Here is a 230,686-nt window from a genome sequence, read left to right on the forward strand (position 1 = left end):
TCAGCGTGTGCGGAAGTTCGTTCTTTTCTTGTGTTGTCATGGCGCTCATAGCGTCAATTCCTTCCAGGTGTCGTCGTCTTGTTACTGCGTCAGGCAGCCAGGCTGCCTCCGCCGATACGGGCATGAAGGCCCTTCCAGGCGGCGGTGAATGTGTCAATGTCGTCCGCGGTCGTGGTCCATCCCAGGCTGACCCGGATGGCCGATTTCAAGTCGTCTTCGTCCACGCCCATGGCCGTCAGCACATGGCTGGGCGCCACCTTGCCGGACGAACAAGCCGCCCCGGCGCTGATCGCGATCCCGGCCAGGTCGAAGGCCATGACCTGGGTCTCCGACGACACGCCCGGCATGGTCAGGCAGCTTGTCGTCGCAAGGCGGTCGCGGTCCTTGGCGAAAACCTTGGCGTCCGATGCGGCGGCCGTGATCTCGGCCTCCATGCGGTCACGCAGGGCGGCCAGACCCTGCAGACGGTCGATGTCGGCCTTGGCCGCCTCGGCCGCGCGGCCGAAGCCGGCGATGCCCGGCACGTTTTCCGTGCCGCCCCGGCGCGAGCGTTCCTGACCCCCGCCGCGGATTGCCGCGGTGGCCTGATGGCCGGGGGCCACGATCAGCGCGCCGACGCCCGGCGGTCCGCCGATCTTGTGCGCCGACAGAGTCATCATATGGGCACCCAGGGTGGGGAAATCGATGGCCAGCTTGCCCGCCGCCTGGACCGCGTCGCAGTGGAACACGGCGTCGTATTCCGCCGCCAGTTCGGCGACCCGCGCGATGGGCTGGATCACGCCGGTTTCGTTGTTGGCGAGCATGACCGACACCAAGGCACGGCCACCCTCGACCCGGTTCAGCGCATCCTTCAAGCAGGTATCGAGTTCCACCAGATCAACCACGCCGTCGCCGTCGACGGGGACCTGGATGACGTTGTCGGTGCCTTCCAGGACCGACACATGCTCGACCGCCGAGGCGAACACGGGCCCTTCGGCTCCGCCCTTCGGCGCGTTGGCGAGAGCCAGGTTGTTGGCCTCGGTCCCGCCGGAGGTAAAGATCACGTCCTCGGCCCGCGCACCCACCAGCGCCGCGACCTGTTCGCGCGCATCCTCGACCAGCATGCGCGCCCGGCGGCCGGCGCCGTGCACCGACGACGGATTGCCCGTCGCGGTCAGCGCCGCGGCCACGGCCTCGGCCGCTTCGGGCCGGACCGGGGTGGTCGCGTTATGGTCGAGATAGATGGTCATCGGGGTCTCGAACTCGCCTTCTGCTCTGACTATTGGGCCGCGACGGTCGCGGCGCTGTTGCGTTCCTGTTCCTGCTGGTACAGGCGGCCGGAAGTGCCCAGCACCTTCTTGTCGACCACGTCTTCCAGCGACACGGACGACAGGTACAGGTAAATCTGATTGCCCAGTTCCTCCCACAGGTCGTGGGTCAGGCAGCGCGCCCGGTCGGCCTGACAGCCCGTGGGCTGGCCCGGGGTGCAGCGCGTGGTCTTGATCGGCTCGTCCACGGCCATGATGATGTCGGCGACGCGGGTATCGGCGGCGCCATAGGCCAGAAGATAGCCGCCGCCCGGGCCGCGCACGCTCTTGACCAGACCGGCCTTGCGCAGTTTGCCGAACAGCTGTTCCAGGTAGGACAGAGAAATGTCCTGCCGGTCGGCCACGTCGGCCAGCGCCACGGGCTTCGCCGACGCATTGGCGGCGAGATCGACCATGGCCATCACGGCGTATCGGCCTTTTGTACTGAGTTTCACGTTCCGTCTCCTTCAAATATCGTTCCGTGCACGGCGTCTCCGCGCGCGGCGTCGATCGCGTTCCCCGCTACTTGTCCCCGGCGGCCGCCTTGGGCCGCGCGTCGTTGTCCGCATCCCGCTGGGCGGGTTTTTCGTGCTCTTCCAGTTCGGCGACCCGATCCATCAGCACGTTCAACTGCGAGCGCAGGTTTTCGATGGTCTGCATGACCGGATCCTGACCGTCGGTCGGCGTGCCGTAAGCCTGGAACGCCTTGGCCCGCTCCTTGTCCTTGGGCAAAACCACCTGGGCCGGGTTGCCGACGGCGGTGACGCCCGGCGGCACGTCCTTGGTGACCACCGCGTTGGCGCCGACCCGCGCTTGCTGGCCGACGGTGATCGGGCCCAGAATCGCCGCCCCGCAACCGATGATGACGCCGTCAGCGACCGTCGGATGACGTTTCTGACCGCGCTGAGCATCCGAATCGACGGAGGGCGCGACACCGCCCAGGGTGACCTGGTGGTAGATCGTCACATCGTCGCCGACGACCGCCGTCTCGCCGATCACCACGCCGCCGCCGTGGTCGATGACCAGACGCTTGCCGATTTGAGCACCCGGATGGATTTCGATCAGGGTGACCCAGCGCGCGAAATTGGAAATCAGCCGCGCGACGAAGAACAGTTTATGGCCCCACAGCCAGTGCGCGATGCGATGCCAGACGACCGCGTGGAAGCCCGGATAGGTGAAGAAGATGGCCAGCGGCCCCTTGGCAGCCGGGTCGCGTTCCTGAAAGGCGCGGATATCTTCTTGAATATTCTTGAAAATCATGGGCTTCACACTATGTTATCGGGGCTTTCCGCAAGGCGCGCTCACACGCCCCTGGGCGCCCCAGGCGTCGGTACCCGGAATATAAGATGCCCGACTAATCCTATCAAGTATTTCCAGGAAATCGGCGGCTTAATTAAGGCTGCATGCATATTAAGCCAGACCCTGACGCTCGGATATTAACCGAAAGAACCCTTTCAAGGACGTTTATCACCCATGCCAGAAGTCATTTTCAACGGGCCTGAAGGCCGCATCGAAGGCCGTTATCACCACGCCAATGACCCTAATGCGCCGGTCGCTCTGTTGCTCCACCCCCACCCGGAGTACGGCGGAACCATGAACAACCGGGTCGTCTATGCCATGTATCAGGCCTTCGTGAAGCGCGGATTCTCGACCCTGCGCTTCAATTTCCGGGGCGTCGGACGGTCCCAGGGCAAGTTCGACAACGGCCAGGGCGAACTGAGCGACGCCGCGACGGCGCTCGACTGGATGCAGGGCCACAATCCCAATGCCTCGACCTGCTGGATCGCCGGATTTTCCTTCGGCGCCTGGATTTCCATGCAGTTGATGATGCGCCGGCCGGAAATTTCGGGCTTCATTTCGGCCTCACCGCCGGCGTCGATCTACGATTTCTCGTTCCTCGCCCCCTGCCCGGCCTCGGGCCTGCTGATTCACGGCAAGGCCGACGAAGTCGTGCCCGTGGGCTCGGTCGACAAGTTGGTGGAAAAGCTGTCGTCGCAGAAGAACATCGAGATCGACTACCGCACCATCGACAAATGCGACCACTACTTCTCGGAGCACCTGGACAACCTGCTGAAGCATGTCGAGGACTACCTGGACAAGCGCTTGGTGGAAAAAGCGGCCTAGGCCCTAGGCTACGCCTCTACCCCTCGGCAGGATACAGGCGGCCGCCCGACAGCGGCTCGCCCACGCCCGTGGTCCCCGGATAGGTCAGCGCCAGCCCCTTCAGCGCGCGCACGGCAAGGAAGGCGAAGGCCTCGGCCTCCAGCGTGTCGCCGCGCCACCCCGCGTCCTCGACCGGCTGAACCTCGGCCCCCAGTGCCCGGCGCAGCCCCTGCATCAGGGCCGCGTTGTGCCGCCCGCCGCCGGTGACCAGCCAGCGTTTGGCGGGCTGCGGGAAGAACTGCGCGGCGCGGGCCACGGACGCAACCGTAAAGGCCGCCAGCGTCGCCGCCCCGGCGGCCGTCGAAAGCCCCTGAACGGGGGCCAGGTCGAACGCGTTCCGGTCCAAGGACTTGGGCGGCGGCATGTCGAAATAATCGTGGATCATCAAACTCTTAAGAACGCTCTGATCGGCCACGCCTTGGGCCGACACGGCCCCGTCCCGGTCCATGGGCTCCCCGATTTTTTCCTGCATCCAGTCATCGAGAAGCGCGTTGCCGGGGCCCGTGTCGAAGGCCAGCAGCGTGCCGCCGTTGCCGATCTCGTCGGGTCCAATCCAGGTGACGTTACCGACCCCTCCCAGATTGAGAACCGCGAGCGGCCTTTCCAGGCCCCGCGCCAGGGCGCGGTGGTAGACGGGCGCCAGCGGCGCGCCCTCGCCGCCTGACGCCACATCGTTCAGGCGCAGGTCGCCGGCCACGTCGATCCCCGTTTCCCGCGCCAGCCGCGCGGCATCGCCGATCTGCCGCGTCACCCCCAATTCGGGGCGGTGAAGCACCGTATGGCCGTGAAAGCCGATGACGCGGATGTCGCCGGGCGATTTTCCCGCCTCTGCCAGCAGGGCGCGGACCGCGTCGCGGTGACGGTCCGTCAGGCGGCCGATCAGGTCGTTTTCCGGCGCCCGGATCAAAGGATCATGGCCGAGGGCGTCGCGCAGATCGCGGCGGAAATCGGCGTCATAGGGATGGGTCAAGGCCGGGCCGCGCCAAATCACGGCCTCGCCGTCCGTCTCGATCAGCGCCGCATCGACGCCGTCCATGGACGTGCCGCTCATCAGCCCGACGGCTAGGCAGGTGTCTTCTGGCATGGGTTCCCCCCGGAAAAGATGCGCCGGATTGTGTCGGCCCGTTCCGGCCCGGGCAAGGCCAGAATGCCCGGCACCGCCAAGGGATTATTGCCCAACCCGCGCGGGCGCGGTAAAAGCCGCCATGACCAAGCTGAAATCCCAATTTCTGAACGACGCCCAGACGCGCGGATTTATCCATCAGTGCACCGACATGGACGCGCTGGACGCGCTGGCGGCGGCGAAAACGATCACCGCGTACATCGGATTCGATTGCACGGCGCCATCCCTGCACGCGGGCCATATGGTCTCGATCATGACGCTGCGCCTGTTGCAACGCTCGGGCCACAAGCCGATCGTCCTCATGGGCGGCGGGACGACCAAGGTCGGCGACCCGTCCGGCAAGGACGAGATGCGCAAGGCCCTGACCGACGACGACATCGCCGCCAACATGGCCGGCATCAAACAGGTGTTCGCCAAGTTCCTGACCTTCGGCGACGGGCCGACCGACGCGGTCATGGTCAACAACGCCGACTGGCTGGACCATCTCAACTACCTGGGATTCCTGCGCGACGTGGGCCGGCATTTCTCCATCAACCGCATGCTGACCTTCGATTCGGTCAAGCTGCGGCTGGAACGGGAACAGCCGCTGACCTTCCTGGAATTCAACTACATGATTCTCCAGGCCTATGATTTCCTCGAACTGTCCCGCCGCCACGATTGCGCCCTGCAAATGGGCGGATCGGACCAATGGGGCAATATCGTCAACGGCGTCGAACTGGCCCGCCGGGTCGACAACCGGGGCCTGTTCGGCCTGACCACGCCGCTTTTGACCACCGCGTCGGGCGCCAAGATGGGCAAGACCGCCGCCGGGGCCGTGTGGCTGAACGAAGACATGCTGAGCCCCTACGACTACTGGCAGTACTGGCGCAACACGGAAGACGCCGACGTCGGCAAGTTCCTGCGCCTGTTCACGGACATGCCGCTGGACGAAATCGCGCGCCTGGAAGCCCTCGAAGGGGCCGAATTGAACGAAGCTAAGAAGATCCTGGCGACGGAGATCACGCGCCTGTGTCACGGCAACGACGCCGCCGAGAGCGCCGCCGAGACGGCGCGCAAGACGTTCGAGCAGGGCGCCCTCGGCGACGACCTGCCGACCATCGACGTGCCGGCGGCCCGCCTGAACGCCGGCGTGCCCGTGTTCGAGCTGTTCCGCGAGGCCGGTCTGGCCGCGTCCAACGGCGAGGCGCGGCGCCTGATCAAGGGCGGCGGCGCGCGCCTCAATGATGAGAAGATCGCGTCGGAAACGGCGACCGCCGGATCGGGCGATCTCAAGGACGGGGTCCTCAAGCTCAGCGCCGGCAAGAAGCGCCACGCCCTGGTGCGGGCGGTCTGACAGGCCCGATGGCGGAAAGCGCGTCGCGTCTGTCCCGCCTGCTTGACCGCAACCTCGCGATCCTGACCGACCAGCCGGGCCCGCCCCTCGTGGTCGGCGTGATCATCCTGGCCATGGCCCTGATCCGGGCCACCCTGTTTCCCGGCACCGGTGGGGACGACGGGGAACAGCTGATCTTCTCGCAATTCTTCGCCTGGGGCTATCAGGTCCGCAATCCGCCGCTCTACACCTGGCTGGTCATGGCCGTGTCCCAGGTCACGGGGCCCGGCCTGTGGGGGGTCAACATCGTCAAGTTCGGCCTGCTGTTCGCCATGTACATGTTCCTGTGGCGGGCGGCGCTGCGCCTGTTCGCCACGCGGGCCCTGGCCGGGCTGGCGGCCCTGGCGCCGGTGCTATTCTATTTCGTGGCCTGGGAAGTCGTCACCGGGTTCAGCCACACGGTCCTGACGGCCTGCCTCTATGCGGCGGTTCTGTGGCTTTTGCTGCGCCTGCGCGACGATGCGGCCGGCCGCTTGTCGGACTATGCGCTGCTCGGCCTCGCCATCGGCCTCGGCGGGCTCGCCAAATACGCCTTCTGGATTTTCCTGGCCTGCCTGCTGGCGGCGGCGATGACGGACCGCGACCTGCGCCGCCGGATTTTATCGCCCTGGCTGCTTCTGACCCTGGCCGTGGCGGCGGCGGTCCTGGCCCCCCATTACCTGTGGCTGGCCGAGCGCCTGGACATTCTGGCCGCGCAAGCAGGCGAAACGGCCGCCGCCCATGGCGGGTTTTCCCTGACCGGCCTGGGCCACGGCGTGAAGGCGGCGGCGGGTTTCCTGTCACCGTTCTGGCTGATCGCGCTGATCTGTTTTCCGGCGGCGTTCCGCCCGTTGCAGACGTCCGCCCATCCCATGGCTCGGGTTCTCGGCCTCTACATGATCCTGGTCCTCGCCGCGACCGCCGTCGGCACCCTGATCCAGCCCGAGTTCCGCATCCGCACCCATTACATGTTCGTGCTGCTGTTCGCGCCGGTCTGGGTGCTGCTGCGGGCCGAGGCGGCGGGTGCACCGATCCCCCGCCAACGAACACTCGCGGCCTTGATCACCCTGGTCCTCTGGGCCCAGCCCTCGGCCCTGATCGCCAAGTATCTGTTCGAGCCGCTGTCCTGCGGACGCTGCCAGCACCACATCCCCTACGCCGACCTGGCCGCCAGGATTAAAGCCATGGGATTCACGGGCGGTACCGTCGTCGCCTATTGGCATCCGGACCCGCTGCCCGGCAACCTGCGCGCGGCCCTGCCGGATGCGCGGGTCATCAGCCTGAAGCATCCCGACGTCCTCCCGCCCCTGGCGCCCGGGGCCGCCGGTCAATGCCTCGTGGTCTGGTCGGCGGACGCCGCGCGCGACAACCGGCCCACCGCCATCGCCGGCGCCAACAGTCTGCTCGATGCCGGCATCGCCCCGGACACGCCACAGCGTCTGGTGATTTCACCGCTGGAGGGATTGCCGATGTTGACCGGCGGCAAGACGGCGGCGCTCGGCGTGATCCTGACCCCCGGCGCGGGCGACTGCCGCTAAGGCCAAGCCCGCTAGCGGCAGGTGCCCTCGCCGTCCAGCACCACGAAGGACCAGGACAGACGTTTGTCCGGATTGCCCGGCAAGGGATGCGTGCTTCGGCGGAAGATCGTCTGCTTCGGCACGGGGATGCCGCCCCGCAGGTCTTCGACCAGCATCCGCCCCTCCCCGCCCTCGGACGGCCCACCGGACCAGATCAGCGCGCATTTGCCGCCTTCCCCCGCCTGCCCGGCGGCGTTCAGGGGCGGCATGTAATCGCGCCACCGGGTACTGATCACGCGGGCATGGGGGAAATAGCGGCGCAAATTTCCGGCGATCTGGTTCGGACGATCCACGGCGACGATGGTCCCGGCGCTGAACCCGGCGACGGCCAGACTGCGGGCAAGCTCCTCGTAAGGGACGAAGAAATTGCATTTGCGGCAGGTCTGAGGACCCAGAATGCCCCGCCCGACAAGGCCCGCCGGCACGGCAAGCGTCACGACCAGAAGGGCGGCCGTGAACCAATGCAGACGGCGTTCCGCCCCGTCGGCATCCGTGAACACCTTGATGCGCAGCAGCAGGTAAAGCGGCAGCGGGAACCACACCACCACCCAGTTGTTGCGCACGTCCGCCGCCCCCGTGACCAGGATCGCCGCGACGCAAACCACCACCAGCACCAGCAGATAGGTTTCCAGGAATCGTCCCGAATTGATCAGACGCGCCGACGGACGGGGCAGCGGCGCCAAGGCCCCGGGGAACATCCCCAAGGCGAACGGCAGGAACGGCGACACCAGACCGAGGGTCGCCAGGGTGAATTGCCCAAGCCCCCGGCCCGCCGCCGCCAGCCGGTCATCGACCACGGGGAACAGGCGCCCGGCCCCGGCGGCGGCGGCCAGGGCGTCGGCATCGGTCAGGAAATGAACCAGGGGAAGCGCCGCGATCCCGGCGGCCAGGATCATCGCCGCCAGAAAGCGCAGACCAAACACGCGGCCCCGCAGCCCCGGATGCCGCCACGCGGCGGCCAGCAGCGGCACCAAGAACAGGATGAAATTGTATTTCGCGAGCAGGCCCGTGGCGACCGCCAGGGCAACCCACAGATAGTCCAGCCATCCGAACCGTGTTTCCAGACGCAGGACCAGCCAGAACGCCGCCGCCATGGCCGCCAGCAGCAGGACCGTATGAGAATAGCTGACGACCGTTTCCCAGCCGATGAAATAACAGGCGACCAGCGACAGCGGCGCCAGGGCGGCGAACAGGCTGTCCGTGAACAGCCGCCGCGCGGCCTGATAGGCAAAGACATAGAACGCGGCGAGCAACGCGTATTTGACCCCGACCACCGCCCCCATGGCGGGGCCCATGATCTCCTCTGCCGCGCGGATCAGCCAGGCGTAGAGCGGCGGCTGGCCCGTCTTGTAGGCGAGCGCCCAGGACTGTGTGTAATAAAGGATTTCCGCGTCATCGTCGGAGCCCCCCGGAAACAACGACAGACGCAGGACCAGCAGAACCGCCACATAGGTCGCCAACGCCACAGCCAACCGGCCCGGGCCGGCGGCAATGATCCGGCCGGTCAAAGCGTTCATTTCGGCGTCGGGACGGGATTTAGGTCTTTGGGCGCCGACGGTGAATCCCCGAACACGCCGAACAGTCGGCGCAGGAACCCGGGGGCGAGTGCCGACAGCGGATTGACATCGACCTTTGGATCTTCCTGCGGGCCGGTCATGCGGAAGTTGGCGGCGAACAGACCGCTGCCCTTCTCGCCGCCGGTGAAGATGTTGCCCAGGATCGGAATGCGCCCCAAGGCCGAATTGATGGCATAGGCCGGCACGACCGTGCCTTCCAAGTCGACGATATCGGCATGGGTATAGACCGTGCCCGAGGCCGTGAAGCCGAGCGACGCGCCCGCCGCGCGGGCGTCGGCAATTTCGACCACGCCCGAGCGCATGGTGAAGGGAATGTCGAGCACGGCGAAGCCCAGGCCGTCGCCTTGCAGCGCATCCAGGATGCCGGTCAGCGCCATGATGCTGACCAGATGGGCCAAGGCCGGTGCCTTCAGAACGCGGTAATCGCGGATCAGCAGACGGCCTTTCAGGGGATGATCGGGTTGGCTGTCGTCGAAGGTGCCTGTCAATTGCAGGGCGCCGCCCTGCATGTTGTCGTAGAATCCCAGCGTGCGCAGCACGATGCCCGCGTCGGCGGTGCTGATATCAACCGTGCGGTTGCCGCCGTTCGGTCCCGGCTTGAGTTCCACGTTCAACGCCGTGGCGCCGTCGAGTACCGATTTCAGATAAACCGTGCGCCAGATATCGCCTTCACGCTGGAACGTGCCGGACACATCGCTCAGGGCCCGTTTGTCGTCGATCCAGACCTTGTCGAATTCGGCGGCGAGCACGAAGTCCCCCAGCAACTCCCCGCCCTTGCTTTCGGTCAGTTCCTTCCACACCGGCGACAGGTCGAGCCCCGCGCCATGGAACCCCAGGTCCCAGGCGCCGTCGGCGCGGCGGATCAACGCCCCCTTCATGTCCGTGCGGCCGTGGTTGATGCGCGTGAAATCGATGCGTTGAACGGATTTTCCGTCGTCCTCGAACGTCCCCCGCCCGGCGACGGCCAGATCCTCGGCATAGAGCGCGAAATGGGTGATCTCGCGCGCCTTATCCTGCTTGAAGGTGATGTTCATTTCCGCCCGGCCGGCGGCCCCAAAGGGTTTCTTCCATTTCACCCGGTCGACGGCCAGTTGCGCCTCGGCCAGGTCGGCGCGGACCTCGACCCGCGTTTCGCCGTCGTTCAGCACCGTGAAGCGCAGGTTGGCACCGACGGCGCCGCTGACGTATTCCTCGTTCAGAAGGCCGACGTTCAGGCCCAATTGGCGGATGCGCTCGACATCGGGAATCCGCCCGGACAGGTCCAGGATCGTGCGGAAGGCGACCTTCTCGCCGAAGTTCTCGCGCCAGGAAATATCCGCCGGCATGCCGGCGACGATGCCGTTGCCCTTGACCTCCATGCCGCGTTTGTCGATGGACATGGTCAGGTCGGCCGCGTCCAGATCGAAGCCGTGCAGGGCATGGGGAATCGCGGCGTCGCGCAGGCGCGCGTCGGCGGCGATGTTCACGTCCGCCAGCTTCAGATCGAGGATCAACGGAAACGCGATGCGCAGACGGACCTTTGCCGCCCCCTTGGTGCCCTTGGGATCGACCTCCATCTTGGCCGCATAGGCCAGCGGCGGATGGTCGATCAAGGCCAGCGCCTTGTCGAGCTGACCCGCGATCGTGGCCTGGATTTCCGCCTGTTCCCGGTCGGTCGACAGGCCAGTGATGAACAACTGCCCTTCGCTGAGCGTCATCCCGCCCGATTTCCCCTGGCTGACGAAGACGTCAAAGCGTTTGTGGGTAAAGGTCGATTTGCCCGCCAAGTCCGTGATGTCCGGCATGCCGGGAAGATAGGACAGGACCGTGTCCCGGAAATCCATGTCGCCAACCACCGAGGTCAGCGCCCAGCCGCCTGCCCCGCCGCTGACGTGGACCTTCATGTTGAGGCGCGGCACCACGCCGTCCTTCACGTTTTCCGTCCACCAGTTGTAGACATCGGGCGCCCACTCCGGGGCCCAGTACTTCCGGATGTCCTTCAGCGGGGCGTTCTGAAGCGCCACGTCGAAGGCGCCCACGGCGCTTCCCGTCGCGTCTTCCACGGTGCCGGTCAGCGTGGCCTGCGGGCCGCCCGTGTCGACGGCAAGCCGCGAGATTTCCAAGCGATCGTCATCCATCCAGTATTTGCCGGAAAACTGCAGCCCGGCGACCGGCAGGCGGTGCGCCGCCGAGCCCGGAGAACGCACGCTTTCCCCTTCCTTGGTGACAACGGTGAAATCGTGGACTTCCGCCGTCCGGGCGCGGCCGTCATAGCGCCCGGCAAGAACAAGGGATTTGACCGCGATCGCTTCCTGATACGGATCCGGGGTGCGTATCTCGCCCTCGCCACCTGTGAAGCGGAAGCCGATATCCTCGGGCGGGCCGTTGACGGTCATGCCCAGGGTAACCGTGCCCTTGAGCGGAAGCTGAATGCTTTCGAACCGCTTGAGGGATTCGTGGAAACCGGCAAGCGCCTTCGGATCCAGATCGGTGAAGGCGACGCTGACGGCCAGGCGCCCCTCGTTGACGAGATAGCTGCCCTTGGCCGTGACCTCGGACCGGCGGCCGTTCATATCCATCTGCAAGGCGACCTCGCCCTGAATCCCCGCGCCGTCGCGGACCAGGCGAATGTCGGCGACCGGCGCGGTCCATCGCCGGCCCAGGATTTCATCGACGATCACCGTTTCCGCGCCGATGATGTTGAGACGCGACAGATAGGCCAGTTGCGCCCCCGCATCCGGACCGGCCCCGGCCTTGGCGACCAGCAGGTCGAGCAGCCCGCTGCCCAACCCCTTGCCGTCGGAAATATCCTTGCCGTCGGATTGGGCGTTGCCCAGATTGACCTCGAACGTGCCGTCGGCGCCGCGCCGCAGAACCAGGCGTGGGCCGAACAGCTCGACGCTTTTCGGCACGATCGCGCCACGCCGGATCAGGGCCTGACTGGACAGCGAGAACGAAACTTCGGGGATCGCGGCGACGATGGCGCCCGCGCGGTCGTAGACCAGAACGTCGAGCACACGGATGTCGAGGGCGCGCTCCCACCCGGCCCAGGTCAGGATGGTGTCGCCCAGTTCGACCTGCATGTCGGGGCTGCGTTCGTTGAGCGCCTGTTCGATATAGGGCGTGAGGAAGCTGAGGGAGATCGGCCCCTTGGATAATTGCCACGACAGCAGGCCCGCGACGATGGCCACGCCCGCCAGCAGGCCGCCGGCAAGATGCGCGGCACCCCGGCACCACCGCTTGAGATGGCCACCCGTCCGATTCTCACCCTGCCCGCCGTGTTGTTCGACGTCGTTTGCCACCACGCCTCCGTTAGCGCGCTTGACCCCAGTTTTTGCTTACCGCAGTGTTCAGGCCCCCCCAAGGCCTGAGAAACAAGTGATTAGTATGCCTGAAAATTCGGCCTTCAGCAGTAAACCCGATCTGCCAAGCCCGGGAAACCCCGAATCCCTGGCAGTTGCCTGGGAACATTGGGATTCCGCCGTTTCCCGCGCCGCCGATCCAGGCACCGAATCGGCGGCGGCGGAAATCGCCGGCGGCGGCCCGGGCAAGGCTCTGCTGGACGCGGTATTCGCCCATAGCCCGTTCCTCGGCCGCCTCGCCTCGAGCGACCCCGCGTTCACCCTGCGCATTTTGTCCGACGGCCCCGACGCGGTCCTGGCCGGCGTCCTGTCGGACATTGCCGGTGCCCCGGAGGGCGAAACCGAACCCGCCATAAAGACGCGCCTGCGCGTCGCCAAAAAGCGCGCGGCCTTGGCCATCGCCATGGCCGACATCGGCGGCGACTGGTCCCTGGAACAGGTCACGGGCGGGCTCAGCGACGTCGCCGAAGCCTGCCTCAAGGCCGCCTGCGATTTCTGTCTCGGTGAAATGGCGCGGCGCGGCGCCCTGGAACTGGCCGATCCCGCATCGCCGTCGCAGGGGTCGGGCCTGGTCGTGCTCGGCATGGGCAAGCTGGGCGCGCGCGAGCTGAACTATTCCTCGGACATCGACATCATCGTGCTGTTCGACCCCGAGGTCATGCGCACGGCCAAGCCCGACGACCTACAGCCGGCCATGGTCCGCATGGTCCGCCAGATGCTCCGGATCATGGATGAGCGGACGGCCGACGGCTACGTGTTCCGCACGGACCTGCGCCTGCGCCCGGATCCCAGCGCCACGCCATTGGCGATTTCCGTCCTGGCCGCCGAAAGCTATTACGAGAGCCTGGGCCAGAACTGGGAACGCGCCGCCATGATCAAGGCCCGCGCCGTGGCCGGCGACCTGGAGGCCGGCACGCGGTTCCTGGAATGGCTGCGCCCCTTCATCTGGCGCAAGCATCTGGACTTCGCGGCGATCCAGGACATCCATTCGATCAAGCGCCAGATCAACGCGCATCGCGGCATCGGCGCGATCAAGGCGCTGGGCCACAACGTCAAGCTGGGCGGCGGCGGCATCCGCGAGATCGAATTCTTCGCCCAGACCCAGCAGTTGATCTGGGGCGGGCGCATCCCGGAACTACGCCTGTCCGGCACCAAGGCCGCCATCGACTGTCTGGTCACCCTGGAACAGGTCACGCCCGAGGCGGCGGCGGACATGAAGGCCGCCTATGACTTCCTGCGCCAGGTCGAACATCGGCTGCAGATGGTCAACGACGAACAAACCCACATCCTGCCCGACGAACCGGAAGCCTTCGACGCCTTCGCCGGTTTCATGGGCTATGCCACGGGCGCCGCCTTCGCCGAGGTTCTGACCAGCCACCTTGAGCGGGTGCAGACCCATTACGGGGCCCTGTTCGGCGACGCGCCGGCGCTCAGCGCCGAGGCGGACCAGGACGGGGCCGGCGGCAATCTTGTGTTCACCGGCGGCGAAGCCGATCCGGACACGCTGGCGACCATCCGCAAGATGGGGTTCGAGGAACCGGCCCGCGTCGACGCCCAAATTCGGGCCTGGCACCATGGACGCTACCGGGCGATGCGGTCGACCCGGTCCCGCGAATTGCTGACCGAACTGATGCCCGTGCTGCTGCGCGCCATCGCCAAGACGCCGGAACCGGACAAGACCTTTCTGCGCTTCGACAGCTTCCTCAAGGTGCTGCCCGGCGGCGTGCAGCTGTTTTCCATGTTCCATTCCAACCCGCACCTGTTGTCCCTGGTGGTCGAGATCGCCGGCAAGGCGCCCAAGCTGGCGGAGCATATGGGCAATCACGCGTCGATCCTGGACAGCGTGCTGACCGCCGATTTCTTCGACCCACCCCCGGATATTTCGGGCCTGCACGACGAACTCGAAGCCCAGTTGAAGGCCTGCCGAGATCTGGAGGACGTGCTGATCACCTGCCGGCGCTGGGCCAACGACCGCCGCTTTCAGGTCGGCGTGCAGCGCCTGGATGCCCGGATCGCGCCGCTGGATGCCTCGTGCGCACTCTCGGACATCGCCGAGACGGCGTTGGGCGCGGTGCTGGCCCGCGTCGCCGACGACTTCGCCGCGGGCCACGGCCGCATCCCCGGCGGCGAGATCGCCATCGTGGCGCTCGGCCGCCTGGGCAGCCGGGAAATGACCGCGGCCTCCGACCTGGACCTGATCTTCGTTTACGACGCCGCCGACGACGCCGAGGAATCGGACGGCGGGCGGCCGCTTGCCCCGGCGCAGTATTTCGGCCGCCTGACCCAGCGCACGATCAACGCCGTCACGGCGATGATGGTGGAGGGGCCGTTGTACGAGGTCGACATGCGCCTGCGCCCGTCGGGCACCAAGGGGCCGCTGGCCACGTCGCTGACCGCGTTCCGCAAGTACCATGATGAATCGGCCTGGACATGGGAACGCATGGCCCTGGTCCGCGCCCGCGCCGTGGCCGGCACCGGCGATCTGCGCGGCCGGGTCGAGAATGCCATCGCCGCCATCCTGGGCGATCCCGTGGACCCGGTGAAGCTGCTGCGCGACGCCGCCGACATGCGCCAGCGCATCGCAAAGGAAAAGACGTCGGACTGCATCTGGGACGTCAAGAATCTGCGCGGCGGCCTGGTCGACATCGCCTTCATCGTGCAGTACCTGACCCTGCGTCATATCGGCGACCATCCCGATATCCGCGACGCCAACACGGCCGCCAGCCTGGACAAGCTGAAATCGGCCGGCGTGTTGGCGACCGCCCATTGGCGAACCCTGATGCGGGCGCAGCAGCTTTGGATGGGTATCCTCGGCCTGCTCGCCGAAACCATCGAGGGCACCCTGACCAAGGAAAAGGAAGATCTGATTTCCGGCGCCCTGGCCGACGACCTGGTGCGCGTCGCGGGGGCGGACGATTTCACCGGCCTGAAACGCTTGATGATGGAAACGGCCCAGGCCGTGTTCGATATCTACCAGGACCTGATCGACGGCCCGGCGGCGGACCTGCCGCCCGCCGATGACGAGACCGAATGAGACCACGACGAACAAGGAGACCCGAACCATGACCCTTTCCACCGGCGACAAGGCCCCCGATTTCACCCTGCCCGCGGACGGCGGCGGCATGCTGGCGTTGAAGGACCTGAAGGGCAAGAAGGTCGTGCTGTACTTCTACCCCAAGGACGACACGCCGGGCTGCACCACCGAGGCCCAGGGTTTCCGCGACGCGATCAAGGCGTTCGAGAAGGAAGGAGCCGTGATCGTCGGCGCCTCCAAGGACTCGGTCGCCCGCCACGACAAGTTCAAGGCCAAGTACGACCTGCCCTTTCATCTGGTGTCGGACGAGGACGGCAGCCTGTGCGAAAGCTACGGCGTATGGGTCGAAAAGAACATGTACGGCCGCAAGTACATGGGCATCCAGCGCGCAACGTTTCTGATCGACGAAAAGGGCGTGATCCGCAACATCTGGCCCAAGGTGAAGGTCAAGGAACACGCCGACGAGGTGCTGGCCGCGGTCAAGGCGCTCTAGGCGCGCTTCGCTGGATCGCTGAAACCTCGACCATTGGGTGGTTTTGACGGCGCGGATTTTGCGCTAGTCTCCGCCCTCGATAAAATCGAGTCCGGCCCGATGCACCGTCGGGTCCACGTCCTCTGGGGAAATATCGATGGCCGACAAGACCGACGAAATCGACGACGACGAGGAATACGAGGACGACGAAGAGCTTGAGGACGGCGAGGAGTGGGAGGACGACGACGAAGAGTGGGAGGACGACGAAGACGACGAACCCACCGAGGAAGAGCTCAAGGCCGCCAAGAAGAAAAAGATCCTCAAGATCGCGGCCATCGCCGGGGTTCTGCTTGTCCTGATCGGCGGCGGCTTTACCGCCCATATGCTGGGCGCGACCGAAGCCATCCTCGGCAAGCCCGCGATCACCGAGGTGACCCTGGAAATCGGCAAGCCGGTCATTCACCAGTTGCCGGAAATCCGCACCGACCTGAAGAAGGTCGGCAAGCGCAATCATTTCATCAAGCTGAACCTGATCGTGCAGGTCGATGAACACGACCTGCCCGCCCTTCAGGACGAGGCGAAAATGGCGCTGGTGGTGGACAACATCAAAACCCAGCTGCGCGACCTGGAATACAAGGACGTGATCGGCAAGGAAGGCTCGGAGCGCCTGCGCTTCGAGTTGCTGAACGTCATCAATTTCGCGATCGCCCCGGTCAAGGCCCATACGGTCCTGTTCAAGGACCTGATCATTCAGTAGCCGCGAATTCCGAGGGCACCTTTCGATCCCCTTTTTAACTCAGACAAGAGTACGCGGGGCTGCGATGATGATGGCGGCGCCGATGCATGCGGCGAAGGTCTGCATTGTGACCTTCGCCTCTTTAACGGTGAGCCGAGCCGACGGTCATCCCGCCGCCCCTTCGTCACCACCCTTGACCCGTTGGGCCAGCGCGGCCGCCATGAACTCGTCGAGGTCGCCGTCGAGCACCGCCTGGGTATTCGACGTTTCCACGTTGGTGCGCAGGTCCTTGACCATCTGGTAGGGCTGCAACACATAGGAGCGGATCTGGTGACCCCAGCCGATGTCGGTCTTGGCGTCAGCCTGGGCCTGGGCCTCTTCCTCGCGCTTGCGCAGTTCGAACTCGTACAGCCGCGCCTTCAGCATGGCGAAGGCCTGGGCGCGGTTCTTGTGCTGCGAGCGGTCGTTCTGGCACTGCACGACGATGTTGGTCGGCAGGTGGGTGATGCGGATGGCGCTGTCGGTCTTGTTGACGTGCTGCCCGCCCGCCCCCGAGGCGCGGTAGGTGTCGATGCGCAGGTCCTTGTCCTCGATCACCACTTCGATGGTGTCGTCGACCACCGGATAGACCCAGGCCGAGGAAAAGCTGGTGTGGCGGCGCGCACTTGAATCGTAGGGCGAGATGCGGACCAGCCGGTGCACGCCGCTTTCGGTCTTGAGCCAGCCATAGGCGTTATGGCCGGAAATCTTCAAGGTCGCCGATTTGATGCCGGCCTCTTCGCCCGGGCTTTCTTCCAGCCATTCGACCTTGTAGCCATGGGCCTCGGCCCAGCGCGCGTACATGCGCAGCAGCATTTCCGCCCAGTCCTGGGCCTCCGTGCCGCCGGCCCCGGCGTGGACTTCGAGATAGGCGTCGTTGGCGTCGGCCTCGCCGGACAGCAAGGTTTCCAGTTCCGCCGCGTCGGCCCGCACCTTGAGCGCCGTCAACGCCGCCTCGGCCTCGGCGACGACGGCATCATCGCCCTCGGCCTCGCCCAGTTCGATCAGGTCAACGTTGTCGGCAAGTTCGCGCTGAACCACGTCGATGGATTTGATTCCGGCTTCCAGACGGTTGCGCTCGCGCATCAGGGCCTGGGCTTTTTCCGGCTTGTTCCACAGGTCGGGGTTTTCCGCCTGGGCGTTCAGTTCCTGAAGTTTGAGAACGGCATCATCGTAGTCAAAGATGCCTCCTCAGCAGTTCCAACGACTGCTCGATGTCCTGAACGATGCTGGTGATTTCGGCGCGCATGGCGGGGGTCCGTGGATTCCTTATGGTGGATCGGCAGGGGGTTGTAGCGGACGCGGGCCGCCGGATCAATATGGGCGCGCGGCCACGGTCAGTACAGCCCGCCGGTGCCGCCGAAGGGTTGCTGGGTGGCGTCACCGTTCCCCGACATGTCCTGGCCGGCGGAAATGATTTCCGTGTCCTCTTTCGGCACGGTGCCGGGCTTGAAGCTTTCCCAGATCACGTCCTCGGTCTGGCCGATCAGGGCCGGCAAGCCGGTCTGCGCGTCGACGCGGACCAGGCGGATGCCGGGCGGAATTCGGAACGGGATCGCGGGCGTGTTCTTGAGCGCCTGCTTCATGAACTGGGCGAAGATGGGTGCCGCCACGGACGAGCCCGTTTCCCGCCGCCCCAAGGTTTCCGGGCTGTCGTAGCCGACGAACACGCCGACCGTCAGGTCGGGCGAGAATCCCATGAACCAGGCGTCGCGGTTCTTGTTGGTGGTGCCGGTCTTGCCGGCCAGGGTCTTCTTGACCTCCTGGCCGATGCGCGCCCCGGTGCCGCGCTTAACCACGCCTTCCAGCATGGACACCATCTGGTAGGCGCTGGCCGGGTCGGCGACCTGTTCGCGGATGTCGGGCACGTCGGGCACCTGTTCGCCGCCGGTCCAGGCCCCCGTGCGGCACTGCGGGCAGGGCCGCTCGTCGTGGCGGAACACGGTGCGGCCCTTGCGGTCCTGGATGCGGTCGATCAGGGTCGGTTCGATCCGCCTGCCGCCGTTGACCAACATGGCATAGGCGGTGGTCAGGCGCAAAAGCGTCGTCTCCCCAGCGCCCAGGGCCATGGACAGGGCCCGCGGCAGGTGATCGACGATGCCGAAGGCTTCGACATACTTGCAGACCTGTTCCATGCCGATGGTCTGGGCCAGGCGCACGGTCATCAGGTTGCGCGATTTTTCGATTCCCAGGCGCATGGTCGACGGCCCGTAGAACTTGTTGGTGTAGTTGCCGGGCCGCCATTTCGGCAGACCGGGGCCCTGATCGACCACAAAGGGCGCGTCGAGGATGCGCGTCGACGGCGTGTACCCTGCGTCCAGTCCGGCCAGATAGACGAAGGGCTTCACCGCCGAGCCGGGCTGCCGCCAGGCCTGGGTCACCCGGTTGAACTGATTGATCTGGAACGAATAGCCCCCGACCATGGCAAGCACGCGGCCGGTGTGCGGGTCCATGGCGACGATGCCGCCCTGAACCTCGGGCAACTGGCGCAACGCATATGTCCCCTCGGGCAGCGATTTGCCGTCCTCGTCCTCGGTCTCCGGGCTGACGGCGATGATGTCGCCCGGCACCACGACGTCCGCCGGCCGCTTGGGCCGGGGCGCCCAGGTGTCCTCGTCGATCCGCCGGCGGGCCCAGGACATCAGCGCCATGGGCAGACGCCCGGCCGTGCCGTCGACCAGGCCCAGATGGGCGGCTTCGCCGTCGACGGCGGTGACGATGGCGATCTTATGGTGTTCCAGACCCTTGGGCGCCTTGTAGGCGGTCAGGATCGAGCGCCACTCCGGCGCGCCGGAAAAGCTGACCCCGTCGGGCACCCGGGCCAGCGGCCCACGCCAGGCGCGCACCCGGCGGTCGAAGCTTTCCAGGCCGTCGCGCAGCGCCTTTTCGGCGATCTGCTGCAGGCGTGGATCCAGGGTCGTGCGCACGGACAGACCGCCGTTGTAAAGCTGGTCCTCGCCGTATTGATCGAGAAGCTCGCGGCGCACTTCCTCGGCGAAATAGTCGGCCTCGACGAATTCCGTGTCGATGCGCTGGCTGACGCGCAGCGGCTCGGTCCAGGCGCGCTTGGCCTCTTCATCGGTGATCAGGTGATCTTCGAGCATGCGGTTGACGACCCAGTCGCGGCGCGCCTGCGCCGCCTGAAGCTGGCGGATGGGGTGATAGTTGTTGGGCGCCTTCGGCAGGGCAGCCAGATAGGCGGCCTCGGCCACGGTCAGCTCGTCCATGGACTTGTTGAAATAGTTGAGCGCCGCCGCCGCGACCCCGTAGGAGCCCAGGCCCAGATAGATCTCGTTCAGGTACAGTTCGAGAATCCGGTCCTTGGAGAACGCGCGCTCGATGCGGAAGGCGAGGATCGCTTCCTTGATCTTGCGCTCAATCGAGACCTCGTTGGTCAGAAGGAAGTTCTTGGCGACCTGCTGGGTGATGGTCGAGGCCCCCTGAGGCCGGCGGTCCGAGCCGATGTTCTTCAGGTTGCGCAGCGCCGCCGCGATGACCCCCGGAATATCGATGCCCGGATGTTCGTAGAACGTCTTGTCCTCGGCCGACAGGAAGGCCTTGATGACCCGCTTGGGGATCGCCTCGATCGGCACGAACACGCGCTTTTGCCGGGCGAATTCCGCCAGCAGGCGCCCGTCGCCCGCATGCACGCGGGTCATCACCGGCGGCTCGTAATTGGCAAGCTGGCGATAGTCGGGCAGGTCCTGACCGTAAATGTACAGCACGTAGAGCAGCCCCGCCCCGCCGACCACGGCACCGATGACGATCAATCCGACAATCGAGGACAACAGGCGGAACATGCTAACGCTGTACTTTCGTTTTGCCCGGCAATCGCCCGGGAAGCCGCCCCCGGATGGGGCGGGCGGGCCGGTTCATTGCATATTTCCAGGGGTTTATGAACAAATTATGGCGCCACGGCTAGGGCTGGCGAATCTTGGCCTGCTCAACAGCGCCGAAATATCGGTCGATGGCGTCGACGATCGCAGACGCCAACTGCCGACGGTAGGACTTGCTGGTCAGGCGGCGTTCGTCGTCGCGGTTCGACAGGAACCCGGTTTCCAGCAGGACCGACGGCAGGTCCGGCGCCTTCAACACGGCGAACCCGGCGAAGCGGTGCGGACGGGGCAGGACCTCGGTCTTGTTGCCCAGTTCGCTGACCAGATGGCCGGCGAAGCGCGCCGACTGGTTCATGGATTCGCGCTGCGCCAGGTCAATCAGGATGTTGGCGACATCGGCGCTTTCATGGCTCAGGTCCATGCCGGCGATCAGGTCGGCCTTGTTTTCCCGCTCGGCCAGCTCGGCCGCTTCCTTGTCCGATGCCTTTTCCGACAAGGTATAGACCGAGGGCCCGGACACCTTCGAATTGCGGATGGAATCCGCATGTACGGAAATGAAGAGGTCGGCCCCTTTCTTGCGCGCGATGGCGACTCGGTCCCGCAGACGGATGAACACGTCGCGGTCACGGGTCATATCCGCCCGGTAACGGCCCGAGGCGACCAGTTGCCGGGTGATTTCGCGGCTCAGCGCCAGCACCACATGCTTTTCGTAAATGCCGTGGCGGCTCTGCGCGCCGGGATCGACGCCTCCATGGCCCGGGTCGATGACCACCATCGGACGATGGGCGGACGGGCGGTCGCCGGGACGGCGCGGCGGCATGGGCAGGTAATTGGCGGCCACGGCTTGGGTCGGGGCCGGAGAGGCCGACGCCTCGGCCGGGGCGACCAGAGCGGCGGTGCGCCGTGCGACGGATTCCAACCGGCTGGACGCGGCCGCGGCCGGCGGCTTGGCGGCCCCGCGCGGACGCAGGCCCGCGATCTCGCGGGGCGGCATCGCGACGGAGGCGGCGAAGGCGTCATGGGTGGTGCGCTGGGCGTCGATCACCAGTTTGAAGGCGCCGCCGCCCGCCCCCGGAGTGACGTAAGCGTCCGCCACCTGAACCGGATGCTGAAATTCGAACACGATGCGCGAATTGCCCGGCCGGAACAGGCCATAGCGCAGGCCGTTGAACACGCCCTGTTTGCCCGGCAACGGTCTGGCCGGCAGTTGCCAGCCGACTTCCGGCAGGTCAACCACGACACGGTAGGGATTGACCAGGGTGAACAGGCGGAACGCGACCCGGCGGTCCAGGTGCAGGACGAATCGGGCCCCGTCGCCGCTGACCCCGCTTTGCAGGTCCGTGACCACGGCGTCTGCGGCGCGGACTTGGCCCGCAACCAAGGCGGCAAGACATAACGCACTGAAAACCATGGCATAATGGCGGATTCGCCCGCCGATCCCCATGGCTCGGTGGTGGGTCCGCGTGCTCATGCCCCCGGAGCCGCGACGTCGATGGTTCGGTTCGCTGTCATGCCGTCGGTATTTTACGGTAATCCGTTGATTCCGTCCGCTTTTTTCTTGCAATTGCGGCGGTCGCAGGGAGCACCCGGAATTCCCGAGCAATCCCAGTCCCCTATCGCCGCGCCGAGCATAAACAGCGTTGTGGAACAGACGGTCTCTGTCTATGTTAGTAGGCGAAGAATTCCACCGGCCCGCCTCTCCCCGATCGTAGGGGAAACGGGCGAGGAATGGCTCCGTCGTAGCCGGAACCGTCCGGGCATGGGTCTCCCCCCCTGTCCCAGGCGATGTCGAGGCGATTTTCGCCGGAGCCCACGAGTGTCCGAACGAGGTTTACCTCACCAAGGAACAATGATGCTGGCAACGGCCGTGCAGTCTCCGGAAAGAGTTTTGGCGTATTCGCTTGCGAACGCCCGGATGTCTGCGCGCGCGGCCGGCTTAACACCACAGAAATGTGCCCCGCGGCGGAACGACTTCCTGCCGGAACCGGCGAATGTGCGCGCCGCCGGGCACTGGAGAACACTTTTTTATGCCAACCACGAGAATGCTCATCGATGCGTCGCATCCGGAAGAGACCCGGGTCGTGATCGCAAACGGCAGCCGCCTGGAAGAATTTGACGTCGAGTCAGAGTCACGGAAGCAGCTTAAGGGAAATATTTATCTGGCCAAGGTGACGCGGGTTGAACCCTCGTTGCAGGCGTGCTTCGTCGATTATGGCGGAAACCGTCACGGTTTCCTGGCCTTCAGCGAAATCCATCCCGACTACTACCAGATTCCGATCGCCGACCGGGAAGCCCTGGTCGCCGAGCACCAGGAACAGGAAGCCAAGGCGCACGAGGACGGCGACGAGGACGACGGCGAAGGCGTCGAGGTTCTCGGCGGCGAGGACGAGGAAATCCCCGTCCGCCGGCCGGTCAACCTGCGCCGACAGTACAAAATCCAGGAAGTCGTCAAACGGCGCCAGATTTTGCTGGTCCAGGTCGTCAAGGAAGAACGCGGCAACAAGGGTGCTGCGCTGACCACCTATCTGTCGCTGGCCGGGCGCTATTGCGTGCTGATGCCGAACACGGCGCGCGGCGGCGGTATTTCGCGCAAAATCGCGCAATCGGGTGACCGCAAGAAACTCAAGCAGATCCTCGGCGAACTGGACATCCCCCAGGGCATGGCGGTCATCGTGCGCACGGCGGGATCGAAGCGGACCAAGGCGGAAATCCGCCGCGATTACGACTATCTGTTGCGCCTGTGGGGCGAGGTTCGGGAAAAAACCCTGAAGTCCATCGCCCCGGCCCTGGTGCACGAGGAAAGCGACATCGTCAAACGCGCGATCCGCGATCTCTACACCAAGGACATCGACGAAATCATCGTCCAGGGCAACGAAGCTTATCGCGCGGCCAAGGACTTCATGAAGCTGCTGATTCCCAGCCACGCGAAAAAGGTCCAGCCCCACGAAGACGGCTCGATCCCGCTGTTCCAGCAGTTCCAGGTCGAAAGCCAGATGGACGCCATGCACGAGCCGGAGGTTCAGCTTCGCTCGGGCGGTTACATCGTCATCAATCCGACGGAAGCCCTGGTCTCCATCGACGTCAACTCGGGCCGCGCGACGAAAGAGCGCAACATCGAGGAAACGGCGCTCAAGACCAACATGGAAGCGGCCGAGGAAATCGCCCGGCAATTGCGCCTGCGCGACCTTGCCGGCCTGATCGTCATCGACTTCATCGACATGGAAGTCAGCCGCAACCAGGCCAAGGTCGAACGCTGCCTGAAGGACGCCATGCGCAATGACCGCGCGCGCATCCAGATCGGCCGCATCAGCCCCTTCGGCCTGCTCGAACTGTCACGCCAGCGTCTGCGCCCGGCACTCCATGAAACCAGCTTCGAGCCCTGCGCCCACTGCGGCGGATCGGGCATCCGCCGGTCGACGGAATCGACGGCGTTGCAGATGCTTCGCGTGCTTGGCGAGGAAGGGCAGAAGGGCCGCTCCTCGCAACTGACCCTGATCACGCCGACGGCGGTGGCGCTTTATCTGTTCAACAACAAGCGCCATGCCATCAACGACATGGAGCAACGCTTCAACCTGACCATCCGCATCGAAGCCGACGACACCCTGATCCCGCCCGACCACCGGCTTGAGCGGGTCAAATCCGACGGTGGCGTGGAAACCGTGACGAAAGCCCCCGCCGCGGCGACGCCGGCGGCGGCGACGGCGGCAGCGACAACCGTCGATGGCGACAGCGACGGCGAGAAGTCCGAGGAAGAAGGCGGCCGGCGGCGGCGGCGGCGCTCACGGCGGCGCAAACGCGGCGGCGAGGGCGATGCCCACGACACGCAGGAGACGCGGACGGACAACGATGCCAACGAGCCCGCCGAAGGCGGCGAGGAAACCGACGCCGATGGCGACGGCGAGCCGCGCGAGACGCGGGAAGGCACGGGCGAGCAGTCGGAAGACGGCGCGCCCAAGCGGCGCCGGCGCGGACGCCGTGGCGGACGCCGGCGGCGGCGGCCGGAAGAGGGCCGTTCGGAAGATGGCCAGACCGAGATCGCGGCGGACGCCGGTGGCGAACCCCAGGCCGATGATGCGGTCTCGGATGCGCCCACACCCGACGCCCCTGCATCAGATGCTCCGGCTGCCGACGTCGATGCCCCGGCGATAAGCGCCGAGACCGGCGGCGCACCGGCGGCGGAAGCCGCCGGCGCCGAGGCAAGCGAAACGCCTCCCGAGGTTGCGGAAAAGCCGAAGCGGACCCGTGCACGGCGCGCCCCGAAAGCGGCCGAAGACGGCGACGGCGAGGACAAACCCGCCAAACCGCGCCGACGGCGGACCGCCAAGAAGGCCGCGGACACGGCCGCCGAACCGCAGGCCGCCGACGGGGCAGCCCCGGCAACCGAAGCGGTTGCGGAACAGTCCGCCCCCGAAGCCCCCTCACCCGAAGCCGCACCGGCCCCCGCGCCGGAACCGGCACCGCAGCCCGAACCTGAACCGGCGATGGCGGTGGCGCCCCCCGAACCGGCCGAGCCGGAAACGGACAGTGCCAAGACCGTGGTGATCGAAGTCGGCGCCGACACGGAAACCGCCAACGCCCGTCGCGGCTGGTGGAACCGGCTGGTCGACTAGGCCTGAAGGGCAAGTGACGTAAAAAAACGCCGGCGGGTGCCTTACCCGCCGGCGTTTTTCGTTAGCGTTTCCAGTTCACAAGGCGGTCGGCGGCCTGCGACACCTCGTCTTCGCCGCCGGCGAAGGAAAACCGCACGAAATGGTCGCCCCTGGTCGGATCGAAATCGACCCCCGGGGTCGCCGCGACGCCGATCTCGGCCAGCATGCGGCGGCAGAATTCGGTGGAATCGTTGGTCAAGTCCGAGACATCGGCATAGATGTAGAACGCCCCCTCGGCCGGGGCCAAACGCGTAAACCCGGCCTTGGGCAGCTTGTCCAGCAACAGGGCCCGGTTGCGGGCATAATGGCGGACGTTGGCTTCCAGTTCCTCGGTGCAGTCGAAGGCCGCCATGCCCGCGTGTTGGGAAATGCCGGGCGGCGAGATGAACAGGTTCTGCGCCAGGCATTCGATGGCCCGATGCAGGTCCTTGGGCACGACCATCCAGCCCAGCCGCCAGCCGGTCATGGAATAGTATTTCGAGAAGCTGTTGATGACCACGGCGTCCCGCGTATGGGACAGCGCCGTCACGCCCGGCGCGCCATAAGTGATGCCGTGATAAATCTCATCGGAAATCAGACGAATGCCGCGTTCCCGGCAATGATCGACCAGTGCCTTGAACTCCGTCGGGGCGATCATGGTGCCCGCCGGGTTCGACGGGCTGGCGACGATGAGGCCGTCGGGGTCGCGGTCGAGGGCGCGCAGCCGCGCCACCGTCGGCTGGAAATTGTCTTCGAGGGTCGTCGGCAGGTCGATCACCTCGACCCCCAGGCCGGTCAGGATATTGCGGTACGCCGGGTATCCCGGCGACGCCAGGGCGACCCGGTCACCGGGGTCGAAGGCGGCCATGAAGGACAGCACGAACCCGCCGGACGATCCGGTCGTCACCACCACGTCCTCGGCATCCACGGCGACGCCATAGGCCCGGCCGTAATGGCGGGCGATGGCTTCGCGCAATCCCCAAACACCAAGTGCGTTGGTATAGCCGATGCGCTCTTGGTCGAGGGCTTGGCGGGCCGCTTCGATCACCTTGGAAGGAGCACTGGTGCCAGGCTGACCGACCTCCAGGTGAAGAACCTTTTCACCGGCGCGTTCACGTTCCTCGGCGGCGCGCATGACGTCCATGACGATGAACGGCGGCACTTGGCCGCGATTGGATGATTTCAACGCCATATGCCTGCGGCCGATCCCCGGCCTAGCGGTCGCCGACCGCGCCGAGCCCGAAGCCGCGCGGATCGGCGAAGGCGGCGCAGGCTTGCTTGTCGTTCGGCACGCCGCTGTCGCAATAAATGGCGTTGATGCGCACGCCCGAAGCCCCCGGATGCAGGGTATGGCCCAACGACCGCAACGCCGCCTGCTGGTCCTGCGGCAGGCCGGGTTCGATGACCAGGGCGTCCGTGCCCTCGGCGTAATAAAGCCGCGGGCCAGCAAGCACCGATTCCAGGCTCTGTCCGCCACCGGACACCCGAAGCGCCAGATCGGCGAGAGCTTCCGTGGCGCCGGGCCCGCCGGTCACCGTGGCGGCCATGAACACACGTTCCTCGTCTTTCTTGACGCGCGCCTCACCGACCAACAACAGCGGCGTCGCCGTCACCGGCGGCAGGCTGTCCTTGCCCGACGGCCGGGCCAAAAGAAACCCGAGCGAGGGCGCGATCTTGCCCGAACCGAAGGCCCCGTTCATGGACACGGTGCAGGCGACGGCCGAACCGAGCTGGTCGATCGCGACAATGCCCGTTGCATCGGCCCCCGGCGGCAGCGGGATCGCCGCGTCGCCTGTGGGCGGGCGTTGAGCATGGCGGTCTTCATCGAGCGTGCGGGCGATCAGGGCGTGGCGTTCGGCATCGACAAGATAATAGGCCGGCTGTGTCACAAGACCGTCCCGCCGAAGCCAGTCCGTGCGCCGCGCCTGGGCCGCCAGGGCCGCTTCGGCAAACAAATGCACGCGCGCGGCATCGTCGCGTTCGAAATACTTGGACTGGGCAAGAATGCCCGTCAGGTCCGCGGCGAGGGCGCCGCCCAGGACGGGGGGCGAAGGAAACAGGAATTGCGTGCGTTCGATATAGGGCAGCGTGATCGCGGGCCGGACCTCGGGCAGATAGGCGCGCATATCCTCGATGGTCAGCGCGCCGCCCTGACTGTTGGCGTCGTCGACGAAATCACGCGCCAGCTGGCCCTGGTAAAAATCGCCGACCCCGCGCACCCGCAGGCGGCCGAGCACGCCCGCAATGCGCAGACGGTCCATGCGGTCGCCTTCCTTGGCCAGGTTCGGCGACCCGGCCTTGCGGAACAAAGCCGTCACGTCGGGCAGCCCCGCCAGACGTCCGGCCTGCTGGCGCAAATCCATGGCGAAGGCGCGCGACACGATCCCGCCGAACCGCGCCAGGTTTTCCGCCGGCTGCACCACCTGGCCCCATTTCAGGCTGCCAAGGCGCGCATGAAGCACCGCGAACCCTCTGGGATTGCCCGGCACGGGCACCTTGCCCCGGTCGGCGCCGCCGGCACCCTGGGGAACCAGCGCCGGAAACGACAGCACGTCGTTGCGTTTGTTGACGTTGTCGCGAATGACGCAGACGCCGCCGCCGCCCAGGCCCGCATGGGTCGGCTTGGTCACCGCCAGGGTAAAGTACATGGCCGTCACCGCATCCGCCGCGGACCCGCCAGCCGACAGAATGTCGCGTCCAACAAGGGCGGCCTGCGGATCGTCGGCGGCGATGCCGCCCAGGAAACCGCGCACGAAGCCGGTCTCGCCCAACTGCTTGGTGTTTTCTTCCTTCTTATCGCCGAACGGGTTGGAAATCCCCCCCGAACAGCCGGCGACGAGCCCCGTGCAAAGCGCAACGGCCACTATCGGCATGGTGAATTGACGGGACCCCGGAGCGTGACTACGTTTAACGGGCCCGGAAACAGAAGGGAACGCGTCCCAACCGGCGCTGATTGCTTTGAAAAGCCGCATCTTTAAACCGTTGTTTTTGATCGTTGTTTTTGGCATCGGCCTGTGCTTTTGGTCGACGGCTTCCCTTGCCCAGCGCTTGTCGATGATTCGGGACGTCGAAATCGAAAATATCATCCAGGAGTACGCGACGCCAGTTTTCGAGGCCGCGGGGCTGAATCCCAAGTCCATCAAGACCTACCTCGTAAACGACCACCGACTCAACGCCTTTGTCGCGGGCGGCCAGAACATGTTCATCAATACGGGCCTGTTGATGCAGGCCGACGCCCCTGGGCAGGTGATCGGCGTGATCGCCCACGAAACAGGCCATATCGCGGGCAATCATCTGGCGCGGACCCACGAAGCCCTGTCGCGCACGGCGGCGGCCCAGATCCTGTCCATGATCCTGGGCAGCGCCGCGGTCATCGCCGGCGCGCCCGATGCGGGCGCGGCGATCCTGGGCGGCGGGCAAAGCATGCTCCAGCGGTCGTTCCTGGCCTACAACCGGGGCCATGAAGCGGCTGCCGACCAAGCCGCCATGACCTACCTGGACCGCACCAAGCAATCGACCAAGGGCCTGCTGGAATTCATGGGCAAGCTGGAATCCAACGAACTTCTGATCAACGCCAGCCGCGACCCCTATCTGCTGACCCACCCGCTGACCCGCGAACGTATCGACGCACTGGAAGCCCATGTCGAACGGTCCCCCTATTCGGACATCAAGGACGACCCGAAGCTGGTCGCCCGGCACGCGCGCATGCAGGCCAAGCTGCTTGCCTTTCTCACGCCGGGCCAGGCGCTGCGCAAGTTCAAGAGCGACGACACCAGCGTGCCGGCCCGCTATGCCCGGGCCATCGCCTTTTTCAGGACCGCGCGGATAGAAGAGTTTCTGGCCGCCATCGACAGCCTGATCGCCGAGCATCCGGACGATCCCTACTTCCACGAGATCAAGGGCCAGGGCCTGTATGAAAACGGCGACGCCAAGGGCGCCATGCCGTCCTACGCCAAGGCCGTGGAGCTGCTGCCGAAATCGGACCTGCTGCGCATGGAACTGGCCCGCGTCGAACTGGCGACCGAAGACCCCAAGGTTCTTGACGACGCCATCGAAAACCTGAAATTCGCCGCCCATTACGAGCGGTTCTCGCCGGGCATCTATCAACTTCTCGGCAACGCCTATTACAAAAAGGGCGATGAGCCGCGGGCCCGGCTTTACCACGCCGACGCCGCGTTCCTGCGGGGCGAAATGGAAAAGGCGATCTACAACGGCGAAGTCGCCGCCCGGTCGTTCACCGAAGGCAGTCCCGAATGGGTCCGCGCCAAGGACATCATCAACGCCGCACAGGTCCAGCAGCAGAAGCGGAAGGAACAATAGGCGTGGCACCGCGGCGGCGCCACGCGGCCGTGCGGATGGTTGTCGCGGCGGCGGTTCTGAGTGCGCTGTTGACCGGCTGCGTGACCGGCCCCCATGGCGGCGAACGGCCCGCCCCCGGACAGCCGGCCAGCGACATCCAGAACATCATGGCGACCCTGGGTCCCTCCCCCCTGTTCGCGGGTCTGGACCCGGGCGACCGCTGGCTGATCGTCGGCGACCCCTTGGGCGGCCGCGCGCGCATGGCGATGGATGAAGGCCTGCCGGTCGTCCACTTGTCGGCGGGACCGGACGACCTGATCCTGGGCCGGCGCATCGACCAACACCTTTTGGCCGCCCCCTTCCTGACCTGGAACTGGAAGATGTCGCCCCATGCCCCGCCCTACCATCCAATCCGCGTGATCGTCGGTTTCGCCGACACGTCGCGCCCGCTCGACCCCAAGGACGTGACCCTGCGCCGCCTGCCGGACGGCGTGCGGGTGCTGGAACTGGTGTGGAACGACAAGGCGCTGCGCCGCGGCACCATGGACATGCCCAAGGACGGAGCCCCCGCGCGCTATACCGTGCGCGGCGGCGAGGAAGCGCTGGGCAAACGCTGGCAGGAAGGCATCGACCTGATCTCTCTGCACGACACGGCCTGGCCGGGCCTGTCGACCAGCCATACCCGGATCGTGTTCGTCGCGGCGCGCGCCGCCGCCGCGCCGCCGGCCCGGCCCGGCGCATCCGTTCCGGCGGCTCTGATTTCCGACATTCGTCTGCTGCGCTGACGGGATCGTGACACGGCGGCGTCCGCGCCCGCTTGCCCCTTGCCGCGGTCTGGACCAATATGCGCCCACCATTTGGATAAGGAATGACCATGATCTTTCGGTTTGCCGCCTTGCCGGGCGTCTCGCTCATCGCCGCCGCCCTTGCCCTGGGCGCGGTTCTCGTCGCCCCGGCCGCACAGGCCCAGGACAAGACGCCCGCCATGGACCCGCAACAGCGCGGCGCCATCGAGACCGTCGTCCGCGAGTATCTCCTCGCCAATCCCGAGGTCATCGTCGATGCCATCCGCCTGTACCGCGAACGGGAACAGCAGGCCCAGGCGGACCAGGCGAAAATGGCGCTGTCGGCCCATAAGGACAGCCTGACCAACGACCCCAACGCCCCCGTCGCCGGGAATCCCAAGGGCGACGTGACGGTGGTCGAATTCTTCGATTACCACTGCGGCTACTGCAAGCGGGTGTTTCCGGTGCTGCGCGAACTCCTGGACTCGGACAAGAACCTGCGCTGGGTGTTCAAGGAATTCCCCATCCTGGGCCCGGAATCGGTGACCGCGTCGCGCGCGGCGCTGGCCGCCTGGAAGCTGAACCCGGCCAAGTACCTGGATTTTCATGCCGCCCTGATGGCGACCTCGGGCGGTCTGCCCGAAGACCGCATCCTGAAGATCGCCAAAACAGCCGGGTACGACACGGACAAGCTCAAGAAAGAGATGGCGTCCGATTCCGTCACCGCCGAGATCAACCGAAATCATCAGATCGCCGAAACCCTCGGCATCCGCGGCACGCCGGCCTTCATCGTCGGCGACGAACTGGTGCCCGGCGCGGTCGACATCGATACCCTGCGCCAACTGATCGCCAAGGCGCGCAAGGGCTAACCCCCCGTGGCTTGCCGCCAGCAGCTAGCCGCTAACCGCAGCTGGGTTCCGGCAGCGGATGGATTTCCTTAAGCGCCTGAATGACGACAAACCCGCCCAGGTCCATCTCCATGCGGCGCGGCACGCCGTTGTCCAGCAATTCCATGGTGAACTGGAAACTGGGCGTCGATTGCGGCTGTGTGCCCGTGGTTTCGAAATAGGCTGAGGACACGCGCCAACCCGGCCCGGTGCCCAAGGGCCCCCAGGCCGTCTGGAGGCCCTTGCCCTCACCCGTCTTGAAGCGGCCCGTGATCACGCTGGACATCAGCTGGGGGCCGATATCCTCGGTCCCGTCAAAGACATGAAACCGCACCTGTTTCTCGCCCGCCTGGGCGGCGGCCAGAAGCTTTCGGACCTGTCCGACCGGCAGGTAGGTGTCGTCGGGGATTTTCACCCTTTTGCCGTCCGGCTCCGCATAGACCGCTTCGCCGCCGGCCCCTTCGCGGGCGACCTCCAAACGGCCCTTCAGCCTGGTATCCTCGTCGCCTGCCTTGCTTTTGATGGTCGCGGCGAAACGATAGCGCGTGCCGTCCATCGATTCCCAACTGGTGAAGCGGATTTCCCGGTCGATCACCCCGCCCACTCGGGTCAGGATATGCATGACCATGTGTTCGGCGACGATCCAGCCGTCGCAGGTCCGCTCGACCGATCGGGTGACCAGGCCTTCGACTCCGTCATAGGGCACCTGTCCCGAAATGGGGCCGGGCAGAAGATGATAGACCGCCCTGTGCGGCACCAGATTGCCCGCCGCGACGGGGCTCGACAGCATTGCCAAGGCGATTATTCCGGCCGCGGCAAGCGCCGGGGCCACTCTGACTGTCATGATCGTCTCCACCCGATGGTTTGCGCAGAGGGGACGTATATCCCCGTCTTTCCGACGACCTTAGAGCCTCAAGCGCCGGGCCGTAAAGATGCCGGCCCGCACGGAACGCTGGATCGCTATCCCTGAAAAGGGTAGATTGTATACAATAAACAGGCCCAAAATGGGCCGGGAGGGCTCCGGCGCCCTGCACGACCTGGGAGGACATTCGACCGTGAAGATCACACCCCTTCATCCCGTTCTCGGCGCCGAGGTCACGGACATCGACCTTGCCGCCGAATTGACCGCGGCCCAGGTATCCGACATCCGCGCCGCGATGGACACCTACGGTGTTCTGGCGTTTCGCGGCCAGGCCCTGGACGACGCGCAGCAGCGGCGGTTTTCGGAAAACTTCGGTCCCCTGGAAACCAGCCGCAAGCTGCACCGCAAGGGATACGTCCCGCGCCTGGATCCGAAGATGAGCGACATTTCCAACCTGGATGAAAACGGCACCCCCCTGCCGAAGGACGATTTCCGCCTGCTCAACATGTACGCCAACCGTTTGTGGCACACGGATTCGTCGTTCAAACCCATTCCCGCCCGCTATTCGATCCTGGCGGCCCATGTCCTGCCCAAGAACGGCGGCGGCAACACCGAATTCGCCGACATGCGCGCGGCCTACGACGACCTGGACACGGCCACCAAGGCCCGCATCGAACATTACATCTGCATTCATTCCATCATGAATTCGCGGGAACGGCTGGGCTTCACCGATTTCGACGAGGGCGAACGCAAGGGCCTGCCGCCGGTCCGCCAGGTGCTGGTGCGCACCCATCCGGGATCGGGCCGCAAGAGCCTTTATCTGGCGTCCCACGCGGGCAGCATCGAGGGCCTGCCCGTGCCCGAGGGCCGCATCATCCTGATGGACCTGATGGAACACGCGACGCAGCCCAAATATGTCTACAGCCATGTCTGGCGGCCGGGCGACGTGGTCATGTGGGACAACCGCTGCACCATGCACCGGGGCCGATGGCACGATCCGGCGGATATCCGCGACCTGCGCCGGACCACCATTTCCGACGAGGTTCCGACCGTGCCCCAGGAAGCCCCCCGCCAGGCAGGGTGACCGGCGCCGCCCGGCACTTGATTACGGTTTCTTAATATAGCTGCGCGATCCTGTCCGCGCGTATTGGACAGGTCCGCCGTTCGGGCCGCCGCCGGGGAAAATTTGCATGCACGTCGCGGCCAACAATCACGTCACCCGCCCGACCCGCCATCCTTATCATCAGCCCGCCCACGGCCGGTACGGTAACCGCGCCTTCCACGGATCCGTGGAAAACGTCTCCGCCACGGGAGCCGCGATCGCCTTGGGCGAGGCCGGGGTGACGGTCGACAACGGCACGTTCGTCGACATGCATGTCGAGGGCCTGGGGCATCTTTCCGGCCGTGTCGCGCGGACCTACGATGGCGGTTTCGCGGTGCAGTTCGACACCGACGGCACGGACCTGGATGCCGTCGCCGAGGCGATTGGCCGGCTCGACCGCCACGCCTGAGCCCGCCGCTTCATTCGCGCACTACATACATTAGGATTCACCAAAATATAGACCAAAGTCAGGGTTACCCCCACGGCTTGGGTCGCTGTAGTCTTGTCTAATAAACCGACATTCTCCCCAATTCGTCGGAAGATCGAGACCACGGTGACATGAAAACCCTGCCTCCCATCGTGCTGGACGGCCAGATGCGACCTGTCGTGAGTACGGTTGCGATTGAGCCGGAAACGGTCGACGATCCGCATATCCAGGCCTGCATGGCGTACTGGTCCGACGTGAAGGGCGATGCCTTCGCGCCCAGTTGGGCGAACTTTCATCTGCATGAACTGCCGGCGCGGGTGTTGCCCTATGCGCTGGTACTCGATGTCGCGGGCGTTCCGGCGGAATTCACCTACCGCTACTGGGGGTCGGGGCATACCCACTATCATCGACGCGATTACACCGGGAAGAAATTGACGGACATGGCCGACGCCTGGTCCGCGACCCTGCTGACGCGGCAATACATGGCCGTGTTCGAAGTCCGCCGTCCCCTGGTCTTTCTCAACACCTACGAAGGGGTGGAAGAACCCCTGCGGTCGTTGCGCATGCCGCTGTCCGAAGACGGTCACGCCATTACCCAGATGTTCGCCTTCGTCGGCCGGCGGGACGTCACCGAAACTCTGAAAAATCTATTCACACCATCACCGGATTACAGCGGCTAGTCGCACTGTGTTATCGGCCGTCCCGCCGCGCCCGCTTGCCAGCCTCCGTCACCTTGCGTAGGGTCACCGGATCGACATCCGGGAGGAACACCACTCATGACTGAACGAAAGCGCGCGGCCCTGGTTACGGGGTCGGGGAAGAATATTGGCCGGGCCTGTGTCTTGGCGCTGGCGCGGGACGGTTTTAACGTCGTCATCAACGGATCCAGCGACCGGGCGTCCTGCGACGCCACCGCCGACGCCGCGCGGGCCTTGGGCGCCGACGCCCTGGTGATCATGGCCGACGTCGGCGACAAGACCGCCTGCGACGCCATGGCGGCCGAGGCCATCGGCCATTTCGGCGGCATCGACGTGCTGATCAACAATGCCGCGATCCGGCCCAGCCACAGCTTTCTCGACATCACCGACGAGACCTGGGAACGGGTGCTGGACGTCAACATGAACGCCGCCTTCCGTCTGGCCCGCGCCTGCCTGCCCGGCATGGTCGACCGGGGCTGGGGCCGCATCGTCAACTTCGCCGGCATGAATGCCATCCACGGCTACAACGGCCGCGCCCATGTCAGCGTGTCCAAGCACGGATCCTGGGGGCTGACCAAGGCCCTGGGCAAGGAGTTCGGGCCCAAGGGCATCACCACCAACATCATTTCGTCCGGCCCCATCGCCGGCGACCATTCGGATCCCGCCATGGCCGAGCATATCGCCTCCATGAAGGCGCGGGTGCCGGTGGGCCGCCTGGGCACGCCCGAGGAGATCGCCGGCATGATCGCCTATCTGGTGTCCGACCAGGGCGGGTTCATGAACGGTCAGCTGATCCAGATCAACGGTGGGACGGAAACCTGAGCGAACGGACGCTCCCGGACCCGGCCGGATGGCTTTACCTTTGGTTTTTTGCTAAGAATTTTCGGTACTTGGCGGAAACGAGGCAGCGATGCGGCTGATCCGGGGGGCTTCCCTGTTCGTGATGGCCTGGGCCGCGGTGGCGGCCCAGCCCGCGCACGCGCAAACACCCGACTGCGCCGACGGCGCGCTGCCCGCCGCCATGCGCGTGTTCGCCTGCACGCAAGCCATCACCCAGGATGAGACCGATCCCGAGAAACTCGCCGACCTGTACATCAACCGGGCCGACGCGCTGATCGACGAGGGTTTCCTCGACAAGGCGCTGAGCGACCTGAACAGCGCCGTGCGCCTGACCCCCCGCCGCAAACGCGTGCACTTCCTGCGCGCCCGCATCAACCATGCCGCCGGGCGCGACGCGGTGGCGCTTGCCGACGCCGACGCCGGCCTGAGGCTCGATCCCCGTAATGCCGACGCTTTAGCGCTCCGCGCGCGCATCCTGATCGCCCTCGGCCGCCATGGCGACGCGGCGGAAAGTGCGTCCCGGGCGCTTGATGCCGTCCCCCGCCATGTCGGGGCCTTGATCCAGCGTGGCGCCGCCCATCTGGCCCAGGGCCACCACCAGCTTGCCCGGGCCGATCTTAACGCCGCCGTCACCCTGGCCCCGGAAAACGGCGAGGCCTTGCAGGTGCGCGGCGCGTTGTTGCGCCGCATGGGTCTGTATCGTCTGGCCATCGCCGATCTGGACCTGTCGATCCGCCAATTGCGCCGCCCCCTGGAAAGCTACCGCGAACGCGGCCTCGTCCATATGGCGACCGAGGAATTTGAGCTGGCCGTCGCCGATTTCGGCGAGGCCCTGGAAATGGCGCCCACGGATGCGGAACTCCTGCGTCTGCGCGGACAGGCGCATCTCGCCGACGGCAATCTTGCGGCCGCGCGCGCCGATCTTTCGGCGTCGCTCGAAGCCGATCCCATGACACCGGCGACCTGGACCGCCCGCGCGGAAGCCTTCCTCAAGATGGAACAACTGCAACTGGCCCTCGACGACGTCGATCAGGCGATCGCTCTCGCCCCGAAGGACAGCCGCCACCACATGCTGCGCGCCCGCATCCACCTGCGCCAGGACGAGACCGGATTGGCGCTGGAAGACCTCGACGCCGCCATCGCCGCCGATCCCGGCAATGCGGACGCCCGGTTCATGCGCGCGGAGCAATTGTTCCAGCTTGAAACCTTCGCCGGTGTGATCGCCGACATGAACGCGGTCCTGCGCCGGGAACCGACCCACACGGCGGCCCTGGTCATGCGCGGCCAGGCCTATTACCGGCGGGGCGATCCGCACCATGCGGTGCAGAGCATGACCGCCGCCCTGGCCCTGGCGCCGGACAACGGCGTCGCGCGCCTGATCCGGGGGTCCGCCTACCGCGATCTCGGCGATGCGGACCGCGCCCTGACCGACCTCGATCGTCTGTTATTGGAAGACCCGGCCAATCTGGCGGCGCTCGACCTGCGCGCCGCCCTGCACGCCGCGGCCGCCCGCCCGGCCAGCGCCCACCGCGACCTGACCCGCATTCTCGAGGACCGCCCCGACGCCCTGGACCTGCGCCGCCGCCGGGCCGCCGCCGCCCAGGCCTTGGGCGATTATGCCGGCGCCATCGCCGATCTGAACCAGGTTCTGGCCGCCCACCCCGGTGACCCCGAAGCCCTTTTGGCCCGTGGCGAGGCGCAACTGGCGGCCGGGCATGCGGACGCCGCCGTCGACGACGCCACAGCCGCCATATCCGAAGGCACGCGCGGCGGCGACACGGACGTCGCTGCCCTGATCCTGCGCGGCCGCGCCTACCGGCGCCTCAACCAGACGGAGGCCGCCGTCGCCGACCTGGACCTGGCCCAGCGCATGCAACCCTATCAGGCCCGCGCGCTGCGGGAAAAAGCCCGCGCGTTGTTGTTCGGCGGGCGCTGGGGCGAGGCCTCGGCCGCCTATGAACGGCTGGTTCCCCTGGGCCCCGGCGAGGCCGAACCGCATGGTGTTCTGGCGTTTCTGCGGCTCCGCACGAACGACCTTGCAGGGGCCGAGGCGGACATTGCGCGCGGGCTGGCCGCCGCAGCCAACGATCCCTGGCTGCGGACCCTACAGGCGGAAGTCATGCTTCGTCAGGGCAAGCCCGAACAAGCGGCGATTGCCGCCTCCACCCTGATCGCCGAAGCAAAACCGACCTCCCTGTTGCTGCGCATTCGGGGATTCTCCCGGCTGGCGCTGAACCGCATCGACGATGCGCTGGCCGATTTCACAAAGGCGACGGAGATCAATCCGGGCGACGCCGCGGCCTGGGCCGGGCGGGCGGAAGCGGAGAAAACCCTGCGCCTCTATAGCGATGCGGCCCAGCATTTCACCCGTGCCCTTGATATCGATGGCAGCTTCGCCGCGGCCCACCTGGGCCGCGCCAACGTGCATGCGGCGCGCACCGACGCCGAGGCCGCCGGACGCGACCGTGCGGCGGCATTACGCATTGACCCGGACCTTGCGTCGGACGTAGACAAGCCCGGCGGCTGGCGGCTGGGCAATCGGCTGACCCTGGCCGACCTGCCCTTCTCGTCGTAACCCCCGCGACCGACCCACCGTTTACAGACCGGAACATGGACGCAGAACAGCAATTCCAGGCCGCCGCCCAGATGTACCAATCGGGTGATTTTCCCCGCGCCGAGGCGGGATTGACGGCGCTGGCGCTGGCCGTGCCGAACAATCCCAATATTCTGCATCTCCTGTCCCTGGCGCAGCTTCGTCAGGACAAGGCGGATGCGGCGGCGGACAATCTGAAAAAACTGACCGATCTGGTTCCCGACTCGGCCGAGGCCCATGACCTGCTCGGCTGCGCGCTGCGCCAGTCGGGCCGGGTCAATGCCGCGATCCGGCATTTCCGCAAGGCCTTGAACATCGCCCCGAACGCCGCGAACATCCATTACAACCTGGGCAACGCCTACCGCGACGACCGCCAGATTCCCCTCGCGGCGGAACATTTCAAGCGGGCCGTCGACCTGGACCCGGATAACCTGAACGCGCTGTTCAATCTGGGGCAATGTCACTACAACCTGTCCCAATTGTCACAAGCGGCTGAGGTTATGCAGCGCGTCGTCGACCGCGCGCCCAACGACCTCGAGGCCCGCGTCCTTCTGGCCCGGGCCCACTACTTCAGCAAACGCTACGCACAAACCCGTAAAATCCTTGAGAGCGCCCTGACGCTGACCCAGGACAACCCAGAGGTGCTGGGATTCTATGCCGACCTCATGGCGGAGATGGGAGATTTTCAGACCGCGGTCGACTACTACGGCCGGCTGCTGGAAAAACAGCCCGGCGATCCTGATACGCTGCGCCTGAAGGCGGCGGCGATGTACGCTATGGGCGATGCCGAGGGTGCCATCGATCATTACCGCAAGGCCACCGAAGCCGCCCCGGATGCCCCGGTCACCTGGGCCGATCTGGGGCGCCTGCTGGAAGGCATGAACCGGTCGGACGACGCCTGGGCGGCGATCACCCCGGCACTGGACAAGCATCCGGGCGATCCCGCGCTAAATCTGGTGGCCGCGCGCCTGGAACGGCGGGCGGGCGCCCCCGACAAGGCTCTGGCCCGGCTCAACGGCCTTGATCCCGCGGCGCGGAAGACCTCGTCGGCGGCAGCCGATATCCATTTCGAAATGGGCGCGCTTTACGAGCGGCTCGACCGCCCGGGCGACGCGATTGAAAATTTCGAGAAGGGCAACGCCTTCCTGACTGGCGACGGAAAGGCCCTGGCCATGTTCCGCACCCGGTCGGACGAATATCTGGAACGCCTCAAACGGGCTTACGAAAGTCCCGCCGCCCCGTCCGCGGCGACGCTTGCCCCCACCGCCGGAAGCGACCGGGCCCCCGTGTTTCTGGTCGGTTTTCCCCGCTCGGGCACGGCGCTGCTGAATCAGGTATTGGCGGCCCACCCCGACATTCAGGTGCTGGAGGAGAAGGCGACCCTGTCCGTGGTGCGCGACCACCTTCTGGCGCGCGGGGACGATTTCCCCGCCAACCTGTTCGACATTCCGGAGGCCGAGCTTGCGCCGTTGCGGGCCCTCTACTACCAGGCCGTGGACCGGTTGGTCACGCGCGGCCCGGACACCCTGTTGGTCGACAAGCTGCCGCTCAATATCCTCGACGCGGGCCTGATCCACCGCCTGTTTCCGGATGCCGGATTCATCCTGGCCCAGCGCCATCCCTGCGATGTTTGTCTCGACTGCTTCACCCATCCCTTTGCCTTAAGCGAAGGCGCCGCCCATTTCACACGCTTGGACGACACCGTCGGCTTCTACGAACAGGTCATGTCCCTGTGGCAGACGCAGTGCGAGACCCTGGCCCTGAATGTCCATGAAGTCCGTCATGAAGACCTGGTTGCCGGGCATCAACAGACCGCGCGGAAACTTTTGGAATTCCTGGGTGTTTCCTGGAATGACGGAATCCTGACGCCGCTTGACGCCGCGAACGGGGTTGCGATGCCCGTCGACCGTTGGCGCACCTTCGAAATCCACATGGCGCCCTACCAGCAGCGCCTGCGTCCGTTCATCAAGGGATTCGGCTACGCCGACGCCGGGACCTGAGCCCCGGGGGCGTGAAATCCTGGTATTCCCCCGGGACCGCCCCCATTTTAAGATAAGCCCATCGCTTCATCGGCCTCTTTCCCATCGGCACCGGCGCCGGCATCGGATGGATCGCGAGCCGACGACCAAACCATGACTTGGGGATCAGACGAACAATGCGAAAGTACCTGACCATCGACCTTGCCACCCGCGACATCAAAAGCGAGGAGTTGTCCGGCGAAGCCCTCGCCCGCGCCGGGCGCTATCTGATCGCCAAGACCCTGGTCGACCGCGGCCTGGCCAACATCGACCCTATGGGACCGGAAAACCCCCTGATCTTTTCCGCCGGCCCGTTCGCCGGGACCAACTTCTCCAACGCCAACCGGATCAGCGTGGGCTGCAAAAGCCCGCTGACCGGCGGGATCAAGGAATCCAACGGCGGCGGCACCATGGCCTTCGCCATGGGCCAGATCGGCATCGCCGGGATCACCCTGGAAAACCAGTCCGACGACTGGGTCGTGATCCGCATTCCCCTGGAAGGCGACATCACCTTCGAGGACGCCACCCCTTATCTGGGCAAAGGCGTGTTCGAAACCGCCGACATGCTGTTCGAAAAATACGGCGACAAGGTCAGCTTGGGCATCTGTAGTCCGGTCGGCGAATACGGCGGTCTGATTTCCGGCATCGTGTTCACGGACCCCGAAGGCCGGCCGACGCGCATTTCCGCGCGCGGCGGCGTGGGTGCCGTCATGGGCTCGAAAAAAGTCAAGGCCATCGTCTGTGACAAGCACAAGATGCCCGACTTCCACGAACGCAAGAAGCTGATGCAGTCGATCAAGACCTACGGCGGCATGATCAAGGACGACCCGGCAACCCAAAACCTGGGCGCCCGCGGCACGGCCCTGGTCGCCGACGTCATCAACCATCTGGGCGGCCTGCCGGTGCGCAACTTCTCGTCCGGACAGTTGGTCGACACGGCCAAGGAACGCCTGAAGATGGGCGGCGACTACATCCGCGAACAGAACCTGGAACGCGGCGGGGAAACCACCCATGCCTGCATGCCCGGCTGCATGATCAAGTGCTCCAACGTCTATGCCGACGAAGACGGCAACGAACTGGTGGCGCCGCTGGAATACGAGACCATCGGCCTGCTCGGCACCAATTGCGGGCTGACGCATCCGGACCAGGTGGCCCGCCTCAACGCGGTCGCCAACGATCTGGCCATCGACACCATCGAGACGGGGGCCCTGCTGGGCGCCTTGATGGAGGCCGGCCAGGCCGAGTGGGGTGACGAAGCGTTCATGATGGAAGCCCTCGCCGACATGCGCGACGGCAACGAGCGCGGCCGCCTGCTGGCCCAGGGCACGGCCCGCGTGGCCGAGCATTTCGGCATCAAGCGCGCGCCGGTGATCAAGAAGCAGTCGATCAGCGCCTACGATCCCCGGGTCATCGAAGTCACGGGCATCTCCATGATGCTGACGGCCCAGGGCGCGGACCATACCACCGGCAACCTGCCGACCTTCGAATGCGCCGGCAAGTCGACCGAGGAACTGACCCTGGAAAGCCTGAAGATCCAGGCCAAATGCGCCGCCGTGGATTCCCTCGGCCTATGCGTGTTCGGGCGCTCCGTCACCAACATGAACCCGGACCTGATCGTCACCGCCATCAACGACGCCGTCGGCACGACGTTCGAACCGGAATTCTTCGACCGGCTGGGCAAGGAAACCCTGGTCCTTGAGGAAACCTTCAACAAGGCCGCCGGCTTCACCGGCGCGGACGACGAACTGCCCGATTTCTTCTATCAGGAGCCCCTGGCCCCGACCATGAAGATGGCCCGCCATCATTTCGCGGAAGTGAACCGCATTCGCGACCGCTGGCTTTCGGAATAACGGCGGGGGATCGGCCATGAGCTGGCAGCCCGCCGACGACCCGCAGTGCAAGGACGCGCCCGACGACGGCGTGATCGCCCTGGTCATCACGCCCAAGGAACATGACATCGGCGGCCTGATCGTGCGTCGGTCCCTGCCGTCTTCCCTGCGTCGCAGCGTCGGACCCTTCGTGTTCCTGGACCAGATGGGTCCGGCGGTGTTCAAGCCGGGACAGGGCATCGACGTGCGCCCGCATCCGCACATCGGCCTCGCCACCATCACCTATCTGTACGATGGCGTGATCGGCCACAAGGACAGCCTGGGTTTCGACCAAGCGATCCGCCCCGGCGAGATCAACTGGATGACCGCCGGCCGCGGCATCGTCCATTCCGAACGCACCCCAGGCGACGTTCGTGCCGCGGGCGGCCCGCTGTTCGGCCTACAGGCCTGGGTGGCGCTGCCCATCGCGTTCGAAGAGACGGAGCCTTCCTTCGTTCACTATCCGGCCGACGCCCTGCCCCGCTGGCGGGACGGCGGGGCGGATGTCGCGCTGATCGCCGGCACCATGTCCGGGCGGACCTCGCCCGTGGAATTCTTCTCGCCGATCTTCTATGCCGATCTACGCCTGGCCGCCGGGGCCGTGTTCACCCTGCCGCCCGACCATGCGGAGCGCGCGGCGCATGTCGCCGAGGGCCGGGTGACGATTGACGGTCAGACCTTCCAAGCCGGGCAGACGGTGGTTTTCCGCGAAGGCCCGGATGTGGTCATCACCGGCCAAACGGCGGCCAAGGTCATGGTCCTGGGCGGCGCACCGCTGGACACCGCACCCGATGCGCGGCTGAACCAGCCCCGTTTCATGTTCTGGAATTTCGTGTCCCATTCATCCGCCCGCATCGAGCAGGCCAAGGACGATTGGAAGAACGGCCGGTTCGCGAAAGTACCCGGCGAGACCGAGTTCATTCCCCTGCCCGAATAGAACGCCCGTCAGTCGTCACCGCATCCCATTGACGCCGCGCGTATCATCGAGCTGGAGACACGGTCGAGCGCCTCATCCAGGGAATTCAGGTTTCCCTGAAGGTTTCGCATCTCCGCCTGCTGCTCGGCGATGGCTTCCGCCAGACCGCGGCTTGCATCCCTAAGACGTTGGCGTGCCTTGATATCTTCGGGCGATTGAGGGCCTTGAATGACGACACGGCGATTCATCACATTACCTTCGATCTATTGTCTATCCCCAAGCGCCGCCGTATACACGATACACGGCATAGGCCAGCGACACCTCCCGACATTGGGCGAACGCGGCGCCCAGGGCTGTGACCACAATCACTGGAATAATAATAATATGCAACAATCTTCGGCCCGGCGCCGCACGGTGCCGCGCTGCTTGACCGCGGCGCCTTAGGTGCGTTTGCGTTCGCCCAGAATGTTCAGGAAATTTCCCGCGAAGATCACGGCGGCCCCGCCGAGGACCCAGGGGTCCAGGGGCTCTCTATAGAACAGCAGCCCGGCAACCGCGATCAGCGGCAGGCGCAGGAATTCCATGGGCACGACGACGATGGCGTCTGCCTCGGCAAAGGCGCGGGCAAGGCAGTAATGGGCGCTGAGCCCGGTGATGCTGACCGCCAAGATCCAGGGCCACATGGCGGCCGACGGGTTGACCCAATCGAACAACGACGGGATCAGACCAAGCGGCAACTGCACCAGACACATGTAGAATACGATGGCGAGCGCCGTATCCGTGCGCGTCAGCTTCTTGGTTAGGGTATAGGCGAAGGCATATCCGACGGCCGCCATCAGCACGGCCAGGGCTGCCGGGCTGATCGTCACCAAACCGGGCCGCACGACGATCAGGATGCCGGCGAAGCCAATGGCCACAACCAGGGCCCGCCTGGGTGTGATCCGTTCCTTCAGCAGCAGCGGGGCCAGCAGCGTCGCCCACACCGGCATGGTGAATTCCAGCGCGAAGACCTGGGCCAGCGGCAGCACGGAAATGCCGTAGAACCAGCCGAATTGCCCGATGTAATGGGCGACGTTGCGCAGGATTTGCAGGCCCGGCTGATGGGTCGCCAGATGATGCCGTCCCACCCGCCAGATCACGGCCAGAATGATCATCAGGCCGATGGCGCTGCGGAAAAACAGAATCTGTAGAGTCGACAATTCCGCCGACAATTCGCGTCCGGCGATGGCCATGAGCGCCAGGGACGTGAGCGTCCCCAGCATCCAAAGTGCTGCCCTCAGGACCGGCGGCATGGTGGGCAGCCTCCTGCGTCCGGGTCTAGAAGTGCAGCGTCAGATCGCGCGGATTGGCCATGCAGGCAGCGACGTCGAGGGCCTGTTCCTTGGACAGCTTCGGCTGCTGACGCAGACCGATGTTCATGCGGATCGCCTGTTCGTATTCGGCAAGCCCCGCGCTGAGCTCCGCCGCCGCCTTCTTGCGCCAGGCAATGTCGTTGTCGTACGCCGCCTGGGCATCAGCCAGGGCCTTCAACGATTTTTCCACGTCGGGCTTGTCGCCGCGCATGGCGCGGCGGGCGTCCGCCAACGGTTTCTGGATTTCACGGGTACCCGGCACCTCGCGCATGACCTTCTCGACCTCATTGACCGCGTCCATCGCCTTCTCGGGATCGGCCGCGCCGGTGACGGCGGCAGGCAGGCCCGCCAGGTCCTTGCCGAGCGCCGCCAGGGCAGCCGCCCCGGCGATCACCTTGGTGACCTCCTGGAGCGGCTCATAGGCGCCGTCGACGTTGCGTTCATACAACCGGATGGCAAGCGTCTCCGCCTTCTGCAGTTTGGCGAAAGCCGCGTGATCCGCCCGCCAGTTGTCGGGAACCTTTGCTTCGTAGACTTTGATCTCGGCCCGCAGTTCCTCGATCTTTGCTTCCAGTTTTTGCTTCCGCGCCTCACCCCGCTCGTTCCGGGGAAGTTGGCGGATGGTCGTCTGGAGATACTTGATCTCTTCCTTCAGGCGGCGTGCCTGACGCTGGGTTTCGCGCACCTCCACATGCAGCGGCAGGTACCCCGGCGTGGCCTCGTCGATGATCTTTTGCGTCGCGCGGATTTTGGCGACCAGATCGAACGTCTTCTCCGCCTTGTCGAAGCTACTCTTCAGGTCGCCGCGAAGTTCGCCGGGAAGCGGCGACAGATCCAGCGTCCTGGCCTTGGCGATGGCGGCGCGCAGGACGTCGCCCTTGGCGTCATAGACCTTGAACAGATGGTCCTGCACGCAGGATGACAGCGCCGGGTTGCGCGGCGGCGGCGCCGTTTCCGACGTCAGGCTCACGCGCTGCGGCAGATAGTTCACCAACTGCGGCGTCAGGCCGACGATGACAAGCGCGACCAATTGCAGACAGATGAACGGTACCACGCCCTTATACATCTGGACGGTCGATACGCTGGGCGGGGCGACGCCGCGCAGATAGAACAGGGCGAAGCCGAAGGGCGGCGTCAGGAACGAGGTCTGAATGTTCAGACCGATCATCACGCCCAGCCAAACGGCGGTGATGTTGGCTGAGGGATCCATGAGCAGGATCGGCGCCACGATGGGCACCACCACGACGGCGATTTCGATGAAGTCCAGGAAGAACCCCATGATGAAGATGACCAGCATGACGATGGTGAACTGAGCCCAGAATCCGCCGGGCATGCCGGTCAGAAATTCGCGCACCAGTTCCTCGCCGCCGAACGCACGGAACGCGGCGGTCAGCATGGCGGCGCCGATCAGGATGATGAACACCAGGGCCGTGGTCTTGGCGGTTTCAACCATCACGCCTTGCAGCGTGTCCTCGATCTTCAATGCCCGCCAGCCGCTCCAGCCGATGGAAAAGATAAGCGTCGCCGTGAAGATCAGGCCGAGCACCAGACCGACTCTGTCGAAATCGCTGTTGATCGACTTGATGTTGATCTTGAAATACGTGCTGACGACCGCGAGCGCGACCAGGGACACCAGGGCGATGATCGCCGGGTAATAGGCGTTCCGGTGGCCGTCACGCAGGCGGTATCCGCCCATGATCAGCGCCCCCGCCGCACCGATGGCGCCGGCCTGGTTGACCGTCGCGACGCCGGTGATGATGGAGCCCAGGACCAGGAAGATCAGGGTCAGCGGCGGCACCAGGGTGACGAACACCTTGACCATGAACGCGCGGTCGAGGGCCCCCTCGCGATGCACGGCGGGCGCCATTTTAGGCTTGAAAAAGGCCAGAATCAGGACATAGGCCATGTACAGGCCGACCAGAACCAGACCCGGCACGAAGGCACCGAGGAACATTTCGCCGGCGCTGGTCGATGTCACGTCGAAGCCCGACGGCATCAGCAGATTGCCCGTCGATTCCTTGAACAGTTCCTTGCGCGTGGTCGATGCCTGATCGACGGCGCTGGCCAACTGGTCCGCCAGGATGATCAGCACGATGGACGGTGGGATGATCTGGCCCAAGGTGCCGGACGCGGCGATGGTGCCGGTCGACAGGGAATTGGCGTATTTGTTGCGCATCATCGCCGGCAACGAGATCAATCCCATGGCGACGACGGTGGCGCCGACGATACCTGTCGTCGCGGCTAGAAGGGCGCCGACGAAAATCACCGAAATCCCCAGCCCGCCCGGCACCGGGCCGAACAGCTGCGCCATGGTCACCAGCAGGTCTTCGGCCAGTTTCGAGCGTTGCAGCATGATGCCCATGAAGATGAACAGCGGGATGGCGATCAGGGTGTCTCGTTCGGCCTCCCAATAGACGCCGCGGAAGTTGGTGACGCCGGCGCTGAGCCATTGCCACGCCCCGCCCTGGGCGAAATAGGCGTCGACGTTTCCGGCGAACAGCCAACCGCAAAGGGCCGCCAGGGTAATCGTGATGATGGCCGAACCCGGCAGCGCGAAGGCGACCGGAAAGCCCACGCCCAGCGCATAGGCCATGGTGATCATGAGAATGACGAGGAAGACGAGTTCCATTGAGTAGCGGCCCCTGTCGCTTACTGGATCGTGTGGCTTGTATGGTCGCGGCCGCCGGGCTCATCCCGGATGTCCGCGACGGCGTCCATCATGTAGCTGACGAACTGAATCATCATGGAAATGGCGAATACGGCCAAGAAGCCCGCCATCATGTACTTCACATACATGGAGAAACCGGTCTGGGTCGTTTCCCAGGTCAGGACCGGCGAATTGATCACCGCGTTCTTGCCGCCCATGCCGACGATCAGAATGACCCAGCAAAGCGTGATCCCCAGGACCACCGAGCCGAAGGCGTTGACCATCCCTTTACGCCGGGAATCGAAGGCGGCGTAGAACACGTCGACCCGCACATGGCCTTCCTCGATCAGCGTATAGGCGCTGGCGAACAGGAACAGGGCCGCGTACCAGAACCGCACGAGGTCGCCCATGAACACCTGTTCGTAGGAAAAGATGAAGCGGGTGATGACGATCAGCAGTTCGGCGATGACGATCAGCAACGCCAGCCAGGTAAAGCCCAGCGTGCGCGTGAAAAACGCCGTGACCATGGCGGCAGCGGTCAGCGGCAGATGCACGTAGGGGCCGCGGAACTGCGACTTGCCGAGTTCGAGCGCAAGCGCATCACCGAACACGGCGGGCAACAGACCCTCGACCCGCATGAATGACAGGATCGCGTCGACCACGCCGATGTACAGCACGGCGAAATAGGCCATGCGGATCAACAACGCGTTGAAGTCGGAAATTCGCTGGCTGTCCTGGCGCAGGGTGCGCGAACAGCTTTTCACCGTATAGATCGCCGCGGCGGCGATGCCGGCCACATAGGCCAGCAACTGCACCCAGGACAGCGGCGATGACGTGGTCGCGGCACCGTGCAGGCCAAGGCTCAGGGCAGCGCCTTCGCCCGGCCAGCCGTGCCAGAAGGTGAGATAGTTATTAATCAAGAAAACAAGCAGCGCGGACAGCATCGCCCAGCCGAAAAAGCGGACGGCGATGGTCGTGCGTGGCGACACCTCGGGCGAAACATTCCCGCCGGTCGCGTCAATTGTCATTTGTTCGGCGGCCATGAACAGGCAATCCCTTGTCCCAATTCCCCACAAGAACAAGCCCGGGCGGATAAGGATGGGACGGGGCCATGCCCCGTCCCACCTTAATACCCGGTTATGTGGGCAATTAGACCTTGATGCCCAGGACGCGGTTGCGCTGGTTGATGTAGCCGGAGTCGGCCAGGATCATCCAACGGCCGAGGTCGGCGCGCGAGGTCAGGAAGCTGTCGTGGATCTTCTTGGCCAGCGGGCTGTGCGCCTGCACTTCGGCGAAGACTTCTTCGGCGGCCTTGCCGAAGGCGTCATACACGTCGTCGTTGAAGGCACGCACCTTGACGCCGTGATCGTTGATCAGCTTGTTCAGGTACGTCCCGTTGTTGGCGTTGGTTTCCGCCATCTGGTGGGAATTTTCTTCATGGCAGGCGGCTTCGATGATGGCCTGATCCGTCTTCGACAGACCGTCCCACCACTTCTTGTTCATGCCCATGTGCAGCTGCGAGGCCGGCTCGTGCATGCCCGGATAGTAGTAGTACTTGGCCGCTTCATAAAACTTCATGAAGTAGTCGTTGTAGGGACCGACCCACTCCGTCGCCTGGATGGAGCCGGAAACCAGGTTTTCATAAATCTGGCTGCCCGGCAGGGACACGGTCGAGGCGCCCAGCTTGGCCAGCACGTCGCCGCCCAGGCCCGGGATACGCATCTTCAGGCCCTTGAAGTCGGCGGCGGAATTGATTTCCTTGTTGAACCAGCCGCCCATCTGGCAGCCCGTATTGCCGCAGGGGAAGCCCTTGATGCCGAAACCGGCCGCCAGCTCGTCATGCAGCTGCTGACCGCCGCCGTACTTCATCCAGGCGTCCATTTCCGCATAGGCGAAGCCGAACGGAACGGCGGTGAAGTAGGCCCAGCCCGGGTGCTTGCCTTTCCAGTAGTAGTCGGCGCCGATGTAGGCCTGGGAATTGCCCGAGGCCACTTCGTCGAACGAATCGAAGGCGCCGACGCGTTCGCCGGAGGCGAAATATTTGACCTGGATGCGGCCATCGGTCAGGACCGGGATGCGGGCGGCAAGGCGCTGCGCGCTGAGGCCCAGACCCGGGAAGTCGCGCGGCCAGGTGGAGACGATGATCATCTCCTTGCGGCCCTGCGACAGAGCAGGCTTGGCAAGCGTCACGGCAGCCGCGCCGGCGACACCGGCAACTGCGGATTTTTTAAGAAACTCGCGTCTTTTCATGAAAATTCTCCCTGTTGGCGTGGTAGGCGTAGTAGGCAAATTTATTTATTGAGTGCGATTTTGCACAGGCGCATACCCGTTGGCTACAGCCAATTGACATTAATGCGACATATTCATGCAGCCTGACGCACAGTCGCGCATTTGACCATTAATTAAGCAAAAATCGATGATTTTCAGCGGTAATCCGGCACTTTCGGGGAAAATCAGGCCCTCGAACTCGGCCCGGCATGCCGGGCGGCATCCGTGAAACCTGCGGCCGGAGGCTGCTGGAATTCATTCTGGCCTCGCCTAAAAGATAATGATAATTAATCGCAACTTAATCGGCGCCGAAAGGGCGGCGCCAATCATTTCACCTGCGGGGCCGGCATGGCGACGGACAGCCAACGCGACCTTCTGACCCAGATATTCCAGGCCCAGCGACGCGCGCTGATCGGCACGCTGTACCGCATGGTGGGCTGCCTGCACACCTCGGAAGACCTCGCCCACGACGCCTATCTGCGCGTCGCCAAGGCGGCCCGCGAACGGCCGGTCACCCATCTGCAGGCATTCCTGTACCAGACCGCGCGCAATCTCGCCCTCGACCACCTGCGCCGCGAGCGCCTGCGCGGCACCTTCATGTCAGAGACCCCCGACGGCACCACCGATGCCGTCGCCGCCCCGCAGCCGTCGCAGGAAACGGCGATGATGGACGCCCAGAACCTGGCCCAAGTCGAGGGCGCCCTGGCGACCTTGCCGGATCGCGCGCGTCGGGCCCTGATGTTGTCGCGTCTGGAGGGCCTGACCTATCCCGAGATCGCCCGCCGCCTGGGGGTGTCCGAAAACACGGTCTACAACGACATCCGCGCCGCCCTGGCCCGCTGTCTTGCCGCCGTGGATGACGGAGGCATGACGTGAGTCTTCGCAAGAATATTTTGGGAGAATCCGCCCCTTCATCCGTCTCGTCTATATCCGCGGCGTCATCCGCGGACGGCAACCCGCGACGCATCACCATGACCCATGACGATGAAAACCCCGATCACCACACGGCCATGGCCGAGGCCTTGGATTGGTTCACGCGCCGTCAATCGGGGACGATGACGTCGGACGAGGCAGGCACCTTCGACGCCTGGCACGCCGCCCATCCGGACAATGCCCGCGCTTATGAGCGCGTGGCCGGACTTTGGACCTCGCCGGAATTCGCCCAGGCCGTGGAAACCCAAGCACCCGCAATCACGCCCCCGCCCCGCGCTGCCCGCCCCCGCGCCGCGTTGCGCCCGGTGCTGGCCCTGGCCGCCGCCCTGGTTCTGGCCATCGGCCTGGGCCATCTGCTCGGCGGCGATCCATTCCAAGCATCTGCCGACCATGGGACGGAAACGGGGCAACGCGCCGAAATTCCCTTGCCCGATGGGTCAGTCGTGGTGCTGAACGCGGAAAGCGCCATGAACGTTTCCTTCGATGCCGACAGGCGCCGGGTGGAACTGGTCCGGGGTGAGGCCTTCTTCGACGTGCGGCCCGATCCCGAACGGCCGTTCGAGGTCGCCGCCGGGCGGTCCCTGACCCGCGTCGTCGGCACGGCCTTTTCCGTCACGCTGCAAGGCGGGAATACCGAAGTCCGCGTGAAACGCGGCCATGTGCGGGTGACGGGCGACGATGGCGGCACGCCCGTGGACCTGACCCCCGGCGAGGGCGTGACGGTCACCGCCGGCCATCCGGGCGGTGCGGCGGCACCAGTGCCTCAAACGGCCTTCGCCTGGATCGACGGCCGCCTGGTGTTCCACGACCGGCCCCTGGCCGAGGTCATGGCGCGGCTCGCCCGCCACCACAAGGATCGGGTGGTCCTGGCGACGGACCGGCTGCGCAGGCTTCGGGTCAGCGGCAATTATCGGCTGGACGACCCGGCGGCCGTGGTCGCCGCCCTGGCCGACGTGGCCGGTGCCGACGTCATGCGCCTTCCCGGCCTGCTGACCGTCCTGCACTAGAAACTTTTTGAACTTTTCGTTGGGAGACGGCGGCCCCCCGTTCGTCTCGGTCTCAGAAATGCGAATGCGTCGCAAATTCAAATATGCGCCGCCGCGACGACCAATAAGGGCCAATAAGGGGAATAACGAGACATGACCACCACCCGCACCCGCCGCTTCACGGCGGCCTTGATGACCTGCACGGCCCTTGGCCTGTCCATGACCTGCGCCCTTGCCGCGCCGGCCCCGGCCCACGCGGCGGAAATCGCCGAAGACGCACAAATCGCCTTCGACATCGCGGCCCAGCCGTTGGGCGCCGCCATCGACGCCTTCATCGCCGCCACGGGCTGGCAGGTCGGCTATACGGCCGAGGTCGCGCGGGACCGAAATTCCCCAGGCGTCCAAGGCGCCCTGACGCCGACGGCGGCGCTTACCCGTCTGCTTTCCGGCACGGGCGTCACCTTCCGCCTGACCGGCACGCGCACGGTGGCCCTCGACGGGCCGCAGGCCGCAGGCGAGCGGATTACCCTGGGCACCGTTTCCGTCGAAGGCCGGATCGTTCCCGCCCAGGCGGAAATCGGCACCTTGCCCGCAGAATTTGCAGGCGGCCAAGTCGCGCGCGGTGCGCGGGCCGGTGTCCTCGGAAACCAGGACATTATGGAGGTCCCCTTCACCATGACCTCCCATACGGAAACCGCCATTCGTAACCAACAGGCGGAAACGATCGGCGACATCCTGGACAACGATCCTGCCATTCGCAGCACCTATGGTTATGGCAACTTCGCGGAACTCTTCGTTGTCCGCGGCTTTCCCCTATACAACGACGACCTGTCCGTCGACGGCCTTTACGGCACGTCGCCCCGGCAAATCTCGTCATCCGACATGTTCGAACGAATCGAGGTCTTCAAAGGCGCCAATGCTTTCTTGAACGGCGCGGCACCGGGTGCCACGGGCATTGGCGGCGGCATCAATCTGGTCCCCAAACGCGCGGGCGACGAACCGCTGACGCGGGTGACGGCGAACTACGGCCAGACCTTGCGGGCCGGGCTCCATGCCGACATGGGGCGGCGGTTCGGCCCCGATGACGCCTTCGGCTTGCGGATCAACAGCGCCCTGCGCGCTGGAGAGACCGCCGTTGAAAACGAAGAGCGCTACATGCACATGGCCTCCGGCGCCTTCGACTACCGGGGGGACAAACTCCGCGCGACCCTGGATATCGCGACCCAGCGCCAACGGGTCGATCAGGGCCGGCCGACCGTTTTCGTCACCGGAAGCCAAGTGCCCAACGCGCCGGACGCCAGCCACAATTACGCGGCGACCTATTCTTATACCGACCTGGAGGATTCCTTCGCTCAGACACGGGTTGAATACGATCTTATTCAGAACCTGACCCTGCAGGCCGCCTTCGGGGTGCATACCCTGCGCGAGGATGGCGACTATGCCTCGATCCGGGTGAGCAGCAACGACGGTGCCGCGACGGCCCGGCGTCTGACCGTGCCGCGCGAAGATCTGAGCCTCACCGGCCAGGCCGGGATCAAAACCCACCTTGATACCGGGCCGTTGCGACACAAGGTTAATGCTGGCATGTCCGTCCTGAAAACCGCCAACCGCAACGCCTACGAATTCGGCACCACCGAAAACACCAACCTTTATGACCCCGTCGAACTGGCGCGCGGCGCCACAACGTCGAGCGGCGGCGATTTCGAACGCCTGCCCCTGGTCAGCAAGGTCCTGCTGCGCAGCTACTATGTGTCCGACACGATCTCCGATCTGGAGGAACGGGTTCTGCTGACGGCGGGCGTCCGCTACCAGCAGATCCAGAGCCTGAACTTCAACCGGACAAGCAATCTGGAGACCAGCAACTTCAACGATACGGCCATCAGCCCCGTGGTCGGCTTGGTCTACAAACCGGCGGACAGCATCTCGCTTTACGTCAATCGCATCGAGGGCCTCCAACCCGGCGGTTCGGCACCGTCCAGCGCCGCAAACTCGGGCGAAGTTCTGGCCCCTTATACGTCGGTTCAATACGAAGTGGGCGGCAAGGTCGACTTGGGCAACTTGGGCGCCGCCCTGGCCCTGTTCCAGACGACCCAGCCCAGCGCGGTAACCGACCCGACAACGAACATCTATTCCGCCGACGGCGAACAGCGGAACCGGGGCATCGAGATTTCCGTATTCGGTGAACCCGTCCCCGGGCTGCGTCTGTTGGGCGGCACATCCGTCACCGAAGCCAAACTGACCGAGACTGCGGGCGGCACAAACGACGGCAACGTCGCGGTCGGCGTGCCCCTGTACCAACTGAATGCGAGCGTGGAATGGGATTGCCCCTGTCTTGAAGGCCTGACCCTGAGCGCGCGGGCCCTGCATACCGGCCGGCAATACATCGACACCGGCAATTCCCAGGAAATCGGATCCTGGACCCGGTTCGACATGGGGGCCCGCCTAGTCCGGGAGATTGCCGGACGCGAAGCGAACTTCCTGTTGAATGTGGAAAACGTAACGAACAGCGGGTACTGGGCCTCGTCCCAGGGCGGCTATCTGGTGCAAGGCGCACCGTTCACCATCAAGCTGTCCATGTCCATGGACTTCTAAACCCTACTCCGGCACCTCAAGCTGCATCAGCGGTACGTGCTGCTGGGCGCCGTAGACGTCCGTGTCGCCGGGCGAGCCGGAGCGCACGCGGCGCGGCACCGTGATCTTGATGGCGCGGGCCACGTCGAAGGGGATGATCGCAACCTCGTTGTCGGTCACCCCGTACAACGGTGCCAGGGCGCGCGGGCTCAACACGCCGCAATCGCGCACCTTCCGATAGGTCGCGTCGTCGTCGAACATGACGTCGAGGGTCAGGTAGAGCGCCCCCGCGTTCTTGCCGCGGACCACCCGGGCGATGTCTCTCAGCTTGGCCATGTGGTGTTCGTCCTCTTCTTTTCTCTCGGCTAGTCCAGCTTGGCCGGCATGGGATCGCCGACCGGAATGACCATCCCGTCCTCGCCGAAGAACAGGTTGCCGGAATACCGCGCGCCCATGTCGCGCAGGATGCGTTCGCGCACGCCGGGCTTGTCCATCTGTTCGGTGACGTGGCTGACCACCAGGTTCTTGACCCCGGCGGCGGCCCCCAGGTCGGCCAATTCCAGATGCCCCATGCAGCCTTCGGCGAATTCCTTGCCCAGTTCCGTGCCCGACAGGTAGTGGCACATGTTGACCAGCACGTCGGCGTCCTGGGCCAGTTTCTCGATCGCCTTGCAGGGCCCCGTGTCGCCGGAATAGACGAACACGCCGTCGTCCGTTTCCAGACGGTAGCCGTAGCAGTGCAGGAACGGCTGCACGTGGCGCACGCTGGCGCAGGTCAGCTTCCAATGATCGGTTTCCACCACGTCGCCGCTTTTCAGCTCGGTCACCCGGGGGTCGGGCTTGGCCCGGGCCCCCTCGCCGCCCCGCGCGTTGTAGATCACGGTCGACAGCGGATGTTCCGTGCGCGCCTTCAAATCCGGGCCCCAGATGCCGTCGGCGCCGAACAGCAGTTCCGTCATGCGCTGGGTGAAGGGCGGACCGTAGACCTGAAGTTCCGGCAGCTTGCCCACGCCCTGATCCCAATGGGTCAGCACCAGGCGGCCGTAATCCAGACAGTGGTCATAATGAAGATGCGAGAAAAAGACATGGGTCACGTCCGTCGCCCGCTTGCCGGCTTCGAGCAGCCGGTGATGCGCCCCCGGCCCGTGGTCGAACAGCATGACGTCGCCCGCGACCTCGACCATGTAGCCGGAACTCATGCGTTTCAGGGACGGCGTCGGCGTGCCCGTGCCGAGAAGGGTGATCTTCATGGGTATAACCCCTTTCTTTTACGCAAATGCGTCGTCTTGGTCCTCGCGCCCGCAAGGCCCGGCAAAGCCGGGGCGGACGCGGGATCGGGATTTGCGATTAAACCTCCAGCCACTCCATGCGCACCGGCTCCATGGGATCGCATTCCATGACGTGCCAGACGCTGAACTCATAAACCGGCCCGACATGCATGTCCGACGGCGAGAACGGGATCGCCAGGTTGCCGGAAATGCACATGCGTCCGGGAAAATCCGTGTGCAGAAAGGCATAGCGCGACTTGGCCAGGACGGCGCGGCTGATGTCCTCGGTCCGGCCCAGCACGTCGAGCAACAGGCCGATTTCGTGGATCGGCTGATCGGCCTCGGGCTCCAGCGATCCCATCACCGCGTTCTTGCCGTAGAGGTGGATGGACAGGGTGTAGTCCTCGGCATTGATGCCGAGCGTACCGACATCACGGGCGATGCGCCCACGGCAGGCTTCGACGAAATCGTCGATGATGTCGATCAGGATCGGGTCGCGGATGCCGGCGATGAACACGGTGCGGTAGCCGAGCGGGCGGGCGCCCTCCAGTTTCACCGTGTATTTTTCCGACGGCTCGTAGCGGCTGCCCGAGACCTTGACCGTGCGTTCGTCCAGCTGCTCGAATTTGCAGCGGTCGGTGACCAGGGTGCCGTCCGGTTCCTTCAGGCGGTAGGGCTCCGGGTTCTCGTACAACGTATGGGCGGAGACGCGCGTGACCGTGGCGCGGCGGATGGGCGAGCCCGGCTCCACCGTGAAATGGTCGTCGTAGATGGTTCCGATGACGCAGTCCTGGCCTTCGCGCGGCTCCACCACCTGGGCGCCGCATTCGATGATCTTGGCGAGATGCCAGGCGAGGCCCGGATCGGCGCCCTTCATCAGGGGCAGGGCGGCGAACAGGGCGGCATCCGTGCCACGTCCGGCGATTACCACGTCGGCGCCGTCCTTGAGCGCCTGCTGGTAGGCTTCCGGGCCCATCATGGCGACGATGCGCGTGGTTTCCTCGACATCGTTCTCGGTCAGGTCGGCGATCGGGCCGAGCGGCACGATCTTGCCGGCCCGCACCTTGGCCTTGATGGCGTCCTTGGTCTGTTCCGTGCGGATCACCCGGACCTTGGGCTTCAGGCCCTTCTCGGCGCAGATTTCCTTGAGGATATCCAACGTCCAGTCGACCTGGGCGTCGCTGCCGCTGCCGCCGGCGGAGCCGATCATGACGGGAATGCCGTGTTCCATCCCGGCGGCGACCATCAGGCCCAGGTCGCGCTTGGCCGCCGCGCGGGACACGAAGGCCGTGCCCGAGCCCAGGTAATGGGGCCCGGGATCGGACGATCCGGCGTCGCAGGCGATGAGGTCGGGCTTCATGGCGATGCCCGCGTGGAAGGCTTCCTCGGTAAAGCCGTAACCGAGAATGCCCGTGGTAGCCATCAATCTGATGGGAGACATGTCCCCTCCCGTCCGGGTTCGTGCCCGGACTTGTTGAAAGCGCCCCGCCTTCTTGGCAACCATCCTGCGGGATTTTTCGCGCGCCGCCAAGGGCCCGTGTGATTTACGGACAGCGCCCCGGAAGGCAGGGCACCACCCCGGCCACGGCGTCGAGCACCGCCCGGATCGCCGCATGGTCGCGCGGCGCGCGCCAGCCGTATTCGAAGGGATCACGCAGGTCGAGCGTCTGTTCGATATGCAGGAAACGCCCCGACGCCTGTTCGACACTCTGCCGGCAGATGTCGGCGCTGCCGTTCAGGTGGCGGCCCTGCACGTTGGTCGCGGCGCACAGCCTGGCGAAACCGAACCGCCGGTCGTCCGGGTCGTCGCAGGCCACGGCGCGGGCGTCGCCGCCGTCGAGCAACACCCGCAGGCGGTCGCGCAGGCGCCGCGTCAGGCGGTCCGCCGACCCGCCCTCGCCTCGGCCGCCGTCGGAAATGACGGCCCAGGTATCGGGCGCCGTCCTTGTCTTGCCGAACCCATGAATGCTGAACACCACGGCTTGCGGCCATTGTGCGGCAAGAATCTCGTGCGCGGCATGGAACAGGGTCTCGGGATTGTGGGCGACGTCGGAATCCCGATAGGGCGCCTTGCCGTGGGCCTTGCACACCTTGGTCGTGCCGGAGCACGGCGACTCGGCCGCCGCCGCGCAGCGGTTGGCCCCCGCGACGATAGCTGCACGCGCACCCAATTGCGTCACGAACAACGCCGTCTCCGGCGCCGTATAGCGGTCGACGACGGGATGAGGGGCTTCCGCGATCAGATCGCGCCTGGGTGCGGGCGACAGCACCACCGTGGGCCCCAGACCGTCGACGGCGTCGTCCAACACCAGATACCAGCCCGTATCCTCGACCAGGACAAAAGCCCGGTATCCGGCGGCAGTTGCCCCCGTGTTCAATTCCGCCCATTCGGCGGCGAGGGCCGTTTTCAACATGGCACGGAATAATCCGACCCGCATGAAATCCGGGGCCAGGCTGTCGATCGTCCCGGGCCCCGGCCGGTTGCGCGCGGCAACCCATCCCGCCAGCGGCTCCTGAATTTGTTCCAGCCCGGCAGGCGGCTCCTGCGCCGCCGCGACCGGCCCCGCCGCCAGAACCAACAGACCGAAAACACCGCCCGCCACCGCCGACAGGCACCGCCGCATCCGTTGCATGATTTCAGAAATCTCCCAAACCGCGCGGCCGTCGCGCGGTGGATGCAAGCATAATCCAGGCCCCGGCCGCTGCGAAGCGGGATCTGCACATCGCCCTTGACGACATGTGGTCGGCAAAATATAACCAGATAGTTCAATAACTAATAGGTTATATTATGATCTCGGCACTCTCTCTCGACGCCACCTTCGCCGCCCTTGCCGATCCAACCCGGCGGGCCATCATCCAGCGTCTGGCTTCGGGCGAGGCCTCTGTCGCCGAACTGGCCGAACCCTTCGCCATGAGCCAGCCGGCCGTGTCCAAGCATCTGCGGGTGCTGGAGAACGCAGGGCTGATTTCCCGCCGCCGCGACGCCCAGCGCCGGCCCTGCCGGCTCGAGGCCATCCCCCTGGCCGAGGCCGTCGACTGGCTGGAAACCTACCGCGAATTCTGGGAGGCCCGGTTCCAGCGCCTCGACACCCTGCTCGCCGAATTGCGCGCTCCCGCCGACAACGAGAACACGCCCAAGGACGACGACAAATGAAACCGAGAATCCCCCTCACCGCCACCCTACCCTCCGACCGGGAACTCCGGGTCAGCCGCGAGTTCGATGCCCCGCGCGACCTCGTGTTCAAGGCCTATACGGACCCGGCCCTCGTCCAAAGCTGGCTATGGGGCCCCGACGACTGGCCCATGGCGGAATGCGAGATCGACCTGCGGGTCGGCGGCGCCTACCGCTATGTCTGGCGCAACCCGCAACTGGGCGACATGGGCATGGGTGGCCGGTTCCTTGAAATCGTCCCGCCGGAACGTTTGGTCGTCACCGAACTGTTCGACCAGGACTGGACCGAGGGCGAGACCGTCTGCACCACGACCTTCGAGGACCTGGACGGCGGCACGCGCACGCGGGTCACCACTACGGTGCTGTATTCATCCCAGAACGCCCGCGACAACGCCATGAAGACGCCCATGCTGGACGGCTGGGGGGTTTGCTTCGACCGCTTGGATGATCTGTTGCCGACAATCGCGGCCTAACGTTTGCCCTGGCGCCAGTCCCAGGGGGCGACGAAGCCGCCCGCCCACAGGCCCGCGCGTTCGGCCCGGGCGGCCTCTTCCGCCGCCATATAGGCCGGGATGCGGTAGGCCCGGTCGTAGAGCGCCCAGCCCTGGCGGATCATCTTCTCGCCCACGTCGTATCGCCCGCCGAGGAAGCAGGTCATCGTGTAGCGCCCGTCGCGCCCCGTGCCGTTGTCGCGGCACTGCACCCATTGATAGGCCGTCATGAAGCCGAGTGCGTTGGCCGCCTGGAACCCGCAGGGATAGCGTTCGCCGTCCTTGTCGCAGGTCTGGTCGTTTTCCGGCGCGTCGATGCCGTGCAGATTGAAGACGACCCCGGCGATGGACAGGGTATCGCCGTCGACCACGGCCGGCTGGCCCTCCATGTCGGCCAGGGCCGGCCCCGTGGCCAGAACAAGAATCGCGATGAAGACGAAGGCCCGCATGTTCGACGGATTCTCCCACGCCGGCGGCGGGGCCGCCCGGCTGTTCCGTCGTTTATATCGGTCCTGTAGCGCGGTGGAAAGGGCCGCCCCTTAAACCGGGCGGTCGCCTTCCAGGGTCACGCGCTGCATGGTGCGCCCGACGCCGGAAAAATCGTTGATCGCGAAATGCATGGTGCAGCGGTTGTCCCACATGGCGACGGAGCCGTTCTTCCAGCGGAAGCGGCAGGTGAATTCCGGCTGCGTCGCATGGGCGACCAGGGTGTCGAACAGGGGCTTGGATTCCTCGGGCGTCATCCCTTCGAACCGCGAAAAATGGATGGGGCTGAGGTACAACCCCTTGCGGCCCGTTTCCGGATGGGTGCGGATCACCGGATGGGCGACTTCCGTCACCGCCGCCGGCTGCACGCTCATCGCCTTGGACACGCCGGTCTTGAAGCGCGCCGCGTCCTTTCCGTAGGTATGGGCGTTGGTATAGACCGCCTTCACGTCCGCCAGCATCGTCTTCATGCCGTCGGTCAGGGCGTCATAGGCCGCGTAGTGGCTGGCGAACATGGTGTCGCCGCCGGCCTGGGGCACGTCGACGCCGTACAGGATCGTGCCGAGCGCCGGGTTTTCCGCATAAGCGAGATCCGTATGCCAGCCGCTGCCGAAGTGGTGCTTGTCCGTCGGCTCCTTGACGATGCGGAACACGTCCGGATGGCCATCCATGGGTTTCACGTAAGGATGGCGGTTCAACACCCCGAAGCGCCGCCCGAACGCCGCCTGGGCATCCGGCGTGAAGTCCTGCCCGTGGAAGAACACGACGCTGTAGCGCAGCAGCGCCTCGCGAATTTCGGCCACGGTCTCGTCATCCAGGTTGTTCAGATCGACGCCGGAAATTTCGGCACCGAACACGCCCGTGAACGGGACCACGGTGATACGGCGGAAAGGATCGTTCCTCAGTTCGGCGGCTTGCATGTCTTGTCTCCAAAGGCCGGGGTATCGACAGCCGCAAGGTACCACCCCGCCGCAAACCGAAAAAGGTTTTTCTATATTGCGGAACATAATAAATAGAGATTTGCCCCGGTAATCAGCTATTTTTCAGGATCATTTTTCAGAAAATCGATATTTGTTCCACATTGCGGAACGTTCTGCGTTATTCCCCGTCGACCGGCCTGTAATTCAAGGCCCGGGATATCTCGGCCGCCGTCCGCACGACCTGGGCCGCACAACGCTCGATCAGGGCCGCATCCATGCGAAAGGCCGGCACGCCCAGGCCCAGGGCCGCGACGACTCCTCCCGTATGGTCGCGGATGGGGGCGGCGATGCCGCCCATTTCCGGATTGTTCTCGCCCTTGGTGACGGCGACCCCCTCGTCCGCCACCTTGTCGATGATCCGGCGCAGGCGTTCGGGATCGGTTTCCGTGTCCGGGGTCAGTTTGGTCATGGGCCCGGCCAGCACCCGGTCGCGCAGCGCCTGGTCATGGGCCAGCAGCACGCGCCCCGTGGCCGTGCACCAGGACGGCGTGATGCGCCCGACCTGCGTCTGCACGCGGATCGAGCGGGGACTTTCCACCTTGGACAGATAGACCACGCCACCGCCGGGCTCCAGCACCGCCAGATGGATCGTCTCGTCCGTGGCCCGGCACAGGTCCTCCAGGAACGGAAAGGCGACTTGGACCAGATCAACCTCGGCCAGCGCCAGGCTGCCGATCCGCCACAGTTTCAGCGTCAGACGGTAGAGCCCCTGCTCGTTCTGCTCCAGCACCCCGGCATGAACCAGGGTCGACAGCACCCGGTGCAGCGAGCTTTTCGGCTGGCCCGTCTCGCGCGCCAGTTCGGTGACGCCAAGCGGCCGCCACTTGCGCTCGAACACCTCGAGCACCTCGAACGCCTTCAGCACCGACCCCATGACGCCGGTCTGGCGGCGGGCGGTGGGGGGCCTGGGGCCTTTTCCCGTCGGCGTGGTCGCCATGGCAGGCTGTCACCCTTCCAGAATGATCCGGCGGCCAGATTAGCACCCCCGGCACAAAAAAGGCCCCCGTTGCAGGGGACCCTTTTTATAGATTGGCGGACAGGGAGGGATTCGAACCCTCGAGGCCCTTATGGGGGCCTAACTCCTTAGCAGGGAGCCCGCTTCAGCCACTCGCGCACCTGTCCCCAAGGCCGCTTGCACGCCGGAAACGAGACATCCGGGCACCCGCGGAACCGCAGTCATAACGAAGCCGCCGCCCGCTTTCAACAAGGCTGTTCGGAATTCTGCCGATTGCCGGGCCGGTCCCCGCGGCGGCGGCGTTGCCGCCGCGGGGCCGGACACGGAAATCAGGCCTTAGGCACGCACGCCTTCGAGGAAGCGGTCGACCTGTGATTGCAGGGTCGCCGCCAGTTCCGAGAGCCCGTTGGCGGCGGCCTTGACCTGATCCGCCGACTGGCCGGTTTCTTCCGAGGACTGGCGCACGTTGGCGATGTTCTGCGTCACCTGATCCGTTCCGGCCGAGGCTTCGTGCACGCTGCGCGAGATTTCCTGCGTCGCGACACCCTGTTCCTCGATGGCGGCGGCGATGGTCGCCGAGATCGTGTTGATCTCGTCGATGGTGGCACCGATGTTGCCGATGGCGCCGACGGACGAATTGGTCGCCTGCTGGATGCCCGCGATCTGCTGCGAGATTTCCTCGGTCGCCTTGGCGGTCTGGCTGGCCAGGTTCTTGACCTCCGACGCGACGACCGCGAAGCCCTTGCCGGCGTCGCCGGCGCGGGCGGCCTCGATGGTGGCGTTCAGGGCCAACAGATTGGTCTGTTCGGCGATGTCGGTGATCAGGGTCACGACCTGGCCGACCTTGCCGACCGCTTCGGCGAGCCCGCTGACCTTTTCGTTGGCCATCTGGGATTCGTTGACCGCCTGGTTGGCGACTTCCGACGCCTTCTGAACCTGACGGGCGATTTCCTCGATGGACGACGACAGCTCCTCCGTGGCCGAGGCGACCGAAGCCGTGTTGCGGCTGGCCTGTTCGGCCGCGGCGGCGACGCCGATCGCCTGTTCCGTCGCCTGGTTGGCGGCGGCGCTCATCATGGTCGCGGTGGTGTCCATCTCGCCGGCCGAATTGCCGACCGCCTTGACGATCTCGCCGACCGAGGCGTCGAATTCGTCGGCCAGCCTCAGGGTCGCCTTGCGGCGGTCCTCCTCGGCCTTTTTCTCAAGCTCGACCTTTTCCTCTTCGAGCCGCTTGTTGCGCTCAAGCTCCGTGCGGAAAATCTTTACGGAGCCGATCATGCCGTCGACCTCTTTAACGAAGCTGGAAAGGTTCAGGTCGATCTCAAGGTTACCCTGAGCCAGGTCATTCATGCGCGACGACAGGTTTCTGAGCGCCTTGGACACGCTGCGGCCAACCAGGAAGCCGAAAGCGACGATCACGACGATGATCCCCAGACCGATCCCGCCAAGCTGCGCAAGACGCCGATTATAGACCTCGTCGATATCGTCGAAATAGGCGCCGGTGCCGATGTACATGTTCATCTCGGGAACCGGATGGATGTAGGACACCTTGTCGAAGGTGTCGCCCTGGAAGCCCGGCTTGGGCCCCTTGTAACGGCTGAATCCGCCGCCGTTCTTGGCAAGTTCGTTGAACACCTCGCGCCGAGGCAGCTTCTTACACTTGCCCATCTTGGTCGGATCGACATGGGCCAGGGTGCAGAAATCGTAGGTGATGGCGAAGATGTAGTTGTTGCCATCGAAACGGACGCTTCGGATGGCGCTCAAGATGCGCTCCCTAGCCACTTCCGGCGTTTGTTCGTTGTTTTTCTGTTTGGCCAATTCGTGCCGGACAATGGCGTTAACGCCCAGGACGATCTGCTTAACCTTGTCCTGCCGGTCGTTCAGCATGGTGTCGCGCATGGTCGTGGCGCTGATGCCAGACAGCGTCGCGACCCCGATCAGGGCGATCAGGGCAAGCAGCAAAAAGACGTTGAACAGGGAGAGTTTGAATTTCATGACGTCACCGTGGTTCTCGATAGTCCGCAGACGGCGCGGGCTGTCAGCCGGGAACAGCCGCACCGTCACGGATCGTTGTTTTTGGGCCGTCCAGGGTCTCCTCCCCCCCAATTCCGGGCGAAGCCGCACGACGGGCTCGCGATACGCGAGTGACCGGGAGATTAGGGCGAATCGATGACGGTGGACACCTGTCCACAAGTATTGGTTTTTAATTTAAATGAGAAGTTACTAATTATATATTAGATACAAATAGCATCATTCGTTTTTCATGAATGTGCGGCTGCGCTGAAAGCGCGGCATCTCGACCGCGTCGGGGTCGATGGCTTCCGCGATGTTATAGGACACGATCCCGCCGGTCAGGCGCTTCAGTTCGTCGAAACTGACGGGAAACAGGCAATGGGGATGCCCGGCGGCGGCGAACAATTGGTCGAAACGGCGCAGACTGGCGTCGATGGCGATGGGCATGTCGTTGACCAGCCCCACGGGCGACACGCCGCCGATGGTGAAGCCGGTGACGTCCTTGACGCGCTGGGCCTGCGGCTTCGTGACCTTGCCTTCCAGGTTGAGAACCCGGGGCAGCGCCTCCGCATTGCAGGTATGGTCGCCGGCGACCAACGCCAGCACCGGCCTGTCGCCGATGCGGAAGGTCAGCGACTTGACGATCTGGCCCAGTTTGGCATCGACGGCGCGGGCGGCATCCTCGGCCGTCTTGGCCGTCGCGGTCAGTTCAATCACCCGGTCGCCCAGGCCCGCGGCCTTGAGCGCCGCAATGACCCGTTGCACCGATTTTTTGGTTTTGAACGCCATGGCCGCCGCCCGCTCCCGTCTATGTCTAGGGGCCGTCAGTTCGCGAACGGCACCGCCATTCCCTTCTGCACCGCCTCGCGCGCCGAGATTGTATCAAACCAGCGCTTCACGTTGGGATATTCGTTGAGGTCGACCTGGTGGCGTTCGTGGCGCGACACCCAGGGATACACCGCGATGTCGGCGATGGAATAGAAACCGCCGGCCAGGTATTCGGTTTCGTTCAGGCGGCGGTCGTTCATCACCATGTACAGGCGCTTGGTCTCATCGTGATAGCGCTTCTGACCGTAAGGCACGACTTCCGAGGGATTGAACAGGAAATGATGGGCCTGGCCGAACATCGGCCCGACACCGCCCATCTGCCACATCAGCCATTCGAAGGTGGCGACGCGTTCGCGGCCGGACCGGGGCAACAGTTCGCTGCCGGTCTTTTCCGCCAGATAGATCAGAATCGCCCCCGTTTCGAACACCGAGATCGGCTTGCCGTCGGGACCGTCGGAATCGACGATCGCCGGAATGCGGTTATTGGGCGAAATCTTCAGGAATTCGGGGGCGTGCTGTTCACCCTTGGAGATGTTCACCTGGTGGGTGGTGTATTCCAGGCCGACTTCTTCCAGCATGATGGACGCCTTGCGCCCGTTGGGCGTGGCCCAGGTATATAGGTCGATCATCGGGGATCCTCCTCCGTCATCGGCATTTGATCATTGCGCGCAAGCATAAGCGAACGCCGGTTGCGGGCAAGGTTTTGCTTATCGTGCCGGGACAGTCAATTCGGCGGCGGCGGCAGGGCGCCGCTGTTCTCTTCGGTCACGGGCGACCATTCCTCGACAAAGGCGTCGATGGCCGCGATCGCCGGCTTGGCCGGGTCGCCGATCTTGCCCGCGCGCATGTAGATGATGGCCAGGGTGAGCGACGTCAGGGCGCGCTGATCGCGGCGCTTGCGGGCTTCGTTGTGCATGCGGCTCAGGTTGTCGAGGCCCCGTTTGAAACCATAGGCCTCATCCTTGCGGATGAATGTCTCAAGCGTGTAGTCGATGTCCTTGCGCAGGTCGGTGGCGACATCCTTGGCGATGGGGCCGTAATGTTCCTCGTTCAAGGCGTGCACGATATAGACCACGTCGCGGTTGAGGCGCTTGGCCTCGGCCTCGGGGCCGTAGAACATATTCCAGAGTCGCTTGATCACGGACGGGCGTTCACTTTTCAATCTTAAAGGGTTTGCGATGGCAGACGCCGGGACAATACCCCCGTCCGGCCCCGTAAAACAACCGGAAGCCACATACTCGGCCCACGGCTTCACCGCGGAATGCTTCGGCGTCCGCCGAAACGTTTCCAGCCAAGCACCACGGGATATTATGCTATCAGTGCCGTCCCGCAGAACACCCCGCCGCCGGCTTCCCAGGACCCCGCACAGCGCCATGCCAGAACCCCAGATTCTCGCCCTTGTCGGTGTCATTTTCCTGATTGCGGGCGGCGTGAAAGGCATCGTCGGCGTCGGCCTGCCGACCGTCGCCATGGGCCTGATGACCGCCGTCATCGGCCTGCACGAGGCGGTGCAGCTGGTCGTCGTTCCGGCCCTGATAACCAACATCTGGCAAGGGGCCGTGGGCGGCAATTTCACCGTCCTGATCCGCCGCCTGTGGCCGATGTTGGCGGCGGCCTGCGTCGGGACTTGGTTCGGCGCGTCCTTGCTGGTGATCGTCGATGCCCATCTGCTATCGGGCTCCCTGGGAATTCTGCTCGCCGTCTATTCGATGTATTCCCTGATGACGCCGCAAATCCCGCCGCCCGGGCGTTGGGAAAAGCCGCTGGCCCCCCTTATCGGCTTTCTGGCCGGCGTGGCGACGGGCAGCGTCGCCTCGTTCACCATGCCGGGCGCGCTCTATCTTCAGGCGCTCGGCCTGACCCGTGACGAACTGGTCCAAGCCATGGGCATTGCCTTCACCATCGCGACGGCGGCCCAGGCGGTCAGCCTGACCGGCCATGGCATCATGACCACGGAATTAGGCCTGACCTCGGCCGCCGCCCTGATTCCGGCCGCCGCCGGAATGGCCGGCGGACAGATGATCCGCCGACGCATCCCCGCCGAGGCCTTCCGCCGGGTGTTCTTTTTCGGCCTACTTCTGCTTGGGGCCTATCTGGCCTTGCGGGCCTTCGCCTGACGACGGCGGATCACGGCGCCGACCCCCCCAAAAAAGCCGGAGCATAATCCACCCTTTTCTAACATTTAACTTTCCGGGTCCGGAAAGACTGTGGCACTCTTGTATGCAAGAGGATCCGGGGACTTGGACGCTGGCGCCTGGGGATGCGCCGTTTGGAGATCTGACATGGTCAAAATCCGTTTTTCCGACGATTTCATCCGTCTGCCCGCTGTGGGCGTCATGGCATTGCTGATCGGCCTGAGCGCCGCCCATGCCGCCGAGCCCGCGAAGGAACAGGCCAACACCCCACCCGCGGAAATCAAGATGCAGTTCCACCAGCCCGCGGCCGACGCCAAGGACGACGACCCGCTGGAATCCATCAACCGCGTGACCTCGGAATTCAACAGCCTGTTCCGCGGTCTGGTTCTCGACCCCCTGATTTCGGGCTACAAGGCGGTGACGCCGGACGGCATGCAGGAAGCCATCGCGAACGCCGCCAGCAACCTGGCGGAACCGATCACCGCCGTGTCTTCGTTCCTGCAAGGCGACACGGACAACGCCGGCAACGCGACCAAGCGCTTCTTCGTCAATTCGACCATCGGCGTCGGCGGCCTGGGCGACCCGGCCACGGACATGGGCCTCCAGTCGCGGCCCGAGGATCTGGGCCAAGCCTTCGGCGCCGGCGGCATGGCACCGGGTCCGCACATCGTCCTGCCGATCCTGGGGCCGAGCAACCTGCGCGACGCCACGGGCGACATTCTGACCTCGATCGCCAACCCCCTGCCGCTCGTCGGTAAGGCGGCCCAGGGCACGGTGACCTACTCGGAGAACCGGGACACAATCAAGGCGGCGACCGCCAATTCGCTCGATCCCTACACCACGGAAAAGGCGCTGTACGAACAGCACCGTCAGTGGGAAGTGACCAACGGCGCGGTCAGCGCCCCGGCCGACGGCCCGACCCTGGCCGACGAAAGCCCGTCGCTCGCCACCAAGCCCGCGCGGTAACGCCGAAGCCGCCTCGCCCTCGGTCGTTCAGACCGGGACGTGCCCGATGCTGCCGCCGCCGCAGACGTATAACGTCTGTCCGGTGACATAGGACGCCGCCGGCGACAGCAGAAACGCGATCGGCCCCGCGATCTCCTCCGGCGTGCCGACCCGGGCAAGCGGAATCGACGCCAGAACGTCGGCAAGCTCCTTCGACCCGTCGGGATGATTTCCCTTGAACAGTTTGGTCGCGACGGGACCGGGCGCGATGCAATTGACCGTGATGCCGTCATGGGCCAGGTCCAGGGCCCAGCTTCGCGTCAGCCCGACCAGTGCCGCCTTGGTCGCCACATAGGGCGTGCGCACGGCACGACCGACGACGACCCGGCTGGCGATGTTGACGATCCGGCCATTGCCGTCCGCCGCCCGCAGCCGGGGCAGCAAAAGCTGCGTGATCTGGACCACGGCGCGCAGGTTGACCTCGTAATGGGCGTCCATGTCCTCCAGCGTCACGGTGTCGATGGACCGTGCCCGCGACACGCCCGCGTTGTTGACCAGGCCGGTGACGGCGTGGCGTTCGGCGATTTCCGCGCCGACGGCCGCCAAGTTGGCGGAATCGGCGAAATCCACCTCATAGAATGTTCCGGGGAAGGTTTCCGGCGCGGTCCTGCCCGTGCCGACGACCTCATGGCCCTGATCCGCCAGCAACTGCGCGGTGGCCAGGCCGATGCCCCGGTTCGCCCCGGTGACGACTGTCGTCGCGTTCATTGATGCTCTCCCATAATCGTACCGCATAGCGGTATAGCGTACCGCATATTGACACCGCAATTTGATATGAAGTTTAATCCCGGAATGCAAACAAGAGTTCGACAAACGGACTCGCCTTGGGGATTGGAAACTTCTGTGAGCGACAGCTCGGACTCGGGCGCGGGCAAGGACCGCGCTTTCGTGAACGGATTGGCGCGGGGCCTTAAGGTCCTGGCGTCGTTCTCTCCGGAACATAACCGGATGAGCCTTGGCGACTTGGCCAAGGCCACGAGCCTGCCGAAATCGACGATCGCCCGTCTGGTCCATACCCTGGTCGAAACCGGCTATATCTTCGTCTGCCCCGATTCCGGCCGCTACAGCCTGCACCCTAAGGTATTGACCCTGGGCTATCCGGTCATGGCGTCGATGGACAAACGCCTCGTCGCCCTGCCGATGATGCAGGAACTGGCCGACTATTCGCGGGGCACGGTGTCGCTCGGCATCCGCGACGGGCTGTCCATGATCCTCATCGAACGCTCGCGCGACCGCACGGTGCGGGCGCTGCCCCTCGACATCGGCTCACGCATTCCCATGGAAACGACGTCCATGGGCCACGCCTATTTCGCGGCGGCGGAACCGGCCGAACAGAACGGCATCCTCGACCAGTTCAAGACCCATGACCCGGCCCGGTTCAAGGATGTCGAGCGCACGTTGCGCGGTGCCGAGAAGGAATACGCGGAAAAGGGCTACTGCACGGCCGTCGGCATCTGGGAAGACGACGTGAACGCCGTCGGCGTCGCCGTCACGTTGTCGAACGACGTTCTCGCGGCCTTCAACTGCGGCGGCCCGTCCTCGCGCATCACCGAGGATTCCCTGCCCGACCTGGGGGTCCGGCTGGCCGATCTGGCACGGCATTTCCAAACCGCCGACTGGGTCGGGCAATTGCCGCCCCGGCCCTATCGCGGCGTACAGCCCACCTAACCAACCCAAACCACAAAACCACCATCAGGAGGAAACAACACATGCGTGACGTTGGACGACGAGATTTCATCAAAATGGGAACCGGCCTGGCCTTGAGCTCGGCCCTGGTCCTGCCCGCGGCCCTGGCCCGCAAGGCCCATGCCGCGGCGGCCGCGCCGCAGTACCTGACCATGGTCGGCGGCGGCCAGGGCGGCGCCTGGTATCTGGGTGCCGCCGCCATCGCGGAGCTGAGCAAGAAGGTCTGGCCCGGCGTCGCCACCACCGTCACCCCGGGTGGCGGCATTTCCAACCTGAAGGGCGTCGGCGCCAAGAAGATCGAAGTCGGCTTCGCCTTCGCCATGGACGTCACCGCCGCCTACAAGGGCATGCTCAAGTTCGAAGGCAAGCCGATCCAGAATCTGCGCGCCCTGATGTCGACCAACGGCGCCTACCTGTCGACGGTCGCCAAGCCGGGTATCAAAAGCTATGCCGACCTGGCCGGCAAAAGCGCCGCCCCCGGCCGCGCCGGCATGACCGGCCTTGCCAGCTTCGAACGCATCGTCGCCCAGTTGGGCGTCGCCAAGGACATCAAGGTCGTGAACACCGGCTATGGCGAAATGTCCGCCCTGTTCCAGGACAACGTGGTGCAGTCCGCCACCGTCATCGGCTCCATCCCCCATCCGGTGGTCGATGAAATTCTGTCCGTTTCCGAAGGCCACCTGCTGCCCGTCGACGACGCCGTCGCCGACGCCTTGGGCAAGGCCTTCAACTACGAGAAGGTCACCATCCCCGCCGGCACCTTTAAGGGCCAGGACAAGGATGTTCCGACCATCGGCTCCGTCACCCAGGTGACGACCTACGCCGAAATGCCCGACGAATGGGCCTACAACATCGTCAAGACGACCTGGGAAAACCGCAAGCGGATGGTCCAGGCGCACAAGGCCTACGGTGAATTCGGTGAAGAGATCGCCGTCAAGGGCGTGCGCATCCCGTTCCATCCCGGCGCCGCCCAGTACTGGAAGGAAATCGGCCTGTTGAAGTAGGCCGCCGCCCGTTCCGTTTCTATCAACCTGATCCCGCCTCCGCCTCCCCGTCATGACGGGCGGAGGCGGGCGTTAGGAAAATGCGAAAACCGATGCAAGAACACACATCCCCGTCACATTCCCCGGTCACCGAATTCGCCGCCGCGCGCCAGTTCCTGGCCGGCGCCGGCCGCAAGTGGTGGCAGATTCCCGCGGTCCTGACCGTGGCGATCGGCACCTTCGCCAGCCTGTATCATCTGTATGTCCCCATCGTCGGGGCCTACGACACCTTCGTCCTGCGCCCGCTGCACCTGCTGTTGATCAGCCTGGTCGGCCTGCTCTCGTTCCACATTCGCGGCGGCAAACGGGATTTCTCCCGGCCCGACTGGACCTGGGTGGTCGATCTGGCCTTGGGTGTCGCCCTGGTGCTGTCCCTGGCCCATATCCTCCTCGACCCGACGGGCCTGGAAGAACGCTTCGCCTATTCGGAAGCGACGATGCCGGACACGGTCGCCGCCGTCGCTCTCGTCGCCCTGGTGGTTGAACTGGCGCGGCGCTGCATCGGTCTGCCCATCGCGCTTTTGATCCTCGTCATCCTGGCCTACGGCATCTGGGGCGGGGACAGCTTTTCCATCTTCCGCCACCGGCCGATCCCCACGCCCGAGGTGTTCCAGGGCCTGTACATGACCACCTTCGGCATCTTCGGCAGCCCCGTGGCGGCCATGGCGACCTATGTGTTCCTGTTCATCATCTTCGGCGCCTATATCGAAAAATGTAAGACCGGCCTGCTGATTCAGCGTGTCGGCCTGAAGATGACCGGCAATTCCCCGGGCGGCCCGGCCAAGGTCGCCGTGGTCACCAGCGCGTCGTTCGGCACCATTTCGGGCAGCGCCCTGGCCAACGTCATGGCGACCGGGGCCGTGACCATCCCACTGATGAAGCGCATCGGTTTCCGCAAGGAAGACGCCGGCGGCATCGAGGCCGCCGCGTCCTCTGGCGGCCAGCTGACCCCGCCGATCATGGGCGCCGTCGCCTTCGTGATGTCGGACATCACGGGCATTCCCTATGCCGACATCATCGTCGCCGCCGCCGTGCCCGCGCTGTTGTTCTACATCTCGCTGTTCGTCGCCATCGACCTGACGGCGCGGCGCGACAACATGCAGGGCGTGCCGGAAGAGATGATGCCCAAGCGGGGCGAGATCATGCAGCTTGCCCATATGGTGCTGCCCATCGTCACCCTGGTCGTCGCCCTGGTCACCGGGTATTCGCCCATGATGTCTGCCCTGGTCGGCATCGCCACGGCCATCGTGGTGTCCAGCCTGCGGGCGGAAACGCGGCTGTCCCTGCCGGAAATTCTCGGCTGCCTGCACACGGCGGCCAAGACCACCGTGGTCGCGACGATCGCCTGCGCCGCCGCCGGCATCGTCGTCGGCGTCCTCAACATGACCGGGTTCGGGTTGCGCCTGTCCAGCGAACTGATCAACATCACCAACGGCCAAATCCTGTTGGCCCTGATTTTCGTCATGCTGACCTGTGTCGTGCTCGGCATGGGCATGCCCACGGTCGCCGCCTATATCATCACGATTGCGATCGGCGGGCCGGTGCTGATCGAACTCGGCGTGCCCGTGCTGGCCGCCCACATGTTCATCCTGTACTTCGCCGTGCTGTCGCTGATCACGCCACCGGTCATGGTCGCGAGTTTCGGCGCGGCCGCCCTGGCCGAAGGGTCGGTCACCGGCACGGGCCTCGCGGCCATCCGTTATGCGGCCCTGGCCTTCGTGATTCCCTTCGTGTTCGTGTTCAACCCGGATCTGCTGATCATCGGCAGCGACTTCCCCTGGCATGCCATCGTGCTGTCGATCCTCACCGCCATCGCCGGCGCGGTGCTGTTCGGCGTCGCGATCAGCGGCTATCCGGCCCGCACCATCGTGGAGAGAGCCCTCTATCTCATCGCCGCCTATTGCCTTGTCGAACCCGGTCACGGGTTGGACCTGCTCGGCATCGCCATCGTCATTTGCCACTTGGGAACCCGTTGGATCCTGTCCAGACGGACGCAACCGAAAAAACTCTAGGAGACCAGAAATGCTTAACCCCGTGCCCACGTTGTCGAAAGTTCCCGAAGGATATCGGCACATCGGCGTCACGCCCATCTGCGGTGCCTTGGGCGCCGAGATCGACGGCGTCGATCTGTCGGCGGATGTCTCGAACGACGTCCTGGCGGAAATCCGCAAGGCGTTGAACGAATACCTCGTCATTTTCTTCCGCGGCCAGGACCTGACCCCGGACCAGCAGAAGGCCTTCGGCCTGCGCTTCGGCACCCTGAACATCCACCCGGTGTACGAGCCCCTGCCCGGCCATCCGGAAATCCTCCAGGTGGTCAAGGAAGCGGACGCCCTCAACAACATCGGCGACACCTGGCATTCGGACGCGACCTTCCTGCCCGAACCGCCCATGGGATCGATCCTCTACGCCCGCGAGATCCCGCCGTTCGGCGGCGACACCCTGTTCGCCAACCTGTACCTGGCCTATGAGATGCTGACCGACGGCATGCGCCGCATGCTGTCCTCCATGAACGCCGTGCACAGCGACGCCTTCCTGACCCAGGTCAATTCGGAACGCAACGCGACGCGTTCGACCAAGCTGCGCGGCGGACAGCTGGAAGCCAAGGAAACGATCCATCCCGTGGTCCGCACCCATCCGGAAACGGGCCGCAAGTGCCTGTATGTCAACGAGCCCTTCACGGTCCGCTTCGACGGCATGAGCGCCGCGGAAAGCCGCCCGATCCTCGATTACCTGCTGGCCCACATCAAGCGCCCGGAATTCACCTGCCGGTTCCGCTGGCAGGTCGGCTCCATCGCGTTCTGGGACAACCGTTGCACCCACCACTACGCGCTCAACGATTACCACGGCTATCGCCGGGAAATGCACCGCGTGACGGTGAACGGCGACCGCCCCTACTGACGGGCCCTACTGACGGGCTAGCCGGTCAGTTCAACGATCTTGTCGTAAAGCGCCCCCGGGATGGCCACGCCGTCCCGGGGCGTTTTGTCGCGGTTGGCGTAGCGCCGGTCGCCGGGCAGGCGCACCTGGCCGGGGGCGGCCCCCGTTTCCAGCATCTTGCGGAACAGCGCCTCGCCCTGGCCCAGCCAGTCGGCGCCACCCGACATGCGCGCCGGATCGATCGCCAGGATGAATTCGCCGCCCCGGGTCGGGCCGCCGTCGCGGTTGTCGGCTTCGCCCGCCTGGAACGAAAACACCTCGCCGAGTAGCGCCCCGGCCAGCAATTCCACCATCATGGAAATGGCCGATCCCTTGTAGCCGCCGAACGGCAGCATCACACCCCCGTCCAGGATCGCCTTGGGGTCGCGGGTCGGCTGGCCGTCGCCGTCCAGGCCGACACCCAAGGGCACGTCATGCCCTTCGCGGGCCGCGATCATCACCTCGCCCCGCGCCATGGCCGTGGTCGCCATGTCGAACACCACCGGCGGGCCGTCCTTGCGTGGCCAGGCGAAGGCCACGGGATCGGTGCCGAACAGGGGCTTCGCCCCCCCTGCGGGGGCGGCGAACGGCAGGGTCGAGGTACAGGCGAAGGCGACCAGACCGTCGAGGGCCAGGGCCTCGACCTCGGGCCACAGCGCCGCGAAATGGTGCACCCCGACCAGGGCCAGGGCGGCGATGCCCTGGCTGCGCGCCTTGGCGACCAAGGGCTTGCGCCCGACCGCCAGCGCCAGGGGCGCGAAGCCGCCCAGGGCGTCGACCCGGACCACGCCGGGGGCCGCATCCTCGATGCGCGGCTGAGCCTTGCCGTCGGCCTTGCCGCTCTGCAAGGACGCGACATAGCCCGGGAGCCGGAACAGGCCGTGGGATTCCGAACGGTCGCGTTCCGCCGCCGTCAGGTTGTCGGCGATGGCCTGGGCGTTGGCGTCGTCGCAGCCGTTGGCTTTCAGGCAGTTGAAGGCAAGGTCGTGGACGTCACCCAGGCTCAGGTGTTTCGGGGATGCGGCCTCAGTCATCGGCCGCGTCCCGGGATTTGATGTGAGCGACGTAGACGGGGATGGAAGCCTCCATGGTGCGGTCGGGATCGATGGTTTCCCGCGTCTCCGCCCCAAAAGGCGTCGCGTCGAGGATGCGGAAGATGTCGGCCGCCGCGTCGTGGAACCCGCCGGGCAGGTCCGCCGCGCGGTAGGTCGCGGCGATTTCCTCCATCTCGCGCACCCAACGGCCCGCGTCTGCGGGTAGGCGTTGAACCCGGGCCCGCATGTTCTTCAGGACCGCCTGCTGGCTGTCCTCGAACTCGCCGATCAACTCGTCGAACAGGTCCAGGCGCTGCGCCAGCATAAGCACGGCGGTATGGAGCGCGTTGGTCCCCTTGGTCAGGCCCGCATAGGCCATCTTCAAGCCCGACGCGCGGCCGACTGCATCGCCGATGTCGATCACGGTGATGCCCTGCCCGTCCAAGGCCGTCATCGGCGCCGTGTCCGGGCCGGAGACGTAGAACTTGGTCGAGCGGCCCGGCGCCGGGGCCAGGCCGATGATGCCGCAGTCGATGAAGGGGGCGCCCACGTCGGCCAGAATCCCCGCCGTGTCCGCCGCCGTCGCCGGCGACACGGCGTTGCAGTCCACATAGACCGCCGTCGTGCCCGCCGCTTGCATGGCCGCCGCCATGTCCCGCGCCTGGTCCAGCGCCTTGGCCGGCGGCAGGATGGACAGGATCAGGTCCGCCTGCGTGACCAGGGTTTCCAGGTCCGGGACGTCGCGGAAATTGCCCTTGGCCGCGAGGCCCCGCGTGCGCGCGCTGCGCCCGGCCAGGCAGGTGATGACGTCGTGGCCGTGGTCGCCCAGGACCTTGCCCACGGCATGGCCCATGTCGCCCGGCGCCATGACGGCGATGCAGGATGCGGTCATCTTTTATTGTCCTCTCTGTTTACTCAGCTGCCGAAAGCGCGCAGCACGCGCCCCGGCAAGGCCCCACCCTCCGCGCCGACGGGGCCCTTGGCGTCCGCCACGCGCACGCCGTTGACCCACACGCCCTCGACACCGACCGCGTCCGTGGTCAGGCGGGGGGCACCCCCCGGCAGGTCGTGGACGCGGCGCTTCGGCCCGCGGCCCACGGTCTTGGGATCGAACAGCAACAGGTCCGCGTGAAAGCCTTCCTTGATCTCGCCCCGCTCGGGAATGCGGTAGATGGCGGCCGGCTTGGCGGTCAGCTCGTGGGTCGCCTGCTCCAGGGTCAGCTTGCCCAGGTCGCGGCTCCAATGCCCCATCAGGTGCAGGCCGAACCCGGCGTCGCAGAAGAAGGTCAGATGCGCCCCGGCGTCGGACAGGGCGACCGAGGCGTTGGGGTCGGCCATCATGCGGCCCACGGCGTCCTCGTCCGTGTTCAGCAATTCGGCCATGAACAGGGTTTCCAGGTCTTCCGAGATCGCGAGGTCGAGCATCCAGTCGAGCGGATGTTTGCCGGCGGCGGCGGCCAGGTCCGCGACCTTCTTCTGGTCATAGGCCCGGTTTTCCGGCCGCGCCGTCTCCGTGACCTCGATCTTGTGCCATTCGCCGTTGAACAGGCGCACGCCGGCCTCGCCCTCCAGTTCGTCCTTCACCGCCTGACGGAAGGCGTCGGAGGCATAAACGGCCTTGAGCGCCTCGCCCGAGGCCTCCATGGCCGGTTTCCAGGCCGCGAGCCCTTCCAGGGGATAGGCGGATTTCAGTGAGAAATCCATGTACAGCGGGCAGCACGACACCTGCCCCCACAACTCCCGCCCGTTGGCCCGCGCGGCGGCGACGGCGGCCAGGTCCTTGAAGGTGCCTTCCGGGTTGGTCGGGTTGTGCAACAGAGCCGCGATCATCACCGGCCGCCCCGATTTGGCGGCGATGGTTTCCAGGTACGGCACGTCTGTGGTGTTGCCCTTGGTCAGCATGAACACGCCCTGCCCGCCTTCGCCCATGGCGGTGACCAGGGTTTCCAGCTCGCGGGTGTCGGCCAAACGCGACGGCATCGGCACGCCGCCCCAGCCGTTGTGCTGCGGCGCCGTCGAGGTCGCGAAGCCGACGGCCCCGGCCGCCATCGCGGCGCGCACCAGGCGGGCCATCTCGGCGATCTCGTCGTCGTTGGCCGCGCGCTCGGTCGCCGCGTCGCCCATGACGTAGGTGCGCAGCGACGAATGGCCCAAAAAGGCCGCGACGTTGAGGGCCGAGCCGCGGGCTTCCAGCATGTCCAGATATTCGGGGAAGGTCTCGAAATCCCAGGCGATGCCCGACCGCAGCACGTCCAGCGACATGCCCTCGACCTGCACCAGGTTCTTCATGATCAGGTCGCGGTCGGGCGCCTTGCAGGGCGCGATGGTGAACCCGCAGTTGCCGATCAGCACGCTGGTCACGCCCAAGGCCGGCGACGGCGTGCACCAGGGGTCCCAGGTGATCTGCGCGTCGAAATGGGTATGGCTGTCGATGATCCCCGGCATCAGGGCCAGACCCGAGGCGTCAATTTCCTCAGCACCTTTTACGCCGACCGTGCCGACGGCGGCGATGCGCCCGTCCATCACGCCGATGTCGCCCTTGTACGGGGCGCCGCCCCGGCCGTCATAGATATCGGCACCCCGGATCACCAGGTCCATGGATCGTCTCCTTCATGGTTTCTTGTTAACGGCGCGGACGGTAGCAACAATCGCCCCCTAGGTCCAAGCAGCGATGGCATCGGGCAGGTCGGCGACGCTGGCGATCAGGGCATCGGGCGCGGCGCGGCCCGCCGTGCGGGGGTCGTACTTGCCGGTCATGACCTGCACCGCGCGCAGGCCCGCCGTCTGGGCGCCCGCGATGTCCGATTCCACATCGTCGCCGATCATCACGGCGGCGGCGGCGGGGATGCTCATGTCGGCCAACACGCGGGCGAAGAAATCCCCCGACGGCTTACCCATGACCACGGCATCCACCCCGGCGGCATATTCCAGCGCCGCCACATAGGGTCCCAGATCGATGATCAGATCGCCGTCAGGTCGCGATAAACGATTCTTGTGAAGCGCGATCAGCGCCGCCCCGTCGAGCAGCATGCCGGTCAGGCCCGACAGGCGGGCCCGGTCGAAGCCTGCATCCAGATCGCCCATGACGACGGCGTCGGGCCGGGCATCGACCAGATCGAAGCCGGCGAAATCCTCGGCCAGGGTCGGTTCCGCCGCCAGATGCACCCGCCGCAGCCCACGGGCCCGCAGCAGCGACACCGCCGCCATGGCCGGGGTGACGACATCCTCCGCGTCCACGGGCAGGCCCATGTCGCGCAGCCGCCGCCACACGGCGGCGCGCGGGCGCAGGGTGGTGTTGGTGAGAAATCGGGTTTTCAGGCCCCGGTCACGGGCCCAATCCAGGGTTTCGGCCGCACCGGGGACGGGCGTCCCGCCCTGGTAGAGGACGCCTTCAAGGTCGAACAGAATACCTTCAAGCGCCGTTGCCATGGGCCGATTATGCCATTTTTCCACTCCGGCGGGAACCGGCCATGGTCAGTCGCCGTCCGAATGGCCCAGGTCCTTGTCCGGCACGGCGGCATCGCGGACCCGCTGCTTCAGAACCTTGATCTCGGGAAAACCGCCGTCCCGCTTGCGGTCCCAGACGACCCGATCGCCGACCCGCACGATGAACCGACCGCCCAGGCCGTCGGGCACCAGGGTCACGCCCGCCAAATCGCCCTCGAAGGTGGTCAGCAGTTCCTGCGCCATCCAGCTTGCCCGCAGCAGCCAGCGGCAGCGCGTGCAGTAGGTGATGGCGATAAGCGGCTTGGACATCGGCGGCTCCTATTTCGGCAGGCTGCTGAGGCGGTCCTTGATAAGGCCCCAGAATACAGGCGGGTCAAGGTCGCTTGTATAGCGCCAGCCCAGATGATCGGCACAACCCCGGCAATGGGCGAAATTCCAGGCATGCCCCTTGAACCAGGTGAATTGTTCCGTCGGCGGCCCGTGGTCCACCGCCCCCGGCGCCTCCAGAAAACAGACGACCGTGAACAGATGGCCCGCCGGATTCGCGCAGATTCGCTCATGTCCGCCGTCGGGCGCAAAAACCCAACGGCGGCGCGTCACCAAATGCCCGCAACGCGCGCAGTAAAGGCCGTCATCGGATTTTTCCACGGTCTCCGTCGCGGTGCCGGTATCCCGTTCGGCGTCGAACACGGGCCTTCTCCCAAAAATCCAGATTTCATCTTAGTATCCCTTGTAAAATTATGCGCAATTTCGCACCCTATTCGAACCGCTTTCCTTTCATCCTGGGCGCGGCGCGCGGCCCATTCTTGCAGGCGGCGTGCCGGAGCCTCCTCTCCAACAACGAACACAGATCATGATAGGCGCAGACGCGGAAAACAGGGGCAATGTGCGGGCCTCGCATTGGCTGCTCCTTGTCGTGTTCGCGGCGGCTCTGCTCGTCGGCCTGGGCCGCCCGGCGCCGGCACGGGCGGCCGAGGACACCCCACGCAAGCTGACCAAGGTCACCCTGCAACTGAAGTGGGCGCACCAGTTCCAGTTCGCCGGCTATTACGCGGCCAAGTCCAAGGGATATTACCGCGACCGGGGCCTGGACGTGACGATCCTGCCCGCCATGCCCGGCGACAAGCCGATGGAATCCGTGGCCGAGGGCAAGGCCGAATTCGGCGTCGGCACCACCGATCTTTTGATGATGCGGGCCGCCGGCATTCCCGTGGTCGTCCTGGCCGTGATCTATCAGCATTCGCCGCTGACCCTGATGCTTGATGCGCGCAACGACATCCACAACATCCACCAGCTTGCCCGCGGCAAGATCATGATCGCCCCGCATGAGACGGAACTAAGCGCCTATTTCGCCGCCGAGGGGCTGGACATCAGCCAGATGAATTTCGTCGACCACACCTTCGACGTTGAAGACCTGAAATCCGGGCGCGTCGACGCCATGAGCATCTATTCCACGGACGAGCCCTACCAGTACGCGAAGGAAGTCGGGCCGGTCCGCCTGTTCCGTCCCATCGACGGCGGCGTCGATTTTTACGGTGACAACCTGTTCACCACGGAAGACCTGCTGAAAAAGGACCCGAAGATGGTCCAGGCCTTTCTCGACGCCTCGCTCGACGGCTGGCGCTACGCCATGAAACATCAGGAAGAGATCGTCGACCTTATCCGCGACGCCTACAGCAAGCGGAAGGCGCGCGACAACCTGCTGTTCGAGGCACGGCAATCCGCCAACCTGATCCTGGCGGACGTCGTGCCCGTGGGCTTCATCAACCCGGCCCGGTGGGAGCGCATCGCCCAGCATTACGCCGGGCTGGGCCTGCTGCCCAAAGACATGTCGCTCGATGGGTTCATCTATGAGCAGGACGGCGTTAAGACACTGCCGGCCTGGATGCCCAAGGCGCTGCTGGGCGTCACGCTTGTGGCCCTGCTGGCGTTGTTGACCGGATTATGGCTGGCGGCGTTCAACCAGCGCCTGCGCCGGGAAATGGAAGAACGGGAACAGGCTCAGGGCGCGCTTGCCCAGCGCACCGGCGAGCTTGAGGAAAGCAACAGCCAGAAGGACGTGCTGTTGACCGTCATCGGCCATGATATCCGAAACCTGTTCAACCCACTGCTGATCTACGCCCAACTTCTGGCTGATCCCAGCCGCAAGCTCGATCCCAAGACGGTCCAGGAATACGGCGAAAAATTGTACGAGGCCGGGCGCAACGCGTCCGAGGTTCTGGAAAACCTGCTGGAATGGGCCCTGGTGCGCACGGGGCAGCGCCAGACGCATATGGAGGTCACGGACCTCGGCGCCCTGGCCCGGCAGACGGCGGGCGTCTATTCCTCAGACGCGACCCTGCGCGGCGTCACGTTAAGGGTCGAGGCGGGGCCGCCGATCAAGGTCCAACTCGACCGCCACCAGATGTCGACGGTGATCCGCAACCTGGTGAACAACGCGCTCAAGTTCACGCCCAAGGGCGGCGAGGTCTCGGTCCGCGTCTGCCGCGACGGCACGGATGCGAAGGTGGTGATCGCCGACACCGGCATCGGCATGGACCAGGATCTGGTCAACCGCGTGCTGTCGGGCGCCAGCGCCGATCTGGCGACGGGTTCCAAGGGCGAGATCGGCACCGGCGTGGGCCTGGCCCTGTGCCGCCAGTTGGTGCAGGTCAACGACGGCCGCCTGAACATCGAAGCAAACCCCGGCGGCGGCACCGTGTTCACGGTGACCCTGGCCGTGGCGGATGTTGCCGCAAGCGACGCCGCCGACTAGGGGGCTATTTCAAATCGCGGGAATTCAGACCAGCGGCTTGGCGAAGTAATAGCGCGTCAGGCCGGAGCCGACCGTGCGCTTGGTCTGCACGGTGGACGCCTCCTCGCGCTCCAGGTCGTAACCGGAAACTTCGTAGAGAGCCTTGGCCTGAGGCTGCAGGGCCGAGGTCGAAAGCACGATGCGCGTATAGCCCAGATCGCGGGCCCGGTCCTCGGCATAGGCCAGCAGTTTGCGGCCGATGCCCCGGCGGCGGAAGTCGGCGGCGACGTACATGCGCCGAACCTCGACCTCGTTGTTGTCCAGACGCTCCAGACCGACCATGCCGGCGACGACGCCGTCGATCTCCGCCACCCAGAAGCCGAAGCCGGGCCGCCCGTAGTATTCGGGGATGCGGTTGATCTCTTCGTCCAGGGCAAGCTGGATATAGGACTCGAACAGGTCCTCCATCCCCGGCTGGGTGATGTGACGGTTCCAGTTGATGAAAATGTCGCGGACCCGGGCGTGGTCGGCCGGGGTGAAAGGTCGGATAAGCACCGCCGTCAACCCTTCAGCTTCTCGCGCAGCAGCTGGTTGACCTGCTGGGGGTTGGCCTTGCCCTGGGTCGCCTTCATGATCTGGCCGACGAACCAGCCGATGGCCTTGTCGTTGCCCTGGCGGATTTCATCGGCCTGTTCCGGGTTGGCGGCGATGGCGGCGTCCACGGCGGCCTCGATGGCGCCGGTGTCGGTGATCTGCTTGAGGCCCTTGTCCTCGACGATCTTTTCCGGATCGCCCGAGGTTTCCCACATGATCTCGAACACGTCCTTGGCGATCTTGCCGGAAATGGTGCCGTCGTCCATGAGGCTGAGCAGCTTGCTCAGATGGGCCGCCGAAATGGGGCTGTCGGCGATCGTAAGACCGGCCTTGTTGAGCGCCCCGAACAGATCGTTCGTTACCCAGTTGGCGGCCTTTTTCGGATCGCTTGCGGCGGCCACGGCCTCGAAATACTCCGCACTTTCCCGGTCGGCGACCAGGGCCGACGCATCCTTGGCCGACAGGCCCATGTCATCCATGAAGCGCTGCTTCTTGGCGTCGGGCAGTTCGGGCAGGGTCTTGCGCAGGCCCTCGATGAACTCGTCCGTCAATTCCAGCGGCAGCAGGTCCGGGTCCGGGAAATAGCGGTAATCGTGGGCGAATTCCTTGGCCCGCATGGGGCGGGTTTCGCCCTTCACCGGGTCCATCAGGCGGGTTTCCTGGACGATCTCGCCGCCGCTTTCATGGATGTCGACCTGGCGTTCGGCTTCGATCTCGATGGCCTGCATGATGAAGCGCACGCTGTTCACGTTCTTGATCTCGGCCCGGGTGCGATACCCTTCCTCACCCACCTTGCGCACGGACACGTTGACGTCGGCGCGCATGGAGCCTTGCTCCATGTTGCCGTCGCAGGTGCCCAGATAGCGCAGGATGGAGCGCAGCTTGCGCACGAAAGCCCCCGCCTCTTCCGGCGAGCGGATGTCCGGCTTGGTCACGATCTCCATCAGGCAGACACCGGCCCGGTTGAGGTCGATGAACGAGCGCTTGGGGTCCTGGTCGTGCATGGACTTGCCGGCGTCCTGTTCCATGTGCAGGCGCTCGATCCCGATGTCGCGGGTCGTGCCGTCGGCCAGATCCACGGTGACGATGCCCTCGCCCACCACGGGATGCAGGTACTGGGAAATCTGATAGCCCTGGGGCAGGTCGGCGTAGAAGTAGTTCTTGCGTTCGAACACGCTGGTCTTGTTGATCTTGGCGTTCAGGCCCAGGCCGGTCTTGACCGCCTGTTCGATACAATAGCCGTTGATGACCGGCAGCATGCCGGGCATGGCCGCGTCGATCAGCGAAACCTGGGAATTGGGCCCGGCCCCGAAGGCCGTGGGCGAGCCGGAGAACAGCTTGGCCTGGGACGAGACCTGGGCATGGACCTCAAGCCCGATGACGACTTCCCAGTCGCCGGTGTCGCCCTGAATGATGTAGCTCATCAGACCTGCCCTCCCAGGAACTTCGGCAAGGCGTCGAACACAGCGGCATCCTCGATGGCTTTTGCCGCGCGTAGCACCGTTTCCTCGTCGAAGGGCCGTCCAACCAGTTGCAGGCCGAGCGGCAGGCCGTCCTTGTCCAACCCCGCGGGCACGCTGATGCCGGGCAGGCCGGCCAGGTTGGCGGGCACGGTGAACACGTCGTTCAGGTACATGGCGATGGGATCGTCCATCTTGGCGCCGATCGGGAAGGCCGCGTTGGGCGCCGTCGGGGTCAGCAGCACGTCGACGTCTTCAAACGCCTTCGTGAAGTCCTCCAGGATGCGGGTGCGGACCTTCTGCGCCTTCACGTAGTAGGCGTCGTAATAGCCCGCCGACAGCACATAGGTGCCGATCATCACGCGGCGGCGGACTTCCGCGCCGAAGCCCTCGCCGCGGGTGTTGGCGTACATGTCGTCAAGCGTGTCGCCGTCGACGCGCAGGCCGTAGCGCACGCCGTCATAGCGCGCCAGGTTGCTGGACGCTTCCGCCGGGGCGACGATGTAATAGGCCGGCAGGGCGTATTTGGTGTGAGGCAGCGAGACCTCCTTGATCTCCGCCCCCTGGGCCTTGAGCCACGCGGCCCCCTGGTCCCACAGGGCCTGAATTTCCGCCGGCATGCCGTCCATGGTGTATTCGCGGGGAATCCCGACCTTCAGGCCCTTGACGCCGCCGGTCAGCGCCGCCCGGAAATCGGGCACGTCACGCGGGGCCGAGGTCGAATCCTTCGCGTCGTGGCCCGCCATGGCACCCAGCAGGATGGCCGTGTCCTCCACCGTGCGGGCAAAGGGGCCGGCCTGATCGAGGGACGAGGCGAAGGCGACGATGCCCCAGCGCGAGCAGCGCCCATAGGTCGGCTTCATGCCCACGATGCCGCAAAGGGATGCCGGCTGGCGGATCGAGCCGCCGGTGTCCGTGCCGAGGGCGGCGGGGCAGATGCGCGCCGCCACGGCAGTGGCCGAGCCGCCGGACGAGCCGCCGGGCACCAGGTCTTCGCCGCCCGGGCCGCACCACGGATTCTTCACCGGGCCGTAGTAGCTGGTCATGTTGGACGAACCCATGGCGAATTCGTCCAGGTTGGTTTTGCCGATCATCACCGCACCGGCGTCGATCAGGTTGCGGCCGACGGTCGATTCATAGGTCGGCACGAAGCCGTCCAGGATGTGCGACGCCGCCGTGGTCGGCACCCCTTCGGTGCAGAACAGATCCTTGACCGCGACGGGCACGCCGTCGAGCGGCCCCAGCGCCCCGCTCTTGGCGCGCCGCGCGTCCGATGCCGCCGCGCGGTCCCGCGCGACCTCGGGCGTCAGGGTGATGAAGGCGTTGAGGTCCTTCGCCGCCTCGGCCGCGGCCAGCGAGGCCTCGGCCAGATCGACGGCGGAAAATTCGCCCTTGTCCAGGCCGTCCGCGGCCTGGGCGATGGTCAGTTCGTTAAGTTTGGGCATTATTCGACCACCTTGGGCACGGTATAGAAATCGCCCACCCGGTCCGGCGCGTTGCTTAAGACCTTTTCCGGATCGCCCCCGTCGGTCACCACGTCGTCGCGCCGCGTCATGACCATGCCGGCGGCGCCGGTCATGGGCTCGACCCCGTCCGTATCGACCTCGGCCAGTTGCTCGACCCAACCGATGATGTTGTTCAGGTCCTGGGCGACGGGTTCCAGGTCGGCCTCGTCGACCTTGATCCGGGCCAGAAAGGCGACCCGGCGGACGTCGTTTTTATCTAGAGACATGGCGGATCCAGACTTAAAGGGCGGTCGGTGTGCAGGGCATCTCGAGGGCCCGGCTGCGGGCGCGGAAATTACCATCGACATCCCCGGGCGGCAAGCGCCGCCGCGCCGCGTCCGAAGGCGTGCAGGCAAAAAAAGACGCAAGTCCCCCTGCCGGACAAAAATCCGACAGGGGGGGCTTGCGGCCTTTTCTCAACCGGCCTGGACGGCGGGGCGAAACCCCGCGTCGGCCGATTTCAGACGATCAACCCGTCCTTAGAAGGACGCGGTCAACGAACCGATGACGACGTCGTCAGCCAGACGGCTGTTGCTGATCGAGGTGTCGATGTACTGCACCCCGATGGAGACGTTCTCCGTGAGGCCCAGCGACGCGCCGATCGACCAGGTGGTGTAGTCGGGCTGCGCGAAGGTGGCGTTCTTTTCGATCAACTGACGGCCGATGGACGCGTCCAGCGTGATCCCGGCAAGCACCTTGATCGGCACCGCGTAGGACACGTTGGCGGTGAACCAGTGACCCGTGCCGCTGCCGCCGAAGAAGTCCGGCGAATAGGCGTAATTACCGCCGACCGACAGGCCGTCCATGATGTCGTAGCTGAGACCCAGGGCAACTTCCCACAGGTCGTAGTTCACGTTATCGGACGCACCCGGATAGGAGTAGTAGATGAAGCCGACGTCCCAGCCGATACCCGCGGCGGAGCCGGAAATGCCACCATAGTAATCGATTTCGGCGCTGGCCTTGTCGCTGTCGCCGAAGTCGACGTTGGAACCCCACGTGCCGAGATAGACGGCCGTGTCGGCGATGCCCGTGTCCATCGACCAATCGATGCCGCCCTGAATGGCGGGTTTTTGGGACGATTGATCCAGACCGCGGAAACGGTATTCGGTCACGAGGCCGGCGTTAGCCGAGAAGGTACCGGGGAATTTCATATCTTCGGCCTGCGCCGGGAGGGACGCACCCACCACCGCCACAAATCCGAGGGCACTCAAAAGCCGCACCACAGATGCCATTTTCTTGATCCTTTTTCACAGTTTACCCGAGGCGTACACCCCACTGCGTTTGGTGGTAGCAAATTGGATGCCAGATGCGTACAAATTATTTTATTGTTACAATTCAATTACTTACATGAAAATTTTGGACCGAATGTGGTAAAAACAACACAGATGAATGCGCATTTATGACGCATCAAAATATAATTGCATAAATAATAGGCATTTGTTGAGTCAAAAATCGGTCGATTAGGCTCGAATTTGCGATCAACGCTGAAAATTCGGACAAAACAGCCTCAGCGCCCCTGACAAGCGATAAGACAGGCAGCAAGACAGGTGGCGATTTTGCGTCCGACCGATGCAAAAAGGTCACGCAATTGAGAGATGCATGCTTGAGAAATGTGCGCCTGCCGGCAGCGGCTATCCGCCGGACCCCCGCAGCGCCTTGGCGAAGTCCGACCAGAACGCCGGCGACCAGGATTGAACCGCCAGGGTGATGGCGGCGGCCAACGCCGACGAAACGGTCTTTGCCGGCATTGACCGCGCCTTGTCCGCGGTCAGGTACTTGTCGACGCTGACGGTGTCGAGGCGCACTTCGCCCTTTTCCGCGTCATATAGAAAATTGGTCGAGAACACGCGCTCGTACTCTTGCGCCAGTTCCAGGACATCCATGCCGATCTGGTGGATCGATTTGACACCGCCGTTGTACGGGCCTTCGGTGACGAACAGCGGCATCTCGAACGCAAAGGACTTTCCGTCGCGGCGGCATTCGAGCATCGCGCGGTAATCGACGGAATTGAACATCTGGCCCTCGATGGGGCTTTCGCCTTCGAACACCGCGCGATAGGCACAGGTTCCCCCGGTGATCGCCGCCTTGCCCGTGATCGGCTCGTCGATCACGGCATCGATCAAAGGCATCAACACCGGACTGTAAACGAAGCCCAAATCCTTGCCGTCCGCGCGCACCGCCAACCAGCTCCCCTTGGCCTTGCCGACCACCTTCACACGGTCGCCTTCACGGAAACTGCCGACCTTCGTGCCGTTGGTGTCGGGTTCGCCACGCACGTTCAAATCCTTGGTCACCACATAGGTACCCGCGAGCGGCGTCACGGCTTGCCCCAGAAAGGTCTTTTCCGGCTTGTCCTGGGCCGCGGCCCCGAAGGCGGCGAAAACCGCCAGCCCCCCGGCGACGCACAAACAAAAGGCACGACGCCCGGCAGACGGCGCGCCGATCCCGCGCCACAGGATTGGAGTGACTAAATGCAATGCCCCATACATCGCCGAACCGCCCTAATCAGCCCGCGGACCCCCCGCGCCGAAGTAAAGTTATGCCCCTTGGAAGGGGATATATGTTACCTCTATCAACAAGTTAGCACCACCTAACTTTTCCCGCGCCGCGTTTATCAAGCGACGTGGATGGATTTTCGCCGGATATCGTAAGGACAATACCATGGCGGTCATGACGCTGACGGAATTGAAAGCGGCCATGGACCGGCACGGCCGCGTCATGGGGCTCGACCTGGGGTCGAAAACAATCGGCCTGGCCCTGTCGGACGTCATGCGCACCATCGCAACCCCCTACGACACGATCCGGCGCACCAAGTTCACAGCCGACGCCCAGGCCCTGCTTGCCGCGATCGACGCCGAAGACGTCCGGGGCCTGGTCATCGGGCTGCCGATCAGCATGGACGGGACCGAGGGGCCACGCTGCCAGTCGACCCGCCAATTCGCCGCCAACCTGCTGGAAAAGCGCGACCTGCCCATCGCCTTCTGGGATGAACGGCTATCGACCGTGGCGGTCGAACGCATGCTGGTCGATGACGTCGACATGACCCGCGCCCGGCGCGGACAGGTCGTCGATAAGCTGGCGGCGGCTTATATATTACAAGGCGCCTTGGACGCCCGGTGACCCGGCGCGCTCAGTCCCGGCCCTGACCGGCCAGACGATATCCCCGCTTTCCCGCGTGCTTGACCTCGTACATCGCCTTGTCGGCGATGCGGATCAGGGCATCGGCGGTTTCCGCATGTTCGGGGTAGAGGGCGATACCGACACTGGCGCCGATCATCACCGTTTCCCGCTTGGCTGTGAACGGGCGGGTCAGTTCCTCGACGACGGACTGCGCGACCCGGCTGACGTCCTGGGCGTTGGATATCTGGTTGAGAATCACCGTGAACTCGTCGCCGCCATAACGCGCCACCGTGTCCGACGCGCGGACGCGGGCGACCAGGCGCACCGCGACTTGGTGCAAAATCATGTCGCCCGCATCGTGGCCCAGACGGTCGTTGACGGCCTTGAAGCCGTCCAGATCGATGAACAGCACGGCGATCCGGTTCTTTTCGCGCGCCGCCTGACGCAGCGACACGTCGAGCCGGTCCATGAACAACGACCGATTGGGCAGGCCCGTGACCTCGTCGTGACTGGCCATATAGGCGATCTGCTGTTCCGCCAACCGATATTCTGTCAGATCGGTGAAGGTCCGCACCACGCCGCCCGACGGCATGCGCGATTCACGCAGCAACATGGTGCGGCCGTCCGCGAAATTGATCTCACCGGGCCCGGCGAAGGCATCGGCGATCATTTTCTTGTCGCCCGCGGCCTCCATCAAGGCAGCGAAGGGGGTTCCCGGCGTGAAGCTTTCCGCAATCTCCTGGAACAGATCGCGGCAGACTTCGTTGGCGAAAATCAGGTTGTCATCCGAATCGAAAACCGCGACGCCGTCGTGCAGGCGGTCCAAAACCTCGGCCATGTCGATTTCGCCCGTCCCCGAGCCCGTGATCGTATTTCGGGAAGACACCGCTAAAACCCTTGTGTTTATTCGTCCGCCCGTGCCCAACGGGTCTCATATCATGCCATCATCGGCGACCGGCCACCAAGACCCGCAATTTTTCGTGACCCGCCGGACACTCCAGCCTATATTCCGGCACCATGATTTCCGGCGACACGGCAACGACAGATTTCCCCCATCGCCATTTGCTTGGTATCGAAGGTTTGACACCGGCGGAAATCACTTTCCTATTGGACCGCTCCGAAACCTACGTCGAACAGAACCGGCAATCCGACAAGAAGAAGTCGGTGCTGCGCGGACGCACGGTCATCAACCTGTTCTTCGAAGCCTCGACCCGAACCCGGACGTCGTTCGAGCTGGCGGGCAAGCGGCTGGGCGGCGACGTCATTAATATGTCGATCTCGGGCTCCTCCATCAAAAAAGGCGAAACCCTGGTCGACACGGCGATGACGCTGAACGCCATGCACCCGGACGTTCTGGTCGTGCGGCACGCCGATTCCGGCGCGGTCAAACTGCTGTCGGAAAAGGTCAACTGCGCCGTCATCAACGCCGGCGACGGCAGCCATGAACATCCCACGCAGGCCCTTCTCGATGCGCTGACCATCCGCCGCAGGCTCGGTCGCCTGGCCGGGCTCCAGGTCGCCATCTGCGGCGACATCCTGCATTCCCGGGTCGCGCGTTCGAACATTCACCTGCTGACGACCATGGGGGCGCGCGTGCGCCTGATCGCGCCCAAGACGCTTATCCCCTATGCCGCCGAACGCCTGGGCGTCGAGGTCTTCCACGACATGGCCGAGGGCCTGAAGGATTGCGACATCGTGATGATGCTGCGCCTTCAGCAGGAGCGCATGAAATCCAACTATTTCCCTTCGGTGCGGGAGTATTTCACCTATTTCGGGCTTGATTACGAGATGTTGGCCCATGCCAAGCCCGACGCGCTGATCATGCATCCGGGCCCCATGAACCGGGGGGTCGAGATCGATTCGGAAGTGGCCGACGACTTCTATCGTTCGGTCATTCGCGAACAGGTCGAAATGGGCGTTGCCGTGCGCATGGCGGCGCTGGAGATTCTGGCCCACAACCTGGAACCCCTCGCCGAAACCAACTTGTGACGGAACCCGAGCCCAAGACATGGCGGTAAAACTCGACGAACCCCTGGGCCGCGTGGCCTATGTCAACGCACGCATCCTGGACCCGGCCGAAGGCTGGGACGGGCCGGGCGGCGTGCTGACCGACGGCGAAAAGATCGCCGCCGCCGGGCCGGGGCTGTTCGACGCGGGCCGCCCCGAAGACGCCAAGATCATCGACTGCCATGGGGCCTGCCTGGCGCCGGGGCTGGTCGATATCCGGGCCCATCTGGGCGAGCCGGGCGAAGAACAGAAGGAAACCCTGGCCACCGCCGGGCGCGCGGCGACGGCCGGCGGGGTCACCTCGCTGCTGTGCCTGCCGGATACCAATCCCTGCATCGACGACATGTCGGTGGTCGAATTCGTCGCCCGCCGGGCCCGCCAATTGGGGCTGACCAAAGTCTACCCCTATGGCGCCGTGACCAAGCAGTTGGCCGGCAAGGAGATCGCCGAGCTGAAATTGTTACGGGATTCCGGCGCCCTTGCCTTCACCGACGGCGTCCGGACGATCGCCGACCCCCTGGTTCTGCGTCAGGCACTCGCCTATGCCGCGACCTTCGATCTGGTGATCTGTCATCAGCCGGAGGATCCATCGCTTGCCGAGGGCGGTGTCATGAACCTGGGCGAGAATTCGACCCGCCTGGGCCTGTCCGGCATACCGCGCGAGGCCGAGATCATCATCATCGAACGCGACATCCGCCTGGTCGAGATGACCGGCGGACGCCTGCATTTCGTCAACGTATCGACGGCGGAAAGCGTCGAAGTCATCCGCCGCGCCAAGGACCGGGGGCTGGCCATTACTTGCGACACGGCGCCGCCCTATTTCGCGCTCAACGAACACGCCATCGGCGATTACCGCACCTTCGCCAAACTGACCCCGCCGTTGCGTGACGAGGACGACCGTCAGGCCATCGTGCGGGCGATCAGCGACGGGGTGATCGACTGCGTCGCGTCCGACCACACGCCGCAGGACGAGGAATCAAAGCGCCTGCCCTTCGCCCAGGCGGCATCGGGCGGCGTCGGCCTGCAAACCCTGCTGCCGATGACGCTGGAACTTTACCACAATGGACATCTGTCCTTGCTCAGGGCGCTCGATCTGGTGACCCGGGCACCCGCGGCGCTCATGGCGATGGATGCCGGCCGCCTGAAGCCGGGCGCCCCCGCCGATCTGATCCTGTTCGATCCCGACCGCAGCTGGAAGGTTTCCTCCGACGTGCTGCTCTCCAAATCAAAGAATTCGCCGTTCGATGGGCGGCCCGTGCAGGGCATGGTTCTGCGTACCGTGATCGACGGCCGCACCGTCCACACCCACGGGGCCTGAGCCCATGGCCGGCGGACTGGACAGCAACCTCGCATTCGCCCTGGCCGCCCTCGGCGGCTATCTGTTGGGATCGGTGCCCTTCGGCCTAGTGTTCACGCGCATGGCGGGCCTGGGCGACATCCGAACCATGGGCTCGGGCAATATCGGGGCGACCAACGTGCTGCGCACCGGACGCAAGGGCCTGGCGTTCGCCACGCTGATCTGCGATTGCGGCAAGGGGGCGGCGGCGGCGCTCGCGGCGGCCCATCTATGGGGTGCCGAGGCCGGCATGATCGCCGGGTTCGCCGGCGTCATCGGGCACAATTTCCCGGTCTGGCTGCGTTTCAAGGGCGGCAAAGGCGTGGCGACCACGCTCGGCGTGCTGCTGGCCGTCAATTTCATGGTCGGGCTGGCCGCCTGCGCGACCTGGCTGCTGGTCGCCGGAGTCTTCCGCTATTCGTCCCTGGCCGCCTTGGGCGCCCTGGTCGCGGCCCCGGCCTATGCCTATTGGATCGACGGCATGCCCATGGCCTGGATGGCGGGCGGCCTGGCTGTCCTGGCGGTGATCCGCCACCGGGCGAACATCCACCGGCTGATCACAGGCCAGGAAAGCAAGATCGGCCAAAAATCCAAACCGGCGGACACCCCGCCCGGCGCTTAGCGCCGCGCCCGCTCGGGCATTAGAGGTCCTTGTTCAACATCTGTGAGCAGGCTGTAATCACGCTGGATTCCGGCTCACTCTCGCCCGGCAGGGTCGTGGCGAAGTCTTTCGCAAGGTCTGCGCGCGCCGCGCGGGCATCCGACTGATAGCCCTGCAGATCCGGCGCCTCCGCCATTTTCTTCACATGATTGGCGGCGCGGGCCGCACAAACGGAAGCCTGGGCGTTGATCCAGGCATCCTGCACCTCGTCGTGACTGGCGCTCGCGCTAACCACCCAATCGTTGCTGAAGGCCAGAACGGCAAGGACGAATGCCCCGACCCCCGCGCCCAACAGAAAGGGGCTTGTCGATTTCGGCAGTGTCATGCATCGCTCCTGTATATTGATTGAAATACGGCGTTTGCTGCCGGCATGCTGGCGGCGAGCACAATTCGACAATGACGAGCGGTCGATTGCGCCGAAAAACACCAACATTCCGCATAATTTAACAATATAATTTAATATAAATTAGTTTTCAATAAATATTATTTTAATTTGTTTTTATCAGTAATACTTAAATATATTAATACAATTAATAACTATGAAATTTAATATACATTTATTATGATAATAATAACTTATTTTTTATTTAAGTATAATTCAATTTTCACGATCCCAGCTAAACCCGGCCCCGTCCACCTGCCCGCCCCGGCCGATTGCCGAACTATCCAGATGCAGGCGGACCGTGACCGTCGTGCCATGCCCGACCCTGCTGTGAATGGCGATTTCACCGGCGTGCATGTCGATCAACGACTTTGAAATGGCCAGGCCAAGTCCCCACCCCCTGTCCGAGGTATAGGGATTGGCCGCTTTACTCGTGAAAGGGCTCATGATCTGGGACAGGCGTTCCGGCTCGATCCCGACGCCGGTATCGGCGACCGTAATGACAAGGAAGCCATCCGCAACCGCGGCCGTCACCGTCACGCTGCCACCGTCCGGGGTGAACTTGACCGCGTTGGACAACAGATTCAACAACACCTGCTTGATTGCCCGGCGATCGGCCTTCAACCGCGGCAGACCGTCGGGCACGGCCTCGCGCAGCATGACGCCTTTTTCGCCGGCCCGCTCACGCACGGTATGAACGCATTCGGCGATCAGGCCACGGACCTCGATAATGCCGATCTCCAGCACGGTCCTGCCGGCCTCGATCGCGGAAATATCCAGGACGTCATTGACCAGATCCAACAGGTGTTTGGCGCTGGAATGAATGTCGTTGGCGTATTCGCGGTATTTGCCCGCACCGGGCGGGCCGAAGTACTGATTGAACAGAATGTCGGAAAAACCGAGGATCGCATTAAGCGGCGTGCGCAGTTCGTGGCTCATGGCGGCCAGGAATTCCGACTTCGCGCGGTTTGCCTGCTGGGCGGCATCCTTCGCCGCCTCGGCTTCCTGGCGCGTCCGTTTCAACAGTTCCGTCGACCGCGCCGTCTCCAGGTCCAAGCGCAGATTGGCATAGATGACGGCGGCGCCGAGCAGGAACAGCGCCACCGCGCCCACGACGTTGAGCCACAACATGCCCGATCGCGTCGGCCATCCGCCCGCCGGCTCGCCGGCGATGACCCAGGTGCCGGAAACCAGGTTGACGTCCAGATACACGGGATCGCCGTCCGTGACCGACGGATCGCCCCAGAACACCTCGCCGCCACGGCCGAACCCGTCGCGCCCGATCAGGGCCAGACGGTAGCGCGCCTGATAGTCCGGCAACCCGACGTCCTGCACGAAAGCGTCGAAATCAATGACCGTGGAGACAACACCCCACAATTTGGCGGGCAGCCAACCTTCCGGATAAATGAACACGGGGAAGCGGGCGATGATGCCGGCGCCACCCTGCACGAGGTTGAGCGGGCCGGCGATCACCACGGTGTTTTCCTTGATGGCCCGCTGGACCTCGCGCCATTGCTCAGGGGCCGTTCGATAATCCAGGCCGAGCGCCCTTTCATTGCCTTCAATCGGATAGATGTGGCTGATGATCAGGTCCTTCGCCAAGGCCATGTTGCGGACCCAGCCGCCCGCCGATTCCATGAGGTCGGCGGCGACGGTGGCGAATTCCTTTTGACCGAGGTCCGGCCGCGCCTTGACATAGCTGATCAGGCCCTGGATCAGTTGGACGTCCGCGTTCAGGGAACTTTCCAAACGCACGCGAAGCTTGCCCAGTTCTTCGGCCGTTTCCAGGCGCGCTTCCGTCGCCGCCGCCCGCAGGGCGTACTGTTCCGCCAAAAAACCACCCAATGCGCAGGCGGCTGCGAGAATTGCCATTCTGACGAGGGTGGTGATGTATTGCGTCCGCATCGCGCCGCCCGATGAGTGCCTGCATCGAATATATACAAGCTTGCCCGAAGAGCGTCCGAATTTCTGCACTGCGGCATAGGTCCGCGTGCCGCCGCGCCGCCTCAACCCGCGCCGGGCGGCGGTCCATGGCGAATGGCCTACTTCCCAATTGTATACAATACCTGTTAAATTAAACGCCGTCGTCGAGGAGCAAGAGGAAACATCCATGCCGGACACCACGGATATCGATCCGAGGTCGGACGCCAATGCGTCATCCACCACAGATTTCGCAGAAGAAGCTGCACGCCTGAAGGCGCGCAAGCGCCGCTTTGCGATCGCGCTCGTCATCGGTGTGCTGGGCACCCTGTTCGGCGGCCTGGAAATTCACGACCGCGTCACCAACATCCATGAAGTCGACGCCCGCATCGGCGGCGACCTGATTACCGTATCGTCCCGCGTTGCCGGCTGGGTCACCTCGATCAGCGTCACCGAAGGCGACGACGTCAAGCCGAACACCGTTCTGCTGACCATCGATTCCCGTGAATCGGCGCTGAAAGCCCGCGAACTGGAAGCCCAGATCGCCAGCCTGCGCGCGGAAAAGGAGCGCACCCTGGCGGAGAAACGCCTGGTCGACAAGGAAACCGCGGCCAAGTTGAAGTCGGAGCAGGCACGCCTGGTCGGCGCCCAGGTCACCGTGTCATCCCTGGACCCGCAACTCGAACTCGCCAAGCGCGAACACGAACGCTCCAAATCCCTGTTTCAGACCCGCGTCGTGTCCCGCCGCCAACTGGATCAGGCGGAGACCGAACTGAAGAAGATCGAACGCGAACACCGCATCGCCGTCGCCGATCTGCATTCGGCCGAAGCCAAGTTGGCCGAGGTCGAGGCCGAGCGCGAACGCCTGCACGTTCTGGACAGCGCCGTCGCCGTGTACCTTCACCGCGAACAGGAATTGCAGGCAAAACTGGACGAACAGCGCCTGGACCTGTCCGACCGCACGATCCGCAGCGCCATCAGCGGCGTCGTCGACAAGACCTTCGTCGAAGTCGGCGAATACGTCACCCCCGGCCAGCGCCTGGCCTTGATCCACGACCCAGACGTGATCTGGATCGACGCCAACATCAAGGAAACGGACATCCGCAAGACCAAGGTCGGTGACGTCGTCCAGGTTTCCGTCGACGCCTATCCAGACCGCGAATTCACGGGCAAGGTCCAGGTTATCGGCAACGCCACCACCGCGGAATTCGCGCTTCTGCCCAGCCCGAACCCCAGCGGCAACTTCACCAAGATCACCCAGCGTCTGCCGGTGCGCATCGCCATTGACCAGCAGGACCGCCTGCTGCGCCCCGGGATGATGGTCGAAATCAAGATCGACGTTGACCAGTAAAGTCGCCGCCGCCCCCATCGACCCCCATTCCATCAGCGAATTCCGCCGCTGGTCGGTCACCCTGTCGGGCCTGTTGGGCGCGGTGTCGATGATTCTGTCGGCGACGGTCGTCAACGTCGCCGTGCCGTCCATCATGGGGGCCTACGGGATCGACCAGACCATCGCGCAATGGGCGTCCACGGTCTTCATCACGACCATGGTGGCAAGCCAGCTCATGAGTGTGTGGGTCGTCGCCCACCTGGGGCAGCGCAACGCCTACGCCATGACCCTGGTGCTGTTCACCGCGGGCGGCTTCGTCTGCACCGTGGCGCCCAATATGGATACCCTGATCGTCGGGCGGGTCATGCAGGGAATTTCCGCCGGCGTCGTGCAGCCCCTGGTGCTGTCGACCATCATTTCCGTGTTTCCCCTCGAACGTCGGGGGTTCGCCGTCAGCATGTATTCGGTCGGCGTGACCTTGGCCCCCAGCTTCGGGCCCGTGGTCGGCGGCGCCATCCTGGACGCCCTGACCTGGCGGCACATCTTCATCGTGCCCCTGCCGCTCGCCTTCATCGCCTTTCTGCTGGGCCTCAGCTTCATGCCCCAGGAGCGGAAGAAAGGCCCCAAGCCACCCTTTGACTGGACCGGCCTGGTGCTGGTCGTCACCGCCTGCTTCAGCGTCATGAGCGGCCTGGCCAACGGCCAGCGCTGGGGCTGGCACTCCAACGAGGTCCTGGTTCTTCTCGTCGGCGGCACGGCGGCCGGGGCCGTCTTCCTGTGGCACCAGATGCACTCGAAAAACCCGATGCTGGATGTCGGCCTGTTCAAGGACCCGTCCTTCGCCTCGGCCATGGTCATCGCCTTCCTGTTCGGGGCGGGCAATTTCGCCACCAACTACGCCATCCCCGTGTTCACCCAGCAGGTTCAGGGCTTCACCGCCACGGCGGCGGGCATGGTTCTGGTTCCGGCGGGGATATTCCTGTTCCTGATCACCCCCTTGGCCGGGCGTTTGAACGACCATGTCTCGCCCCGCTATCCGATTACCGCGGGCGTGCTGCTTTTCGTCGTCGCCGCGTTCTTCATCTCCAAGTCCGACGTCAACACGGCCTTCGTCGTCATGGTGCTGTTCACCATGCTGTCGCGTCTCGCGATCGGCCTGGTCATGCCCGCCATGGGGGCGGCGGCGATCCGCGCCGTGCCAGAACACAAGATCAACGCCGGCGCCGCGACCTACAACTTCGTGCGCCAATTGGGCGGCGCCTTCGGCACCCTGGTGTTCGTCGTCATTACCGAACAGCGCACGGCCTTCCACGCCGACGCCATGGCGGCGACCCAGACGTCGGGTAACCCGCTCAGCCGGGAATTCATCGAAAAGGTCGGCCGCGTGCTCGGTGAAAGCGGCCTGCCCGACGCCCAGCAGACGGCGGGCGCGCTCAACTTCCTGTCCAAGGTCATTCACGCCCAGGCGACGACCCTCGGATTCCAGGATGCCTTCATCGTCTCGGCCATCGTCTTCTCGACGGCATTGGTGCCTGCCTGGATTTTGGGACGCACAACCAAAACGGGCGTATGAACGCTTTACTTTCCCTTTTACAGATAACTCTCCTCGGGTAGTCTTTCGCAGACAGCCCCCTGGGAGAGCCCAGACATGCCCGACAGATTGGCCCATCACCGCCAACGCACGCTTCCCGACGATGAACGCGTCGCCTGGCTGCGCCTGATCCGCTCAACCAACGTCGGGCCGGGCACCTTCTTCCGCCTGCTGGAACGTTTCGGCACGGCGACGCGGGCCCTCGACGCCCTGCCCGACCTTGCCCGCCGGGGCGGGCGCGCCGGCACCATCCGCATCGCCACGGCCGCGGCGGCATCGCGCGAACTGGAAGAGGCGCAGCGCATCGGGGCGACGCCCATTGCCTGGGGCGAACCCGCCTACCCACCACTTCTCGCCCATATCCACGACCCGCCGCCGGTGATCTACGCGCGGGGCCGGCTCGACCTTCTCGGCAAGAAAACCATCGGCGTCGTCGGTGCGCGTAATGCTTCCGTCAACGGCCGCCGCTTCGCGAAGAAACTGGCCGCCGATCTGGGCGCCGGCGGACTGATGGTCGCCTCGGGCCTGGCCCGCGGGATCGACGCCGCCGCCCACGAAGGAGCGCTTCCGACCGGCACGGCGGCGGTACTGGGCGGCGGGATCGATGTCGTCTACCCGGCCGAGAACAAGAATCTCTACGACCGCATCGCCGAAACGGGCGTCCTGTTGTCGGAAATCGCGCCCGGCACCCAGCCCCAGGCCCGCCACTTTCCCCGCCGCAACCGGATCATCTCCGGCATGGCCCGCGGCGTCGTGGTGGTCGAGGCGAGCCCCCGATCCGGATCCCTGATCACCGCCCGCATGGCCCTTGAACAAGGGCGCGACGTGTTCGCCGTGCCGGGCGCGGCGATGGACCCAAGGGCCCGCGGGACCAATCATTTGATTCGCGAGGGGGCAACCCTGACGGAAAGCGCGGATGACGTATTCGCCGTTATGGCCGATGTACGCGCCCCGGACAAATCTGATATTATTGTTTATAATCAAAATATTAAGAATGATCTGACGGACGTTGAGACGACCGTTTCGGCACGCGACGAGATCATCGCCGCCTTGGGTCCGACACCGACGACTGTTGACGAACTGCTCCGCGTTTGCCAATTCTCCCTGGCCGTGGTGTCAACGGTTTTGCTTGAACTTGAACTGGCAGGACGGTTAGAGAGGCACCCCGGCAGCAAAGTATCGCTGCTCATGGACCACTAGCCGGCCCGGGCAGCGGCCCCGAAGGCCGGCCGAGAAAAGGCAAGTCCTGCATGACCGACGTCGTCGTCGTTGAAAGCCCGGCCAAGGCGAAAACGATCAACAAGTACCTGGGCCCCGGTTACACGGTGCTGGCCAGCTACGGCCACATCCGCGACCTTCCGTCGAAGGACGGCTCGGTGCGCCCGGACGCCGACTTCGAAATGGACTGGGAAATCGATGCCCGGTCGGAAAAGCACATCAAGGCGATCGCCGATGCCGTCAAGGGCGCCGATAAACTGTATCTGGCGACCGACCCCGACCGCGAGGGCGAGGCCATTTCCTGGCACGTCCGCGAAGTCCTGAACAAGAATGACGCTCTCAAAGACGTCGATGTGAAACGCGTCGTGTTCAACGAAATCACCAAGGACGCGGTCAAGGCGGCGTTCGATCATCCGCGCGAATTGGACCGTGAACTGGTCGACGCCTATCTGGCGCGCCGCGCGCTCGACTATCTCGTCGGCTTCACCCTGTCGCCGGTGCTGTGGCGCAAGCTGCCGGGATCGCGGTCGGCCGGCCGCGTGCAGTCCGTGGCCCTGCGCCTGATCTGCGAACGCGAGGCCGAGATCGAAATCTTCCGGCGCCAGGAATTCTGGTCCATCAAGGCGACCTTCGCCGCCGAGGGCGGACACAAGATCGCGGCGCAGCTGACCCATCTGAACGGGCAGAAGCTAGGCAAGATGGACCTGGGATCGCAGGCCGAGGCCGAGCGCGCCAAGCAGACCGTCGAATCCGGCACCTTTTCCGTCGCCGACGTTCAGCGCAAGCAGTCCCGGCGCAACCCGGCGCCGCCGTTCACCACCTCGACCTTGCAGCAGGAAGCCGCGCGCAAGCTGTACTTCGGCGCCAAGCGGACCATGCAGGTCGCGCAGCGCCTGTACGAAGGCGTCAACATCGGCGGCGAGACGGTCGGCCTGATCACCTATATGCGAACCGACGGCGTGACCATGGCCAACGAGGCCGTCAACGCCTGCCGTGACCTGATCAAGGGGTCTTATGGCGCGCCCTATCTGCCGGGCGAGCCGCGTATTTATAAGACCAAGGCCAAGAACGCGCAGGAAGCCCACGAGGCGGTCCGCCCGACGGACGTGTCCCGCCGTCCCGAGGACGTCGCCCAGTACCTGGACGAAGATCAGCGCAAGCTTTACGACCTGATCTGGAAGCGCACGGTCGCCAGCCAGATGGAAAACGCGGTGCTTGACCAGGTCGCCGTCGATATCGCCGCCGCCGACGGCTCCTCGGCCCTGCGCGCGACCGGCTCCGTCATCGCTTTCGACGGCTTCCTCAAGGTCTATCAGGAAGGCAAGGACGAAGACGCTTCCGCCGACGGCGACGACGACGACAAGCTCCGCATCCTGCCCGACGTCAGGCAGGGCCAGCACCTGGCCCGCCAGGAAGTGGACGCCGATCAGCACTTCACCCAGCCGCCGCCGCGCTATACCGAAGCCAGCCTGGTCAAGCGGCTGGAGGAACTGGGCATCGGCCGCCCGTCGACCTATGCCTCGATCATCTCGGTCTTGCAGGACCGCAATTACGTGAAGCTGGAAAGCCGCCGCTTCATGCCCGAGGACCGCGGCCGTCTGGTCACCGCCTTCCTCTCCAGCTTCTTCGAACGCTATGTGGAATACGGCTTCACGGCCGAACTTGAAGACCGGCTGGACGACATCTCCGGCGGCCGGCGCGAGTGGAAACAGGTGCTGCGCGATTTCTGGGAAGCCTTTTCCAAGGCCGTCGACGGCACCAAGGAACTGCGCGTGCGCGAGGTCCTGGACACCCTGGACGAACTCCTCGGGCCGCACTTCTTCCCCATGGGCGAAGACGGCCGCGACCCGCGCAAATGCCCGGTCTGCGCCGACGGCCGCATGGGCCTGAAACTGGGCAAGTTCGGCGCCTTCATCGGCTGTTCGAACTACCCCGAATGCAAGCACACCCAGGCGCTGGCCGTGCCAAACGGCGAGAACGGCGAGGGCGCGGAAGCGGCGGCGGAAATCTTCCCCCGCCTGCTCGGCAACGATCCCGATACGGGCCTGCCGATCACCGTGCGCAAGGGGCCCTACGGCGCCTATGTGCAGCTGGGCGACGCCGAAGAAGGCGGCCCCAAGCCCAAGCGCGCCTCCCTTCCCAAGGGCGTCAGCGCCGCGACCATCGACCTTGAAATGGCGCTGGGCCTGCTTGCCCTGCCGCGCGAGGTCGGCCTGCACCCGGAAACCGGCGACATGATCACCGCCGGGCTCGGCCGTTTCGGCCCGTTCCTCAAAATGGGCGGCACCTATGTGTCGCTGAAGGGCGACGACGACGTTCTGACCGTCGGCCTGAACCGTGCGGTCGTGCTGTTCGCCGACAAGCCGCGCAAGGATCCGCCCAAGGAACTGGGCAAGCATCCGACCGACGGCAAGCCGGTGGTGCAGAAGGCCGGCCGCTGGGGGCCCTTCGTCCAGCACGGCAAGGTCATGGCGTCCCTGCCCAAGGACATGGACAAGGATTCCGTGACCCTGGAAAAGGCCCTGGAACTGCTTGCCGCCAAATCCGGCAAAGCGGCGCCGGCCGCGAAGAAGGCCGCGCCCAAGAAGAAAGCCGCGGCGAAGAAAAAGACCGCCGCCAAAAAGCCCGCCGCAAAGAAGAAAACAGCGAAGAAGACGCCGGCCGACGGCGATACGCCGCCGCCCGCCAGCGACGTCTGATCCGAGCCGCCCGCCGTGGCCAAGCCCCCGAAATCAACCCGGCCCTTCCCGACGCGGGAGGAAATTCTGGAATTCATCCAGTCGAGCCCCAAGCGCGTCGGCAAGCGCGAGATCGCGCGCGCCTTCAAGCTGGGGTCCGAGGGCAAAGTCATGCTGCGCGAGATTCTGAAGGAGCTGGAAGGCGGCGGCGCCTTGCAGCGCGGGCGCAGCAAGCGGTTCGCCGAGCCGGGCACCCTGCCCGAGGTCACGGTCCTGCACATCACCGGCATCGATGCCGAGGGCGAGCTGATGGCGCGCCCGGAAAACTGGGATGAAGACGCCGCCGGCCCGCCGCCGGCCATCTACATGGCGCCCGAACGCAAGGGCCAGGCCGCGTTGGGTACCGGCGACCGCGTGCTGGCGCGCCTGGAGCGCACCGGACGCGGCGTCTACCAAGGCCGCACCATCCGCCGCCTGCCGTCGGCCCCCTCGGCGATCATGGGGGTTTACCGCGAGGTCGGCGGCGAGGGCCGCATCGAAAGCACCGATCGCCGCGCCAAGCAGGATTATGTGGTCCCGGCGGGACAATCGGGCGGCGCCAAGCCGGGCGACCTGGTGCGCGCCGCCGCCCTGCCCGGCAAGGATTTGGGCCTGCGCAAGGCCAAGGTGACCGACGTCCTGGGCGCCATGGACGATCCCAAATCGATCAGCCTGATTTCCATCCACGAACACGAACTGCCAAGCGAGTTTCCCGCCGAAGCCCTCGATCAGGCCAAGGCCGCCGGCCCCGCCCCCTTGGGCGACCGGGTCGATCTGCGCGGCCTGCCGCTGGTCACCATCGACGGCGCCGATGCCCGCGATTTCGACGACGCGGTGTTCGCCGAACCGGACCCGGACCATCCCGGCGGCTGGCATCTGGTGGTCGCCATCGCCGACGTGTCCTGGTACGTGCGGCCCGGCGACGCGCTCGACCGCTGCGCCTACGACCGAGGCAACAGCGTCTATTTCCCGGACCGCGTCGTGCCCATGCTGCCGGAGGAACTGTCCAACGGCTGGTGCTCGCTGAAGCCCAAGGAGGACCGCCCCTGCTTGGCCGCCCACCTGTGGATCGACGGCGACGGCAACCTGACCCGCCATCGGTTCGAACGCGCCATGATGCGGTCCGCCGCACGCCTGACCTATGACCAGGTCCAGGCGGCCCAGGACGGCCGCCCCGACGACGTGACGGACGTCTTGGCCAAGGACGTGATCGCGCCGCTGTACGGGGCCTACGAGGCGCTGTCGCGCAACCGCCGGGCGCGCGGCGTACTCGACCTGGACCTACCCGAACGCAAGGTGATCATCAACGACCGCGGCACCGTCGCCGAAATCGCCCTGCGCGAACGTTTCGACAGCCACCGGCTGATCGAGGAATTCATGATCACCGCCAACGTGGCGGCGGCGGAAGCCCTTGAAAAGAAAAGCCTTCCCTGCATGTACCGAATTCACGACCAACCCAGCCCGACCAAGGTCGCGGGCCTGTCGGACGCCCTGGAAACCATCGGGCTGAAGATCGCCAAGGGCCAGGTCATGCAGTCCGGCGTCTTCAACCAGATCCTGTCCAAGGCCAAGGGCGGGCCGTTCGAACGCATGGTCCAGGAACTGGTCCTGCGGTCTCAGGCCCAGGCCGAATATTCGCCCGACAACATCGGCCACTTCGGGCTGGCGCTGCGCCGATACTGCCATTTCACCTCGCCGATCCGGCGCTATTCGGACCTGCTGGTCCACCGCGCCCTGATCCGCGGCGGCCGGATGGGCGACGGCGCCCTGGAGACAGGCCACAAGGACTTCGCCGAAATGGGCCAGCACCTGTCGTTCACGGAGCGGCGGGCGGCGGCGGCGGAACGGGCGGCGGTCGACCGCTTCACCACCCAGTTCCTCGCCGATCGGGTCGGCGCCACGTTCCTCGGCCGCATCAACGGCGTTACCCGTTTCGGCCTGTTCATCACCCTCAGTGACACCGGCGCCGACGGCCTGATCCCGATCCGCTCCCTGCCCGACGACTATTACATTCACGACGAGGCCCACCACCGCCTGCGCGGGCGCTCCAACGGCAAGACCTATGTCCTGGGCGAAGCCGTCGAGGTCCGCCTGGTCGAGGCCCGGCCGCTGACCGGCGGCATGATCTTCGAGCTGATGGACGGTCCCGGCGGCCGAACCGGCGGCAATGCCCGCGGGCGGTTCACTCCCGGCGCGCGGCCGACCGGCGGCGGCCGGAAAAAAAGCGGGCGCAGCGGCGGCAAGGACAAGTCCAAGAAGGGCCGCGGCAAGAAATCCGGCAAACCCGCACGCGGCTGACCCCAGACGTCACAAAGTTTTCATAATGACGGCGGCCTGAAAATCGCCGACAATCCAACCATGATCCGCATGGGTTCCCTCATTCCCGGAATCCGGTTGACCCCGGGCCTTGTCGCCGTTTCGGCGGCGCTTCTGCTCGCCGCCTGCGCGGTGACGCCAACGCCCCGGGACACCGCCGACAAGGACAGCGGGTTTTCCATGCCGGCGGCGGCCGAAGTCATCGCGGCCGGATACGAGAACATCGCCGAAAAATACCTGGAAGCCCTGCCGGTGCGCGAGATCGGCATGGAGGGGTTGCGCGGCCTGGGCGCCATCGATCCGGCCCTCGCCATCGCCATCGACACCGCCAAGAACGAGGTCCGCCTGACCGACAACGGCCGCGAGATCGTCCGCGAAGTCCTGCCCAAGGGCGACGACGCCTACGGCTGGGCCCTGCTGACGGCGCGGGCCTCCCAGGCCGCGCGCGCCTGGTCCGAGGAAATGCGCCGCGCCAGCCCGGAAAAAATCTACGAAGCCGTGTTCGACGGCATGCTCACCGAACTGGACATCTATTCCCGCTATTCCGGGCGCGAGGAGGCCCAGCGCAACCGTGCCCGGCGCGACGGGTTCGGCGGCATCGGCGTACGCTTCCGGCAGCGCGGCGACATCACCGAGGTCTATCGCATCACCCCCGGCACGCCGGCGGCGGAGGCCGATCTGAAGGTCGGCGACGTCATCGTGTCGGCCGACGGAGTGGCACTCAAGGGCCTGTCGGCGCGCAAGATCGTGAAGCTGCTGCGCGGCCCCATCGACACCGCCGTGCGCCTGCGCCTGACCCGCCCGGGACGACCGGACGGCTGGTCTCTCGACCTGGTCCGCGCGCATATCGTGCCGGTCACGGTCAGCCACACGGTGAAGGACGGGATCATCTACGCCGCGGTCGAGAGCTTCAATCAAAAGACCGCCGCCTCCGTGAAGAAGGCAATCCTTACCGCCAAGGCCGAAGCCAAGGCGCCGCTCAAGGGCATGGTCATGGACCTGCGCGGCAACCCGGGCGGGCTGCTGCGGCAATCGGTCAAATTGGCCAACCTGTTCCTGACCCAGGGCCATATCATCACCACGCGCGGCCGCCATCCGGACAGCGTCCATCACTACAACGCCGATGGCGACGACATCCTGAACGGCCTGCCCCTGGTCATCCTGATCGACGGCAAGTCCGCATCGGCGGCGGAAATCACCGCCGCCGCCCTGCAGGACCGCGGGCGCGCCGTGGTCGTGGGCACCTCGTCCTACGGCAAGGGCAGCGTGCAGACGGTCATCCGCCTGCCCAACGACGGCGAACTGACCATCACTTGGTCGAAGCTGATCACGCCGACGGGCTACACCCTGCACGGTCTGGGCGTACACCCTATTGTGTGCACGTCTTCATTGGCGGAAATTCCCGCGGACGCCAAGGCCAAGGATCCGATCCTGGCCGGCATCGGCGAAGAGCACTATCAGGCCGATATCCTGGCGCACTGGCGGCGCGGCGGGCCGCTGGGCGAGGAGGAACGCACGCGGCTGCGCGACACCTGCCCGCCGGAACGCCATGACGACACCAAGGACCGTGATCTGGCGCGGCGAATCATCGAAGACCGCACCCTTTATGCCCGCGCCCTGACCTATACCTCGACGACCGCCCGGGCCGATGCGGCGGCTCTGGAATAGGCCGCAACGCGCCGGTTTCGCCGTGCCCCTTGACTTGCGCGTCCGGCCCTGTATGTTTCGCGCCTTCGACCTGACAGAAAACCAAAGCGGAACTTCGCACCATGGCAAAACCGGCCACAATTCTTGTGAAAATGGTCAGCACGGCTGACACGGGATTCTTCTATGTGACGAAGAAAAATCCGCGCAATTCGACGGAAAAGTTCGAAATGCGCAAGTACGACCCCGTGGTCCGCAAACACGTGGCCTTCAAGGAAGAAAAGATCAAGTAAGGCCGCCATCGGCGCCCCTCGATCCACCTTCCTGCCCCAGGCCGGCCGTCCTTGACGGGACGGCCCCTTTCACACAATCCGTAACCGATCCGCCGCCGCCCGATCTAATCGACGGCGGTTTCGCCTGTGTTTCTGACCAGCAGATCCGCGCGCACGACCCGGTCCCGACCGTCATGCTTGGCCATGTAAAGCGCCTTGTCCGCGCGCTCGATCAGCTCGGCCGCCGTTTCACCCGGTTCCACCGATTCCGCGACCCCGGCGCTCATCGTCACGGACAGTTGCGTTCCGTCGGGCAGCGGGATCGGTTCTTCCGCGATCTTGGCGCGGATACGGTCGGCGACCGCGAAGGCGATGTCGATCGGGGTGTCGGGCATGGCGACGACGAATTCCTCGCCGCCGAAGCGGGCCGCCGTGTCGAACCCGCGCACGTTGCGCAACAGGCGCTTGGCGATCACCCGCAGCACCTCGTCGCCGGCGGCATGGCCATAGGTGTCGTTGACGCGTTTGAAATGGTCAAGATCGATCAGCACCAGGGACAGCCCGTGGCCGCCGTCGCCGGCGCGCTTGACGATGCCGTCCAGGTGCGATTCCAGATAACGCCGGTTGTGCAGCCCCGTCAGGCCGTCGGTCAGCGCCATCGACAGGTGCTGCTGGAAATTCGCCTGTAACATCTCCTGATAACGCTTGCGCCGTACCTGGGTGCGCACGCGGGCGACGATTTCCTGCTCGTCAACCGGGCGCACCACGCAGTCGTTGACCCCCAGTTCCAGGCCCTTGATCAGGTTGCTTTCGTCTTCGGCGTCGCCGATCAGGAGAATCGGCACCTGGCGTGTCGGCTCCTGCGAGCGTAGACGCGAGGCCAGCCGCAAAGGCTCGTCCCCTTCGAAGTCCATAGACACGACGACCACGTCCGGCAGGTCGACGGCAATTTTCGGGGCGGCATCGGCATAGGAATTCAGCGCGGTCACCGCATGGCCATCCCGTTCCAGGACACCGCGGATGTTGGCGCTCTGGATTTCGCTGGAATCGACCACGATCACCCGCGCGGCGCGGCCGTGGACATCCGTCATGTCCGGGTCGACGTCAAAGCCCAGGTCGCGCGATGTCTGCTGGTGCAGGGACCATTGATCGAAGGTCCGCTTCATGCGCACCAGCGAGCGCACCCGGGCGAACAGCATGATGTCGTTGAGCGGCTTGGTCAGGAAATCGTCGGCCCCGGCCTGTAGGCCGTTGACGCGGTCGCGCATGTCGTTAAGCGCCGTCACCATGACCACGGGGATATGCGCCGTGCGCGCCGTTTTCTTGATCCGGCGACAGACCTCGAACCCGTCCATGCCGGGCATCATGACGTCGAGCAGCACCAGATCGGGCATTTCCCGGGCCACCGTTTCCAACGCCGTGGGCCCGTCATGCGCGGTCAGGACGTCGTAATATTCACTGGTGAGCTTGGCGGCCAGAACCTTCACGCTGGCGGCAAGATCATCGACGATGAGGATTCGTGCCGACATGCTCTGTCCCGCCCGCGGCGGTCAGCCGAGGAATTTCGCGACGGTTTCCAGGAACGTGGGAACGGAAATCGGCTTCGCGATGTAGCCTTCGCACCCGCCTTCCCTGATCTTTTCCTCGTCACCCTTCATCGCGAAGGCGGTGACGGCGATGACCGGAATTTCCTTCAGGGAATCATCGGCCTTCAGCATCTTGGTGACTTCCAGGCCGGAAATCTCGGGAAGCTGAATATCCATGAGGATCAGGTCCGGGCGGTGTTCCTGGGCCAATTGAATGGCGTCGCGGCCGTCCATGGTCTGAATGGTGTTGTAACCATTGGCCTGGAGCAGGTCGTTGAACAACTTCATGTTGAGATCGTTGTCCTCAACAATCAAAATCGTTTTCGCCATATTTCGTTCTTTCGATCAATTTCGGGGCCGCCGGCAGTGCCTTGCCCGGCACCACGACCCGGGCCCGATCAAGGGCATCCGGCCGGAGCTGAAGTCACCATCACGCTTAGCCCAGATAGTGTCCGAAACGCCCTGGCAAGTCAAACGACGGTGGGGGCCCGGATCATTCGAAGATCACTCGCCGCGAACCTCTTCGACCATGTCCTCCAGGCGATTGACATCGTCGATGACCAGCCGGTCCTTCTGGCGCTCGACCATGCCCTGACGCGACAGGTCCGAGAGCACGCGGGCAACCGTTTCACGGGTCGTCGACACGCGGCTTGCGATATCGCCGTGCACGGGGATGGGTTTCAGTTCGGCGCGGTTTTCACCGACCATATTGTTGCGCGCGAGGCGCAGAAGATCGGCCTGCACCCGGTTGTTGGCGGCCAGGGTGCTGAGATCCATGATGCGGTCCGTCGAAGTCCGCACAATGCGCGTCAACGCCCGCATGAGGCGCAACGTGACCGTGAAATGTTCCGACAGCAATTGCAGGAAGCGTTCCTGCGACAGGGATGCGATGACCGTGTCCCGGAGCGCCATGACGCTGGCCGAGCGCGGCTCCCCGTCAATCGCCGCAAGGTCGCCGAAATGGCCGCCCGCGTTGACATCGTCCAGGGTGATTTCACGGCCCGACAGGGAATAGATGACGACACGGGCGGCACCGGAGACGACGAAATAGACGTCCTGCGTATCGCTTTGGCGGTCGATGATCTGTTCTTGCGCGGCGTAGGTCTTCCACGAACAAGCCTGCTCCAGCCGCCCGATCTCGGCCGCGCTCAAATCCTCCAGCAGATGTATCTGCGCCAATGACCGCGCATTGCCATCCGTCACGCGAACCCCCTTCGCCTAAAACAAGAGCAAATTTATTAATGCGATCTTATGCAAGAACCGCGCGCAACTCCAAAGGAAATGAAATTGTATCGTTTCCCGCCGTAAACCCCTGTTCAGGCGTCCGGCGAACTTTCTCCGAGCGGCCCGGCGCATGTTTCCCGACTTGGCATTCGGCGCCGCTGCCCTTATATCGGTTTTAACTTTTTTATGCTCTAATCGAGCGATAAACGGACTGTCGACCGCCTGGGTGGACATAACGGCGCCGCCCGTATCACGGCACGGCCCGCGATGCGGCGGAATTGCACGGACAACCGAAGGTGAGACTGAAAAGCCGGGCGGCAGACATGCCCGCGCGCAAACGGAAACGACGATGAAAAGACCCTTGATCGCCCTTTTTGCCCTGGTACTGACGGCCGCCTTCGCCGGCCCGCTTCGTGCCGCCGACGGCCAGTTGAACGCCATTTCATCGAAACCCATGCCAAGCGGCAAGGTTCTGGCGGTACGGGCGCTTGACGATTCGGACGAATCACTGGAACTGAGCCACCAGTTCGCGCGGGAGCTCAAGGCCCGCGGCTACCGGCTCGACCCCAAGGCGGAACTCGTCCTGACCTTCGAGGTGCTGGACGAACTGGGCGCCTTCACCTTTACCGACAAACGCTATTTCCTGGACGTCCAGGGAACCAAGGGCACCAGTTCCGGCACCGAAGGGTCCGAGGCCCGGTTCAACGTGTTCGATTCCAAGACCGGCGGCATCCTCAACGAAGGCCAGGGCGGGACCAAGATCGTCACGCCGACCAAATACCGCCTGAAGGTGACCATCGACGGCCCGGCGGAAGCGGGCCGCATCGAACGGTACTGGCAGGGCTGGGCGACCGGCAACCTGGGGGCCGCGACCAACGAAACCCTGATCGGCGCCATGGTCGTGCCTCTGATCGAAAGCCTGGGCAAGACCGTGAAAAACGAAGTCTTCCCCCTTCCCAACTAGCCATTGCAAGCCCCCTGCGCGCAACCGGCACGGCCCCGTCCAGGCGCCGCCGCCGCCTCACGACCGCGACGGCGCTTGCCCAGGCGGGTCAAACCGTTTAGGAAACGGGGCCGTGGACGGCTGATTGGCGGCCGGCCAGTCTTAACGCTTGAACCCGGCCTCTCAGATGGAAGACACCTCCAATCCCGGGCTGCTGCCCGCCGGTCTGTCCGACCTCCTGCCCCCTGACGCGGGGTTCGAGGCGTCGGTGACCGAACGTCTGATCGACGTTTGTCAGGCGCACGGCTATCAGCGCGTGAAGCCGCCCTTAATGGAATTCGAGGATTCGCTGCTGTCCGGCACGGGTGCGGCCATGGGCCGCCAGGTGTTCCGCCTGATGGATCCCGTCTCGCAGCGCATGATGGGGCTGCGCGCCGACATCACCCCGCAGATCGCGCGCATCGCCGCAAGCCGCCTGAAATCCGCGCCCCGGCCGCTTCGCCTGTGCTATGCGGGCCAGGTCCTGCGCGTGCGCGGCGACCAGATCCGCCCGGAACGCCAGTTCGCGCAGATCGGCGCGGAATTGATCGGCAGCGCCGCCCCCGCCGCCGACGCCGAGGTCATCGTGATGGCCGCCGACGCGCTCGGCTATATCGGGGTCGCCGATGTATCCATCGATCTGGCCGTCCCGACCCTGGTCACCGCGATCCTGGGCGACGCCGTCCCCGCCACCGCCGAACGCACCCTGCGCGAGGCCCTGAACCACAAGGACACGGGGGCCCTCGACGCCCTTGCGCCGCAGATCGGCGGCGACCTGACCGACATGCTGAAACACCTGGTTCTCGCCGCCGGCCCCGTCGACGACACTATCGCCGCCGTCGATGCGATCGATCTGCCGGCCGCCGCTGCCGCCGAATGGAACACGCTGAAGGCCATCGTCGCCAAGGTCCGCGCCCTGGCGCCGGCCCTGCCGCTGACCATCGATCCGGTGGAGCACCGCGGCTTCGAATACCATGCCGGGGCGACCTTCACCCTGTACGCCGCCGGCGTGCGCGGCGAACTGGGCTCGGGCGGGCGCTATCTGGCCGGCAACGGCGGCACGGCCGCCGGCGCGGGCGAACCGGCCACGGGCTTTACCCTGTTCACCGACACCCTGCTGCGCGCCCTGCCGCGCCCGGCGCTGGGCCGCCGGCTGTTCGTGCCCACGGGCACGGCGGCGGACCGCATGGCCGCCCTGCGCGCCGAAGGATGGATCACCGTCGCCGGCCTGGACGACGGCGCCGACGCCGGGGCCGAGGCCCGGCTTCTCGGCTGTACGCATTGGCTTCACGACGGCCGCCCCGCCCCCATCGGCGAGGCGTGACCGGCAAACACCCCTTTTCACGGACAAGAACGGACACTGAAAATGGCGAACGTGGTTGTCGTCGGCTCGCAATGGGGCGACGAAGGCAAGGGTAAGATCGTCGACTGGCTGTCGGAACGCGCCGATGTGGTCGTGCGCTTCCAGGGCGGACACAACGCCGGCCATACGCTGGTCATCGACGGCGTCACCTACAAGCTGTCCCTGCTGCCGTCGGGCATCGTGCGCAAGGGCAAGCTGTCCGTGATCGGCAACGGGGTTGTGGTCGATCCCTGGGCGCTGCTGTCCGAGATCGAAAAAATTCGCGACCAGGGCGTCGAAGTGACGCCGGACAGCCTGCGTCTGTCCGAAGGATGCCCCTTGATCCTGCCGCTTCACCGTAATCTCGACCTCGCCCGCGAACAGGCCGCGGGCAAGGCCAAGATCGGCACCACGGGCCGCGGTATCGGCCCCGCCTACGAGGACAAGACCGCGCGCCGCGCCATCCGCGTCGGCGACCTGAGCGACCACGGCCTGCTGAAGGACAAGGTCGACGGCCTGCTGTTCCACCACAATGCGTTGCTGCGCGGGCTCGGCATGCCCGAGGTCGACGGCGACGAACTGCTGGCGCAACTGATCGAGGTCGCGCCCAAGGTTCTGCCCTTCGCCGCCACCGTGTGGCAGGAACTGGACCAGGCCCGCCGCCGCGGCAAGCGCATCCTGTTCGAGGGCGCCCAGGGCGCCATGCTGGACCTCGACCACGGCACCTATCCCTTCGTCACGTCGTCGAACACGGTCGCCGGTCAGGCCGCCGTCGGCTCCGGCCAGGGGCCGAGTGCGATCAACTACGTCCTCGGCATCACCAAGGCCTATACGACCCGGGTCGGCCAGGGCCCGTTCCCGACGGAACTGGAGGACGAGGTCGGCCGTACGCTGGGTGAACGCGGGCGCGAGTTCGGCACGGTGACCGGGCGGCCTCGGCGCTGCGGCTGGTTCGACGCGGTGATGGTCCGCCAGGCGATCAAGGTCAACGGCATCACTGGAATCGCCCTGACCAAGCTGGACGTTCTCGACGGCCAGAAGGTCCTGAAGGTATGCCGGGGATACCGCCTGAACGGGCGCGAGCTGGATCACCTGCCGGCATCGCAGATCGAGCAGGCCCGGGTCGAGCCGATCTACGAGGAAATGGAAGGCTGGGGCGAAAGCACCCAGGGCGCGCGGTCCTGGGCCGAGTTGCCGGCCACGGCGATCAAGTACATCCGCCGCATCGAGGAACTGATCGAAGCCCCCGTGGCGCTGTTGTCCACCAGCCCCGAACGCGAGGACACGATTCTCGTCCACGATCCCTTCGCCGACTGATCGTCCCCCTTCCGGTCGGCCCGATCCGACCGATGCGGCCCGGTTCCCGGCATTAATTGTCTGTCAAGGGAATGGCGGGTACCATCAGGGCGTGAAAGTGTGGGAAATTCCAGGCACGCGGACGGCAATGGTCGTGTCCGCGCGACTTTTCCATTCGCGATGTTGGGGCTGAAGACGACAATCGATGGCTGAAACCGCCACAGCACAGGCCGACCCCGCGGGGCCGCCGCCCGAAGACGGCGCGCCACCGGAAGGCATGGACGCCGGCACCGAGCCCGGCGACGGCATTCCGTCCGCGGCCAGCCTGCGCCCGGTCCTGATCAAGGACCGCTTCGCCGTCGATCCCAAAACGCCGCTGCCCGATCTGGATTCCCCGTCCGCCAAGGCCTTCATGGCCGAGGACCGCCGCGACATCGACCGCCCCGTATTCGCGCTGATCTGCAACCCGGGACTGCCGACGCGGCTGGGCGCCATGACGTCCCTGCGCGGTTCCGGCATCAAGGCCCTGGTCGGCATCCTGGAATGGGAGGTCGAGTTCTGGCCCCTGATCCGCCAACGCACCATGATCCTGATCCTGGAACGGCCGCTTGGCGGGCGCGTGTTGCAGAAGGGCACGTTCCGGATTTCCGAATACGACCTGCCGCGCAAGGTCATCGAGCCGCTGGCCGGCGCGTTGCAGGAAATGGCGTCGATCGGCGTCGCCCATCGGGCGATTCGCCGCGACAACCTGTTCTTCATGGATGCCGGGCGGCAACAGATTGCCTTCGGCGAATGCTATTCGTCGCCGCCGGGCTACGATCAGCCGGCGGTGTACGAGCCGGCGGAACGCGCCATGGCGCCCCCGGCCGGACGCGGTGTCGGCAATTCCCGCGACGACGCCTATGCCTTCGCCGTCGCCATCGTCGGCCTTATTCTGGACAAGGAACCGGGAGCGTCCGAAGGGTCGGAAAAGATTCTGGCGGAGAAGCTGGAACTGGGATCCTACGCGGCGATCACCGGCAACGAGAACCTGCCCCTGTCCCTGCTGGAGCCGCTGCGCGGCATGCTCGGCGACGACCCCCAGCAACGCTGGGGGCCCGAGGAAATCGACCTGTGGCTGTCGGGCCGCAAGATGTCGCCGCAGCAGAAACGCGCGGGCAAACGCGGACAGACCCCCCTGACCTTCATGGGCCGCCCGTACCAGAGCGTGCGGCAGTTGGCCGACGCCTTCAGCAAGCACGTGCCCGACGCCGCCAAGGCGATCCGCCACGACAGCTTCGATACCTGGCTCCGGCGTTCGGTCGAGGACGTCAACCTGGCCAACGCCATCAAGAACGTGCTCGACGTGGCCAATGCCCAGGCCGGATCCTTCGCCGGCTCGGACGAAATGATCGTGACCCGCGTCGCCATTCTCATGGACCCCTTGGGCCCCATTCGCTTCAAGGGCTTTTCCTTCATGGTCGACGGTTTCGGCGCCGCCTTCGCCATGGACCTGCTGCGCACGGGCGATCCGCAAATCCCGGCGGAGATCATCGCCAAGGACATTCCCGACCTATGGTTCCAATCGCAGCTGGCCTATGCGCCGGAAGCCTCGATCCATCAAAAGAACTTCTCGCAGCTCAAGATTGTGCTCAACAACAAGGATCCGGGCTTCGGGATCGAACGCTGCCTGTATGAAAGCAACCCGTCCCTGCCCTGCCAAAGCCCGATTTTGTTGCAGGAATACGTGCTGGAGACCGAACACCTGCTGCCGGCGCTCGACCGCGCCGCCAATACACAGGACCTGAAGTCGAAGCCGCTCGACCGTCATGTCGCCGCCTTCATCACCGCGCGCTTCAAGGAAGACATCAACCCCCATCTCAAGGCCCTGGCGTCGGAAAACCCCGATACCCAGACTATCGGCATGCTGTCGCTGCTGGCCTTCATTCAGTGGAAGCTGCGGATCGAACCCGTCTATGGCCTGGCAAGCTGGGTCGGCGGGCATCTCGGCCCGGCGATCAACGCCTATCACTCGCGCAGCACCCGCAAGGAGATCGAGCGGGAAATTCCCCGTCTGGTCCGCCGCGGGTCGTTGCCCGAATTGTTCGACCTGATGGACAACGCCGACCGCCGGCGCGAGGACATCGAAGGCTTCGAGGACGCGGTCGCCGAATTTGCCGCCGCCGAACTGGAAATTCAGGATATCGAAGGCCGTGGCGAGGAACAGTTGACCAAGGCCGAGCGCACGGGCCAACAGGCCGCCGCCATGGGCTCCATCCTGGTGACCATGTGCATCGTGATGATCCTGTTCATGATCAAGGTGTTCTGACCATGGGCCGCCCCCCGATGCGCCGCGCCATGGCCCCACCGCCGCCGCCCCGCCGGCGCGGCAAGTTCTGGCTGTATTTCCTGCTGATCTCGGTGACGATGATCGCCGTCGCCTTTCCGACCATCATCGTCGTCGGGGTCGCCATGTTGCCGGCGATGGCATCCTGGATCACCGACCGCACGGATCAGAAATACGGATTTTTTTGCATCGGCGGCCTGAACTTCGCCGGCATGTTTCCCTACCTGATGGATTTGTGGTCGGGGAACCACAACATCACGGGTGCGCTCGACATCGTCACGGACGTGTTCGCCCTTGCCGTCATGTACGGCGCGGCCATGGCCGGCTGGATGGTCTATACGGTGATCCCGCCGGTCATCACGTCGTTCATGACGGTGCTGACGGAACGGCGCCTGTCGGCCCTGCGCGCCAACCAGCGCCGCATCGTCGATGAATGGGGCGACGAGGTCACCCTGGGCGTCCGTGCCCCCGGCAGCGGCCCCGCCAAGCCCGCACCACGGCCGGGCGGCCCCGCCGCCAGCAACGGCCCTGGCGGCGGCGTGCAGGCAGCCATGGCGGCGATGGAAGCCATCGAGGCGAAGGAAGAGACGGACGGCGACGCCTCCATGGGCACGGCGCGCTAGCCCCGGTTGCCCACATACCGCCGCCGCCCACCCCTTAATGGGAGATGTGGCGTTCGATGACCGCGTTCTTGACCGACTTTTGCAGCTTTTCGAAGGCCCGGACCTCAATCTGGCGGATGCGTTCACGGGAAATCCCGTATTCCGCCGACAGGTCCTGCAAGGTTGCCGGCGTGTCCTTCAGACGGCGTTCCTCGATGATGTGGCGTTCCCGCTCGCTAAGCGACTTCAACGCCGCACTGAGCATGCCGCGCCGTTCCGAAAGTTCCTGATCCTCACCCAGACGGGATTCCTGATCTTCCGAATCCTCGACCAGCCAGTCCTGCCATTCACCGTCCGCATCCTGACGCAAGGGCGCGTTGAGCGACTGGTCGCCGCCGGCCAGACGCCGGTTCATGTTGACGACCTCGACGTCGGATACGCCCAGCTTGCGGCCGATCTCGGCCACCTGTTCCGGGTGCAGATCCCCCTCGTCAATGGCCGACATCTGGGCCTTCATCCGGCGCAGGTTGAAGAACAGCTTCTTCTGCGCCGCCGTCGTGCCCATCTTGACCAGCGACCACGAGCGCAGGATGTATTCCTGGATCGCCGCGCGGATCCACCACATGGCGTAGGTCGCCAGGCGGAATCCGCGTTCCGGATCGAAGCGCTTGACCGCCTGCATCATGCCGACGTTGCCTTCCGAGATCAGCTCGCCCACGGGCAGGCCGTAGCCGCGATAGCCCATGGCGATCTTGGCGACCAGACGCAGGTGGCTGGTCACCAGGCGCTGAGCGGCCTCTTCGTCCGCGTGTTCCTGCCAGCGCCGGGCGAGGGCGACCTCTTCCTCCGGCTCCAGCATGGGGAAATCCCGGATGCGATAGAGATAACGCGACAGATTGTCTTCCGGGGCAAAACTCAAGTCCTTTTCAGGGGCCATGTATCCCATGGTGCGGTTTCCCTTATATCCGAACGCAGCTGACCCGCCGTCTACCTGACGGCCAGAACGGAGGGTGATGATGCACTGCGTTAATTCATACCAATTTGGTCGGATATTAGCCGAGGGATTTAGTCAGGTACAGAAAATTTTAGATCGACCGCAGAATGTCCAGTATATTATTGATATAATTATATTTATTTGATGAAAAGTTGAGCTTCTCCCCGGTCACCGGATGGGTAAACCCCAGAATACACGCGTGAAGGGCTTGGTTTTTACAGTTGGATAGTGGGGTTTTCAATTCGGGCGGCAGGCCGGAAATCCGCGCCCGCCGGCCGCCGTAAAGGGGATCGCCGATTACCGGGTGGCCGATCGACGCCATATGCACCCTGATCTGATGCGTGCGCCCGGTGGCGAGCCGGCATTCGACCAGCGCGGCCCGGTCGCCGAACCGTTCCAGCACCGTGTAGAACGTCTTGGCCCACTTGCCGGACGCGTCCGGGCGCACGGCCATCTTCTTGCGATTCCGGGGATCACGGCCGATGGCGCCGGTGATCTCGCCCGCTGGCGGGCGCGGCACGCCCCACACCAGGGCCCGGTAGGCGCGGTCGATGGAATGGTCCTCGAACTGCTTGGCGAGCCCCCGGTGCGCGATGTCGGTCTTGGCCGCGACCATCAGGCCCGAGGTATCCTTGTCGAGGCGATGCACGATGCCCGGCCGCTCGACCCCGCCGATACCCGACAGCGACCCCTTGCAATGGGCCAGCAGCGCGTTGACCAGGGTGCCGTCGGCGTTCCCCGCCGCCGGATGAACGACCAGACCCTGAGGCTTGTCGATGACGATCAGGGAATCGTCCTCGTAGACGACGTCGAGCGGGATCGCCTGGCTTTCCGGGGTCGCCGGCACGGGCGGCGGGATGGTGACCGTATAGCCCTCGCCGGCGCGCACCTTGCGCTTGGCCTCGGTCACGGGCGCGCCCGCGCCGTCCGCCACATGGCCCTCGGCCAGCAAGGCCTGAATGCGCGCGCGCGACAGGTCCGGCAGCAGCGCCGTCAGGGCCTTGTCCAGGCGCTCGCCCGCCTGCGCGGCGGGGATTTTCAGGGTATGGGTCTCGCTCATGGTCCGGCGAGGAAACGCCGGGGGCCGTGAGGTGTCAAGCGCGGGCGTCGACCATGCTTGACAGCCCCCGCCCCGCGTTGCACTTAAGCCTCCATGCATGCGGCATTGAAAACACTGGTGATCGGCCTGGGCGTTCTGATCGCGCTCGGCCTGGGGCTGTTGGTCTATGGCTTCTTCAAGACCAGCCAGGACCCGACCTGGCGCCTGTTCGGCGACGCCAAGCCCGCCGCCGTGGCAGCCGGCACCCCGCCGCCGGCCCATCTGGCCCCGCCCGTGCCCCTGTCCGGCGATATCGAACTGAACCTGCCGACGGGCTGCGAGATCAAGAGCGTGACGCAGCTCGGCCAGCAGATCTACGTGCTGACCCAGCCCGCGGGCGTGTGCGGCCAGGTGCTGATCGTCGACCCGGCGACGGGCCGCGTCACGGGCCGCATCAAGCCCTGAGCGGTGGAGGACCGCCGCCGTGCTGACCATCCCCCAAACTCTGTTGGAGCGAATCACCGACGCCGCCGAGGCCGCGTTCCCCCATGAATGCTGCGGCCTTCTGGCGGGCCGGGACGGCGCGGCGGGCGAGACCCTGGTCACCCGCATGGTGCCGTCCCCCAACGTCACGGAAACCCGGGCCGAAGACAGTTTCGAGATCGATCCCCAGGTGCGCTTCGACCTGATGCGGGCATTGGACGGCACGGCGGAGCGCATCGTCGGCCATTACCATTCCCATCCCGGCGGCCCCGCCATGCCCAGCGCCACGGATTTGAAAATGGCCTATGAGACGGACCTGATCTGGGTCATCGTCGCGGTCGAGGACGGCCGAGCCGTCGACGCCCGCGCCCATGGCGTCGCGCCGGACCGCTCGGCCTTCCACGCCATCGACCTCAACCTCGTCGCCGATTAATCCCAACCCCAAGGAGCCCCCGTCCATGAACTTCGCATCCGACAACACGGCGGGCGCCCATCCGGACATCATGGCCGCCATCGTGCGCGCCAACGACGGGCGCACCATGCCCTACGGCCATGACGACGGCACGGAAGCCGCGCGGGCGCGTGTCTGCGAAGTGTTCGAGACCGACGCCAAGGTGTTCTTCGTGCCCACGGGCACGGCGGCCAACGGGCTGGCCGTGGCCTCGATCACGCCGTCCTGGGGGGCGCTGGTGTGCCATGAGACGGCGCATATCTTCGACCACGAAGGCAACGGCCCGGTGATGTATTCGGGCGGGGCGCGGCTGATCGGCCTGCCGGGTGCCGACGGCAAGATCGCGCCCGATGCCGTCGAGGCCGCGACCCTGGAAGGCCGGGGCGACGAGCATTATTCCCAGGTCCGCGCCGTCAGCGTCACGCAGCTGACGGAAAAGGGCACGGCCTACCGGGGCGACGAGATCGCGGCCATCGGCGATGTTTGCCGCAAACACGGCCTCGCCCTGCACATGGACGGGGCGCGGTTCGCCAATGCCCTGGCCGGGCTCAACTGTTCACCCGCCGACATGAGCTGGAAGGCCGGGGTCGACGTGCTCAGCTTCGGCGGCACCAAGAACGGGGCCTTGGCGCTGGAGGCCGTGGTGGTCTTCAACCCGGACCTGGGCGACGAATTCCTCTACCGCCAGAAACGCGCCGGTCACGTGCTGTCCAAGATGCGCCTGATGACGGCGCAGATGGAGGCCTATCTGGCCGACGGCCTGTGGCTCAAGAACGCGCGCCACTCGAATGCCATGGCGAAGAAGCTGGCCGACGGGCTCACGGCCCTGGGCGTGGAGATCGTCGGCTCCGTCGACGGCAACCAGGTGTTCCCGCGCCTGCCCGCCGCCATGGCCGATGTACTGAAGGCCCGGGGCTTCCTGTTCTACGACCGGGGGGCGGATGACCAGGGACGGCGCAAAACCCGTCTGGTCACCGCCTTCAACACGCCGGAAGACGACGTGGATACGTTCCTGGAGACGGCGGCGACGGCCGTTCTCTGAGCGTTATCCGCGCTGCCGCGCCGTCAGGTCCGGCCACAGGTTGTCGGCGCCGCGCGCCAGCACGCGCCGCCCGATGTCCTGGGCCCAGAAGGTTTCCGCCCCGAACTCCCCCCGCCAGGCCCAGAGCCGGCGCGTGGTGAAATGCAGTTCGTGTTCGTAGGTGAAGCCGATGGCGCCGTGGGTCTGATGGGCCGCGTCATAGACGATTTCCGCCGCCTCCCCGGCCACCACCTTGGCGGCGGCCACGTCCCATTCCGCGTCCGTCAGATCGCCCCCCGCCCGGTCGAGGGCGAGAAAGGCGGTTTCGGCCGCGCTCCGCGCCTGGGCGGCGCGGGCGGCGGCACGGGCCAGCATCTGCTGGATCGCCTGGAACTTGGCGATGGGCCGGCCGAACTGTTCGCGGTCGCCCGCGTGCTGCACGGCCAGAGAGATCGCGCCTTCCATGGCGCCCGCCATCTGGGCCGCGCGCATGAGCGCCCCCAGGGTTCGCGCGACGGGAACACTCGCGGTCAGGTCCAGGGCACCCGTGACCGAGGGCTTGACCTTGTCGAAGGTGACGGTATCGCGCGGCTCCCCCGCCATGTTGCGGTCAGGGATGATCGTTGCCGCGTCGGCGGGGATCAGCAGCACCGTGCCGCCCACCTCGGCGACCAGATGCCCGGCTTGGGCCGCCCAGGGCGCGCCCGGGGCAATGCCGGACAGGGCGCCGCCCGAGAAGTCCAAGTCCGCGCCGCCGTCGATCAGGGCCAAGGGTCCCGGCGGCACGTCGATCCCGGCCCGGCCCAGCAGCCAGCCCGCCGCCATGGTTTCCACCAGGGGCACGGGCGCGCGCCGGCGCCCGGCGGCGAAGGCGATGACGAAGGCGTCGGCGAAGCTTGCCCCCATGCCGCCCCGGTCTTCCGGTGCCAGTGGCTGGGTCAGGCCGTTGTCTTCCAACACCTGCCACAGGTCTTGCGGCCATGCGCCGTCCTCGGCCGCGCCGAGAACGTCCCGGGTCACGTGATCCTGCAACAGGCGCCCGGCGGTTTCCGCCAGGATGTTGGCCATTTCGCTTGTTCCGGTCATCAGCGCAACCCCAACCCGCGCGCGATGATGCCGCGCATGATTTCCCGCGTGCCGCCGCGCAACGAGAACGACCGCGCCGCCATGGTCATGTAGGCCATGACCTGGTCGAAGCCGCCCGCCCCCACGCGGGGCGATATGCCCGCGATGTCGTGGGCCCTGCCCGGCATGTCCTGTTCGTAGGCGACGCCCAGTTCCTTGACGATGGCCGCCGCCAGATTGGGCGTCTCGCCGCTTTCCAGCATGGTGGCGATGGAGATCGACATCTGGCGCAGGGTCGAGAGATGCGCCGCCAGCCGCCCGATGCCGGCGGCTTCCGCCGGGCCGGCGTCGGCGCCGATTTCGCGCACCAGTTCGAACAGCAATTGATAGCTGGAGAGATAACGTTCCGGCCCGCTGCGTTCGAACGCCAGTTCCGTCGTCACCTGGCCCCAGCCGCCGCCGTCGGTGCCGACCAGGGCGTCGGCGGGCACCTCGGCGTCCTCGAAGAACACTTCGTTGAACATCTGTTCGCCCGCCATGTTGCGGATCGGGCGAATGGTGATGCCCTTCGTGTTCTTCATGTCGATGAGGAACTGCGACAGGCCGGCGTGGCGGTCCTTGGGATCCTGGGGCTGGGTGCGCACCAGGGCGATCATGTGATGGGCCGTATGCGCCTTGGAGGTCCAGATCTTCTGGCCGTTGATGCGCCAGCCGTCGGCGGTCTTTTCCGCCCGCGTGCGGATGGAGGCCAGGTCCGAACCGGAATTGGGCTCGCTCATGCCGATGCAGAAATAGCTTTCGCCCCGGGTGATGGCGGGGATGTATTTGCGGCGCTGGTCCTCGGTCCCGAACTTCAGCAGCAAGGGGCCGCTCTGCCGGTCGGCCACCCAATGGGCCGAGACGGGCGCACCCGCGGCCAGCATTTCCTCCAACACCACGTAGCGCTCCAGGAAACTGCGCCCGCCGCCGCCGTATTCCTTCGGCCAGGTCATGCCGATCCAGCCCTTCGCCCCCATCGCCTTGGAAAACTCGGGATCGGCGCCGGACCAGGATTTGGCGCGCTTGACGCCGGAATAGCCCTTAAGATGATCGGCGATGAAGGCGCGGACCTCGGCGCGAAGGGCCTCGGCCTCGGGCGGCAGAAGGCCCGGCGTGAAACGGATGTCCTCCAAGACTTAAATCCTAATTTTCTTGGTTCAGATTGTATACAATCGTTTTATAACGCCACAGGATGGTTTACAACAAGACCATAAGGAAACAGCCGGGTCGAAAAAATGGAACACTTCCTTCTCTATGAACAGCGGGACAACGTGGTCACTTTGACCATGAACAACCCGGAAAAGCGCAATTCTCTGTCGGGAAAAATCCAGTCCCAGGATTTCGTCGACGCCTGCGAGCGGGTCAACAACGACCCCAGCGTCAAGGTCGTGATCCTGACGGGTGCGGGGAAGGCCTTCAGCGCCGGTGGGAATATTTTCGCTATGCGAAACAGGACCGGCCTGTCCCAGGGCATCCCCGCCGAGATCCGCAGCAACTACCTGAAGGGCATCCAGCGCATCCCCAAGGCGTTCTACAACATCGAGGTGCCGACCATCGCCGCCGTCAACGGCGCCGCCATCGGGGCCGGCTGCGACCTGGCGACCATGTGCGACATCCGCATCGCATCGGAGCACGCCAAGTTCGCGGAAAGCTTCGTCAAGCTGGGCATCATCCCGGGCGACGGCGGGGCCTATTTCCTGCCGCGCGCCGTCGGGTTCTCGAAGGCCTATGAAATGGCCTTCACCGGCGACACCATCGACGCGCAGGAAGCCCTCGGCTGCGGGCTGGTGTCCAAGGTCGTCGCGGCGGACGGGCTGATGACCGCCGCCAACGAACTGGCCGACCGCATCGCCTGCAACCCGGGCCATGCGCTGCGCCTGACCAAGCGGCTGCTGCGGGAAAGCCATCACGCGCGGCTCGACACCCTGTTGGAAATGTCGGCGGCGTTCCAGGCGCTCGCCCACAACACGCCCGAGCACGAGGAAGCCGTGAACGCCATGGCCGAGATGTTGGAAGCCAAGTCCAAGACCAAGGGCGGCGACAAGGAATAACCCGCATGCTCGACGCCATGATCCGGGCGCGCTCCGTCGCCATCGTCGGCGCGTCCCAACAAAAGACCGAGACCGGCAGCGACAAGCTGGGCACGGTGGCGCTCAACCATCTGCTCGCTCACGGCTACCCGGGCAAGATCTATCCCGTTAATCCGAAGGAAACGGAGATCCGGGGCCTCGCCTGCTATGCCAGCGTGAAAGACATCCCGGACGACATCGACCTCGCCCTCATCGCCGTGCCGGCCAAGGCCAGCATCGCCGTGATGAAGGACTGCGGCGCCAAGGGCGTGAAGACGGCGATCATGCTCGCGTCCGGTTTCGCCGAAGCAGGCGAACCGGAACTGGAGGCCGAATTGACCGCCGCCGCCAAGGCGGGCGGCGTTCGGTTCTGCGGGCCCAACACCAACGGCATGATCTCCATCGTCAACGACATGGTCTGCTGCACCTCCATGGTCTGCGCCATGCCAAGCTTCAACAAGGGCGACATCGCCTTTCTGACCCAATCGGGGGCCGTCGGCGGCTCCATGCTCGGCGCCGGGACCGAGGAACAGGGCGGCTTCAGCCACTGGATTTCCGTCGGCAACGAGGCCGACCTGCAGGTCGCGGACTATCTGGATTATCTCGCCGACGATGCGGATACCCGCGTCATCGCCCTGTTCATCGAAGGCATCCGCGATCCGGATAAATTCACCCGCGCCTGCGCCAAGGCCGCCCGGGCGGGCAAGCCCGTGGTCGTCTACAAGATCGGCCTGTCCGAGGTCTCCGCCGCCGCCGCCGCCTCTCATACCGGGGCCATGGTCGGCTCCGACGCCGTGTTCGACGCCGTGTGCAAGAAGTATGGCATGGTCCGCGTGGACGACGCGGCCGACCTGCTGCCGACGGCGATCACCTTCTCCCGCCTGCTGGACAAGCTGCCGAGGGGGCCCCGTATGGGCCTGATCGGGCCGTCGGGCGGCATCTGCGGCATCTGCGCCGATGAATGCCACCGCTTCGGCCTCGACGTGCCGGAACTGCCCCGGGACGCCCAGGAAACCTTGAAGCAGTTCATCCCGCCGTTCGGCGCGCTGCGCAATCCCATCGACGTGACGCAGCAGATCAGAAGCTCTCCCACCGGATACCAGGACACCATCCGCACGGTGCTGGAACAGGACACGATCGACGGCCTGTTCCTGCTGGTCACCATGGTGGCTGAACCCCGCGCCAGCTTCTATTGCGACATCTTCACCGAGGCCGCGCGGGCGACCGACAAGCCCGTGATCGTCGCCTGGACCGGCGCGCAGTCCCTGGCCGCCCAGGCGATCCCCCAGATCAAGCGCAACCAGGTGCCGATCTATTTCTCGGCCCGGGGCGCCGTGCGCGCCATGCGGGCCTTGCTCGATTACCGGCGCTTTCTGGATACCCGGGAGGACAGCCAATGACCCCGGCCGAGATCATCAAACAGGCCCGCGCTCATGGGGCCCGCACCCTGTCGGAGCATCAGTCAAAGCAGGTTCTGGCCGCTTACGGCGTGCCGGTGACGGCGGAACGCCTTGCCGTCGATGCGGACACGGCGGCCCGGGCCGCCGCCGAAATCGGCTTTCCCGTGGCGCTCAAGGGCAATGCGCCGGACCTCGCCCATAAGACGGAGGCCGGATTGGTCGAAATCGGCCTGACCGATGCGGACGCGGTCCGGGCAGCGGCGGCGCGGCTGATGGCCAAATTGCCGCCGGGCGGCAATCTGCTGGTCCAGGAAATGGCGGTGGGCAAGCGGGAATTCCTGATCGGCATGGCGCGGGACGCCCAGTACGGGCCCTGCGTCACCTTCGGGCTCGGCGGCATCTTCGCCGAAGCCTTGAACGACACGGTTCTGCGCCTGGCCCCGGTCAGCACGCGCGACGCGCTCGCGATGATGGACGATATCCGCGCCACGGCGCTGCTCGGCCCCTACCGGGGCATGGCGGCCGTCGACCGCCCGGCCCTGGCCCGCGCCATCATCGGCGTGGGGGCGGCCGCCCTGGCCCATCCGGAAATCGCCGAGATCGACGTCAACCCGGTGATCGTCGCGGACGACCGCCCGGTCGCCGTGGATGCGCTGGTGGTTTTGGCTTAGCGGAAGATTTTGAGGAAACGCCCCTCACCCCAGCCCTCTCCCCCTCGGGGGAGAGGGAGTGTCCGTCCGTGGGTCCCCTCGCCCCCGTCCACGGGGGAGAGGGACAGGGTGAGGGGGAAGAAGCGAAAATCCTTATCGGATGAACTGTTCCACGTAATCGGCGCCCAGGCCGACCTCGGTGAAATGCTTGCGGCAGGCGTCGACGCGGTCGAACACATCCGTGGTCCCGGTCGTGTTGCCGTCCGCGTCGCAATAGATCAGGGCGCCTGAGTTGTGGAACAAAGTAATCATCTCGTCGCAGTCCGGTTCCACCACCAGGGTGTGAATGTCGCCCGGCGGCTCGTACAGGTACGACCCCGCCTCGGCGATCCAGTCCCGTTCCAGATAGCGCCAGCGGCCCTTGATGACGAAGCCGTGCACGGGGGCCGGATGGCGGTGGCGCGACAGCAGGCCGCCGCCGACCACCTTGGTCAGGTGCACCCAGTAGCCGTTGGACACGTTCAGGCACAAGGGCCGCGACCAGCGGCCCGGCGCCAGCGGCACCCACAGGCGCGGGTCGTCATTGGCATAGCCGTCCTGAATGAACAGTTCGGGAAGGGCGTCCTGCGGGCGCGGGCCGTCATAGGGTGCCGGCAGGTCTTCCACCGCCACGCGGCCGTCCGATTGGGCGCCGGCGGGCAGGGTTTGTTCGGTGTGGGTGCTGTCTGGGCTCATGCTGGTCTCGTCTGCTTTAGGTCCGTGGAGGGGGTTAGTTCAGGAAATAGGCCTTGGCCTTCAAAAGCGAGCGCTGGATGGTCAGCGGCATCATCCCGGCGAAGGTGTCCAACGCCGCCAGCCAATTGAGTTCCGTAAACACTTGGGCATTGCGCAAGCGATCCGCCATGCCTTTGTTGACCTCCTGCGCGTTCTCGTAAATCTTGATCAGGCCGTCGAAGCTGGTGTCCCAATCGGGCTTTTCCTTGCCGTCGAAGTACTGGCCGACCAGGTAGAACGACATGGCGCGCAGGATCGTCAACTCCATGTCCGCCAACGGCACGTGATAGCGCGCGAGTGGCCGGAAGAACGACATGTGCGGACAGCCGCTGGTCGCCATGACCAGGCCGAGCACCGAGCGCAGCGCCTCCTGGGCCGAGACCTTGGCCGTGGTCGTCGTCGTCCCCTGTTCGATGGTCAGATCGACCTGGGCGTAGGACACCATGCGCCCGACCCGCTGGCCGTAATCGACCAAAAGCGCCGCGACCGGGCAATGAGGGTGGGTCTGCTTGGTCAGCGGGCAATGCCGGCATTGGTGGTACTCCAGGCGCGCCCAGTCGGGCAGGTCCGCGCCTTGGGGCTGCTTCAGGGCGACTTCGGGCAGGGAGATATCCAGATTAAACACCTCGCGCGATCCATCGTCGCTGTCGATAATGTAGCGGACGAGCATGTGTTCGGCGTCTGCGGGCATATACAGCGGCCTCCTCTGATCTTCCCAACCCCGGCCCGTCTGAGTTTAGGCCATCACGGGCGCGCTGCCTACAGACCGTCGAGTCTGAAAGCAGAACATCCCGTCATGGGCGATTGATCGACGCGGCGGCCTAAACCACCGGCGACAGGCCACCGTCCACGTTGATCGCCGCACCGCAGATGTAGGACCCGGCATCCGACGCCAGAAAACAGGCGGCGGCGGCGAATTCCTCCGCCTTGCCCAGGCGGCCCATCGGCAGGGCCTTTCCCTGTTCGGCGTAGAACGCCTCGATGTCGTTGCCCTGCTGCGCCGCGCGGCGCACCCATTGATCGCTTTCGATCTTGCCGACGTGCAGGGAGTTGACCAGCACGTTGTGGGGCGCGCCCTCGCCGGCCAGAACCTTGGTCAGGGCCATGCCGGCGGCACGGGTCACGGCGGTCGGCGCGCCCGACGGCGGCGGCGCCTTGGCGCCCGAATTCAGCACGTTGATGATGCGGCCCCACTTGCGCTCGGTCATGCCCGGAAACGCCAGGCGGCACAGGCGGATCGCGGCGAACAGCTTGAGGTCGATATCGGCCTGCCATTCCTCGTCGGTCACCTCGACGAATGGCGCGCGGTGGGACGAGCCCGCGTTGTTGACCAGCACGTCGATCTGACCCAGCCCGGCGATGGCGGCGTCCCAGGCGGCCTGGCAGCCTTCGGCGGTCGACACGTCGCCGGTCACGGCGACGATCCGGCCGCCGGTGGCGGCTTCGATTTCCGCCTTGGTCTGGGCCAGCACGTCGGCGCGGCGGGCGACGATGGCGACCTCGGCCCCGGCGCCGCTGAACGCCTGGGCGATGGCCCGGCCCAGCCCCTTGCTGCCGCCAGTCACCAGGGCCTTGCGGCCCGTCATTTTCATTTCCATGGATGTCCTCCCGAGGGGTGTTGGTGTCAGAGAATTTTGCCGACCGTAATATCGACCATCAAGGTGCCGGCCAGAATTTCCAGGCTTTCCCGCAGATCCTCGTCGCCGAGGCCTTGCGGGGCGCGCACCCGCGCGTGGGCGTGGAACAGCGTACCGCCGGAATGGGGCGCTTCGCGGATGTCCGTTTCCATATCTTCGACGCTGACGCCACGTTCCGCCAGGCAATGGGAAATATCGCGCAGGATGCCCGGATGGTCCGGCCCCAGCAGGTCGATCTCGAACACGGGGCCCATGGGGGCCACGGTATCGGACGCGATCTCGACGACCAGGTGGAAGCCCTCGGCGTCGAGGGCGCGGAGGCTGGCCTCCAGGGCGGCGATCCCGTCCTCGGCAATCTCGATCTCGGCGATGCCGGCGAACTTGGCCGCCAGATGCGCCATGCGGCTGTCCAGCCAGTTACCCCCGGCGTCCGCCACCGTTTGCGAAATGCGCTCCACCAGGCCCGGCCGGTCGTCGGCGATGAAGGTCAGGATCAGGGTCTTCGGCATGGCGATTTCCTCGGGCGCAAATGGTGGCGGCCACTCTAACAACGACGGCGGGAAGCGGCCACAATTTCGGTGCGCGTCTTCGCCCCCGCGCTTTTCCGGCCTTTGAAAAAGATCAAAAGCCTGGTTCTCCCGCGCGCATGTTCGGGAGTATTATTCCGGAACCAATAAAATGGGACGCGGTGAATGAGCGGGCGAAAACTCGTCGGATTCAAGGATGACAACAGACGCCGGGACGTGCGTCTGGACGTCCGTGGCGTCAAATTCGTCATCAATAATCAGGAATTTCCCGTCGGCGACATGAGTGTCGGCGGGTTCCGGCTGAAAAACGCCATCGGCAAGATGCGCCCGGGCCAAAGCTTCACCGTCACCCATGTCGTGACCGAGGATGACGGCCGCGTGCCGCTGGGCGCCAACGGCGAGGTCATGCGCATCGATTACGCGGAAACCAGCCTGGGCTGCCGGTTCAACAAGCTGACCGGCGGACAGTTCCGCATCATCGAGGCTATTGCCATGCGCCGGCCGTTGAGTACCCTGAGCACCACCGCCAAGCGCAAGGGCTTTTTCGGCCTGTTCGGCGGCTGAGGCCTGAAAGCGCCGCGGACCCAACCACGCGGCGGACAGTAAACCCGAGGGACAAACTCCAGGAAAGGCGAGAGAGCAGCCCATGCGCGATCTGGGAGAATACGATTACGTCATCGTCGGTGCGGGCACCGCCGGCTGCGTCCTCGCCAACCGGCTGTCCCGCGACCCGGCCAACCGGGTTCTGTTGCTGGAAGCGGGCGGCAAGGACAACTACCACTGGATTCACATCCCCGTCGGCTATCTGTTCTGCATGGGAAATCCCAGGACCGACTGGTGCTTCAAGACCGAGGCCGTGGCCGGGCTCGGCGGCCGGGCGCTGAACTATCCGCGCGGCAAGGTGCTGGGCGGCTGTTCGTCCATCAACGGCATGATCTACATGCGCGGCCAGGCCCGCGACTACGACCAATGGGCGCAGATGGGCAACCGCGGCTGGTCCTGGGACGACGTGCTGCCCTATTTCAAGAAATCGGAAGATCAGGCCGCCATCCCGCTCGACGACTTCCACCAAGCCGGCGGCGAATGGCGGGTCGAGAACGTGCGCACGACCTGGGAAATCATGGACGCCTTCCGCGACGCGGCGGCAGAGGCTGGCATCCCAAAGGTCGACGACTTCAACAAGGGCAACAACGAGGGCTGCGGCTATTTCCACGTCAACCAGCGGTCGGGCGTGCGCTGGAACACGTCGAAGGCGTTCCTCGGCCCGGCCAAGAACCGCGCCAATCTGGACATCGTCACCCATGCCCATGTGAAGGGCCTGCGCCTGTCGGGCAAGACCATCACGGGCCTGGACCTGCGCGTCGCGGGCGAGGACGCGGGTGTCACCTGCCGGGGCGAGGTGATTCTATCGGCCGGGTCCATCGGCTCGCCGCAGATATTACAGGTCTCGGGCATCGGCCCGGGGGCGTTGCTGCAAGGTCTGGGCATTGAGGTCCGCCACGAATTGACGGGCGTCGGCGGCAATCTGCAGGACCATTTGCAAATCCGCCCGGTTTACCGGGTCGAGGGCACGCGGACCCTGAACCAGCGGGCGGGAAACCTGCTGGGCAAGATGGGCATCGCGCTGGAATACGCGCTGTTCCGCTCCGGCCCCATGTCCATGGCGCCGTCGACCCTGGGCGCCTTCGCCAAATCGGACCCGTCGCGCGAGACGCCCAACCTGCAATACCACATCCAGGCGCTGAGCCTGGATTCCTGGGACAAACCCCTGCACCCCTTCCCGGCCTTCACGGCCAGCGTGTGCAACGTGCGTCCGGAAAGCCGGGGCACCGTGCACATCACCTCGCCGGATCCGTTCACGCCGCCCGCGATCCAGCCCAATTACCTGTCGACCCCCGGCGACCGCAAGGTCGCGGCGGATGCGCTGCGCCTGACCCGTCACATCGTGTCCCACCCGGCGCTCGCCCGCTTCAAGCCCCAGGAATACAAACCGGGCGCCCATCTGACCACGGATGATGAGCTGGCCGACGCGGCGGGGCAGATCGGCACCACCATCTTCCACCCCGTCGGCACCTGCAAGATGGGGGCGGACCCGGACGCCGTGGTCGACGACCGCCTGCGCGTGCACGGCCTGAGCGGGTTGCGCGTGGTCGACGCCTCGATCATGCCGACGATCACCTCGGGCAATACCAACGCACCGGCCATCATGATCGCGGAAAAGGCCTCGGACATGATCCTGGCGGACGCCAAGGCACGGGCTGCCGCGTAACAGCGCATTTCCTTGCCAATCAAGCGCTTAACTGGATTTTTACTCTAAATCGCCATATTTCCGTGGTGGATTCGGGGTATTGGGCGCGGGCTCCCGCCGGGGGCTCGGCCCGTGTTAAACTGTCGGGGCCGATACGCGCGGATGGGGTTCCGCCGCGGTCGGGGAATTGGGCAAGGAATGATGGCGAAACGCCATTTAAATCAATCCGTTAACAGAAATTCCGCGATCCGTGCGGCGGCCCTGGCCTTGTGCCTGGGGACGGCCGTTCTGATCAGCAGTCCTGCACAGGCCCAGGACAGCGGCGCCGGCGCCCTGTTCGCCGCCATCCGCGCCAACGATCTGGACGCGGTGAAACAGATCGTCGCCTCGGGCGCCGATCCGCGCGCGCGCGACGCGGGCGGCCTGTCCGCCCCCCAGGCCGCCGTGCGCCTGGGCCATCATGTCATTGCCCATTACCTGCTGGCCTACCGCCGCCCCAAGGTCGACCCGCCCCTCGATCAGGCCATCGACCGCGCCCTTGACCGCGCCGTCGCCGAAACGGAAAAGACGGCGGGCCCGATCCCCGCCGCCGCCCCGCCGCAGACGGAAGCCGCCGACGCCCCGGTCACCCTGCCCGAACCCGTCGCCGAGGCCGCACCTGAAATCCCCGTCGCCGTCCCGCCCGCCGCCGACATCGCCGACCTGCGCGACGCGCCGAAAATCCCGCCCCATGACAAGAACACCCCGGTCCTGACGCCGATCCCGGCAGAAACTGCGGGGAAAGACGCCCCGCCCCTGGCCCTGGAGCCGGCCGAACGGGCCGCCCCGGAAGGGGCCGCGCCGCCCAAACCCGGCATGCTGGCCCGCGCCAAGGACTGGCTCGGCAATTTGTTGGGCTTCGGCTCCGACGCGGAGGCCCCGCCGACGGACACGGCGGAAGCCGCCGTGCCGCCCCCCGCCCTGACCCCGCCCCCGGCGGATACCGGCATTCCGGCGGAACCCGCCGAAGGCCCCGCCGCCGACACCCTGCCCGATCTGGACAAGCTGGCGGCGCAGTACAACCCAGCCATGGAAGCCTCCAGCCCCGACCTGCCGGAGGCGGACCTGCCGCGCGCCCTGGCCGGCAGCCCCGCCCCCGGCGATCCCCTGGGCCAGGCCCTGGCTCAGCCCGACGGCGGCACCGAACCCCTGCCCGCGGGCGGCCTGGACCCGCTTTTGTCCATGCTCGACGGCCCCACGGACGACAAGGCGGCCGCCCCCACGCCTGCCACGGCGAAGGCCCCCGCCAAGGTCGACCTGATGGCCATGGCGCCCAAGGACCGGCTGGCCTGGCTCGATTCCCTGCTTGCCAAGCCGGTCGCCCGCGACGCCGAGGAATCCCTGTCCGACAGCCGGGACGAGGCGCTCAGTCATCTGCGCGACCGGGCGAAACGCAAGGCCGCCGAAGCCGACGCGGCAGAAGCCGCCCTGAGCGCGGCCGAGAAAAAGAATCTCAAGACCGATACCTCCGCGGTCGAGGGCCCGCCGCCGGGCACCAACCTGTCCCGCCGCCTGAAAATTCCCCTGCCGCCGCCCGACCCCAAGGGCCGCAAGAATTTCGCCCGTGATCCCTGGTTCCGCGACGTGTCGCCGGATGAGCCGGACATCCGCGCCGCCCATCGTTCTCTGAAGGCGCCGCCGCCGGAACGCGGCACCCCGCCGGAGCCCACGCCCAAGGTGCCGCAATTGGCCAACCTGCCGGGCAACAAGGCGAAGACCCCCGATCAGAAACTTGCCGCCAACATGCCCGACGCGCCCCCGATCCGCGAAACCCCGCGCCCGGCCACGCCCGCCGCGAAACCCGTCACGGCACCCGGCGGAACCCTGGACGCCCTGGAAAAGGAGTTCGGCGGACCGGCGCCGAAGGCCGATCCCCTGGCCGCCGAGCTGGGCCTCGACGCGCCGGCGCCCCAAACGCCTGTCGCCAACCCGCTCGCCGCCGACCCGCTGGCCGCGGAGCTTGGCCTGGGCGGCGCGGGCAGCCCGCCCGCCGGGGATCCCCTGGCCGCCGAACTGGGCGTCGGCGCCTCACCTGAGGGTGACCAGAAAACGGCGGAGGCCGGTGATCCCCTGTCCCAGGCGCTCGGCGACCTGTCCAGCCTGCTCGACAGTGATAAACCGTCCACCAGCCCCCTCGACGCCGAACCGCCGGTGGCGACGCCTCAGGAAATCCTGGCCGCCCTGCCGCCGGGGTCGGAGGTTCGCCTGGATGTCGAAGGCCGCCCGGTGCTGCCCGCCGCCTGGACCCTGCCGGTGGTCCTGCCCGGTCAGGCCCCGCCCGTGCAGGATCTGGCCAGCGCCTACGTGACGCCCGCCAGCTTCCGCGCCGGGTTCGACAAGGCCGCGCAAGACGCCGCCCAGTTGGGGCCGATGCCCTCTGGCGCCAATTCCGCCAGCGCTTGGCCGGTGACCAAGGTCCAGATGGCCGACGGCGCCGTCATCGACCCGCCCGCCGCCGCCCTGCCCGATGGGACATCCCCGCAAGCGGCGCTCAACAGCCAGGGCCGGGCGCTTGACGGGGTCACGCTGTCGGTCGGCGCCGGCACCAGCCTGTACAATACCTTCATTCCGGAAAACGCCCGTGGCGGCGAAGGCCGGGCGCCGGAATGCATCGAAAAGACCGGCGGCCGCACCCAGTTCTGCATCAAGGAACTGCAATGGCCGGCGTTCCTGGAACCCAAGTTCCTGGTCTCGACGATCCTCTATACGGGCACGGGATCGGTCGTGCGCTTCGACGACGGAGCGCCGACCCGCATCCATACCGTGTTCAATGCCGATGGCTTCGGTGAGATCGCCGACTGGCTGGTCCGCCGCTTCGGGCCGCCGACGGCGACCGTGACCCGCTCCGTCGCCCCCTTCGGACAGGCGCGGCGCGACAACCCGACCATGATCTGGCGCGCCGTCGACAAGGTAACGCAGAAGACCGTGTCTCTGGAAATCCGCCATTATGACGACACCCGCGACGGCTTCCCCGACATCCGCAATGGCGTGATGATGCTGTACCGCGAAGGCACGCCGGGGATTTTCCCGCAGGTCTCCGTTCATGAACTGATGCGCCTGAAGCGCACCGGCTGACCGGCTTCGTTCCTGTTGACGCCCCCGCCTATTCGGCGGCCTTCAGGGTCGGCCGGTCCATGCTGAACACCGTATCGACGCGGGCGTAATCCATGTAACCCAGCCGCGCGATGGGCTGCACCTTGGCCATGTCGACGAAGCCGTCGGTCAGCACCTCGTCCTTGATGTGAAGGCCGACGACACGCCCGAACACCACGCGGTTCCCCTCTTCACGGACGTTGTGCGGCATGACCACGGTCTGATGATAGACGCATTCGATATGGATGGGGGCCGCCTTGATGCGGGGCGGCTTGACCAGGGTCGAGGGCTCCGTCTCAAGCCCCGCGAAACGGGTTTCGTCCTCGCCCGCCGGCAGGGCGGCACTCGACTGATTCATGGCGTCGCGCAGCGCCCAGGTCGACATGTTGCACACGAATTCGCCCTGGGTTTCGCAATTGGCCACCGTGTCTTTCTTCGGACCTTCGGGCCGGGGACCGCCGGAAAACATGACCATGGGCGGGTTCTCGCCGCAGGCGTTGAAATAGCTGTAGGGGGCCAGGTTGACCTCGCCGTCTTCGGAGATCGTGGTGATCCAGCCGATGGGGCGCGGCACGACGCAGGCCTTCCACGGATTGCGGGGCAGACCGTGGTCTGCGGTCTCGTTGATGTTCCAGAACATGGGCGTTTCCCGATGGGTTGTTGATTGTTGGCGAGAGCCTGCACCACGCCGCCGACCGCCGTCAACGTCAGGCCGCGCGCACGTCTGTCAGGAAACCCTGGATGACGGTGCGCAAGCGGCCCGACATCTGTTCCAGTTCGCGCGAGGTGTCGAGCACGTCGTTGGCGACGGCGCCCGATGCCTTGGCCGCCTCGGACACGGTGGCGATGTTTTCCGCCGCCGAGGAGGCGCCCTGCGTTGCGTCCTCGACGCTGCGCGCGATTTCGCTGGTCACGCGGACCTGCTCTTCGATGGCGGCGGAGATGCTTTCCGCCACTTCCGCGATCTCGCCGACCTTGGCGGTGACGGTTTCGATCACGCGCACCGTGTCGCGAGTCGCCGACTGCACGCCACCGACCTGAAGTTCGATTTCGCCGATCGCCTTGGCCGTCTGTTGGGCCAGGGTCTTGACCTCCGCCGCGACGACGGCGAAGCCCTTGCCGGCGTCACCGGCGCGCGCCGCCTCGATGGTGGCATTGAGGGCCAGCAGATTGGTCTGCTCGGCGATGACGGTGATCAGGCTGACCACGTCGCCGATGCGGTCGGCGGAGCGCGCCAACGCGGAAACCCGCGCCCCCGCCTCGCGGCTGTCGGCCACCGCCGCGTCGACCTTTTGCGACGACAGTCGGATCTGCTGATCGATCTCGGCGAAGGACATCGACATCTGTTCCGCCGCCGCCGCGACCGATTGGAAATTGACCGCCGCCTGTTCCGTCGCCGATGACACGGTGACCGCCTGTTCCGTCGTGCGCTCGGCGTTTTCGTTCATGTTATTGGCCGTGTGGCCCATGCGTTGAATGCAGTGGCCGAAGGCGTCGAACACCTGTTTCACCTGATCGTTGAATTCCGTGGTCATGCCGGCAATGGCGGAGGCGCGCCGCGATTGGCGTTGTTGTTCCGCATCGCGCTCCAGGCGCAGGCGTTCGGCCTCCTCGTGCTCGCGGCGGAAGATGTCGAAGGCCTGAGCCAACTGCGCCACTTCGTCGCGGGACCGGGCGGATGCCTCCGCGTCCTGTGCGGGGATCATGGCCGATACGTCGTCACGCAAACGGTTCAGCGGACGCACGATGCTGCGGCCCAGAAGCCAGGCCAGCAGAACGGCGATCAGAACGCCCGCCGCGCCAACCGCGACACCTTCACGCACGGCGTTCCGCGAACGGTCGGCCAGGCCGGCCATGCCCTCGGACTGATGCGCCAGGGCGGCGCCGCGCAGACCGGCAATGCGGTCCTGCAATCCGTTCAAGGTGGCCTTGAACAGGTTCCACGAATCCTTGGTGCCTTGAACGGCGCCGGAAAACGAGGCAACCCCCTGACGCAAGGTATCGACGTCACGTCCGGCAAACTTGGCCGCCCGTTGGTCGCGGCGCGGCACCTTCTGTTCTTTCAGCAGGCCGCGAACGGCCGTGACCACGTCACCCAGACGGGACACGGCGGCAAGGGCGGCCTCGCCCTGGGCCGTGTCACGCGACACGGCAAGCTTCAACGCGGTCTGAAGGGCCTCCGCGCCATGGGCCGCCACGGCGTCGGCGAATTCCGGCGCCTTCGGATGGTCATAGCCCTTGAGAAATGTGACCAGCCCGCCGATCGACCCCGGCAGCTTTTCCGCCGCCAGAAGAATCACGTCGGCCCCTTCCCTGTCGCCGCTGATGCGCCGGATCAGATCATCCAACTGGCCGCCGTAGGTTGCCTGCGCCGCGGTGATCGCCTCCACCAGATCTTCCTGACCGCTGCCGGCAAAGGCGCCCATGATTACTTCCCCCGCGTTGTCCGCGGCCGCGCGGGCCTGGGCGATCCCGTCGATGGCGGCGTCCGTCTTGGCGTCACGGAACCGATAGACCGCTTCCGACAACGCGAAAAGCCGCAAGGCGTAATCGTTGGCGGCGCCGACCAGATCCACGTCCTTGACGATCGTCTCGCTGGTGCCCGCGAATTCGGCGAAACGGGACACGGAAACCCCGGCGGATACGCCCAGCAGCACGATCACCGATGCAAATCCCAGGAATGTCCGGAAGCGGATGGATGTACGGCCGATCAACATCTCTCGCCCTTTCGCCCGAAGCCGCAAGGTGAGTGGATCTTCCGCGGCATTCATTGATGCCGGATTGTTGCCGTGACCTTCGCAAACGCACAACAGGACATTAGTCCAGGATTACCCCCGGACATGCCTGACGAGCAATTAAATACATAAAATTCAATGTGTTATTGTCCTGAAAGGCCCAATTGAAGTTTTTGTGACGGCACCGTTTCGTTCATATTGCACCGCACGCAAATCAGACCGTGACGTGGCGGCCGTCGGCTCAGCCGGGCACCAAACGCGCGCCGGATTCAAACGCCCGGCGCAGGTCGGCGGGCACTTCGCGGCTGGCGTTCTTGGCGTAGTCGAAAAACACCAGAACCGCTTCCGAGGTGGCGACCACCGTGTCCCCGGCGAACAGCCCCTGGCCCAGGGTGTAGGACTTGTTGCCGAGGCGCAGCAGCCGCGAGCCGACCCGCACGTTACCCGGATAATGAAGCTGGTTGACGTAGCTGATCTGCACGCTGGCCAGGGCCGAGCGTGGCTCGATGCCCAGATGCCGCCGAATGGCCATCAGATAATCCACCCGTCCGGCCTCGGCATACTGTGCGAAGGCGGTGTTGTTGACGTGAAGGTTGGGGTCCTGATCGGAAAAGCGGATCGAGACGTCGGTCCACCAATCGAAGCTGGCGGCGTCTTTCAGGTCGATGTCGGGCAAGGGGATGGGCTCCTGGTGGGCGGTGGTCAGGGTGACTTGGGGGTTTGTAAAAGGTTTTCGCCCGCGGGCAAACGCTCAATGACGCAGATGCCGGGCGGGGCCTTCGGCCATCCATTCGCGGATCACCCGCACCGAATCCTGCGGATAGGTTTTAACCAGGTGATGGATATGCGCGCTCAACCGCGGATCCACCCTGTCGACACGCGGTCGAATGTGAATCGTCGGCGTGAAATCCGGTTCGGTCTCGAAAACCGTGGGGGACGGCGGGCGCATCTACTGCCTCGTGGTTTTTATGCTTAACGAATGATGACAGTCTACGCGCGCACGGGTCCCTGCGGAAGTCCGGTTTTAACGGCTACCTGACGCCGCAGGCGTCTTTCAGGTTATCCAGCACGATGGCCGCGGCGGGATTGGGATAGAGCGGCACGGATGCCTCGAACCGCAGGGCCAGTTCGCGGTCGGCGCGCTTCAGGGTCCAGCCGGCGGTCAGGCAGTGTTCCAGCCACAGGCCGTCGTCGCCCGTTTCCGCCCGGGCGCGCTGGCCCTGCAAATAACCGTCGATGACCCCGATCATGAAGCCCTGCCGGTATTCGGCCGTTTGCCCCTGTAGGGTATTGCCGTTGTGATAGGTCCAAAGCGGGCCGCGCGGCGCGGCAACCGCCGCGCCGAGAACGCCGCCCAGGACGACAAGCCCGATTGCGATCACGAGATGTTTCATGGTGCGGCCCTCCGTTGAGACGGGGGCATTAAACCACGCCGGAAATCCGGGATGCGGACAAAAAAACACCGGGCGGTGAAACCGGCCCGGTGTGGATCAGGTAAGAGTGAATCTCATCAGCCTTCTTTATAGGCGGCCCCGGTCAATACGGATGTGACGAGAGTCACTTAGCTCCGGATTTTCTAATAAAAAGAGTCCCGGAGAGAAAAGGTGATTGAATTTCAATTGCCTATCCAATGTGTGTTTTGAAAAAATCCAACGTCCGCCGACGCGCCAGATCGGCCGAGGCCTTGTCGTAATGCTTGCCGCCGACCCGCGCGAAGGCGTGGTTCTGGCCCTCGTAATCGTGCAGCACGGCCTTGGCGTTGCCGTCGAGGGCGGCATGAACGGCGGCCTGCTGCTCCTTGGGCACGAATTCGTCCTCGGTCGCGATATGCAGCATGCAGGGCGCCTTCAGCGTCTCGCCCGTGTGGTCGGTCAACATGACGCCGTAGTAACTGACGGCGGCGTCGGCGCTGGTCCGCGTCGCGGTCAGGAAGGCAAGCCGGCCGCCCAGGCAAAAGCCCATGGTGCCGACCTTGCCGCTACAGCCGTCGACCGCACGCAACGCCTGGATCGTCGATTCCAGATCGTCGACGCCCTTGTCGAGATCAAAGCCGTTGAACAATTCGAACGCGCGCGCCCATTCGGCTTCGGTCTGGTCGGTGATCTGGATGCCCGGTTCCTGGCGCCAGAACAGGTCGGGGCACAGCGCCACATAGCCCGCCGCCGCCATGCCGTCGGTGATTTCGCGCATCACCGCGTTGACGCCGAAGATTTCCTGGATGACCACGACGCCGGGGCCCGTGCCGCCTTCGGGCAGGGCGAGATATCCCGTGAAGCTGCCGCCGTCCTTGGCCTGAATGGTGATGTCCTTGCCGCTCATGTTCTGCGTGCCTCCCTGATCGATTCGTAAAATTTCCGCGCCCCGCAGGCGCAGGCCGGTGGGCCGAAGCCCCCCGCATGCGGGCATCTTAAATTCCGGGCTGGCCTCTGTCACCGCTTGGGGCGACGATTGTACACAATTTCCGCTCAGACTGCCGGAGCCCGCCATGCCTTCCTCGTCCGCCCCCTGGCGCTGCCCGCTATGCCATCAGCCGTCCGAGCCCGTGTCCGTGCACGGCCATGTGCAATGCCGGACCTGCGGGCAGAACGTCGATCCCTGCTGTTCCGGCGAGACCGCCTGCGGCATCGACGCGGCTTCCCCCGGCCCCGATCTTTCGCTAAGACAGGGGGCCGCCGGCCCGGCGGACTAAACAAAAGACCATCGCCGACAAGAGGAACATCATCATGCCACAGGGTCAAACGGGGGCGCGGCTCCTGGTCGAAACGCTGGTCGCCAACGGGGTAGACCGCGCCTTCTGCGTGCCGGGGGAAAGCTATCTCGCCGTGCTCGACGCCATGGTCGACGCGCCGGGCATCGACCTGGTGATCTGCCGTCAGGAAGGCGGCGCCGCCATCATGGCCGACGCCGACGGCAAGATGACCGGCAAGCCCGGCATCTGTTTCGTGACCCGCGGCCCGGGGGCGACCAACGCGTCCGCCGGGGTCCACATCGCGTTCCAGGATTCGACGCCGATGATCCTGTTCATCGGCCAGGTCGCCCGCCATCAGGTCGAACGCGAGGCGTTCCAGGAAATCGACTATCGCCGCATGTTCGGCCAGATGGCCAAGTGGGTCGCCCAGATCGAAGACCCGGCCCGCGTGCCCGAATACGTCAGCCACGCCTTCCACACGGCCATGTCGGGCCGCCCGGGCCCGGTCGTGCTGGCCCTGCCCGAGGACATGCTGACCGAGGAAGTGATGGAACAGGTCGCCATCCCCGGCCCGGCCCATGTCGTGCAGGCCCATCCGGGTCCCGATGCCATGGCCCAGTTGCGCGCCATGATGGAAACGGCCGAACGCCCGCTGATGATCCTGGGCGGCGGCAGTTGGACCGAACAGGCATCCCAGGACATCCGCGCCTTCGCCGAAGCCAACAACATCCCGACCAGCGTGTCGTTCCGCCGCCAGGACCTGCTGCCGAACGACCACCCTCTGTACGCCGGCGACGTCGGCATCGGCATCAACCCGAAGCTGGCCGAACGGGTCAAGACGTCGGATTTGATCATCGCCGTCGGCCCGCGCCTGGGCGAAATGACGACGGGCGGCTACAGCCTGTTCGACATTCCGGTGCCCAAGCAGCGCCTGGTCCATATCCATCCGGGGGCCGAGGAACTCGGCCGCGTCTACCGCGCCGAACTGGCCATGAATTCGGGCATGCCGGGCTTTGCCGCCGCCGCCCGGGCCATGGCGCCGGTGACGGGCCGCTGGGACAACTGGGCCGGCACGGCGCACGACGAATACCTGGCCTGGACCGAACCGCCCGAAACCCCCGGCGACGTGCAGATGGGCGAAATCGTCGCCTGGCTGCGCGACGAGCTACCCGCCGACGCGATGATCTGCAACGGCGCCGGCAACTACACGGCCTGGGTCCATCGCTTCTATCGCTACCGGGGATACGCGACGCAGTTGGCGCCGACGTCCGGGTCCATGGGCTACGGCGTGCCGGCGGCGGTCGCGGCCAAGCTGCGCCATCCCGGGCGCGACGTGGTCTGCTTCGCCGGCGACGGCTGCTTTCTGATGACCGGCCAGGAGATGGCGACGGCCAAACAGTATGGCGCCAACGTCATCTTCATCGTCGTCAACAACGGCATGTACGGCACCATCCGCATGCATCAGGAACGCGAATACCCCAGCCGCGTGTCGGGCACGCAGCTGGTCAATCCGGACTTCGCGGCCCTGGCCAAGGCTTACGGTGCCACCGGCGAAGTGGTCACGGAAACGGCCCAGTTCGCCGATGCCTTTGCCCGCGCCAAGGCCGCCGATTCGCCCGCGTTGATCGAACTGCGCACCGACCCGGAGGCGATCACCCCGACCGCCACCCTGTCGGGCCTGCGGACCCAGGCCGAGGCGCGGGAGAAGGGAAATCCCTGATGTGCAAGTCCAGCCGTTGCGCACCCCCCATGTGGCATGATCGGACTATGTCTATTGGCGGGTTCCACGAGGCGGAAAAACACATTAGATTAAATTGATTAGGTGCTTCGGCGAAGGAGGGCTCGCCGCATGGCGAAGCGCAGAGGCCCCTTAGGGCAACTGTTTACGGGTTTCATTCTGCTGTTGATCGTCGCGGCCGGCGCGGGGGTTGCGCTTGCCGTGTTCTACGAGGATGACCCCTTCGCCGCGCAACTGCGCGCGGCCGGGGTGCCGGATGCGCAGGTCGCCAAGGTCATGGACCTGAAGGCGGCCATCAAGGACAAGGCCGATTTCAGCGGCGACGACCTGGCCTTTACCGCGCGGTCGATCTGGTGGGATCTGCGCGACCGCTTCGACCTGGACCTGACCGCCCAGTACACGCAGAACCTGCCGCCGGTCCGCCACGTCACCCAGATGGAACCCATGGCCCGGGCCGACGATCCGACGGAGCCGGCCGGCGAGACCAAAATGGCCGAAGACAAGCTGCCGCCGGACCTTCAGCGCGAGAGCGGCGAACAGGCCGCCGCCCCGTCGGACGCCCCCGCGATGACGGACAAGCCCGCCGAGGCGGTGCCCCAGGAGCCGTCGATGACGCCGCCGGCGGCCGAGGAGAAACCCATGGCCGAGGCGCCTCAGCCCGAAAAAGCCATGGAGCCGCCCGCACCGCCGCCGCCCGCCGCGACGGACAAGCCCCTGGCGCTGACCAATCCGCCCGCCGAGGACGCCAAACCGGAACCGCCCTCCCCGGCCACGGAAACCGCCGCCGTGCCCGAGCCCGCCGCACCGGCCGAGGCCCCGCCGGCATCGATCGAGGAACGCGAGGCCACCGCCGATCTGACCTACAAGCGCGCCCTGTCCCTGTTCGCCGACGCCAAGACCCAGGAACAGAAGGCCGAAGCCGCCAAGCTGTTCGCCCAGGCCGCCATCGGCGGTCATCCGGGAGCGCAGTATTCCATCGGCGTCATGCACTACAACGGCACCGGCGTCGCCAAGGACTACGCCAAGGCGGCGGAATGGTTCGGCCGCTCGGCGGAGAAAAACAACGCCGCCGCCCAGTACAACCTGGGCATCCTCTATTACAACGGCCAGGGCGTGCCCAAGGACGACCGCCTGGCCTACAAATGGATCAGCGCGGCGGCTGAGAACGGCGACCAGAAGGCAATCGTCGCCCGCGACGCCCTGAAGCAGGCCCTGCCGGCGGACGTCACCAAGCCGGCGGCGCCGACCTTCTCCGGCGGCCTGCCCGCGGGATCGCCGATCGAGATCGCCCCCGCGGCACCCGCGAAGTAATCAGGATATTAGTCGGACCGCCGTCCGGCAGGCCCCGCGCCATGCGCATCCGATGGCAGCGTCGGTATCCGGTGACGGATGCGTTCACGGTGCAGGATGTAAAGCCCGCTGGCGATCAGCACGCCCGACCCCGTCCAGGTCCAGGCATCGGGAAGGTCGCCCCACAGGACAAATCCCAGCGTCACCGCGAAAACCATGTTCAGGTATTTGAAGGGCACGACCAGTCCGGCCTCGCCATAGCGGAAGCTCTCGATCATCAGGAAATGCGCGGAGCCCAGCAACAGGCCCGATAGAGCCATCAGCGCCAGATCCTCGAAGGGAACCGGCATCCAGCCGAACGGCAAGGTGCACAGGCCCGCGGCCGTGGCCGCCGCCGTGCTGGTCGCCAACAAGGCGTTGGAATGTTCCGTCGCCGCCGCGCTGCGGGTAATCAGGTCACGCAACGCCCCCGCCAAGGCCGCCGCCAGGGGAAAGATCACGGCCCATTGCATGGCCTCTGTCCCCGGCCGGATGATGATCATCACGCCGATGAACCCGCCCATGACCGCCAACCAGCGCCGCCAGCCCACGGCCTCGCCGATCAAAAGCGGCGCCAGGGCCGTAACGAACATCGGTCCGGCATAGACCACCGCGATTGCGTCGGCGAGGGTCAGATGGCCCAGGCCGGTGATGAAAACAACGGTGCCGAACACGACCAACAGGCCACGCATCACGTGGAACCGGGCATTGCTGATCCGCAGGCTGGAAAGCCCGCCGTAGAACCGCACGAAAAAGGCGATGGCGACGAAGGCGAACATGCCGCGGATGAACAGAAGCTGGCCCACGGGATATCCCGACACCAGCCACTTCATGGCCGCGTCGTTGCCGGTGACCAGCAGGCCGCCCCCGATCATCGCCAAAATCGCGCGGCCGGGCGCGCTGGAACCTTGGACGGCGGTCATGAGAGGCATGGTCGGGACCCTTCGTTGGGTTTGGCGTATTCCGTTAGCCGTAGAGCTGATTGACGATGAACACGGCGGCGCCGATGCCCGCCACGTCGGCCAGCAGGGCCGCGAACAGAGCGTGGCGAATGCGGCGGATGCCGACCGCGCCGAAATAGACGGCAAGAACGTAGAACGTGGTTTCCGTCGACCCCTGGAAGGTCGACACCAGATAGCCGACCAGGCTGTCCGGCCCGTGGGCGGGGTCCTGGATGATCGAGGCCAGCACGCCGTAGGCGCCCGAGCCCGACAAGGGCCGCAGCAGCGCCATGGGCAGGGCTTCCGCCGGCAGGCCGATCAGGCTGGTCACGGCGCCGAGCGGCCCCACCACCGCGTCCATGGCGCCGGACGCCCGGAACATGGCGACGGCGGTCAGGATCGCCACCAGATAGGGGATGATGCGCAACGCCACGTTGAAGCCGTCCTTGGCCCCCTCGACGAAGCATTCATAGACCGCGACCCGCTTGGCCGCGCCGAAGCCGAGCAAGGCGACCATCAATCCGGGCACGATCCAGGGCGCGATCTCGCGCCCATAGACGACGGTCAGCGGCACCAGGGCGCCGACCGTCATCAGCGCCGTGACCGACACCCACAGGGGATACGCGTCCGACCCGGCGCCATCCGTATTTTCCGCCGCCTCCAGCATCGATTCCTCTGTCGGCGCGGCGGCCTCCGCCCCGTTCCCGGCGGGCCCCGACGAGGCCGCGAAATAAGGGGCCAAAAGCTTGGCCGTGATGATGGCGATGGCCGTCGAACAGATGGTCGCGAACAGGGTGGTCGGCACGATCCCGGCCGGGTCGGTCGATCCGGCGGCGGCGCGCAGCGCGATGACGCCCGTGGGCAGCAGGGTCACCGACGACGTGTTGATGGCGAGGAACAGGGCCATGGCGTTGGTCGCCGTGCCCTTGTGGGGGTTGAGGTCGTCGAGCTGCTGCATGGCGCGGATGCCGAACGGCGTCGCCGCGTTGCCGAGGCCGAGCGCGTTCGCCGACATGTTGAGGATCATCGACCCCATGGCCGGATGATCGGCCGGCACCTCGGGAAACAGGCGCACCATCAGGGGGCGCAGGACCTTGGCGATGATGCGCAGAAGGCCACCCTCCTCCGCCACCTTCATCAGGCCCAGGAACAAAGCCATCACGCCGACCAGACCGATGGCCAGCGTCACCGCCCCGCCGGCGGCGTCGATCATGGATTTGCCGAGCAGCGCCATGGGCGCTTCGCCGACACCGTCCCAGACAATCTGGCGCACGGCCCCCATGGCGAAGGCGACGGCGACGATGGCAAGGAAGATGACGTTCATCGCGGCGCGGCCCCATTGTCGTCCGCCGCCGTGTCGTGGACCGGGTCGGCCGCCATGACCGGGGCCCGGCGCAGAACCTCTCGGTGCAGAATGTACAGGCCCGAGGAAATGATCACCGCACTACCCGCCCAGGTCAGCCAATCAGGCAGGTCGCCCCAGATGAGAAACCCCAGGATCGCCGCGAAGAACAGGTTGCAGTAGCGGAAGGGGGCCAGCAAGGCCGCCTCGCCGAACTGGAACGCCTCAATCAACAGAAAATGGGCCGAGGTCCAGATCAGGCTGGCCATGATGATCATCAGCCAATGTTCGCCCGACAGCGGCGGCCAGTCGTAGGGCGGCACGAACAGGCCCGCGAGACCGACCACCACCATCATCGAGAACAGCATGGAATGCGTCGTCTCCCGCCCGGAAGCCCCCCGGGTGATGAGATCGCGGACGGATTCGCCGAACGCCGCCAGCAGGATCATCACCGCCGCCCACTGGAAGGCGTCACCCGCCGGCCGCACGATGATCAGCACGCCGATGAACCCGACAATGACCGCCAGCCAGCGCCGCCAACCGACGTTTTCGCCGATGAACACCGGCGCCATGGCCGTCAGCAGAATGGGGCTGGCGAACAGGATCGAGGTCGCGGTCGCCAGCGGCAGGCTGCCGATGCCGACCAGATAGGTGAAGGTCGCCACGGCCGCCATCAGGCCCCGCGCCGCATGCAGCCCCCATTTCTGAGGTTTGAGCGCCGCCGCCCCGCGCGTCCCCAAGGTCGCCATGACCAGGGCGAGGCCGGCGATGACGCCGCGAATGAACATGATCTGGCCCGGCGGCAAGTCGCCCGCCAGATACTTCAGACCCGCATCGGAAATCGTCAGAAGCGCGCCGCCGGCGACCGCCAGCGCGATGGCGCGGCCCGGCGCCGTGGAACCCTGCATGGCCGACATGATCGCCATCAGCAGACCCCCGCCGACACCCAGCCGCCGGCCGTCATGGCGGGGTTATCCTGTCCGGATAATCGCTGAACACGCTTTCCACGCCCCAGGCGAAAAGGCGATCCGCCGTAGCCTGGTCGTTGACCGTATAGACGCGGAGCGCATAGCCCGAGTCGATGATCCGCCGCGCCTGCTTCTCGGTCAAATGCCGGGCGCCGGCATGCAGCCCCGTGGCCCCCAGCGAATCGCAGCGTGCCTGCCAATCGCCGGGAACCTTGCCCACCAAAAGGGCCCGGGGAAATTCCGGCGCCTGATCGGCGGCGGCGGCCAGGGCCTTTTCGGAAAAACTCGACAACAGGGGGGCCGGAAGATTCCCCGGCCAGCTTTCCTGCAAGGTCTTGGCGACGATGACGCCCGTGGTCGCGTCCTGGTCGTTGGACGGCTTTATTTCGACATTGGCGCCGAGGCCCAAATGCCCGAGCACGGCCAGGGCCTGATGCAGGGACGGCACGTGTTCCCCCCGGAAGGCCGGGCCGAACCAGGCCCCGGCGTCGAGGCCGCGCAGATCGTCCCAACTGCGGTCGGCCAGGCGCCCCTTGCCGTCGGTCGTGCGTCCCAGGGTTTCGTCGTGGATCAGGACGGGCGTGCCTTCGGCCGTCAGCATGACGTCGAATTCAACCCAGGCCGCGCCCAGTTCATGGGCCTTGCGCAGGCCGGACAGCGTGTTTTCCGGCGCGTGGCCGGCAGCGCCGCGATGACCGATGACCTTCGGCAGCACGGCGTTGGGCTCGAGGCGGTGGTCGGTATTCAAGGGAGGATCCCTAACATGAAATTCGTTGTCTTTCTGCCGATCAGCGAGCAGTCTTACAAGACCTTTCTCGCAATCAACATGCAATGAATAAGAAAAGAGGTTTGGGATGGATGACACCCTGAAGGAACGGGCGCTTCGTTTTCATGCGGAGCCCGTGCCCGGAAAACTGGAAATCACCCCCACAAAACCCTTGGCGACGCAGAGCGATCTGGCTCTGGCCTATTCGCCGGGCGTCGCCTTCGCCTGCCTGGCCATCAAGGAAGATCCCGAGCAGGTCGCCAAGCTGACCGGCCGCCAAAACCTGGTCGCCGTGATCTCCAACGGCACCGCCGTTCTGGGCCTGGGCAACATCGGCGGCCTGGCATCCAAACCGGTGATGGAGGGCAAGGCCGTCCTGTTCAAGAAGTTCGCCGGCATCAACGTCTTCGATATCGAGTTGAACGAAACCGACCCGGAAAAGCTGGTCGACATCATCGCCGCCATGGAGCCGACCTTCGGCGCCATCAACCTGGAAGACTTCAAGTCGCCCGACTGTTTCATCCTGGAACAGAAGCTGAAGGCACGCATGGGCATCCCCGTGTTCCATGACGACCAGCACGGCACCGCCATCGTCGTCTGCGCCGCGCTGACCAACGGGCTGCGCGTGGTCGGCAAGGACATTTCGAAGGTCAAGGTTGTGTCCACGGGCGGCGGCGCCGCCGGCATCGCCTGCCTGAACCTCATGGTCTCCATGGGCTTGAAGCGCGAAAACATCACCCTGGTCGATCATGTCGGCGTGGTGTTCGAGGGCCGCACGGAGGACATGACCGAGCAGAAGGCCGACTACGCCGCCAAGACCAATGCCCGCACCCTGGCCGAGGCCGTGCGCGGCGCCGACGTGTTCCTGGGCTTGTCCGCCGGCGGCATCCTGAAGAAGGAAATGGTCGAGACCATGGCCGAACGGCCGTTCATCATGGCGCTTGCCAATCCGGACCCGGAAATCCTGCCCGAGGACGCGCGCGCCGCGAACCCGCAGGCGGTCATCTGCACGGGCCGTTCGGACTATCCCAACCAGGTCAACAACGTGCTCTGCTTCCCCTTCATCTTCCGGGGTGCGCTCGATTGCGGGGCGACGACCATCAACGAGGAAATGAAGCTGGCGGCGGTCAAGGCCATCGCCGACCTGACCATGGCGGAAAGCTCCGAAACCGTGGCCCGCACCTATTCGGGCGAGGACCTCAGGTTCGGCCCCGAATACCTGCTGCCCAAGCCGTTCGACATGCGCTTGATCGTCGAGGTCGCGACCGCCGTCGCCAAGGCAGCCATGGACTCGGGCGTCGCCAAGCATCCGATCGCCGATTTCGATGCCTACCGCGACAAGCTGGAACAGTTCGTGTTCCGCTCGGGCATGTTGATGAAGCCGATTTTCGAGCGCGCCAAGCAGGACCCCAAGCGTCTGGTCATCGCCGAGGGCGAAAGCCACCGGGTGCTGCGCGCGACCCAGGTCCTGGTCGACGAAGGCATCGCCAAGCCGATCCTGATCGGCCGGCCCGATGTGATCGAAATGCGCATCGAACGCCTGGGCCTGCGCATCCAGCCGGAGAAGGATTTCGAAATCTGCAACCCGGAGAACGACCCCCGCTACGAAGCCTATTGGCGCAGCTATCACGCGCTGATGGAACGCAAGGGCGTGTCGCCGGGGGCGGCGCGCCAGATCGTGCGCACCAACAACACGGTGATCGCGGCGACCATGCTGAAGCGGGGCGAGGCCGACGCCATGCTGTGCGGCGTCATCGGGCGTTACGATTATCACCTGCGCTACATGATGGACGTGGTCGGCAAGGCGCCGGGCGTGCGCGACGTTTCTGCGTTGAGCGTTCTGCTGCTGCCCAAGGGCACGTTCTTCCTGGTCGATACCCAGGTGACCGCCGATCCCTCGGCCGAGGAATTGGCGGAGATGACCCTGCTGTCGGCGGAATTCGTGCAGAGCTTCGGCGAAACGCCCAAGATCGCGTTGTTGTCCCATTCCAACTTCGGCGCCGACGACTCGCCCTGCGCCCGCAAGATGCGGGACGCGCTGCGCATGGTCCGCGAACAGGCCCCGGACCTGGAGGTCGAGGGCGAAATGCAGGCCGACGCCGCCATCGACGAGGACGTGCGCAACCGCGTGTTCCCCAATTCGCGGCTCAAGGGCATGGCCAACCTTCTGGTGTTTCCCGACCGCGAAGCCGCCAACAGCGCCTTCAATCTTTTGAAGTCACTGGACAACGGCCTGCCCATCGGGCCGATCCTGATCGGCACGGACATGCCGGCCCATGTGCTGACCAGCGCCGTGACGGCGCGCGGCATCGTCAACATGGCGGCCCTGGCCGTGGTCGACGCCCAGATCAGGCGCCGCCTGATCTGACCCCGGCCCGTCCACGCAGCCTAATGTCTGCGTGGAATCAACCCCGCCCCGTTCAGGAACTCGCCGAACTTGAGGTCCGCATGGACGATGTCGCGGATAATGTCGTGAAAGCAGATGCGTAGTTCGCGCATGCCGGCATAACCTTGCGCCTGCATCTCGGCGATCAGATTTTCGACCCGTGTCAGGCATTCCGCGTGATGATCGGCATGCCATTGCAGGCCGCTGTAGCCGAGATCCCGCATGAGGTCTTCCTCGTGACGGAAGTGGGCGGTCAGACGCTCCACGAAAATCCTGAACGGCTCTTCGAAATCCTCAAGCACACCGTCAACCAGCCGCGCCACGCAGGCGTTGACGATGTCGATCAGGCCCTGGTGCTGCGGATCAATGTCGTTGTAATGGATATAGAAGGTTGTCGGCAGCGCGAACACCTGCCGCTCTGCATCGTTTGTCATCGGCGGTCATCTCCCAGGCTGGCAACCCACTCGCCTTGCCGTTTCACTGCGAAACCGGATGAAGAAATTCCAATTCATCCAGTCAATTTTAGCGGGAGCTAATGATCCACAACTTTTCATCAATTATTTGTCTAGATTTAATAAACCCTATATTTTTCATGGGATTACATCATACACTGATACTACCTATACAATCAAACATCATGGAAATGGCGGCCAACAACATTCCGCGCCGGCCTGGGAATCACCCGATAACCGTGGGCACGCAGGAACAAGGATTACCCCCTCATCAAGGGTCCCGGACAGGTCGTCCGGCGGCCTGCGTACCGCGCCATTCCCAAGGTTGCCACGGAAAGCGCCGGTCACGGTCGCCGCGCCCCACTTTTGCCACTGGAAACGAGGCCCCGGATTGCCTACACCTAAAGGCAACCGACCCTATGACACCGACGACGGAGACTGACCGTGGCCTGGCATGGAAAACTGCTTCGGGTGAACCTGACCAAGGGCACCTGCACCCCGGAACCGCTCAACATGGACTGGGTCAAGCTGTACCTGGGTCAGCGCGGCCTGGGCACCAAGTATCTGTATGAGGAAATCGACCCCAAGGTCGATCCCCTGAGCCCCGACAACAAGCTGATCTTCGTCACCGGCCCGCTGACCGGGACTTGTGCGTCCACCGGCGGGCGCTATTCCGTGGTCACCAAGGGGCCGCTGACGGGCACGGTCGCGTGCTCCAACTCGGGCGGGCAGTTCGGCGGCGAATTGAAACAGGCCGGATGGGACATGGTCATCATCGAGGGCAAGGCGGCCAAGCCGGTCTATCTGATGATCGTCGACGATCAGGCCGAACTCCTGGACGCCGAAGGCTTCATCTGGGGCGAGACCGTGTGGGACACGGAAGACGCCATCAAGAAACGCCATCAGGACCCCTTGATCCGCATCGCCTCCATCGGCGGCGCCGGCGAGGGCCTGTCGCGCTACGCCTGTATCATGAACGACCGCGACCGCGCGGCCGGACGCTCCGGCGTCGGCGCCGTTATGGGGTCCAAGCTGCTCAAGGCCGTCGCCGTGCGCGGCACCACGGGGGTCGCCGTGAACGACCCCAAGCGGTTCCTCGACGTGACCCGTGAAAAACGCAAGATCCTGGACCCCAGCCCGGCCCGCGCGCGCTATTCCGGGCTCGGCACCATGGCCATGATGGACGTGACCCAGGCCCATGGGTCGCTGCCGACCCTGAACTGCCGCGAGGTTCAGTTCGAACACATCGCCGACGTCAACGTGAAGAAGCAGCATACGGTGCGCAAATCCGACGGCGAGGCCCCCTATCAGGGCAACAAGGCCTGCTTCGCCTGTTCCATCGGCTGCGGGCGCATGGCCAAGATCGACCCGGACCATTTCTCCATCAAGGGCAAGGCGCGCTATTCCGGCGTGACCGGCGGCCTGGAATACGAATCCGCCTATGCCGTCGGCCCGATGTGCGGCGTGCAGGACGTGGAGGCCGCGACCTATGCCTCGGCCCTCTGCAACGAACACGGCATGGACCCCATTTCCTTCGGCGCCACGGTCGCCGCCGCCATGGAGTTGTTCATGGAAGGCGCCATCACCACCGAACACACCGACGGCCGCGACTTTTCCTTCGGCAACGCGGAGGCCCTCTGTTGGGCGGCAGAAGTGACGGGCACGGCCCAGGGCTTCGGCAAGGACTTAGGATTGGGCGCCCTGCGGCTGTGTGAAAAGTACGGCCATCCCGAATTCGCCATGGTCGTGAAGGGTCAGGAATTCCCCGGCTACGACCCCCGTGCGATGCAGGGCATGGCGCTCGGCTACGCGACGTCGAACCGGGGGGCCTGCCACCTGAAGGCCGCCCCGTTCCAGGACGACTTCCAGCGCGTGACCCCGGACGGCAAGGCCAAGATCGTCAAGGACAGCCAGGATTACATCGCGGCCATCGATTCCTCCGGCCTCTGCACCTTCACCAAGGCGGCCTGGGGTGCCCCCGACTACGCCGACCAGATCGACGCCGCCTGCGAGGGCGACTGGACGGTCGAGCGTCTGCTGGAACTGGGTGAGCGCATCTACAACCTGGAACGCCTGTTCAACAACGCCGCCGGCTTCACCGCCAAGGACGACACCCTGCCCAAGCGGGTGTTGACCGAGCCGGCCAAGGGCGGTGCGGGCAAGGGCCATGTCGCGGAACTGGCCAAGATGCTGCCGGAATATTACGAGCTGCGCGGCTGGACCCCCGACGGTGAGCCGACGACCCAGACGCTGTCCCGCCTGGGCCTGGCCTGACCGGCGGGTATTTTCATGAACGTCACGGTCAAGCTGATCGCCATGGACCCGTTCTCCCCGCCGGGGTTCGACAGCAACGGCGTGGGCGCCTTCACACTTGCCGACGGCGCCAGCCTGGAAGACCTGATCACGCAACTGAAACTGCCCGACGGCATCGGCGAGGCCTATATGACCATGCTGAACGAGGACGCGGTGCCCATTGCCGGACGCGCGGGCGTGCCACTGTCCGACGGCGACGAGGTCACCGTGTTCCCGGCCATCAAGGGCGGGTGCTGACGGTCAGCCGGCGATTTCGACCTGCCAATGGTCACTCAGGTCTTCAAAATCCTGAATGCCGACCTTGTCCATCGAACTAAGCGAGATGATCTTGTCCACCGTCCCCGTTTCATCCACCACGGGCAGACGCAGGTTCAGCTTTTCCGCCATCACCCCTTCGACCCGTTCAAAGATCGTCATGAACAGCAGCGGGCGGACCTGAACGACCACTTCCCAGAACTGGCTGAACCGGATGTGCCCCGACTGATTGACCACATGTTCGGACAACAGCAGGCCGGTTTCCTCCCGCTTGAACAGGCGGGACAGCTCCGACCCCCAATAGCGGTATTTGAAATCCTTGCCGCCGTCGATGACGTCGACGACCGTCGACATGGGCAAAAGCTTGGGCGGAAAGGCCGACAGCTCAACGTCGCCCCAAACGGGCGCGTGGCGGTCGCCGCACCAACTCCGCCACAGTGCCAGTGCGGACAGCAGATCCTCGGATTTAAGATCCTCAAGGGATAGCGACACAAGCCGCGTGCCGTGAGGCTTGAATTCGGCCATGGCACCTCAAACGAAATGCGCGTTGCATTCGAAAAACCATAACACAATTCAGACCAAAATCGCACCGCCATCGCGATACGGGAAAAATGACCGGCCACGGCACCCGCCGGCTGGGTTTTCCCGCAAGCTGTCCGGTGGCCAGACGATCAGGCCGCGCGGACGTCGGCGAGGAAGCTTTCCACCTGTTTGCGCAGAAGGTCGGCCTTCTGGTTCAGGTCGGCGGCCACATGCTTGACCTCGGACGCGGATGTTCCCGTTTCCTCGGCGGCGGCCGTCACCTGGATGATGTTGGAGGTGACTTCCTGCGTACCGACGGCGGCCTGCTCGACATTGCGCGCGATTTCGCCCGTCGCCGCCCCCTGCTGTTCGACCGCAGCGGCGATGGCCGCGGCGATCTCATCCATCGACTTGATGGTATCGGTGATGGACCGGATGGCGGTCACGGCCTCCAGCGTCTCTGCCTGGATCGCGCCGATCTGCTGCTCGATGTCGCCGGTCGCCTTGGCGGTCTGGTTGGCCAGGTTCTTGACCTCCGACGCGACGACGGCGAAGCCCTTGCCCGCGTCGCCGGCGCGGGCGGCTTCGATGGTCGCGTTGAGAGCCAGCAGGTTGGTCTGCTCGGCGATGTCGGCGATCAGGCTGATGACGTCGCCGATCTTCTGCGCCGCATCGGCCAGCCCCTGGACCTGTTGGTCGGTTTGCGTGGCCTGGCTCACGGCACGACCGGCGATTTCGGCCGACTGGCTGACCTGCCGGCCGATTTCCTGGATCGAACTGGACAACTCCTCGGTCGCCGTCGCGACGGTCTGCACGTTGCCCGATGCCTGTTCCGCGGCCCCCGCAACCGTTGCGGCACGGGTATTGGTGTTGCCGGCGATCTCCGACATGGTGGCGGCCGTTGTCTCCATTTCCGTCGCCGAGGCCCCAAGCGCGCGCAACAGTTCGGTAACGTCGGCATCGAAGCTGCCGGTCAGCTCGACCAGACGGCGCGACCGCTCCTCGCGCCGCGCCGCCTCTTCCTGCTCGCGCGCCGCCAGTTCATCGGCCTTGATCATGTTCTCCTTGAAGACCAGGACCGCCTGCGCCATGTCGCCGACCTCGTCCTTCTGATCGCGGCCGGGAATCTCGACGGTCTTGTCGCCATGGGCGAGGGCCGTCATGGCCCGTGTGATGGCGCCGATCGGGCGGGAAATGCCCGTGCCGATCAACCATGCCGCCGCGATCCCCAGAACCAGGGCGACGGCGGCGGCGCCAACCATGGTGACAAGACCCTTGTGCATGGCGGCACTGGTGTCCGTGCCCAACAGATCCTGGTCCGTCTTGAATCCCAGCTTTAGTTCGTCCATCTGGGCGGACACGTCCGGGCCGATGGTATCCAACTGCGTCTCGATCGCCGTGTTGCGGGCGTTCACATGCTCGTAGACCTCTCGCAGGGTGGCGATGAACGCCTCGTGCTTGGCCGCCAGCTCCTCGGACATCTTGAGCCAGTCTTCTTCCAGGAAGTCGGCGACCATGACGGACTGGTTTGCCTTCATGGCGGCTGATTCCTTGATCGCGTTGTCGAACGATTCTTGATCGTTGGAAACAAGGAACGTGGCCGTGTTCAGCAGCATCAGCAACAAGTCGCGCTGCACCGTCGAGGCGTTATAGGCACCCGTGACGTCGATGGCGTCCTGAGTTTTTTTCTTTATGCCGGCGATAAGGTCCCGCATCTCGCGGCTGAGTACGTCGATCTTGTTTTGCACCAGATCATCGATGCGCGCCTGACGGCCCGCCACCTCATCGAATGCGGAGATATAGTTGGAAAGGTTGCGCCCGACCTCCTGGGCCAAGGCGTTTTCCTGCGGCTCCTTGATCATCTTGGTCAGTTGATCATTCAATTGGATGGTCAGTTGGGCCCGGTCTTTCACGGTCTCCAGGGTCTCTTCCGTCGCACTTTTGAGGAACTTGCGGATTTCCAACTGGGTTTCCAGAAGGCTGGCCTGAACCCGGGCCGCCTGATTGGTCTCCGTCGCGATATCCCGGTAACGTGCGAAATTGGCGTCGCCGTTTTTCAGGTTGACCCCGCCGGTCAGGCCGGTGACTACAAGAAGCGCCAGGACCACACCGAAGCCAAGCGAAACCTTCGTCAGAATCCTGACGTTATTGAGCGCATTCATCGTTAACTACCCTCTCTGCCGCATTTGCCCCCCCTGCCCAACAAGAGTGCGTTGTGGTTTTTTTTATTATTAGCGGAATCGATGATCGCGCGGGTCGGCGCGAAAGTCACGGACCAATAGGGTAAAATTTATATATATTGAGGATTATCTATTTATTACAATAGATTGAGCGGTGTCTTCAGGTAGGATACGCCGTTGTCTTCCGCCGGTGGCAGAGCGCCGCCGCGCATGTTGATCTGCACGGACGGAATGATCAACGCCGGCATGCCGAGCTTGGCGTCGCGGCCCTCGCGCATGGCGGCGAAAGCGTCGGCGTCCTTGCAGTCCTTGAGGTGAATATTTCCCGCCTTCTGCGCCGCGACGGTGGTGTGCATCATCACATCGCGCCCGCCCGGCATGTAGTCGTGGCACAGGAACAGGCGCGTATCGTCGGGCAGGGCGAGGATCTTCTGGATCGAGGCATAAAGCTGGCGCGCGTCGCCGCCGGGAAAATCGCAGCGCGCCGTGCCGTAATCGGGCGCGAACAGGGTATCGCCGACAAAGGCTGCGTCGCCGATCACGTAGGTCACGCAGGCCGGGGTGTGCCCCGGCGTGTGCATCACCCGCGCCGTCAGGTTGCCGATCTTGAATTCCTCGCCATCGGCGAACAGATGGTCGAACTGCGAGCCGTCGGTGGCGAAGGCGTCCTCGGCGTTGAAGATTTTCTTGAAGGCCGCCTGCACCTGGCCGACCTTGCCGCCGATGCCCAGGCGACCGCCCAGGCTGTCCTTCACGAAAGGGGCTGCGGTCAGGTGATCGGCATGGACATGGGTTTCCAGCACCCATTGCACGGTCAGATCGTCCTGGCCGATCTGGTTGACCACGGCTTCGGCACTTTCCCGATAGGTCCGCCCGGCCGCCGCGTCATAATCCAGCACCGGGTCGATCACCGCGGTGGCGCCCGTTTCCGGGCACATGACGATATGGGTGATGGTGAAGGTGCGGTCGTCGAAGAACGAAATAACCTTGGGATTGAGCGCCATGGACCCTGGAATTCCTACCCGGTGATTTTCCAATCTTCCGGTGTATTTACCAGCTTTCCAGGGCGGGAGGAAACCCCGGACGGCTAGGCCGTCCAAGTCTCGTGCAAGGTGACCTGAGGCAGCAAGGTTTCAGGCAGCGCCTCGATCCCCAGGCCCGGCGCGCTCCCCAATGCGATCCGCCCGTCCGTCATCGTCATGCCGGGAATGTCCGAACGCAGAGGATTCGGATTGGCATCGACCTCAAGCAGCCCCGGGCCGCCGACGGCGGCCAGCAGATTGGCCGAGGCCAGCAACCCGATGCCGCCGCCCAGATAATGGGGGCAGTACGTCCGCCCGCCCGCCAGAATGGCGCGGGCCACGGGCAGGCAGCCGGTGACGCCGCCCCATTTCGCCATGTCGGGCTGAATATAGGTAAGCGATCCCGCCGCCACGGCGGCGTCGAAGTCCTCCGAGCCCGTGAAGTTTTCTCCGGCGGCGAGCGGAACGCCGCCCTCTTTCGCCAGCCGTGCCCAGTCCCCCGCCGGCGCGTCGGCGCGCAGTGGTTCTTCCAGCCAATCCAGCCCCAGGTCCCGTGCCCCCTGGGCAAATTCCAGGGCCGCATCCAGGTCCCAGGCCTGGTTGGCGTCGGAAAACAGGCGTTCGCCCGGTTGCATCGATTCCTTCAGCGCCTTGACCCCGGCGATGTCCTGCGCCGTGTCGAAGCCGACCTTGACCTTGAAATTACGGAACCCGGCAACGCGAAACTCGGGCACCACGTCCGCCGCGATGCCGATATGGATGCCGCTGGCATAGGCGGGCACGGCGTCCGCCGCGTCGTCGGCGATGAAATGGCGCAGCGGCCGTCCGGCGGCGCGCGCCGCCAGGTCCCACAACGCGATGTCGAGCCCGGCGATGGCCTGGGAATAGGGCCCCGGTTCCCCGGTTTGCAGCACACGCACACGGGTCTTTTCCCACATCAGGGCATAGGCCTCGGCGGGCGATGCCAGATCACGCCCGGCCAGCAGGGGGGCCAATTCGTCAACGGCCATGCGGACCCGGTGTTCCGCGCCGCAACTGGGGAAGTTGCACCAGATTTCCCCGAACCCGAAGGCACCGTCGGCGCCTTCGACCCGCAGGAACACGGCCGGACGGTCGCGCATGATCCCGAACGAGGTTTCGACGGGGCGCTGGATGGCGACCCGCAAGGCCCAGACATCGATTCGGCGAAGGCGCAGCGCGCCGGCGGGAAAAGGCCGTGCCGTCGATGGCGCGGGATGACCGTTCATTGCCATGAAATTTCCTTCAGTGATAGACATCCATAAGTCCATACGACTATATTATCGGCACAACGTAACCGCAACGCCGGATCGACAATGATGCTGCCGCCCCGCGCCCGCCGCCACACCATGCCGCTCTACGCCCAGGTCGCCAACACTCTGCGCGGCGAGATCGAAGCCGGCATTTGGTCCCTGGGTCAGCAGCTTCCCGCCATCGACGACCTTGCCACCCGCTTCAACGTGGCGCGGGCGACCATGCGCCAAGCCATCGGGGTGATCGAATCCGAAGGCCTGGTCAAACGTCGCCACGGGCTCGGCACCTTTGTCGAGCGCGAGCCGCGGGAGCAACGCTGGCTGCCCCTGGCGTCTGACTGGAATTCCTTCGTGCGCATGGTCGAGCCCCTGCAACCGAAGCTGATCCTGGTCGAAACGGCTGAACGTCAGCCCCGCATCCTGGACGGCGAGGGCAAGCCGGCGACCGCCTATCAACATATCAAGCGCGTGCATTACCGGGATGACGAGCCGTTCTGCCTGATCGACATCTACCTGGCCGCCGACATCTACCTGCGGGCACCCGACCAGTTCCGCAGCAACATCGTCGTGCCCATGCTGGCCGCCATGCCCGACATCACCATCGGCAAGGTCCATCAGACCCTGACGGTCGACGGCGCCGGCCAGGAAGCGGCCGAACGCCTGGACCTTCCCTTGGGCGCCCCCGTCGCCAACGTGCGCCGGACCATCGGCGACCGGGCCGGCACCTGTATCTATGTTGCCGAGATCACCTATCGCGGCGACGTGGTCCGCCTTGAAATCGACTTGTCGCCGGCTTCGGACAGGGATATGGGATAGGCGCCCGGCGCGGGCACAGGAACCGGCCGCGGGCAATGCTCCGGCGGTCTCAACCGACGACACCACGACAAAAGCAACAAGAGCAAAAACCAAACTTCGATCACCAACCCCACCAGGAGGAAACAACCATGAAGACCACCCGACGCTCTCTCGTATTGACGGGGGCAGCCCTGGCGCTTGCCGCCGGCATCGGCATGACCGCCCAATCCGCGCCGGCCCAGGCCGAGTATCCGGAAAAGCCCATCAGCTACATCATCCCCTTCGGCCCCGGCGGCGAGTCCGACATCACCGCCCGCATGCAGCAGCCCTTCTTCAAGGACAAGTTCAACCAGGACCTGGTCATTTCCTACAAGCCGGGCGCCGGCGGCGCCGTGGGCTGGTCCGGCCTGAATTCGCTCAAGGGCGACGGCTACACCATGATGGGTGTCAACCTGCCGCACATCGTCCTGCAACCGCAGCAGAAGGACGTCGGCTACAAAACCGAAGACATCACCATGCTGTACTGGTTCCACTACACGCCCGACGCGATCGTGGTGACCGACGACAGCCCCTTCAAGACGCTGCAAGACCTGATCAAGTTCGCCAAGGAAAACCCGGGCAAGCTGATCTTCTCCGGCTCGGGCAAGGGCACGGCGCCGCATCTGGCGCAGGTCCGTTTCGACAAGCTGGCGGGCGTGAAAACCACCTACGTTCCCTTCAAGGGCACGGGTGCCAGCGTCGCCGCCCTGATGGGCAAGCAGGTGACCGCCGCCATGGCCTTCACCACCGTGGCCGCCAACTATGAAAAGACGCGCCTTTTGGCCGTCGCCATGGAAAAGCGCCACCCGCGCTTCCCGGACGTTCCGACCTTCAAGGAACTGGGCATCGACATCGTGTCCGGCGCCTATCGCGGCATCGCCGTTCCGAAATCGACGCCGGAACCGATCCGCCAGAAGCTGACGGCCATGATCAAGGCCGTCAACGAAGACCCGGCCTTCCTCAAGAAGATGGAAGAAGGCGGCTTCGCGCCGGTCGATTACGCCTACGGCAAGTCGGCGGACGACTTCCTGTCCTCCTTCGCCAAGGACGTGACCGCCGCCGCCAAGGAAGCGGGCATGCTGAAGTAAGCAGCCTTTATCATCACGGGCCGGCCCTGCCCGGTTTCCGGTCGGGCCGGCCCGTGATCGCTTACCCCTTTGGGGCCGCCTCATCGGCCCATTCAAATTTCCACGGAGACGTTTCATGGCAGGGCTTGAGCATCTGCTCACCGCGCTGACGCCGCTCAATCTGGCTTTCGCCTTGTTCGGCGTTGTCGCCGGCACGGTGATCGGCGCCATTCCGGGGCTGACCGCGACCATGTCGGTTGCGGTGCTGGTGCCCCTCACCTTCGCCATGCCGACCTCGTCGGCGCTTATTCTCATGGGCGCGATCTACACGGGCGCCATCTACGGCGGCGCCTATTCGGCGATCCTTCTAAACACGCCGGGCACGCCGTCCGCGATCGCGACCACTTTTGACGGATATCCGCTCGCCAAAAAAGGCGACGGCGACTACGCCATCACCATCGCCTGTCTGGCCAGCGTGATCGGCGGCCTGATCGGGGCCATCGCCCTGATGACCCTGGCGCCGCCGTTGTCCAAGGTGGCGCTCGCCTTCGGCCCGGTCGAGTATTTCTGGCTCGCCATCTTCGGCCTGTCGCTGATCGCGGCCCTGTCCGAGGGCAGCCTGTTGAAAGGCGTCGCCGGCGGCGCCCTGGGATTGTTGCTGTCCTGCATCGGGGTCGCCGAGGTTGCCGGCGACGTGCGCCTGACCTTCGGCTCGCAAACCATGCTCAGCGGCATCCAGATCGTCGCCGCCTTGATCGGCCTGTACTGCATCCCCGTGCTGATCGACCTTGTCGCGCAGCCAGGCCATCACCTGAAGGTCGAAACCGGGTCGCGCGGGTTCCGCCTGGGCGAGGCCGTGCGCTACCTGTGGGGCGACAAGATCAACGCTATCCGCTCGGCCGTGATCGGCACCGTCGTCGGCATCCTGCCCGGCGCCGGAGGCTCCATCGCCAGCCTGGTGTCCTATTCCGAGGCCCGGCGCACGGCGAAGCCGGGCCAGCAGTACGGCAAGGGCGAACCGGGCGGCATCATCGCCTCGGAATCGGCCAACAACGCCACGGTCGGCGGCGGCTTCATCCCGACCCTGGTGCTGGGCATTCCCGGCACGCCGCCGGACGCGGTGATCCTGGGCGCGCTGTTGGTGCAGGGTGTTCGCACCGGCCCCAGCCTGTTCGCCAACCAGGGCGAGATCGTCTACACCTTCATCTGGGGCCTGATCCTGGCGACCATTCTGATGCTGCCCACGGGGCTGTTCATCGGACGCTACGCCTACCGCACCATCATCACCCTGCCCAAGGCCCTGCTGGTGCCGGCCATCGCCTTCATGACGATCATCGGCAGCTACGCCATCCGCAACAACATCAGCGACGTCATCATCATGATCGTGCTGGGCGGGTTCGGCTGGATCATCGGGCGGTTCGGCTTCACGGCATCGCCCATCGTGCTCGGCCTGATCCTGGGCCCCATCGCGGAATCGGGCTTCGTGCAGGCCTGGACCATCGGGCGCGCGACGGAGAACCAGATGGGCATGTTCTTCGGCCGGCCGATCTCCATCGCCATCATCGTGTTCACCCTGTTCACCCTGCTGAGCCCCTTCGTGCTGGCCCGGCTGAAGAAGATCAAGGATCAGGCCCATGCAGACTGACGTTCGGAAAGACACCGGCGGCGCCGTCATCTCGGTCTTCATGATCGGCATCGCCTGTCTGGTGATCTGGGATTCCCTGAGCTACATGGACGCGGATTCCGCCGTGTTCCCGCGCACCTTCGCAGGCGTCCTGATCGCGGCCTCCCTGGTCTATATCGTGATGTGGCTGTTGGGCCGGGCCAAGGCCGGTGCGGCGCCGGAAGGCGGATCGGCGACGCGGCGCATGCTGCTGGTCGCCGTCATGCTGGGCGGCACCATGGCGATGCCCGTGGTCGGCTTCATTGGTGCTGCCCTGCCCGTATTCGCGGCCCTGACCCTGATCGCCATGTACGATCCCTGGACCCGCTTCCGCGTCCTGGTCTACCCGCTGATCGGCACCGCCATCGTGCTCGGCTTCTTCTACCTGTTCCGCGAGGTATTGCTGGTGCCGCTGCCCACGGGCAGCCTGTTCGAGGGCTGATCGCCCCGAACAGGCCATCCGACAGGTTAGGGCACGATCGCCGCGCGCAGGACCGAACGGTCGGCGGCGCGGGCGAAGGCTTCGTCGAGCTGATCCAGGGTGAACTTGGAATCGACAAGGTCCTTGAACGGGAACCGGTCGCGGTTTGCCATGACGAAGTCGAGCGCCTGCACCAGATGGCGGGGGTGGTAGTTGTGCACCCCCCGGATGGTGATCCAGCGGCGCAAAATCTCGTTGCCATCGACGGTGAACATGGCGTTGGGATTGACCAGTCCGCCCAGAACGTAGCGCCCGCCGACCCGCAGCATCTTGAGACCCGCCGGAATGACCCCGGGCAGGCCACAGACCTCGATCCCCACGTCGGCCCCGTCAGGCGGGCATTCGGCGCGCACGGCGGCGATCAGTTGTTCATCGCTCAACTTCGAGACGTCGAAGGTCACGTCGCAGCCGAACTTGGCGGCCAGGGTCAGGCGGTCGGGCACGGCGTCCAGGCCGATCACCTTGCGCGCCCCCCGCGCCTTGGCGATGGCGCACCCGTACAGCCCCAACAGGCCCAGGCCCTGGACGACGACCGTGTCGCCGACGTCGATCTCTCCGGCCTCGGTCACGGAAACCATGGTCGCGGCCCCGCAGTTGAGCGGCGTCGCCTCCTCGTCCGTGATCGCGTCGGGCAGCTTGAGGATTCCCGTGCCCGGCATGATGTAGCAATAGTCCGCGAAACCGCCCAGGAAGTGCGGGTCTTCCTCGGCCAGGTCGTGGCCGTATTTGCGCAGGCCATGGGCCTTTTGCGGCATGTCGTGGACGTCGGCGTAATAGGAATCGCCGTCGTGGAAGAACTCGGTCCAGGTCACGCGGTCGCCCACGGCGAGCCTGTCGCCGCGCAGGTCGACCTCGCGTTCGGCGCCCAGCTGTTCGATCACGCCGACGATCTCGTGGCCCAGGATGCCCGGGCAGGGATTGGGCCGATGGCCCTGGTAGGAATGGATGTCGGACCGGCAGATGGTCGACATGGTGATGCGCACCAGGACCTCGTCCGGATGGACGTCGCGCACGGGAAATTCGCGGACGACAAAGGGCGCGTTCGGCGCATCGTAGACGACGGCCCGGCCATTCTTCTGCATTCTGTTATCTCCGTTCATCGGATGGCGCCGCTGGGGGCGCCGTTTGGAATTGGCAAAGTACCGGCGCCCGTCACTTCATCTTCATGACGGTGTTGCGCGCCCAGGCGGACAAAAGTTCGGAAATCAGGACCAGGACGATGATCGACAGGATGATCGCCGCGACCCGTTCGGTTTCGATCTGTAGCACGCTGCGCTTCAGGTACCAGCCCATGCCGCCGGCCCCGAAGAAGCCGACCACCGTCGCCGCCCGGAACGCCACGTCCCAGGTGTAGATGGCGATGCCGGTGAAGGCGACGCGGACCTGCGGAAACACGCCGAACACCATGACCTGGAACAGGTTGGCGCCGGTCGCCCGCATCGCTTCGACCTGCCCCATGTCGATGGCCTCGATCTCTTCGGCGAACAACTTGGCGGCGAACCCGGCGCTGAACAGGGTCAGGGCCAGCACGCCCGGCAGCATGCCGTATCCCAGGATCGAGACGAACAGGATGGCCCAGATGGTCTCGTGCACGGCCCGGCAGGACATGGAGAACATGCGGGCGCCCGGATACACGAACAGCCTGGACGGCGTCATGTTGTAGGCCGCGAACCAGGCCAGCGGGATGGTGATGAGCAGGCCGAACAAGGCCCCCAAATAGGCCATTTGGATGGTTTCGACCACATAGCCCAGGTAATCCCGGTCCATGATGTAGTCGATGTCGGCGGGATAGTAGCGTTGCGCGATGACCTCGCCCATGCGCCCGAACATACCGAGCAGACGGTCCAGGGGAATGTTCAGATATTCGATGCTGAACACCACCACGGAAAAGGCGATGAGCCACGCGCCGTAGCTGTACAGCGATTCCGGATGTTTGTAGCGGGACCACCGTTTCGGGATGGCTGGTGCCTGGGGGGCGGGGGATGCGTTGCTGGACATGTTGGCTGACATTTCGGCGGCCTCCTAGATCATGCGCCGGCGGATCGCGTGAGAGATCGCCTCGCCCAGGAAAATGATGGCCAGAATGGCGATGATCACCGAGGTCACGCCGTGGAAGTTGAAGGTGTTCATCTGGCGGAAGAACACCAGCCCAAGCCCCCCGGCGCCGACCAGGCCGAGCACGGCCGAGCGGCGGATGTTGATCTCCCATTCGAAGATCACGGTGCCGATGACCTGTGGCAGGACCTGCGGCAGGATGGCGTAGAGCATGACCTGAAACGTATTGGCGCCGGTCGCGCGCATGGCTTCGACGGGTCCCGGATCGATGTCCTCGATAGCCTCGGCCGACAACTTGGCGATGAAGCCGATCGAGCGCATGGCGATGGCGAACACCCCGGCCATGGCGCCCAGGCCGAACACGGCGACGAAGAACAGGGCCCAGACGATTTCGTGGACCGAGCGGCTGAGGGTCATCATCAGACGCGCGATGGGGTATGTAATCGGCGCAAAGGGCGTGATGTTCATGGCGCCGAACCAGGTCGCCGGCACACAGAGAACCGCGCCCATCGCCGTGCCCAGACAGGCGATCAGCAGGGTTTCCAGGGTTGGGCCGAGGAGGCTCGGGAACAGGGAAAAATCGATCCCGGCGAACTGGCCGGCGGCCTCCATGACCTCGCCCAGGCTGCCGATGCGCGCCCAGTCCGTATCCTGGATCACGGTGACGTCGATGCTCCAGACGACAAGTCCGAACAGGACCACCGCGATGACGGCGGTTTTGCGCTGGCGCCGGGTGCGGCGGGCCAGGATGTCCTCGGTTCTCATGTCCATGACACGGTATCCTGTGGCGTTGTCCATTCCCCGCGCCTCACAGAACTTCCATGGCGTAGATCTCGTCGAGCTTCGCCTCGTTCATCTGTTCCGTCGGGCCGGCGAACATGGTCATGCCGTCCTGCAGGCCGATCATCTTGTTGCAGAATTCCATGGCCAGTTTGACGTCGTGGATATTGCACAGGCAGGGCACGTTCAGCTCCTGCGCCATTTCCTTGATCAGGGCCATGATCTCGCGCGAAATTTTGGGATCGAGCGCCGAGGTCGGCTCGTCCAGCAGCATCAGTTTGGGGTCCTGCATCAAGGCCCGGGCGATGCCGACGCGCTGACGCTGGCCGCCGGAAAGCTCATCCGCGCGCTTGTCCACATGGTCGGACAGGCCGACCCGGTCGAGCAGATGCAGGGCATGGTCGATGTCCTTGCGCGGGAACATGCGGAACAAGGTGCGCAGGTTCCCGGTGTAACCAAGGCGGCCCGCCAGCACGTTGTCCATCACACTCATGCGGTCGATCAGGTTGAATTCCTGAAAGATCATGCCGATGTCGCGGCGCACCAGGCGCAGGTCTCTGCTCGACATCTTGGTCACGTCGTGTCCGTTGAACACGATGGACCCGGACGTCGGATTGACCAGCCGGTTGATACAGCGGATCAGGGTCGATTTTCCGGCGCCGCTGGGGCCGATGATGGCGAAGAAATCATCGCCTTCGACGTCGAAGGATATTCCCTTGAGGATTTCCGGGCCACGGGCGCTGTAGCGCGCACGCAGGTCTCTTACTTCCAAGACGGCCATGATGTGTCATCCAGGTTTGGTCGTTGATTGAAAAGGCGTTCCGGTTCTTTTGCCCGGTTCTGCGGGAAGAATATGCGGCGGCCGGCCCCCGACAGGGAGTAACCGGCGGAACCCGGCCGCCGCCGGGGTGCAGTGTACCCCTACTTCTTCTTGCGCGCGTCCTTCGCGGCCTTCAGGTCGCGGATGATGTCGTAGTCTTCCGACGACATGGCGACGAACTTGTTGGACTTCACGTTGGCGAGGAACTTCTTGGCGCCGGGTTCCTTGTCCAGACCCAGGAAGGTCTCGCGGATGTTCTTCTTGATGTCTTCACACAACGGCTTGCGGTAGACGAAGGGGTCCTGCGGGATCGGCTTGGATTCCCACAGGATGTTCACGTCTTCCAGCTTGATCTCGCCCTTGTTGACCACGTTGTCGAAGCGGTGGGTCGCGACGAAGGCGGCGTCGACCTTGCCTTTGTGGACGGCGACGGCCGACAGTTCATGGCTGCCCGAATAGATGACCTTGCCGAAGAACTTGTCGATGTCCATGTTGACGACCTTGGAAAACACGACGCGCGGCATCAGGTTGCCCGACGTGCTGCCCGGATCGGCCAATGCCAGGGTCGAGCCCTTGAGACTGTCGATCGTGGTGAACTTAGAACCCTTCTTGGAGATCAGGGCGGCCTTGTAGCCCGGCCCTTCTTCCTGCATGTGCCCCTTCTTCTTGGCGTAGGTCGCGAACACCTCGACGTTGGGGTCCTTGGAGTTGGCGATCACGTAGGTATAGGGGCCGAGAACGGCGACATCGACGAACTTGCTGAGCAGGCCTTCGACCACCGAGGCATAGGACGTGGGCATGAAGAACTGGATCTTCTTGCCGGTCATCTTGGCCATGCGGTCGGTCACGGGCTTGTAGAGCTGCAATTCGGCCACCGTTTCCTCGGTCGGAATGATGGCGAAGGTCAAGGCGTCGGGATTTTCGCATTCCGCCGCTTTGGCGGCGGATACGCCGGTGACGGTGACGGTGGCGCTCAGGGCCAGGGCCGAGAGCAAGGTTCCGGCGCGGCGTTTAACGGACAGTCGTGTCCTTTGGTCGAAGTTCATTGGATGTCTCCTCATGACGTGTTGCACTCCCGTGTCCGGCGTGCCGCAACGGCGCCGCGCCGGAGATCCCCGCTTCGATGGCGGTATGGATTCTGTTGTGGATGTCGGGGCCGAAAGCGGCCTCTGGATCGGCAAGAAGGAAAAATGGGCTCGAGCAGGCCGACCGTACGTCGCACGGGTAATGTGAAATCCGGTCCTGCATCAAGGCCCCCTTGCCTGGGTTGCCGGTCTTTTGGCGACCGGTCACATGCATGATCGGTAATTCAAACCTATTGGGCAAATTCAAATATCGTATATAGTCCATTTAGAAAACCGATGATATTTACACAGCTCAGATCCTTCCACGCCGTCGCCACCGAGAACGGATTCACCGCCGCCTCGAAAGTGCTGAACGTGGGCCAGCCGACGCTGACCAGCCAGGTCCGCGCGCTGGAAGACATGTTCAAGGTCGAACTGTTCCACCGCCGCGGACGCGGGATCGAATTGACCGAGGCAGGCCAGGCCCTTCTCATCGTGACCCGGCGCATCATGGACATGGAAGGTCAGGCCCAGGACCTGTTGAACGCCTTCGGCGGCTTTCATACGGGCACGCTGCACGTCGGCGCCGTCGGCCCCTATCACGCGACGGAAATGCTCAGCGCCTTCAGCGAGGCCTATCCGGGCATCCGGCTTGCCGTCACCGTCGGCAACTCGAGCGAGATGGTCGGCCGTCTGCTGGACTATTCCGCCGACGTCGCCGTGCTGGCCCATGTCGAGGACGACCCCCGCATCTTCGCCATGCCCTACAGCCGCCATAAGGTGATCGTGTTCGCCCACAAGTCACACCCCCTGGCCAAGCGCAAAAGCATCCGCATCGAGGAGTTGGAGGGGGCCCGCATGGTCTTGCGCGAAAGCGGGTCGACCACCCGCCGGGCGCTGGAGGCCGCCCTCACCCGTCACGGCGTAACCATCAATCCGGTCATGGAGATCGGCAGCCGCGAGGCCGTATGGCTGGCCGTCGCCCGCGGCATCGGCCTCGGCGTGGTGTCGGACATCGAATTCATCAAGCACCCCGACCTGCGCACCATCGAGATCGAAAACGCCGACATTCACACCACGGCGCATGTGAACTGCCTGATGGAACGGCGGGATTCGCGCCTGGTCAGCGCGTTTTTCGACGTCGCCGCCGAAACCCGGAAACTGCGCCAGGGCGATCCCGTCTAGACGGTCAACCGGCGGCGGCCATCAGGTCGCCGACATCCTTGGCGTCGTCCAGCCCCAGCACCAGATCCTCGATCCGCTTGGCCTTGTCCGCGCCCAGGATCGGGTCGGCGAGGCGGTGGAACTTGGCGATCAGGCGCTGTTCCTGGGCATCCAGGTCGTCGGCGGGCACGCCCACGTCGAAGAACTGCACCAGGGAGCGGCCGTCGGCCAGGTCGATGACGATCTCCGCCGCGTGACGGCTGTCGTGGACCTTGTCCTCGACCTCGACCTTGCGGCGCAGGGCCATCAGGTCGGGCCGGGCCGCCGTGGCGTCCGTATAGATTTCCCGGTCGCCCGTATCGATGCCCGAAAGCGCCATGGCGATGCAGTGGCGGATCGAGAACTTCACCTGCAAGCCGGTTTCCGGTTCGGGAATGTCGCAGACTTTGCGGTGACCGGCGTCGACCAAGGTGCGCACGCGGGTTACCTGATCGGCGGTAAAGTCGTGATGCTGCTTCAATTCACGGATCGCTTCGATCGACGAATGGGTCAGGTAACAGGCGGCATGGTATTTGAACAAATTTTCCTCGACCGCGAAGGGGGCCGTGGCGTCGGGCCGCACGGGCAGGCCGTGGAATTCCGTCGACTGGGTCGTCCCGAAGCCCTGGGCGCATTCCAGGGCGTCCGGGCGGCTGGTGAAGCCGCGTGCCGCCCAGCGCGCCGCCATCAGGCCGTTCATGGCCGACTTGCCCGCATGCAGCGGCTTGCACATGGTGCCGAACATGGATTTCAGGCCCGCCGCCTGGGTCGCGGCGATGCCGAGCGCCATGGCGGATTTTTCGGCGTCCAGGCCCAGCAGCCGCGCACAGCCCGCCGCAGCACCAAAGGTGCCGACCGTCGCCGTGGCGTGCCAGCCGTGGTCGTAGTGGTTCATGCCCATCATCTCGCCGATCAGGCATTCGGTCTCGTAGCCGATGATGAAGGCGTCGACCACGGCGCGGCCCGCAAGGCCCTTCTGTTCCGCCAGCGCCAGAATGGCCGGCACCACCGGCACGGTCGGATGGCCGTGCAGGCGCTTGTTGACGTCGTCGTAATCCAGCGCGTGGGACGCGGCGCCGTTGATCATGGCGGCGATGGTCGGCGTGACCTTTTCCCTGCGCCCGACCAGGCGGGCGGGGCCGTCTTCGCCCGCGTCCAGCGCGTCGGCGGCCAGGATACCGACCAGGGGATCCGTCGCCCCGGCCAGAGTGACGCCGAACCAGTCGAGGATCGCGTGCTTGGCCCAGCGGCGCGGGCGATCGGTGAAATCGGCGGACGGGACGCCGGCGATCCATTGGGCGAGATCGCGGGTGGGGGTTTCGGTCGCACCGCCTTGATGAGCGGCCTGATGAGTATCGGGCATGGGTTCCTCCTTGGGATGGTCTGTCTTTTGCTTTTGTTCGTTCGGCCGGGGCGTCACAAGGCCTCGGTCAGGGAATCGGAAATCCGCCGGGCCGTATCCACGGCCAGCGGCACCAGTTTTTCGTGGACGCTTTCAAGGTTCCATTGCGGCGCATAGCCGGGAATGTGCACGGCGGCCACGGCGCGCCCGTCCATGCGCAGCACGGGGGCGGCGGTCGACACGTTGTGGATTTGCGACTGCTGGTCGGACACGTGATAACCGAGACGCCGCGCCTCGGCCATCTGGGCCTTCAGGGCGGGAATGTCGGTCAGGGTATATTCGGTGATCTTGCGCAGGTCCGAGGCGGCGAGCACGGCATCGGCCTCGTCCTCCGGCATATGGGCCAGCATCACCGTGCCCGGCGAGGCGCAGAACGCCGGCACCCGGCGCCCGGCCAGCATGGTGCCGTAACTGGCCTTGGCCTGGGGGATGCGCACCGTGTAGATGGCGTCGGTGCCTTCCATCTCGCACAGATTAACGGTGGTGTCGTAGACCTTGGACGCCTCGATCAAAATCGGCATGGCGATCTGCGCCAGGCGGTGCGACACCATGAAGGTGTAATAGAAATCGATCAGCGCGATGCCCGGGCGGTAACGCCGCGTGCCCGGGTCCTTTTCCAGATAGCCCAGGGTCACCAGGGTTTCGGAAAACCGCTGCGCGGCACTTTTATCCAGGCCCGACAGCTTGCAGATTTCGCTCAGGCCCAGGTCGCGCTGACGCAATTCCGTCTGGCCCCGGCGAAACGCCTTCAACACCTGAAAACACTTGCCGACGGAGGCCACGAAGGGCTTGCCGCGCCGGTCGAGGTCGGCCTCGGAGACAGGATAGGGAAGGACATCGTCGGCAAGATCGAGCATCGGGACTCCCTTGACAGTCTCGGGGCATTACGTTGTAATCTTACAATCAGAAACTATGTATCACAATGCGATACTTTCTTCAACGCATGTGATCGTCAAATCAATGAGTGCACAAGATGCACCGGCGCCCTCATGGGCCGCCGGCACGCATTCCGGGAGAACATCGTGAGCGAACCCAACGTCGGGGCTTGGCAGTGCCTGGCCGGCATTCGCGTCGTCGAGCTGGGGTCCAGCGTGGCCGCGCCCTACGCCGCATGGATTCTGGGCGCCATGGGCGCCGAGGTCGTGAAAATCGAACGCCCCGGCCCCGGGGATGACGCCCGCCAGTGGGGCAAGATGTTCCCCGACGGCATCGGGTCGTACTTTCACGCGCTGAACCGCGACAAGCAGTCCATCACCGTGGACATGAGCAGTGCCGAGGAACGCGACTGGCTTCGCACCTACTGCATCACCGAAGCCGACGTGGTGATCCAGAACATGCGCCCGGGCACGGTCAAGAAATACGGCCTGGACGCCGACACCCTGCGCGCCGCCAACCCCAACCTGATCTATTGCAATCTGGGGGCGTTCGGCAACGAAGGCCCCTTGAAGGACAAGCCCGGCTACGACCCGCTGATGCAAGCCTACGGCGGCCTGATGACCATCACCGGCGAGGAAGGCCGCCCGCCGATCCGCGTCGGCACCTCCATCATCGACATGGGCACCGGCATGTGGTGCGCCATCGGCATCCTGGGCGCCTTGAAGCGCCGCGACGACACGGGCACCGGCTGCACGGTCGATGCCTCCCTGTACGAAACCGCCGTCGGCTGGATGAACAACGCCGTCGCCTCCGCCGCCGTCGATCCCCAGAACCCGGCCCGCGAGGGATCGGGGGCGCGCGGCATGGCGCCTTATCAGGCCTATGAATGCTCCGACGGCCATCTCATCATCGCCGCACCCAACGACCGCCTGTTCGAACGCCTGTCCAAGGTTCTGGGTCATCCCGAATGGCCGGAAGATCCGCGCTTCGGCACCAACCAGAACCGCTACGCCAACCTGGCCGAACTGAACGCCCTGATCGAGCCCGTGGTCCTCACCCGGACCCGCGCCGACTGGCAGCAGGCCCTGGACGACGCCGGCATCCCCTCGGCCCCGGTGCAGCAGACCCTGGAAATGATGGCCGACCCGCAGACGCAGGCCCTCGGCATTTTGCAGACCGCCATGGGCGGCGGGCCGCTGCTGGTCGGCCTGCCCCTCAGCTTCGACGGCACGCGCCCGCCGACCCGGCGTTCGGCGCCCACCGTCGGACAGCACAACGACGCCATTAAAGGGAAAACCAAATAATGCGGATGGATTACGAAACCTACCACCTGGAACGGGTCGGCGAGAACGGACACATCCTGATCGTGATGATGGACCGTCCCGAGGTCCGCAACGCCAAGAACACCAAGATGGGCCTGGAGCAGATCGAAATCTTCGAGGGCCTGTACCGCGACACCGAGGACGTCCGCGCCGTGATCTATACCGGGCGCGGCGACAAGGCGTTCTGCGCCGGCGGCGACCTCAAGGAACGCAACGGCATGACCAACCACCAGTGGCAGGTCCAGCACCGCATCTTCGAACAGGGGGTGATGGCCATGCGCAGCTGCCCGGTGCCGGTGATCGGCGCGGTTAACGGCGCCGCCTACGGCGGCGGCTGCGAGACGGCGCTGACTTGCGATTTCGTCTATGCCGCGAGCCACGCCAAGTTCGCCCTGACCGAGGTCACCTTGGGCATCATGCCGGGGGCCATGGGCACGATTAACCTGCCCAACGCGGTCGGCGAGCGGCGGGCCAAGGAAATCGTCATGACCGGCCTGCCGTTCACGGCCGAACAAGCCTGCGACTGGGGCCTGGTCAACAAGGTGTGCGAACCGGAAAAGCTGATGGAGGAAACCATCGCGACGGCGGAACGCATCGCCGGCAACGCGCCGCTGTCGATCCGTGCCGCCAAGCGTTCGACCTCGATCGCCACCCAGGTCGACCGCATGTCCGGCTATCAGTTCGAGCTTCAGGCCTACAACCGCCTGGTCGGCACCGACGACCGCATGGAAGGCGTCCGCGCCTTCAACGAGAAACGCAAGGCCCAGTTCAAGGGCTCCTGACGCAGTCACCGCACGAAGAGATGAAGAGATAAGGAGACCACCATGAAACGCGATATCGACGTCCTGGTCAGCGAAGTCGGCCCCCGCGACGGTCTACAGAGCATCCAGACAATCTTCACCACCGACGGCAAGATGGAATGGATCCGCGCCGAGGCCGCCGCCGGCGTGCCGCAGATGCAGGTCGGATCCTTCGTCAATCCGAAGCTTTTGCCGCAGATGGCGGATTCAGCGGAAATCGTCGCCCAATCGATCCTGATCGACGGCCTGACCGTCTCGGCCCTGGTGCCGAACCTGAAGGGGGCCGTGAACGGCCTGGCCGCCGGGGCTCATCAGATCGGCGTCGTGATGTCCGTGTCCGAACAGCACAACCAGGCCAACATCCGCCGCTCGGTGCAGGAATCCCTCGACGGCTTCGCCGAGATCGTCGCCTATCGGAACGAACATCCGGAATACAAGGACCAGATCATCTCCGGCGGCATGGCAACCTGCTTCGGCTGCACGATCTCCGGCCCGGTGCCGGTCAAGGACGTCATGAAGGTCGCCGAAGGTCTGATGGAACGCGGCGCGGAACGCCTGAATGTCGCCGACACGGTCGGCTACGCCAATCCCAAGCAGGTCCGCGATCTGTTCACGGAACTGTACCGCACGGTCGGCAAGGACGTGCCCGTGGGCGCGCACTTCCACGACACCCGGGGCCTGGGTTTGGCCAACGTGTTCGCGGCGCTCGACGCCGGGGTGCGGGAATTCGATTCCTGCCTGGGCGGCCTGGGCGGCTGCCCCTACGCCCCCGGGGCCAGCGGCAACATCGTGACCGAGGACCTTGTCTTCATGCTGGAAGCCCAGGGCATGAAGACGGGCGTCGATCTGGACGGCCTGTTGGCCGCCCGCGAGATCATGGAACGCCAGTTGAAGGGCGAGCCCGTGCACGGCACCTACATCAACGCCGGCCCGCCCAAGGGGTTCACGCCCGCCTCGCACGCCGCCTGATCCCGACTTAAGGAACACAGCATGACCGCCGAACTGAGCATCCCGTTAGAGGTCGACTATCCGGAAATCCGCGAACAGGTCGCCAAGGTCTGCGCCGACTTTCCCGGCGAATACTGGCACAAGCTGGAAGACCAGCCGCCGTCGGGCAGCTATCCGACCGAATTCATCGAGGCGCTGACCGCGTCGGGTTACCTCGCCGCCCTGATCCCCGAGGAATACGGCGGCGCCGGCCTGCCCGTGCGCGGCGGGGCGGTGATTCTGGAGACCATCAACGTGTCCGGCTGCTCGGCCTCGCCGGGCCATGCCCAGATGTACACCATGGGCACGATCCTCAGGCACGGCTCGAAAGAACAAAAAGACTACTACCTGCCCAAGATCGCGTCGGGCGAACTGCGTTTGCAGGCGTTCGGCGTGACGGAGCCGACCACCGGGTCCGACACCACGCAGCTGAAAACCCGCGCCGACAAGCAGGGCAACGGCTACGTCGTCAACGGCCAGAAGGTGTGGACATCGCGCGCCGCCCATTCGGACCTGATGCTGCTCCTGGCCCGCACCACGCCCGCCGACAAGGTGGAAAAGCGCACGGACGGCATTTCGACCTTCCTGATCGATTTGAAGGAAGCGCAGAAGCACGGCTGTGAAATCCGCCCCATCGACGCCATGGTCAACCACAACACCTGCGAGGTGTTCTTCGACAACGTGCCGATCCCGGGCGATTCCCTGATCGGCGAGGAAGGCAAGGGCTTCAAGTACATCCTGGACGGCATGAACGCCGAACGCTGCCTGACCGCGTCGGAAGCCATCGGCAACGGCCGCTATTTCATCGAAAAGGCCGTCGCCTACGCCAACGAACGCATCGTGTTCAAGCGGCCCATCGGCCAGAACCAGGGCATCCAGTTCCCCATCGCCAAGGCCTATGCGGACATCGAAGCCGCCGACCTGATGGTGCGCAAGGCGACGGCCATGTTCGACGCCGGCCTGCCCTGCGGCGCGGAAGCCAACATGGCGCGGCTGCTGTCGGCGCAATCGGCCTGGGATGCCGGCGAAGCCTGCTTCACCACCCACGGCGGCTTCGCCTTCGCCCGCGAATACCACATCGAACGTAAATGGCGCGAGGCGCGACTCGCCCGAACGGCGCCCATCTCGCCGAACCTGATCCTCAGCTATCTCGCGCAGCATGTGCTGGGGTTGCCCCGGTCCTATTAGACTCCGGTCTTAAATCTGACCAAAGGCAACTAGATCAACTTCCCTGTTGCTACTTCCCGCCGGCCCTTTTGGGCCGGCGGGCTTTTTTTTGTGCGATATCACCCGGTTAACGCACGTGCTTTATTTGTTCCCATTCCCGTTTGAGAACCGCATTGGACAATCGAACCGCTTTCGATTTGAGATCGATCCACTTGTATTTATCAAAGCGACAATATTGATTGAGATCCAACTCTTTATAAGCAACCTCGTCTATTCCGATCATGTCCAGCAAGTACATGTACCTGAGGAGAGACAACAGCGCGCGGTGTTCACATTCCGACGGATTCAACAGAAGCTCCAATTCCCCATGATGCTCCAGATAGTATGCCTGCGCATCTTCGATCGGCTTGAGAACAAATAAGCCCAGATCATCTTTTCGATCAGCATACCGCCACGCTTCCGGCATGTGGAAGAACAGCCCTGATAAACACCCACGAATTTGATCAATCCATTCCTGTCGATTTCGAGACCTTGTGTCGATTCGCGTGCGTATCAAGAACCCAGCAACACCAATGACAACGGAAATACCAACAAAGAAGGTGCCCAGGTCACCTAGCTTTGCAACGGTCAAATTATTCATTTTCGAATGGATTAAAAAAAAGCTCGCCACGCCCCATATTATCCCTAAGGCATACAATCCCAGCACCATCATCCGCTGCGAACAAAACCGATAGCATCGCTCTTTCGGCGAATAGCATGCTGGATCTTCGTTCATCAAAGTGACGACGTCAGGCCAATCAAGCTTTTCGAAAGGACCTTTTTCGGAGGGGTCCCACCACGTCGTACGATGAACAAACTTGGCGTAACGATTCAGATAAATACCTGCAAGTACTGCAAGCGCGACAAGGGACGCGTACAAAATCCACGCAAGAGCGGGAGAGTTATAGCAAGTCACGCTTACCCGAAGGCACTCAAGCATCGCATCTCTCTTGCAAACCGCCGCTATAGTTGAACACATCAACAATAGCCCAGGTCCCACAAACCCACACGAATTAGTTCTGCTCTAATCGCAACGTTTTGTGCGCCCGCGAACGATTGACGGGCATGAACGTCTGTGTTGGTGTAGCATCCAACAGGTGCCGCGGCGGCGCGGACCCTTAACTCCCAATGACTAGGTGCGATCCCGGCCATGAGCATTCATATCGCCCTGCACCACCGGACTTCCTACATCTACGACCGCAAGGTCGAGATGGGTCCGCAGATCATCCGCCTGCGCCCGGCCCCCCATGCTCGCACGCCAATCCTCAGCTATGCGCTCAAGATCGAGCCCGAGGGCTATTTCATCAACTGGCAGCAGGACCCCCACGGCAACTATCAGGCCCGTGTCGTCTATCCCGACCCGGTCGAGAAGTTCGAGGTCACGGTCGATCTGGTCGCCGACATGTCGGTGCAGAACCCGTTTGACTTCTTCCTGGAGCCCGATGCGGAGGAACTGCCCTTCGCTTACGATCCGGCCCTTCGGGAAGAGCTGGAACCCTACCTGAAGCCCGAGCCCGCCGGACCGCTGCTGCGGGCCTGGCTGGACAAGCTGCCCAAGCAGGAAGGCCGCACGGTCGAATATCTGGTCGCCCTGAACCAGCGCCTGCAAACGGAAATCGAATACCTGATCCGCATGGAGCCGGGGGTCCAAACCTGCGAGGAAACCCTGTCGAGCGGCCGGGGATCCTGCCGCGACACGGGTTGGCTGCTGGTCGAAATCCTGCGCCACATGGGCTTTGCCGCGCGTTTCGTATCCGGCTACCTGATTCAGCTGAAACCGGATGTGAAGTCCTTGGACGGGCCGTCGGGGTCGGAGGTCGATTTCACCGATCTGCACGCCTGGACCGAGGTCTATCTGCCGGGTGCGGGCTGGATCGGCTTCGATCCCACCTCGGGCCTGTTGACCGGCGAGGGCCATATCCCGCTGGCCGCGACGCCGCGCCCCAGGAGCGCCGCCCCCATCTCGGGTGCCGTGGGGCCCAGCGAGGTCGACTTCGATTTCGACATGCTGATCACCCGCATCGCCGAAAGCCCCAGGGTGACCAAGCCCTACACGGAAGAGCAGTGGCAGGCGATCGACGCGCTCGGTGACGAGATCGACAAGCAGCTGATCAAGCGCGACGTGCGCCTGACGCTCGGCGGGGAGCCGACCTTCGTGTCCATCGATCATGTCGACGCCGACGAATGGAACACCGCCGCCACGGGCAAGACCAAGCGCCCCTTGGGCGACGACCTGATCCGCCGCCTGCGCGACAAGTACGCGCCGCAAGGCCTGCTGCATTTCGGCCAGGGCAAGTGGTATCCGGGGGAGCCCCTGCCGCGCTGGGCCTTCGCGCTCTATTGGCGGCGCGACGGGGTGCCGATCTGGCGCGACCAGTCCGCCTTCGCCCGGGAAGTCGACGACCACAAGCCCGACATCAAGACCGCCGAGACCTTCGCCCGCGGCATCGCCGAACGCCTGGACGTGTCGCCCGACGCGACCATCGCCGCCTATGAGGACCCCTGGCATTTCATGGAGCAGGAACGCCGCCTGCCGGAGAACGTGACCCTGGAGGATTCCAAACTCGACGACCCGCTCGAGCGCGAACGCCTGAGCAAGGTGTTCTCGCGCGGGCTGTCGAAGCCGACGGGCTACGTCCTGCCGGTGCAGCGCTGGAACGCGCGGGCCAGCAACCGGCGCTGGTACAGCGAGCCCTGGTCGACGCGCACGGACCGCCTGGTCCTGATCCCGGGCGATTCCCCCGTGGGCTACCGCCTGCCGTTGGATTCCCTGCCCCATATCCGGTCCGTGGACTATCCCTATATCGTGCCCGCCGACCCCTTCGACGAACGCGGCGACCTGCCCGAACCGGACGCCGCGCGCCAGCCCTACTTGCAAGGTTCCGAGCATCCGGGCAGCGGCCGCCAGATCATTTCCGAACAGTCCGCGACCGGCGCCAAGGGCCGGGTCCGCGCGGCCATGACCATCGAGCCCCGCGACGGCCGGCTTTGCGTGTTCATGCCGCCGACGGAAACGCTGGAAGACTACCTGGACCTGATCGCCGCCATCGAGGACGCGACGGCGGAAACCGGCATGCCCGTGCATATCGAAGGCTATGCCCCGCCGAACGACCCGCGCCTCAACGTCATCAAGGTCACGCCGGACCCGGGCGTGCTGGAGATCAACATCAAGCCGGCCGAAAGCTGGCGCGAAATGGTCGAAAGCACGGAAACGCTCTACGAAGAAGCCCGCCTGTCGCGCCTGGGCACGGAAAAATTCATGCTGGACGGCCGCCACATCGGCACCGGCGGCGGCAACCACGTGGTTGCCGGCGGGCCGACGGCCAAGGACAGCCCGTTCCTGCGCCGCCCCGACCTGCTGAAAAGCCTGGTCACCTACTGGCAGCATCATCCGAGCCTCAGCTATCTGTTTTCCGGCATGTTCGTCGGCCCGACCAGTCAGGCGCCGCGCATCGACGAAGCCCGCCACGACAGCCTGTACGAGCTTGAGATCGCGCTCGCCCAGATCCCGGAAAAGGGCACCGAATGCCCGCCGTGGCTGGTCGACCGCACGCTGCGCAACCTCTTGATCGACGTGTCCGGCAACACCCACCGCACGGAAATCTGTATCGACAAGCTGTATTCCCCGGACGGCCCCACGGGCCGCCTGGGGTTGGTCGAATTCCGCGCCTTCGAAATGCCGCCCCACGCGCGCATGAGCCTGACCCAGCAACTGTTGCTCCGCGCCCTGATCGCGCGGTTCTGGGACACGCCCTATTCCGGGCCCTTGGTGCGCTGGGGCACGCAACTGCACGACCGCTTCATGCTGCCGCATTCCGTCTGGGCCGATTTCGAGAACGTCATCGCCGACATGAACATCCAGGGCTACCCGTTCGAGGCCGACTGGTTCGCGCCGCATTTCGAATTCCGCTTCCCGCGCTATGGCGCCGTGCAGTACGAGCAGATGGAAATCGAACTGCGTCAGGCGCTGGAGCCTTGGCATGTGATGGGCGAGGAAGGGGCCGCCGGCGGCACCGTGCGTTTCGTCGATTCCTCCGTCGAACGCCTACAGGTGAGGATCACCGGCATGACCGGCGGGCGTTACCGCATTGCCTGTAACGGCTTTGAGGTGCCATTGACATCGACCGGCAAGGCCGGCGAGTACTTCGCCGGCGTGCGCTTCCGGGCGTGGAAGCCCGCATCGGCCCTGCACCCCGGCGTGGAGGTCGACGCGCCCCTGGTGTTCGACCTGTACGACACCTGGACCGGGCGGGCGGTTTCCGGCTGCACCTACCACGTGGCGCACCCCGGCGGGCGCAACTTCGAGCACTTCCCCGTCAACGCCTATGAGGCGGAAAGCCGGCGTCTGGCCCGGTTCGAGGACATCGGCCATACCACCGGCCCCTCCGACGCGCCGAAACGCCGCGACAACGACGAGTTTCCCATGACGCTCGATCTGCGCCGCGCGAAAACGGTGCACTGAGCCGGGGAACACCCCTTTTCCGACTGGATTCATCTTGATCAAACAACGCACTAGCCGAACGCCCGGCGATCTCCTATCCTCGCCCCTCCAATATGGGTATGGGCCCGGTCGGGCGTGGAGCATCGCGTGAGCCGCAACAATCCGGCAAAGAACGGCGCGTCGCCAGGCGTTTTCCTGGACGACGACTATGCCCCCTTCCCCGGCGTTTATGACGAGATGATGGACGTCCAGGCAGGCGTGCGCCCCCATTGGCGCAACTTCCTGGAAAGCCTGGGACGGTTCAGCGATCAGGAATTGCAGGACCGCTGGGACACGGCGCAGCGCCTCGTCCGGGAAAACGGCACCACCTACAACATCTACGACGACACCGGGGAATCGACCCGCCCCTGGCGCATGGACCCGATCCCCTTCCTGATCGGGGCCGAGGAATGGAAGGCCCTGGAAGCCGGCCTGATCCAGCGCGCCAAGCTGCTGAACGCCATCGTCCACGACATCTACGGCGACCAGACCCTGTTGAAACGCAACCTGCTGCCGTCGTCGTTGGTCTACGGCAATCCGGCGTTCATGCGCCCCATGCGCGGCATCGACCCACCGGGCGGCGTGCATCTGCATTTCATGGCGTTCGATCTGGCGCGCGCCGCCGATCAGCGCTGGTGGGTTTTAAGCGACCGCACCCAGGCGCCATCGGGCGCCGGCTACGCCCTGGAAAACCGCATCGTGCTGGCGCGCACCCTGCCGGACATCTTCCGCGCCGCCCAGGTCCACCGCCTTGCCGGGTTTTTCCAGGCGCTCAGCGACAACCTGATCAACCTGTCCGGCCGGGACGATCCGCTTGCCGTGCTGCTGACGCCGGGGCCGCATAACGAAACTTATTTCGAACACGCCTATCTGGCGCGCTACCTTGGCTTTCCTCTGGTCGAGGGCGCCGATCTGACCGTGCGTGACAACCACGTATTCTTGAAGACCCTGAACGGTCTGAAGCGAGTCGACCTGATCCTGCGCCGCGTCGACAGCGATTTCTGCGACCCGTTGGAACTGCGTAACGACTCCCTTCTCGGCGTCGCCGGTCTGGTTGCCGCCGTGCGCGCCGGAAACGTGGTCGTCGCCAACTCGTTGGGGTCGGGCGTCGTCGAATGCGAAGCCTTGATGAGCTTCTATCCGGGCCTGTGCCGCGAGCTTCTGGGCGAGGATCTGAAGGTCCCGTCCCTCGCGACCTGGTGGTGCGGCCAGGAGAAGGAACGGGAATACGTCAGCCAGCACCTGGACGACCTGGTGCTGCGCCCGACGTTCTCCAATTCCTCGATCCTCAACAACCGCAACGGCGCGTTACTGCCCGGTCAGGCCTCGGGCGAGCGGCGGCAGGAGATCATCGACCTGCTCGGCCGCCGTGGTTACCAGTACTTCGGGCAGGAAACCCTGACGCTCTCGACCACTCCCGGCTGGTCCGAGGCCGGCATCGAACCCCGGCCGGTCGTGCTGCGCGTCTATGTCTGCGCCGACGGCGACAGTTACCGGGTGATGCCCGGCGGGCTGACGCGGACCGCCGACAGCGTCGCCGCCCAGGCCATCACCATGCAGCAGGGCGATGCGTCGAAGGATACCTGGGTGCTGTCCGACGGCCCGGTCTCGACCTTCACCCGGCTGACCGCGCCCGACCAGGCGGTGACGCTCCGGCGGTCCGGTTCGGACCTGCCGTCGCGCGTGGCCGACAACCTGTTCTGGCTCGGCCGTTATGCGGAACGCACGGAAAGCTCGGTCCGCCTGATGCGGGCCCTGATCCTGCGGTTTGCCGGCGAAGCCGGCGCCGGGGACGATCCGCAGACCTTGACGCGCCTGACCAACATCCTGGTCGATCTGGACTATCTCAACCGCCGCACGGCGCAAAAGGCCGCGGCCGGCGGCATCCGCGCGGTCGAACGCGAGATGGCGATGATCCTGTTCGACCGGGGGCGGGCCAACGGGCTGTTGAACCTGCTGGGCAACCTGCAACGCACCGCATCCCTGGTGCGCGAGCGGCTGTCCACGGATTCCTGGCGCGTGCTGAACGGCCTGCATCAGCGCGCCGTGGGCCAGGCGGCGATGATCCGGCTCGACGTGTCGGCGGCGCTGGCGCTGCTCAACCACATCCTGGAAGAGCTTTCGGCCTTCAGCGGCATGCAGATGGAAAACATGACCCGCTCGCTCGGCTGGCGCCTGCTGGACACGGGGCGGCGGGTCGACCGCACGACCCATACGGCGAAGCTGATCCGTGAACTGGTGGTCGACGGCAACCCGGCCGAGGAAGGCCGCCTGGACCTGCTGCTGGAACTGGGCGACAGTTCCATGACCTACCGCACGCGCTACCTTTCGACCGTGCAGTTGCCGGCGGTGGTCGATCTGCTGTTGGCCGACGATACCAACCCGCGCTCTCTCGCCTTCCAGGTCGCGACCCTGGGCGAACACATCCGCCATTTTCCCCATGACGAGGAAAGCGCCACCCTGCCGCGCGAGGAATACCTGATTCAGTCGATGTACAGCCAAATCCGCCTGGCTGACGTGATGGAGCTCTGCAATCAGCGCAACAAACGCGGCCAACGCAACGAACTGGCCCAGTTCCTGGATCAGATCGCCAATCAGACCCTGGAAATGTCGAACGCGATTGCCCGCAAGTACTTCAGCCACGTGCTGCCGACCCGTAGCACGTCCGCCGGGGGCATGGTCCCATGAGTGTCAGGCCGTGATCTACGACATCAGTCATCAGACGACGATCACCTACACCTGGGACGTGGCATTGTCCCAGCACCTGCTTCATCTCGCCCCCCGGTCCTGCCCCCATCAGGTCACCCACCATCACGCCCTGATCATCGAACCGCCCCCGACCCTGTCCAAGAACGACATGGATTTCTTCGGCAATCCGACGACCTACCTGACGATTGAGGAGCCGCATAACAAACTCTCGATCGTCTCCACCTGTCAGGTCGAAATCCATGCCCTGCCGGCCCCCGATCCCGCCGCCACCCCGCCTTGGGAAGACGTCGCCGGATATCTGGTCAATCAGTCGGACCCGGTGTGCCTGGACGCCAGCCAGTATGTGTTCGAAAGCCCGTTCACCGTGTCGGCCCAGGCCGAGGCCTTCGCCCAGACGTCCTTCCCACCGGGCCGCCCGGTGCTGGAAGGGGCGTTGGACCTGATGGCGCGCATCTACAATGGCTTCAAGTACGAAGGCGGCGTCACCGACATCTCCACCCCCATCGACCGGGTGCTCGCCGACAAGCGCGGCGTGTGCCAGGATTTCGCCCACCTGCAAATCGCCTGCCTGCGCACCATGGGCCTGCCGGCGCGTTATGTCTCCGGATACCTGCGCACCCATCCGCCCGAAGGCCAGGAACGCAAGGTCGGCGCCGATGCCTCCCACGCCTGGCTTGCCGTATGGGTGCCCGAATTCGGCTGGGTCGATCTGGACCCGACCAACAACATGATGCCCGGGGACGAACACATCACCGTCGCCTGGGGCCGTGATTACGGCGACGTCAGCCCGATCAACGGCATGGTGCTGGGCGGCGGCGCGCACAAGGTCGCGGTCGCCGTGGACGTGGCACCCGCGGCGGTTCCCGCCGAGGCATAGGCCCGGCCACGGGACCCATGGCCGGGCACCGTTACACCAAAGGGGGAAACGATCCGATGACAATCGAAATGGCCCGCGCGGCGTTCGCGGGTTTGGCGCTGTTCGCCATGACCGGGGCGGCAACGGCCGGGGACACCAAGGATGCCTACCGGGCCGGCGACGGGAAAGTCCAGGTCGAACGGCTGCTGTCCGGGCCGACGAAGACCATCGTCGGGGAAGCGGTCCGCTATCCCGGCGGCCTGCCCGCCGAGGTCACGGCGGCGGTTGTCACCCTGCCGCCCGGCAAGTCGACCGGCTGGCACCGCCACGGCGTGCCGCTGTTCGGCTACATCCTGTCCGGCGAACTGCTGGTCGATTACGGCGACAAGGGGGTCCGAACCTACACCACCGGCGCCGCCTTGATGGAAGCCATGGACCAGCGCCATCAGGGCATCAACACGGGCACGGAACCCGTGCGGATTCTCGTCGTCTACATGGGCGCCGAAGGTATGAAGAACGTCGTTCCCGACTGACCCCTCTGAAAAGTCTCAAGACCAAGGCGTTTCATCGGCGACGTTGCGCCCGGCGATCCGCCCGAAGGCCAGGCATTCGCCGATGTTGCCCGTGCCCTGATAGAGATAACTGTAGATCGAGCCCAGCTCGCCGGCGCTGTACAGCCGGGGAATGGGCGTGCCGTCGGGCCGCAGAACTTTCGCCTCCTCGTTGCGCCGGGGGCCGCCCTGGGTGTTGATCATCGAGGGCGACAGTTCCATGGCGTAGAACGGCCCCTTGGCCAGCGGGTTGAGCATCAGCTTGCGCCCGAAATCCGGGTCCTCGCCCGCCTCGGCGTTGGCGTTCCAGCGCGCGACCGTGGCCGCCAGCGCCTGGGGATCGAGGCCGACGGTCCGCGCCAGGTCCTCGATCGTCCCGCCCTTCTTGATCCAGCCCTTTTCCAGTTCGGCCGAATTGTCGTCGCTCCAGTCATAGCGCGTGATGATCGGCGTCCAGCCACGGTTGGGGTCCTTGTTGTACAGCGGCGCCGCCGACATCATGTCCTGGTCGAACACCATGAACATGGGCGTCGGCACGTGCATCGGCGACCACACGCCGTTGACCGGCACCTTACCGTGGCGGTGCTTGAACTTCTCGTCGTAGAACCGCCGGCCGTCCGGCCCGACGATGATCATCCCGCCGGGGTATTCCTTGGCGAAATGCAGGGCCTGGATCGACATGGTGGCCGGGAATTCCGGCACCTTCAGGGCCATCGACGGGCCCGCGTAATTATTCATGTGCCAAAGATCCGCGCCCACCGCCATCGCCATGGAGATGCCGTCGCCTTCGTTGTAGGGGGTCCCGGACGGATAGCAATGGGAGACGCCCGGCAGGTAGTTGCGGATCATTTCCTGGTTGTTCTCGAACCCGCCGCAGGTCAGGACCACGCCCCGCCGCGCCTTGATGAGGACGGACTTGCCGTCCTTTTCCGCGCGCACGCCGATGATTTCCCGGGTCTCGCCGTCCTGGATCAGCTCACGACCCGGGGTTTCGTATTCGACGGCGATATTCCGTTCGGTGACGAAGCTTTCGAAGCGGTTCCAGGTAAAGGAATAGCCGTAGGTCGGGCCGTCATGGAACTTGTGGACGCAGGTCGCCCCCGGCAGTTCCGGGTATTCGATCCCTTCCGGCTGATGCTGGTGTTCCTGGGGGTCGCCGCCCAGATCCCGGACCCAGTCGTTGTTCAGGCACATTTCCCGCGCCCAGGTGCGGATCATGTCATCCGGCACCGGGTAGGGTCCGCACAGCGCTTCCAGATAGATCGCCGCCTTGTCCGCGTCCGACGTGTTCAGATAACCCTGGGCCGCGATGCGGGTGTTGCCGCCATGAAGGCCCTCTGGCGCCTTTTCCAGGATCAGGACTTCCGCCCCCTGATCATGCGCGGTGACCGCCGCCGCCACGCCGGCGCCGCCGAAGCCCAGGACAATGACGTCCGTTTCCCTGTCCCATGCGTAAGGTTTCAAGTGTGGTCCTCAATTTTCCGATTGGTGGTCTCGAATGGCTCGACGGTGCGCGGGCGCGCGCCGACACGGACGTCTGTTCCCGTCCGTGTCGGCTAGGCTACAAGAGGTCGCGGCGGATTTACAACTTGCGACAGACGTAAACCGGCGAGGTCCAGGCCCGCGTGCCGTCTTCCTGCGTCAGGCGGATGAAGATGGCGTTGTCCTTGTCGTCGCGCAGATCAATGCGGCGCGAGAACGACACCTTGCGGTGCGGGTTTTCCTCCGGCAGGCGGAAAACCTTGAGGAACCGGGGCAGGATGCCCGACTTGTCGAACATCTCGTCCTCCAGGCCGATTTCCTCCAGCGGCACGCCGCATTGCACCAGCGGCGTTTCGATCTGCAACGTGCCGCCCCAGGCGTCCTTCACCCAGACGTCGAAGCCGGCGAAGTTGCCCGTGGTCAACGACATCCATTTGAGCGCCGTGTCCGACGTCTGCTCCAGGACCTTTTCCGGATTGAAGAAATTGAAGGCCTGGGCGCGGACGATCTCGTTGTCCTGGACATGGGCCGTGCCGTCCCAGATGACCTGGCGGAAGCGGCCCCGGTATTCGGCCCCTTCCCAATGGACGCGAATGCGCCCGCCCAGGTCTTCCTGGCCGTAAGGCCGCACGGTCTCGATCAGGTCGCGGCCGTTGAAGATGTCGATGCGTTCGACCGGCGATGCGGCCAGGATGTCGACATCAAGCTTCACCCCGCCTTCGGGCAGGTGGACGATGTCGCCCATCATGGCCTCGCGGGTTTCGGCCCCCTTGGGTGGCGTCGGATAGTCGAGCGCCGGATCGTCATGATAGAGCGTGCCCGGCGCGTCGAACCGTGCCTTCACGTCGATCACCATGCGGCCGCCGTGGCCGCCGGTGGTGGCATAGTGACGGCGCTTGCGGATGCAGTCGAACAGGGCTTCCCGCGTCAATTCCGGCATCAGCATGCAGGTCAGCCCGCCGACGGCGCCGAACAGGGACGCCCCGGGATAACTCGCGCCCGGGCGGCCCTTGTGGCCGTCGGAATTGGCGACGATGCCGGTGCGATAGCCCATGTCCAGGGCGTCCTCGACCAGCCATTCGAAGGTGCCCCAGGAAGAATGGATTTCCATGGATTTCTCGAACCGGCCGTCGTGGGCCAGTTTCACATCGGCATAGCGGCCGCCGCAATGGGCATAGGATACGGCATCCCATTCCTTGTCGCGGGCCAGGGCTGCGTAAAGCTCGCCCGCCGTGTTGCAGTCCGTGGCAAGGTCCGACTTGTCCTCGATCAGCGCGTGGGAGGACCGGCGGATGACCCGGTCCTTCGAGGGATAGAACATGTTGCGGTCACCGCCCAAGGCGGTATTGCCCGACCATTCATACCCCAGGGGAGTCAGGAATTTGCCGGGTTCGTCGAATTCCTCGCACAGGTTGTCCAGGTGCGACCAGAAGCCCTTGGTGATCTGGAAATCGTTGCCCTGATGACCGGCGGCGTCGACGAAGGCGCGGTCGCGGGCGAATTCGAAGAAGGCCCGGGCCGAGCCGGTGCCGATGGTTTCCTCGGACTGGCCATGCAGATCGACCCAATAGGGCTTCAGGTCCAGGTCCTTCTGAATGCACAGAGGGTTGGCGCGGAAGACTTCCGCGCCCGAGGCGTCCTCGAACCAGATTTGCACGGGACCGGCGCCGTCGACGCTAAGCCCCTCGACGAAAGCCGCGAAAGAGCCCGGTGTCAGTGTCACGCTATCCGGCAGGCCGTTGACGGGCCGCGAGCTTTTGACCTTGAAGGTCACGTCGCACTGGTCGGACGGGTTGCCCCAGATATCCTCGCCCTTGATCTTCAGGTCGAAGGTTTCGCCGGGGCGGCGGGCCGTCGGCACCACGGCGGCGAAGGTCGCGGGCTTGCCGGGCACGATGCGGATCACCGGCTGTTCCGGCAGGGCCTGGTAGTTGGCCGTGGCGATGGGATCGACGAGGACGCGGAATTCGAAGGTATCCTCGCAGAAGGTCTGCAGGCGCATGCCTTGCGATCCGCCCGAGGTTTCGCCGAAAGTGATGGTGATGGTGTCACCTTCCTTCATGAAGCCCTTGACCACCTTGATATATAGCGCCCTGTCCCACGGCCGCACGTTGCCCTTGGGGTCGTAGCGGGCTTCCAACACGGCATTGTTGGAGGCGACGACCGTGGTGTAGTTGCGCCACTTGGGATCGTCGAACTGCGGGCGGCTCTGGTCCGAGGCGAAGCGGAAACAGACGCGCATGGAGGCGCTGTCATCCATTCCGTACTTGCCGCAGGTATAAACCAGCTTGAAGGTTTGCCACGAACCGGCCTCGAACGCGCCGGACGGCGTCAGCACCGCATGGCCGAGTTCATGGGGCGCGATCGGCGCCTCGATGGTTGAACTTGAATTGAGCGCGCCCTGGCCGCCGTCATCCTGCTGGTCGAGCATTTTGTCCCCTCCTGGACCTATGTCCCATTGATTTGTCTTATTTAGCGTCGTCTAGTGAAGCGGGCTGCAACAGCGATTGCCAACCCAGCCATGAAAACTATATCGTAACTTGGCGAGGCACTATATCGGGGGAAATTTCGAAAAACTATATAGGAATATCGGATTTTTCCCGATAGTCTTAATACCTGTGATGCCAGGGACGAATAGCCAACAAGACGCTCCGCCCTTCCGCACCGCAAGTCCCAGGGGGTTGGGATGCGGGATCAGGCGCGGCAGTAAGCGTCCCTACCGATCGGACAGCGAGGTTCGTCGGGCACAACGCGGCATCGAAACCCGTTCCATGACAGACCAAACATCGTCATCAGGGAGGACGAAAATCATGACCAACAGAAGCTTTACACGTAAGGCCGTATCCGCGGCCGTTTGCGGCGCCGTCGCATTGGCCTTTACGGCCGGCAGCGCCGCCCCGGCCAAGGCAGAAACGAACGAAGTCCGCTTCGCGCAGCAGTTCGGCCTGCTTTACCTGCCCCAGCACGTGGTCGTTGACCACAAGATGGTCGAAACCTGCGCCAAGGATGCCGGCCTGGGCGACATCAAGGTCACCATGCACCGCTTCTCGGGCGGCGCCGCCGTGAACCAGGCGCTTCTGTCCAACAACGTCGACTTCGCCGCCGGCGGCGTCGGCCCGCTGCTCAAGCTGTGGGACAAGACCAAGGGCCGCATCAACGTCAAGGCCATCGCGACCTTGTCGGCCATGCCGCTGAAGCTGAACACCAACGATCCCAAAATCAAAAAGCTGGAAGACTACGTCGGCCTGACCGATCACAAGATCGCCACGCCTTCGGTGAAGGTGTCGATCCAGGCGGTGGTCCTGCAGATGGCCGCGGCCAAGAAGTGGGGCGCCAACGAAGCGTTCAAGCTGGACGACATCACCGTCTCCATGAAGCATCCGTCCGCTGCGGCGGCGCTGCTGGCCGGCGGACAGGCGGTGAAAAGCCATTTCGCCACCCTGCCGACGTCCTATCAGGAAATTAAGACCGGCAAGGTCCACACGGTCATGACTTCTTATGACGTGCTGGGCGGAGAACATTCCACCGTCGCCCTGTACAACACCGAGAAGTGGAAGAACGACAACCCGAAGCTGTTCAAGTGCGTCGGCGACTCCTTCCGCACGGCCGCCAAGTGGATCAACGAGGACACGGACCGCGCCGCCGAGTTGTTCCACAAGTTCACCAAGTCCAAGTTGCCGCTTGAAGACGTCAAGGCGATGATCAAGGACAAGGGCGAAATGCACTACTCGATCATGCCCAGCCGGACCATGGAGTTTGCCCGGTTCATGCACTCCATCGGCTCCATCAAGAACATGCCGTCTTCCTGGAAAGACTATTACTGGGAAAACAACCACGATCTGAGTGGTAGCTAACCATGAATCAAGGCGCCCACACCGCGGCGGGGAACTCCCCCGCCGCGGCCGCCGTTGACCCCCTCTTGGATGTCGACGGTGTCACACTTCAGTACAAGACCAAGGAACACCTGATCACGGCCACCTACCGGGTCGGTTTCAAGGTTTATCCTGCGGATCGCTTCGTCCTGCTCGGCCCGTCGGGCTGCGGCAAGTCGACCCTCCTGAAAGGGGTCGCCGGCTATCTCAAGCCGGTCGAAGGCAACATGCGGCTGAAAGGGGTCGACATCAAGGAACCGGGCCCTGATCGGGTCATGGTGTTCCAGGAATTCGACCAGCTTTTGCCCTGGAAGACGGTCAAGGAGAACATCACCTTCGCGCTGATGAACGGCGGCAAGTGTAAGACCCAATCGGATGCCGATGAGGTCGCCATGGAGTACATCAAGAAGGTGAAGCTCGACCGGTTCGAGGACACTTATCCGCACATGTTGTCCGGCGGCATGAAACAGCGCGTGGCCATCGCCCGCGGCATGGCCATGGAACCGGACATCCTCTTGATGGACGAACCCTTCGCGGCGCTTGACGCACTGACGCGTCTGCAGATGCAGGAAGAACTGCTTCAACTGTGGGAAGACACGCACTTCACGGTGCTGTTCGTCACCCATTCCATCGAGGAAGCCTTGATCGTCGGCTCGCGCATTCTGGTGCTGTCGCCCCATCCGGGCCAGGTGAAGGCGGAATTGAATGCCCACCACCTGACCCACGCCAGCACGGGTGATCCGGAATTCGGGGAACTGAAGACCAAGATCCACAACATGCTGTTCGCGGACCGCATCCTGGAAGACGAACTGGCGGCGGCCGAGGCCGAGCGCTGATGAGCACACTTCCGCAAACGGTCGTCCGGCCCGAATTCGACGCCGGAGACCTGTCCGCAGCCTCCCACGGCGACGTCGCCCGCAAGCTGTCGCTGTGGGAAAAGCTGGTCGACATGGATGGCATGCGCAAGCTGACCATCCTTATCGCGCTCATGCTGGTTTGGGAGATCTACACCCGGTTGTCGGGCGTGTCCGAATACATCCTGCCCAAGTTTTCCGACACGGCCATGGCCCTTTATGACTCCCTGGTCAACGATCAGCTTCTGATCATGATCAAGAATTCGATGTCCGTGCTGCTGACCGGCTACGTCATCGGTCTGGTCATCGCCACGCTTCTGACGACGGCCGCCATCATGACCCGGTTCGGCAGCGACGTCCTGTCGACGCTGACGGCCATGCTCAATCCGCTTCCCGCCATCGCATTGTTGCCTTTGGCGTTGTTGTGGTTCGGGCTGGGGTCGAACTCGGTGGTGTTCACGCTTCTGCATTCGGTCATCTGGCCGGTCGCGCTGAACGCCCATACGGGCTTCATGGGGGTCTCCGACACCCAACGCATGGTCGGCCGCAACTACGGCCTCAAGGGTGTCTCCTACGTGGTCAAACTACTGATTCCGGCGGCCTTCCCGTCCATCCTGATGGGGCTCAAGGTCGGCTGGGCCTATGCCTGGCGGACCCTGATCGCGGCCGAACTGGTGTTCGGCGGCGCTATCGCCGATACCTCGGGCACGCAGTCCGGCGGGCTCGGCTGGTTCGTCTTCGCGAACCAGATGGACATGCAGATTCCCTACGTCTTCGCGGGTCTGTTCACGGTCATTCTGGTCGGCGTGCTGGTCGAGAGCCTGATTTTCTCGACGATCGAAACACGGACCATCCGGCGTTGGGGGATGCAATCGTCATGAGCACTCAAAGAACCCTTCCCGAACCGGTCATACGGCCTGAGTTCATCAACGAAGACATCGCCCTTGCCCATACCGGCGACGTCGCCGTTAAACTGTCCCTTTTCGAGAAACTCTGGAACATCAACGGCGTCCGTAAGGCTTTCATTCTGTTCAGCCTGGTCGCCGTATGGCAGGCCTATACGGTGCTCATGAATGTCGAGCCCCTGATGTTCCCGACGTTCCTGTCCGCTCTGGACCGGCTTGTCACGGATCTCGTCGACGGGGACCTTCCCGCGAAGGTCTGGTTCTCGGTCAAGGTTTTGCTGATTGGTTATGCCACCGGCATGGCCATCGCCGCTGTCCTGGTCCTATGGGGCACGTCGAGCCGTCTCGGCGGCGACTTCATCGCCATGGCCACCGCCATGTTCAACCCGCTGCCGTCCATCGCCATGCTGCCGCTGGCCATGCTGTGGTTCGGTCTCGGCACCGGCAGCCTGGTCTTCGTGCTGGTCCATGCGGTTTTGTGGGCGGTCGCGCTCAACACCCATTCCGGGTTCAAGAACGTGTCGAGCACGCTGCGCATGATCGGTGAGAACTATGGCCTCACGGGCGTTTCCTTCGTGGTCAAAATCCTGGTTCCGGCGGCATTGCCGTCGATCATGACCGGGATGAAGGTCGGCTGGGCCTTTGCCTGGCGCACCCTGATCGGGGCCGAACTTGTGTTCGGCGCCTCGTCGGGCGGTGGCGGGCTGGGCTGGTACATCTTCGAATCGTCTCAGAACATCGAGACCGAAGGTGTGTTCGCCGGCCTGTTCATGGTCATCCTCATTGGGATCACCGTGGAAAACCTGATCTTCCGCAACATCGAGCTGAAGACCGTCAGCCGCTGGGGTATGCAGCGCTAACAAACCTCGGAGACCATCCCGTGACCATGACCATCCAAATCCCCGTGAAGCCGCTCGACAATCCATTGGCGGCGGAAGTCGTGGGCCTCGACCTCAACATGGACCTGGACGACCAAACCATCGCCGACCTGCACAAGGCGTGGATGGCCTATCCGGTTCTCGTGGTCCGGGGCCAGCAGGACCTGACCATGGAGCGGCACCTGGAATATTCCCGCCGCTTCGGGGACCTGCAACGTCACACGGTGAAGGAAATCCTGCACCCCGAATTCCCCGAGATCCTGGTTCTGTCGAACCGGGGCCGGGGCGGGGCGCAGCCCATCAACAACGGCGGCGCCTATTGGCATTCGGACATCACTTACGAAGACGTCCCGCCCATGGGCTCCATCCTGCATGGCCTGATCACCCCGCCGGAGGGTGGCGACACCCTCTACGCGGACATGACGGCCGCCTATGACGCCCTCGACGACGCCACCAAGGCGAAGATCGAAGGCCTCAAGGCCGTTCATACCTACCGCACCCGCTACGAAGCCATGATGAACGCCGGCGTGCGCCCGGTGAAGACCGAGGAAGAACTGTCGCAGTGGGTCGATGTCATCCACCCGATCGCCCGCACCCACCCGGAAACGGGCAAGAAGGCCATCTTCGTCAACGAAGGCTTCACCTCGCGCGTCGAAGGCATGGGCGACAACGAAAGCCGCGACCTTCTGGAACACCTGTTCGAGCATTCGACCCAGGACCAGTTCGTCTACCGCCACAAATGGCAGCAGGGCGACGTGGTGATGTGGGACAACCGCTGCACCATGCACCGGGCCACGGACTATGACCTCAGCCAAGAACGCTCCATGCACCGGACCACCGTCCGCGGCACGCGCCCGGTCTAAGAGCAACCGAGCCCAATAGCGAATATGTGAACATTCAAACCCTCTCCTCGGCCCGAGGAGAGGGTATCCTTTTGCCCGGAACGCCCCCGCAAGAACACCAAGGAGACCGCCATGACCCAGCCCTACAAACTCGTCACCTTCGACGTCTTTTCGGCCCTGCTCGACATCCAGTCGAGCCTGACCGCCATCGTGCAGCAAACCCTGGGCATGCGGAAGGACAAGGCCGCCGCCTTTTCCCGCACCTGGCGCCAGGTGCAGATGAGCCGCGCCGCGGCCAGCAACTCCCTCGGCAAGGGACGCATGCCGTTCAAGGACTGCACGGCCATCGGTCTCGACTATGCGCTCGGCAAGTCCGGCAAGAAGGTGGATGCCGCGACGAAACGGAAACTGGTCGCCGGCTGGGGCACCCTGACGCCCTGGCCCGAGGCCCCGGCGGTGATGCAGGCGATCAAGAAAAAGGGCTACGCCACGGCGATCCTGTCCAACGGCGACCAGGACCAATTGGACAGCGTCGCCGGCGTGTTCGGCCCCGGCGCTTTCGACCATGTGCTGTCGTCGGAAACGGCGGGCTTCTACAAACCCCATCCCTCGGTCTACGAACTGCCGACCCGCGTGCTCGGCATCGGATCGAAGGACATCCTGCATGTCGCGGGGGGTGCCGGCGACGTGGTCGGGGCCATCGCCTACGGCATGACCTGCTACTGGTCCAACCGCACCGGCGATCTGCCCATGGACCCGGCCTTGGGTCCGACCTATCAGGGCAAGGACCTCAAGGGTGTTCTGAAGCTGCTCTAAGTTTCGTCTATTCAGCGGCGGGCAGGGCCACCACCTCCGGCAATCGGAAGGGCTCCGGCGCTTCCGCCCGCCCCTCGAATTTCTCGACCTCGACCAGGGTGGTGTGGGAAATCGGACCCTGGCCCAGCTTGGACGTGCCCTTGTCCAGGGTCAGGACGTTGGGGTTGCCGTGCCGTTCCAGGGCACCCGCCGCCGCCCAGTCGGCCGGGTCGAACCAGGCCCCCGTCGGCAGCTGCGCCACGCCGTCCCGCACGTCGTCGCTGATGACCGCAACGGCCAGGGTTTCCCCCCGGCCGTTATAGAGCCGCACCAAATCGCCATCCTGAATGCCTCGCGCCTGGGCGTCGCCGGGCGACAGGAACACGGGCTCCCGCCCGTCCTGTTTGGCGGCGCGGCTGGGGCCGACGAAATCGAGCTGGGAATGCAGCTTGTGTTTTGGCTGGTTGGAAATCAGGTGCAGCGGCCAAGTCTTCGCCTCGGCCCCGCCCAGCCATTCCGCCGGCTCCCGCCACACCGGATGGCCCGGGCAGTCGTCATAGCCAAAGCCGGCGATTTCCTCGGAAAAGATTTCGAACTTGCCCGACGGCGTCGGCAGGGGATTGGCGGCGGGGTCGGCGCGAAACGCCTCGTAGACCACATGCGGCTTCTCGGGCGCTTCCAGTTCCAGGATTCCCTCTTCCCAGAACGCATCAAAATCGGGCATGCGGTTGGCCAGCGGACCGGCGCCCTCGCGGGCCTGATCATAGAGATGGCGCAGCCAGGCGTCCTCGTCGCGGCCTTCGGTGAAGGCGGCTTCGATATCCAAACGCTGGGCCAGGCCCCGGAAGATGTCGAAATCGTTGCGCGCGCCGAATTGCGGCGTGACGATCTGCTTCATCGCGACCAGGAAACGGTCGCGGGACGAATGACCGATGTCGTTGCGCTCCAGCGTCGTCGTGGCGGGCAGAACGATGTCGGCGAGCTTGGCCGTGGGCGTCCACCAGGGCTCGTTGACGATCACCGTGTCGGGCCGCCGCCAGCCGTCGAGCAGGCGATTGAGGTCCTGGTGATGGTGGAACGGGTTGCCGCCGCACCAGTAGATCAGCTTGGTATCCGGATAGGTCCGCCGTTCGCCGTCGAAATCGTATTCCGCGCCCGGGTTCAGCAACAGGTCCGTGACCCGCGCCACGGGAATGAAGCTGCCGGTCGGGTTGGTGCCGGCGGAATGGGTCAGCGACGGCATCTTGGGCACGGGATTTCCCTGGCCGTGCATGCTGCCGTAACCGAAGCCGAAACCGCCGCCCGGCAGGCCGATCTGGCCCAGCAAACAAGCCAAGGCCATGGTCATCCAGAACGTCTGCTCGCCATGGTCGCCGCGTTGCAGGGAATAGCTGGTGGCGATCATGGTGCGGCCCGCCGCCATGCGGCGGGCGAGTGCCCGGATCGTGTCCGCCGGCACGTCGCAGATTTCGGCCGCCCAATCGGCGGATTTCGCCTGGCCGTCCGCCGCGCCCGTCACATAGGCGAGGAAACGGTCGCCGCCGACCGCATAGGTCGCGAGAAATTCGGCATCGTACAAGTCTTCCGTCACGATCGTATGGGCCAGGCCCAGCATCAGGGCCACGTCCGTGTTGGGCCGGGGGGCGATCCATTCGGCGTTCAGGAAATCGGGTGTGTCGTCGCGGAGCGGCGTGATGCTGACCACATGCGTGCCGCGCGCGGCCAACTTCTTCAGCCAGGGCACGGTGGTGTGGGAAGCGGTGCCCCCCGGTTCCACCTGCGTGTTGCGGATGGGAATGCCGCCGAAGGCGACCAGAGTGTCCGTCGCCTCGGCGATGGAGTCCCAGGCGGTCAATCCCCGCAGCGGCGCCAGGTCGCCCACGATATGCGGCAGAATGGCCAACCCGGCGGCCAGTGAATAGCTGTGCTTCTGCCCCGTGTAACCGCCGAAGCAGTTCATGAAACGCTGCATCTGGGTCTTGGCGTGATGGAAACGCCCGGCGCTGGACCAGCCGTAGGACCCGGCGAAGATCGCTTCGTTGCCGTGGGCGTCCTTCACCCGCCGCAGTTCCTCGGCGACGATGTCGAGCGCCTCGTCCCAGGGCACCTCGACGAAACGGCCGCCGCCCCGCGCCCGGTCGCGGTGCTTCAGCCAGCCCTCGCGGATGGCCGGCGCCTTGACGCGGCAATCGTGATGCACGCCCTCGGCCATGCCGTCCAGGATCGGCGACGGGTCGGGATCGCCGGCAAGGGGCCGGATATCGACGATGCGGTTGTCTTCGGCGCGGGCTTCGAACGCCCCCCAGTGGGATCCGTGTGTTTTGTACATGGGAGATCGTCCGTGGTCTCGTGCTCGGGACACGACGATAACGCGCGGATGCCCCGCCTGTAAATTGTATACAATGGAAAAGCGGCTATTCCGCCGCTTCGGCCCGCGTCTTGGGCCCGACCACGGACAGCCCGCAGCGCTGGGCCTCGGTCTCCATCACGTCATCAGGCTGGACGTTGGCCAGGTTCACCTCGGGTCCGAATTCGCCCAGCAGGAACTTCTTCAACTCGAACACGTCGTTGAGGGTCACCCCCTTGATCCAGGGGCCGGTCAGTTCCAGCAACGTGCGTTCCAGGTCCAGACCGTCCTTCAAGGCCGACATCATGGCCTCGTTGACCTTGCCGTCGGTGACCAGTTCGGCCCCTTCGACCAGAACGATCTCGCAGCCGGCGTCGAAACAGACCTGGGTCTGATCGATCAGGTCCTGGGGCGTCTGGTTGACGACCTTCGATCCGACTTCGCCGTGGACTTCCAGGCCCTCGGCGATGGCCATCTTGATCATCTTGGCGCGCTCATTGTCGTCCAGCGGCACGCAGTTGTCGGAGACCTCCAGCGCGTCGAAGCCGAGCCGCTTGGCCTCGGCGAAGAAGCCCGGCATGGCCGACCAGCCCTGGGTCGCGAACACGTATTCGGAAAACTGCCCACCCAGGAACGGCGTCACGTCATAGGATTTATACAGCGCCAGCTTCTTGACCAGGTAGTCCTCGGGATACAGCCGCGCCGTGCCGACCACGATCTTCGCCAGATCCACATAGGGGGCCAGCAGGTCCATGTAATCGGCCACCCGGTTCATGGGCAGGCCCCAGTCCATCATCATGGTCAGGCCGGTCTTACGCGGCTTTTGAGAGCGCACCGTAGGCAGGGGCACCATGGAAAAAGGAACGTTGGCGGTCATTGGTCGTCTCCTGGGTTAGTCGAACATCGGCTGCACGCCGGGCGGCACGGAAAAGCCCAGGTCGCCCCGCTTGATGATGGCGTCCTTGCCGCCGTTTTCAACAATCATGCGGGCCTGGGTCTTGCGCGCGGCCTTGTCGACGGCGGCGGGGTCGCAGATTTTCCGCAGTTCCGCCGCCAGATCGGCCATGACCGCGGCGTTGGCCGGGTCGCCCGCCAGATCGGAAAGTTCCTCGGGATCGTCGGCCAGATTGAACAACTGGTCGGGATAGTCCTCGTAATGGACCAGCTTCCAGTCGCCCTTGCGGACCAGGAAGGCCGCCGTTTTCGATCCCATGCCGTGGTATTCGGAAAAGGCGACGCGGTCGGGCTCGGCCCCGGCCGCCAGGTCCATCAGGTTGGTGCCCGGCAGGTCATCCGGCAGGGTTTCGCCGTCGGCGGCACCGACGCAATCCATGATGAAGGGATAGATGTCACAATGGGTGGCCGGCGTCTTCACGACCTTGCCCTTGGGGATGTCCGGGCCCGAGAGGATCAGCGGCACGGCGGCGGCTTCCTCGTACATCACCGATTTACCCCAGGCCCCCCGGTTGCCCATGTTGTCGCCGTGGTCGGTGGTGTAGAGGACGCGGGTGTCCGACGATAGGCCCGCATCCGCCATGGCCGCCAGGATCAGGCCGATCTGTTCGTCCATGAAGGAGATCAGTCCGAGATAGCCCGCCTGCGCGCGCTTGACCATGTCCGGCGTCTTGAAGTGCTCATCATAGGTGAAGATCGATCGGTAGTCGTCGATGTAGGGATGGATCGGCGCATTGCGCTTGTCATAGAGCTTGGGCGGTGGCAGGTCCCGGTTGTAATAGCGGTAGAAATGTTCCGACGGCGCCGTCAGCGGGAAATGCGGGGCCACGAAGGACACGAACAGCACCCAGGGCTTGTCCGTATGCTTGGGCGCTTCCTCGTACAGCCAGGACTGCGCGCGGGCCGTGATGTCGCGGTCATAGCGCGTGTACATGCTCTCGCCCGGGCCGGCCAGCTTGGCCATCTTCCATGACGCACCGCGCTTCGGCGTGTCCTCGTCACGGATCAGGCCCAGCAAATCGCCCTTCCCGTCGATGATGTGCATCGCCAGTTCCTCGTCGGCGAAGCCGTTGTCGTCCTCGCCCGAGCGGAAATGCAGTTTGCCGATGGAAACGGTCTGATGGCCCCGGTCGCGCAACAGCGCGTGCCAGTTGGCCTGCGTGCCGTCGAACGGCGTCGCGTTGTCCCAGGCCCCGATCTGATGAACATACTTGCCGGTGGCGAAACTGGCCCGCGCCGGAACGCAGACAGGACAGACCGTGTAGGCCGCGTCGAACCGCGTCCCGCCGGCCGCCAGGGCATCGATATTGGGGGTCGAAATGAACGGATGGCCGTAGCAGCCAGTGACGGCCTTGGTATGCTCGTCCGACATCAGGATGATGAGATTCTTGGCTTCCATCTGGACGGTGTTTCCTGTGTTGGCGGCCGATATTCGATCGACCGGCCGGTTTCTTGGCGCAAAGCGCGCTGGAGATGAGACAATCGAATAACTATATAGTTAATTGCATTGTCAAGCGGGATGGTCATGGTGGCCGTCTCGTCGTAAAAATGCGACAAGATCACACCCCGTTATGATTTTGGAGATTTTGCACGAATGCAGACGGACGTGCCCGGCGGATATGGAGAGTTTCTCCGGCTCTATTGGCCGGCCCAGGACGACCTACCCAAGCACGAACGCCTGCGTCAGGCGATCACCGCCTCCATCGCCGACGGCTTCTGGACCCCGGGGTCGCGCCTGCCGACGGAAAGCGAATGGGCGGCGGTAACCCCCTGTTCCCTCGGCACCGTGCAGCGGGCATTGCGCAGCCTCGTTGACGACGGCCTGATTCATCGCCGCCGCGGCAGCGGCACCACCGTCGCCTCGCTGCGAAATCAGGTGGCCGAGCCCTGGCATTTCCTGTTCCGCACCGCGGACGGCGGGCCCAATGATCTGCTGCCCGTCTATACCCGCGTGATCGACCGCCGCGTCAGCCGCGACAAGGGCCCCTGGTCAGCCGCCATCGACCAAGGCCAGGACAAGGTCGTGCGCATCGACCGCATCGTCACCATCGACAAGGCGATGGAAATCTACGCCGTGTTCTACGCCTCGGCCGACCGCTATCCCGAACTGGTCGATCCGCCGATCTCCACGCTCGACGGCGCGAATTTCCACGAAGTCATGGCCGAACACCATCACATGCCGGTGCACCACATCCGTCAGCGGCTGCGCGTGGAAATGCCGCCGGCCTATGTCATCAGCGGCTGCGCCTGGCCCGACGGCGCCATGGCCTCGACGGTCAACGTCACGGCCTATTCCGTCGATGCCCGGCCAATTTATTATCAGGATTTCTTTATCCCGCCCTCGCCCTACATTCTGGACCTGGGCACGCGCATCAAGTCCTGAGCCTTACCCCGCCGGCGGCTGGTAATGGGTATCGGCGAAATTCCGGGCGATATCGGTCAGAACCCCGGCGACGGCCAGCACGGCGCCACCCATGGGCCGGCCTTCTAGCCGCGCCAGCGACCAGTTGCGCGACATGCCCTCGATCTTCTGAACCCGGAACCGGGGGCTGCCCTGCTGCGTTTCCTCATGGAAAAAGCTGTAACTCTGGATCGTGTACCCCAGCCCCGCCGCCACCATGGCCTTGATCATCGCCGTCGAATTGACGGTCTCGCGGATGTCGAGGGCAAGCCCCCGGTCCGCCGTCAGCCGGTCGATCATGCGGCGCATGGGGTTGGGGGCCTCGGGCAGCAGCAGGGGGAAATCCGCAAGGTCGCCGAGGTCGATCGCCTCCCGGTCAACGCCCGTCCCGTCCTCCGGTCCGATCAGGAACATGGGTTCGTCCAACAGATGGATGATCGCAAGCGACGGCACCTCCCGGTCCGCATGGAACAGGCCCAGGTCGAACTGCCCGGTCAGCACCCCGTCGGAAATGACGGTGCCGAGTCCTTCCGACAGATTGAGCAGAACCTTGGGGTGCCGGTCGCGCACGCGGCGGACCAATAAGGGGGCGACCAGGGGCGCCACCGCGGGCATCAGCGCCACCGACACCGGCCCGGCCGGCTCCTGATCCCAATTGCGGACCTCGGCCCGCGTCTGCTCCAACAACTTCAGGATCGGGGCCGTGCGGGCGAGAAGATGATCGCCCTCCCCCGTCAGGGATACCCCCTGCGCCGTGCGGGTCAAAAGCCGCACCCCCAGATCCTGTTCCAATTTTCGGATCAGGCGGCTGACGGCCGGCTGCGCGACATGCAGATGGGCCGCCGCCTGGGCGATACTGCCGTAACGGGCGGCGGCATGAAAATACTGTAGGGCTTTCAGGTTCAAGGCGCGCGCTCCGGCAATGACGGGTTATCCATTGATATGCTGTTTAAGCATATCATGATTGCCAAAGGTATTTCATGGGCATAGTCCGGCACCGCTACACTGCCCCCGAAATTCAAACACACGCAGAGACTATCGGAGCAAGCGATGCCGGAAGGAACCATGACCACGACGCAATCCGGACTCGGGGTAAAACGCCTGACCGGCGCCTTGGGTGCCGAAATTACGGGCCTCAGCCTCGCCGAGGGAAATTACGACAACCTGTTCCCGGCCCTGTATCAGGCCTTTCTCGACCATCAGGTGATCGTGCTGCGCGGCCAGAACCTCACACCGGACCAACTTGTCGAACTTTCAAAGAAGTTCGGCCCCCTGGAAGCCCATGTCCTGAAGCAGTTCAACATGGTGGAGAACCCGGAGGTCCTGCTGATCTCCAACGTCAAAAAGGCGGGCAAGCCGATCGGCGCCATCTATGCCGGGCAGTACTGGCATTCCGACCTGTCCTACATGCCGCGGCCGACCCAGGGATCGTTCCTGCATTCCAAGGAAATCCCCAGCTACGGCGGCGACACCATGTTTTGCAGCATGACGCAGGCCTATGACGATCTGTCGGACCCCATGAAGGCGTTTCTTTGCGGCCTGACCGCGACCCATGACTACACCAACGTCTACGACACCTTCTTCGCCCACCTGCCCGACCGCCCGCCCCTGACGGCGGAGGAAAAGGCCAAGGTGCCGCCCGTGGCTCACCCCGTGATCCGCACCCATCCGGAAACGGGGAAAAAGGCGATCTACGTCAATCCCGGCTTCACCCGGCGGATCAACGAACTGTCGTTCACCGAAAGCCGCCGTATCCTCGACATGCTGTTCGAGCATTGCCAACAGCCGCAATACATCTACCGTCACATGTGGGGCGTCGGCGATCTGGTGATCTGGGACAATCGGTCGACCTGCCATCGCGCGGTGGCCGATTACGACATGTCGGAAAATCGCCACATGATCCGCTGCGCCGTCGCGGGAGATATTCCCCAGTGACCGGCAATGCCCTAACCTTGGGGACATGACCACGACCACGCAGACGCCTGTGACCAAACCTGACGGAACCGTGCCGGTCAATTCGGCCGGGCGCCCCGACCTCACGGACCGGCGGCTGCTGATCTGGGTCGTGGCCCTGGTTTTGGCGATCCTCGCCTACCTTGCCGCCAAACCGTTCCTGCCGCCTCCCTGGCAGCACCCGGGCACGGAGGTTCTACAGCCTCTGGCGGCCCTCGGCGCGATCCTGTTGCTGGTCCCTTTCCTGTTTTCCCTCGGCAAGCGGAGCGGCCACAGCAAAATCCCCAACCGGCTGTTCATCCTGCATGTGGGGGCAAGCCTGCTCGGCATGTTTTTGGTCTCCCTCCATGCCGCCGCCGCGTTTTCGGGCCCGCCCCTGGCCCTGGCCGCGTGCCTCGCGCTGCTGGTCCTGACCGGCGTGGTGGCGCGGGTCCATGTGTCGTCCCGCATGGCATCGACCTTCGGGCGCAAGCCAGCGCCGTTCCAGGCCGCCGATCCGGACTTGAAAGCGAAGCTGCGCGTCCTCATCGACCGGAAGACCACCCTTTTACAGCGCCTCGACCCCCAGGCCAGCGAGGCCCTGTTTTCGCCCACCCTGCGGCATTTCCTGCGGGGCCCCTTGAAATCGCTCGCCTATGCCCGGCTGGCCCGGGAAGAGGCGCGTCTGATCGGCGCCCGCCGATCCGTGTCCTGGCTGCAGGCCTGGTGGCGGCCCGTCCACATGGTGCTCGCCTGGCTGTTTCTCGCCGGCCTGATCCTGCATGTCATTGTGGTTACGTTCTTTGCCGGTTACGTGGCCGAAGGACGCGACATCTACTGGTGGCATCTGGCGGCCTGGTAGGAGAACGCACAGATGTCCCGCCTGTCCCTGATGATCGACATGGAACGCTGCATCGGCTGCAAAAGCTGCGAGGCCGCATGCAAGGCCGAACACGGCCTGGGCCCGGGCGAGAACCGCAACCGCGTGGTCTGGCTCGGCGATCTGGAGCGCCCGGCCCTCGATTTCCTGACCCTGTCCTGCCAGCATTGCGAGCGGCCCGCCTGCCTGCGCGCCTGCCCGGTGGCGCCCAAGGCTATTTTCAAAGACCCTGACACCGGCGTCGTCCGCATCGATGAAGACCGATGCACCGGCTGCGGCGAATGCATCATCGCCTGCCCCTACGGCGCCATGGGTTATGACGCCACCGACCATCACGCGGTGAAATGCGACCTGTGCCACGACCGGCGCGCGGTCGGGCGCAAGCCCGCCTGCGCTACCGTCTGCCCCGGCGAGGCCATCACCTTCGGCGACCGCGCCGACCATCTGGAAACGATCCAGGCCGAGGGCCGGCGGGCCGTCGACCACGACGCCTTCCTGCTCAACCCCGCCAACATCTTTCTGGAGCGCATCAAGGCCACGGCTCCCGCCGCCGAAGGATTTACCATGGCGGGCCGCCACCGTCCGGCGGTGATCGACGACCCGGCCCGGCGCGGCGCGCTGACGCCCGACGACGTGGTCTTTCCCTATCGTTCGACCCGCGCCGAGCGCACCCCCGACACCGTGGTGCCCGGCGGCTGCAACATCTGCTTCAACTGCTGCCCGACCCAATATCACCTGAAGAACGGCAAGGTGATCCGCGTGACGGGGAACGAGGACGATCCGCAATGGAAGGGCAAGGTTTGCCCCAAATCCCAATTCCTGTTGCAGCTTCACAACAGCCCCGACCGCCTGACCCAGCCCCTGAAGCGCGTCGGCGAACGGGGCGAGGGCAAGTTCGAACCCATCACCTGGGATCAGGCCCTGGATGAGATCGCGGCCAAGCTTGAGGCCGTGCGCGATGAACATGGCCCGGAAGCCCTCGCCATCTTCGCCGGCACGCGCACGGGCACGCTGACCCGCAAGGGCTATATCCGCCTGTTCACCCAGATGTGGGGCACGCCCAACTTCACCGATACGGAACCGTTCTGTTCCGAAGCCAAGGCCGTCGCCTACGATCAGACCATCGGCATGCTCGGCAGCGGCAACAGCTATACCCCGGGTGATCTGGGATCGGCCGCGCTCTACGTCTATTTTGGCGACAACCAGGCGGAATCCCGGCCCGTCCACTTCGGCATGATCAACGACTGGCGGCTCAAGAACGGGGCCAAGATGGTGGTGGTCGATCCGCGCCTGACCGTGACGGCCAGCAAGGCCGACCTGTGGCTCGACATCCGGCCCGGCACGGATTTGGCGCTGGCCCTGGCCCTCGCCCACCACGTCTTTGAATGCAATCTGCAGGACCAGCGGTTCTGCGACAACTGGGTCGCGGGCTGGGACGTCTGGCGCGACTACCTGATGGCCAAGGGCTATTCGCCGGACTGGGCCGCCGGGGTCACCGGCATTGAGGCCTCGAAAATCCGCGCCCTGGCCGAGGAAATCGCCCATGCCGACGGCTGCGTGATATTCGCGGCGCGCGGCGTCAACCAGCATGCCAACGGCACCCAGACCAACCGCGCCCTGATGTTCCTGGCCGCCATCACCGGCAACATCGGGCGCAAGGGCGGGGCTTTCTTCAACTTCGGCACGCCGTCCCCGGTGGTCGCCAACGCGCCCGCCGACCGCATCCGCCATCCGCAAAAGCCCATGGCCGGCGTCAACCCGGCGCGCTGGCTCGACGCCATGCAGACCAACGATCCCTATCCGCTGCGCGCCTTCATCACCTGCAACAACCCGCTCTCGGCCTGGCCCCATCAGGACCGCGTGCGCGAGGCCTTCAAGGCGCTCGACCTGCTGGTGCATATCGAACTGTTCGCCAACGAAACCAGCGCCTATGCGGATTACGTCCTGCCCGCCGCGACAGGGGTGGAAAAGGGCGAAATCAGCCGCGCCAGCGAGGACCGCCGCGTGGTCTGGATCGACAAGGTGATCGAGCCGCCCGGCGAAGCCAAGGCCGACGGCTGGATCTGGATCGAGCTGGGCAAGCGGTTCGGCTTCGACGACGTGCTCCAGGACAAGTACAAGGACTCAGCCCTGTTCTGGGACGAAATGTGCATCAACGACCCCTGGATGAAGGGCTGCACGCAGAAGCGCCTGCATTCCGTGCCCTGGCGCTGGGTCCGCGTGCCCGTGGCCGACGAGGACGCGCCCGAGATCGAGACCCTGCACCTGGAGGGCACGACGGCGCTGGGCCGGCCCGAGGGCCACCGTTTTCCCACGAAAAGCGGCAAGCTGGAATTCTGGACCGAGGCACTGGAGGCCAAGTTCCGGACCCTCGGTTTCTCCGCTCTGCCCGAGTTCTATACGGACCGCGAACAGCTTATCGACCTGCCCTATGCGGTGCGGACGACGGGCGGCGAGGCGGTGCGCAGCCCCTTCGCGAAAACCCCGGCCGACACGGTGACGTCGCGCATCGTGCAGCCGGACATGGACTCGCCCGCGCGCGCGCTGAAGGCCCGCGGCTTCGACACGCAATTGATCACCGGCCGGCCCGCCGCCCCGCATTTCCATTCCTGGACCCATTACGCCTGGCAGGCGCAGGAAATGTGGCCGGACCTCTACGTGCAGGTCCACCCGGCCAAGGCGGCCGCGCTGGGCATCGAGGACGGCCGGGAAGTGACGGTCGAAACGGACCATGGCCGCATCACGGCGCGGGCCTGGCTGCACGCGGGCATCCGCATGGACACGGTGTTCATCCCCATCGGCTGGGACAAGGCGCAGCCGTTCCATCCCTGGGCCTCGGTCAATTATCTGACCGACGAGAGCCAGCGCGACCCGTTGTCGGATCACGCCAACCTCAAAGGCTACATGTGCCGGATATCGGCCAAGGCGACGTAGGGCGCATCGGCGACGCGCGAGGGCAACCGCGAGGCGCCGAAGATAAAACCGTTTCCAAAAAATAGAATCTATGTTCTATATAATAGAACAAACGGATCACCAGATCCGACCGACCCGTGAGATCAAGACACGAGGCATGAGGATGACATCGAGTAAGAGCGCGCCGAAGACCGACGGCGGATTGGCCTTCGCGCCGGAACTGGATCAACCCGTCCCTTATATGCGCCGGACGCGGGAATGGTATCTCGCGCTGGGCTATGACAACCCCTATGTCTGGGCCCATTACATCGAGGTGCCGTTCACGCCGCTGGTCAAGCCCCTGGCGCAGTCGAAGGCGACCTTCATCACCACGGCGGCCCCCTATCAGCCGGACAAGGGCCCGCAGGGGCCGGGGGCGCCCTATAATTCCGCCGCCAAGTTCTATCAAGTCTATTCCGGCGACACGGCGGAAGAACACGACCTGCGCATTTCCCATGTCGGCATCGACCGGATTCACACCAGCATGGAAGACGCCCGCGCCTGGTTTCCCCTGACCGCCCTGCGGGACGCCGTGGCGGCCGGGCGGATCGGCGGCCTGACGAAACGCTTCCACGGTGCGCCGACCAACCGCAGTCAGCAGCACACCCTCAATATCGATTGCCCGGAAATCCTCAACCGTTGCCGGGAAGACGGCGCAGACGTGGCGATCCTGGTCCCCAACTGCCCGATCTGCCACCAGACCCTCTGCCTGATCGCCCGCCATCTGGAAGCCAACGGAATCCCCACGGTGGTCATGGGCTGCGCCAAGGACATCGTCGAGTATTGCGGCGTGCCGCGCTTTCTGTTCAGCGACTTTCCCCTGGGCAATGCCGCCGGCCGGCCCCACGATCCGACGTCCCAGGCGGAGACGCTGGAACTGGGGCTGCGCGTGCTGGAAAGCGCCATCGGCCCGCGCACCACGGTGCAATCGCCGCTGCGCTGGTCCGACGACCCGGATTGGAAGGGCGACTACTGCAACATCGCCCGCCGCTCGCCCGAGGAAGTCGCCGCGCTGCGCGCCGAGGCGGAAAACGCCCGCATCGTCGCCAAGGAACTACGCGAAAAGGAATTGAAACGGGCCTCGGCCGGGGGGAAGGCATGACCGCAACGGGCCCCCGCCCCTTCGATGGGATCAAGGTTCTCGACTTCACCCGTTTCTTCGCCGGGCCCTTCGGAACCTATCAGTTCGGGCTGCTGGGCGCCGATGTGGTCAAGATCGAGCCCATCGGCGGCGAGGACAACCGGCGCGCCCAGCTTAGCCAGGAATGGGTCGACCGCAACATGGCGCCGGCCTTCATGTCGATCAACGCGAACAAACGCAGCCTGACCCTCGACCTGAAAAAACCGGAAGCCCAGGAGATCGTCAAACGCCTGGTCCAGGACGCCGACATCGTCTGGGAAAACTTCCGCCCCGGCGTGATGGACCGTTTCGGCCTGGGCTATGAGGCGCTCAAGGCGATCAATCCGAAACTGATCTATTGCGCGGTTTCCGGTTTCGGCCATAGCGGACCGGAAAGCGCCAAGGCGGCGTTCGACGGCAAGATTCAGGCGATGTCCGGCATCATGTCGATCACCGGCGAGGCCGAGGGCGGGCCCATGCGCGCGGGCTTCGCCGCCTGCGACCTGATCGGCGGGATGACCGGCGCCTTCGCCGTTTCCGCGGCTCTGCATCAGCGGACGCAGACCGGCCAAGGCCAGTTCGTCGACGTCTCCATGCTGGATTCGACCCTCAATTTCCTGGCCCAGCACGTGACCGAATACACCGTCGCCGGCTTCGTGCAGCGCCAATACGGCAACCTGTCGGTCACCCGCAAGGTGACCGCCGACCGTTTCCGCTGCGGCAACGGCTACATCATCCTGGCGATCCTGTTGGAAAAGCAGTTCATCAACCTGATGAAGGCGCTGGGCCGGGAGGATGCGCTCGAAGATCCGCGCTTCGCCGATTGGGCGGCGCGGACGGAAAACGCGGGCGCGCTCCGCGACGTGATCGAGGGGGCAATGCGCGAAGGCGATCCCGATACCTGGGAACAGCGTCTGACCCAGGCCGACGTGCCCTGCGCCACGGTGAAGGGCATCGACGAAATCGCCGACCACCCCCAGGTCGCGGAACGCGGCCTCCTGCAAGAAGTGGACTCGCCCTACGGCCCCCTGCGCCTGGTCGGGCCGGGCTTCAAACTAGCCCACGGCACCGGCACCATCGACCGCGCGCCGCCCCATGTCGGCGAACATAGCGACGAAATCCTGGCCGAAGCCGGATTCAGCGCCGAAGACATCGCCGGGTGGCGGGCCGGCGGAGTGGTCGCATGAACAACACCCTGGTCAACGGCATGGCGCTTTTGGAGGTGCTGGCCCATAGCGACCGCGCGCTCGGCGTGTCGGAACTGGCGGCGCGGGTCGACCTGGGCAAGAGCAACGCCCACCGCCTGTTGCAGACCTTGACGGAACTGGGATACGTCCGGCGCGACGCCGCCACCGGCACCTATGCGGCGGCGATCCGCCTGTGGGAGCTGGGCACGGCCATGCTCGGCCATCTCGACCTCCGCCAGCTGGCCCTTCCGGCCATGGAGGCGCTGCTCGCGCGGACGCGGGAAAGCGTCCATCTCTCGGTCCTCGACGGGGACGAGGTGGTCTACCTGCACAAACTGGAAAGTCCCGAGCCGGTGCGCGCCTATTCCGCGATCGGCGGCCGCGCGCCCGCGCGCTGCGTCGCCACGGGCAAGGCCATGTTGGCCGCCTTGAACGAGGCGGCGCTCGGCGCGCTTGCCGAAAACCTGCACGCCCATACACCCAAAAGCATCACCGATGCCACGGCCTTCCTTCAGGAAATGGCGGGCATCCGCACGCGCGGCTACGCCGTCAACGCCGGCGAATGGCAGGAAACGGTTTGCGGCGTGGCCGCCCCGATCCACGATCCGGCCGGCGGCGTGATCGCCGCCATCGGCGTTTCGGGCCCGGCGGAACGCCTGCGCCCCGGCCGCTTCAAGGCCCTGGGCGTCGAGGTCACCGAAGCCGCCGGCGCCGTCGAACGCGCCCTGGCCGGCGGTGCGGCGCCGCTGACGCCTTTCAATCCTTGCGCCGTTGGCGCCGCCACCTCATCTCCTCTCCCGGCCTCCGGCCGACCTCCCCCCCAACAACAGGAAGAAAAAAGAAGGGCATCCGAATGACCGCTCCCATCGATACCATCGCCCCGCTGCGCGATTTCGTCATCGCCATGACGAACCTTGTTTCCAAGACCGACACCGAGGAAACCCTGATCGCCGAAGGCCGCAAGCTGCTGGCCACCCTGGTGTCGCGCGACGACTGGCTGCCCGAGGAATTCACCCAGCCCCATCCCGAATACTATCAACAGTATCTTCTGCACGCCGATCCGCTGGAACGCTTTTCGGTCGTCAGCTTCGTCTGGGGCCCTGGCCAGAAGACGCCCGTCCACGACCATACGGTCTGGGGCCTGATCGGCATGCTGCGGGGGGCGGAAAAGGAAGTCCGCTTCGAACAGGACGCCCAGGGCAAGCTGCACCAAGTCGGGGGCGTGGCGGAACTGAAACCCGGCCAGGTCGAGGCCGTGTCGCCGACCATCGGCGATATCCACGTCGTCGAAAATTCCTTCACCGACAAGCCGTCGATCAGCATCCACGTTTACGGCGCCAACATCGGCGCGGTCTCGCGTCATGTGTTCAAGCCGGAAACGGACGAAGTGAAACCCTTCGTCTCGGGCTATTCCTCGACCCGCGTGCCGAACCTCTGGGACCGTTCGGCGACCGTGCGGGCGACGCTGCCGGCCGCCTGACGAGATCATCGATCCCGGCTCATCCCGCCGCGAAGAACGGCGGCGCGGATGACCTGGATCAATGCGCACCTGTGCTCGATCGTTAAGGTGGCCTCAATGACCACCCTGAACGATGAGGAGCATCATCATGGTTCACCTTCTTGAAAGCGGCGATGCCGCCCGATCCCCGCTTCTTGCGGAAGCGTTGAAAACCCTCGACATCGACGACGCCCGCGTGCCGCAAGACCGCATGCGGCTGGCCAATGCGCGCTGCCGGACCTGCGAAAACGCTGACGCGTGCTTTTCCTGGCTGGCAGGCCTCAACAGCGCCCAGGACTATCACTGGTTCTGCCCGAACGCACAGTTGTTCGACGACCTGGCCAAGGCGGCCTGAGCCTCACAACCTTTCCGACGATGACGCCCCGCGTGACCCGCTCGCCTGAGCGGATCTCGCGGGGGTGGCGTCTGTCCGTGTCCCGCGTCCATAACGGGCGGCACGCGCAGAGGCCCTGCGCCGGAAACGCAGAGATAAATCAATATCTTGGGGAGGGAATGGTGCCCAGGGGCGGATTTGAACCACCGACACCCGCATTTTCAGTGCGATGCTCTACCAACTGAGCTACCTGGGCAAACCGTGCGTCGGCGACGGCCTGAAAGGCCACCGCCCGTTGGCAAGACGTGGCTTATAGAAGAAATCCGAGGCCCTGTCCAGCGCGGGCGCGCGGGGAATTTTCACGCGGATTTTCAAGTGTTTCCGGACGTCTTCCCCACTGCCGGGCGGCCGGACCGCGGGCTTAATCCTCGGTATACTCGCCCTCGGCGTCCGGATCCTCGGGGGATTGGTTGGTCGGGATACGATAGCCCTCGCCGAGCCATTGGCCGAGGTCGATATCGGCGCAGCGCTTGGAGCAGAAGGGCAGATATTCGGTCACCGGCGGCTTCTTGCAGATCGGGCAGGGTTTGCGCTTCAGAGGCACGATCTTGGCGCTCTTGGTCTCGTTCATGGCCCTAGCCCTCCGTGATCTCGAACCGCCCCGGGCCGAGGGCGCCGTCACGTTCCACCCGGATCGCCCCGCCGGTGCGGGTGTTGGCGTCGTCCAGCGCGTCCTTGAGCGGCCCGGCCAGGGCATCGGCCACGTCGGCGGCGCAGGCGATGCGGATCACCGCTCCCCGCACCGCGAGGGCGCGGCGAAGTGCGGCCAGGCCCGCCGCCGTGGGATCCGGCGTCAGGCCGGCCGGGCGGGCCAACAGGCGGGTCAGCGAGGGGCCGCGGCGGCGGCGCGTCAATTCGACCAAGCCCAATCCCGTGTAACCCAGAACATGACATTCGACCGGGTCGCCGGCCAGCGCGCCGCGCAGTTGGGCAAGCACTTCCAGGCGTTCCTTCTTGCCCTTCATGGCCAGGAAATCGATGACGATCTGCCCCGCCAGGTTGCGCAGGCGCAGTTCGCGGGCGATCACGGTCACGGCCTCGCGGTTGGCCTTGGCGGCCAAGCGCTGGGGCGAGCCGGAGCCGAGCGGCCCGCCCTTGGTCTGGCCCGTGTCGACGTCGATGGCCGTGAGCGCCGGGGTTTCGGCGATGATCACGCGCCCGCCCGACGGCAGGGGGACGATGGGCGACAGCACGCCGTCGAGGGCTTCCTCGACGCCGAATTCCTCAAACAGGGGCGTCTTGCCGGCCCAGGCCTCGGCCTTGACGCCGGGGGCCAGATCCCTGACCAGACGCAGGGCCTCGGGATCGTCGGCGACGACGCGGCAGCGCGGCCCGGCCAGGGTCAGGGCGCGCTCGATGGCGTCCGGCGGCGCCAGCAGGGCCTCCGGCGCCTTGACCGTGTCGTCGAAGGCGGCGTCGACATCGTCGCGCAGGGCCAACAGGCGATCCAGGTCGGCGGAGATCTGGGCGATCTCGGCCCCGCCGGCGGCGGGGGTGAAGGTCAGGCCGCAGTCGCCGGGCAGAATTTCCTCAAGCACTTCCAGTTCCTTGCGCTCGGCCGGGGCGAGAAAGCGCGAGAACTTCATGCCCTCGCCGCCCAGGTGCAGGGTCACGAAGCGGCCGGTCAGCGCGAGGCGGCAGGTCAGGCGCGGCCCCTTGCCGTCCATGGCCTCGCGGTCGGCCTGGACCAGAACCTTGTCGCCTTCGCCGAGGACTTCGGTGATGGACTTGATGCGCTGGTCGCCGGACCGCCGCGCGTCGGCGGCGGCGAGGAACCCGGGTTCCGCTCCGTCGATATCGACGAAGGCGGCGTTGAGATCGCGGTTGATGGCCGTCACGCGCCCGGCGAATACCGCCCCCTCGACACTCTCGTCGATGTCCCGTTCGAACAGAACCTGGACCACCGTGCCCTTGGCCAGCAGCGCCACGCGCATCTCGCCCGGCCCGGCATTGATCAGGATCGTGTCGGCGCGCATGGCTATCCTTTCCCCACCGGGGACCACGCCCCGGCGCCGGTCAGCAGCGCCGCCGTGAGGGCGAGCGGCAAGCCGACCACATTGTTGTAATCGCCGTTGATCGCCGAGACGAACAGCGCGGCAAGCCCCTGAATGGCATAGCCGCCGGCCTTGTCCCGCCATTCACCGGAGGCGAGATACATATCCACCTCGGCCCGGCTGAGGCGCTTGAACTGCACCGCCGTCACGGCGTCGCGGACCACGACCCGCCCCCCCGGACAGACCAGGGCGACACCGCCGATGACCCGATGCCGGCGCCCGGACAACAGGTCCAGGCAGCGCCGCGCCTCCGCTTCGTCGGCAGGCTTGGGCAACGACCGGCGGCCGCAGGCGACGACCGTGTCGGCCCCCAGGACGAAGTCATCCGGATGGGTCCGCGCCACGGCGGCGGCCTTTTCCGAGGCCAGACGCCGCGCCATCGCGCGCGGCTGTTCGCCCGGCCGGGGCGTCTCGTCGATATCGGCGGGCACCACGGCGGCGGGCGCGATCCCGACCTGGGACAGCAAATCCAGCCGCCTGGGCGACGCCGAGGCGAGAATCAAGCGGCCAGCCATGGGCATGCCTGCCAAACTTTATTTGAAACGAAAGGTGATCCGGCCCTTGGTCAGATCGTAGGGCGTCATCTCAACATTGACGCGATCGCCGGCAAGCACCCGGATCCGGTGCTTGCGCATTTTGCCCGCGGTATGGGCGAGAATTTCGTGTTCGTTGTCCAGTTTCACCCGGAACATGGCGTTGGGCAGCAGTTCCGTCACCGTGCCCGTAAACTCCAAAACGTCTTCTTTCGCCATTAGCACTCCAATAATTTGGCCAAAACGCCCCAGAACATGACGTCTAGCCGGGTAAAAATCAAGGGATTGCGGGGATTTGCCAATATCGCCGGAATTCGGGCTTCCGATCAGGCGTCGCCGTCGTCGCCGGCCTCGTCGCGGGCGGCGCGGCGCAGACCCTCGACCGCCGTCTGGAACAGCGGGTTATCGACCCCTTCCAGATGGACGATGAAGATCGGCCGGCGGAAAACGGGGGCGTCCTCGACCAGATGCAGCACGCCTTCCTCCAGGCGCGGGCGTACGGCGCGCAGCGGCAGATAGGCCGACCCGCCGGCACGCAGGATATGCTGCTGCGCCAGCGGCCCGTAGCTCACAGCGAGCGCCGGGGCCGCCAGATCAGGGAAGGCCTCCAGATGTTCCATGCGGAATTCGGCACCCCAGTCGACGAACACGTAGCTTGAGTCCCAGGGACCGCGGGTCGTCGGCTCCGTCGATACCAGGACCAGGCTGTCCTGGGCCAGTTTTTCGACCACCAGGCCGGAACGGTGCTGCGGCGTATAGCTGACCGCGAGATCGATGAAGCCCTCGACGACCTGGCTCATCAAGGTGTCGGAGGTGCCGACCTCCGCGCGCAGGGCGACCTCGGGCAAAGCCTCGCGAACCCAGGACATCCAACGCACCATCATGCGTTCCCACAAGGTGAATTCGGCGCCGACGGTCAGAAGCGCGGAATATTCCGTCGGCAGGCCGACGTTGTGGCGCGCCTGTTCCCAGGTCTGCAGCAGTTTTTCCGCGAACGGGCGGAATTGCGCGCCCGCCGCCGTCAACGACGCCCCCGCCTTGGTGCGCACGAACAGCGGTTGCCCCAACAGGTCTTCCAGCAGCTTGACCCGGGTGCTCACGGTCGACTGGGTGACGTAGAGGCGCTCCGACGCCTTGACGAAGTTTCCGACCTCGCAGATGGCGAGAAAGGTACGCGCGAGATTGATGTCCATGGGGCGCTTCCGAATGAAATCCGACGGTGAATTCAGTCTGAATTATACATCGGAATTTTTGATATAAACTATAATTTTATTTCGTTTGAGAAATGTCTGAATTTCTCCGAGAGTTGCCCGGTCCAATCACGGACAACCACCCCTTTTTGGAGGAATACATGAAAGTCCTGCCCTTCATTGGCGCCGCCGCGATCGCGCTTGCTCTTGCGGCACCGGCCAAGGCCGTGGACGTGACCAATGAACAGGAAACCGAAATCCAACTGACGGTTTCCGATTCCGAAGGGTCCGAAATGGTGAACATCGCCGCCGGCGAGACCATCCCGAACCTTTGCGAAAAATGCAAACTCGTGCTGGGTGACGAAGCCGTCAGCGTGCAGGGCGACCAGGTCGCCGTGATCCGCGGCGGCAAGATTTCCATCCGCACCAACTGATCGAGGAATGCGGGAACGGGCCTGTGGTCCGGCCCTGCAGGAACGCGCCTGGGAGGGCGTCATCGGGAACGGGAGCGGTAGACGCACTGACGCACCCCCCGTTCCCGAGCGCCACGCCGCGGCGGAAGCCCTTTCCGGCAGCGTTCCATGGACTTTCCAGCCTGCGCCTAGGCCTACCGAATTCGTTCTACCGCAACCCGTCGGCCAAATCGCCCTCCCACGAATGGCCCCTTCTCAGAAAGGCACACCATGTTGACGCAATCCTCTACCCCCTCTCCGGCCCCTTCCGGCATGCCGCAGGACACCGCCGCCCCCAGTACCAAGTCGTTCTGGCAGCGCGCTGATGACATCACGGGCTTTGCCCTGTTCATGCTCATCGTCGGCGGCGGCGTCATTTTGCCGTTCGCCCTGTATTTCTACGGATTGCTGTTCCGCTAACCCCGGAACACGCGGCAGCCGGTTATCGCCATTCCAGGCGATGGACGACGGCGCGGCAGGTCGTGGGGGTTTCACTGGTCGGCGTCAACAGGTTCAGTTCGACATAGGTCGATTCCGCCAAGCGCTGGCCCAGGGCCACGATCTCCCGCTCCGTGGCTTCCGGCTCGCGTGAGAACATGACGCCCAGGCGGCGCCGGATCCGTTCCTCGTCGGACAGTTTCAGGGAATAGCGAATCGCGCCGACGCCGAACATCTCGCGGATCGCGACCCCGCGCCGCGCCCAGCAGAACCCTTCATTGGCCTTTTCCGGCGCGACGGTGACATCGAACCGGACATTGAGGCGGCGCAGGGCGTTGTCGAAGGTGACCCGATACTGGGCCGGCGGCCCGACCGCCGTCGTCAGGCGGCCCGCCGCCGCCTGCGCCCCGGCCCGCACGCGCTTGATTCCCGCATCCATCAACGTCACCGGCTGTGCGGCCAGGCCGTCGAACAGGTCCCCGGTCTGCGCCAAAGCCGCAATGGGCGCCCCTCCGATGGCGACGGCCAGGGAAGCGCCCGCCGCGAGCACGGTTTTGGGCCGAAAGGTCCGGTATGAACGCGACATCCAGTCTCCTTACATCGGTTTTCAGGCGCCGGTCCGCCCTGTTCCGACCATTCTACCGAAGCAACCCGCCAGGGCGAGCCCGGAGTCCATATTTTTCTACCCCCGTGACAGCCGTCACATTCCCCTGCGGCAGCGATGCGTATAACCCGACCACTTTTTTGCATGCTGGTTCATGGAGCGGCGCGGTAGGTAACGACGCGCGCGGGCATGGACCTGCGTGTTTTTTTAGGTTCCTTGGGGGAATCATGGCTTCCACGCCCGAGCCGGCATACCGCTTTTTTCAGCGCGAGGTCGCCATTGAGGACCTGCGGAACCCCCTGTTCGCGGATGTCCTCGCCGTATGGAACACGCTGCGCGGCGACGCCATGGCACCGCCCTGGCGGGTGACCGACATGTTGCGCTACCCGCACGCGGCCATCCCGTTCATCAGCGTCGTCGACCTGACCGAGGACGGGGAATTCCGCTACCGCTACTGGGGAACCGGCCATGTCGATGTGAAGGGGTACGACTATACCGGCCGTTCGCCCCGTGACCACGCGCCGGCGGATTACGGACGCATGATCAACGACGAATACCGGGCCGTCACCGACGCCGCCAAACCCGTGGCCTTCATCCACGACATCCGCCCGGGCTTCGCCCAGGTTTCCAAATTTCAGGAAACATTGCGCCTGCCGCTTGCCAACGACGGCAAGACTGTTTCCGGCGTCATTTCCTTCGCCGACTGGCGCTCCAACGCCGGGCATTGGACGGAAATGTTCGACACCCTGTCCGACCCGGCGGCGGGCCTCGGAGCCGTCTGAAACCCGCCCTTCCCGGCCTGATCGCTTACGTATCGACGACCGTATGCACGGGAAACCGCGCCTTGATGCGCTCCATCAGCTGGTCGCGCACCATGCGGTAGGCCCCCAGCTTTTCCTCGCGGTTATCCGTCTCGATGATCGACGGATCGAAGGTGTTCCAGAATTCGACGTCGCAGGCCATGATCCGGGTCAGTTCCATGGCCTTGTGCTGGGCTTCCGGCGACAAGGTAATGACCAGATCGAAGAAATCGTCCTCCAGATCGTCGAAGGTCTTCGACTTGTGCTTCGACATGTCGATGCCGATCTCGTCCATCACGGCGATGGTGAAGCCGTCGATCTGCCCTTCGCGCGCACCCGCGCTGTCGACATAGATGCGATGGCCATGGAGAAATTTCAGGATGCCCTCCGCCATGGGAGAGCGGATGGAATTCATGGTGCAGGAGAACAGGACCGCAGAAGGAAGGTCAGCCAAATTCGCCGTCCCCCCTAAGCCTTGATATGCAGCACGCAGACCAGCGTGAACAGCCGCCGGGCCGTGCGCAGGTTCATTTCGACCCGGTCCTCGAGTCGCGTGCGGAGAATTTCGGCCCCTTCGTTGTGCAGACCGCGGCGGCCCATGTCGATGGCCTCGATCTGGCTGGGCGACATGGTCTTGATCGCCTTGAAATAGCTGTCGCAGATCATGAAATAGTCGCGCACGATGCGCTTCATGACGCTGATCGGCAGGGTGATCTTGACCAGGTGGCCGCCGCCTTCGTCGTCCACGTCGAACACCAGGCGGTTGTCCTGGATCGACAGGCGCAGGGCATAGGGGCCGTCGTGGTCGATCTCAAGCGGCCGGAAGCTGTTGTCCTCCAGCAGGTCGTAGATCGCCACTTTCCGTTCATGGTCGACCTGGGGGCTGCGGCTGACGACGCTTTTTTCATCCAGGTCGATTTGGACAATACGGTGCGTGTCGCCGCTCATCCCGCCGCTCCCGTCCTAATCCCCCGCCGGCGCGTTCAGGCGGATGGAAATGGAAAGCGCGTGGGCGTCCAGGCCTTCGGCCCGGGCCAGGGTCACGGCTTCGGGACCGATGGCGCGCAGGCCCTCGGCGTCGCATTCGATGAGGGACGAGCGCTTCATGAAATCAAGCACGCCCAGGCCCGACGAAAAACGCGCGCTGCGCGCCGTCGGCAGCACGTGGTTGGGTCCGGCGATATAGTCGCCGATGGCTTCCGGCACGTAGCGGCCCATGAAGATGGCGCCCGCGTTGCGCACCTTGCGGCCCAGGGCGTCGGCGTTGTCGGTGGCTATTTCCAGATGTTCCGGCGCGATGCGATCGACCAGGGGGATGGCGTCGGCCAGATCCGGAACGGTGATGACCGCGCCGTAGGTCGCCCAGCTTTCACCCGCCGTGCCCGTGCGCGGCAGGGTCTTCAGGTGCCCTTCGACGGCACGTTCGACGGCATCGGCGAAGGATGCGTCATCGGTGATCAGGATGGCCTGGGCGGCGGTGTCGTGTTCGGCCTGGCTCAACAGATCGGCGGCGATCCAGGCGGGATCGTTGGCGCCGTCGGCCAGCACCAGAATTTCCGACGGCCCCGCGATCATGTCGATGCCGACGGTGCCGAACACCAGACGCTTGGCGGCCGCCACGTATGCGTTGCCGGGGCCGACGATCTTGTCGACCGGGCGGATCGTCTCGGTGCCGTAGGCCAGCGCGCCGACCGCCTGGGCCCCGCCGATGCGGTAGATTTCATCGACGCCGGCGATCGCCGCCGCCGCCAGGACCAGGGGGTTGAGCACTCCGTCCGGGGTCGGCACGACCATGACCAGACGGTCCACCCCCGCGACCTTGGCCGGGATCGCGTTCATCAGCACGGACGACGGATAGGCCGCCGTGCCGCCGGGCACGTAGAGGCCCGCCGCCTCCACCGCCTGCCAGCGGTAGCCCAGACGCAGGCCCGCCGCATCGGTGAAATCCAGGTCTTCCGGCAACTGCTTTTCATGGAACGCGCGGATGCGTCCGGCCGCCGTGGCCAGGGCCGACAGCGTTTCCGGGGTGCATTGGCCGCGCGCGGCGTCCACCTCGTCCGGCGTGATCGCCATGGCGTCAGCCGTCAAATCGAACCTGTCGAACCGTTTGGTATATTCCAGAACCGCCGCATCGCCGCGTGCGCGCACATCGGCCAGGATGGCCGCGACGACGTCGTTCACATCGGCTTCGCTCTCGCGCTTGGCGCCCAGAAGGTCCTTGAACGCGTCTTCGAAGCCGGGATCGCGGGAATCAAGCCGCAAGGGCATCGACGGCCTCCTTGAACTTGGTCACCCAGCCGCCGATTTCCCTGGGCCGGGTCTTCCAGGCGGCGCGGTTGACGGCCAGGCGCGAGGTGATCTCGGCAATGGTTTCGACCTCGACCAGGCCGTTGGCCTTCAGCGTCGCCCCCGTCGACACCAGATCGACGATGCGCCGGCACAGGCCCAGGGTCGGGGCCAGTTCCATGGCGCCGTTCAGTTTGATGCATTCGGCATGGACACCGCGCCGGGCGAAGTGGCGGCGCGTCAGACCGGGATATTTGGTGGCGACGCGGATCGACGACCATTGCCGGGGGTCGTCGCTTTTGACCATTTCCGCCGGCTCGGCCACGGCCAGACGACAATGCCCGATGCCCAGGTCCACGGGCGCGTAGATTTCCGAATAGTCGAATTCCATCAGCACGTCGTTGCCGGCCACCCCCAGGTGGGCCGCGCCGAAGGCGACGAAGGTCGCGACATCGAACGAACGCACGCGGATGATGTCCAATTCCGGGACATTGGTGGTGAAACGGAGCTGGCGGCTTTTGCTGTCGTCGAAGGCGGCCTCCGGCTCGATCCCCGCATGGCGGACCAGCGGCATCACTTCTTCGAGGATGCGGCCTTTGGGCAGGGCCAGGACGAGCTTTTCATTGGCGTTCATGATCGTTTTCCGTCGCGGTCAATCGGGTGCTTGCGGCGCATACATAATGCCATTCGCGCCAGGATACCAGGAAACAAACCCCGGAAAATCCCCGGTTCTCGCTCCTTCGAACGTGCCGGGGCGGGCGTTCGCCCCCTGTCGCCACCGCCCCGGAAAGCGTCGTTCCCCGCGGGAACACAGGCATGGTAGATTACCGGCATGTCCAGGTCATCGACATTCCGGGCCACCCAGGATTGCCTGGTGGCGGGCCTTTGCTTCGCGGCGGTTCTTTTATGGCTGTCGGCGGTTGCAAATGCCGCGCCTTGGGGCGGCGGGATCATCCAGACCAGCGCCCCGCTGTCCCTGCCGGGCTCCCCAGACCTGAATATCAGAGAAAAACGCGAAGCCCTGCTTCGCCGTGCGCCAGGCAATGGCGCCACGGCCGCCCACCCCCTGCAATCACTGACCGACCTGGATGACCCCCAGGCGCTTCCGGCCACAGCCTCGGCCATCGCGCGGGCGGACAGCCGCGATCCTGTCGTGGCGGCGACCCGCCGACAAACATGCCGACGTTCGCCGGCAGACGGATTCCAGTCCCGCGCGCCGCCGCCGGGCGTCTGACCTTGCTGCGGTGAACGCCGCATAACACCCCCCTACAACCGGCGGCCGCCTAGGCCGCCCCCAGCATGACGAGAACCGACCGTGTCATGGGTCCTCGCCTGCGGCGATGACTTGGCTCAATCGTCCGGACAGTCCCCCGGCGCTCGGTCGCGACGCCGCGTCCAGGCAGCGGCCGGTCCGGTCATCGTCATGCATTCACGATAGACGAGAGAAATATCATGTCCCCCATCTTCTCATTCGCACTGGAAACGATTGCCATGATCGCATCGTTGACCCTGGTTCAGGCCGCCGTCCTTATGATGCGGCACGCCAACCGCGCCGCTTGGTTGAAGCGCGATGCCATCGACACCTTGCTGGCCATCGCCGTCGGGGCAACCATTCTTGTCGCCATCGGCTTGGAGGCCGACAGCCTGATACGGATCGGCTTGCACAACGAGTTGGCGGTCTTGGCCGCGCCGGTCATTTGCGCGGCAGCAGCCAAGATCATCTGGCACGGCTTCAATTGCCGCGCGCGCCGGGCAATGGCCGAAGCAGGCATGTCGCCTTTCGGTCGCCTGACCGACACCACCCGGCAACTATCGGAACAGGCGCGAGGGCCGAAAGCAGGGTGACGCCACGCCAACGGCGTCACCTTTTTAGGGGCCTTTCGCTTGACCAGGCGCCGGCCCGCGGCGCCGAGGTATCTACAGGCGGCCGCCACGGTCCGGTTTCCTGTGATGGGTATCACTTACAGATGGCCCGCCCCCGCCCACTCTAGCAGTGGGGAAACGGTCCCCGCGCCCGGCGCGAGGACCCTGAGGACATGGATGGAAAGCAATGCGAACGCCCATCCGCCGCCGCGTGGGGAACGCGGTACTGATTGGCTGTGCGGCCGCCGTCTTGGCAGGTGCGACGATCCATTTCGACCTGTTCGGCGGCATTGACGCCTTCGTGCATCGGTTCTCTGAATGGAACCCGGGCAACATCCTGGCCGCCTTCGTGATCTGCGCCCTTGTCGGCATGGGATATGCCCTGTGGATATTGCAGACGGTCCTGCGCAGCCAGCGCACGGTCACCCGGCGGGTTTTGCGCGCCCATGCACACGCCATGGAGATCGCCCGCGACGAAGCCGCCCTGGCGCGGGAGAACGCCGAACTGGCGAACGACGCCAAGACCGAGCTGTACCAGCGGACCATTCAGGACCTGACGGAAACCGCCGGCAACATGCGGGACAAGCTGGGCATCCTGCGCTCGCAGATCGCCAACCTGAACGACAATGAGGCGCGGCTTCTGATCGACGACGCGGTCCGCAGCGTGAACGGTGTCTATACCCTGATCGCGGATCTGGAGCGGGCCAACGCCATGCAGCGCAACGCGCTGATCACCAATTGGGAGCCCATCAACCTGATCGACATGCTGGAAACGGTGATCGAGAGCATCGCCCCCTTGGGCACCGCGCGCGGCATCCGCATCCACTTCGCCCCCGGCATGGTCGCCCGGCGCATCGTCAAGGGGCAGTCCGACCGGCTGATCAAGGCCCTGGTCGAGGTTCTGCTGAACGCCGTCTCGCGCAGCCCCAAGGGCGGGCGCATTCTGGTCGAGGTCATGGGTGATCGCCTGAGCCTGATCGTGCGCATCACCGACGCCGGGCCGCATATCTCGTCGCGCATCGGCAAGCGGCTGTTCGACGCCTACGGCATCGACCCCTCGGCCATCGATCCGGGCCGCGAGGGCGCCGCCATCACCTTGCAGGCGGCGCAATCGATCCTGGAACGCCACAAGGGCAAGATCAGCTTTGAAAACCTGCCGCGCGCGGGCGTTGCCTTCCTGATCACCATTCCGGTGTACGAACTGGCGGCGGCGCGCACGGCGGCCGGCACCTGGGTGTTGCAGGATCTGTCGCCCAACGACCACTGAGCACTAACTTCGGCCGCCCAGCTTAATCGCCCTACAGCTTGCCCGTCATCTGCTCGGCGCCGTGGTACAGCACCTGGCGCACGGCCTCGGCCGCGCGGGCGTGGTAGGCGACGGTTTCGGGAGCCATGTCGGCGGTCACCCGGGGGGTGTGCTCGAAATGATTGAAGCGGTCCCGGCCGCGCACCAGGGCGGCTGAATCCCACTGACCGACGCTCTGCATGGCCTTGGCCGGCATGTAATGGAACGAAATGCCGATCCGCCGGTCCCCGGACAGATTCGGGCCGGAGGCATGGGCCAGGCGGATGTTGTGCAGGGACATCTGTCCGGGCCGGAGCGGCATGGCCACCGCCTTGCTTTCGTCGATGCCCTGGGTGATCTCCTGGCCACGAGTCAGCATGTTGTTCTCGTGATAAAGGTCTTCGTGCTTGAGCGGCGGGCCCAGATGAGTGCCGGGCAGGACGCGCATGCAGCCGGCCTGTTCGCTCGCTTCCGACAGCGCCAGCCAGGCCGTCACCACCTCGCCGCCGGCAAGCCCCCAGTAGTTGGAATCCTGATGCCAGGAAACGTACTGACCGGAGCCAGCCTCCTTGGTCCAGCTGAGGGTGTTCCAGCACAGGATGTCGGGCCCCAGGATGTCCTCCATCATGTCGACGATGCGGGCGTCATGGACCAGATCGTCCAGCCATTTGAACAGAAGGTGTGTCTTGTTGCGCTGCAGGCCGTTGAGGGGCGCACCCTGGGACGCCTCGAAGGCCTCGATCTTCGCGCGCAGGTCATGCGCTTCCGCCGCCGACAGCACGTCGACCGGGGTGTAATAACCATCTTCCTGGAATTGCTTCAGAGCCTCTGGGCTCAGGGCCTTCATCATGGTGCTATCCTCCCGGTTTTCAGGGAAGGATACTAAAAGCCTTAGACCCCCGCCACCCGGGCGATATCGGCGCCGCAGGCGGCCAGTTTTTCCTCCAGCCGCTCATAGCCGCGATCCAGGTGATAGACCCTGTTGACCTGCGTTTCGCCCTCCGCCGCAAGGCCGGCCAGGACCAACGACACCGACGCCCGCAGGTCCGTCGCCATGACGGGTGCTCCCGACAGTTTCTTGACCCCGCGCACGATGGCCGACGCCCCGTGCACGTTGATGTCGGCGCCCATGCGGCACAGTTCGGGGACGTGCATGAAGCGGTTTTCGAAAATGGTTTCCGTTATCATGGCGGCGCCTGTGGCCACGGTCATCATGGCCATGATCTGGGCCTGCATGTCGGTCGGGAACCCGGGATAGGGCTCGGTCATGCTGTCGACGCCGCGCAGTTCGCAATTGGCGCGGTTGACCTTGAGCCCGTCCTTGGTTTCCGTGACCTCGACCCCGGCGCGCTCGAGAAGGTCTATGACGCTTTCGATCAGGTCGGCGCGGGTGTTCGTCAGGGTCAACTCGCCCCCGGTGATGGCGGCGGCGGCGGCATAGGTGCCGGTTTCGATGCGGTCGGGCAGAACCCGGTGGCGGGCGCCGGACAACTGATCCACGCCCGTGATCCGCAGGGTGTCCGTGCCGATTCCGGTGATCTTCGCACCCATTTCCGTCAGGCAGTTGGCCAGGTCCGTGATCTCGGGCTCGCGCGCCGCGTTGGCGATCACCGTGTCGCCTTTTGCCAGGGTCGCCGCCATCAGGGCGTTTTCCGTGCCGCCGACGGTGACCTTGGGAAACAGGATATGCCCGCCGGTCAAACCGTTCGGCGCGGTCGCCTGAATATAGCCTTCCTTCAGTTCGATCTCCGCGCCCAAGGCCTCCAACGCCTTGAGGTGCAGGTCCACGGGCCGGGTGCCGATGGCGCAGCCGCCCGGCATGGACACGCGGGCGGTGCCGGCGCGGGCCAGCAACGGACCCATGACGACGACCGAGGCCCGCATCTTGCGGACCAGGTCATAGGGAGCTTCCGTCGCGGTGATCTTGCGCGCCTGGAGGCGCACCACGGGTTCGTTGCCGTTGTCGTCGACCGTGCGCGTCAATTCGACGCCCAGTTCACCCAGCAGGCTGCCCATGGTCGCCAAATCGGCGAGGGTCGGCATGTTGGTGAACTCGACCGGGTCCTCGGTCAACAGAGAGACGGCCATCAAGGGCAGGGCCGCGTTCTTTGCCCCCCCGATGGCGATGGTGCCGTTCAAGGGGCGGCCGCCCCGGATGCGAATACTGTCCATGACCGTTGATTAACAGAAGGAATGGGGCCCTGTCATGGCGGGATTGGGATTATTTCGCGGCCCCGCCGGCGACGGCGGTCATGCCCCCTTGCCGCCCGCCGGATCGGTGTCCCGTTTGCGTTGCTGCGCCTTGCGTTTGGCCAGATTGGCGCGCAGCTGCTCGGCCTGACGCGCCTTGCGCGCCGCTTCCGCCGCCGCCCCGGCGCCGCTTTGGCCCGGGCGTTTCCTACCGCCGTCCGACATGATGATGCAATCTCCGATTCGCGAGATTGGCCTGCCCTTGCCGGAAAGGTCAAGCATCGGCTCCGGCCATCCCAGCAAGCCGGTCAAAGGCTTGGTTCAGCGCCGTCTCAGCCGCTTTGACGGATGCCATTTCGCTGGCCAAACCCTCCCGATCAAGATTGGCCGCCTTTTCCAGTTTCTCCAACAACCCAGCCATGTCATGGGCCGACGGCCCCCCCGAGTTCCGCCGCGCCTGGACCGCCTGATGCGGATCGCTGACCATTGCGACGGATCTTTCCGAAAGAGAAACCGTCTGCCCAAAGCCGGTCTGGGCAACCTCTGCGATGAATTCGGCGCTGATCTGGTCTGCCGTCATCCCGTTCTTGGCCGCCGCCCGAACGACTGCGCCCACAAGGTGATGGGCATCACGGAACGACAGGCCCGACTCCCGCACCAGAAGGTCGGCCAGATCCGTCGCGGTCGAGAAATTCACCCGCGCAAGGTCGCTCATGCGCTCTGGCCGCGGCCGCGCCTTCGATACCACCACCCGGGCGACAGCCGCCCCCCGGGACGCGGCGTCCAAGGCATCCCATGTCCAGCGGAACGGATCGCAACAAGAATCAAAACCGAACGAGTAGTGTGTCGCCTTCAATCCCGTCATGGCCGTTACGTGGGCGCCCAGGACCTGGGATGAACTGGCCCGCAGGACTTCCAGGGCCGACATGTTCTTTTTCTGAGGCATCATGCTGGACGTCTGCGCGACGCTGTCGGGCAGTTCCAGGGTTCCGAACTCGTAGGTCGTCATGACGAAAAAGTCCTGCGCCATGCGTCCCCACGACGTCGCGGCAAGCGTCGCCGCAGACAGCAATTCCACCAAGAAATCACGCGCCGCGATGCAGTCCTGCGCATGCAGTCCCACGCCGTCGAACCCGAGCCACCGGGCGGTCGCCTGCCGGTCGATGGCGAACGACGTCCCCGCCATGGCGCCGGCCCCCAAGGGCGAAACATTGATCCGCTGCCGGCATTGGGCCAGTCGCGCGAAATCTCTTTCCAACGCCTCGGCGATGCCCGCCAGATAGTATCCGTAGGTGATCGGCTGGGCCGGCTGCAGGTGCGTGTACCCCGGCATCAGAACGTCAGCATGTTCCCGTGCCTTCTCGATGAGCACGTCTCTCAGGGCCAACACCGCGCCGGACAGACCGAACGCGGCCTGCCGCGCACGCAACCGGTCCATGGTCGCGTAAAGGTCGTTGCGGCTTCGCGCAATATGGACGCGGCCGCCGATATCCGGGCCGGCACGGCGGATCAATGCCCCCTCATAATTGAAGTACGGGTCCTCCAAGGACGGATCGAGATCGAATGCCTGCTCTCCATCCCGCTCCATATCCAGGATTGCCGCGCCGAGAGCCGTCGCCTGCTGCGGTGTCAGGATTTCCTTTTCGGCCAGCATCAGGACATGGGCCTTGTTGATCTGCGTAATCAAAGGAAACACCTCGGGGAATTCGCGCGTTAGATTCGGCGCGATCATTTCCTGTCGAATAACGGGGTCGAGCCCCTCTTCAAACATCCCGCTGACTTTTGAATTCACGGCAATCCCCTGCAAAAACCTGTTTCGTTTCGCGAGGCATGCTGATCCAGCATTGGCCCGGTTAAAAGAGCCATTGCGATCATCTGAATGGAGCCATTAACGAAGGGAAAAGCCTGCTGAAACACCGCACAACCAGGGATGAAATATTCCGCGAGTCTGGAGGCACGCAGTGCTTGTCATCATGGAAGCCCTATACTATTGTCCGCCCCTCTTCACCTCCCGGATGCCGCCGTAGCTCAGGGGTAGAGCACTCCCTTGGTAAGGGAGAGGTCCACAGTTCAATTCTGTGCGGCGGCACCATTTCTCAGACTCCCTAAATAATTCCGTTGAGACCGTGTCGGCCCCGTATCGATGGCTGCCACTTTCCCGTTGTGCGATATATTCGATTAAATTAAATTGTTTTCATAAGGTGTAGTTTAGTCCGTATTTCCACATTGCCCCCGTAGGTCACTTTTCAATGATCGGCGGGTGGGGTTATTGAGAACCGTTGTCAGTTGGCGTAAACTTGGCCAATCGTCGGTGGGGAGATCGGCAGCGTTTTAGAATTCAAGGCTTGGCCGGAAGGCCGGAGCCAAAAAAAGGTCCAGGGAGGAATGACCGCCGCGTGGCGGCGGTAAACCTGGAGAGATCGGACTCGCATGAAAGAAGAAGACGTACTTGAAGGCGCCAAGGAAGCGGCACAGTTTCTGAAGGCGCTCGCCAACGAAAACCGTCTGCTCATCCTCTGCATGCTGGGCGACGGCGAAAAATCGGTCACCGAACTGGAACAGGCGCTCGACTTGCGTCAGCCGACCTTGTCACAGCAGTTGGCGCGGCTGCGCGCCGACGACCTTGTGGCGACCCGGCGCGACGGCAAGACCATCTATTACAGCCTGGCCAGCAACGAGGCGGGCAAGACGTTGGAGCTCATGTACGGCCTGTTCTGTTCGGAAGAGGCCATGGAGCGTCGCCGCCTGATCAAGGCCGCCGCCCGCTCCGCCGCCTGACACCCCAGCCTGAATAAGATTGAGGCCCCCGAGCGGCGGACCGCCCGGGGGGTACATGCGGATTACTGGCCGCCGGCGGCCTTCATGAAGGCCAACAGGTCTTCGACATCCTGTTCCTTGCGCAAGCCGGGGAAGGCCATGCGGGTGCGGCCCTTGTCGGCGCCGATCTTATCCTTCACGAAATCCTTGGGGTCGGCGACGAAGGCCTTGAGCACGTCGTCGGTCCATTTCAGGCCCATATCGTTGGCCGCCTGAAACGCCTTGGAATACTTGAAGCCGTCGACGGAGCCTGCCGTGCGCCCCAGAATGCCCTTCAGCGATGGGCCCAGCTTGTTGGCCGCGCTGTCGATGACATGGCAGGCCGCGCACTTGCGGAACACCTTCTTGCCGGCTTCGGGATCGCCCGCCGGCGCGACGGATGCCGCGACCTGCGCCGGTTCCGCCTTCGCCGCAGGTTCGGCCGCGGCCCTGGCCGCCGCCCCACCCTTGTCCGGCGTCACGTCGATGACCTTGGCCCGGCCCAGGACTTTCACCTCGGCCTTGCAATCCTTCATGCAGAGCGCGGCCATCTTGACGGTCTGGGCGTCGGGACGCGGGTCGTCAAAGAAGTTCTTGGCGTTGGGCATCTCGATCTTGCCGATGTTGGAAGCATCGAGCACGAAGGACGAGTCGACCACGTCGTTCATGTTCAGCAGGAATGCGGTCAGGGCATAGACCTCGTCATTGGTCAGGGTCTGCGCCTCGCCGAACGGCATGGCCCGCTTGATATAATCGAAGATGGTCGAGGCATAGGGCCAATAGCTGCCGACGGTCTTTTCCGGGCGGTCGTCCTTCATGGTGCCATGGCCGCCGACCAGCACCGGATAGCGGCCCCGGGCTTCGCCGAAATCGCCGTGACAGGCGGCGCACTTTTGAATGTAGACCTTTTCGCCCTTGGCCGCCGTACCCGAGCCCGGCGGGGCGCCCAGCCCATCGGGCCGCACGTCGATGTCCCAGGCCTGAATCTGTTCCGGCGTCGCCGCCGCGCCCAGTTCGGGAAATTTGCGCCCGTCCGCATCGGCGCTTGCCGCGGACAGAACGACGAGACCGGCCGCCGCGGCCGTGAGTGCCAGGTTACGCCAAGCGGACATTTTCCACCTCCCCGGTCGGATTGATGCGCCAGGTCTGGATGGCGTTGTTGTGATAGATGGAATTGACCCCGCGCACGGCCTGCAAGGCCGCCATTTCGGGTTGCACATAGCCGGTTTCATCGATGGCGCGGCTTTGCAGATAGGCCGGGTTGCCGTCCCACGACCAGCCGTCGAGGTAGAAGCGGGTCAGGCATTTCGGCAGGACCGGATCTTCCAGGCGCGCCTGATGCCAGTTGCGCCCGCCGTCCACGGTGACGTCGACGCGGACGATCTTGCCGCGCCCCGACCAGGCGATCCCCTTGATGACCTGCGGGCCTTTCTGCTTGCACGGCAGTTCGGGACAGGGGCTGGTGATCACCGACTTGGCGTCCATTTCCCAGGTGAAGCGCCGGGCCCGGCCGTCAGGCATAAGGTCGGTGTACTTCGACGTTTCCTCGCGCGCCATCCAGGCGCCGTCACCGACTTCGATGCGGCGCAGCCATTTGACCCACATGTTGCCTTCGAAGCCGGGCACCACCAGACGGATGGGATAACCCTGTTCGGCGCGCAGGCGCTCACCATTCATGGAATAGACGACCATGCAGTCATCCAACGCCTTATCCAGCGGCAGGGAGCGGTTCATGCCCGCCGAATCGCCGCCTTCGACCAACAGCCATTTGGCCTTGGGCTTCACGCCGGCTTCTTCCAGCAGGGTGCGCAGCGGCACGCCCGTGTACTGCACGCAATGAACCATGCCATGGGTGAACTGCACGCCGTTCAGCTGCGCGCCGCGCCATTCCATGCCGCCGTTGGCGGCGCACTCCAGAAAATAAAACCGGCTTTGCGGCGGGAAGCGCTTGAGGTCCTGATAGGTGAACACCAGGGGCCGTTCGACCATGCCGTGAATCATCAGGCGGTAATCGTCGGGAATGACCTCGGCGACGCCGCCGTGGTGGCGCTCGAAACACAGGCCGTTGGGCGTGACCATGCCGTCGAGGGCATAGAGCGGCGTGAAATTGATGGAGCTTTCCGGGGTCGCCGTCAGCCAGTCCACGTAACGGCGGACGACGGTCTTCTCAAACTTGGACGGCATGCCGTAGGGCGCGACGTCGACGCCCGGCCCCAGAACCTTCGACCAGTCGGCCACGTTGGGCGGCAGGTTGGCCGGATCGGCCAGGGCGCGGGCGGGCGTCATCAGGCCCGCGGCGGCGGCCCCGCCGGCGGCCCCAAGCCCGGCCAGCAACGCCTTGCGGCGGCCGGCGTCGGTCGGTTGATCGACGGATGGGGTGAGGATGCTTCCCGGCTTTGCCGGTGGTTTGGTCTTGTTCATTAATGCGCGCTCCAAGAATTATGGGGCGGCCCCGCCCGGATGGCGGCGTCACCTGCTCAATGATGGAATTCACATTATATATTTTATGAATATGTTGTCCAGGGCGGGGCGCTGAAAAACTTTGGAAAAATCACCAATTTTCCGGCGATTTTCCGGCCGATTTCAGGGCATTGATCTTTTCCCGCACGTAGGGCCCGAACTTTCCGTTCAGATAGGCCTGTTCCTGGACGAACTGATACATGGACATGAAGTGGAACGGCTTCATGTAGCCCGGCATGCGGGCGATCTCGGCCTTCTTGCCCGATACCCCCGCCGGCAGCTTGTCCGCCGTGGGGAAAAAGATGGTGGTCGGCGTGAAACGCACCCCCCATTTCTCGGCCAGTTTCTTTTCCGACAGTTCCTCGCCGTCGAAATCCGTCACCATGCGCGAGCCGATGATGTTGATCTGCAAGATGTTGAAGTTGGCGCGCACGAAGTCGGTGATGTCCTGGCGCGCGAAATTGACCTCGTGCATTTCCCGGCAGTAAGGGCAGCCTTCGAGGGAGAAAATGACGGCGAACCGCTTGCCCGCCTGGGCCGCTTCCTCCAGGTCTTCCTTCAAAATCATGAAGGAGTTGAGGAACCAGGGCTCGGTCATCAGGCCATCGGCGCCGATGGTCGCGGCGGCGGCCGGACGCGCGCCGCCAAGGGTCAGGCTGGCCAAAGCCGCGGCGGCAAGCGCGCCCGTGGCCCATCCATTGAAACGTCGCCGGGGTATCACTGTTCGGATGTCCTCTTGTCTCGATGCCAAGGCGGCACCTCACATTCGTTTTGTTGAATGCATATTGACCGCATGGGCCGCGGTCTGGCAAGACGCTATAGGAAGGAAACCATGACCGTGATTTCAAGAATAAGTTTTATCGCCGCGGCGTTCTGTCTGTTGCTGGCCGCGCCCAGGCCGGCCCTGGCGGCGGATGCCGGGGAATTCGATTCCCTGGTCGACGAAGCCCAGGGCGGCTACCGCGCCGCCTTGTTCTATGCCCGCACGGGCAACGCGGCCCTGGCCGGGATCGAACTGCGTCAGGCCCAGGCCGTGTGGGACGAGATTATCGCCAAGTTCGGCGAAACCCCACCCGCCGCCTATGCCAAGGACAGCCAATTCGCGGCCGACCTGAAGGCCATCGTGGGCCGCATCGCGCGCGGCGCCGACCTGCTGGACGAGGAAAAGAGCAAAGCCGCCCGCCAGGAACTGGCCCCCGTGCGCGACCTGATCTACGGGCTCCGCGACCGGGCCGGGCGCAAGGGTTATTCCGAATGCGTCACCGACCTGAACCGGCACATGGCGGTTCTGTTCAAATGGCGCCACGACCGCCCCGACTTCGCCAAGCCCGGCGTCGGCGACGAAGTCATGAAGGCGGCCCTGAAATACCGCGACATCCTGCGCGCCTGCCGCGCCATGGCGCCGGAGGCGAAAAGGAAGGCCGACGACTTCAAGCGCATCTACGACGGGGCCGACGCGTCAATCTCGTCCATGCCGGCGGCGGTCGACCGGAAGGATTCGCTCGGCGTGGTCAACATCCTGCGCGAACTCATGTCCTTCGACCGGATTCTCTATTTCAAGCTGGGATAGACGAGGTCAGCCGACCTTGCCCAGGCTGGGGAAGGTATTCAGCAGCCAGTTGGCGATCTCCGATACGCTGCCCGTCAGGAACAGCACGCCGGTCACGACCAGGAACAGGCCCATGGCCTTTTCCACCAGCCCCATGTGGCGGCGGAACCGTTTCATGAAACCCAGGAACGGGCCGACCGCGAAGGCGGCGGCCAGGAACGGCAGGCCGATCCCCGCCGAGTAGACCCCGAGCAACCCCGCCCCCGACCACGGCCCGTCGCCCGAGGCCGCCATCATCAGGATGGCCGCCAGGACGGGCCCGACGCAGGGCGTCCAGCCGAAGGCAAAGGCAAGGCCGACCAGATAGGCGCCGAGCACGCCCATGGGTTTCTTCGGCCCCTCGAACCGTGCGTCGCGTTGCAGGAAGCCGATGCGGAACACGCCCAGGAACTGCAAGCCCAGCAGAATGATGATGGCGCCCGCGACCTTGGAAAACACCGCGTGGTATTCGGCGATCAGCTGACCGACGGCCGAGGCCGTGGCCCCCATGCCGACGAACACCGTGGAAAACCCGAGCACGAAGGCCAGCGCCGTCCAGCGCACGCGGGCCAGGGCCGCGCGGTCCGCACCCGTCCCCTGCGCCTCCAGGGCCTGGAACGTCGTGCCGGCCAGGAAGCACAGATAAGGCGGCACCAGCGGCAACACGCAAGGCGACAGGAAGCTCAGCAATCCCGCCAGGAAGGCGCCACCGTAGGAAACGTCCATGGCCGTTCTTCAGTCCTTGCTGCTTGTCCGCCGTCCGGTGATCAGGCGCCGACGACCTTGACCGTCTGGTTGTCGGGCACCTTGATGACCTTCTGGTGCTGGATATAGTTCGCGACCAGATCGTAGGCGGGCGGGCCTTCCGTGCCTTCGTTGACCGAGGCCCAGCCGGCGACCACGTATTTCTTCGCCGGGTCGATGGCCGCGCCGGTCTTCAGCGAGGTCATGTTGGAAATGCGCGAGCCGATCTTCTTGTTGATGTCGATGGTGTAGGACATGCCCCCCACCCGCACCATGTCGCCGCCCTGCTGATAATAGGGATCGGCGTTGAACAGGTTGTCGGCCACGTCTTCCAGGATCGTCTTCAGGAACTCGCCGGTCATTTCCGTGCGGTAGACGTTGGGATAGGTGATGGACGTATGGTGGTGCACGTCGTCGACCGTGATCGCCTGCCCCGGCAGCAGCGAGGCGCCCCAGCGGAAGCCGGGCGACAAGGCGATTTCCGCATCCCGTTCGGCCAACAGCGCCTGACAGATGACGTCGTCGAAGGTGCCGTTGAAATTGCCGCGGCGGTACAGCAGGTCTTCCGTATGGCCCAGTTCGCGGCTGATCTCCACCATGTGGGGTTCGCGGATCTTCTGCACCAGGGCGGCCATGTCCTTGTCGGGTTCGATGACGTCGGAGAACACGGGGATCAGGCGGAAATTGTAGGCCGTCACCTTCTTGCCCTCGACCTTGAGGTCCAGGCGCGACAGGAACTTGCCGTGGCTGCCCGAGGCGATCAGCAGGGTGTTGCCGACCTTGACCGGGGCCGGCAGGGCGTCGTGGGTATGGCCGGTCAGGATCACGTCGATGCCGGGCACGCGGGATGCCAGCTTGCGGTCGACGTCGAAGCCGTTGTGCGACAGCAGGACGATCAGGTCCGCGCCCGCCGCCTGGGCGTCGGCGACCCGCTTTTTCATGTTGTCCTCGTTGATGCCGAAGGACCAGTTGGGCATCAGGTAGCGCGGGTTGGCGATCGGCGTATAGGGGAAGGCCTGGCCGATAACGGCGATCTTCACCCCGCCCTTTTCGAAATACTTGATCGCCTCGAACACGTCTTCCTGCCATTCCGTGTCGCGCACGTTGGATGCCAGGAACGGGAAATTCAGACTGTCTTGCAGTTCCTTCACCCGGTCGACGCCGTAGGTGAATTCCCAGTGGGCCGTCATCGCGTCGATGCCCAGCGCGTTCTGCACGTCGACCATGTCGGCGCCGCCGGTCTTCAGCGAGGTATAGGAGCCCTGCCAGGTATCGCCGCCGTCCAGCAGCAGGGTGTTGTCCGGGCGTTCAGCGCGGATCGCCTTGACCAGGGTCGCCATGCGGTCGACGCCACCGACCTTGCCGTAAGACTTGGCCATCGACGTGAAATCCTGATCCGTCAAGGCGTAGGCTTCGGGCGTGCCGGGGCCGATGCCGTACTTATGCAGGAAATCCTTGCCCGTGATGTGCGGCGGCAGGCCACGGACCTCGCCGACGCCCAGATTGACGGTCGGTTCGCGGAAATAGATGGGGACAAGCTGCGCGTGCATGTCGGTGAAGTGCAGCAGGGTGACCTGCCCCAGGCTGTCGAACTGCAACAGGTCCTGCTGCATGACCTTTTGTTTGGCCATGGCCGACCGGAAGTTCAGCGCCGTCGCGGGCAGGGCCGCCGTCGCGGCGGCCAGATGAAAGAATTCACGCCGACTTAACACGTTCGTCTCCACTTACTGCTGTTCAGATGGGGGGTCGAAAAATCGATTAAAGAAAAAAAACGTCCGGAGGATCGGGGGATACCGTTCCTCCGGACGTTGAACTTGCGTGATATCAGTTACGCACGGCGGGCGTTTCAACCGGCAAACCCCGGCCCCGCCACATGACGTAAAGTTCGAGCGCCAGATACTCGTCACTGCCGTAACCGTAGGCCGACGAGCGCACCTGCTTGTTGCAGCCGCGGAAACGGCGGTGAAGGGAGCCGACGCCGTTCCATTTCAGGCGATACACGGGGAAACCGTTGCCCTGCCCTTCGCTGAGGACGTTGGCACGCAGATGCGCGCCCGGGAAGTCCTCGTGGCAATGCTTGCAGGCCATGTCGAGTTGGCCGCGGCGCTCGTTATAGAATGCCTTGCCCTTCTCGAAGTAGGGGGCGGCCTCGCCGTCGACCTTGACGTTGATCGGCATGCCCAGGGACTGATGGCGCACGAACACGGTCATGCCCAGGAGTTCCTTGGATTCGTACTTCCACTCCTTGGCCTTCATGTTGTCCGTGCGGCAGCGGTTGATGCGCTGCTCCAGGTTTTCCAGGTTTTTCTTCTCGGCCACGTACTTCGGATAGCTGACGGCGACACCCTTCATGCTTTCCGGGCCCTTGTGGCAGGACGCGCAGGACTTGCCCGCCTCGCCGTCCACCTTGTTCCACAGCTCCTCGCCGATTTCGGCCCAGAGCATCCCGGGGTTCTGGAAGTTGTCGTCCTGCATGGCGCGCGTTTCCGGCGCCGCGTAGGTGTAACCGGACCGCCGGTCCTCGACCTGATAGGCCCCCCAGTTCTTTTTCTCGTCGGCAACGGCATTCGCCGCCACGCCGGCGGTCAGGGCAAGAGCCAGACCGAAGAGCGCGTATTTGCTTAGATTGATTCCCATTACTCGGATCCCTTTCTCCGCGCTCCTGACATTGTTGTTATTGATGCGTCAGGAGACCGTGATCTTTGCCTTCTTCGTGTATTCGGCGCCGCCGTCTTCAATCCATTTGAATTCGAACTCGCCGCTTTCCTCGGCGCGGAAATGGAACGCCAGGTAGGGGTTGGCCGAAACCGCCGGATGCCAGTCCGAGGCGAACACCGTCGCGCCGTTGAACTTGCATTCGAAGCGGTTGATGATCTTACGTGGAATCTTGTTGCCGTCCTTGCCCTTGCGCTGGCCGGTTTCCATCTTGTGCTCGATCAGAGACTTGATCTCCACGATCTCGCCCTTTTTGGCCGATTTCGGGATTCGCACGCGCGGTTTAACGTCTGACATTTTCTTTCTCCGATGCTCTGATCAGCCGCCGCAGCCGCCGATGGTGACCTTGACCTGCTGCTTGGCCATATAGACCTTGCCGTTGCTCATTTCCGCGACGACGACCACGTTCTGCGTGCCCGCCATGCGCATGCGGGTCGACGCCCGCGCCAGACCGGACTGCGGCGTGAAGTGGAAACTGGCGACTTCCGGAGACGGGTTGCCTTCGGCGAACAGGTGGACGGTCTTCACGTGGTCGTCCTTGGACATCGGGCTTTCGACCTCGAAGGCGACGGGAACGGTGTTGCCGTTCTCGGCGATCTGCGGCAGGTCGAGCTTGATCTTGCCTTCTTCGGGCGTGCCCTTGACCAGTTTCTTGATGGCGGCGTCGACGGCCGCGGCATCGGCGTGCGCGCCCGGCGCCAGAAGTCCCGCGGCCACCAGGGTCAGCGCAAAGGCGGACACGCCCTTGAGAGCCTGACGCCGCGAGAGGGTGAGATGCGTTTCAGTCATTTTTCTTCAGTCCTTGTTACAGAAAACCTAGATATCGGCGCCGCCCGCCATTGGCGGCCTATTCCTTCAAGGTCGCCAGATAGGCCAGCAAATCTTCGACCTGCTGTGCGTCCAGAATCGGCTTGCCGACAAATCCCTTGAGCACCCGGTGAAGCCCTTCCGATTTGTAGAAGGACGGCATGATGGTGTCCGGGTTCAAGGCCTTAGGATCGACCACGCGCAGGCGCAGTTCAGCCACGGAATAGCGTGAGGCGACGCCGTCAAGCGGCGGGCCGACTTCGCCGTGGAACGACTGTTCCTTCATGGCTTCGAGCTTGTGACAGGCCAGACAGTTGCCGAGCTTGCGGTTGGCGAAGACCCCCTTGCCCTTGGCCGCGTCGCCGGGCTGCTTGGTCAGCGGTTCCTTCATTTCGGTCATGGCCGCGACTTCGACCGTGCCCGCGGATACCGGCTGGGCACAGACCGCCGCCAGCGCCAAAACCGCGCAACCGGCCACCGCCGCCACGAATGGTGTCGTATATTTCTTGGACATACCTGTTCCCCAACGTTGTCGCCGGTTCAGGGGGCGGCGCTCTACCGCCCCGATCACGGCTGTTAGCTTTCTACGGGCGTTTCCGCCTTCTTCATGCGGCAATCATATTCATAAAAAAATATATGTATCAAGTTTGAATGCCGCAGAACAGCCATAAAACCTGGAAATCGGACGGGGGTCACGCCCTCTTTCACAAAGCCATGCCATCTGGGCCGGCCTCCCCGGAATTCCTTGAAATTCCGGGTGCGAGCCTCTCAGCCCCAGATGTCGTTGCTGATCGACCGATACCAACCGTCCGCATAAAGCGCTTCCTGCTTGCGGCCGAAATCGGGGACATCCATGGGACTCAGCCCGCCCGAGCCGTCAACCTTGACGATCTTGCCGTCCTTGTAGCCGTAGACCATGGCGACGGAAATGCCGTAGTCCGGCGCGACCAGGCTGTAACAGGTGTTGACGAACTTGGGCGTTCCCGGCCCCCCTCCGCCGACGATCGCGGCGATCGCGGCGGCACAGACCTTGCCTTGGGTCGATGCCGCGAATCCCGATTTGGGCATGGGGGCGGCGATACTGGCATCGCCGATCACGTGAACGCCGGGAACCAACGCGGATTCGAAGGTCCGGTGATCGACCGGGCACCACCCGGTGACGTCGGTCAGCCCCGAATCCTTGGCGATCCGGGCCGCATGCTGCGGCGGGATGAAATTGATGACGTCGCCCTTGTACTCACCGAAGTCCGTGTGCAGCGTCATGTTCGCCGCATCGATCCGCGCCACCACGCCGTCGTTGTCGAGGTTGTGATAGTCGATCATCCCCGGGTAGAGCTTTTCCCAGCCCTGCTTGAACAGGCCCTGCTTGGAGAATTTTTGCTTGGGGTCGAGGACGACGATCTTCGACTTCGGTTTGTGTTGCTTGAAATAATGGGCGACCAGACTGATGCGCTCCCCCGGCCCCGGCGGACAACGGAACGGATCGACCGGCGGCGAGATGATGAACGTGCCGCCGTCCGGCATGGCCTCCAACTGGCGGCGCAGCAGCAGGGTCTGTGGTCCCGCTTTCCACGCATGCGGCAGTTTTTCCGCCAGATCCGGACTGAGCCCCTCGATCGCATCCCAACGAAAGTCGATGCCCGGCGACACGACGCAGCGGTCGAAGTCCAGTTCTCCGCCACTGGCAAGCACCACCTTCTTCCTGGCGCCGTCAACGACCTTGGCCTTGTCGTGGACGACCGTCACGCCGCGCCGCCGCATGGCGTCGAAATTGCGGGTGATGTCGTCCATGTCGCGAAACCCGCCGATCACCGTGTTGGAAAACGGACAGGTCACGAAATGCGACGCCGGTTCGACCAGCGTGACCTCGATGCCCGGATCGAATCGATTCAGGTATTTGGCGGCGGTCGCGCCGCCGAAGCCGCCACCGACGACGACGACCTTGGCGCGCGCGCGGGCGAACACGGCCGGTGCGGCCAGGCTTGCGGCGGCGCCCGCGCCGGCGGCGCCGAGGATGCGGGTGAACGTGCGTCGCGTAATTCGCGTCATGGCGCCCTCCCTACTGCTGGTTCGCGAAGTATTTGGACAGGGCCGTGATCTCGTCCCGCGAAAAACCCTTGGCGATGCGGTTCATCACGGTCCCCTGCTTCGA

At 64.9% G+C, this 230,686-nt stretch carries 207 protein-coding genes and 3 tRNA genes (2 of these 210 running past the window's edge); 98 read left to right on the plus strand and 112 right to left on the minus strand.

Annotated elements, in window-relative coordinates:
- The 4 genes from RJ527_00845 to cysE all read right to left on the minus strand — a co-directional run.
- Positions 1-40 carry the start of an IscS subfamily cysteine desulfurase gene (locus RJ527_00845; GenBank protein WND76302.1) on the minus strand. Its footprint begins 1,217 nt before the window's first position, so only the first 40 of its 1,257 coding nucleotides appear in the window; it begins with the start codon at positions 38-40; the stop codon falls past the left edge of the window.
- Between the two features lie 49 nt (positions 41-89).
- Positions 90-1,229 (minus strand): cysteine desulfurase family protein, encoded by a 1,140-nt coding sequence (locus tag RJ527_00850; GenBank protein ID WND76303.1) that lies wholly within the window; start codon positions 1,227-1,229, stop codon positions 90-92.
- Positions 1,230-1,258: 29 nt separating this feature from the next.
- On the minus strand, positions 1,259-1,741 hold the full coding sequence (locus RJ527_00855; protein WND76304.1) for an Rrf2 family transcriptional regulator: 483 nt from the start codon (positions 1,739-1,741) through the stop codon (positions 1,259-1,261).
- A 67-nt stretch (positions 1,742-1,808) separates the two neighbouring features.
- Positions 1,809-2,546: a serine O-acetyltransferase gene (gene cysE, locus RJ527_00860; protein WND76305.1), complete on the minus strand. Its 738-nt coding sequence runs from the start codon at positions 2,544-2,546 to the stop codon at positions 1,809-1,811.
- A 213-nt stretch (positions 2,547-2,759) separates the two neighbouring features.
- Between cysE and RJ527_00865 the strand changes: the two genes are divergently transcribed.
- The gene (locus tag RJ527_00865; protein ID WND76306.1) at positions 2,760-3,410 is read left to right on the plus strand and encodes an alpha/beta hydrolase; all 651 of its coding nucleotides are present in this window, start codon (positions 2,760-2,762) and stop codon (positions 3,408-3,410) included.
- A 16-nt stretch (positions 3,411-3,426) separates the two neighbouring features.
- Here the strand turns inward: RJ527_00865 and RJ527_00870 are convergent, their stop codons facing one another.
- Positions 3,427-4,533, minus strand: coding sequence for an anhydro-N-acetylmuramic acid kinase (locus tag RJ527_00870; GenBank protein ID WND76307.1), 1,107 nt, complete (start codon positions 4,531-4,533; stop codon positions 3,427-3,429).
- 121 nt (positions 4,534-4,654) lie between these two features.
- On the opposite strand from RJ527_00870, the gene tyrS reads away from it, so the two are divergent.
- Together tyrS and RJ527_00880 are read left to right on the plus strand one after the other, a co-directional pair.
- Positions 4,655-5,905 carry a tyrosine--tRNA ligase gene (gene tyrS / locus RJ527_00875; protein WND76308.1) on the plus strand — a complete coding sequence of 417 codons (1,251 nt, stop codon included), beginning with the start codon at positions 4,655-4,657 and terminating at the stop codon, positions 5,903-5,905.
- An 8-nt stretch (positions 5,906-5,913) separates the two neighbouring features.
- Positions 5,914-7,461 (plus strand): glycosyltransferase family 39 protein, encoded by a 1,548-nt coding sequence (locus RJ527_00880; protein ID WND76309.1) that lies wholly within the window; start codon positions 5,914-5,916, stop codon positions 7,459-7,461.
- Positions 7,462-7,472: 11 nt separating this feature from the next.
- On the opposite strand, the gene RJ527_00885 is transcribed toward RJ527_00880, so the two are convergent.
- Together RJ527_00885 and RJ527_00890 are read right to left on the minus strand one after the other, a co-directional pair.
- Positions 7,473-9,017, minus strand: coding sequence for a glycosyltransferase family 39 protein (locus RJ527_00885; GenBank protein WND76310.1), 1,545 nt, complete (start codon positions 9,015-9,017; stop codon positions 7,473-7,475).
- Complete coding sequence (locus RJ527_00890) at positions 9,014-12,358, minus strand: DUF3971 domain-containing protein (GenBank protein WND76311.1); 3,345 nt, start codon at positions 12,356-12,358, stop codon at positions 9,014-9,016. The genes RJ527_00885 and RJ527_00890 overlap by 4 nt, the downstream gene beginning before the upstream one ends.
- 85 nt (positions 12,359-12,443) lie before the next feature.
- Here RJ527_00890 and RJ527_00895 point away from each other — a divergent pair, with 85 nt between their 5' ends.
- The 3 genes from RJ527_00895 to RJ527_00905 all read left to right on the plus strand — a co-directional run bounded on the left by RJ527_00895 (position 12,444) and on the right by RJ527_00905 (position 16,681).
- A complete protein-coding gene (locus RJ527_00895; protein WND76312.1) occupies positions 12,444-15,452 on the plus strand; it encodes a bifunctional [glutamine synthetase] adenylyltransferase/[glutamine synthetase]-adenylyl-L-tyrosine phosphorylase in 3,009 nt (1,002 codons plus the stop codon).
- A gap of 28 nt (positions 15,453-15,480) precedes the next feature.
- Positions 15,481-15,945 carry a thioredoxin-dependent thiol peroxidase gene (gene bcp / locus RJ527_00900; protein WND76313.1) on the plus strand — a complete coding sequence of 155 codons (465 nt, stop codon included), beginning with the start codon at positions 15,481-15,483 and terminating at the stop codon, positions 15,943-15,945.
- A gap of 136 nt (positions 15,946-16,081) precedes the next feature.
- Positions 16,082-16,681, plus strand: coding sequence for a flagellar basal body-associated FliL family protein (locus tag RJ527_00905; protein WND76314.1), 600 nt, complete (start codon positions 16,082-16,084; stop codon positions 16,679-16,681).
- Between the two features lie 144 nt (positions 16,682-16,825).
- On the opposite strand, the gene prfB is transcribed toward RJ527_00905, so the two are convergent.
- From prfB to RJ527_00920, 3 genes are all read right to left on the minus strand, one after another.
- Positions 16,826-17,948, minus strand: a protein-coding gene (gene prfB, locus RJ527_00910) for a peptide chain release factor 2 (GenBank protein WND76315.1) whose coding sequence is annotated in 2 segments (ribosomal slippage) — positions 16,826-17,878 and positions 17,880-17,948 — 1,122 coding nt in all. Because the reading frame shifts where the segments join, the coding sequence is not laid out codon by codon here.
- Between the two features lie 88 nt (positions 17,949-18,036).
- The gene (locus RJ527_00915; GenBank protein WND76316.1) at positions 18,037-20,499 is read right to left on the minus strand and encodes a penicillin-binding protein 1A; all 2,463 of its coding nucleotides are present in this window, start codon (positions 20,497-20,499) and stop codon (positions 18,037-18,039) included.
- Between the two features lie 118 nt (positions 20,500-20,617).
- Positions 20,618-22,006 carry an N-acetylmuramoyl-L-alanine amidase gene (locus RJ527_00920; protein ID WND76317.1) on the minus strand — a complete coding sequence of 463 codons (1,389 nt, stop codon included), beginning with the start codon at positions 22,004-22,006 and terminating at the stop codon, positions 20,618-20,620.
- Between the two features lie 556 nt (positions 22,007-22,562).
- Here RJ527_00920 and RJ527_00925 point away from each other — a divergent pair.
- Positions 22,563-25,145, plus strand: a complete 2,583-nt coding sequence (locus tag RJ527_00925; GenBank protein ID WND76318.1) for a ribonuclease E/G — start codon at positions 22,563-22,565, stop codon at positions 25,143-25,145.
- Positions 25,146-25,206: 61 nt separating this feature from the next.
- Here RJ527_00925 and RJ527_00930 read toward each other — a convergent pair whose 3' ends face one another.
- Positions 25,207-26,355 (minus strand): aminotransferase class I/II-fold pyridoxal phosphate-dependent enzyme, encoded by a 1,149-nt coding sequence (locus RJ527_00930; GenBank protein WND76319.1) that lies wholly within the window; start codon positions 26,353-26,355, stop codon positions 25,207-25,209.
- A gap of 22 nt (positions 26,356-26,377) precedes the next feature.
- On the minus strand, positions 26,378-28,036 hold the full coding sequence (locus RJ527_00935) for a gamma-glutamyltransferase (protein ID WND76320.1): 1,659 nt from the start codon (positions 28,034-28,036) through the stop codon (positions 26,378-26,380).
- A 181-nt stretch (positions 28,037-28,217) separates the two neighbouring features.
- Between RJ527_00935 and RJ527_00940 the strand changes: the two genes are divergently transcribed.
- The 3 genes from RJ527_00940 (at position 28,218) to RJ527_00950 (ending at position 31,116) form a co-directional block, all read left to right on the plus strand.
- The gene (locus tag RJ527_00940; protein WND76321.1) at positions 28,218-29,483 is read left to right on the plus strand and encodes a M48 family metalloprotease; all 1,266 of its coding nucleotides are present in this window, start codon (positions 28,218-28,220) and stop codon (positions 29,481-29,483) included.
- A 2-nt stretch (positions 29,484-29,485) separates the two neighbouring features.
- Complete coding sequence (locus tag RJ527_00945) at positions 29,486-30,247, plus strand: hypothetical protein (protein ID WND76322.1); 762 nt, start codon at positions 29,486-29,488, stop codon at positions 30,245-30,247.
- 83 nt (positions 30,248-30,330) lie between these two features.
- Positions 30,331-31,116, plus strand: a complete 786-nt coding sequence (locus tag RJ527_00950; protein ID WND76323.1) for a DsbA family protein — start codon at positions 30,331-30,333, stop codon at positions 31,114-31,116.
- A gap of 31 nt (positions 31,117-31,147) precedes the next feature.
- On the opposite strand, the gene RJ527_00955 is transcribed toward RJ527_00950, so the two are convergent.
- Entirely contained in the window at positions 31,148-31,978 is an 831-nt protein-coding gene (locus RJ527_00955; protein WND76324.1) for a DUF1849 family protein, read from the minus strand.
- A 211-nt stretch (positions 31,979-32,189) separates the two neighbouring features.
- On the opposite strand from RJ527_00955, the gene RJ527_00960 reads away from it, so the two are divergent.
- From RJ527_00960 to RJ527_00995, 8 genes are all read left to right on the plus strand, one after another.
- A complete protein-coding gene (locus RJ527_00960) occupies positions 32,190-33,080 on the plus strand; it encodes a TauD/TfdA family dioxygenase (GenBank protein ID WND76325.1) in 891 nt (296 codons plus the stop codon).
- A gap of 106 nt (positions 33,081-33,186) precedes the next feature.
- Positions 33,187-33,507 (plus strand): PilZ domain-containing protein, encoded by a 321-nt coding sequence (locus RJ527_00965; GenBank protein WND76326.1) that lies wholly within the window; start codon positions 33,187-33,189, stop codon positions 33,505-33,507.
- A 149-nt stretch (positions 33,508-33,656) separates the two neighbouring features.
- The gene (locus RJ527_00970; protein ID WND76327.1) at positions 33,657-34,205 is read left to right on the plus strand and encodes a hypothetical protein; all 549 of its coding nucleotides are present in this window, start codon (positions 33,657-33,659) and stop codon (positions 34,203-34,205) included.
- Between the two features lie 96 nt (positions 34,206-34,301).
- Positions 34,302-35,045, plus strand: a complete 744-nt coding sequence (locus tag RJ527_00975; protein ID WND76328.1) for an SDR family oxidoreductase — start codon at positions 34,302-34,304, stop codon at positions 35,043-35,045.
- Between the two features lie 88 nt (positions 35,046-35,133).
- A complete protein-coding gene (locus tag RJ527_00980; protein ID WND76329.1) occupies positions 35,134-37,638 on the plus strand; it encodes a tetratricopeptide repeat protein in 2,505 nt (834 codons plus the stop codon).
- Positions 37,639-37,673: 35 nt separating this feature from the next.
- Entirely contained in the window at positions 37,674-39,656 is a 1,983-nt protein-coding gene (locus RJ527_00985; GenBank protein ID WND76330.1) for a tetratricopeptide repeat protein, read from the plus strand.
- Positions 39,657-39,811: 155 nt separating this feature from the next.
- Positions 39,812-41,524 carry an aldehyde ferredoxin oxidoreductase C-terminal domain-containing protein gene (locus RJ527_00990; protein WND76331.1) on the plus strand — a complete coding sequence of 571 codons (1,713 nt, stop codon included), beginning with the start codon at positions 39,812-39,814 and terminating at the stop codon, positions 41,522-41,524.
- A 16-nt stretch (positions 41,525-41,540) separates the two neighbouring features.
- The gene (locus tag RJ527_00995; GenBank protein WND76332.1) at positions 41,541-42,479 is read left to right on the plus strand and encodes a pirin family protein; all 939 of its coding nucleotides are present in this window, start codon (positions 41,541-41,543) and stop codon (positions 42,477-42,479) included.
- Positions 42,480-42,487: 8 nt separating this feature from the next.
- On the opposite strand, the gene RJ527_01000 is transcribed toward RJ527_00995, so the two are convergent.
- From RJ527_01000 to RJ527_01020, 5 genes are all read right to left on the minus strand, one after another.
- On the minus strand, positions 42,488-42,706 hold the full coding sequence (locus RJ527_01000) for a hypothetical protein (protein ID WND76333.1): 219 nt from the start codon (positions 42,704-42,706) through the stop codon (positions 42,488-42,490).
- 192 nt (positions 42,707-42,898) lie between these two features.
- The gene (locus RJ527_01005) at positions 42,899-43,750 is read right to left on the minus strand and encodes a DMT family transporter (GenBank protein WND76334.1); all 852 of its coding nucleotides are present in this window, start codon (positions 43,748-43,750) and stop codon (positions 42,899-42,901) included.
- Positions 43,751-43,775: 25 nt separating this feature from the next.
- Complete coding sequence (locus tag RJ527_01010; GenBank protein WND76335.1) at positions 43,776-46,439, minus strand: SLC13 family permease; 2,664 nt, start codon at positions 46,437-46,439, stop codon at positions 43,776-43,778.
- A 20-nt stretch (positions 46,440-46,459) separates the two neighbouring features.
- Positions 46,460-47,500 carry a TRAP transporter small permease subunit gene (locus RJ527_01015; GenBank protein WND76336.1) on the minus strand — a complete coding sequence of 347 codons (1,041 nt, stop codon included), beginning with the start codon at positions 47,498-47,500 and terminating at the stop codon, positions 46,460-46,462.
- Positions 47,501-47,606: 106 nt separating this feature from the next.
- Positions 47,607-48,707, minus strand: a complete 1,101-nt coding sequence (locus tag RJ527_01020) for a TRAP transporter substrate-binding protein (protein WND76337.1) — start codon at positions 48,705-48,707, stop codon at positions 47,607-47,609.
- A 366-nt stretch (positions 48,708-49,073) separates the two neighbouring features.
- Here RJ527_01020 and RJ527_01025 point away from each other — a divergent pair, with 366 nt between their 5' ends.
- From RJ527_01025 to RJ527_01035, 3 genes are all read left to right on the plus strand, one after another.
- A complete protein-coding gene (locus RJ527_01025; protein ID WND76338.1) occupies positions 49,074-49,601 on the plus strand; it encodes a sigma-70 family RNA polymerase sigma factor in 528 nt (175 codons plus the stop codon).
- 95 nt (positions 49,602-49,696) lie between these two features.
- On the plus strand, positions 49,697-50,665 hold the full coding sequence (locus RJ527_01030; GenBank protein ID WND76339.1) for a FecR domain-containing protein: 969 nt from the start codon (positions 49,697-49,699) through the stop codon (positions 50,663-50,665).
- Between the two features lie 132 nt (positions 50,666-50,797).
- Complete coding sequence (locus RJ527_01035) at positions 50,798-53,236, plus strand: TonB-dependent receptor (GenBank protein ID WND76340.1); 2,439 nt, start codon at positions 50,798-50,800, stop codon at positions 53,234-53,236.
- A 3-nt stretch (positions 53,237-53,239) separates the two neighbouring features.
- On the opposite strand, the gene RJ527_01040 is transcribed toward RJ527_01035, so the two are convergent.
- From RJ527_01040 to RJ527_01055, 4 genes are all read right to left on the minus strand, one after another.
- Complete coding sequence (locus tag RJ527_01040; GenBank protein WND76341.1) at positions 53,240-53,551, minus strand: DUF4387 domain-containing protein; 312 nt, start codon at positions 53,549-53,551, stop codon at positions 53,240-53,242.
- A gap of 29 nt (positions 53,552-53,580) precedes the next feature.
- Positions 53,581-54,465, minus strand: coding sequence for an MBL fold metallo-hydrolase (locus tag RJ527_01045; protein ID WND76342.1), 885 nt, complete (start codon positions 54,463-54,465; stop codon positions 53,581-53,583).
- Positions 54,466-54,562: 97 nt separating this feature from the next.
- Positions 54,563-55,924, minus strand: coding sequence for an acyclic terpene utilization AtuA family protein (locus tag RJ527_01050; GenBank protein WND76343.1), 1,362 nt, complete (start codon positions 55,922-55,924; stop codon positions 54,563-54,565).
- Positions 55,925-56,027: 103 nt separating this feature from the next.
- Positions 56,028-57,116, minus strand: a complete 1,089-nt coding sequence (locus RJ527_01055) for a hypothetical protein (GenBank protein WND76344.1) — start codon at positions 57,114-57,116, stop codon at positions 56,028-56,030.
- Positions 57,117-57,271: 155 nt separating this feature from the next.
- On the opposite strand from RJ527_01055, the gene RJ527_01060 reads away from it, so the two are divergent.
- Together RJ527_01060 and RJ527_01065 are read left to right on the plus strand one after the other, a co-directional pair.
- Positions 57,272-57,637: a metalloregulator ArsR/SmtB family transcription factor gene (locus tag RJ527_01060; protein WND76345.1), complete on the plus strand. Its 366-nt coding sequence runs from the start codon at positions 57,272-57,274 to the stop codon at positions 57,635-57,637.
- On the plus strand, positions 57,634-58,128 hold the full coding sequence (locus tag RJ527_01065; protein ID WND76346.1) for an SRPBCC family protein: 495 nt from the start codon (positions 57,634-57,636) through the stop codon (positions 58,126-58,128). Before RJ527_01060 ends, RJ527_01065 begins: the two co-directional genes overlap by 4 nt.
- Here RJ527_01065 and RJ527_01070 read toward each other — a convergent pair.
- The 8 genes from RJ527_01070 to RJ527_01105 all read right to left on the minus strand — a co-directional run bounded on the left by RJ527_01070 (position 58,125) and on the right by RJ527_01105 (position 64,549).
- Positions 58,125-58,595: a thermonuclease family protein gene (locus RJ527_01070; protein ID WND76347.1), complete on the minus strand. Its 471-nt coding sequence runs from the start codon at positions 58,593-58,595 to the stop codon at positions 58,125-58,127. The genes RJ527_01065 and RJ527_01070 overlap by 4 nt on opposite strands.
- 90 nt (positions 58,596-58,685) lie before the next feature.
- The gene (locus RJ527_01075) at positions 58,686-59,552 is read right to left on the minus strand and encodes a TauD/TfdA family dioxygenase (protein WND76348.1); all 867 of its coding nucleotides are present in this window, start codon (positions 59,550-59,552) and stop codon (positions 58,686-58,688) included.
- A 178-nt stretch (positions 59,553-59,730) separates the two neighbouring features.
- Complete coding sequence (locus RJ527_01080) at positions 59,731-60,549, minus strand: IclR family transcriptional regulator (protein WND76349.1); 819 nt, start codon at positions 60,547-60,549, stop codon at positions 59,731-59,733.
- A 93-nt stretch (positions 60,550-60,642) separates the two neighbouring features.
- Positions 60,643-60,734 (minus strand) — tRNA-Ser (locus RJ527_01085).
- A gap of 169 nt (positions 60,735-60,903) precedes the next feature.
- A complete protein-coding gene (locus RJ527_01090) occupies positions 60,904-62,562 on the minus strand; it encodes a methyl-accepting chemotaxis protein (protein ID WND76350.1) in 1,659 nt (552 codons plus the stop codon).
- A gap of 255 nt (positions 62,563-62,817) precedes the next feature.
- The gene (locus tag RJ527_01095) at positions 62,818-63,369 is read right to left on the minus strand and encodes a YbaK/EbsC family protein (GenBank protein WND76351.1); all 552 of its coding nucleotides are present in this window, start codon (positions 63,367-63,369) and stop codon (positions 62,818-62,820) included.
- A 35-nt stretch (positions 63,370-63,404) separates the two neighbouring features.
- The gene (locus RJ527_01100) at positions 63,405-64,037 is read right to left on the minus strand and encodes a glutathione binding-like protein (protein WND76352.1); all 633 of its coding nucleotides are present in this window, start codon (positions 64,035-64,037) and stop codon (positions 63,405-63,407) included.
- Between the two features lie 95 nt (positions 64,038-64,132).
- Positions 64,133-64,549, minus strand: a complete 417-nt coding sequence (locus RJ527_01105; GenBank protein WND76353.1) for a hypothetical protein — start codon at positions 64,547-64,549, stop codon at positions 64,133-64,135.
- 232 nt (positions 64,550-64,781) lie between these two features.
- Between RJ527_01105 and RJ527_01110 the strand changes: the two genes are divergently transcribed.
- Together RJ527_01110 and RJ527_01115 are read left to right on the plus strand one after the other, a co-directional pair.
- Positions 64,782-65,525: a sulfite exporter TauE/SafE family protein gene (locus RJ527_01110; protein ID WND76354.1), complete on the plus strand. Its 744-nt coding sequence runs from the start codon at positions 64,782-64,784 to the stop codon at positions 65,523-65,525.
- Positions 65,526-65,690: 165 nt separating this feature from the next.
- Positions 65,691-66,509 carry a VacJ family lipoprotein gene (locus RJ527_01115; protein WND76355.1) on the plus strand — a complete coding sequence of 273 codons (819 nt, stop codon included), beginning with the start codon at positions 65,691-65,693 and terminating at the stop codon, positions 66,507-66,509.
- Positions 66,510-66,536: 27 nt separating this feature from the next.
- On the opposite strand, the gene RJ527_01120 is transcribed toward RJ527_01115, so the two are convergent.
- On the minus strand, positions 66,537-67,256 hold the full coding sequence (locus tag RJ527_01120) for an SDR family oxidoreductase (protein ID WND76356.1): 720 nt from the start codon (positions 67,254-67,256) through the stop codon (positions 66,537-66,539).
- Positions 67,257-67,391: 135 nt separating this feature from the next.
- Between RJ527_01120 and RJ527_01125 the strand changes: the two genes are divergently transcribed.
- The 4 genes from RJ527_01125 to RJ527_01140 all read left to right on the plus strand — a co-directional run bounded on the left by RJ527_01125 (position 67,392) and on the right by RJ527_01140 (position 72,178).
- Positions 67,392-68,216 carry an IclR family transcriptional regulator gene (locus tag RJ527_01125; GenBank protein WND76357.1) on the plus strand — a complete coding sequence of 275 codons (825 nt, stop codon included), beginning with the start codon at positions 67,392-67,394 and terminating at the stop codon, positions 68,214-68,216.
- Between the two features lie 41 nt (positions 68,217-68,257).
- Complete coding sequence (locus RJ527_01130) at positions 68,258-69,238, plus strand: TAXI family TRAP transporter solute-binding subunit (protein WND76358.1); 981 nt, start codon at positions 68,258-68,260, stop codon at positions 69,236-69,238.
- A 92-nt stretch (positions 69,239-69,330) separates the two neighbouring features.
- Positions 69,331-71,289, plus strand: a complete 1,959-nt coding sequence (locus RJ527_01135; protein WND76359.1) for a TRAP transporter fused permease subunit — start codon at positions 69,331-69,333, stop codon at positions 71,287-71,289.
- Between the two features lie 10 nt (positions 71,290-71,299).
- Positions 71,300-72,178: a TauD/TfdA family dioxygenase gene (locus RJ527_01140; protein ID WND76360.1), complete on the plus strand. Its 879-nt coding sequence runs from the start codon at positions 71,300-71,302 to the stop codon at positions 72,176-72,178.
- A 17-nt stretch (positions 72,179-72,195) separates the two neighbouring features.
- Here the strand turns inward: RJ527_01140 and RJ527_01145 are convergent, their stop codons facing one another.
- Genes RJ527_01145 through RJ527_01170 form a run of 6 tightly spaced genes read right to left on the minus strand, consistent with a single transcriptional unit; the run spans position 72,196 to position 77,367 of the window.
- Positions 72,196-73,230: an Ldh family oxidoreductase gene (locus RJ527_01145; protein ID WND76361.1), complete on the minus strand. Its 1,035-nt coding sequence runs from the start codon at positions 73,228-73,230 to the stop codon at positions 72,196-72,198.
- Positions 73,223-74,122, minus strand: coding sequence for a DUF1932 domain-containing protein (locus tag RJ527_01150; GenBank protein WND76362.1), 900 nt, complete (start codon positions 74,120-74,122; stop codon positions 73,223-73,225). Before RJ527_01150 ends, RJ527_01145 begins: the two co-directional genes overlap by 8 nt.
- 23 nt (positions 74,123-74,145) lie before the next feature.
- On the minus strand, positions 74,146-75,828 hold the full coding sequence (locus RJ527_01155) for an amidohydrolase family protein (protein WND76363.1): 1,683 nt from the start codon (positions 75,826-75,828) through the stop codon (positions 74,146-74,148).
- 57 nt (positions 75,829-75,885) lie between these two features.
- The gene (locus RJ527_01160; protein ID WND76364.1) at positions 75,886-76,659 is read right to left on the minus strand and encodes a TIGR01458 family HAD-type hydrolase; all 774 of its coding nucleotides are present in this window, start codon (positions 76,657-76,659) and stop codon (positions 75,886-75,888) included.
- A gap of 45 nt (positions 76,660-76,704) precedes the next feature.
- Complete coding sequence (locus RJ527_01165; protein ID WND76365.1) at positions 76,705-76,986, minus strand: SelT/SelW/SelH family protein; 282 nt, start codon at positions 76,984-76,986, stop codon at positions 76,705-76,707.
- 9 nt (positions 76,987-76,995) lie between these two features.
- The gene (locus RJ527_01170; protein WND76366.1) at positions 76,996-77,367 is read right to left on the minus strand and encodes a cereblon family protein; all 372 of its coding nucleotides are present in this window, start codon (positions 77,365-77,367) and stop codon (positions 76,996-76,998) included.
- A gap of 163 nt (positions 77,368-77,530) precedes the next feature.
- On the opposite strand from RJ527_01170, the gene RJ527_01175 reads away from it, so the two are divergent.
- A complete protein-coding gene (locus RJ527_01175; protein ID WND76367.1) occupies positions 77,531-79,432 on the plus strand; it encodes an ABC transporter substrate-binding protein in 1,902 nt (633 codons plus the stop codon).
- A 24-nt stretch (positions 79,433-79,456) separates the two neighbouring features.
- Here RJ527_01175 and RJ527_01180 read toward each other — a convergent pair whose 3' ends face one another.
- From RJ527_01180 to RJ527_01205, 6 genes are all read right to left on the minus strand, one after another.
- The gene (locus tag RJ527_01180) at positions 79,457-79,966 is read right to left on the minus strand and encodes a GNAT family N-acetyltransferase (protein ID WND76368.1); all 510 of its coding nucleotides are present in this window, start codon (positions 79,964-79,966) and stop codon (positions 79,457-79,459) included.
- A gap of 5 nt (positions 79,967-79,971) precedes the next feature.
- Positions 79,972-81,429, minus strand: coding sequence for an Asp-tRNA(Asn)/Glu-tRNA(Gln) amidotransferase subunit GatB (gatB, locus tag RJ527_01185; GenBank protein WND76369.1), 1,458 nt, complete (start codon positions 81,427-81,429; stop codon positions 79,972-79,974).
- Entirely contained in the window at positions 81,429-82,910 is a 1,482-nt protein-coding gene (gene gatA, locus RJ527_01190; protein ID WND76370.1) for an Asp-tRNA(Asn)/Glu-tRNA(Gln) amidotransferase subunit GatA, read from the minus strand. The genes gatB and gatA overlap by 1 nt, the downstream gene beginning before the upstream one ends.
- Positions 82,910-83,197, minus strand: coding sequence for an Asp-tRNA(Asn)/Glu-tRNA(Gln) amidotransferase subunit GatC (gatC, locus tag RJ527_01195; GenBank protein ID WND76371.1), 288 nt, complete (start codon positions 83,195-83,197; stop codon positions 82,910-82,912). Before gatC ends, gatA begins: the two co-directional genes overlap by 1 nt.
- 252 nt (positions 83,198-83,449) lie before the next feature.
- Complete coding sequence (locus RJ527_01200; GenBank protein WND76372.1) at positions 83,450-84,202, minus strand: TorF family putative porin; 753 nt, start codon at positions 84,200-84,202, stop codon at positions 83,450-83,452.
- Between the two features lie 399 nt (positions 84,203-84,601).
- Positions 84,602-85,378, minus strand: a complete 777-nt coding sequence (locus RJ527_01205; protein ID WND76373.1) for an SH3 domain-containing protein — start codon at positions 85,376-85,378, stop codon at positions 84,602-84,604.
- A 253-nt stretch (positions 85,379-85,631) separates the two neighbouring features.
- On the opposite strand from RJ527_01205, the gene ruvX reads away from it, so the two are divergent.
- Complete coding sequence (gene ruvX, locus RJ527_01210) at positions 85,632-86,090, plus strand: Holliday junction resolvase RuvX (protein ID WND76374.1); 459 nt, start codon at positions 85,632-85,634, stop codon at positions 86,088-86,090.
- Between the two features lie 10 nt (positions 86,091-86,100).
- Here the strand turns inward: ruvX and RJ527_01215 are convergent, their stop codons facing one another.
- A complete protein-coding gene (locus RJ527_01215) occupies positions 86,101-86,976 on the minus strand; it encodes a diguanylate cyclase (GenBank protein WND76375.1) in 876 nt (291 codons plus the stop codon).
- A gap of 131 nt (positions 86,977-87,107) precedes the next feature.
- Between RJ527_01215 and RJ527_01220 the strand changes: the two genes are divergently transcribed.
- The 3 genes from RJ527_01220 to plsY are packed head-to-tail and all read left to right on the plus strand — an operon-like array spanning position 87,108 to position 90,055.
- Entirely contained in the window at positions 87,108-88,079 is a 972-nt protein-coding gene (locus RJ527_01220; GenBank protein WND76376.1) for an aspartate carbamoyltransferase catalytic subunit, read from the plus strand.
- A gap of 19 nt (positions 88,080-88,098) precedes the next feature.
- Positions 88,099-89,415 carry a dihydroorotase gene (gene pyrC, locus RJ527_01225; protein ID WND76377.1) on the plus strand — a complete coding sequence of 439 codons (1,317 nt, stop codon included), beginning with the start codon at positions 88,099-88,101 and terminating at the stop codon, positions 89,413-89,415.
- Between the two features lie 4 nt (positions 89,416-89,419).
- Positions 89,420-90,055, plus strand: coding sequence for a glycerol-3-phosphate 1-O-acyltransferase PlsY (gene plsY / locus RJ527_01230; GenBank protein ID WND76378.1), 636 nt, complete (start codon positions 89,420-89,422; stop codon positions 90,053-90,055).
- Positions 90,056-90,074: 19 nt separating this feature from the next.
- On the opposite strand, the gene RJ527_01235 is transcribed toward plsY, so the two are convergent.
- Entirely contained in the window at positions 90,075-90,419 is a 345-nt protein-coding gene (locus RJ527_01235) for a hypothetical protein (protein ID WND76379.1), read from the minus strand.
- 273 nt (positions 90,420-90,692) lie between these two features.
- The gene (locus RJ527_01240; GenBank protein ID WND76380.1) at positions 90,693-92,627 is read right to left on the minus strand and encodes an ATP-binding protein; all 1,935 of its coding nucleotides are present in this window, start codon (positions 92,625-92,627) and stop codon (positions 90,693-90,695) included.
- Between RJ527_01240 and RJ527_01245 the strand changes: the two genes are divergently transcribed.
- The 7 genes from RJ527_01245 to rpmG all read left to right on the plus strand — a co-directional run bounded on the left by RJ527_01245 (position 92,587) and on the right by rpmG (position 103,505).
- A complete protein-coding gene (locus RJ527_01245; protein WND76381.1) occupies positions 92,587-93,747 on the plus strand; it encodes an HlyD family secretion protein in 1,161 nt (386 codons plus the stop codon). The genes RJ527_01240 and RJ527_01245 overlap by 41 nt on opposite strands.
- Positions 93,737-95,299 (plus strand): DHA2 family efflux MFS transporter permease subunit, encoded by a 1,563-nt coding sequence (locus RJ527_01250; protein ID WND76382.1) that lies wholly within the window; start codon positions 93,737-93,739, stop codon positions 95,297-95,299. The genes RJ527_01245 and RJ527_01250 overlap by 11 nt, the downstream gene beginning before the upstream one ends.
- 75 nt (positions 95,300-95,374) lie before the next feature.
- Entirely contained in the window at positions 95,375-96,517 is a 1,143-nt protein-coding gene (gene dprA, locus RJ527_01255; protein WND76383.1) for a DNA-processing protein DprA, read from the plus strand.
- Between the two features lie 50 nt (positions 96,518-96,567).
- Entirely contained in the window at positions 96,568-99,234 is a 2,667-nt protein-coding gene (gene topA / locus RJ527_01260; protein WND76384.1) for a type I DNA topoisomerase, read from the plus strand.
- Between the two features lie 15 nt (positions 99,235-99,249).
- Positions 99,250-101,550: a ribonuclease R gene (rnr, locus tag RJ527_01265; GenBank protein WND76385.1), complete on the plus strand. Its 2,301-nt coding sequence runs from the start codon at positions 99,250-99,252 to the stop codon at positions 101,548-101,550.
- A gap of 96 nt (positions 101,551-101,646) precedes the next feature.
- Positions 101,647-103,236, plus strand: coding sequence for a S41 family peptidase (locus RJ527_01270; protein WND76386.1), 1,590 nt, complete (start codon positions 101,647-101,649; stop codon positions 103,234-103,236).
- A 101-nt stretch (positions 103,237-103,337) separates the two neighbouring features.
- Complete coding sequence (gene rpmG / locus RJ527_01275) at positions 103,338-103,505, plus strand: 50S ribosomal protein L33 (GenBank protein WND76387.1); 168 nt, start codon at positions 103,338-103,340, stop codon at positions 103,503-103,505.
- A gap of 104 nt (positions 103,506-103,609) precedes the next feature.
- Here rpmG and RJ527_01280 read toward each other — a convergent pair whose 3' ends face one another.
- The 3 genes from RJ527_01280 to RJ527_01290 all read right to left on the minus strand — a co-directional run bounded on the left by RJ527_01280 (position 103,610) and on the right by RJ527_01290 (position 106,273).
- On the minus strand, positions 103,610-105,013 hold the full coding sequence (locus RJ527_01280) for a PleD family two-component system response regulator (GenBank protein WND76388.1): 1,404 nt from the start codon (positions 105,011-105,013) through the stop codon (positions 103,610-103,612).
- Between the two features lie 21 nt (positions 105,014-105,034).
- The gene (locus tag RJ527_01285; GenBank protein WND76389.1) at positions 105,035-105,400 is read right to left on the minus strand and encodes a response regulator; all 366 of its coding nucleotides are present in this window, start codon (positions 105,398-105,400) and stop codon (positions 105,035-105,037) included.
- Positions 105,401-105,574: 174 nt separating this feature from the next.
- Positions 105,575-106,273, minus strand: a complete 699-nt coding sequence (locus tag RJ527_01290; GenBank protein ID WND76390.1) for a Crp/Fnr family transcriptional regulator — start codon at positions 106,271-106,273, stop codon at positions 105,575-105,577.
- Positions 106,274-106,643: 370 nt separating this feature from the next.
- Between RJ527_01290 and RJ527_01295 the strand changes: the two genes are divergently transcribed.
- The 5 genes from RJ527_01295 to RJ527_01315 all read left to right on the plus strand — a co-directional run bounded on the left by RJ527_01295 (position 106,644) and on the right by RJ527_01315 (position 112,863).
- The gene (locus tag RJ527_01295; protein WND76391.1) at positions 106,644-107,258 is read left to right on the plus strand and encodes a hypothetical protein; all 615 of its coding nucleotides are present in this window, start codon (positions 106,644-106,646) and stop codon (positions 107,256-107,258) included.
- A gap of 166 nt (positions 107,259-107,424) precedes the next feature.
- Positions 107,425-108,600 (plus strand): ATP phosphoribosyltransferase regulatory subunit, encoded by a 1,176-nt coding sequence (locus RJ527_01300; protein ID WND76392.1) that lies wholly within the window; start codon positions 107,425-107,427, stop codon positions 108,598-108,600.
- Positions 108,601-108,642: 42 nt separating this feature from the next.
- Complete coding sequence (locus RJ527_01305; protein WND76393.1) at positions 108,643-109,935, plus strand: adenylosuccinate synthase; 1,293 nt, start codon at positions 108,643-108,645, stop codon at positions 109,933-109,935.
- A 184-nt stretch (positions 109,936-110,119) separates the two neighbouring features.
- Complete coding sequence (locus RJ527_01310) at positions 110,120-112,222, plus strand: hypothetical protein (protein ID WND76394.1); 2,103 nt, start codon at positions 110,120-110,122, stop codon at positions 112,220-112,222.
- 2 nt (positions 112,223-112,224) lie between these two features.
- On the plus strand, positions 112,225-112,863 hold the full coding sequence (locus RJ527_01315) for a hypothetical protein (protein ID WND76395.1): 639 nt from the start codon (positions 112,225-112,227) through the stop codon (positions 112,861-112,863).
- Positions 112,864-112,897: 34 nt separating this feature from the next.
- Here the strand turns inward: RJ527_01315 and rpoH are convergent, their stop codons facing one another.
- Positions 112,898-113,788 carry an RNA polymerase sigma factor RpoH gene (gene rpoH / locus RJ527_01320; GenBank protein WND76396.1) on the minus strand — a complete coding sequence of 297 codons (891 nt, stop codon included), beginning with the start codon at positions 113,786-113,788 and terminating at the stop codon, positions 112,898-112,900.
- A gap of 139 nt (positions 113,789-113,927) precedes the next feature.
- Positions 113,928-114,896, minus strand: a complete 969-nt coding sequence (locus tag RJ527_01325) for an RluA family pseudouridine synthase (GenBank protein ID WND76397.1) — start codon at positions 114,894-114,896, stop codon at positions 113,928-113,930.
- A 105-nt stretch (positions 114,897-115,001) separates the two neighbouring features.
- Between RJ527_01325 and RJ527_01330 the strand changes: the two genes are divergently transcribed.
- From RJ527_01330 to RJ527_01340, 3 genes are read left to right on the plus strand one after another with little or no spacing between them, the layout of a single operon-like run.
- Positions 115,002-115,340 (plus strand): hypothetical protein, encoded by a 339-nt coding sequence (locus tag RJ527_01330; protein ID WND76398.1) that lies wholly within the window; start codon positions 115,002-115,004, stop codon positions 115,338-115,340.
- Between the two features lie 19 nt (positions 115,341-115,359).
- Positions 115,360-115,791, plus strand: a complete 432-nt coding sequence (locus tag RJ527_01335; GenBank protein WND76399.1) for a M67 family metallopeptidase — start codon at positions 115,360-115,362, stop codon at positions 115,789-115,791.
- A gap of 25 nt (positions 115,792-115,816) precedes the next feature.
- A complete protein-coding gene (locus RJ527_01340) occupies positions 115,817-116,851 on the plus strand; it encodes a low specificity L-threonine aldolase (GenBank protein ID WND76400.1) in 1,035 nt (344 codons plus the stop codon).
- Positions 116,852-116,854: 3 nt separating this feature from the next.
- Here the strand turns inward: RJ527_01340 and RJ527_01345 are convergent, their stop codons facing one another.
- Positions 116,855-117,916 (minus strand): acyl-CoA dehydrogenase family protein, encoded by a 1,062-nt coding sequence (locus tag RJ527_01345; protein WND76401.1) that lies wholly within the window; start codon positions 117,914-117,916, stop codon positions 116,855-116,857.
- Positions 117,916-119,067, minus strand: coding sequence for an acyl-CoA dehydrogenase family protein (locus RJ527_01350; GenBank protein WND76402.1), 1,152 nt, complete (start codon positions 119,065-119,067; stop codon positions 117,916-117,918). The genes RJ527_01345 and RJ527_01350 overlap by 1 nt, the downstream gene beginning before the upstream one ends.
- A gap of 102 nt (positions 119,068-119,169) precedes the next feature.
- Here RJ527_01350 and RJ527_01355 point away from each other — a divergent pair, with 102 nt between their 5' ends.
- The 3 genes from RJ527_01355 to RJ527_01365 are packed head-to-tail and all read left to right on the plus strand — an operon-like array spanning position 119,170 to position 122,074.
- Complete coding sequence (locus tag RJ527_01355; protein ID WND76403.1) at positions 119,170-119,985, plus strand: crotonase/enoyl-CoA hydratase family protein; 816 nt, start codon at positions 119,170-119,172, stop codon at positions 119,983-119,985.
- 5 nt (positions 119,986-119,990) lie between these two features.
- A complete protein-coding gene (locus RJ527_01360; protein ID WND76404.1) occupies positions 119,991-121,403 on the plus strand; it encodes a CoA-binding protein in 1,413 nt (470 codons plus the stop codon).
- Entirely contained in the window at positions 121,400-122,074 is a 675-nt protein-coding gene (locus tag RJ527_01365) for an acetate--CoA ligase family protein (protein ID WND76405.1), read from the plus strand. Before RJ527_01360 ends, RJ527_01365 begins: the two co-directional genes overlap by 4 nt.
- Positions 122,075-122,206: 132 nt before the next feature.
- Here RJ527_01365 and RJ527_01370 read toward each other — a convergent pair whose 3' ends face one another.
- The 4 genes from RJ527_01370 to RJ527_01385 all read right to left on the minus strand — a co-directional run bounded on the left by RJ527_01370 (position 122,207) and on the right by RJ527_01385 (position 124,973).
- Positions 122,207-122,788 (minus strand): 2,4'-dihydroxyacetophenone dioxygenase family protein, encoded by a 582-nt coding sequence (locus tag RJ527_01370; GenBank protein ID WND76406.1) that lies wholly within the window; start codon positions 122,786-122,788, stop codon positions 122,207-122,209.
- A gap of 34 nt (positions 122,789-122,822) precedes the next feature.
- On the minus strand, positions 122,823-123,518 hold the full coding sequence (locus RJ527_01375) for a hypothetical protein (GenBank protein ID WND76407.1): 696 nt from the start codon (positions 123,516-123,518) through the stop codon (positions 122,823-122,825).
- A 130-nt stretch (positions 123,519-123,648) separates the two neighbouring features.
- Positions 123,649-124,425, minus strand: coding sequence for an SDR family oxidoreductase (locus RJ527_01380; GenBank protein ID WND76408.1), 777 nt, complete (start codon positions 124,423-124,425; stop codon positions 123,649-123,651).
- A 26-nt stretch (positions 124,426-124,451) separates the two neighbouring features.
- Complete coding sequence (locus RJ527_01385; GenBank protein ID WND76409.1) at positions 124,452-124,973, minus strand: ACT domain-containing protein; 522 nt, start codon at positions 124,971-124,973, stop codon at positions 124,452-124,454.
- Between the two features lie 183 nt (positions 124,974-125,156).
- Here RJ527_01385 and RJ527_01390 point away from each other — a divergent pair, with 183 nt between their 5' ends.
- From RJ527_01390 to RJ527_01400, 3 genes are all read left to right on the plus strand, one after another.
- The gene (locus RJ527_01390; protein ID WND76410.1) at positions 125,157-125,555 is read left to right on the plus strand and encodes a PilZ domain-containing protein; all 399 of its coding nucleotides are present in this window, start codon (positions 125,157-125,159) and stop codon (positions 125,553-125,555) included.
- An 82-nt stretch (positions 125,556-125,637) separates the two neighbouring features.
- Positions 125,638-127,260 carry a GMC family oxidoreductase N-terminal domain-containing protein gene (locus RJ527_01395; GenBank protein WND76411.1) on the plus strand — a complete coding sequence of 541 codons (1,623 nt, stop codon included), beginning with the start codon at positions 125,638-125,640 and terminating at the stop codon, positions 127,258-127,260.
- A 246-nt stretch (positions 127,261-127,506) separates the two neighbouring features.
- Positions 127,507-130,353 (plus strand): hypothetical protein, encoded by a 2,847-nt coding sequence (locus RJ527_01400; GenBank protein WND76412.1) that lies wholly within the window; start codon positions 127,507-127,509, stop codon positions 130,351-130,353.
- A 28-nt stretch (positions 130,354-130,381) separates the two neighbouring features.
- On the opposite strand, the gene RJ527_01405 is transcribed toward RJ527_01400, so the two are convergent.
- The 6 genes from RJ527_01405 to RJ527_01430 all read right to left on the minus strand — a co-directional run bounded on the left by RJ527_01405 (position 130,382) and on the right by RJ527_01430 (position 135,425).
- Entirely contained in the window at positions 130,382-131,011 is a 630-nt protein-coding gene (locus RJ527_01405) for a flavin reductase family protein (protein WND76413.1), read from the minus strand.
- Positions 131,012-131,078: 67 nt separating this feature from the next.
- Positions 131,079-133,088 carry a methyl-accepting chemotaxis protein gene (locus RJ527_01410; protein WND76414.1) on the minus strand — a complete coding sequence of 670 codons (2,010 nt, stop codon included), beginning with the start codon at positions 133,086-133,088 and terminating at the stop codon, positions 131,079-131,081.
- Between the two features lie 259 nt (positions 133,089-133,347).
- On the minus strand, positions 133,348-133,782 hold the full coding sequence (locus tag RJ527_01415; protein WND76415.1) for a thioesterase family protein: 435 nt from the start codon (positions 133,780-133,782) through the stop codon (positions 133,348-133,350).
- A gap of 75 nt (positions 133,783-133,857) precedes the next feature.
- On the minus strand, positions 133,858-134,055 hold the full coding sequence (locus RJ527_01420; protein WND76416.1) for a hypothetical protein: 198 nt from the start codon (positions 134,053-134,055) through the stop codon (positions 133,858-133,860).
- Between the two features lie 82 nt (positions 134,056-134,137).
- Positions 134,138-134,500 (minus strand): hypothetical protein, encoded by a 363-nt coding sequence (locus RJ527_01425; GenBank protein WND76417.1) that lies wholly within the window; start codon positions 134,498-134,500, stop codon positions 134,138-134,140.
- A gap of 229 nt (positions 134,501-134,729) precedes the next feature.
- Positions 134,730-135,425 (minus strand): dienelactone hydrolase family protein, encoded by a 696-nt coding sequence (locus RJ527_01430; GenBank protein ID WND76418.1) that lies wholly within the window; start codon positions 135,423-135,425, stop codon positions 134,730-134,732.
- A 166-nt stretch (positions 135,426-135,591) separates the two neighbouring features.
- Between RJ527_01430 and RJ527_01435 the strand changes: the two genes are divergently transcribed.
- The 3 genes from RJ527_01435 (at position 135,592) to RJ527_01445 (ending at position 138,844) form a co-directional block, all read left to right on the plus strand.
- A complete protein-coding gene (locus RJ527_01435; GenBank protein ID WND76419.1) occupies positions 135,592-135,795 on the plus strand; it encodes a hypothetical protein in 204 nt (67 codons plus the stop codon).
- 34 nt (positions 135,796-135,829) lie between these two features.
- Positions 135,830-137,515, plus strand: a complete 1,686-nt coding sequence (locus tag RJ527_01440; GenBank protein WND76420.1) for a thiamine pyrophosphate-binding protein — start codon at positions 135,830-135,832, stop codon at positions 137,513-137,515.
- 129 nt (positions 137,516-137,644) lie between these two features.
- The gene (locus RJ527_01445) at positions 137,645-138,844 is read left to right on the plus strand and encodes a hypothetical protein (protein ID WND76421.1); all 1,200 of its coding nucleotides are present in this window, start codon (positions 137,645-137,647) and stop codon (positions 138,842-138,844) included.
- 8 nt (positions 138,845-138,852) lie between these two features.
- Here the strand turns inward: RJ527_01445 and RJ527_01450 are convergent, their stop codons facing one another.
- From RJ527_01450 to ugpQ, 4 genes are read right to left on the minus strand one after another with little or no spacing between them, the layout of a single operon-like run.
- Positions 138,853-139,794 carry a DMT family transporter gene (locus RJ527_01450; protein ID WND76422.1) on the minus strand — a complete coding sequence of 314 codons (942 nt, stop codon included), beginning with the start codon at positions 139,792-139,794 and terminating at the stop codon, positions 138,853-138,855.
- 34 nt (positions 139,795-139,828) lie between these two features.
- Positions 139,829-141,127 carry a nucleoside recognition domain-containing protein gene (locus RJ527_01455; protein WND76423.1) on the minus strand — a complete coding sequence of 433 codons (1,299 nt, stop codon included), beginning with the start codon at positions 141,125-141,127 and terminating at the stop codon, positions 139,829-139,831.
- A complete protein-coding gene (locus RJ527_01460) occupies positions 141,124-142,071 on the minus strand; it encodes a DMT family transporter (protein WND76424.1) in 948 nt (315 codons plus the stop codon). Before RJ527_01460 ends, RJ527_01455 begins: the two co-directional genes overlap by 4 nt.
- 34 nt (positions 142,072-142,105) lie before the next feature.
- The gene (gene ugpQ, locus RJ527_01465) at positions 142,106-142,861 is read right to left on the minus strand and encodes a glycerophosphodiester phosphodiesterase (GenBank protein ID WND76425.1); all 756 of its coding nucleotides are present in this window, start codon (positions 142,859-142,861) and stop codon (positions 142,106-142,108) included.
- Positions 142,862-142,967: 106 nt separating this feature from the next.
- On the opposite strand from ugpQ, the gene RJ527_01470 reads away from it, so the two are divergent.
- Positions 142,968-145,247 (plus strand): NADP-dependent malic enzyme, encoded by a 2,280-nt coding sequence (locus RJ527_01470; protein WND76426.1) that lies wholly within the window; start codon positions 142,968-142,970, stop codon positions 145,245-145,247.
- Between the two features lie 20 nt (positions 145,248-145,267).
- Here RJ527_01470 and RJ527_01475 read toward each other — a convergent pair whose 3' ends face one another.
- Positions 145,268-145,699, minus strand: a complete 432-nt coding sequence (locus RJ527_01475) for a hemerythrin family protein (GenBank protein ID WND76427.1) — start codon at positions 145,697-145,699, stop codon at positions 145,268-145,270.
- Between the two features lie 462 nt (positions 145,700-146,161).
- On the opposite strand from RJ527_01475, the gene RJ527_01480 reads away from it, so the two are divergent.
- A complete protein-coding gene (locus RJ527_01480; protein ID WND76428.1) occupies positions 146,162-147,991 on the plus strand; it encodes an aldehyde ferredoxin oxidoreductase family protein in 1,830 nt (609 codons plus the stop codon).
- A 15-nt stretch (positions 147,992-148,006) separates the two neighbouring features.
- A complete protein-coding gene (locus RJ527_01485; GenBank protein WND76429.1) occupies positions 148,007-148,267 on the plus strand; it encodes a MoaD/ThiS family protein in 261 nt (86 codons plus the stop codon).
- Between the two features lie 3 nt (positions 148,268-148,270).
- On the opposite strand, the gene RJ527_01490 is transcribed toward RJ527_01485, so the two are convergent.
- From RJ527_01490 to RJ527_01505, 4 genes are all read right to left on the minus strand, one after another.
- Entirely contained in the window at positions 148,271-148,810 is a 540-nt protein-coding gene (locus tag RJ527_01490; protein WND76430.1) for a hypothetical protein, read from the minus strand.
- Positions 148,811-148,956: 146 nt separating this feature from the next.
- A complete protein-coding gene (locus RJ527_01495) occupies positions 148,957-150,969 on the minus strand; it encodes a methyl-accepting chemotaxis protein (GenBank protein WND76431.1) in 2,013 nt (670 codons plus the stop codon).
- Positions 150,970-151,124: 155 nt separating this feature from the next.
- Positions 151,125-151,991 carry an MBL fold metallo-hydrolase gene (locus RJ527_01500; protein WND76432.1) on the minus strand — a complete coding sequence of 289 codons (867 nt, stop codon included), beginning with the start codon at positions 151,989-151,991 and terminating at the stop codon, positions 151,125-151,127.
- 83 nt (positions 151,992-152,074) lie between these two features.
- Positions 152,075-153,256 carry a mandelate racemase/muconate lactonizing enzyme family protein gene (locus tag RJ527_01505; protein ID WND76433.1) on the minus strand — a complete coding sequence of 394 codons (1,182 nt, stop codon included), beginning with the start codon at positions 153,254-153,256 and terminating at the stop codon, positions 152,075-152,077.
- A gap of 87 nt (positions 153,257-153,343) precedes the next feature.
- Here RJ527_01505 and RJ527_01510 point away from each other — a divergent pair, with 87 nt between their 5' ends.
- The 4 genes from RJ527_01510 to RJ527_01525 all read left to right on the plus strand — a co-directional run bounded on the left by RJ527_01510 (position 153,344) and on the right by RJ527_01525 (position 157,286).
- Positions 153,344-154,096, plus strand: coding sequence for a GntR family transcriptional regulator (locus RJ527_01510; protein WND76434.1), 753 nt, complete (start codon positions 153,344-153,346; stop codon positions 154,094-154,096).
- A gap of 128 nt (positions 154,097-154,224) precedes the next feature.
- The gene (locus tag RJ527_01515) at positions 154,225-155,202 is read left to right on the plus strand and encodes a tripartite tricarboxylate transporter substrate binding protein (GenBank protein WND76435.1); all 978 of its coding nucleotides are present in this window, start codon (positions 154,225-154,227) and stop codon (positions 155,200-155,202) included.
- A 115-nt stretch (positions 155,203-155,317) separates the two neighbouring features.
- Positions 155,318-156,826, plus strand: a complete 1,509-nt coding sequence (locus tag RJ527_01520) for a tripartite tricarboxylate transporter permease (GenBank protein WND76436.1) — start codon at positions 155,318-155,320, stop codon at positions 156,824-156,826.
- Positions 156,816-157,286 (plus strand): tripartite tricarboxylate transporter TctB family protein, encoded by a 471-nt coding sequence (locus tag RJ527_01525; GenBank protein WND76437.1) that lies wholly within the window; start codon positions 156,816-156,818, stop codon positions 157,284-157,286. Before RJ527_01520 ends, RJ527_01525 begins: the two co-directional genes overlap by 11 nt.
- Before the next feature lie 26 nt (positions 157,287-157,312).
- Here RJ527_01525 and RJ527_01530 read toward each other — a convergent pair whose 3' ends face one another.
- The 5 genes from RJ527_01530 to RJ527_01550 all read right to left on the minus strand — a co-directional run bounded on the left by RJ527_01530 (position 157,313) and on the right by RJ527_01550 (position 162,026).
- Entirely contained in the window at positions 157,313-158,407 is a 1,095-nt protein-coding gene (locus RJ527_01530) for a zinc-binding dehydrogenase (GenBank protein ID WND76438.1), read from the minus strand.
- Between the two features lie 70 nt (positions 158,408-158,477).
- Complete coding sequence (gene phnE, locus RJ527_01535) at positions 158,478-159,335, minus strand: phosphonate ABC transporter, permease protein PhnE (GenBank protein WND76439.1); 858 nt, start codon at positions 159,333-159,335, stop codon at positions 158,478-158,480.
- A 12-nt stretch (positions 159,336-159,347) separates the two neighbouring features.
- Positions 159,348-160,151 (minus strand): phosphonate ABC transporter, permease protein PhnE, encoded by an 804-nt coding sequence (gene phnE, locus RJ527_01540; GenBank protein WND76440.1) that lies wholly within the window; start codon positions 160,149-160,151, stop codon positions 159,348-159,350.
- 37 nt (positions 160,152-160,188) lie between these two features.
- Positions 160,189-160,941, minus strand: coding sequence for a phosphonate ABC transporter ATP-binding protein (gene phnC, locus RJ527_01545; GenBank protein WND76441.1), 753 nt, complete (start codon positions 160,939-160,941; stop codon positions 160,189-160,191).
- A gap of 140 nt (positions 160,942-161,081) precedes the next feature.
- On the minus strand, positions 161,082-162,026 hold the full coding sequence (locus RJ527_01550) for a phosphate/phosphite/phosphonate ABC transporter substrate-binding protein (protein WND76442.1): 945 nt from the start codon (positions 162,024-162,026) through the stop codon (positions 161,082-161,084).
- A 315-nt stretch (positions 162,027-162,341) separates the two neighbouring features.
- Between RJ527_01550 and RJ527_01555 the strand changes: the two genes are divergently transcribed.
- On the plus strand, positions 162,342-163,229 hold the full coding sequence (locus RJ527_01555) for a LysR substrate-binding domain-containing protein (GenBank protein ID WND76443.1): 888 nt from the start codon (positions 162,342-162,344) through the stop codon (positions 163,227-163,229).
- A gap of 4 nt (positions 163,230-163,233) precedes the next feature.
- Here the strand turns inward: RJ527_01555 and RJ527_01560 are convergent, their stop codons facing one another.
- Complete coding sequence (locus RJ527_01560) at positions 163,234-164,610, minus strand: MmgE/PrpD family protein (protein ID WND76444.1); 1,377 nt, start codon at positions 164,608-164,610, stop codon at positions 163,234-163,236.
- A gap of 53 nt (positions 164,611-164,663) precedes the next feature.
- The gene (locus RJ527_01565; protein ID WND76445.1) at positions 164,664-165,506 is read right to left on the minus strand and encodes an IclR family transcriptional regulator C-terminal domain-containing protein; all 843 of its coding nucleotides are present in this window, start codon (positions 165,504-165,506) and stop codon (positions 164,664-164,666) included.
- 165 nt (positions 165,507-165,671) lie between these two features.
- Here RJ527_01565 and RJ527_01570 point away from each other — a divergent pair, with 165 nt between their 5' ends.
- From RJ527_01570 to RJ527_01585, 4 genes are read left to right on the plus strand one after another with little or no spacing between them, the layout of a single operon-like run.
- Positions 165,672-166,829, plus strand: coding sequence for a CoA transferase (locus RJ527_01570; GenBank protein WND76446.1), 1,158 nt, complete (start codon positions 165,672-165,674; stop codon positions 166,827-166,829).
- A gap of 5 nt (positions 166,830-166,834) precedes the next feature.
- Complete coding sequence (locus RJ527_01575) at positions 166,835-167,629, plus strand: enoyl-CoA hydratase-related protein (protein WND76447.1); 795 nt, start codon at positions 166,835-166,837, stop codon at positions 167,627-167,629.
- Positions 167,630-167,671: 42 nt separating this feature from the next.
- Positions 167,672-168,616, plus strand: coding sequence for a hydroxymethylglutaryl-CoA lyase (locus tag RJ527_01580; protein ID WND76448.1), 945 nt, complete (start codon positions 167,672-167,674; stop codon positions 168,614-168,616).
- Between the two features lie 21 nt (positions 168,617-168,637).
- Entirely contained in the window at positions 168,638-169,822 is a 1,185-nt protein-coding gene (locus RJ527_01585) for an acyl-CoA dehydrogenase family protein (GenBank protein ID WND76449.1), read from the plus strand.
- A 106-nt stretch (positions 169,823-169,928) separates the two neighbouring features.
- Here the strand turns inward: RJ527_01585 and RJ527_01590 are convergent, their stop codons facing one another.
- Positions 169,929-170,780 (minus strand): hypothetical protein, encoded by an 852-nt coding sequence (locus tag RJ527_01590; protein WND76450.1) that lies wholly within the window; start codon positions 170,778-170,780, stop codon positions 169,929-169,931.
- A 210-nt stretch (positions 170,781-170,990) separates the two neighbouring features.
- On the opposite strand from RJ527_01590, the gene RJ527_01595 reads away from it, so the two are divergent.
- From RJ527_01595 to RJ527_01610, 4 genes are all read left to right on the plus strand, one after another.
- Entirely contained in the window at positions 170,991-174,302 is a 3,312-nt protein-coding gene (locus RJ527_01595) for a transglutaminase family protein (GenBank protein ID WND76451.1), read from the plus strand.
- A 126-nt stretch (positions 174,303-174,428) separates the two neighbouring features.
- Complete coding sequence (locus RJ527_01600) at positions 174,429-177,008, plus strand: circularly permuted type 2 ATP-grasp protein (GenBank protein ID WND76452.1); 2,580 nt, start codon at positions 174,429-174,431, stop codon at positions 177,006-177,008.
- A 10-nt stretch (positions 177,009-177,018) separates the two neighbouring features.
- Entirely contained in the window at positions 177,019-177,906 is an 888-nt protein-coding gene (locus tag RJ527_01605) for a transglutaminase family protein (GenBank protein WND76453.1), read from the plus strand.
- A 56-nt stretch (positions 177,907-177,962) separates the two neighbouring features.
- Positions 177,963-178,418, plus strand: a complete 456-nt coding sequence (locus RJ527_01610) for a cupin domain-containing protein (GenBank protein WND76454.1) — start codon at positions 177,963-177,965, stop codon at positions 178,416-178,418.
- A 15-nt stretch (positions 178,419-178,433) separates the two neighbouring features.
- On the opposite strand, the gene RJ527_01615 is transcribed toward RJ527_01610, so the two are convergent.
- A complete protein-coding gene (locus RJ527_01615; GenBank protein ID WND76455.1) occupies positions 178,434-179,900 on the minus strand; it encodes an FAD-binding protein in 1,467 nt (488 codons plus the stop codon).
- Positions 179,901-180,018: 118 nt separating this feature from the next.
- Positions 180,019-182,349, minus strand: coding sequence for a hypothetical protein (locus tag RJ527_01620; protein ID WND76456.1), 2,331 nt, complete (start codon positions 182,347-182,349; stop codon positions 180,019-180,021).
- A 379-nt stretch (positions 182,350-182,728) separates the two neighbouring features.
- Here RJ527_01620 and RJ527_01625 point away from each other — a divergent pair, with 379 nt between their 5' ends.
- The 6 genes from RJ527_01625 (at position 182,729) to RJ527_01650 (ending at position 188,085) form a co-directional block, all read left to right on the plus strand.
- Positions 182,729-183,772, plus strand: a complete 1,044-nt coding sequence (locus RJ527_01625) for an ABC transporter substrate-binding protein (GenBank protein ID WND76457.1) — start codon at positions 182,729-182,731, stop codon at positions 183,770-183,772.
- 65 nt (positions 183,773-183,837) lie between these two features.
- On the plus strand, positions 183,838-184,626 hold the full coding sequence (locus tag RJ527_01630) for an ABC transporter ATP-binding protein (protein ID WND76458.1): 789 nt from the start codon (positions 183,838-183,840) through the stop codon (positions 184,624-184,626).
- Complete coding sequence (locus tag RJ527_01635) at positions 184,626-185,525, plus strand: ABC transporter permease subunit (protein WND76459.1); 900 nt, start codon at positions 184,626-184,628, stop codon at positions 185,523-185,525. Before RJ527_01630 ends, RJ527_01635 begins: the two co-directional genes overlap by 1 nt.
- Positions 185,522-186,409 (plus strand): ABC transporter permease, encoded by an 888-nt coding sequence (locus tag RJ527_01640; protein ID WND76460.1) that lies wholly within the window; start codon positions 185,522-185,524, stop codon positions 186,407-186,409. The genes RJ527_01635 and RJ527_01640 overlap by 4 nt, the downstream gene beginning before the upstream one ends.
- A gap of 26 nt (positions 186,410-186,435) precedes the next feature.
- Positions 186,436-187,290, plus strand: a complete 855-nt coding sequence (locus tag RJ527_01645) for a TauD/TfdA family dioxygenase (GenBank protein ID WND77997.1) — start codon at positions 186,436-186,438, stop codon at positions 187,288-187,290.
- Positions 187,291-187,401: 111 nt separating this feature from the next.
- Positions 187,402-188,085 carry a haloacid dehalogenase type II gene (locus RJ527_01650; GenBank protein WND76461.1) on the plus strand — a complete coding sequence of 228 codons (684 nt, stop codon included), beginning with the start codon at positions 187,402-187,404 and terminating at the stop codon, positions 188,083-188,085.
- A gap of 7 nt (positions 188,086-188,092) precedes the next feature.
- Here RJ527_01650 and RJ527_01655 read toward each other — a convergent pair whose 3' ends face one another.
- The 3 genes from RJ527_01655 to RJ527_01665 form a co-directional block, all read right to left on the minus strand.
- A complete protein-coding gene (locus RJ527_01655; GenBank protein WND76462.1) occupies positions 188,093-190,393 on the minus strand; it encodes a molybdopterin-dependent oxidoreductase in 2,301 nt (766 codons plus the stop codon).
- An 85-nt stretch (positions 190,394-190,478) separates the two neighbouring features.
- Positions 190,479-191,288, minus strand: a complete 810-nt coding sequence (locus RJ527_01660) for a phosphosulfolactate synthase (protein ID WND76463.1) — start codon at positions 191,286-191,288, stop codon at positions 190,479-190,481.
- Between the two features lie 15 nt (positions 191,289-191,303).
- Positions 191,304-192,764 (minus strand): sulfatase-like hydrolase/transferase, encoded by a 1,461-nt coding sequence (locus RJ527_01665; GenBank protein ID WND76464.1) that lies wholly within the window; start codon positions 192,762-192,764, stop codon positions 191,304-191,306.
- 195 nt (positions 192,765-192,959) lie between these two features.
- Between RJ527_01665 and RJ527_01670 the strand changes: the two genes are divergently transcribed.
- Entirely contained in the window at positions 192,960-193,748 is a 789-nt protein-coding gene (locus tag RJ527_01670) for a GntR family transcriptional regulator (GenBank protein WND76465.1), read from the plus strand.
- 3 nt (positions 193,749-193,751) lie between these two features.
- On the opposite strand, the gene RJ527_01675 is transcribed toward RJ527_01670, so the two are convergent.
- Complete coding sequence (locus tag RJ527_01675; protein ID WND76466.1) at positions 193,752-194,672, minus strand: LysR substrate-binding domain-containing protein; 921 nt, start codon at positions 194,670-194,672, stop codon at positions 193,752-193,754.
- A gap of 159 nt (positions 194,673-194,831) precedes the next feature.
- On the opposite strand from RJ527_01675, the gene RJ527_01680 reads away from it, so the two are divergent.
- From RJ527_01680 to RJ527_01715, 8 genes are all read left to right on the plus strand, one after another.
- Complete coding sequence (locus RJ527_01680; protein WND76467.1) at positions 194,832-195,701, plus strand: TauD/TfdA family dioxygenase; 870 nt, start codon at positions 194,832-194,834, stop codon at positions 195,699-195,701.
- 25 nt (positions 195,702-195,726) lie between these two features.
- Positions 195,727-196,560, plus strand: a complete 834-nt coding sequence (locus RJ527_01685) for a hypothetical protein (GenBank protein WND76468.1) — start codon at positions 195,727-195,729, stop codon at positions 196,558-196,560.
- A 12-nt stretch (positions 196,561-196,572) separates the two neighbouring features.
- Positions 196,573-199,512 carry a molybdopterin-dependent oxidoreductase gene (locus RJ527_01690; GenBank protein WND76469.1) on the plus strand — a complete coding sequence of 980 codons (2,940 nt, stop codon included), beginning with the start codon at positions 196,573-196,575 and terminating at the stop codon, positions 199,510-199,512.
- A 142-nt stretch (positions 199,513-199,654) separates the two neighbouring features.
- Positions 199,655-200,632: a hypothetical protein gene (locus RJ527_01695; GenBank protein WND76470.1), complete on the plus strand. Its 978-nt coding sequence runs from the start codon at positions 199,655-199,657 to the stop codon at positions 200,630-200,632.
- Positions 200,629-201,837, plus strand: a complete 1,209-nt coding sequence (locus RJ527_01700; protein ID WND76471.1) for a CoA transferase — start codon at positions 200,629-200,631, stop codon at positions 201,835-201,837. The genes RJ527_01695 and RJ527_01700 overlap by 4 nt, the downstream gene beginning before the upstream one ends.
- Positions 201,834-202,694, plus strand: a complete 861-nt coding sequence (locus tag RJ527_01705; protein ID WND76472.1) for an IclR family transcriptional regulator — start codon at positions 201,834-201,836, stop codon at positions 202,692-202,694. Before RJ527_01700 ends, RJ527_01705 begins: the two co-directional genes overlap by 4 nt.
- The gene (locus tag RJ527_01710) at positions 202,691-203,317 is read left to right on the plus strand and encodes a cysteine dioxygenase (GenBank protein WND76473.1); all 627 of its coding nucleotides are present in this window, start codon (positions 202,691-202,693) and stop codon (positions 203,315-203,317) included. Before RJ527_01705 ends, RJ527_01710 begins: the two co-directional genes overlap by 4 nt.
- 127 nt (positions 203,318-203,444) lie before the next feature.
- Complete coding sequence (locus RJ527_01715) at positions 203,445-203,690, plus strand: DUF6455 family protein (protein ID WND76474.1); 246 nt, start codon at positions 203,445-203,447, stop codon at positions 203,688-203,690.
- Between the two features lie 159 nt (positions 203,691-203,849).
- On the opposite strand, the gene RJ527_01720 is transcribed toward RJ527_01715, so the two are convergent.
- The 6 genes from RJ527_01720 to RJ527_01745 form a co-directional block, all read right to left on the minus strand.
- Positions 203,850-203,925, minus strand: a tRNA-Phe gene (locus tag RJ527_01720).
- 165 nt (positions 203,926-204,090) lie between these two features.
- Positions 204,091-204,267, minus strand: coding sequence for a DNA gyrase inhibitor YacG (gene yacG / locus RJ527_01725; GenBank protein ID WND77998.1), 177 nt, complete (start codon positions 204,265-204,267; stop codon positions 204,091-204,093).
- A 37-nt stretch (positions 204,268-204,304) separates the two neighbouring features.
- Positions 204,305-205,705, minus strand: a complete 1,401-nt coding sequence (locus RJ527_01730; GenBank protein ID WND76475.1) for a ribonuclease E/G — start codon at positions 205,703-205,705, stop codon at positions 204,305-204,307.
- A 2-nt stretch (positions 205,706-205,707) separates the two neighbouring features.
- Positions 205,708-206,298 (minus strand): Maf family protein, encoded by a 591-nt coding sequence (locus RJ527_01735; protein ID WND76476.1) that lies wholly within the window; start codon positions 206,296-206,298, stop codon positions 205,708-205,710.
- Positions 206,299-206,316: 18 nt separating this feature from the next.
- Positions 206,317-206,535, minus strand: a complete 219-nt coding sequence (gene infA / locus RJ527_01740) for a translation initiation factor IF-1 (GenBank protein ID WND76477.1) — start codon at positions 206,533-206,535, stop codon at positions 206,317-206,319.
- A gap of 107 nt (positions 206,536-206,642) precedes the next feature.
- Positions 206,643-207,509 (minus strand): LysR family transcriptional regulator, encoded by an 867-nt coding sequence (locus tag RJ527_01745; GenBank protein ID WND76478.1) that lies wholly within the window; start codon positions 207,507-207,509, stop codon positions 206,643-206,645.
- Between the two features lie 158 nt (positions 207,510-207,667).
- Between RJ527_01745 and RJ527_01750 the strand changes: the two genes are divergently transcribed.
- The gene (locus RJ527_01750; GenBank protein ID WND76479.1) at positions 207,668-207,940 is read left to right on the plus strand and encodes a hypothetical protein; all 273 of its coding nucleotides are present in this window, start codon (positions 207,668-207,670) and stop codon (positions 207,938-207,940) included.
- Positions 207,941-208,189: 249 nt separating this feature from the next.
- A complete protein-coding gene (locus RJ527_01755) occupies positions 208,190-208,378 on the plus strand; it encodes a hypothetical protein (GenBank protein ID WND76480.1) in 189 nt (62 codons plus the stop codon).
- Positions 208,379-208,400: 22 nt separating this feature from the next.
- Here RJ527_01755 and RJ527_01760 read toward each other — a convergent pair whose 3' ends face one another.
- Positions 208,401-208,982, minus strand: coding sequence for a hypothetical protein (locus RJ527_01760; GenBank protein ID WND76481.1), 582 nt, complete (start codon positions 208,980-208,982; stop codon positions 208,401-208,403).
- 245 nt (positions 208,983-209,227) lie between these two features.
- Here RJ527_01760 and RJ527_01765 point away from each other — a divergent pair, with 245 nt between their 5' ends.
- Positions 209,228-209,782: a hypothetical protein gene (locus RJ527_01765; protein WND76482.1), complete on the plus strand. Its 555-nt coding sequence runs from the start codon at positions 209,228-209,230 to the stop codon at positions 209,780-209,782.
- Between the two features lie 25 nt (positions 209,783-209,807).
- On the opposite strand, the gene RJ527_01770 is transcribed toward RJ527_01765, so the two are convergent.
- From RJ527_01770 to hisG, 4 genes are read right to left on the minus strand one after another with little or no spacing between them, the layout of a single operon-like run.
- Positions 209,808-210,254 carry a low molecular weight phosphatase family protein gene (locus RJ527_01770; protein ID WND76483.1) on the minus strand — a complete coding sequence of 149 codons (447 nt, stop codon included), beginning with the start codon at positions 210,252-210,254 and terminating at the stop codon, positions 209,808-209,810.
- 14 nt (positions 210,255-210,268) lie between these two features.
- The gene (locus RJ527_01775; GenBank protein WND76484.1) at positions 210,269-210,748 is read right to left on the minus strand and encodes a UPF0262 family protein; all 480 of its coding nucleotides are present in this window, start codon (positions 210,746-210,748) and stop codon (positions 210,269-210,271) included.
- Between the two features lie 15 nt (positions 210,749-210,763).
- Positions 210,764-212,068, minus strand: coding sequence for a histidinol dehydrogenase (gene hisD / locus RJ527_01780; protein ID WND76485.1), 1,305 nt, complete (start codon positions 212,066-212,068; stop codon positions 210,764-210,766).
- The gene (hisG, locus tag RJ527_01785) at positions 212,052-212,720 is read right to left on the minus strand and encodes an ATP phosphoribosyltransferase (GenBank protein ID WND76486.1); all 669 of its coding nucleotides are present in this window, start codon (positions 212,718-212,720) and stop codon (positions 212,052-212,054) included. The genes hisD and hisG overlap by 17 nt, the downstream gene beginning before the upstream one ends.
- 240 nt (positions 212,721-212,960) lie before the next feature.
- On the opposite strand from hisG, the gene RJ527_01790 reads away from it, so the two are divergent.
- From RJ527_01790 to RJ527_01800, 3 genes are all read left to right on the plus strand, one after another.
- Complete coding sequence (locus tag RJ527_01790) at positions 212,961-213,320, plus strand: hypothetical protein (GenBank protein ID WND76487.1); 360 nt, start codon at positions 212,961-212,963, stop codon at positions 213,318-213,320.
- Between the two features lie 218 nt (positions 213,321-213,538).
- Positions 213,539-213,931 (plus strand): hypothetical protein, encoded by a 393-nt coding sequence (locus RJ527_01795; protein WND76488.1) that lies wholly within the window; start codon positions 213,539-213,541, stop codon positions 213,929-213,931.
- A gap of 205 nt (positions 213,932-214,136) precedes the next feature.
- Positions 214,137-215,216, plus strand: a complete 1,080-nt coding sequence (locus tag RJ527_01800; GenBank protein ID WND76489.1) for a HAMP domain-containing sensor histidine kinase — start codon at positions 214,137-214,139, stop codon at positions 215,214-215,216.
- A gap of 31 nt (positions 215,217-215,247) precedes the next feature.
- Here RJ527_01800 and RJ527_01805 read toward each other — a convergent pair whose 3' ends face one another.
- The 4 genes from RJ527_01805 to argH all read right to left on the minus strand — a co-directional run bounded on the left by RJ527_01805 (position 215,248) and on the right by argH (position 219,216).
- Positions 215,248-216,084 carry a phytanoyl-CoA dioxygenase family protein gene (locus tag RJ527_01805; GenBank protein ID WND76490.1) on the minus strand — a complete coding sequence of 279 codons (837 nt, stop codon included), beginning with the start codon at positions 216,082-216,084 and terminating at the stop codon, positions 215,248-215,250.
- 41 nt (positions 216,085-216,125) lie between these two features.
- A complete protein-coding gene (murA, locus tag RJ527_01810; GenBank protein WND76491.1) occupies positions 216,126-217,406 on the minus strand; it encodes a UDP-N-acetylglucosamine 1-carboxyvinyltransferase in 1,281 nt (426 codons plus the stop codon).
- A 78-nt stretch (positions 217,407-217,484) separates the two neighbouring features.
- Positions 217,485-217,649, minus strand: coding sequence for a hypothetical protein (locus RJ527_01815; protein WND76492.1), 165 nt, complete (start codon positions 217,647-217,649; stop codon positions 217,485-217,487).
- A 49-nt stretch (positions 217,650-217,698) separates the two neighbouring features.
- Positions 217,699-219,216: an argininosuccinate lyase gene (gene argH / locus RJ527_01820; protein ID WND76493.1), complete on the minus strand. Its 1,518-nt coding sequence runs from the start codon at positions 219,214-219,216 to the stop codon at positions 217,699-217,701.
- Between the two features lie 225 nt (positions 219,217-219,441).
- Between argH and RJ527_01825 the strand changes: the two genes are divergently transcribed.
- Positions 219,442-219,516: transfer RNA gene (locus RJ527_01825), tRNA-Thr, on the plus strand.
- Positions 219,517-219,854: 338 nt separating this feature from the next.
- Positions 219,855-220,202, plus strand: coding sequence for a metalloregulator ArsR/SmtB family transcription factor (locus RJ527_01830; protein WND76494.1), 348 nt, complete (start codon positions 219,855-219,857; stop codon positions 220,200-220,202).
- 62 nt (positions 220,203-220,264) lie between these two features.
- Here the strand turns inward: RJ527_01830 and RJ527_01835 are convergent, their stop codons facing one another.
- The 3 genes from RJ527_01835 to RJ527_01845 all read right to left on the minus strand — a co-directional run bounded on the left by RJ527_01835 (position 220,265) and on the right by RJ527_01845 (position 223,401).
- Positions 220,265-221,332 carry a c-type cytochrome gene (locus RJ527_01835; protein WND76495.1) on the minus strand — a complete coding sequence of 356 codons (1,068 nt, stop codon included), beginning with the start codon at positions 221,330-221,332 and terminating at the stop codon, positions 220,265-220,267.
- A complete protein-coding gene (gene soxC, locus RJ527_01840; protein WND76496.1) occupies positions 221,316-222,641 on the minus strand; it encodes a sulfite dehydrogenase in 1,326 nt (441 codons plus the stop codon). The genes RJ527_01835 and soxC overlap by 17 nt, the downstream gene beginning before the upstream one ends.
- Positions 222,642-222,771: 130 nt before the next feature.
- On the minus strand, positions 222,772-223,401 hold the full coding sequence (locus tag RJ527_01845; protein ID WND76497.1) for a thioredoxin family protein: 630 nt from the start codon (positions 223,399-223,401) through the stop codon (positions 222,772-222,774).
- 111 nt (positions 223,402-223,512) lie between these two features.
- Between RJ527_01845 and RJ527_01850 the strand changes: the two genes are divergently transcribed.
- The gene (locus tag RJ527_01850) at positions 223,513-224,250 is read left to right on the plus strand and encodes a hypothetical protein (protein WND76498.1); all 738 of its coding nucleotides are present in this window, start codon (positions 223,513-223,515) and stop codon (positions 224,248-224,250) included.
- A gap of 6 nt (positions 224,251-224,256) precedes the next feature.
- Here RJ527_01850 and RJ527_01855 read toward each other — a convergent pair whose 3' ends face one another.
- The 8 genes from RJ527_01855 to RJ527_01890 form a co-directional block, all read right to left on the minus strand.
- Complete coding sequence (locus RJ527_01855; protein ID WND76499.1) at positions 224,257-224,994, minus strand: cytochrome c biogenesis protein CcdA; 738 nt, start codon at positions 224,992-224,994, stop codon at positions 224,257-224,259.
- 41 nt (positions 224,995-225,035) lie between these two features.
- Positions 225,036-226,724, minus strand: coding sequence for a thiosulfohydrolase SoxB (soxB, locus tag RJ527_01860; GenBank protein ID WND76500.1), 1,689 nt, complete (start codon positions 226,722-226,724; stop codon positions 225,036-225,038).
- 112 nt (positions 226,725-226,836) lie between these two features.
- Positions 226,837-227,649 (minus strand): sulfur oxidation c-type cytochrome SoxA, encoded by an 813-nt coding sequence (soxA, locus tag RJ527_01865; GenBank protein WND76501.1) that lies wholly within the window; start codon positions 227,647-227,649, stop codon positions 226,837-226,839.
- 48 nt (positions 227,650-227,697) lie between these two features.
- Positions 227,698-228,024 carry a thiosulfate oxidation carrier complex protein SoxZ gene (gene soxZ, locus RJ527_01870; GenBank protein ID WND76502.1) on the minus strand — a complete coding sequence of 109 codons (327 nt, stop codon included), beginning with the start codon at positions 228,022-228,024 and terminating at the stop codon, positions 227,698-227,700.
- A 21-nt stretch (positions 228,025-228,045) separates the two neighbouring features.
- Positions 228,046-228,516 carry a thiosulfate oxidation carrier protein SoxY gene (gene soxY / locus RJ527_01875; GenBank protein ID WND76503.1) on the minus strand — a complete coding sequence of 157 codons (471 nt, stop codon included), beginning with the start codon at positions 228,514-228,516 and terminating at the stop codon, positions 228,046-228,048.
- 58 nt (positions 228,517-228,574) lie between these two features.
- On the minus strand, positions 228,575-229,048 hold the full coding sequence (gene soxX, locus RJ527_01880) for a sulfur oxidation c-type cytochrome SoxX (GenBank protein ID WND76504.1): 474 nt from the start codon (positions 229,046-229,048) through the stop codon (positions 228,575-228,577).
- Between the two features lie 254 nt (positions 229,049-229,302).
- Positions 229,303-230,583: an NAD(P)/FAD-dependent oxidoreductase gene (locus RJ527_01885; protein ID WND76505.1), complete on the minus strand. Its 1,281-nt coding sequence runs from the start codon at positions 230,581-230,583 to the stop codon at positions 229,303-229,305.
- A 10-nt stretch (positions 230,584-230,593) separates the two neighbouring features.
- On the minus strand, positions 230,594-230,686 hold the 3' portion of the coding sequence (locus tag RJ527_01890) for a c-type cytochrome (protein ID WND76506.1). Its footprint extends 213 nt past the window's final position; the window shows 93 of its 306 coding nt (coding positions 214-306); the start codon falls outside the window, past its right edge; it ends in the stop codon at positions 230,594-230,596.

This window comes from Thalassospiraceae bacterium LMO-SO8 (assembly GCA_031655335.1).
In the GTDB taxonomy this organism is placed as follows: Bacteria; Pseudomonadota; Alphaproteobacteria; order Rhodospirillales; family Casp-alpha2; genus UBA1479.

Coding starts and splice junctions, on each gene's coding strand:
- RJ527_00850 (WND76303.1), bottom strand. CDS start 1,229: ATGACCATCTATCTCGACCATAACGCGACCACCCCGGTCCGGCCCGAA.
- cysE (WND76305.1), bottom strand. CDS start 2,546: ATGATTTTCAAGAATATTCAAGAAGATATCCGCGCCTTTCAGGAACGC.
- RJ527_00865 (WND76306.1), top strand. CDS start 2,760: ATGCCAGAAGTCATTTTCAACGGGCCTGAAGGCCGCATCGAAGGCCGT.
- RJ527_00870 (WND76307.1), bottom strand. CDS start 4,533: ATGCCAGAAGACACCTGCCTAGCCGTCGGGCTGATGAGCGGCACGTCC.
- tyrS (WND76308.1), top strand. CDS start 4,655: ATGACCAAGCTGAAATCCCAATTTCTGAACGACGCCCAGACGCGCGGA.
- RJ527_00880 (WND76309.1), top strand. CDS start 5,914: ATGGCGGAAAGCGCGTCGCGTCTGTCCCGCCTGCTTGACCGCAACCTC.
- RJ527_00885 (WND76310.1), bottom strand. CDS start 9,017: ATGAACGCTTTGACCGGCCGGATCATTGCCGCCGGCCCGGGCCGGTTG.
- RJ527_00895 (WND76312.1), top strand. CDS start 12,444: ATGCCTGAAAATTCGGCCTTCAGCAGTAAACCCGATCTGCCAAGCCCG.
- bcp (WND76313.1), top strand. CDS start 15,481: ATGACCCTTTCCACCGGCGACAAGGCCCCCGATTTCACCCTGCCCGCG.
- RJ527_00905 (WND76314.1), top strand. CDS start 16,082: ATGGCCGACAAGACCGACGAAATCGACGACGACGAGGAATACGAGGAC.
- RJ527_00915 (WND76316.1), bottom strand. CDS start 20,499: ATGTTCCGCCTGTTGTCCTCGATTGTCGGATTGATCGTCATCGGTGCC.
- RJ527_00920 (WND76317.1), bottom strand. CDS start 22,006: ATGAGCACGCGGACCCACCACCGAGCCATGGGGATCGGCGGGCGAATC.
- RJ527_00925 (WND76318.1), top strand. CDS start 22,563: ATGCCAACCACGAGAATGCTCATCGATGCGTCGCATCCGGAAGAGACC.
- RJ527_00930 (WND76319.1), bottom strand. CDS start 26,355: ATGGCGTTGAAATCATCCAATCGCGGCCAAGTGCCGCCGTTCATCGTC.
- RJ527_00935 (WND76320.1), bottom strand. CDS start 28,036: ATGCCGATAGTGGCCGTTGCGCTTTGCACGGGGCTCGTCGCCGGCTGT.
- RJ527_00940 (WND76321.1), top strand. CDS start 28,218: ATGATTCGGGACGTCGAAATCGAAAATATCATCCAGGAGTACGCGACG.
- RJ527_00950 (WND76323.1), top strand. CDS start 30,331: ATGACCATGATCTTTCGGTTTGCCGCCTTGCCGGGCGTCTCGCTCATC.
- RJ527_00955 (WND76324.1), bottom strand. CDS start 31,978: ATGACAGTCAGAGTGGCCCCGGCGCTTGCCGCGGCCGGAATAATCGCC.
- RJ527_00965 (WND76326.1), top strand. CDS start 33,187: ATGCACGTCGCGGCCAACAATCACGTCACCCGCCCGACCCGCCATCCT.
- RJ527_00970 (WND76327.1), top strand. CDS start 33,657: ATGAAAACCCTGCCTCCCATCGTGCTGGACGGCCAGATGCGACCTGTC.
- RJ527_00975 (WND76328.1), top strand. CDS start 34,302: ATGACTGAACGAAAGCGCGCGGCCCTGGTTACGGGGTCGGGGAAGAAT.
- RJ527_00980 (WND76329.1), top strand. CDS start 35,134: ATGCGGCTGATCCGGGGGGCTTCCCTGTTCGTGATGGCCTGGGCCGCG.
- RJ527_00985 (WND76330.1), top strand. CDS start 37,674: ATGGACGCAGAACAGCAATTCCAGGCCGCCGCCCAGATGTACCAATCG.
- RJ527_00990 (WND76331.1), top strand. CDS start 39,812: ATGCGAAAGTACCTGACCATCGACCTTGCCACCCGCGACATCAAAAGC.
- RJ527_00995 (WND76332.1), top strand. CDS start 41,541: ATGAGCTGGCAGCCCGCCGACGACCCGCAGTGCAAGGACGCGCCCGAC.
- RJ527_01000 (WND76333.1), bottom strand. CDS start 42,706: ATGAATCGCCGTGTCGTCATTCAAGGCCCTCAATCGCCCGAAGATATC.
- RJ527_01005 (WND76334.1), bottom strand. CDS start 43,750: ATGCCGCCGGTCCTGAGGGCAGCACTTTGGATGCTGGGGACGCTCACG.
- RJ527_01010 (WND76335.1), bottom strand. CDS start 46,439: ATGGAACTCGTCTTCCTCGTCATTCTCATGATCACCATGGCCTATGCG.
- RJ527_01015 (WND76336.1), bottom strand. CDS start 47,500: ATGGCCGCCGAACAAATGACAATTGACGCGACCGGCGGGAATGTTTCG.
- RJ527_01020 (WND76337.1), bottom strand. CDS start 48,707: ATGAAAAGACGCGAGTTTCTTAAAAAATCCGCAGTTGCCGGTGTCGCC.
- RJ527_01025 (WND76338.1), top strand. CDS start 49,074: ATGGCGACGGACAGCCAACGCGACCTTCTGACCCAGATATTCCAGGCC.
- RJ527_01030 (WND76339.1), top strand. CDS start 49,697: ATGACCCATGACGATGAAAACCCCGATCACCACACGGCCATGGCCGAG.
- RJ527_01035 (WND76340.1), top strand. CDS start 50,798: ATGACCACCACCCGCACCCGCCGCTTCACGGCGGCCTTGATGACCTGC.
- RJ527_01040 (WND76341.1), bottom strand. CDS start 53,551: ATGGCCAAGCTGAGAGACATCGCCCGGGTGGTCCGCGGCAAGAACGCG.
- RJ527_01045 (WND76342.1), bottom strand. CDS start 54,465: ATGAAGATCACCCTTCTCGGCACGGGCACGCCGACGCCGTCCCTGAAA.
- RJ527_01050 (WND76343.1), bottom strand. CDS start 55,924: ATGTCTCCCATCAGATTGATGGCTACCACGGGCATTCTCGGTTACGGC.
- RJ527_01055 (WND76344.1), bottom strand. CDS start 57,116: ATGCAACGGATGCGGCGGTGCCTGTCGGCGGTGGCGGGCGGTGTTTTC.
- RJ527_01060 (WND76345.1), top strand. CDS start 57,272: ATGATCTCGGCACTCTCTCTCGACGCCACCTTCGCCGCCCTTGCCGAT.
- RJ527_01065 (WND76346.1), top strand. CDS start 57,634: ATGAAACCGAGAATCCCCCTCACCGCCACCCTACCCTCCGACCGGGAA.
- RJ527_01070 (WND76347.1), bottom strand. CDS start 58,595: ATGCGGGCCTTCGTCTTCATCGCGATTCTTGTTCTGGCCACGGGGCCG.
- RJ527_01075 (WND76348.1), bottom strand. CDS start 59,552: ATGCAAGCCGCCGAACTGAGGAACGATCCTTTCCGCCGTATCACCGTG.
- RJ527_01080 (WND76349.1), bottom strand. CDS start 60,549: ATGGCGACCACGCCGACGGGAAAAGGCCCCAGGCCCCCCACCGCCCGC.
- RJ527_01090 (WND76350.1), bottom strand. CDS start 62,562: ATGAAATTCAAACTCTCCCTGTTCAACGTCTTTTTGCTGCTTGCCCTG.
- RJ527_01095 (WND76351.1), bottom strand. CDS start 63,369: ATGGCGTTCAAAACCAAAAAATCGGTGCAACGGGTCATTGCGGCGCTC.
- RJ527_01100 (WND76352.1), bottom strand. CDS start 64,037: ATGATCGACCTATATACCTGGGCCACGCCCAACGGGCGCAAGGCGTCC.
- RJ527_01110 (WND76354.1), top strand. CDS start 64,782: ATGCCAGAACCCCAGATTCTCGCCCTTGTCGGTGTCATTTTCCTGATT.
- RJ527_01115 (WND76355.1), top strand. CDS start 65,691: ATGGTCAAAATCCGTTTTTCCGACGATTTCATCCGTCTGCCCGCTGTG.
- RJ527_01120 (WND76356.1), bottom strand. CDS start 67,256: ATGAACGCGACGACAGTCGTCACCGGGGCGAACCGGGGCATCGGCCTG.
- RJ527_01130 (WND76358.1), top strand. CDS start 68,258: ATGCGTGACGTTGGACGACGAGATTTCATCAAAATGGGAACCGGCCTG.
- RJ527_01135 (WND76359.1), top strand. CDS start 69,331: ATGCAAGAACACACATCCCCGTCACATTCCCCGGTCACCGAATTCGCC.
- RJ527_01140 (WND76360.1), top strand. CDS start 71,300: ATGCTTAACCCCGTGCCCACGTTGTCGAAAGTTCCCGAAGGATATCGG.
- RJ527_01145 (WND76361.1), bottom strand. CDS start 73,230: ATGACTGAGGCCGCATCCCCGAAACACCTGAGCCTGGGTGACGTCCAC.
- RJ527_01150 (WND76362.1), bottom strand. CDS start 74,122: ATGACCGCATCCTGCATCGCCGTCATGGCGCCGGGCGACATGGGCCAT.
- RJ527_01155 (WND76363.1), bottom strand. CDS start 75,828: ATGGACCTGGTGATCCGGGGTGCCGATATCTATGACGGCCGGGGCGGC.
- RJ527_01160 (WND76364.1), bottom strand. CDS start 76,659: ATGGCAACGGCGCTTGAAGGTATTCTGTTCGACCTTGAAGGCGTCCTC.
- RJ527_01165 (WND76365.1), bottom strand. CDS start 76,986: ATGTCCAAGCCGCTTATCGCCATCACCTACTGCACGCGCTGCCGCTGG.
- RJ527_01175 (WND76367.1), top strand. CDS start 77,531: ATGATAGGCGCAGACGCGGAAAACAGGGGCAATGTGCGGGCCTCGCAT.
- gatB (WND76369.1), bottom strand. CDS start 81,429: ATGAGCTACATCATTCAGGGCGACACCGGCGACTGGGAAGTCGTCATC.
- gatA (WND76370.1), bottom strand. CDS start 82,910: ATGCCCAAACTTAACGAACTGACCATCGCCCAGGCCGCGGACGGCCTG.
- gatC (WND76371.1), bottom strand. CDS start 83,197: ATGTCTCTAGATAAAAACGACGTCCGCCGGGTCGCCTTTCTGGCCCGG.
- RJ527_01200 (WND76372.1), bottom strand. CDS start 84,202: ATGGCATCTGTGGTGCGGCTTTTGAGTGCCCTCGGATTTGTGGCGGTG.
- ruvX (WND76374.1), top strand. CDS start 85,632: ATGGCGGTCATGACGCTGACGGAATTGAAAGCGGCCATGGACCGGCAC.
- RJ527_01220 (WND76376.1), top strand. CDS start 87,108: ATGATTTCCGGCGACACGGCAACGACAGATTTCCCCCATCGCCATTTG.
- pyrC (WND76377.1), top strand. CDS start 88,099: ATGGCGGTAAAACTCGACGAACCCCTGGGCCGCGTGGCCTATGTCAAC.
- plsY (WND76378.1), top strand. CDS start 89,420: ATGGCCGGCGGACTGGACAGCAACCTCGCATTCGCCCTGGCCGCCCTC.
- RJ527_01235 (WND76379.1), bottom strand. CDS start 90,419: ATGACACTGCCGAAATCGACAAGCCCCTTTCTGTTGGGCGCGGGGGTC.
- RJ527_01245 (WND76381.1), top strand. CDS start 92,587: ATGCCGGACACCACGGATATCGATCCGAGGTCGGACGCCAATGCGTCA.
- dprA (WND76383.1), top strand. CDS start 95,375: ATGCCCGACAGATTGGCCCATCACCGCCAACGCACGCTTCCCGACGAT.
- topA (WND76384.1), top strand. CDS start 96,568: ATGACCGACGTCGTCGTCGTTGAAAGCCCGGCCAAGGCGAAAACGATC.
- rpmG (WND76387.1), top strand. CDS start 103,338: ATGGCAAAACCGGCCACAATTCTTGTGAAAATGGTCAGCACGGCTGAC.
- RJ527_01280 (WND76388.1), bottom strand. CDS start 105,013: ATGTCGGCACGAATCCTCATCGTCGATGATCTTGCCGCCAGCGTGAAG.
- RJ527_01285 (WND76389.1), bottom strand. CDS start 105,400: ATGGCGAAAACGATTTTGATTGTTGAGGACAACGATCTCAACATGAAG.
- RJ527_01295 (WND76391.1), top strand. CDS start 106,644: ATGAAAAGACCCTTGATCGCCCTTTTTGCCCTGGTACTGACGGCCGCC.
- RJ527_01300 (WND76392.1), top strand. CDS start 107,425: ATGGAAGACACCTCCAATCCCGGGCTGCTGCCCGCCGGTCTGTCCGAC.
- RJ527_01305 (WND76393.1), top strand. CDS start 108,643: ATGGCGAACGTGGTTGTCGTCGGCTCGCAATGGGGCGACGAAGGCAAG.
- RJ527_01310 (WND76394.1), top strand. CDS start 110,120: ATGGCTGAAACCGCCACAGCACAGGCCGACCCCGCGGGGCCGCCGCCC.
- RJ527_01315 (WND76395.1), top strand. CDS start 112,225: ATGGGCCGCCCCCCGATGCGCCGCGCCATGGCCCCACCGCCGCCGCCC.
- rpoH (WND76396.1), bottom strand. CDS start 113,788: ATGGGATACATGGCCCCTGAAAAGGACTTGAGTTTTGCCCCGGAAGAC.
- RJ527_01325 (WND76397.1), bottom strand. CDS start 114,896: ATGAGCGAGACCCATACCCTGAAAATCCCCGCCGCGCAGGCGGGCGAG.
- RJ527_01340 (WND76400.1), top strand. CDS start 115,817: ATGAACTTCGCATCCGACAACACGGCGGGCGCCCATCCGGACATCATG.
- RJ527_01345 (WND76401.1), bottom strand. CDS start 117,916: ATGACCGGAACAAGCGAAATGGCCAACATCCTGGCGGAAACCGCCGGG.
- RJ527_01355 (WND76403.1), top strand. CDS start 119,170: ATGGAACACTTCCTTCTCTATGAACAGCGGGACAACGTGGTCACTTTG.
- RJ527_01360 (WND76404.1), top strand. CDS start 119,991: ATGCTCGACGCCATGATCCGGGCGCGCTCCGTCGCCATCGTCGGCGCG.
- RJ527_01365 (WND76405.1), top strand. CDS start 121,400: ATGACCCCGGCCGAGATCATCAAACAGGCCCGCGCTCATGGGGCCCGC.
- RJ527_01370 (WND76406.1), bottom strand. CDS start 122,788: ATGAGCCCAGACAGCACCCACACCGAACAAACCCTGCCCGCCGGCGCC.
- RJ527_01375 (WND76407.1), bottom strand. CDS start 123,518: ATGCCCGCAGACGCCGAACACATGCTCGTCCGCTACATTATCGACAGC.
- RJ527_01380 (WND76408.1), bottom strand. CDS start 124,425: ATGGAAATGAAAATGACGGGCCGCAAGGCCCTGGTGACTGGCGGCAGC.
- RJ527_01385 (WND76409.1), bottom strand. CDS start 124,973: ATGCCGAAGACCCTGATCCTGACCTTCATCGCCGACGACCGGCCGGGC.
- RJ527_01390 (WND76410.1), top strand. CDS start 125,157: ATGAGCGGGCGAAAACTCGTCGGATTCAAGGATGACAACAGACGCCGG.
- RJ527_01395 (WND76411.1), top strand. CDS start 125,638: ATGCGCGATCTGGGAGAATACGATTACGTCATCGTCGGTGCGGGCACC.
- RJ527_01405 (WND76413.1), bottom strand. CDS start 131,011: ATGTTCTGGAACATCAACGAGACCGCAGACCACGGTCTGCCCCGCAAT.
- RJ527_01410 (WND76414.1), bottom strand. CDS start 133,088: ATGTTGATCGGCCGTACATCCATCCGCTTCCGGACATTCCTGGGATTT.
- RJ527_01420 (WND76416.1), bottom strand. CDS start 134,055: ATGCGCCCGCCGTCCCCCACGGTTTTCGAGACCGAACCGGATTTCACG.
- RJ527_01425 (WND76417.1), bottom strand. CDS start 134,500: ATGAAACATCTCGTGATCGCAATCGGGCTTGTCGTCCTGGGCGGCGTT.
- RJ527_01430 (WND76418.1), bottom strand. CDS start 135,425: ATGAGCGGCAAGGACATCACCATTCAGGCCAAGGACGGCGGCAGCTTC.
- RJ527_01435 (WND76419.1), top strand. CDS start 135,592: ATGCCTTCCTCGTCCGCCCCCTGGCGCTGCCCGCTATGCCATCAGCCG.
- RJ527_01440 (WND76420.1), top strand. CDS start 135,830: ATGCCACAGGGTCAAACGGGGGCGCGGCTCCTGGTCGAAACGCTGGTC.
- RJ527_01445 (WND76421.1), top strand. CDS start 137,645: ATGGCGAAGCGCAGAGGCCCCTTAGGGCAACTGTTTACGGGTTTCATT.
- RJ527_01450 (WND76422.1), bottom strand. CDS start 139,794: ATGCCTCTCATGACCGCCGTCCAAGGTTCCAGCGCGCCCGGCCGCGCG.
- RJ527_01455 (WND76423.1), bottom strand. CDS start 141,127: ATGAACGTCATCTTCCTTGCCATCGTCGCCGTCGCCTTCGCCATGGGG.
- RJ527_01460 (WND76424.1), bottom strand. CDS start 142,071: ATGGCGATCATGTCGGCCATGCAGGGTTCCACGGCGCCGGGCCGCGCC.
- RJ527_01470 (WND76426.1), top strand. CDS start 142,968: ATGGATGACACCCTGAAGGAACGGGCGCTTCGTTTTCATGCGGAGCCC.
- RJ527_01475 (WND76427.1), bottom strand. CDS start 145,699: ATGACAAACGATGCAGAGCGGCAGGTGTTCGCGCTGCCGACAACCTTC.
- RJ527_01485 (WND76429.1), top strand. CDS start 148,007: ATGAACGTCACGGTCAAGCTGATCGCCATGGACCCGTTCTCCCCGCCG.
- RJ527_01490 (WND76430.1), bottom strand. CDS start 148,810: ATGGCCGAATTCAAGCCTCACGGCACGCGGCTTGTGTCGCTATCCCTT.
- RJ527_01495 (WND76431.1), bottom strand. CDS start 150,969: ATGAATGCGCTCAATAACGTCAGGATTCTGACGAAGGTTTCGCTTGGC.
- RJ527_01500 (WND76432.1), bottom strand. CDS start 151,991: ATGGCGCTCAATCCCAAGGTTATTTCGTTCTTCGACGACCGCACCTTC.
- RJ527_01505 (WND76433.1), bottom strand. CDS start 153,256: ATGAACGGTCATCCCGCGCCATCGACGGCACGGCCTTTTCCCGCCGGC.
- RJ527_01510 (WND76434.1), top strand. CDS start 153,344: ATGATGCTGCCGCCCCGCGCCCGCCGCCACACCATGCCGCTCTACGCC.
- RJ527_01515 (WND76435.1), top strand. CDS start 154,225: ATGAAGACCACCCGACGCTCTCTCGTATTGACGGGGGCAGCCCTGGCG.
- RJ527_01520 (WND76436.1), top strand. CDS start 155,318: ATGGCAGGGCTTGAGCATCTGCTCACCGCGCTGACGCCGCTCAATCTG.
- RJ527_01525 (WND76437.1), top strand. CDS start 156,816: ATGCAGACTGACGTTCGGAAAGACACCGGCGGCGCCGTCATCTCGGTC.
- RJ527_01530 (WND76438.1), bottom strand. CDS start 158,407: ATGCAGAAGAATGGCCGGGCCGTCGTCTACGATGCGCCGAACGCGCCC.
- phnE (WND76439.1), bottom strand. CDS start 159,335: ATGTCAGCCAACATGTCCAGCAACGCATCCCCCGCCCCCCAGGCACCA.
- phnE (WND76440.1), bottom strand. CDS start 160,151: ATGGACATGAGAACCGAGGACATCCTGGCCCGCCGCACCCGGCGCCAG.
- phnC (WND76441.1), bottom strand. CDS start 160,941: ATGGCCGTCTTGGAAGTAAGAGACCTGCGTGCGCGCTACAGCGCCCGT.
- RJ527_01550 (WND76442.1), bottom strand. CDS start 162,026: ATGAACTTCGACCAAAGGACACGACTGTCCGTTAAACGCCGCGCCGGA.
- RJ527_01555 (WND76443.1), top strand. CDS start 162,342: ATGATATTTACACAGCTCAGATCCTTCCACGCCGTCGCCACCGAGAAC.
- RJ527_01560 (WND76444.1), bottom strand. CDS start 164,610: ATGCCCGATACTCATCAGGCCGCTCATCAAGGCGGTGCGACCGAAACC.
- RJ527_01565 (WND76445.1), bottom strand. CDS start 165,506: ATGCTCGATCTTGCCGACGATGTCCTTCCCTATCCTGTCTCCGAGGCC.
- RJ527_01575 (WND76447.1), top strand. CDS start 166,835: ATGGATTACGAAACCTACCACCTGGAACGGGTCGGCGAGAACGGACAC.
- RJ527_01580 (WND76448.1), top strand. CDS start 167,672: ATGAAACGCGATATCGACGTCCTGGTCAGCGAAGTCGGCCCCCGCGAC.
- RJ527_01585 (WND76449.1), top strand. CDS start 168,638: ATGACCGCCGAACTGAGCATCCCGTTAGAGGTCGACTATCCGGAAATC.
- RJ527_01590 (WND76450.1), bottom strand. CDS start 170,780: ATGCTTGAGTGCCTTCGGGTAAGCGTGACTTGCTATAACTCTCCCGCT.
- RJ527_01595 (WND76451.1), top strand. CDS start 170,991: ATGAGCATTCATATCGCCCTGCACCACCGGACTTCCTACATCTACGAC.
- RJ527_01610 (WND76454.1), top strand. CDS start 177,963: ATGACAATCGAAATGGCCCGCGCGGCGTTCGCGGGTTTGGCGCTGTTC.
- RJ527_01620 (WND76456.1), bottom strand. CDS start 182,349: ATGCTCGACCAGCAGGATGACGGCGGCCAGGGCGCGCTCAATTCAAGT.
- RJ527_01625 (WND76457.1), top strand. CDS start 182,729: ATGACCAACAGAAGCTTTACACGTAAGGCCGTATCCGCGGCCGTTTGC.
- RJ527_01635 (WND76459.1), top strand. CDS start 184,626: ATGAGCACACTTCCGCAAACGGTCGTCCGGCCCGAATTCGACGCCGGA.
- RJ527_01640 (WND76460.1), top strand. CDS start 185,522: ATGAGCACTCAAAGAACCCTTCCCGAACCGGTCATACGGCCTGAGTTC.
- RJ527_01645 (WND77997.1), top strand. CDS start 186,436: ATGACCATCCAAATCCCCGTGAAGCCGCTCGACAATCCATTGGCGGCG.
- RJ527_01650 (WND76461.1), top strand. CDS start 187,402: ATGACCCAGCCCTACAAACTCGTCACCTTCGACGTCTTTTCGGCCCTG.
- RJ527_01655 (WND76462.1), bottom strand. CDS start 190,393: ATGTACAAAACACACGGATCCCACTGGGGGGCGTTCGAAGCCCGCGCC.
- RJ527_01660 (WND76463.1), bottom strand. CDS start 191,288: ATGACCGCCAACGTTCCTTTTTCCATGGTGCCCCTGCCTACGGTGCGC.
- RJ527_01665 (WND76464.1), bottom strand. CDS start 192,764: ATGGAAGCCAAGAATCTCATCATCCTGATGTCGGACGAGCATACCAAG.
- RJ527_01670 (WND76465.1), top strand. CDS start 192,960: ATGCAGACGGACGTGCCCGGCGGATATGGAGAGTTTCTCCGGCTCTAT.
- RJ527_01680 (WND76467.1), top strand. CDS start 194,832: ATGACCACGACGCAATCCGGACTCGGGGTAAAACGCCTGACCGGCGCC.
- RJ527_01685 (WND76468.1), top strand. CDS start 195,727: ATGACCACGACCACGCAGACGCCTGTGACCAAACCTGACGGAACCGTG.
- RJ527_01690 (WND76469.1), top strand. CDS start 196,573: ATGTCCCGCCTGTCCCTGATGATCGACATGGAACGCTGCATCGGCTGC.
- RJ527_01695 (WND76470.1), top strand. CDS start 199,655: ATGACATCGAGTAAGAGCGCGCCGAAGACCGACGGCGGATTGGCCTTC.
- RJ527_01700 (WND76471.1), top strand. CDS start 200,629: ATGACCGCAACGGGCCCCCGCCCCTTCGATGGGATCAAGGTTCTCGAC.
- RJ527_01705 (WND76472.1), top strand. CDS start 201,834: ATGAACAACACCCTGGTCAACGGCATGGCGCTTTTGGAGGTGCTGGCC.
- RJ527_01710 (WND76473.1), top strand. CDS start 202,691: ATGACCGCTCCCATCGATACCATCGCCCCGCTGCGCGATTTCGTCATC.
- RJ527_01715 (WND76474.1), top strand. CDS start 203,445: ATGGTTCACCTTCTTGAAAGCGGCGATGCCGCCCGATCCCCGCTTCTT.
- RJ527_01730 (WND76475.1), bottom strand. CDS start 205,705: ATGCGCGCCGACACGATCCTGATCAATGCCGGGCCGGGCGAGATGCGC.
- RJ527_01735 (WND76476.1), bottom strand. CDS start 206,298: ATGGCTGGCCGCTTGATTCTCGCCTCGGCGTCGCCCAGGCGGCTGGAT.
- infA (WND76477.1), bottom strand. CDS start 206,535: ATGGCGAAAGAAGACGTTTTGGAGTTTACGGGCACGGTGACGGAACTG.
- RJ527_01745 (WND76478.1), bottom strand. CDS start 207,509: ATGGACATCAATCTCGCGCGTACCTTTCTCGCCATCTGCGAGGTCGGA.
- RJ527_01750 (WND76479.1), top strand. CDS start 207,668: ATGAAAGTCCTGCCCTTCATTGGCGCCGCCGCGATCGCGCTTGCTCTT.
- RJ527_01755 (WND76480.1), top strand. CDS start 208,190: ATGTTGACGCAATCCTCTACCCCCTCTCCGGCCCCTTCCGGCATGCCG.
- RJ527_01760 (WND76481.1), bottom strand. CDS start 208,982: ATGTCGCGTTCATACCGGACCTTTCGGCCCAAAACCGTGCTCGCGGCG.
- RJ527_01765 (WND76482.1), top strand. CDS start 209,228: ATGGCTTCCACGCCCGAGCCGGCATACCGCTTTTTTCAGCGCGAGGTC.
- RJ527_01775 (WND76484.1), bottom strand. CDS start 210,748: ATGAGCGGCGACACGCACCGTATTGTCCAAATCGACCTGGATGAAAAA.
- hisD (WND76485.1), bottom strand. CDS start 212,068: ATGCCCTTGCGGCTTGATTCCCGCGATCCCGGCTTCGAAGACGCGTTC.
- hisG (WND76486.1), bottom strand. CDS start 212,720: ATGAACGCCAATGAAAAGCTCGTCCTGGCCCTGCCCAAAGGCCGCATC.
- RJ527_01795 (WND76488.1), top strand. CDS start 213,539: ATGTCCCCCATCTTCTCATTCGCACTGGAAACGATTGCCATGATCGCA.
- RJ527_01800 (WND76489.1), top strand. CDS start 214,137: ATGCGAACGCCCATCCGCCGCCGCGTGGGGAACGCGGTACTGATTGGC.
- RJ527_01805 (WND76490.1), bottom strand. CDS start 216,084: ATGATGAAGGCCCTGAGCCCAGAGGCTCTGAAGCAATTCCAGGAAGAT.
- murA (WND76491.1), bottom strand. CDS start 217,406: ATGGACAGTATTCGCATCCGGGGCGGCCGCCCCTTGAACGGCACCATC.
- RJ527_01815 (WND76492.1), bottom strand. CDS start 217,649: ATGTCGGACGGCGGTAGGAAACGCCCGGGCCAAAGCGGCGCCGGGGCG.
- RJ527_01830 (WND76494.1), top strand. CDS start 219,855: ATGAAAGAAGAAGACGTACTTGAAGGCGCCAAGGAAGCGGCACAGTTT.
- RJ527_01835 (WND76495.1), bottom strand. CDS start 221,332: ATGTCCGCTTGGCGTAACCTGGCACTCACGGCCGCGGCGGCCGGTCTC.
- soxC (WND76496.1), bottom strand. CDS start 222,641: ATGAACAAGACCAAACCACCGGCAAAGCCGGGAAGCATCCTCACCCCA.
- RJ527_01850 (WND76498.1), top strand. CDS start 223,513: ATGACCGTGATTTCAAGAATAAGTTTTATCGCCGCGGCGTTCTGTCTG.
- RJ527_01855 (WND76499.1), bottom strand. CDS start 224,994: ATGGACGTTTCCTACGGTGGCGCCTTCCTGGCGGGATTGCTGAGCTTC.
- soxA (WND76501.1), bottom strand. CDS start 227,649: ATGGGAATCAATCTAAGCAAATACGCGCTCTTCGGTCTGGCTCTTGCC.
- soxZ (WND76502.1), bottom strand. CDS start 228,024: ATGTCAGACGTTAAACCGCGCGTGCGAATCCCGAAATCGGCCAAAAAG.
- soxY (WND76503.1), bottom strand. CDS start 228,516: ATGACTGAAACGCATCTCACCCTCTCGCGGCGTCAGGCTCTCAAGGGC.
- soxX (WND76504.1), bottom strand. CDS start 229,048: ATGTCCAAGAAATATACGACACCATTCGTGGCGGCGGTGGCCGGTTGC.
- RJ527_01885 (WND76505.1), bottom strand. CDS start 230,583: ATGACGCGAATTACGCGACGCACGTTCACCCGCATCCTCGGCGCCGCC.